This is a genomic window from Polaromonas sp. JS666 (assembly GCF_000013865.1).
In the GTDB taxonomy this organism is placed as follows: domain Bacteria; phylum Pseudomonadota; class Gammaproteobacteria; order Burkholderiales; family Burkholderiaceae_C; genus Polaromonas.
Map to the genome: position 1 here is coordinate 3,508,588 of NC_007948.1, position 223,596 is coordinate 3,732,183.

Below are 223,596 nucleotides of genomic sequence, written 5' to 3' on the forward strand. Positions count from 1 at the left end.
CCTGAGCCAGTATGTAACCAATGGTCTCACGGTCTCGCTGGGCTTGGTGCTGTTCATGCCGGCCATCTTCGAGGCTGCCGGCCCGGCCGCGGCCTCTACCGCCGCGGTCGGTGTCTTGGTCACCAGCCTGCGGCAAGCAGCGGCCCGTGCGCTAGCCTGAAGCCCCCCGAAGCCCCCCTGAAGCCGGACCGGGACAGGCCGCATCGATAATGCAGTTTCGAGCACAGTTCGCCGCTATTGCGCATTAACGAGCGTCGACGATTGATATGGCCCACTGAACCGCACGAAATACCACCAAAGCATGAGTGAAACAATCCGGGTGACCCCAGAACACACCAATCCCTCCGGGCCACTTTAGCGCTACGCCCCCATGATGACCCATCATTGCCGTACCCGCATGGATGAAGACTCTCCAGCCCTTTTTAGAATTTTTGCCAGCGAAACTGCTAGCTCACTTTTGAACATCCATCTCACTGGATAATCGGAGTAGCCGCAGGGGTAGCGCGCAAGGTAAATAAGTCGCTCTTTTAAAATCGAAAGACGGCCGTTACATGCTGATACCATCGCCAGTATCTTTCAATCGCCCGCCATACCCAGCATTGGTGCCATGCGAATGGTGTGGTGGAGTTAAAAAATTGTCCGGAGTATTCCCTTGCAGCCTGCAGCAACTACCGTAACTCCGTTTCTAAAGTGGGCTGGGGGGAAAAGGTGGCTTATCGAAAAGCATCCCTATCTACTTGGTGGAAAGTTCACCAGATTCATTGAGCCCTTTGTTGGCGGGGGCGCGGTTTTCTTTAGCCTACAACCCGACTCTGCCATCCTATGTGACAAAAATGAAAAGTTGATTGAGGTTTATGCGACCATCAAATCAAACTGGCAACGCGTGGAAGATCTTCTCGTGGAGCATCAGAACAAGCACTCGCCTGAATATTATTACGAGATAAGGTCCAAAGACTATAGGACGCCTGAGACGCGTACGGCTCAACTAATTTATCTCAATAGGACTTGTTGGAATGGGTTGTACCGTGTCAATAAGAAAGGCGAATTCAATGTTCCGGTCGGAACAAAGCAGACCGTAATTCTTCAAACCGATAACTTTGAAGGTGTGGCATCAATTCTGAAACGGGCCGAGTTGATTTGTGGTGACTTCGACGTTGCTATGAGCAAAGCTGGGGAAAACGATTTTGTATTTGTTGACCCCCCATACACAGTGAAGCACAACTACAACGGCTTCGTAAAGTACAACGAAAATATATTCTCTTGGGACGACCAACTACGGCTGCGGGATGCTGTGAAAGCGGCCATTTCGCGCGGTGCAAAGGTTTTGGTCACGAACGCTTGCCATGAAAGCATTAAGCGGATCTATGCTGGCATTGGAGAAATGTGTACCGTTGATAGAGCAAGCGTAATTGCCGGAAAAGCGTCTGCGCGCGGCAGGTACGAGGAGGTGATCATCAAATGTTTCTGAAAGTTCTTGGTCGTATTCCACTTCTGCAGTGCTTGACTTACTTTCCGGCCCAGGCTCATAAGTCGGCAAGCAAGAAATTTTTCGCTCTACTATTTTTAACCAGTCTGCCGGTCATAGTTGCCGCCATGCTCGCGCCAATCCCGGAGGGTGATGCCGGTGCCTTTGCAAAGCTTCTGATCAAGCTGAAAGACTCAATAACTGTATCTGAGCTTTTCGTTTATTCGGCAGCGTTCCTGACGCCGATTCTCTATCTTCACTATGAACGTTTCAGTGACGTACCCAGATCTCAAATTGCTGAGAAATTGGTAAAGGAAGCTAAGGGCATATTTAGTGGATACGGGCTAGTTGCATTACTGGCCTTGCTTTTTATCGTTTTCACCGCTATAGCATTTAGCAGCACTAAGACCGACGCGGCGTACTTTCAAAAAAGTTTCCTGAACTACTACTTAGTCGAGTACTCACTTGAAGTCTATATTTTTTCGCTTTATTGTTTTTATCTGACCCTGCTAGATGGCGCAAATGCCGGTAACTTTGTCGTAGTAAATCGAAAAAAAGAAGATGACATAGAGATTGAATTCGCGGAGAGATTGAGGAAACGGGAATTAGAAAAATGACGACCAAAATCAAATTGCCAGTGCTGTTGGTGCGGCAGCCGATAGGGGATTTTTATATCGCGTCGATCAGAGCACAGGACCTTATCGATTTGTCTTACTCAGACGTTAGACGCCTTGTTCAAGATGAACGGGACTTGGAGCGCTACCTTGGTATTCAGAGACCACTTAGCAACAAACGCGTAAAAGAAATCCGCGAGTACATCGGCGGCGATGACGCGACATTCCCCACAGCGGTCATCCTCGCAGTCGATGAAAAATGCGCTGAATTTGAGGCGACCGGCTTAAATTGCGGATTTCTTACCTTGAAAGAATTTGAACCAGATCTCGACTCCGAAGAAGCCGTTCCTTACGATCGCATAGCGAAGGTCATAGATGGACAGCATCGAATTGCGGCATTTTTGGATGATGAAAAAGAATGGCAGTATGGATACGGAAAAAACTTTGACATCAACGTTTCGATTTTTATTGGTGCCGACGTTTCGGAGCAAGCAAACATTTTTGCCACCGTCAACCTCGCCCAGACAAAGGTTAGCAAGAACCTTGTTTACGATCTAACAGAACTAGCAAAAACGCCTAGTCCTCACAAGACATGTCACAACGTAGCAGTTGCCCTCGATCGACAACGCTTAAGTCCACTTTACAAAAGGATAAAGCGGCTTGGCACCGCAACACCAGGTCGAAGTAAAGAACCGTTAACCCAAGCTTCATTTGTTGAATCGTTGGTTAAATTCATATCTATTAATCCAGGAAAAGATCGGAATGCGCTCCTCTCTGGAATCAAGATCGACAGAGCCTCTGCAGCAGAGCTTCAAAAATGTCCTTTTAGGAACCTCTTCCTTGATGGCCGGGAGGTAGACATCATTGAAATTATCTACAACTACTTCAAAGCAATTGAAGAGAAGTGGCCACGGTCATGGGGGGAGCCAGACAGAGTCGGGAATTTGTTGCCTCGCTCCAATGCTTTTAAGGCGTTTATGATTTATTTGCGGGAAGATGTTTACCCCGCGTTGGTTCAAGGTAACTTTGGCGCTATTCCGACAACCGAAGATTTTAGAAAGTCGCTTTCCCACATTGAAGCCACGGATACCGACTTCACCAAACGCAACTTTGCACCTGGCAGCGGTGGTCAATCAACATTCTTGAAGATGTTGCGTGGACAAATCAATCTTTATGACATGCTGGAATAGTCGCCCAAGGCAAATAGGAACTTTATAAATTTGACACTACATCCTCATATAGGGCATGTTAGCCTGGGCAACTAGGGTGGCACATCATGATGCATAGCATCTTGTGGAAGCCCTGCATTGTCGTGAGGCCAGCACGATTGAGTACCAAGGTGACCATTGGTGTTCGAACTGAGGAAGTTTGCCACCCCACCAGACCCAGAGCTGTTCACTTCTAGGCAAAAAGGCTACAAAGAGCCTGAGCGGGCGGTATGCCGCGCAGAGCACTGTCTTAGGGAACTGCAGCGCTTGCAGCTAGACCGGGGATATACCGGATGGTTTCTAGGAAGAAGGTGAGTGGGTGTGCAGGGGTTGCCGTTTCGGTGGGTAGGCAATTAGCCCTTCGAACTTTGGGCCTCAGTCGACATTCCCATGCCAAGGAACTCCAATCCCGTCATATGCAAGATAATTGCCTTTGGCAGATAGCCGTGGATCAGACAATCCTGGATATCAACTCCGCGACAAACAGTTTTTCCGTTCTCGTGTCTTCAGTTTTGGCGCTAAATTGGTGGAATTTTGCCAATCAAATTTGCTGAATTGCAACGCGTAAAAGGAAGATAGAGATTGATAGACAAGGTCGTGAAAAGTTGACGAAAAGCGAAAAAACAACCAGCCTACAAAGGGAGAATAGGATAACGTCGCCTCACACGCCCATGATGCAGCAGTACCTTGGCATCAAGGCCGGTTACCCCGACACGCTGGTTTTCTACCGCATGGGTGACTTTTACGAAGTCTTTTTCGCCGATGCCGAAAAAGCCGCGCGCCTGCTCGACATCACGCTGACGCGGCGCGGCCAGTCGGGCGGCGAGCCGGTGGTGATGGCCGGCGTGCCCTTTCATTCGCTGGAAGGCTACCTGGCCAAACTGATCAAGCTCGGCGAGTCCGTCGCCATCTGCAAGCAGGTCGGTGACGTCGCGACATCCAAGGGCCCGGTCGAGCGCAAGGTGGTGCGCGTGGTAACGCCTGGCACGCTGACCGATACCGAGCTGCTGAACGACAAGGCCGAATCGATTTTCTGGCCGTGCACCAAGGCGCGCGCGACACCTGCGGGCTGGCCTGGCTGAGCGCTACGCAGGGTGAAATTCACCTGACCCATTGCACCAATGACGGTGACATCGCCGTGACCTGGGCTCTGGATGGGCACGGCATCCTCATGCGTGCCGAGTGGGACATAGCCAAATACCTCAGAAGCGGGCGGCTGCAGCAGGTGTTGAAAAACTACAGGACGCCGCCGGCCGACATCTACGCCGTGTATCCCCAACGGCATCAACTCGCCAGGCGAGTACGGGTCTTCGTGGATTTTCTTTGTCAGTCGTTCGAACGGAAATCGATCATCCAGACCGTTTGAAGATGAGTGCCTCCATCAGAAGATGTCTGCTGTGGCGCCTGGCGTAGCTGACCTGGTTGGCCTGGTTGGCAACCAGCTGGACACCACTGCAGTGCTGCAACAGCCGCAACTCATTCCACGCCTTTGATAACCTTCATCACCGCAGCATCACGCTGAACCTGCTGCAGTGTGCCTTCGAAGATGATTTCGCCCCGCTCAATGACATAGATTTTTTGCGCAAACGAAGGAAGGTGGTAAAAATTTGACTCGGCCAGCAGTACACCGCGCCCCTGTGCAACGATTTTTTGCAGGCCCTCACTGATGACCGGAATAATGGCTGGCGAGAGGCCTTCGAATGCCTCATCCAGCAGCAGCATTTCCGGGTCCAGTGCCAGAGCGCGAGCGATGGACACCATCTTTCGTTCTCCTCCTGAAAGCTGGTGTCCGCCTCGGTGAAGATACTGAAGCAGCTTGGGGAAGACTTCATAAGCCTTCCGGATCCGCTCCTGTTCCGAGGTGTCGGTTCGACGCGTCCAGGTCGGTAGCGCAATGTTGTCCTCTACCGACAGCTCCCCAAAAACATCGCTGCCCTCGGGGGTGTAGCCCACACCAAGTGCTGCAATCCGGTGGGTATCCAGTCCCTTGATGGATTTGTCCTTCCAGAGAACGTCGCCGCCATGAATCGCCTGGTAACCCATGATCGAGCGCATCGTCGTCGTTTTTCCCGCTCCGTTGCGTCCCACAAGGCACACCAGTTCACCGGCGTTCACCGCCCCGGAGATGCCCCGCAGCACGCTGTTTCCGAAGATGGAAACGCTTAACCCTTTGACTTCCAGCAATCGCATCAGTGCACTCCCTTGCCCACGACAATCCCCAGCACTTCCTCATTACGAAGAAACTCCCCGGTGGGCAGATCCGCAATCTTTCTGCCCGCCATCATCGCCACAATTCGAGATGAATATCTTGCGACCAGATCCATGTCGTGCTCGACCAGCAACGTTGCTTCCACACCCAGCAGATCGGAAGCAGCCAGGAGGGTCTGCATCACGCCATCCTTGTCGGCAGTAGAAACGCCGGCTGTCGGTTCATCAAGTAGCAGCACTTTGGGATGAAGCGCAAGCGCACTCGCTACGTCGAGAAGCTTGCGACGGCCGTGCGGAAGCGAACGCGCTGGCGTGTCGATGGCCGCCTCAAGCCCGAATGCCTTTGCCGTGCGGTTGACGATCTCAGTCACGCCGGCGTTTTTCCCCACATCCGAGAACCACTGCCAGCGAAGATTCAGGTGCGAGCAGGCGGCGACGGACAAGGTCTCCCCGACAGTGAGGTCGGGAAAGACACTGACCAGCTGAAAGGCACGCGCCAGCCCCCTTCTGCCCAACTCGACGGGCCCAATCCCCGCGATATCCTGCCCCCGAAAAGTCACTGAACCGTTGGTGGGACGGAACAACCCCGTCAGAACGTTGACCAGGGTGCTCTTGCCCGCGCCATTGGGACCCACAACGGAGACGAAATCCCCTTTGCTCACTTTCAGGCTGACGTCCTCGAGGGCGACAAAATCACCGTAGTGCTTGGAAACACCAACCGCGTCGAGCAGCCTGGGTGCGGTGCCGATGGTCATCGTTTTGATCTCCATGAAAGGCGCCGGAGGGCGCCCAGCACCCCACCTGGCAACGCGATCACCAGGATGGCGAACGTCAGGCCGAGGAAAAATCGCCAGTACTGGGTGGCAGACATCAACAGGTCCTGCATCAGGATGAAGCCGAACGCTCCGACAACCGGCCCGAAGAACTCCTGATAACCACCCAACACGGCCATGAAGACGATATGCCCTGAATGAGTCCAATAGGCTAGTTCCGGATCGGCCAGGCCAGTGCTGACACTGAGCACCACGCCCCCGACCGCCCCGTAGGCTGCCGATATCACAAAGGCCACCGTCCGGACTGCGCGAATCTTGACCCCGACGTAGGCCGCCTTGCTCGGGTTGTCTCTCGAGGCCATCAGGTGCAATCCGAATGGCGAATGAACGACCCGCCACATCAGCCACGCCAGCACGAGACAGATGACGAGCACGTAGTAGTAGAAGGGCCCGACCAGAAAGGCTGTCTTGTCCAGGTCCTCGAATACCTTGCCGAGGAGCGACGGTCGCGGCACGCGCATGCCGCTTTCTCCACCGGTGATGTCGTAGAACTTGAACAGAAAAGAGTGGAACAGCATACCGAACGACAGCGTCAGCATGCCGAAGAAAATGCCGGTAAACCTGCTGGCAATCAGAGCGATCGGCAACGCAATGACGATCGACGCACAGACGCTGACAAGAAGCATCAACTCCATGGAAGCCACCCCCATCCAGCGAGCGGCGCCGGCCGCGCCATAGGCACCAATTGCGACAAACATCGCATGCCCGAATGAAAGCTGACCGCCGTAGCCGAACAGCAGGTTGAATCCCAAAAGGACGATGGAGTATCCGAAGAAAGGGATCATCAGCGTGAGGTGATAGCTGTCCGCAACCTGTGGAGCAAGGAAGAGAGCAGCCACGAGCACGGCAAAAATGACCTTCGTCCAGCGCCGTGGAGACGCGGTTGGCGCGCCCCAAATGGAGGCAGTGAGAGATTGAAGCATCAGGTGGCTACCTTTCCGAAGAGGCCTGCGGGCTTCCAGACCAGCACGACAAGTACGATTGCGTAGATGGCAAGTATTTCCGCCTCTGGATACACCGTCACCGCTGCCGCCCGCACGAGACCTGCGATTAGCGCACCCACCGCCGCACCTTTCATGCTTCCGAGACCACCGATTACGACGACGGCAAAAGCCTCTACCACGAGTTCGACACCCATTTCCAGTGACGCCGCTGCTGTCGGTGCCACAAGGGCGCCGCCGACAGTACCGAGCATGGTGCCCAGCGTGAAGACAACCAGGTAGACCAATTGCACGTTGACGCCCATCGCGGCACTGGCGTCACGGTTTTCCGCAGTTGCCCGAACAATCTTGCCCCACCGGGTGTGCCCGAGGAAAAATGCCATCGCTGCTGCCAGGCCAATTGCAGCGCCTATAACGCAGGCGTTGTACAGCGGCATGGAAACCTCCCCGATGGCGAGGGTGCCGTACAACATGGAAAGGTTTCCCAGCTGCTGCGGGTTCGCCCCCCAGAAAAACCGGAGGGTGTCCTGGATCATCAGGACCAAGGCGAAAGTAAGAAGCAGCTGGAACGACTCCTGCCGACCATAAATGGTGCGCAGCAGCCTTTCCAACGGGATGCCTACCAGACCGACGGCAAGGCCCGCCCCCAGCAGCGCGAGCGGGAACCAGGGCGGCGGCAAGCCGATGGAAAGAGCCCAGTGCGTAGCCGCTATTCCAGCGTAGGCGCCGAGGGCGTAGATCGAGCCGCAGGCCAGGTTGACGATGCGCTGCACGCCAAAGATGAGCTGCAGACCGGAGGCAACCAGAAAAAGCACGGCGGCATGAAACACGCCGGCCAACAGAATATTGGCGTAGCCACTCATCGAATATCCGCCTAAACCTTGAAGCTCGAAGTCTTCAGCCACTCCCAGAAGTCCGCGCCTGCGGGCTTCTGGATCTGGTCGGAGTACATGCTGTCCACCCGGGCGAGCGTGGTGAAGTCATAGCGGTTGTTGTTGGTGGACAGGCCCTGGTGGTATGTCTGGTTGGCGATGTGGTCGCTTCGCATGCCCCCGCGTCCGCCTAGCGATTGCACTTCGACGCCAGCCATGGACGCGGCAATATCCGTCATTGAGGGCCAGCTCCCCGACTTGGCGGCGAGTGCCTTCTCGACGCCCGCTTTGTAGACCATGAGCGAGAAATACGCGCGGTCGGCCTCCCAGTGAGGATAGTCCTTGAATCTGTTCACGTACCAGTCAACGAATTCGCGCTGAACGGGGCTCGCCTGCGGGTGATCGAAATAGAGCGTGTTGTGCCCGAAAATCACACCCTCGGGCATGGAGTCCTTTTTGAGACCGGTGTGCTGCCATCCGGCGGCGGGCAGGACGAATTTGGTGTTCGACGTCAGCCCGGCGGCATGTGCCTGCTTCATGAAGACGGGCAGATCAGCAAACAGCAAGGATGAGAAAATCAGGTCCGGCTTGGCCGCTTTCAGGACCGCAACGTTGGAGGTCAGATCAAGATTTCCAACCTTGGACCATTGCTCGGACACGACGGTGTGTTCAATGCCGAACTTCTTGAGGAGCGCCTGAAATGCGGCCCAGTTGTTACGGCCGTACGAGTAATCGGGGTTGATACCCGCGATCGTCTTGAACTGCCCCTTGAAATATTTGATGGCCAGAAGCGATGCCATCACAGCCTCGCACTCGTTGTCGTTGCTGCGGAACACGTAGCGCGGATTGGGCATGGTTTCCTTGACACCGTCCTGGGTAGTTCCGTCCCAGAAGATAGTGATCATGCGGCTGTCTTCAGCTGCCGGGGCCAGGGCCAGGCTGACACCGGTGGATACGACGCCCTGAACACAATCCACCTTGTCCTGCAGCACCAGTTTGCGGAAGCGTTCGATCGAGTCTTTAGGGCTCGTCTCCTCTTCAATGACCAACTCGATCTTGCGCCCGCCGATTCCGTTGCCGGCGTTGAGCTTCTCGGCAGTCCATTGCAGTCCTCGGAGCCCGCATTCACCAACCGTGCCCGCAACGCCGCCCCGCGGCGCAATCACGCCGATCTTCAGGGGGCGGTTCTGGGCAAAGGCTGGTGCAATGCCGAATCCGGCAAGCGCACCTGCGCCGATAGCTTTCAAGGTATGTCTGCGGGTATGAGTGTGCATGTCGATCTCCACGTTAATCTCCTGTTGATCGACTTATAATATCCGCCTGATATATCATAACGCATTAGTGCATACCCTATATTGAGGTTCATCAAGCCAGAGTCTGTTAAGCAGGTAGAAGGTTCTGTGGGGTCAGAACAAATCCGCCTGCGTTCTGATCCCGACGTGCCCATGCGACCCGCATTTCGCATTTCGCATCGGTGGCCGCATTTGTCCAGGTGGAGCAGGACGCAAGCCAATAGACCGCCGTGACGAGATACCGCCTTGCCGGCAAACCCCTTGAAGCTGGCGGCGAGCCTCTCTCCAGTAATCCAATCATTGAAACTGAAAGGAAGTCAAAACATGGTCTCTGTTATTTTCGAAGTCTGGCCGCACCCGGCACATCGCGCCGCCTATCTCGACTGGGCTGCTGAACTCAAGAGCGAGCTGCTGAAGATGGATGGCTTTATCTCCATCGAGCGCTTTCAGAGCCTGACCGAGCCGGACAAGCTGCTATCCCTGCAGTTCTGGCGCGATGACGAATCCCTCACGGCCTGGCGCACGCTCGAGGCACACCGGGCAGCCCAACGCGCAGGCCGCGGCAGTATGTTCAGGAATTACCGTCTACGGGTCGCCGAAGTTACCCGCGACTACGGTTTGGCTGAACGCGACGAGGCACCCATCGATTCCCGCCGCGCGCACGGCCAATAACGCAACGTCGTGAAACCCAGGCCGAGGCCCGTCGGAGGGCCTTTCCGGCACAACGGGGCCGCCACCCGTAGTGGCCGGCAACGTGAACATGCGCCCTATGTGATTTCGGTCCGACTGCCGAATTAGCGACCTGGCGCCAGGCAAGCATCGCCAGCGGGATGAAGCAAAAACCCACGAATCGCCGTCTCGAGCTCCGCGATATCCGCCGCATCGGAGTTCGGAGCACCAGCACGGTGTCCCCAAATCGAATACAAGACCGTGGTCCTGGAGTTCGGGAGATGCCTGGCGCATTCCTCGAAATCCTGGGGTGGAAAGATGAGGTCATGGCTTATGGGCATCAGGAAAACCGGAACGGTGATGGCCTCCAGTGCATTTTTCAGATTACCGCCGAATCGCGCGTTCGCCGAGATATCCGCGAATTGCCATGTTCTTATCAAGCTCAGGATATCGTGACGATGAAACTCCAGGAAGGCGGGCAGGATCATCCTGGAGACCCAGTCCATCGGTCTTTCCCCTTTCCAGCTGCCATCGTTGAAAAACTCATGAGACAGTACCCATGCCGCGTAGACCCGGCCAGCATTGCGGAGTGCATCTTTTGCCGAGTCTTCGGAGTTGGCTGCCGCCTCCAGGATCGTTGCCATGCCCTCCAGCAAAACACGGTTATGAGTCGACGTGGCCGGCGTACCGCAGAACGCAAAAATCCTGCCTGTCCTGTCGGGGTAGAGGCACCCCCATTGAAATGCCTGTTGCGCGCCCATGGAGCGCCCGATAACGGCAAAAAGTTTCTCGATGCCCAGTGCCCGTACCAGGTCAGCCTGGGCCACGACATTGTCATGGAGACTGACCGGAACCGGCCGGCCGCCGTGCAGAAGATCAGGATGATTGGAGGGACTTGAGGAACGGCCGTTTCCCAGCGCATTCACCACAATCACGCAGTACTTTTCGGTATCCAGTGCGCGTCCAGGCCCGATGATCCATGAGTTTGCCTTGTGGGTTGCGCCAAACCAGGTGGGAAACAAAATGGCATTGGTTCGCTCATGATTGAGCTGGCCGTGCATGGCGTATTCAAGGCGCAACGCGCGCACGGTAGTGCCGCATTGAAGCGCGAAAGTATCTATGAGATGGCGGGCTTGTTGTTCCATTTAGCTTACCCGCCCCTGAAGCCAATTTCTCGAGCACACATGCCGTCAAGCACCCGGGATGAGTTGGATAGCGGCTACGGCGACAGGCCAGATCCTGCGAGGCTTATGCGACCAAGCGCTGTTCGTCAGGAGTCAGCTGTGGTCCGTCAAGCGTCACGCGCGAGTCATCGCGCCGGAAGCGTTCGATGATGGGTTTCAACTCCGCCCTGACATGCTTCTCGCTGTAGCCATTAAAGAGATGCCCGAGCAGCCCGCGATCAAGGTCACTCGATTTCATCAACCAGTCAGCGAATGGGACGGTCAAATTCATGTTGCGATGCATCATGATTCCCTGATTGTGGTGTGCCTTGTGGTGCCGACGGATCGTATTGATCAAGGGGATGCCGGCAACCCAACGGTTCTCTGGAACGTGGCAGCAATAGTGAAACGTCTCGTAGACCATGTAGTGACCAATCATCGTCATGAATACGATGTAGCCCGCATCCGCATTCCATAGCCTTGCCGTGATCCAGCCGAGGATTGTTCCGGCTACCGCAAGGACCGAAAGCACGCGCCATGGAAAGAACACGATGCGAAATTCCTGGTGTGACAGGGCCGAATCGATCTCGTAGTCCGCGTCGGTGAAATACTGGTGATGCTCGCGGGTGTGCCGCTCGTAGATTGCCCGCAACGCGAACACATCGATTCGCCGATGCATCACATAACGGTGCATGGCCCATTCCACCATGTTGCCCCCGAGGGCCACGGGAATGATCAGAAGCCACTCCCAGGTAGGTGAACGAAGCTGACTGGCGCAGTACCACAGGGCCGACACCCCTACCGCGTACATGAACAGGACGTGAACAAAACCGTGATACCACGGCTCAATGCCCGCCCGGTATTGCAGTCTGAACTGACGCTGCCTGTCGCTCATCTGACGTTGTTTGATGGTGTTCACAGAATCTCCTAACAAGTGAAAGCTGCTGGTCGAATGCCTGATGGACTGGTAATATATCACTCACATATCTTTTTTGTCAATGGAGACTGAAATGCCTGCGAACCCCGCTCAGCCCGATATCAATCCCATCTTTTTTTGCTCCCCCACCCGAATCATGTTTGGCGCCGGCGTGCGTACCGAACTGCCGCCACTCCTTGCGCAATTGGGCTACCAGCGTGCAGCGATCGTCACCGACCGGTTCTTCTCCGCGCCAGGTCGCGCCGCCTCGGAACTGGTTGATGGGTTGAAAAGGGTTGGCATCAGTTCGGTCATGTTTGACGGCGGCCTGCCCGATCCTTCCCTGGAACTATGCGATCGGGCCAGTGCGCACTTGCGGGAGCAGGGAGCAGTTGACTGCGTGATTGCCGTTGGAGGGGGAAGCAACATTGATCTCGCCAAGGTAATGACGCTTACGTTGACCAGCCATCACGCCGCGGCACATTACGTCGGAAAGCCGAGGCTGGATACGAAGCCGCTGCCGCTCATCGCGATGCCAACCACGGCTGGCACGGCTTCTGAAATCACCCCGGGCGCGATTCTTGTTTCGGGAGATGGGCAGACCAAGGTTGCGGTGATGGATAACGAGTTGCGGGCTCGCATCGCTGTTATCGATCCCGAACTCACGCTGTCATGCCCGCCCCGCGTGACCGCTGATGCAGGTGTGGATGCGCTGACCCATGCCATTGAATCGTTCATCACGATGGACGCCAGCGATTTCAACCGCGAAGGACAGGCTGACCCGGGTTATTCAGGCCGCAATGCCCTCACCCGCATCTTTGCGCGGGAAGCCATTCGCTTGTGCTTCGCCCACCTGCAAAGAGCTTACCGGTGCCCGGACGACATTCAGGCGCGCACCGGCATGGCGCTCGCAAGCTTGTACGCAGGCATGTCCTATGGGAATGCAGGACTTCACGCTGTCCACGCATTGGCGTATGGCGTAGCCGCGCTCACGCATGAGTCGCATGGCACCACCAACGCGGTCATGCTGCCATATGTAATGGCGGAACTTGCCGCTGATCGGATGGAGGACCTGTGCGAAATCGCCCGGATGGCAAACGTCCATCACGAGCCGCACAGTTCGCTGAAAGGAGCGGCGGCGGGCGCCCACCATGTAAGAGAGCTGATCAGGTCAGTCGGCATTGCAACCACGCTCGCCGAGCTCGGAGTCACCGCTCCAGACCTGGGTCGCGTTGCGGCGGCGGGAATTGCCGTCACCCGCCTCACCAAAGCCTTTCCCGGTGGACAGGCAGAGCGGCGGTACCTGGAGATTGTTCATGCCGCCTTTCAGGGCACGCTTCCCGATGCCTGATAGCTCAGGTGTATGGAGTGCGTATGGAGTGTGTATGGAGATGAGATACTAGTCATATCGACAGGAGGTATTTTGGCAACAAGCAAAAAAATTCGGCCAACACCCCGCTCCCGTTCCGACAGGGCGCCCGCTGGCGGAAATGATCTGAGTCTCACGGAGCAGGCCTACAGCCAGCTTGAAGAGATGATTGTCACCCTCAAGCTGGCACCCGGAAAGCTCGTGACCGAAGCTGAATTGTCTGAATTGCTGGGTATTGGGCGAACCCCCATCCGGGAGGCCCTGCAACGGCTGGCGGCTCAGCGGCTGGTCCGTGTCGTGCCGCGCCGCGGCATCGCGATCTCGGACATAGACGTGAAAGCGCAGTTGCGGCTTCTGGAGGTCAGGCGAGAGCTGGAGCGGCTCATGTGTCGAAATGCAGCTCGCAGGGCATCCGCTGAAGAAAGAGCCGAGCTTGGCCGGCTTGCCGCGGCCTTCAAGGAGTGCGCAAAAACCGGGGATGCGGAAAAGTTCATGCGCATCGACAGGGCGTTTAATGAACTCTGTCTCGTGGCGGCCCGCAATGAGTTCACCACCAGTGCAATGAGCCTGATGAATTCACTCTCCAGGCGCTTCTGGTTTCTTCATTATCGTCAGGCCGCGGACCTTCCACTTACGGCGCGTTTGCATGCCGCCCTGGCTCATGCGATCGCCATCGGAGACGAGGAAGCTGCTGCACAGGCTTGCGACAAGCTGCTGGATACGATCCATCAATTCACCCGCGCGACCGTTAGTACCGATTTTTAACCACCGAATGTCCTCGCGTCGCGAAGAGGCATCAACCAACCCTCCGTCGCCTAGCCCGGATATTTCACCAGTGTGCTGATCGTGCGGTTGTTGCGGCTGGTTGAGGTTCTTGAGTCTGTTTGGATGGGATTGCGACGTACTGGATGAGGTCCAGGCGAATTTCGGGCGCAGGGCCCCCTTACCCCCGTTGTTTGTCAGCGTGCCGGGGACAGCACTGGATGAGATTTATGGGGCCAAGGCCTGTGCTGCGGTGATGAAGACGTGCTTGAGCGGGTGTTGTGAAGCCAGCAGCACCCGCACACGGCGGGTATTGCGCACGATGGCTGCGCCGATCTTGAGCAGCTTGATGCGGATCGTTGCGGTGCAGGCGCCAGGTTAGAAAGTCGCTGGCGTATTCACCCAAAAGATTCTTGCAGCGACCTTGCCGACATTGCGATACCCATGAGGCGTCTGACTGGAAAAATAAAACGCGTCCCCAGCCTGGATCAGGTGACGCTCACTCCCCAGTACCAGCTCAAGGCTGCCCTCCAGAACAAAGCCAACTTCTTCCCCTACATGCTCTATCAAGCCATCGCTCGCTTCGCCTGGCGGAACGATGTGAATATTGGCCTGCAACAGGCCACCCCGCTTGGGAAGCGTGATGCGCTCGAGGGAAATTTCCCCGGCCTTGATCACGGGGCGCTCGCCACTGAGCCGGATGGGACCCTCCCTGGGCGCTTCTTCCGTCGTCAAAGCAGCAATGTTTGTGTCCAGCGTGACCGCAATTCGATGCAGCATGGCCAGTGAAGGAGAGGCCTGTCCGCTTTCAATTTTTGAGATCAGGCTTTCTGAACATTGCGACTTCTGAGCCACCTGCGTCATGGTCAGACCGGCAACCAGGCGGGCATGCCTCAACCGGACACCCAGCATGGAGGGTGGTTTGACGGCAGCGTCTTCCGGGGTCGGCGCAGCAACGATATTTGATTTCACGAGCATCTCCATCTGTTTTCCCGAGGGTCAGGCATTGGCCAGCGACGTCACAGCATAAGCCAGCGCCTGAACACCCAGAAACAGCTCATGAGGCGCGGTTTCCTCCGCAGCATTGTGACTGATCCCCCCCTTGCTCGGAACAAAAATCATCGCTGTCGGGCAATGCTCCGCGAGATACATGGCGTCATGAAAGGCGCCGGACGTCATCCGCAAGGGCGCAGCGAGCGAAGCGTTGCTGCAAGCGCGCGTGCAGGCCTGCTCAATCAGCTCCAGCATCGCTGCAGGGAAATGCGTCGGGGGGCGCGAAAAAAGGGACTCGAATTCAATCTGCCCTGCCCAGGAATAGGCTTGGGTGATCTGTTTCAAAGCCGCTTCGAACTGACCCAACACCTGCTCATCGACACAGCGAACATCGACGGTGAACTCCACAGCACCGGGAATCGTGTTGATGGAATTCGGACTCACCTGCCATCGGCCCAGCGTCAGCCGCAATTTGTCCCCAGCCTCCATCGCCTGATAGGCATACAGCTGCTGCGCCAGCCCGACGGCAGCGGCCATGGCATCGGCGCGCTCGCCCATGGGCATGGTGCCCGCATGGCCGGCAGTGCCAGTCACCTGGATGCGATACCAGCGTACGCTCTGGATGCCTGTGACGACGCCCAGCGGAACAAGGGCACGCTCCAGCACAGGGCCTTGCTCGATATGCAGCTCTACGCAAGCAGACATTGGTTCGGCCATTGCCCGACGGGGAACATCCGGTACAGCCTGCAAGGCCAGGTCCAACGCGTCCCCAAAACTCACACCCCGGGCATCGACAGATTTTCGATAGGTGGGCAGACAACTCGGGGCGACAAAGGCGCTGGAGCCCATGGCACCCGGACCGAAGCGGCACCCCTCTTCGTTGGTCCACGCAACGACCTCGACAGGCCGCAGGGTCTCGATGCCCGCATCGTTCAACGCAGCTATCACCTCCAGGCCTGCAAGCACGCCATAGGCCCCGTCCAGCTTGCCACCGACGGGCTGGGTATCGGCATGGCTTCCGGTCAGAACCGGCGGCAAATCGGATGTTCCCGGACGACGAAAAAAAAGATTGGCGCAGTCATCGATCGTTACCGAGCACCCGCGCGAACGGGCCAGATCGATCAAATAGCGGCGCGCCTGGAGATCGATGTCGGTCAGGGTCTCGCGAGAAACACCTCCGTCCGCCCGTCCGCCAAAGGCCGCAAGCTCGGCAATGACCGACAGCAGGCGATCATGTTGCACATGGTCCTGCGCACGTTCGCAGGCCGTCGTCTGGTCTCGTTTTTCTGGTTTAGTCACATTCAATTCTTTATCCATGTTCAGCTCAGACTGAGCTCCAGCGTATGCGCTGCGCTCAATGTCAGCGCATCAGCCCATCGCGGGCCTATGACCGTGACGCCTACGGGCATACCGTGCTCCCCCGTCCCGGCCGGCACATGCACACAGGGATTCCCCAGCAGCGTCCAGAGACGGTTGAAGATGGGATTACCCGTGGCGCCCAAGCCTGCAGGCGCCTCGCCTTCGGCGCTGGGAGCCAGCAGCACATCCACCGACTCGAACACGGTGTCCAGCGCCCGTCGCGCAGCAATAGCCAGCAACTGCGCAGCGGCGAAGTCGGCCCCGTGCAGCGACTGTCCCAACGCCAGGAGTTGCGCAAAGGCCGGGCTGAACTGTGCCGCGTGCCGCTGACGCTCCGGCGCAAACGCAGCCGCGGCTTCATAAGCCATTATCTGAATTTGCGCCTGCGTCAAGGCATCGCACGAAGCCGGCAAAACAAGGTCATGAACATGTGCTCCAGCCTTTTCGAACTGGCGTGCGGAATGCTCAAGCACGCGGCGTGTAGCGTCCGAGGCCAGATCCCAATGGGCGGTACGGCAAATGCCCACGCGAAGGGCAGATTGCCGCTGCGGGTCCAGTTTGACACGGGTCAACGCGCCAACAAAAAATGCGGCATCATCCACCGAGCGTGCGAACGCGCCTATCGTGTCGAGACTGGGCGCGAGCGGCTTGACGCCGGCCAGCGGCAATGTCCCGTGGGTGGGCTTGTAGCCAATCACGCCACAGTAGGCCGCCGGCCGCACGATGGAGCCAGCCGTCTGGGTTCCGAGTGCCAGTGGCACCATGTTCGCAGCCACCGCCGCGGCGGACCCGCTGGAAGATCCGCCCGGCGTGCGCGGCGCATCTGCTGGCGCGCGGGGATTGCATGTCACTCCAGGCTGAAAGGTTGCAAACTCGGTGGTAACAGTTTTGCCCAACACCACCATCCCGGCATCCCGGCAGGCGGCCACGCATGCGGCATCGAACTTCGGACGGTGCCCCGCATAAATAGGCGAACCATAGGAGGTTGGCATGTCGACCGTATCCATCAGGTCTTTCACCCCGACGGGGACGCCTCGCAGCAGTGCGTTGCTGCTGTGGCTGTGGCGGTCCAGTGCACGCGCGCTTTGCAGCGCCATGTCGGCGTCAAAGAACTGCCATGCCTTGACCGAAAGTTCGCAAGACTGGATCTGTTCGATGTAGGCCCGCGTCACGGCTTCAGCCGTCAATTCCCCGCGCGAAACCCTGGCGGCGAGGTCCCGCGCAGACAGCGTCAGAATGTTATGCATATCACTGACTCAGCCGAAATATGCGGAACGCACTTCGTCGTTCTCGGACAGCGCTTGTGCCGAACCGGAGGCGACGACCTTGCCCTGCGAAAGAACATATCCGTAGTGCGCGATCGCCAGCGTCTGACGGGCGTTCTGCTCCACCAGCAGAACCGTGACCCCGAGATCATTGATCTGCTTGATCACCTTGAAGTTTTCTTTCACATACAAAGGCGACAAACCAAGCGAAGGCTCATCAATCAGCAGCAGCTTGGGTTCAGCCATCAGGCCGCGACCGATCGACACCATGGCCTGCTCGCCGCCCGACATGGTCCCGGCAAGCTGCGCCGACCGCTCCTTCAGACGGGGGAATATCTCGTAAACCCGCGCCAGTCGCTCCCCAATCCGAGTAGGGGATGACTCCAGAAAAGCGCCAAGTGCCAGGTTTTCCCCGACCGTCATGCGCGGAAAGACTTTGCGGCCTTCCGGAATGCAGGCGATGCCGCTGGCGATGATTTTGTGCGTTTTCTCCCCGGCAAGGTTGCGCCCATCCCACCAGATTTCACCCTGACGCGGAGGCGTCAGACCGAGAATCGAACGGATCAGCGTACTCTTTCCTGCCCCGTTTGAGCCCAAAATGCAGGTGATCTTGCCCGGCTCCACCTCGATCGACACATCATGCAGGACATTGACCTTGTCAAAGCCGGTAGTAAGATTCTTGACACTGAGTTTGCTCATGCGGCTTCTCCGAGATAAGCGGTCTGCACATGTGGATCGGCTGTGATCTCGACATAGCTTCCTTCGGCGATCTTCTTGCCGTAGTTCAGGACGACGCAGCGGTCAGTGATTCTTTCGATCACGTTCATTTCATGCTCAATCAGGACGACAGAGAGCTTGTCCAGCTTTCCTCGTACCTGCAAGATATCCTGCATCAACTCGTCTGTTTCATCATGTGTCATGCCCGCGGATGGTTCGTCCAGAAGCAACAAGCGCGGCCGACTCAGCAGCGCGCGACAAACCTCGATGCGTCGGCGGTCTATCATCGTGAAGCTTTCGACCGGCTCGAACAGCCGCCCGACCAGCGGGGGGCTGAATATCTCCAGCAAGGACTTCACTTTCTCGACGTAAGCCTCGTACTCGGCCCGAAACGCCTTGCGCCGCAACAGATTGAAGATCAGACCGTGCTGCATGTGCTGATAATCGCCAATGACAATGTTGTCGAAAACCGTGAGGGACAGCGAAAGACGGGAGCGCTGGAAGGTACGGGCGACGCCACTGCGGTAAATCTGCTGCGGCGTCTTGCCAAGAATGTTTTCACCGCCAAGGGAAATGCTGCCGCTGCTGGCTTTGTACAGCCCGGTCAACACATTGAAGAAAGTCGTCTTGCCAGAGCCGTTCGGACCCAGCAGGCCAAGTATTTCTCCCTCATGCACAGTCATGGACAGTTCATCGAGCGCCGTCAGGCCACCAAAACGCATGGTCAGCCTGTCAACCGAGATCAGGGACTGGCCGGCCATCATGAACCCTTCCTGGCGAAGAAAATCCGTGTCTTGCGCGGCAGCAGCCCCTGCGACCTAAACAGCAAAATCACAATCACCAGCGCCGCATACAAGAGGAAACGGTATTCCTGAATGACTTGAAGTTTTTCAGGAAGAATCAGCACAATAATCGCGGCCGGAATCAAGCCGGCAATATTGCCCAGGCCACCCAAAATGACAATCGAGAGCATCAGCAGCGAGTCGCCAAAAGTGAAGTTGTTGGGCGCGACAAATGCAATGATCATCCCGTAAAGAGCGCCGGCGATACCCGCGAAAAAGTTGCCCATGGTGAAGGCGATGACCTTCCAGCGAACGATGTGCAGGCCGAAGGTGGATGCCGCTGTTTCATCGGTTCGCACCACGTCCATGCTCAGGCCGACCCAGGACCGCTCCAGTGCGTTGACCAGGGCATAGACCCCCGCGAACATGGCAAGACTGAGCAATGCGTAGGTGACATAGAAAGAGATCTCCAGGCCGAACAGGCTGAAGCCCTCGTTCAACGACAAGCCGAACAACTTCATTCCAGGCACCTGCAAGCCTTGCGGCCCACCCAGCACATCGTTGACCTCGATGAAGGTCTTGAACAGGATACCGAACGCGATGGTGACCAGCGCCGCATAGTGGCCGCGCGTTCGCAACACCGGCAGAATCAGCAGCGAACCGATGACGGCGGCACTCAGGCCAGAGATCAGGATGACGAGGGCGTGGGGAATGGCCGTGTGGGATGCGAGCACGGCCGTGGCGTAACTGCCAATGCCAAAAAATGCGGCCCCGGCAAAGTTGGCCACGCCCGAGTATCCGAATTGCACCGTCAAACCGAGACAGGCCGTGGAGTACAGCAACACGCCGCACAGCATCAACAACACGAAGTGTGAGCTGTGGAAAGCCGCTATCAAGGCCACACCGCAGCCAACGGCCAACCATCGGGACAGGCCCGGGCGCCGCGCGGCCGACTGCTCGACCAGCAGCGTCACACCGAATCGGCGACTCAAAATTACAGCCACGATTGCGGCAACCAGCAAAATGGCAATGCCGATTTGACTCTCTGCATGCAGGAAAAACCACACATATACGGTCAGGACAAGCGCCGCGACGCTGAGCATCAAGGCAGATCTCGCGGGAGTCATGGATTCTTGTTGTTTCATGGTACTAAACTCGCTCGCTCGACTTTTCGGCGATCAGACCAGTCGGTTTCCAGGCCATAAAAATGATGACGGCGGCGAAGGCAAAAACATCCTTGTAAGAGCTTGGAATGTCGGGAATCAGTGTGGGCAACATGGCGCTGCCAATCACCTGCAAAGCAGCGAAAAGAAATCCCCCAATGATGGCGCCATAGATATTGCCCAGCCCACCCAGAATGGCGGCGGCAAACCCGATCACCCCCAGCAGCAAACCGACATTGAAGTTGACTTCGTTGTAGTACAGGCCATTCATCACACCGGCGAGCGCAGCCAGGCCAGACCCCAGTGCAAATGTAATCAGCACAACCGCCTCGAAGTTGATGCCCATCAACCGCGCTGTCTCTCCGTCTTGCGCCACAGCACGAATCGCCATGCCGAGTTTGGTGCGCGTGATGAGAAGGTGTACCCCGGCAATGGCGAGCAGGCCGCTGGCCAGCAAAATGAGGTTGTCAATTCGCAACGAAAGCCCACCCAGTTCCACCATGGAGGTAGGCAGCAATGCGGGAAACGGTTTTGGGTTGGAGCCGTCAGGATAGAACAGACGAACCGCCTCGCGCATCACGGTGCCGAGCATAAGCGTCGCCAGCAGCGTGTTGAGCGGTGGCGCATGACGCAGCGGCAGGATCAGGAACTTGGCAATTCCCGCCCCCAGCAAACCAGTGACGGCGACAGCAAAAACAACCACCGCGAGCAACTGTAGCGCCGGAGAAGCCAGCCCGATGTTCATCATCACGATGGACACCGTGAGCCCGGCGAAGGCCCCCACCATCAAGGTATCACCGTGCGAGAACTTGATAACGTCCAGAACCCCGAAAAACAGGGTAAAGCCAACGGCGACCATGGCGTAAATCACGCCCAGCATCAGGCCATTGAAGATGTATTGACTAACTTCACTCATCAGGTTTCCTGAAACGATTGAGGGTTACCCTCCCGCGTCGCCGATGGCGTGCAGGAGGGCATCTTGGGGATTACAAACCGGCCAGCTTGTGCTTGCCCTTGCCGTAGCTGCTGTCTTCCCAAACCACCCATGCACCGTTTTCCACCACGTACTTGGTGATGAGCGGCACGATGTTCTGGCGATGATCGTCAAAGGTCACCTTGCCAACAATGGTGTCCGCATCCTTGGTCCTGTTCAGAACGTCACGCACTTTTTTGCGATCCGGCCCGACCTTCTCGACGGCATCCATGATCAGATTGGCTGCGGCAAATGCAAAGGGACCATAAGCCTCTGCCGATTCACCGTATTTTTGCTGCGCGTATTTGCTGATGAAGAAAAGCCCGCCTGGCAGCTTCTCCCATGGCGCCCCTTCGATAAACGAAAGCGTGCCTTCAGCCAGCTCCTTGCCAGCACCCTGAATATAGGCATCGGACTTTATCCCGGAGGTACCCTGGAATTGAGCCTTGATGCCCAGCTTCTCCATCTGCGTCCGAATCCGTACCCCGAGCGGCGTCAGTCCGCCGAAGTAAATGACGTCGGGATTCAACTCACGAATCTTGGTCAGTTCGGTGGTGAAATCCTGTTGGTCCGCCGTCACACCGAAGGTGCCCAGGACCGTACCGCCACCTTTTTTCAGGAATTCGCTGAAGTATTTGTTGTGTCCTTTGCCGTAGTCCGTTGTGTCATGAATAATGGCCCATTTTTTGTAGCCCAGTCCGGCCATGAACTTGTAGGCGACCTCGTTCTGATTGATCATCGTGCCGTTGACACGATGAACTTCCTGGAAGTTGTTGCCGTAGGTGACCTCGGGCAGAACCGCACCCCACACCACAGCCGGCATGCCAAAACGGTTGTACACGCCCGCCGTGGCCATGGCGACTGCCGAGCAATAGTGTGTGACGCCCGCCACGATATTTTTGTCTGCGGCCACCTTGGTCGCCACCTGCACACCCACATTGGGCTTGCACTCGTCGTCCTGCGCCACCAATTCATAGGTGTATTTGGATTTGGGGTCCTGATTGCGCAGGCGCACTGCCAAGTCTGCTGAATTGCGCCCCCCCAGACCCATATTGGAGACCCCACCGGTCAACGGACCGACAAAGGCGATTTTCACCACTTCTTTAGCCATGACTGGACTGGCCAGGAGAGCCAGACTCAGACATGTCGTCAACAACGCCGTTCCTGCCAATATCGTGTTCCGCCTACGCATAGTCGCTTCCTTTCGGGTGAATTGATGAACTTGAATTAAGTGACATGATTCTGGTTGCCAGTCTATTGAATAGAATTCAAGTCACTTGAATACTCGCAAGCATGCTTTATGCCAGACATTGCCCACACTCACCACGAGAGGAAACCCGCATGAGGCCTCTTCAGAAAGCAGGGGCCAGCTGAATGTTGGATAGGGACTGCTGTGTTGCAGGCCCCAAGTCAATGAGCAAACCCAAGCGAATCGCCGGCTCGACGCACCACCACAGTGCACAAGAGCACTTCCACGTTGGTGCCGCTCATTAATCACGGCCGCTGAGCTGAGGCGCCAGGCATCCATGGTGCTTACACCATGGGCCCTGTTTTCCAGACTCGAGGCCACCCGCGCCAACCTTGACCCGGCCCCGTCAGCACCGCCGTCCTTTTGCAACAGAGGCAACCCATTCGGTGTTGATAGACTTGAACCAATGACCGACCCAGCCAAGACCCATACGCCCATGATGCAGCAGTACCTCGCCATCAAGGCCGAGTACCCCGACACGCTGGTCTTCTACCGCATGGGTGACTTTTACGAGGTCTTTTTCGCCGATGCCGAAAAAGCCGCGCGCCTGCTCGACATCACGCTGACGCGGCGCGGTCAGTCGGGCGGCGAGCCGGTGGTGATGGCCGGCGTTCCCTTTCACTCGCTGGAAGGCTACTTGGCCAAGCTGATCAAGCTCGGCGAGTCGGTGGCGATTTGCGAGCAGGTCGGCGACGTCGCGACGTCCAAGGGGCCGGTCGAGCGCAAGGTGGTGCGCGTGGTGACGCCGGGCACGCTCACCGATACCGAACTGCTGAACGACAAGGCCGAATCGATTTTGCTGGCCGTGCACCAGGGCGCGCGCAACACCTGCGGGCTGGCCTGGCTGAGCGTTACGCAGGGAGAGATACACCTGGCGCATTGCGCGAATGATGAACTGGAAACCTGGCTGGCGCGCGTCAACCCCAGCGAGCTGCTCTACAACGTCGACGTCACCCCGGCGTTTGAGCAGCGCCTGAAAACCCAGCGCTGTGCGGCCAGCGCCCGCCCGGCCTGGCAGTTTGACGGGGCGCTGGGTGCGCGCCGCCTGCTGGAGCAGCTCAAGGTAGCTTCGCTGGCCTCATGGAACGCAGAAGCGCTGAATGAAGCCCATGCCGCCGCCTCGGCGCTGCTGGGCTATGCCGAACATACGCAGGGCCGCGCGCTGCCCCATGTGCAGGGCCTGCAGGTGGTGCGTTCGGGCGAGCTGATCGAGCTGCCGCAAAGCACGCGCCGCAACCTCGAACTGACGCAAACCCTGCGCGGCGAAGACTCGCCGACACTGTTTTCGCTGCTGGACACCTGCAGCACCGGCATGGGCAGCCGCGCCCTGAAAAGCTGGCTGCTGAGCCCGCGCCGCGACCGCGCGCAGGCGCAGGCCCGGCTTGAAGCAATTGCGCATTTACGCAGCGGCCCACAGCAAACCCTGCGCGCCAGGCTCAAGGGCTGCAGCGATGTCGAACGCATCACCGCCCGCCTCGCGCTGCGGCAGGTCAGGCCGCGCGAGCTGGTGGCGCTGCGCCAGACCCTGGACAAGCTGCAGCAACAATCAGAGCGCGCCGCCGGCGAGAGCATTGGGCTACCGGAACTGTTGACCCGGATTTTCGAGGATCTGCAGCCCCCGCCAGGATGCACCGAATTGCTGGGCCGCTATGTGCTCGACGAGCCGGCCGCGCTGATTCGCGACGGCGGCGTCATCAACCACGGCTGCGACGCCGACCTCGACGAACTGCGCGCCATCCAGACCAACTGCGACGGTTTTCTGCTCGAGCTGGAAGGCCGTGAAAGGGCCCGCACCGGCATTGCCAACCTGCGCGTGCAGTTCAACAAGGTGCACGGTTTCTACATTGAGGTCACACAGGGCCAGCTCGACAAGGTGCCCGACGACTACCGCCGCCGCCAGACCCTGAAGAATGCCGAACGCTACATCACGCCCGAACTCAAGGCCTTTGAAGACAAGGCCCTGTCGGCGCAGGAGCGCGCACTCGCACGCGAGAAGTGGCTGTACGAGCAGCTGCTCGACCAGCTGCAGGCCTTCATTCCCGCGCTGAGCCGGCTGGCGCGCGCCCTCGCCTCGCTTGACGCCCTGTGCGCGCTGGCCGAGCGCTCGCTCACGCTGAACTGGGCCGCCCCGGTGTTTGTCAAAGAGCCCTGCATCGACATCACCCAGGGCCGCCATCCGGTGGTTGAAGCGCGGCTGGCGGAAACCGGTGGCGGCTCCTTCATCGCCAACGATTGCAGCCTGAGCGGCAAACACCGCATGCAGGTCATCACCGGCCCCAACATGGGCGGCAAGTCCACCTATATGCGCCAGGTCGCGCTGATCGTGCTGCTGGCCAGCGTGGGCTCCTACGTGCCGGCCGCTCGTTGCCGGCTCGGGCCCATAGACGCCATCCACACCCGCATCGGCGCCGCCGACGACGTGGCCAACGCGCAATCCACCTTCATGCTTGAGATGACCGAGGCGGCGCAGATCCTGCACACCGCCACGCCGCATTCGCTGGTGCTGATGGATGAAATCGGCCGCGGCACCTCCACCTTTGACGGCCTGGCGCTCGCCGGCGGGATTGCCGCCTACCTGCACAACAAGACCCAGGCCTTCACCCTGTTTGCCACGCATTATTTTGAGCTGACCGAATTCCCCGCGCAGCACCATGGCGCCATCAATGTCCATGTCAGCGCCGTGGAATCGGGGGCGAACATCGTGTTTCTGCACCACATCGAACCCGGTCCGGCCAGCAAAAGCTACGGAATTGCCGTGGCAAAACTCGCCGGCGTGCCCAGCGCGGTGGTCACCCATGCCCGCCACGCGCTGAGTGCGCTGGAAACGCAGCAGACCGAAACCCGCGCCCAGGTGGACCTGTTTGCCGCCCCGCCCGAAGCAGCCGCGCCCGTGCAAACAGCGCTTGACAGGGCATTGGATACGATAGACCCTGACACCCTGAGCCCCCGTGAGGCGCTGGATGCGCTCTACCAGCTGAAAAAGCTGTCGGCGCTGGCTTGAATGCGAAATAGCAAACCCCATTACCGAACTGCCATGACTTATTGCACTGCCATCAAACTGAATGCCGGTCTGGTCTTTTTGTCGGATTCCCGCACCAATGCCGGACTCGACCACATCAGCACCTTCCGCAAGATGATCGTCTACGAAAAGGCCGGCGACCGTTTCATGGTGCTGCTGACCGCCGGCAACCTCTCCATCTCGCAGTCGGTGCGCGAGATTCTCCAGATCGAGCACCTGAAGGACCCGGAAACCGGCGAATCCATCACCATCTGGAACGCCAAGAGCATGTTCGATGCCGCCCGCGTGCTGGGCTCGGCGATACGCCGCGTCTATGACCGCGATGCCGACGCGCTGCGAAAGGCGGATGTCGATTTCAATGTCTCGCTGATCTTCGGCGGCCAGATTCGCGGTGAAGGCATGCGCCTGTTCCAGATGTACTCGGCCGGCAACTTCATTGAAGCGACGGGTGAAACGCCCTACTTCCAGGTGGGCGAATCGAAATACGGCAAGCCCGTGCTCGACCGCGTCATCACCCCCGAGACGCCGCTGGCCGAAGCCGCCAAATGCGCGCTGGTGTCGATGGACTCGACCATGAAATCCAATCTCTCGGTGGGCATGCCACTGGACCTGGTGGTGTACGAGGTGGACACCTTCCAGAGCGACAAGGTGGTGTGCATCGACAGCAGCAACCCCTATTACTCGATGCTGCACAACAATTGGGGCAGACGGTTGCGCGAGGTGTTCGACAGCATTGAAGACCCAGTATGGGACGACGCGCACACCGACATCCCGCTGAAAATGCCGGCAAACCGCCACGAACCGCTCAAGAAAATCAGCAGTCCCAGCGAAAAGCTGATTTAAATCCGTGCCGTCTTCTACCTCCTCGACCTCGTCTACCTTCCCTGCCAAACCCCTGGTCATCTTCTCGCACGGCAACAGCTTTCCCGCCAGCACCTACAGCGTGCTGTTCAAGAGCCTCAAGGCCCGCGGCTTTCAGGTCAAGGCGATTGAGAAATTCGGCCATGACCCGCGCTACCCGGTCACCAGCAACTGGCCTCATCTGGTACAACAGCTTGCCGACTTCACCAGCCAGGAGGTCGAAAAGTCCGGCCAGCCCGCTTTCCTGGTCGGCCACTCGCTGGGTGGCTTTTTAAGCCTGATGTGCGCGACCCAAAACCCGGTGCTGGGCGGCCTGCCGGTGCGCGGCGTGCTGATGCTGGACTCACCGATCCTGGGAGGCTGGCGCGCTACCGCGCTCAGCGTGGCCAAGCGCGCCCAGCTGGTGGGCTCCATCTCGCCCGGTGCCATCAGCCGCAGGCGCAAACATCAATGGCTGGGGCGCGACGAAGTGCTGGCGCATTTCCGCAGCAAGAAAGCCTTTGCCCAGTGGGATGAACAGGTGCTGATTGACTACATCGAGCACGGCACACACGATGCCGACACGGACACCGGCAGCCAGCGCCTGCTGAGCTTTGACCGCGATGTGGAAACCAGCATTTACAACACCCTGCCCGACAACCTGGAGCGCCTGCTGAAAGCAAATCCGCTCAAATGCCCGGTGGCGTTCATTGGCGGGCGGCAGTCAGCCGAGATGAAACAGGTCGGGATGGCCATGACGGAGAAGGTGACGAAGGGGCGGATCATGATGCTGGATGGCAGCCACCTGTTTCCTATGGAGAAGCCGTTGGCGACTGCTGCGGCCGTCGAGGCGGCTCTGCGGAATTTTCTGGATTAATGTCGATGCTTGGCCTTTTACTGCGTTCAGGGGCCGGGACTCGCCCCGGCGGGCGACTCACTTTCTCTTGCTTCGCCAAGAGAAAGTAAGCAAAGAGAAGGCGACCCGCAGTCTGGGTCCCGGCGCTGCGCTTCGGGCAACCTGTGCTGCTCGATTACGGCGGCGGTCCGCAGAACTCGCCTGCGGCTCAAACAACTGCGGCCCCTTTAGGCCGCCTCCATCTGCGCTGCTCGGCCCAGCCAGGACGGGTGGGGAGCGGGTACCAATACCGAATACACAACGAAAAATACCAAGACAAACAAGGACACGCCGCGGCGTGTCCTTGTGGATTTATGTATTCGGTATTTGGCTGTAGGTATTTCTTTCTCTCCACCCCTTGTATGCTTAAAAATTAGCGATTCAGACATGTTGATGTGCTTTGTTTTGGGAAGTTATTCACAGCCTGTTTGCCCCTTGAGCATGTAGCTCGTACAGAAGCTTTTGGCGTGGATCACTTGCCGCTCGTTGTAAGCCCGAACAGTTGCTAGTTGGCCATATTGATTTTTTGGACCCCGTATTTGCAAGGATGGGATTTATGAGTGCTACTTCAGAACAAATATTCATTGGTATCGATGTCTCCAAAGCAACGCTTGATCTGGCCGTTCGCGGTCAAGCCAAAGCACAGCAGTTTGTCAATACTGATGCAGGCGTTGGCGCCTTGATAGACAGCCTGGCAACGCGTAAGGATAGTGTGGCGGTAGTCTTGATGGAGGCCACGGGAGGCCTGGAGCGGCTGGCGGCAACGGCGCTGTGCCTGGCCGGTTATGCCGTCATGGTGGTCAACCCCAGGCAGGCCCATGACTTTGCCAAGGCGCTTGGATTTTTGAGCAAGACCGACAAGAGCGATGCCCAGGCGCTGGCCCAGTTCGCCCACACCCTTTACAGCAGTGACAAGCGGGACAAGTTGCTGCTCAAGTTGCCAACAGTGCAGCAGGACATGCTCGCGGCAATGGTCACCCGGCGCTCCCAGCTCGTGGTGATGCGCGTGGCGGAGGGTAACCGGCTGGCAAGCAGCCATCCGACGCAGAAAAAAAGCATTCAGGCTGTACTCAAGGTCATTGACCGTCAGGTCAAGGAGCTTGATGCAGACATTGCAGGCAGTCTGGGCAAGCATTTCAAGGAAAAGCTCGATTTGCTCAAAGGTATGAAAGGTGTGGGGATCTCGACCCAGGCTGCCTTGATGGCATCGTTGCCAGAGTTGGGCAGTTTGAGTGCGCGCGAGATTGGCAAGCTGGTAGGGGTGGCACCGCTTAACTGCGATAGTGGCACGATGAAGGGCAAAAGAGTCACTTGGGGTGGGCGTGCTGACATGCGCTCGGCCCTGTACATGGCCAGCCTGAGTGCGGTGCGTCATGACCCGTTGATCAAGGCTTTTTATCAGCGCTTGCGTGCGGCAGGCAAGCCTGCGAAGGTGGCGTTGGTGGCCTGCATGCACAAGCTGTTGACGATCATGAATGCCATCATCAAGTCGGGCAAGCCCTGGCAGGCGGGCTATGGTTGTCCACAGGCTGGAGACGCTTGAAATTTCATTCAAAATCGTTTGACTTTGAACACAGTTGCTTCTGTCTGCGCCGAGGAGCGCAGGGCCAGGCGAATCAGGGATCGCGATTGTCTGAGCCGCAGGCGAGTTCGAGCGAGACCCCGACTGGACCGAGCACCACAGGCTGCCCGCAGCGAAGCGAAGGGTCGCAGACAGCAGGGTCGCCTTTTCTTTTGCTTACTTTTCTTTTGGCGAAGCAAAAGAAAAGTGAGTAGCCGCCGGGCTACCCCCGGCCAGCACCCCTCAACAAAACCAACTACCCCAACCCAAAAAGCCGCCCTACAAAATATCCGCAGCAGAAAGCTCTGGCGTCTCCGCAATCCGCGCCGAAATCGCACGGCATGCCTCCAGCAGTGGCGCCACATAAGCCTGCTCGGGGTTGTCCTTCTGCCGAAAGATCAGCGTGCTGACGCTGATCGCCGCCACCGGCACGCCGCGACTGCCCAGGATGGCCGCGCCGAAACAAAAAATACCGGCTTCGTTTTCTTCGCTGTCCACCGACCAGCCCCGCTCCCGCGTAACCCGCAGTTGCGCCTGCAGATCCGCCAACTCGGTCACCGTGCTGGGTGTATAGCGCGGCATGGGTAAATTCTCGAGCAATGGGTTCAGCGTGGCAGCGTCCAGTGCGGCCATGTAGGCCTTGCCGACGGCCGTGGAATGCAGCGACACGCTGGTGCCTATGCGCGAGGCCATGCGCACCGCGCTCGGACTTTCCAGCTTTTCGATGTACACCATGGTGGTGCCGTTGGGCACCGCCAGGTGGACGGTTTCCCCTGTGATATCGCGCAGGCGCTTGAGTTCGTCCACCGCCGCCAGCCGGAGTTCTGAACGGCCCCAGCTGCGGCTGGCCAGCTGGATCAGCCGCGGGCCCAACGCAAGGGACGCGCTGCGCGTGTTCTCGACCAGCAGCCGCTCGGCCAGCAGGGCGGCAACAATTCGATGCACCGTCGGGCGCGGATAACCGCTGGCCCGCATCAGCGCAGCGACGTTGAGCGGCTCGGTCGAATCAGCCACCAGCTGCAGCACGTGCATGAACTTCGAAAACGACGCCGTGCCCGCCACTTGGGCCAGGGCAGGCTTGGTTACAGCGGAAGGTGGTCGGGAAGCGGGCATGGGCAGGGCGATGTGCGGTGAGGGCTGATGAGCAAAAAAGGATTATCCCTGCTGGCCCGGCCCGCAATTCATCAGGACACCAGGTAGCCCCCGTCGACCGGCAGGATCACGCCGGTCATGAACGCCGCCGCCGGCGTGCACAGGAACATGGCGGCCTGGGCCACATCGGCCGGCGTGCCCCAGCGGCCCAGCGGCGTGCGCGCCAGGATCGGGCCGGCGCGTGCCGGGTCGTCCTGCAGCGCCTGCGTGAGCGGTGTGGCAATCCAGCCGGGCGCGATGGCGTTGACACGGATGCCGTCTGCAGCATAGGCAATGGCCAGCGACTTGGTGAGCTGCGCCACTCCGCCCTTGCTGGCCGCATAGCCCGGCACGAGGCCGCCGCCAAAAAAGCTCAGCATGGAGGCGGTGTTGACGATGCAGCCGCGACTGGCTTTGAGCCGCTCGCGCGTCGCGGTGCAGACCCGCATGGTGCCGGTCAGGTTCACGGCCAGCACCTGCTCGAACACGTCCAGGTCGTGCTCGGCGCCGCGCTTGATGATGCCTGCGCAGTTGAAGACGATGTCGAGCTGGTCCATGCCGGCCAGCGCCGCGTCCAGGCTCTGCGCCGACGTCACATCGGCCTGCCGCACGGCGACCGCCGCGTCCAGCGTGCCGTCGCCCGGCCCCAGCCCGAGAGCCGTGACCTCGGCGCCCAGCGCTGCGAGGTGGTTGGCAATCACGGCGCCTATGCCCTGTGTTGCACCGGCGACCAGCGCCCGCTTGCCTTTGAAGAGTTCTGCCTGATAAGTCATGAGGATTCCTGGGTTGTCGAATAGGTGTAAAAGCGGCCTCGCCAGCGCAGGACAGCCACCGTTACGCTATCAAAATAATAGCTGCACGCACCCTTCCTGCCTGGACTGCATGCCTTTTTTCTCAAGATTTTGGTAACTACTCAGAGGCTGAGAGTTTTTCGAAGCGACGGCATTTCCTCCCTCGCCCCTTTGGGGAGAGGGTTGGGGTGAGGGGCTGTGCTCCAGTGTTGTGGCCACTCGCCGGCCCTCACCCCCGCCCTCTCCCAGAGGGAGAGGGAGTGAAATCGAAAAACTCTCACTCTCTCAGTCCTTCCTGTCTTGAACAGCGATGCTTCCCCCGTTTTACTCCTTCCCGCCTTTGGGGCTTAGGCCCGCGGCTCCAAGTCCGCCTGCGCGGACTTGGGCGGGGCGAAGCGTCGCAGTGTCTCACTGCAACACGTGAGGCTGGGATGGGGGCCGCGACCGATGCAAAAGACAGCAGCTTTTTATACGCCGCAGGCCCTCACCCCAACCCTCTCCCAAAGGGCGAGGGAGCAAGAAAAGCGTATCGCAATGGCGCTGCTGACCTGCAGCTGCCGCGCCACCTCGGCACCAACGCCGCTGGCACCGCCCGTGACCACCGCCACGCTGCCCGCAAAGTCGTACTGCGCTGTTGCGTAAGCCATGCTCAGCGGATGAACTGCTTGGTGTAGTCAGCGCCCAGCCCGACGCTCTCGAAATGCTTGTTGCACATCTCGATCTTGGTGAACACGTCTTCGTAGCCCATGCCTTTGCCCCAGGGGTCGGTGTAGTACATGACGCCATTGACCTGGAAGTAGGTGATCATTTCTTCCACGTCTTCAGGCACGTAGAGCGTGTGGGTCTCGCCCGGCGGCTCAAACACATAGCTGCCTTCGGTGGCCTCCCAGTCGTGCTCCAGGTAACGCCAGCGGCCCTTGAGCACAAAGCCGTGCACGGCCTGCGGATGGCGGTGGCGGCTGAGCACGCCGGACTTGCGCACGCGCAGCAAATTCATCCAGTAGCCCTGGCTGGCATTCAGGCACAGCGGGCGGAACCACACGTTTTCAGCTTGCGGAACCCACAGCCGCTCATCGGTCGGAATGGCGTGCTGGACCACGATCTCCGGCAAGGCAGCCGCCGGGTTCGGGAATTGATAGGGCATCAGGGGGGACGGGTCGGTCGTATCAATGGGCATGCAAGTCTCCTAAATATCCATATTGTGGACATACTGACTATATAGTGGTCATTTTACCGGCGACATGGCGCATCAATTCAAGGGTTTACTCTGAATTTTGAAAAGTGCACGGCAGCCAAGAGCGCGGCAGCCGCAAGCGGCGCGGAGATCCCCAATCCCAACCCCAATCCCTGCCCCAAAGAAAAACGGGCCCTGCCATTGCTGGCGGGCCCGTCAAAAAAACGAGGGGAGCGGTGTGGAATGCTCAGGGGGTCCAGGTCACCACACCGCTCCACGCGGTGGCCAGCACGACCACGCCAAAGGCAATGCGGTACCAGGCAAAAGGTATAAAGCTGTGGCTGGAGATGTAGCGCAACAGCCAGCGAATGCACAGCCACGCGCTGACAAACGAAAACACCAGCCCCACCATGAACAAGGGCACATCAGCCACGGACAGCAGCGCACGCTCCTTGTACAGGCTGTAGACGCCCGCGCCAATCAGCGTGGGAATGGCGAGGTAAAAAGAAAAGTCGGTAGCGGCCTTGCGCGACAGCCCCAGCAACATGCCGCCAATGATGGTGGCGCCGCTGCGGCTGGTGCCCGGGATCATGGCCAGGCACTGCACCAGGCCGACCTTGAGCGCATCCATCACCGTCATGGCCTCGACTTCATGAATGCGCGCGACGGCCGGATTGCGCTCCTGGCGCTTTTCCGCCCACAGGATGATGAAGCCGCCAATGACAAAGGTGCTGGCCACCACCACTGGCGTAAACAGATGTGCCTGAATGGCCTTGCCAAACAGCAGGCCCAACACCACGGCCGGCACAAAAGCCACCAGCACGTTCAGCGCAAATTGCTGCGCCTGCTTTTCAGTCGGAAGCGCCACCAGCGTGTCGCGGATTTTTTGCCAGTACACCAAAATGACGGCAAAGATGGCGCCGGTCTGTATGGCGATGTCAAACACCTTGGCCTTGTCGTCATCAAAACCCAGCAATGCACCCGCAAGGATGAGGTGTCCAGTGGAAGAAATGGGAAGAAACTCGGTTAAACCTTCAACGACCCCCATGATGGCGGCTTTGATCAACAGTGCAATGTCCACTCAGGCTCCTGAAATTTGGGCTTGATTATCGCCCGCCATCCTGAGCGAGGGCTTAAGCTTTCCTGAGGGCCATTGCGGTTAAGCTGAACACATCATGCCCGAGCCCACACCCGCAACATCGCGTAACACGCCACCACAAAATGTCAGCCAGACCACGCCCGCCAGCGTGCTTGAATTCTGGCTGGCCGACGGCCTGGAAGGCGGCACGGCAGGCGGCTGGCCCACACAGGACCTCGGCAAACGCTGGTTTGGCGGCGGCGCCGCACTGGATGAGGAAATCAGGACGCGCTTTGGCGCGCAGGTTGTGCAGGCGATAAGTGGCGGGCTGCAGGACTGGGAGCAACAGCCCTTGCACCGGCTGGCCCTGGTGATATTGCTCGACCAGTTCACCCGCAACGTGTTTCGCGCAAGCGCCCAGGCCTTTGCGGGCGATGCACGCGCCCAGCAACTGGTGCTGGATACGCTGGCCCATCAGACCGACCAGCAACTGCCCTGGGTCGCCCGCGTGTTCACCTACATGCCGCTGATGCACGCGGAAGACCTGGCCCTGCAGGATGAATGCGTCGCCCGCTTTTCACGGCTGGTGGCAGAGGCGCCCGGCAGGCTGAAGCAGCGCCTGCAGGGCAACCTCGACTATGCCCGCCAACACCATGCCATCATTGCCCGCTTTGGCCGCTTTCCCTACCGCAACGCGGCTTTGGGGCGCGTCAACACACCCGAGGAAGAAGACTTCCTGCGCAAGGGCCCACGCTTCGGGCAATAGCGGCTCCCGGGCTTTTTACAAGCGCCTGTTTTGTTGTGAGCGCTTGTTGTTGTTTGTTGTTATAGGCATCAAGGCATAAGCGGGCATCAGCGCCTGCATCCCGCAACGGCTTAGCGCTGCGTCCTACAGTTTCTTACATGGTTTCAGGTTGTACTTGGGAACAGGTGACAGCGAACGCGCAGCGCGCCGAGCATCACTTCGGTTGAGTACTGAGTGAGCGCGCCCCAGGAGTAGCAGCCTTGGTAGCGGCCTTTGTTTCGGCTTGCACACTCCGGTCTGCGCTCCACTTCTGCTGCATCACGTACGCCAGCAAAAAGTCTGAAAATCCCTGGGCCGCCGGTGACAGCGGGCGGTCTTTCTTGGTCAGCAGGTAAAACTTCCGTCTGAGCGTGGGCGCCTGCAGCAAACGGGTTTGCAGCCCGTAAAGATTGAGTAGCGACGTGGCATACGGCAGGCAGGTCGTCACCCCCAGTCCGGCACTCACCATGCTGAGCGCCGTGGTCATGAAGGTGACTTCCATGCCGGGACTCAGCGTCAGGTTGCCGGATGCGGCCTGCAGATCCGCGCTTAGCCTCTGCGTGTATTCCCCCTGCAGGGAAATCAGCGGATATCGGGAAATATCTGTCCAGGTCACGCGCTTCAATTTACCCAGCGGATGATCGGGCGGAAATACCGCGACAAACGGTATTTCAAACAGGCTGTGCGTTGCGATTTCAGGTGACACCTCCCGTTCCGGCCCAATGGCGAAATCGACTTCGCCACTATGCACTTTGGACTGCACCGCCTCCACCGCACAGTCCGAAAGGCGAATCTGCACCGCCGGGTATTTGCTGTTGAATGCCGCAATGGCGTCGGGCATCAGCGTACAGGCCATCAGCTGCGGAGCAGCGACCCGGACAACGCCGCTCTTCAAGGCCTTCAGGTCATGGATCGCGTGGTACGCCTCGTCAAGGTCCTGCAGGATACGGGTGGCCAGAGGCAAGAACTCGCCGCCGACCTCAGACAGCTGCACTTTGCGCGTGCTGCGGTAAACCACCTGCACGCCCAGCACGTGCTCCAGCTCCTTGATCAGCCCGCTCAGTGCCGACTGGGTAATGTGAAGCGTGGCGGCTGCCTCGGTAAAGCTCGCGGACTTCGCAACAGCCACAAAGGCACGTAATTGACGCAGGGTCACATTCATCGGATTAATCGGATTACGTAATAAGTTGATATGAAAAAGTTGATTGAATAATAAGCCAGATTGTCTTCTACTCGCATCGCGTACGAAACGCCTCTCTCAATCTCACTCAATATTTCAAACGCCCTGCAGGAGACAACCATGCCTTATCTCAATTTCGGGAGCCGCCTCGCCATGCTGCTAACCGCCATCGCGGTGTCCGTCAGCGCCCAGGCCCAGGCCCCGACCCAGAGCTTCCCCAGCAAGCCCGTGAAATGGATCGTGGGTTATCCCGCCGGGGGCGGCTCGGACTTCCTGGCGCGCACCGTGGCGGCCCAGATGTCTGTGCAACTGGGCCAACCGGTGATCATCGATAACCGGGCTGGCGCCGGCGCCATCATTGGCGCCGAAGCTACAGCCAGATCGCCGGGCGATGGCTACACCCTCTTCACCGCCGATAACGGTGTGCTGATCTACAACCCGGCGCTCTACAAGCGCCTGCCATACGATCCCGAGCGTGACTTCGCGCCCCTCGGCCTGATGGCGCGGACACCGCTGCTGATTGTTGCCGCACCCAATGCCGGGATCCGGAATGCCCGGGAGCTGATGGACGTGCTCAAGAAAAATCCCGGCAAGCTGAACTATGGTTCACCCGGAAACGGCAGCCCTCACCACCTGGCCATGGAACTCTTCAAAACGCGAACAGCGGCTTTCGCGGTGCACGTTCCATACCGAGGGGCTGCGCCCGCCATGCAGGACGTCATGGGTGGCCAGATACCCCTGATGATTGTGGACACGTCGACCGGCATGAGCGCCATCAAGGCCGGCAAGCTGGTACCGCTGGTGGCGTTTTCAGCAAAACGTGTTTCACAGCTGCCCGACGTACCCACCATGATCGAGTTGGGCTACAAGGATGTTGAAGCCTATGCATGGCAGGGCATGGTGGTTCCCGCCAGCACGCCAAACGACATTCGGCAAAAGCTTTCGCAGGAAATGCAGGCGGCCGTCAATAACCCAGGCGTCCGCAAGAAACTCGAGGAGGCCGCCTGCGAATCCGTGCCCGGTGACGCAACCTTGATGTCGGTGTACACCCTCGCCGAAACCAAAAAATGGCACAAGCTGATCCGCGAGCGCGGCATCACCCTCGAACAGTAGACGGCCCCCTCACCTTATTCACGAAACGCAATGGAGACATCAATGACGCACAACAACTCTGCACTCAACCCTGCACTCAACTCAGCGCTCAGTCTCATGCTGGGCCGTACCCTGCTTGGCGCCCTGTTCCTCATCTCCGGTCTCGCCAAAATCGGGCGGTTCGCCGGTATCGCTGCTTTTATGACATCCAAAGGCCTGCCTGCCGCCGAAATGCTGCTCATGGCCACCATTGCGCTGGAGGTGGCCGGTGGCCTTGCCCTGATTGCGGGCTGGCGTGTCCGGTATGCGGCATGGGCCTTGCTGGTATTCACAGGCCTGGCAGCCGTGATCTTTCATGCCTTCTGGGCCGCGGAAGCCCCTGCCTACCAGAACCAGCTGAATCACTTTCTGAAGAACGTCGCCATCATGGGGGGTCTGCTCTGCGTTGGCGCTGCGGGCGCCGGGTCGTGGAGCTTTGATGGGCGCAGGCCGACAAAGGCATGAATGCCTGCACCGACTTCGGCTGCACCCATAAAAAAGCCTGCACGAAGCAGGCTTTTTTGATTCAGTCTTGATCCGGTTCTGATTCAGGCCGGATCAACACCGGCATTAACGCTGGTAGTAAACCGGGGCATAACCCTGCCGGTAACCATAGCCACCCCGGTAGCCACGATCGTCGTCGTGGTCACGGCCGTGCTTTTTATGCCAGCCGTGGCGATTGCCGGGTTGCACATAAACCACTTGCGGCGGGCCGTAGTACGGGCGGGGCTGCACGAACACCGGTGCGGGCTGGTAATAAACCGGTGCAGGCCGGACATACACCGGCGCCGGCTGGTAATAAACCGGTGCAGGCTGCACATACACGGGCGCCGGCGTGTACACCGGGTAGGCGTTGCCCACGTTCACCGATACGCCGGGTGAGCCAACGCCCACTGACCAGTACACGTCGTCCCGGGCCTGGGCAGCCCCGGCAAATCCCAGGGCGGCCACCGCCAGGGCGGCAGCGGCGCCGGCCGTGGCTACGGAGCGGTTTGTCTTGATGGCTGTCTTCATTGTCTTTCTCCTTAAGGGGCATGGAATGCCCATGTGTTTATTAAACGCTGGATACCGGTAACGGCTTACCGCATGCACAGTTAAGAGCGTAGCCAAACGTAACGTCTTGCCCAACCGCCTAAAATCATTCGCATGACCTCCCCCGCCCCCTCCAAAGCTGGCCCCAAGGGCACTGCTGCCGCAGCCCCCGCCGACAAAGAAAACCACAAGCCCAGCAACTTTTTGCGCCAGATCATCGAAAAAGACCTGGCTGAAGGCACGTATGCCACCCGCCGCTGGGGCGGCAGCCCTGGCGATGCCGCCCACCACGCCAGCGGCCAGCCCGACCCGGCCCGGGTGCGCCTGCGCTTTCCGCCCGAGCCCAACGGCTACCTGCACATCGGCCACGCCAAGAGCATTTACCTGAACTTTGGCCTGGCGCGCGACTACGGCGGCGTGTGCCACCTGCGCTTTGACGACACCAACCCCGAAAAAGAAGACACCGAATACGTCAGCAGCATCATTGAAGCGGTGAAGTGGCTGGGTTTTGACTGGGAAAACAACGGCCCATCCGGCAACGAGTGCAACCTCTATCAGGCCAGCGACTATTTCGACTTCATGTACCGCGCCGCCGAATACCTGATCGAATCCGGCAACGCCTATGTAGACGAGCAAACCGCCGAGGAAATGCGCCTCAGCCGCGGCGACTTCGGCCACCCCGGCACCAACAGCCCCTTTCGCAGCCGCACGCCAGAGCAAAACCTGGCGCGCTTTCGCGAAATGCGTGACGGCCTGCATGAAGACGGCTCCATGGTGCTGCGCGCCAAGATCGACATGGCCAGCCCCAACATCAATATGCGCGACCCGGCCATTTACCGCATTCGCCGCGCCCACCACCACAACACCGGCGACAAATGGTGCATCTACCCCATGTACACCTTTGCGCACCCCATCGAGGACGCACTGGAGCAGATCACCCACAGCATCTGCACGCTGGAGTTTGAAGACCAGCGCCCGTTTTACGACTGGCTGCTCGACCGCCTGTGCGAAGGCGGCCTGGTTGCCACGCCGCACCCGCACCAGTACGAATTTGCCCGCCTCAACCTCACCTATGTGCTGACCAGCAAACGCAAGCTGGCGCAACTGGTGTACGACCACAAGGTCACCGGCTGGGACGACCCCCGCATGCCAACCATCGTCGGCCTGCGCCGCCGCGGCTACACCCCCGAAGCGCTGCACCTGTTCGCCGAACGCATTGGCGTGACCAAGAGCGACAGCTGGATTGACTACAGCACGCTGGAAGGCGCACTGCGCGACACACTGGACCCCATCGCCCCCCGCGCCATGGCCGTGCTCGACCCCGTCAAGTTGGTGCTGACCAATTGGGACACGGTCATGGGCGCAGGCAAGCTCGACGACTGCAGCGCCCCCGTGCACCCGCACCACCCCGAGCTGGGCAAGCGCAGTTTCAAAATCGGCAAAGAAGTGTGGATTGAACGCACCGACTTTGAAGAGACACCCCCCAAAGGCTTCTTCCGCCTGTTCCCGGGCAACAAGGTGCGCCTCAAATACGGCCACGTCATCGAATGCACAGGAGCTACCCGCGACGCCAACGGCCAGGTCACCGAAGTACAGGCCACGCTGATCCCCGACACCAAGAGCGGCACCCCCGGCTCGGACGCCATCAAGGTCAAGGGCGTGATCACCTGGGTAGGCGTGAATGATGCGGTGCAGGCCGAAGTGCGCCTCTATGACCGCCTCTTCAAGGAAGCCCACCCCGGTACGGGCGAGAAGGACTTTATGGAAGAGCTGAATCCGGACAGCCTGAAGGTGGTGACGGCGTATGTGGAGCCTTCATTGGCCAGCGCGCCTGCTGGCCAGCGCTTCCAGTTTGAGCGGCATGGGTACTTTGTCACAGACATTGTTGACCACAAGCCGGGGAAAACCGTGTTCAATCGGGTGACGGGGATGAAAGATAGCTGGGGAAAGTAGCGTGATTGTCGATACGCAGTTGCCTACAAATGAACTTTTCCCTGTAACGAATCATGCACAACCCGTTTTACGCTGGGCCGGCAGCAAGCGTCGCATCACCCCCATTCTTTCAGCTTATGCCCCCCCGAAATACGAACGCTACTTCGAACCTTTTGTAGGCTCGGGAGCACTCTTCTTCTGCTTAAGGCCGCCGCTAGCTTTCATTGGAGACGTTAACCCGGAAGTCACGTCAACGTATCAGGCTCTAAAAGATGCCCCCTCGCAGGTAGCCCAACACCTTACAGAAATTCCTAAAACGAAAGACGCTTACCTACTGCTGCGTCAACTCCGTCCGGCTGATCTGACAACAGCGCAGCGAGCAGCGAGACTAATTTTCCTAATGAAAAGTTGCTTTAATGGCGTATACCGCACAAATGCGTCCGGACAATTCAATGTGCCATTCGGGTCCACTATCTACAAACTACCAACGTCAGAAGAACTTCAAAGTGTTTCCGACGCTTTGAAATTAACGCAGGTTAGAACGGGCGACTATAAAAGTTGGCTTGATATCGCAGGCGTGGGAGATTTCATATATTTGGATCCACCTTATAGTTGCAGCTCAAGATATAGGGGAGAGTATGGCTATGACGCTATCTTCGGAGACGTGCAACTAGAAGAGTTGTTAACCTGTTGCAAAGCACTTCAGAATCGGGGGGCAAAAGTCATGCTTTCGTACAAGAATAACAAACAAGTCGTGAATGCACTAAAGGATTGGCGCATTTTGAATCTCGCTGTACCTAGAAGCGTTAATGCGAATAGTATGGGCCGAACACCAGCCGCCGAAATACTAGCAATGAATTACTAAAACACTGACGGGAGATGAGATGAAGTTACGTATTGCCGTGCTAAGCGACTTGCATGCCACCGGCCATGCCGAAAATAATCCATCATCCTCTTACATGCGTGCGCATCCCCGAGCAGAAGATCCAGACCTTTTCTCGGACCTCAAGGAAACCATTGCACGTGAATGCTTAACCGTAGACTTGCTAGTCTGCCCCGGAGATATATGCGATAAAGGCGATCAGATTGGCTTTACATAGTGCACCTCTTGGCTCCCACCTACCAGTTACCGCTTAGAACCGGAAAGTCTCGAGGGTTGCAGTCAATTCTCAATAAATCATATATCCGACCTGGTTCGAAATTCTTTGGAACTCAGCAAGCTAGGCGCACCTCTGCTGCATCACTTGCTGACGAATCTCAGGAGGGGTTGTTTTAATGGATAAGTCCGATTTCGACCTTGCCGAGATCAATCTCGAGCAAGTTGTGAAGATTGACTACGATTTAGTTGTTTATGCGCTCGGCTATGAAAGCCGCGCAACCAAACTTCTTGAACTGGTGGGACAAAGGAAAAATCGAGCTGTTGCGTTCGGCTTCAACTATGGTCAAGGCATCTCATTTGAAAAGAACACAGAGGCATTCTCTCGACAAGAAGTTAAGCAAGTTAAAGAGCTGAGCGATTCACAATTTCAAGCTGAGTTTGAACGTGAACTAAAGGATGCAATAACGAACAAATCAGATGGACATATCTTTAGACTGCTTGTCGATATTTCTTGCTTCAATCGCTTTCGCTTGGCGTCAGTTGTTTCATCGATAGCGAAATTCGCAGAGCATCGCCCTATTGCGGTAGATTTCTTCTACTCAATCGCGAAATTCAATGCTCCGCCAATAGGTCACATCACCAACTCGATCGTTGATGCTGTTCATCCATCTTTTGCTGGATGGTCTCGTATTCCAGCAAATCCGACCGCAGCGGTCATCGGTTTAGGTTATGAACAAGGACAAGCGCTAGGGGTAGTCGAGTATCTTCAGGCAAATCCAGTGTGGGTTTTCCCCCCGCAATCTGGAGAGCTGCGCTATTTCGACGCAGTCAATCAGGCTAATAGCCTCCTGTTAGATGAGCTGCCTAAGGGAAAAAATGTGCCATATAAAGTTGAGCAGCCCCTTGATACTTTTCGGGCAGTAGAAGGACTAACTAGGGGTCTACTACTTGACTACAACGTTGTCCTTGTTCCATTCGGGCCTAAAATTTTTGTGCTTATCGCTCTGCTCGCAGCGTGGCGGCACCGATCAATTGCTGTTTGGCGCGTAAGTCCAGGTACGGCCATTGAGCCAACTGAGCGAGAAGCAAGTGAGCATTACTCGCTAATTCGCGTTAATGCCAACTCAGGATTGTTAAAACTTTAAAAAACTTTTCAAAAACTGAAGTGAACGGCTCTAAATTTACTTGCATGAAATAAATGAGTGTCTTACCTCCCGCTGTCTAAAGTGGTTGGTGCGCGCATTTTTGTCGATGTGATGCTCGATTTTGACTTTCTGGGGGTCGGCTGCTTCAGCTTGTAGTCCACCTTCAACCCATCTCCACAGCCCTCTTCAACCTGCCCAACGCCTGCTCCCACTGCTGCGCAATCAACTCCAGTGAGCGACGCGCCTCATCAAGCTGCCGCGGGTCAAACTGCCACAAACGCTCCCGCCCCACCTTCACGTGATGCACCAGCCCCGCATCGGCCAACACATGCAGGTGCTTGGTCACAGCCTGGCGGGTGATGTCGGTGGTGGAGGTCAGTTGGGCAATCGACACGGCGCCGCCCACGCACAGCACGGCCACCAGGCGCAAGCGGGTTTCATCGCCCAGCGCGGCGAACACGCCTGCGGGGCCGGGTTGCAGAAGACTGAGGAAACAAATTGCAACCGGATTGCAGAGACTTGGTGTTTAACGCATCATCAACGCTTACCGCGCTGGACGTCGCACAAAGTCGTTTTTGCCTACACAGGGCGGTCAGTGCTGCGTGTCAAATGAGAGCCTCGGCTTAAAGCCTGCCGTCCACGTTCGTTAACCCCTGCAGGAGATTGCCATGCCCCAGTTCGCCATGATTACCGGTGACGTGACCTACACACCGGGTGACGGTGCGCCCATTGAAATCCCGCAGGTGCGCGTGGAAGTCGCGCTGGAGCCCGACAGCGCCACCCTGAGCTGGGACGCGGGTGACGGCGTGGCCGCCGTGACGGCCATTCCGCGGGAGCAGTTTGATGACTACGTGCAGGACGGAAAAATCACCTGGATTCCGGAATAAGCAAGCGCCATATCCGCCGGATATTTCCGCCTTCCCCCGCCGCTACACCCTGCTGGCCTGGCCCGCTTCACGCCTTGCCACTACTCAGGTACTTCTTCAACGGCTCCCAGTAATTGGCATGCCAGCCGGTCTCCAGGTGCTCGTCCGTGCCCTCCGGAAAGCCGGCATGGTCGAAGAGAAGCAAGGAGTAATTGGGGTCAGACTCCAATTAATTCTGGATGAGCTGAAGCGGCAGTCGGTGAAGGCGGCAAGCTGAATTTTTTTGTAGCTTCTGGCATAGATCCCACGAAGGCTAGAGGCCTAAATGGCTAGCAAAAGAGGTTCACCCCATTCAATTGGCGAAAGGACTGGTGCACCACTGCTGTTCACACGGCACGCCATCATGATTGCCATCCATTTCAACGCCTGGGCAACTCCTCAGGAATAGCTTCGCTTCTTTGCACGAAGTCATTTGTGAGCAATATTTTCGGCCATCGCATTGAAAGCCACCAGGCGCAGGCATCACGAAACCACTTTGAGGAGCCTCTTGGCTCTGCGCCACCCGGTTGGCGTATTGGGTGTATCCGTACCAGCCCAACGCCGCCACGATGACCATGGCGATCAAGCTGCCGCCAATGCCTGACTTGTAAGGAGCGTTCGAAGATCGCCTCACATTGGATCTGGCCGCATATGCTGCTGTTGGCTGGGAAGCCCCGCGCCGGTGTATCCGCACGGCGCACTTCTTTCCATCGCGGTCGGGTTCCACTTCAAATGAAAGTGGTTCACCTACGGCAGGCAAGCGGCCATCGCGCGGAAAAGCAGAGATATGAACAAAGATCTCTTGCCCACCTTGGTCAGCAACGATGAAGCCGAGACCGCGTTCAGCGTTCCACTTCTTGAGGGTTCCATCAAACCGCATGGTCAATTTACTCACTCCCGTTTCACTTAACCACTGGCTAAGTTCTATTTGTATTTGTTCGCGAGATTCTAGAGGCGAAGGTGCTCCCGCCGCCGTTGCCTACAAAGTGGAGCGCCCGAACAGCACGCACCGGAGTAACTGGGGAAGAATGGGCCGGAAATCGGAGTCAGACTCCAGTCAACGGCGAGTCAAGGTGAGTTCAACCGACATTCCGGGTGCCCTTACATACCGGATATTGAGTACAACCCCAAAACTCCCCACCTGCGTTACCCCCGCGCTTCGCAACCCGCTTTTTCATGGCTGCACCGCAAGCAGGACACGCGAGTGTCGCGCTAGGTAACGGCACAGGCGCATCAAACGCTCGCCGCGGTGGCTCGTTGACAGTGCGCCGTGCCGCCTTGGCTTGCGCAAGCAAGCCAAGCAAACGCGAGCCATCGATGAGTGTGATATTTCGGCCCGCAGCGAATGCCGTTGCATCTTCAGTGAACATGCCAGAAGTCACAACAAAGCCCCCGGCCGCGCCTTTGGCAGCCATCACGCCGTAAAGCTCGCGCACCACTGTCACGCTGACTTTGAATGCCTTCCACTGCTTGCATTGAACCAGGAATTTTTCTGTTCCTTTGCTCAGCACAAGATCAATTCCGCCATCAGGCCCTGATCCACCCATCTCAACGACTCGGTAGCCTTGAAGACGAAACGCCTCACCAACAAGCATTTCGAACTCACGCCACGACATTTCGTCAAGAGCATCGGCAGATTTGCTTTGGGAGACATTTGCAGCAAGCGTTTGCCGTCGTTGTCGCCTTAAAAAAGAGCCCAGCGCGCCCAATAGGCAAACGATCGGGACGAAGAACTGCCCGATTGATGCCAGACCCGTGATCACGGAGCCAACGGCCACGGCTGCCATCTGTCCTGGTTGAAGGTTTTGTATGGGCGTGGGTTTGGCCATCTGATGCAAGAAAACATAGCTGCCCAAGGCGAGCGCCACACCAACCCACCACGGCAGCATGGCTACCAAATCCAGCCAGTCCTCCAACGGGCTTGTCTTTTTTCTTCGCGCCATTTGCTCCCTCTCCTTTTATGTTTAAAAACTAAGACTTACCCGCACCAGCCGTCCAGAAAACGGCACTCCACTCCAGCGGATTCAAGCTGCGTTCGCGGTTGTATTCCAGATGACCGTTGGGCATGGGCCAGCGCAAAACCGGGCCACCAAGGCGTGACACGACGCCAGCACGGTTGGCCTTTCCATATTGCGCTCCCAGCTGGTCGCGCCAGGAGCCATGGACCCACCACGGCACTTGCACCACGGCGTGGCTCAAATGGCCTTTCTTGAAGAAGATGACTAACGTGAATGCAGGCAAGCCGTCGGCTTTGTCGATGTTTGTGTAGCAAAGCCTGTCCCCCAAGCCTGTCGTGGCCAGTGGCTCGTTGTGGCATTTGAAGGGAACACCATCGAAATGTTTTCGAATCGCCGCCTCGTCCATGTCGCCGGAAAGTTCACCAAGCCGCATCTGCACTTGCGGCGATGTCTCGCGAAAGTAGGTGCTGTAGATATGCATGCGGTCCTGGTTGCCCAGGAGCACCAACGCCACTACACACAAAAACACGGCCAAAGTGATCTTGGTCCACTTGCCCAGTGGTTCGTTCATTGCTTCCCCTCCCCTTGTTGGCGCATCGGTGGTCGTGCGCGTCTTTGTCCTGAGCTTAGCGCGTTCCTGGGGAGGAATTGGAGTCAGGCTCCAGGTTAACCTGCGGAACCCCTTCCCTCAACTTCGCGAGCAGCGGGTATTGGAACCTGACCCTCATGGCAAAAGTCAGCTTTGCGCAAGGGCGTGGCAACCCCGCCCCTGGCTGCGCGAGAGCTCGCGGGGATCCCGCGTCGTGCGCGCATTGGCGCTACTTGGCCAGCTCCTTGATCTTGTCGACGACCTCCGGATTGGCGAGGGTGGACACGTCGCCAGGATCCAGGTGATTCGAGATCGCCGCGAGCACGCGGCGCATGATCTTTCCCGAGCGGGTCTTGGGCATATCGGGAACGACAATCACTCGGCGAGGCCGCGCGATGGCGCCGATCTCGGACACGACCGATGCCGAGACCCTGTTCGCGATCTCCTCGGAAGGCGCCAGTCCCGGCTTCAACGCAACATAGAGGTCGGGCACCTTGCCCTTGATCGGGTCGGCGACTGGAACCACGGCCGCTTCGACGACCTCGGGCACGAGCAGCGCGGCCGATTCGATTTCCTTGGTGCCCAGGCGATGGCCGGCGACGTTGATCACGTCGTCGATGCGGCCGAGGATCCGGTAGTAACCGTCGGCCGCCTGCACCGCGCCATCACCCGCCATGTAGGGCCAGTCGCGCCAGTCTTTGCTCTTGGGATCTGCGCAATAGCGCGCGTAGTACTGGCGCACGTAGCGCTCGGGGTCTTTCCAGATGGTCTGGAAACCACCGGGCCAGGGGTTGCGGATGCAGATGTTGCCCGCCTTGCCCGAACCGCTCACAAGCTCCTTGCCCTCGTCGTCGTAGATCACCGGATGAATGCCTGGAATCGCGGGGCCCGTGCTGCCGGGCTTCATCTTGTGGATCGCCGGCACCGTGCTGCAAAGGAATCCGCCGTTTTCGGTCTGCCACCAGGTGTCCACGATCACTGCTTCGCCCTTGCCGACCATGCGGTGGTACCACTTCCAGACTTCGGGCTCGATCGGCTCGCCCACGGTCGTCATGTGTTTGAAGTGGTGGTTGTACTTGGCGGGCTCGTCGGGTCCGTCGCGCCGTAGCGCGCGGATCGCGGTGGGCGACGTGTGGAAGATATTGACGTCGAGGTTTTCAGCGATACGCCAGGGCCGTCCGGCGTCCGGATAGGTTGGCACACCTTCGTACACCACCGAAGAAGCGGCGAGCGCCAGCGGGCCGTAGACGATGTAGGAATGGCCTGTGATCCAGCCGATGTCGGCCATGCACCAGTACACGTCCTCGGGGTGGATGTCCTGGATGAACTTCGATGTCCAGGTGACGTAGGCGAGGTAGCCGCCGATGCCGTGCTGGCAGCCTTTGGGCCGCCCCGTCGTGCCGCTCGTGTACATCAGGAAAAGCGGCGCCTCTGCCGGCATCTGCACGGGCTCGACACGCTTGCCACGGAACTGCTTGAGGACGTCGTTGATGACGAAGTCGCGTCCTTCCACGAGCTTCGTGGGGCTGGAGTTTTTGCCCGGGTAGCGCTGCCAGATCAGCACCTTGTCGACCTGTTGGCCGTGGCTGGCGGCCTCCATGACCGCGATGTCGGCTTTCTCCTTATGGTCCAGCAGATTGCCGGCGCGGTGATAGGCGTCCATGGTGATCAACACGCGGCTCTCGGAATCCGCGACGCGGTCGGCGCAGGCCTTGCCGCTGAATCCGCTGAACACCTGCGAGTGAATCACGCCGAGCCGCGCGCAGGCAAGCATGGTGATGGGCAGCTCCGCCACCATCGGCATATGCAAGGTCACCCGGTCGCCCGCCTTCAGGCCGCAGAAGTCACGCAACAAGGCCGCGAACTCGTTGACGCGCACGAAAAGCTCCTGGTAGGTGAGGTGCTGTGGCGCCTCGTCCTCCGGCTCGGGCACAAAATGGATCGCCGTCTTGTTCTTGTGCTGGCCAAGGTGGCGGTCCACGCAGTTGTAGCAAGCGTTGATCTTGCCGCCGACGAACCAGCGCCAGAACGGGGGATTGCTGGTGTCGAGCGTCGTCTCCCAGTACTTGTACCAGTCCAGCAGGTCCGCGAACTCCTTGAAGCACTCGGGAAACTTGTCGAGGGCAAAACGCGCGAAGATGCCCGCGTCCGTCAAATTGGCCTGCGCGATGAAGGGGTTGGACGGCGAGAAGTAGCCCTCCTCCGGCCAATGCACCGCGATCTGGGCCTCGGAGATCTCGGAGATATCGGCACTCTGCTGCTCGGTGGCGTGGCGCGGCAACTTGTCTTTTGACATGACCGTTCCTCCTTGATTTTCCGTGACTCCGATGCAGGCACTCGGCGCGCCTTGGTGCCGCCGTCAAGCGCAACGAGCGAACTGCGTTTGTCGCAATAATCAATATTAGTCCGGGGCGGGTGAATTGCCAAGAAGCGCGCCCCCCGACCCCGCTGAGACTTGCTTTTGGGCCGGTCATGACCTAGACTTTTTAGATGGCGCAACGAAAGGAGAATCTGTCATGGATCTTCTCGTGGAACGTGTGGATGTTTGGGCGGCGACCATTGAAGACCGGCCCGGCGGCCTTGCGGATGTGCTGGCTACGCTGCGGGATGCGGGGGCAGACCTGCAATCCATCATTGCCCGGCGAACCCCGGAACAACCAGGCAAAGGAGTCGTGTTCGTCACACCGCTGCAAGGTGACAGGGAAATCCGTGCGGCCGCGCAAGTGGGTTTCAACGTGACCGCAAGCCTTCACTCCGTTCGGGTCATGGGCCCGGACCGGCCGGGCATCGCCGCGGAGTTGACCCAGAAGCTTGCCGACGCGCGAATTGACCTGCGCGGATTCTCGGCCTCCGTGATCGGCACACAGTTTGTGGCCTACGTGGCGGTGGACTCGCTGGACGATGCCAGCAAGGCGATAGAGATCCTGCAAAAGGCCTGAACCACCCTGTCGCGCGGGTGTCGTGGCGCTGGTGAGTAATTGGGGTCAGATTCTCATGGCACAAGGATAAGCCCTCACTTGATGCGAATGGCTTGGCGAACGGCGTGTGCTTTTGGACGCCGATCTGGCGAAGCCTGCTAGTGCAGTGTTGCATGCTTGATGGGACCCATAAAAGCGATGGATTTTGCGTCAGGGCAAGGCGCAAACCACAGCGATACCCGCAGGTATCGCGCGGATTTGCAACGCCGCCATGGCGCAAAAGACGCGGTTTTATGTTCCAGATAGCGTGCAACACTGCACCAGGTGCACACCCACCTGCTCGACGAGTGAGTCAAACGCCATGCAGAACGCCGCGCGATGAGCGGGACAAGCGGGATAAGCGGGATGGCACTGCCCGCCGCGATGTTTTCATTGGGAGTATGCTTTACAGAAGACACCCGGCTCGCCCACACCGGGACACGGAGGTCTGCATCATGGACGTGCGTGACGGCTTCATCGGCAGCATAGGCAACACACCACTGATCCGGCTGGCAAGGCTGAGCGCCGAGACCGGCTGCGAGATCCTCGGCAAGGCGGAGTTCCTGAACCCGGGCGGCTCGGTCAAGGACCGCGCGGCGCTCTACATCATCCAGGACGCCGAGCGGCGCGGTGCGCTGAAGCCCGGCGGCACGGTGGTGGAAGGCACCGCCGGCAATACCGGCATCGGGCTCGCCCATATCTGCGCGGCGCGCGGCTACCGCTGCGTGATCGTCATCCCCGAGACGCAGTCGCAGGAAAAGATGGATCTGCTGCGCGTGCTGGGCGCCGAGGTACGGCCGGTGCCCGCCGTGCCGTACAAGGACCCCAACAACTACCAGAAGATCGCCTCCCGCCTGGCGCAGGAGATGGACAACGCAATCTGGGCCAACCAGTTCGACAACCTCGTCAACCGCCAGGCCCACTACGAAACCACCGGGCCGGAGATCTGGCGCGACACGGCCGGCAAGGTGGACGCCTTTACCTGCTCCACCGGCACGGGCGGCACGCTGGCCGGCGTGGCGCGCTTTCTCAAGGAACAAAACCCTGCTGTGCGCAGCGTGCTGGCCGACCCCTACGGCAGCGCCCTGTACAGCTTTGTGAAGACCGGCCAGCTCACGGCGGATGGCAACTCCATCACCGAAGGCATTGGCTCCAGCCGCGTGACCGCAAACCTGGAGGGCACGCCCATCGACGATGCCGTGCGAATCAATGACCAGGACTGCGTCACCATGGTCTACCGCCTGCTGCGCGAAGAGGGCCTGTTCGTGGGCGGCTCCACGGGCATCAACGTGGCGGCCGCCGCGTGGCTGGCCCGCCAGATGGGACCGGGCCACACCATCGTCACCCTGCTGTGCGACCGCGGCGGGCTGTATTCAAGCCGGCTGTTCAATCTCGCCTGGCTGATGGAAAAGGGATTGGCGCCGCAGTGATCCAGTGATTGAGGGAATCAGGGGGGCAAACTCCAATCACCTGAAACATCACCTGAAACGTCTCACCGATGCTCTATATCTTCCCGGCTGCCAGTTCAAGCAGACTCCGGCTGGTTTGGCTGGTTTGGCTCCTTCACCCTCTGGGGGAAGGAGCAAAAACGGGCAGCCTGAGCCTTCAGAAGGCTGGCACGGACTTGTGCCTAACGACCATGCGCTCACCCCATTTGAAGCCAGAAATTGGAGCCAACTTCCAGCCAAGCGCACGCTCCGCTTCCAGCTGCAAGCCGGCCTTGCTCCCAACCCGGCTGGGCTCACCTCTCTAGCCCGTTAGGTCGCACTCACTAGGGAAAACCCGCATCATGGCGCTACTTTTCTAATTTTCCAGCTTCAACCCACCCCAAGGAAACACCATGAGCGCTAAAAATCTGTCCATCGTTGCCAGCAACCTGATCGAGTCTTATGGCAATACGGCCAAAAACGTGATTGATGCCTACCGCGCTGGCGGCGAGCGTGTGGTCAGCCTGCTGGAGCAGCGCTGGAACCGCGCGCTGGAAGAGTCGCGCCCGCAACTTACGGCCGAAACGGTCGAAAACGCATCGGCTGCGCAGCTGGCTTTCAGCGCCTGCTACACCAAGGGCTTGAGCCTGACAACCAACGGCGCACAACAAGTGGTGAGCCAATTGGTCAAGGTACTGGAAGATGGCGTGGAGCGCCTGGCCGCCAACGCCAGTGCGTTTGAGGAAAAAACCGGTATGAGCGCGCTGAACGTGCTGGCCCAGGCCACGGTGCCGGGCGCCGAGGCGCTGACCAGGCTGGCAACGCAGATCGAGCAGAAGACGGCGGAACTGGCCAGCAAGATTGCGGGTGGCGGCGTGGTGACTGCCAAAGTCAAGCGAACGTCTGCCTTCAAGCAGCGGCGCACCGCCAAAGCGGCCTGACGCGGCCTGAGCCAGCGAAATCGGGCCAGACCCGGGCCGGACTCGGGCCAAACTCCCGTTCGTTGCCAGCGCTCACCGGCGTCAATTAACCCAGGTATTTCTTCAGCGGTTCCCAGTAATTGCTGTGCCAGCCGGTCTCCAGGTGCTCGCCCGTGCCGTCCGGAAAGCCGGCATGGTCGAAGACAAGCAGGGTGCCCGTGCCCTGCGCCTTGAACACGAAGCTGACCACGGAATAAACGCCGGCGTCCCAATTGGCCACCCGCCAGGCCTGGACGATGCGCTCGTTTGCCATCAGTTCCACATGGCGCCCCACAATCATGCCGCCAAAGCATGAAAAGACGCCGCCTGCCTCACGGCTGATCTCGGCCGGCACACCGGTGAGTGCGCTGAACTGCTGGCTGTCGGTCAGCGCGCTGTAGACGCGCTGCGGGCTGGCTGCGATGACGATTTCCTGATGGATGACATGAGACATGGCCGCACTCCAATCCGGTCTGTCGATTGTGGGGGGCGTCGCAGGCTTGTCAAGCTGTCAGCCGTGCCTGGCGCGTAGTGCGTAGCGCGTAGTGCGTAGTGCGTAGTGCGTAGTGCCGTAGTGCGTAACGCGTCCGCTGCCCGGTTTTCTCCACGGCGGCGGCGCAAGGGCTACCATTCACCATCGCTCCTGTCACGCATTCGTCCTGCCGCAACGCCCGCCCATGCCCCAACCCGAATTCAGCCCCGCTGCCGACCGCAACAAGCAGCCCATCTTCAATATGCTGCGCGAAGTGCTGCCGGAGCGCGGCCATGCGCTGGAGATTGCCTCGGGCACTGGCCAGCACGTGGCCTGGTTTGCCGCTGGCCTGCCGCACTGGACATGGCAGCCCACCGACGCACGGCCCGGCGCGCTGGACTCCATTGCAGCTTATGTGGAGCAGCAGGGCCTGACGCAGGTACGCCCGCCCTTGCTGCTGGATGTGATGGCGCCGCACTGGTTGCCAGACGACGCGAAGTTCGACCTGATTTACTGCGCCAACATGCTGCACATCGCCCCCTGGGCCACCTGCTCCGCATTGATGCAGGGAAGTGCGCGGCACCTGGCACCGGGCGGTGTGTTGATTACCTACGGGCCCTATCTGGAAGATGACGTGCAGACCTCGGAGGGCAACCTGGCGTTTGACCAAAGCCTGCGCGCGCAGGATCCCGCCTGGGGCATCCGCCGGCGTGAAGACGTGGAGCAGGAGGCTGCGCGCGCCGGGCTGAAGTTATCGTCGCGGCACGCCATGCCCGCGAATAATCTGTTGCTGGTGTGGGCCAGGGCCTGAAACCGGGGGGCGGATGCTGCGCCCATAACAAACCCCGCCGCAAACCAGGCCGCTCAGCTACCCGTCAAAGCCGCATAGGCCGCCCGCGTATCGGGCCCCACAGCCCCCAGCACCTGCGCATGCGTCGTCTTGTGCCGCGCCATCAGCCGCGCTGACGCCACCGCCTTCGAGTTGCAAAACCAGTGGCAGGTGTGCTGCATCAAAAACAGCTCGGCCGACAGCGTGAAGGCCTTGTCCCGGGGTGTGCGGTTCAGCGCGTTGCTGGTGGCTTGCATGAGGCCGTGCGCGTGGATGGCGAGGACTTTGCGCAGGTCGAACGTGGCCTGCGGGAACAACTTCGCAGCGTAGGGAAAGGGCAGCGCGAGCGTACTGACGCGGGTATCTGCTGCATCCAGCTTTGCAAACTCGGCACAGAACTTGTTGAATTGCAGGCACAACTGGGTTTCCGTGGTGTCGAGGTAGCGCCAGATCTGCTCGCGTCGCTCCAGGTCGCTCTCACCCAGCGCACGCAGGTAGCCCTCTGCCAGGGTCTCCATCAGTTTTTCAATCTGGTAATTGCCCAGGTGGCTTGCCAGCAAAACAATGCGTTTGCGTTGCTCGCTTTTTTTGAGCAGGAAAGAGGCCACTGTCAGCAGCAGCACCAGCGGAAGAATTTCCATCGAGAGATCAGTTTCCTGTGTGAATGGGTAAAAAACAAAGATAAAGGCGGCAGGATGAAACCTTTTGAGGTTCAGCACAAACAGGGCCAGGGCCCACATTTCCCGGGCGGTCTAGCTTAAACCACCGGGCAGGCCCCCTTCCGATGCAGGGGAATGTTTTGTGTAAAGGCGCGGGCAGCGTATTGCCACCATCGGCCATTGGCTGCGTGAGCACTCACAACCAGCGCTTGACGCGAGTCTGATAGTCCACGTACTGACTGCCAAACAGGGTGGCCAGCGCCCTTTCTTCGGGCTTGATCTGAAAACGGGTGAGGTAGAGCACAAATACCGGCAATCCCAGCAAGGCCCAGACGGATGACAAATAGGTGGCCCAGGCCAGCAGCATGAACACCAGGCCCACATACATCGGGTTTCGCGTCAGCCGGTAAACGCCCGAGCTGACCAGCCGGGAGGATGTGTCGGGCCGCAAGGGGTTGACGGTGGTCTTTGCACGCCGGAAGGCCAGGATGCCGGACAACTCAAAGCCGGCGCCAATCAGCACCAGCGCCACCACCATGGCCGTGCGCAAAGCCGCAGGCCCTTCGATGCCCGGTGCCATCAGCGATACGCCCCACATGGCACTCCCCACCAAAATGGCTACCAGGGGTGGCGGGATCTTGAGTTCAAGGTTGGGCATATGAATACGAAGGAGCAATTTACCCAGCACAAGAGTCTGCCAGGAGCACCATCTTCGCCCATTTTTGTCACAAAGAGGACGCAAAAAACGGGAATGGACGCAAAGCCCCAATCCGGCGAATTGCCATGGTGCGGCAGCCCGCCCCACGCCTCTTCTTTTCTCCCCCCTTTTTCCTGCTTCCTACTTCCTGCTTCCTGCTCTCCCCACCCCTCGGCTTCCAGTGACAGCAAAAAACATGCTGTTGGCAGGCAATTAGCGCGCCATCTCCTGCGCAACGCGCCGCTCGACCTCGCTCAGGCCAAAGCTGGTGAGGTCCAGGTCCTGCAGGTAAGTCAGCAGACGTGTGGTGGCCGAGCCAAGCTCGGTCTTCAGTTCACCCAGGAAGGGGCTGGACGCAAAGATGGAAAGCGAGCGGAAGCTATCTTGCTGGGCATACGGCTCCAGGTAGTCCGCCAGCTCGCGCGCAAAGCGCAGGTTTTCCTTGTGCTTGGCATCCATTCGCGGCTGATAAGCCGTGCCGCCAGCGCCATGGTCAGAGTTTTCACGCCCCATCCGGTCGTCGGCCAACTCGCTGACCTTGCTGCGGCCTTGCGGATGGTCAAAGCTTTTGAGCACCACCATCGGGCTGCCGCGCTCGTGCAACAGCAGGCGGGCGTGGGTGGCGTTGGCAATCAATATCCATTCTGGTTTCATGATCGTGTCCGTCAAGGTTAGGGGCAGCGCCCCGGGTTGTCATTCGTTTTACGATAGCGCAGGTCAACGTGAGCGCGTTTGATGCGCATCAAGAAGACCTGCGGGCGCGGCAGAGGCAGGGCGAGGTCCGGGTCAGCGCGCCACCAGCACGGGTACCGGCGACTCGGCCACCACCCGGTTGGCCACGCTACCCAGCACCAGGCGGCCGAAGCTGGAGCGCCCGTGCGAGCCGACCACGATGAGGTCGGCGCCCTCGTTTTCGGCGGTCAGCAAAATGCCGCGCGCAGATCCGACTTCCTCCACCATGCGAGCCTCCACCGCCACCTGGGCACCGCCCCGCCCGGCCAGCTCCATCACCCTGGCGTGGGCTTCTGCGGCCTGGGCCTGCGCGGCCGCCATGTAGGCGTTAAAGCCGTAAGGGTTCGTTTCGCCCAGGCTCAGGTAAGGATAGGGGTCGATGACAAACACCGCCGTGAGCCTGGCGCCGTGCGTGCGCGCAAGACCAATAGCCAGTTCGGCGGCATGCTCCGAGGCGGCGGAGCCGTCAGTAGCCAGAAGAATGTGTTTGAACATGGTGGGCCTCGCTCAAAAATGCCGGCTGGCAACGCCCGGTCGGTGCATTGATCATGTAACCGGGCGGTAGAGGCGCATTTGATCCGCGTCAAAGCCGCTGCAAATCGCGGGCGGTGGCCGGCAGGACGGGTGCCGGCGCCAGCCGAATCAACGGGAAAATGCTTGAAATGCCCCGCCACGGCCCCAAGGTGCACCCTTATGACTGAATCACTCCACATTGTTTGCCCGCACTGCCACACCACCAACCGCGTCCGGGCAGACCAGCTTGGCAGTGCGCCCGACTGCGGCAGCTGCAAGAAGGCGCTGTTCACCGCCCATTCCACCGCGCTGGACGAAGCCGCCTTTGACAAACACATCGGCCGCAACCACATTCCGGTGCTGGTGGACTTCTGGGCGCCGTGGTGCGGGCCCTGCCGCCAGATGGCGCCGGCCTACGAACAGGTGGCCGCGCAGCTGGAGCCCCGGGTGCGCGTGGCCAAGGTAGACACCGAAGCCGTGCCCAACCTGGGGGCACGTTTCAACATTCGCAGCATTCCCACGCTGGCGCTGTTTCAGAACGGTCGCGAGGTGGCGCGCCAGGCCGGCGCCATGGGCGCGGCAGACATCGTGCGCTGGGTGCAGTCCAAGCTGCGCTGATGGGGGTCTGCCCAGAAATGCTATTTTTTCAATAGCACTTCACCCTTTGCTTGATTGGACTGCCGGCACTTTTTATTCATAAAACTGCCAACCCAGCTCACCACCTTTTACCGCCTTTCGCCGATGTTGGCCGCTGTTGGCCCGCTGACGCCGGACATCTGGCCAGACCACGAAGACCACGCGGCGCAGCAAGGCCGCCGCTGGCTCCTTACCAGGGAGCACAACCCTGCCGCGCTAGCCCGCCACCGGGCGCCACGCGGGGCCTGTGCACCGCCGTTACCCCTCCTCACCTCTGCTTCGCCCGACACCCACTCAAGGGTATTCCCCCATCAACTAACTCCTATAGAGGACTATAGTTCTCGCCATGGAAGCACCCCACCATCTGGCCCTGGTAGACAACTCCCCCGGTCTGCGCCGTTACGCGGCGCTGGCCAACGCGCTGCGCGTGCGGGTGGTGGCGGGCGAATGGCCGCCGGGCAGCGCCCTGCCGGCCGAAACCCTGCTGGCGACAGAGCACCAGGTGGCGCTGGGCACCATGCGGCGCGCGCTGGAGCTGCTGGTGGAACAGGGGCTGATAGAGCGCATCCACGGCAAGGGCACGTTTGTGCGCCATGGCATTGCGGGGGGATCGATGCTGCGCTTCTTCCGCTTTGGCGGCGGCAGCAACGAAATACCGCATTCGCGCATTCTGGGGCGGCACTGCGTGGCCGCCACCACGGCCGTCGCGCGCGAGCTGGGCGTGGGCCCGGGCGAGTCGGTGCTGCGCCTGCACCGCCTGCGCCTGCTGGCGGGCCAGCCCTGCCTGCTGGAAGAGATGTGGCTTCCGCTGGACCTGTTTGCCCCCCTGGCCGATGACGACCTGGCGCAGTGGGACGACCTGCTCTACCCCATGTTTGCCCGCCGCTGCGGCGTGCACGTGCACCGCGCGGTGGACCAGATCGGCTTTGGCGTGCTGACGGGCCCGCAGGCCAGGCACCTGGCGCTGCCCGCAGGCCACCCCTGCGTGACAGTGGAGCGCAGCGCGTTCGACCTGACGGGCCGTTGCGTGGAGTGGCGCACCACGCGGGGCGATGCCCACGCCTTTCACTACACCGTGACCATCACCTGAACAAGCCACCTGAACAAGCCACCCAAACAAATCGCTTCAGCAAATCGCTTCAACAAACCGCTTCGACAAATCATTTGCGCAAGACCGCAAAACACAGGAGAACACAGGCCATGAACACTCGTCACCCAACAACCCTCGCAGCCGGGGGCTGCCTCTCGCGCCGTGGCCTGCTCGTGCAGGCGGCAGCTGCCGCGCTGGCGGCGCCCTGGGTGGCCAACAGCCATGCGGCGGCCAATGTGGCGGGCGGCCGGCCCATCACGCTGGTGGTCTCGTACCCCGCAGGCGGCGGCGCAGACCTGATTGCGCGCATCATCGCGCCGCGCATGGCCGATGCGCTGGGCCAGAGCGTGGTCGTGGACAACAAACCCGGCGCGAGCGGGCAGCTGGCGGCATCACAGGTAGCGCGCGCCACGGCGGACGGCACCACGCTGCTGCTGGATGCATCGTCCTTCGCGGTGAACCCGTCGCTGTTTCCCAAGCTGCCGTACGACAGCGCCAAGGCCTTCACGCCGCTGGCGGTGCTGGCCACCTTTCCGAACGTGCTGGTGTGCACGCCCGGCTTTTCTGCCAGGTCGGTCAAGGACGTGATCCAGCTGGCCAGGGCCCGGCCGGGCGAGGTGACATATGCCTCGTCGGGAAACGGCTCGGCGCAACACCTGGCGGGCGCCATGTTCGAAGGCCGCGCAGGCGTGCAGCTGCTGCACATTCCCTACCGTGGCGGCGGCCCGGCCCTCAATGACGTGATGGGCGGACAGGTGCCGCTGTTCTTCGCCAACGTGGCGTCGTCGCTGGGGCATATCCAGGCGGGCAAGCTGCGGCCGCTGGCGGTGACCAGCGCGGTGCGAGCCCGCTCGCTGCCCGATGTGCCCACCATGGCGGAGGCCGGATTGGCCGGCTTCGAGGTGCTGGAGTGGAACCCGCTGCTGGCCCCTGCAGGCCTGCCGGCGGACGCAAAGGCCACGCTGGTGGCCGCCATTCGCAAGGCACTGGCCGACCCCGAGGTGCTGGGCCGCGTGCGCCAATTGGGCGGTGACGTGTTTGCCGATACCTCGCAGCAAAGCGCCGGCAAGTTCATCGCGGCCCAGCAGGAACAATGGGCGCGTGTGGTGCGCGAGCGCAAGATCTCGGTGGGCTGATGACTGAAAGGAAACACCCCCTGAGTCGCTTCGCGCCTTCCCCCTCGAGGGGGACGACGCCAATGGCCGGGCGAAGCCCGTTCCATGGCGTCCGCTGGGCTGAGTCGCGCCAGTTTCGTGGGCTACGGGTGGCGCGCAGCGCGGTGGACAACTGAGATGGCTTTGACCCCCGCCCCCTTCGGCTCCGCCCTGCCATCAGGGTGGGACGCGCATGTGCACGTGTTCGACAGTGCCGCGCCCGCTCGGGCCGGCCACTACCAGCCGGTGCACCGGCCACTGGCTGACATCGAGGCGCTGGCGGCTGCGCACGGCGTGGGCCACCTGGTGCTGGTGCAACCCAGCGTGTACGGCACCGACAACCGCGTGCTGCTCGATGCCCTGGCCCAGACGCCCGGCCGCCACCGTGGCGTGGTGGTGCTGGACGTGGGCGTGCCCGATGCCGAGCTGGACCGCATGCACGCGCTGGGCGTGCGCGGGGTGCGCTTCAACCTGGTGTCCCCGGTGGGCAACGGGCCAGAGGCCATGAAAGCGCTGGCACCGCGCCTGGCAGAGCGCGGCTGGCATGTGCAGTGGTACGCCAACCCGGGCGACCTGGCCACCATTGCCCAGCTGCATCAGGGCAGCGCCGTGGCCTGCGTGCTGGACCACCTGGCCGGGCTGCATACCCTGCTGCCTGGGCAGGACCTGGCCTGGCAGGGGCTGACCCGGCTGGCCGGGCAAGGCGCGTGGGTCAAGCTGTCGGGCTGGTACCGGCTGCTGGCCAGCGCTCCGTATGGCCTGCTGCACCCGGCCATCACCCGCGTGGCAGCGCAGATGGGCGAGCGCCTGGTGTGGGGGTCTGACTGGCCGCACACGTTCTTTGCGTCCGGCGCGCTGCCCAGCTATGCCAGCGTGTGGGAGCCGGTGGTGAACGCACTGGGCCACGGCGCGGCACTGCGCATTCGGGATGCGGGAGCCCGGCTCTACGCCTGAGAGAAGGCCTGTTCAGCATCGCCCGAAAGGCGGGCGGACAAGCGGGCGGGCGGGCGGGCGAGCGGTGTTGCCGCACTGGCTGCTCAACAGCCATGGGGCACGTTTCAACATGCGCAGCATTCCCACGGACCCGGCATTGCGTCAGGGCGATATGCCCACCGACTCATCCGTGGCCAGGTAGCGCTTGAGCAAGTCAAAAAAGCTGTCATAAAACGCATCCGACGTGATGGTCTGGCTGCCTACCCTGACCATCGCATCATTGCTCGAACTGAAGGGCAGCGAGAGCGAGCCGATCGCCCCCACACCCACGCTGGCGGAGTTGTTGCTCTTCTTCAGTGCGTAGCTGTCCTGCAGTGCGGTGACAAAACCCAGGCTGATTTTTCCGTCAAGGCTCTCGGACGCGCAGACCACGCGGATCATCATCTGCAGGTGAGCTTCCGGCTCGGGCTGAAAGCTCTTCTGGCCTTCCACCAGGTCGGTCCTGAAGGTGTTGACGATGTAACCCTGGCTCAACAAAGCCCGCCGCGCAGCCTCGCAGGTCTGCGCAGGCGTGGCGTCAAACAGCCGGGAGTATGTCGCGGTGGAGCCAAACTTTTCCTGCAGCGGAAAGGCCTTCACGTTGCTGCCGCATCCGGCCAGCAAGGCTAGCGGCGCTAACAGGGCCAACAGGCTGCAAAGGCCCAGCCACGACGAAAATGGACGGTAATTCAGGCAAGACGGTTTCACAGGCAAGGCACTCCGGGCATCAACATCGCTTCAGGTTTGTCAGGCACTGCCAGCATAAGCCGGCTGACCTGCAGGGCCAGTCTATTTCAAGAATACGAATAGGATCGCTGACGCCCCCCAGCACCCTAACCCCATGGGCCCCACCCGGATGAGCGGTTTACGCTGAGACTGTCGTAGGACGTGTCCAGCAACTTCTGGTCGCACCAGCCTGGCGCTATTATTTCAATAGCGACATACCATCGTACCTGCTGGGCCAAGCCTGCTTTTGCTTCAGAAATCGCTACAGTAGGCCTGATGCGGCCCTGCTACATCGATTACAAACGCAAACACCGCGCCCGGGGCCTGGCCGCCGGCGCGCTGGCCGCCTTGCTGGTGCTGGCCGCCTGCACCGAGCCGCCCAGCTGGCAAAAGCTGCTGGCGGCAAAGATCAGCCAGCAGTACCCCGGCTACACCGTGCAGCCGACGCCGGACGGCCAGTTGAAGGTGGAGCGGCCGGGGCTGGCCACCGTGCCGGTGGATGTGGACGCGATTGCCCGCTTTTGCCAGCGTGGGCCGCAGGACTGCAACTACGCGACCGACCAGATGCTGCTGGCGCTGCGCTAGTGTGGTGCGCTCGAAGTTCTAGAACTTATGGGGGCGCCGGCAGTGGTGGCGTTTGCGGGTGTCGAACTCACGCTCCCGGCCAGTTGCTGCCGGTGGCGACCGGCGACTGTCGGGCGACCACCCAGTGCAGTCACGGCCGACCTGGCCTGCGCGTCCACCTCGGCGTACAAATGCGCTTCGGGTCCGCGGCCAACCAGCTATGCCGTCAGAGATTGGCCGCTCGGGGACATCCGTCCCGCGGCGCGTCGCGTCGAGGCGAACGCACTCGTGCCCAGCCACCGCCATAGGTCTTCCGCGTCGCGCTTCGCCCCATCAACACGGATCTCGCGCGACTGAAGGGCCTGCTGAGGCGTGCGGTCACCCGCCCACACTTCGGTCAAAGCGCGCACGGAAGCATCCACAACGAGCGTCAGCTCGCGCCCTGGGTCGTCGCGACACAGGTCGGCCACGCCTTCCTCCACTACGAGCCACCAAGCGCGCTCGCGAGCCCGTGCGTCGCGGAACTGGAAGTGGATGACCACGGGCCTGGACGGGAACTCCTGGATGCACGCGAATCGGCGCATATCCCACATGAGCAAGCCCGCATCCAGTTCATCGTCGCGCAGGCGGCTGCCAATCCACTGCGCACCCCAATGGCCAAGCGCCATGACAATGGGTCGAAGTTCCTCGCCAGCCTCTGTGAGGCTGTATTCCCAAACCTTGCCGACGGCGTCGCGGCGCACGACACCGAACTCCTCGAGACGATGAAGCCGCTGCGTCAGCAGGCTGGTGGACATTCGCGGTACGCCGCGATGCAGGTCGTTGAAGCGCTTGCTGCCGCACAGCAACTCGCGCACAACCAGCGGCGTCCATCGCTCGCACAACACCTCGGCACCCCTTGCAACGGTGCAGAACTGACCGTAGGTGTTTTCCATCGCATCGTCTCCGGAGCGTAAACGCTTCAGATTCTGGACTGGTCTGGGCGCCAAGTCCAGCGCAAACTGTCCATGTCGGGCAACGCCTGCCCAAGAAGGAGAAAGACGCCATGACGAAGATTGCCATCATTCAGCGCCCGCCGGTCTTGCTCGACCGTGGCGCCACCATCACAAGGGCAGTGCAATGGGTCGCCGAAGCAGCAGCGGCAGGGGCGTCGCTGATCGTCTTTCCCGAGTCGTTCATTCCGGGTTACCCGTCCTGGATATGGCGACTCGCGGCAGGAAGGGATGGCGCCGTCATGGGCCAATTGCACGCCCGCTTGCTCGCCAACGCGGTTGACCTCGGTGGCGGCGACTTGGCCGAACTGTGCGAGGCCGCCCGCGCCCATAACGTGACGATCGTGTGCGGCATCAATGAGCGAGATCGGGAGCGTGGCGGCGGGACGCTCTACAACACCGTCGTTACCATTGGTGCCGACGGCAGGGTGCAGAACCGGCACCGCAAGTTGATGCCAACCAACCCTGAACGCATGGTTCATGGCTTGGGCGACGCGTCCGGGTTGCGCGTGGTCGACACGCCTGCCGGCCGGATCGGCTGCCTCATCTGCTGGGAGAACTACATGCCGTTGGCGCGCTACGCGCTCTACGCCCAGGGCGTGGAGATCTACATCGCGCCCACCTACGACAGCGGGGACGCCTGGATCGGCACGATGCGCCATATCGCGCTCGAAGGTCGGTGCTGGGTGGTCGGTAGCGGCACGGCGTTGCGTGCCAGTGACATTCCGCAGGACTTCCCGGCCCGCGCAGAGCTGTTCCCCGATCCCGAGGAATGGATCAACGACGGCGATTCGGTGGTTGTCGATCCCATGGGGAAGGTCGTCGCGGGCCCATTGCGCCGAGAGGCCGGCATCTTGTATGCAGAGATCGATACGGCGCGCGTCGCGCCGTCACGCCGAACGCTCGACGTCACCGGGCACTACGCGCGCCCGGACATCTTCGAGCTACAGGTGCGCCGCACGCCGGTGACACCCGTGCGCTACGTTGACGGGTAAGCGCCGCGCGCCCAGTGATTGCAGGACCAACCGACCCGTTCCGTCGCTCGAACACTTGCCAGGATGGCGGCCGGCAACCGGCAGTAAGACCCAAAATTTCATCACTCTTCCTGGAGATGACTCATGGCTATCAAACTCACACGACTGGACGGCGGGACAGTGGACCTTTCGCCGGAGGTCCTGCAGTCGTTCAAGGCCGCATTCAAAGGCCAGGTGCTGACTGCGGATGACCCGGAATACGAGGAGTCGCGCAAGATCTGGAACGCGATGATCGATCGTCGCCCTGGCCTGGTGGCTCGTTGCACCGGGACGGTCGATGTCGTGCAGGCCGTTCGGTTCGCGCGTCATCACGGGCTTCTCAGTTCCGTGCGCGGCGGCGGTCACAATATCGCAGGGCTTGCGGTCTGCGAGGGCGGCCTCATGATCGACATGTCGCTGCTGAGAGGCGTTTGGGTCGATCCAGTGCACCGCACGGCTCGCGCGCAAGCCGGCTGCACACTGGCCGACGTCGACCGCGAGACACAGCTGCACGGGCTCGCAGCCGTGCTCGGTTTTGTTTCTGCCACCGGGATTGCAGGCCTCACCGTCGGCGGCGGATTTGGCTACCTCACGCGTCGCCACGGCTGGACCTGCGACAACGTGGTCTCGATGGAAGTGGTGACCGCCGGCGGCGACGTCTTGCGTGTGTCTGCGGACGAGAATGAGGACCTGTTCTGGGCGCTGCGTGGCGGCAGCGGCAACTTCGGAATCGTCACATCCTTTGAGTACCGACTCTTTGCCGTCGGCCCCGAAATCCTGGGAGGCGCGATCGCATGGCACGGCGACGACGCCAAGCAAGTTCTCGACGCCTACCGTGAGTTCAGCGCCGGGGCGCCGCGCGAACTGACCAGCGTGGCTGTTCTGCGGATTGCGCCGCCGGCACCTTGGCTCCCGAAGGATGTGCACGGCAAGCCGATCGTCGCCATCTTCGTCTGCTACTCCGGCAAGGTCGAAGACGGAGAAGCATTGATCGCGCCGCTGCGCGGGCTTGGTCGGCCAGTGGCCGATATCATGACGCGTCGGCCCTATACGCAGATGCAGAGTCTGCTTGATGCCACACAGCCCAAAGGACGGCGCTACTACTGGAAGTCACACTACCTGCCAGGTATCGATCGTCAGACCATTGACGTCGCCGTGGAGCATGCGGGCCGAATTCGATCGCCCCATTCGGCCATCCTCCTGTTCCAGATACAGGGTGCGCTGGGCGAGCTGCCTGCCGGGTACTCGCCGGCAGGCAATCGAGACGCAGCCTATGTGCTGAACATCGCTGGCTCCTGGGAGAAGCCGGGCGATGACGACATCAATATCAAGTGGGCGCGGGACTGCTTCGAAGCGACGCGCTCCTGCTCGACAGGCGGGGCATACATCAACTTCCTTACTGAGGACGAGGGCCAGGACCGCATCGAGGCCGCGTACGGCCGATCCAACCTGGACAGACTCGCGGCGCTCAAGCGCAAGTACGACCCCGAAAACTTCTTCCGCCACACAAAGAGTGTCTCTGGTTGAACTGACCGACTTGATCGACGTTCTGCTTGTGTTGCGCGCGGCACACGACAGCGATGCCGCGTTTGAATGTGACGTGCCCGGAGCGTGAAGTGCGGAGTGTGTACCGACAAACCAAGGAGCGGTGCACTCGACGGCGGGCGAAGCGCAGACAACCCGGACCGTCGGCGACATGTTCTGCGATGTCGGCTTTGCCGCGCTGGAAGTCGACTTCCAACCGTCTCCTGAGGGTCGTAATTGACTGTTCGACCCGACGCCGGAAATCCGACCATTCTTGCCAAGTCTGACGCGGCAGCGGGGCCTGTCAGCGTCATTCCGGGAGCGCCGGCTGATCAGCGACGAGGCCCACGGGCCTCGCCAGATAAGTACAGAACAGAGTGGTGCACCACACTAGCTGCCGACGCAGGGCTGTATTGAAGCGCGACGGATCAAATATCCTGTGGCCCTCTTGTGGCTCCCAAAAAACATGGACTGCCGTCCTGTTTAATGCCTGAAAAAACTGCCTGAAAGAAGAAAGCCAGTCAGCTCGACCCTCTCGGGCCAGGCTGCCTGGCTTGATGGCTTCATGCCTTCGACTTGAGACACATCAAGCGCTGCGCGTGCGCGCGCCTGATGCCTTCTCAGTGCTTCCTAACCGCGTTCACGGCGGTTGTGCATCATGCGCTCCACCTCCTGGCGCAGCGCGGTCAGTTCACTGCGCAGCTGGCGGCGTTCCTGCTGGGTCACCACACCGTCAGACTTGAAGGCGGCCTCATGGCGTGCAATGCGGCGCTCGCGGCTGTACAGCCTGTCGGCTTCACGCCGGGTGATGCGGCCGGTGCGCACGCCCTCGTCAATGCGCTCGCCGATATTGATCTGGCGATTGTCGATGCCGGGGGTATTGCCGGGATAGCCGGGGTAGCCGGGGTAGCCGGGCTGGCCCACCACGTCGCGGTTGGCAATCAGGCGTTCGACTTCAGCGCTCAGGAAGCTGAGGTCGGCCCGCAGTTGCTGGCGCTCCTGGGGTGAGGCGTCGCCGTTGGCCTTGAACTGGTTTTCGCGCATCTGGATCTCGCGGTCACGGCGGTAAAGCGCCTGCGCCTCCGACGGCGTGATGCGGCCCGAGGCCAGACCTTCCTGGATGCGCGTGCTGATCGCCGCCTGCGTCTGGTCAATGCCGGGCGTGTAGGTCGTTTGCGCCATCGCCGGGGCGACGCCCAGGCCGGCAAACATGGCGGACGCCAATAGTGAGGCGGTTAAAAGTTTTGATTTCATGGGGTCTCCTGCTTTGGATTGGATAACCAACAACTCAAGAGCCATTTGCAGAAGCTGGAATGTCATTCCGGCGTCGGCAAGCGCTTTTTTGGAGCTGCTTTCTGAATCGCTATTTTCCGGGTCTGTGCCCGGCGTCTTTGATTCAGTACGTTCATTGTTGGCCTGCCTCTGTGAACGCCGTGTAAGGAGAACGGAGATTTACCCGGTATTTACCTCGCGACTTCAGTGGTATCGAAATGCGCTTTTGGCCATTAAGGTAGACCAAAAGATGTGCGGCCCGCGCTTGCAGGAGCGGAGATTGGCGAGCCGGCGGCCGGTCAGACGGGCGGATCCGCCTCGCGCGCTGCCTTGAGCTCGCGCAACTCGTCGTGCAGGCTTTTCACCTCGACGCGCAGTGCGCCGATGGCGTGCATGAGGTCGCGTTCGATTTGCCGCTCTTCGGTTTCAACAAACATGGCCGCCACGGAGGCCGTCACCAGCGACAACACGGCCAGGCCCAGCAGCACCACCAGCACCGCAAACGCGCGCGACAGATGGGTACTGGGAACAATGTCGCCGTAGCCGACGGTAGCGGCCGTGGTGAAGGCCAGCCACAGCCCATCACTCAAGGTGACGGCGCGCGGCTCGATGACCCAGAAGCCCACGCCGCCCAGGCCCAGAATCAGCAGGCACAGCACCAGCGAGTACATCACGCCGCGGCGGGTGACAAGACGTTTGCGTTGCTGCCATTTCATCATGGGGGCACTGTACCGCAGCACCGGCTGCCCCCGTGTTGCGCTGGATCAAGGGCGCTAGCGCCAATACCGTTCAGTCAAGCCCTTGCCTCTGGGTTGTCATCCCGGACCCCGGATCAAGTCCGGGGCAGGCCCGATCCGGGATCCATGGATTGCGGGTCAGGCCCGCCATGACAAGTCAACGTTTTTGTCATTCCGGCTCAGGGTGAATAACTTGACTGAACGGTATTGGCGCTAGCGCGCCACCCCCAGCAGCTGCTCCAGCAACTGTGGCTGCTCGCGCAACTGCCGCGCGGTGCCGGCATGCACCACGGTGCCGCGGTCGAGCACGGCAGCGCTGTCGGAGATTGCCAGGATGGCCTGCGGATGCTGCTCGACGATGATGGCCGACAAGCCCTCTTCGCGCGTGATGCGGCGAATGGCCCGCAGCAGCTCTTCCACAATGATGGGCGCCAGGCCTTCGAGCGGCTCGTCGAGCAGCAGCAGGCGCGGGTTGAGCACCAGCGCGCGGCCCACCGCCAGCATCTGCTGCTCGCCACCCGACAACTGCGTGCCCAGGTTGGTCTTGCGTTCGGCCAGGCGCGGAAACATCTCGTACACCCGCTCCGGCGTCCAGCGCCCCGGCCGCGCCACGGCGGTCAGGTTTTCATGCACTGTCAGCGACTTGAAGATGTTGCGCTCCTGCGGCACCCAGCCTATGCCCGCAGCCGCGCGCTCGTGCGAGGCCAGCTTGTGCAAGGCCAGCCCGCCCAGTGTGATGCTGCCGCCGTGCTGGCGCGTGGCGCCGGCCAGCGTGTTGATCAGCGTGGTCTTGCCGGTACCGTTGCGCCCCAGCAGCGCCAGTGTCTTGCCTTCGTCCAGCGCCAGCGAAATGTTGTTGAGCACAATCGCCTCGCCGTAGCCGGCGCTCAGCTGTTCGACCTTCAGCAGTTCAGTCATGGTGAGCCTCCTCGCCGTGGCCCAGGTACACCGCCTTGACTTCGGGGTCGTTCGCAATCTGTTCCGGATCGCCTTCGGTGAGCACCGTGCCATTGACCAGCACCGTCATGCGCGTGGCAAAGCTGAACACCAGGTCCATGTCGTGTTCGATCAGCAGCACCGACACGTCGGCCGGCAGGGCCGCGACGGTTTGCAGCAGTTCCTCGCGCTCGCCGGCCGGCACACCGGCCACGGGCTCGTCGAGCAGCAGCACACGCGGCTCGCAGGCCAGCGCAATCGCGATTTCCAGCAGGCGGCGCTTGCCGTAGGCCAGCACGCGGGTGGGCTGGTTCATCACCTCTAGCAGGTGGAACTGCTCAAGCAGCTGCTCGCAGCGCGCGGCCACCGCATCGCTGCGGCCCAGCGACTGCCACCAGCGGGCACCTAGGCCGCGCTGCTGCGAGACCGTCAGCGCCAAAGTCTGCAGCGGCGTCAGCGAATCGAACAACTGGTTGATCTGAAACGTGCGCACCATGCCGCGCTGCACGCGCTGGTGGGGGGCCAGCTGGGTGATGTCCTGCCCGAGCAGCGTGATGCGCCCTTCGGTGGGTTGCAGCACGCCCGTCAGCAGGTTGATCAGCGTGGTCTTGCCGGCGCCGTTGGGGCCGATGAGCGCATGGCGCGCACCCTTTTGTAGGTTCAGCGTGACGTTGTTGGTGGCCGTGATGCCGCCAAAGCGCATCACCAGGCCGCTGGCCGACAGCACGGTCTGATCGACCTGACCGGTCGGAGGGGGCTGATCGGTTCTCATGCCTTGGCCCTCCTGAACCAGGTCCAGGGCCGCAGCAGGCGCTCGCGCCCGACCAGCACCAGCACCACAAGGAACAGGCCAATCCAGAACGTCCAGTACTGCGGGGTGATGGCCGACAGGATGTCCTGCATCAGCTTGAACACCACCGCACCGGCAATACCGCCGTACAGCCAGCCGACGCCGCCCACCACCAGCACCAGCATCACGTCGGCCGAGCGGTGAAAGTCAAACACGTCCAGCGAGGCAAAGCCGGTGGTCTGCGCCAGCAGGCCGCCGGCCGCACCGGCAACCCCGGCCGACACCGTGTAGATCACGGCCAGGCGCGCATGCACCGGAATGCCGATGGCCATCGCGCGCAGCCGGTTGTCGCGAATCGCCATCAGGGTGGCGCCAAACGGCGAATGCACCAGGCGCCGGGCGAGCAAAAAGAGAATCAGGCCGACGCACAGCGAGTAATACGCGGCGGTGCGGCCCGACAGGTCAAACTCGAAGCGGCCCAGCAGCGGCCCCATCAGCACGCCCTGCAGGCCGTCGGCCCCGCCGGTGAGCCAGTCAAGCTTGTTGGCCAGCTCCAGCAGGATCAGGCCCATGCCCAGCGTGACCATCAGGCGCGTCAGGTCGCTGCCGCGCATGATGGTCAGGCTGCAGGCGGCGCCCATCAGCGTGGACACCGCAATCGCCACCGCCAGCCCGACCAGCGGATCGGGCATGACCAGTTTGGCAAACAGCGCGGCGGCATAAGCGCCCAGGCCAAAAAACGCCGCGTGCCCCAGCGACACAATGCCGGTGAAGCCCAGGATCAGGTCCAGCGAGATGGCAAACAGCGCGACGATGGCGATTTCATTGATGATCAGCGCATGGCTGGACAGCAGCAGCGGCGAGGCAAACGCCAGCAGCCACAGCACCGGCTCCCAGGGTTTCCAGCGCGAGGCATTCAGCAGGGACTGCCGGACCGGCAGGAGTGGTTTGTTGTTCATCACTTGCCGCCTTTGCGCACAAACAGGCCTTGCGGACGCCAGATCAGGATGGCGATCATCAGGCTGTAGACGATGAAGGCGCCGAGTTTGGGGATGTAGTACTTGCCGGCCACATCGGCAATGCCCAGCAGCAGCGCGGCCAGCAGCGGCCCGGTGATGGACGAGGTGCCGCCGACGGCAACGACGATCAAAAAGTAAATCATGAATTTCAGCGGAAAGGTCGGGTCCAGCCCCAGCACTTCGGCGCCCAGCGCGCCGCCCAGGCCGGCCAGCCCCGAGCCGACCGCGAAGGTGGACAGGAACACCACATTGACATTGATGCCCAGGCCGGCGGCCACGCGCTGGTCATCCACCGACGCGCGCAGGCGGCTGCCAAAGCGCGTGCGCGCCAGCACATACTGCAGCGCCAGCGTGAGCGCCGCACACACGGCCACGATGAACAGGCGGTAGTGGCCCATGCCCAGAATCCACGAGCCGCTGCCGATTTCGGTGCGGCCACGCAGCCAGTCAGGCAACTGGATGATCTGCTGGGTCGAGCCCATGAAGTAGTCCATGCTGGCCACCGCCATGAAGGTCAGGCCAATGGAAAACAGCACTTGGTCCAGGTGCGGCCTGGCGTACATCGGCCGGTACAGCGTGCGTTCCAGTACACCGCCCAGCAGCGCCGCGCCCGCAAAAGCCAACGGCAGGCACAGCAAAAAGGGCATGCCCAGCCGCTGCATCAGCAGCACGGTGATGTAGCCGCCCACCATGGCAAACGCGCCGTGCGCCAGGTTGATGAAATTCATCAGCCCCATGGTGACGGCCAGACCGACTGCGAGCACAAACAGCAGCATGCCGTAGGCGATGCCGTCGAAGAGGATGGTGAGCATCAGTGATGGTAGTTAGTCAAGAAGTCGGGATCATGGATTGCGGGCTCGACCCGCAATGACAAGCAACCAAAATAGCTGTCATGCCGGGCTTGACCCGGCATCCATCCTGGCGTGTACACGGCGATGGATTGCGGGTCAGACCCCAATGACATACCCGTTTTACCTGGCCTTGCCCGGGTCTTTCACATCCTTGATGGTTTCGAATTCGACGTTGTAGAGCTGGCCGCCGACTTTCTCGACCTTGCGGATGTAGACGTTTTGCACAATGTCACGCGATTGCGCGTCGACAAAGATCGGGCCGCGCGGGCTCTCGAACACCTGGCCCTTCATGGCAGCAAGCAAGGCCTCGCCGCCGCCGGCGCCCTTGGTGGTTTTCAGGGCTTCGTAGATCACGCGCATGCCGTCATAGCCGCCCACGGCCATGAAATTGGGCCGCAGTCCCTTGTTGGCCTTGCCGAAGGCTTCGACAAACTTCTGGTTCAACGGTGATTTGTGGGCCGCCGAATAGTGGTGCGAGGTCACCACCCCCACGGCCACCTCGCCCATGTCGTTCAGGATGTCGTCATCGGTCACGTCGCCGGTGGCGATCAGCTTGATGCCGGCCTTGTCCAGGCCGCGCTCGGCAAACTGCTTCATCAGCGCCGAGCCGGCACCGGAGGGCACAAAGGCAAACACCGCATCGGGCTTGGCATCACGCACTTTCTGCAGGAAGGGCGCGAAGTCGGGGTTGCGCAGCGGCACGCGCACGGCGTCCACCACCGTGCCGCCGTTGAAGGTGAAGCGGTCCTTGAAGGTGCGCTCGGCATCAATGCCGGGCCCATAGTCCGACACCAGGCTCACGACCTTCTTGATGCCGTTCCTGGGTGCCCAGTCGGCCACCCCAATGGTGACCTGCGGCAGCGTGAAGCTGGTGCGCACGATGTAGGGCGAAGCCTGGGTGATGCTGGAGGTGGCCGCCGCCATCACCACCATCGGTGTTTTGGACTGCGTGGCCAGCGGGGCCGTGGCCAGTGCCAGCGGCGTCAGGCCGAAGCCGGCCAGCACATTGACCTTGTCGTTGACGATCATTTCCTGCGCCAGGCGCTTGGTGACGTCGGGTGTTCCGGTGTCGTCCTTGATGATCAGCTCGACCTTCTTGCCGGCGACGGTGTCGCCGTTCTGCGCCATGTAGAGCTTGGCTGCCGCTTCAATCTGCCGGCCCGTGGAAGCGAAGGGCCCCGTCATCGGCAGGAGCAGGCCTATCCTGAACTTGTTGTCCTGCGCGAGAGCTTGCGCGCCGGCGAGCGCCACGGTGGCCATCACGGCTGCCTGGATAAAGGTTCTTTTGTTCATGGATGTCTCCTGGTAATTAATGCGAACTCAATCGAACGGGATCAAAACGGGATAAAAGCGGATTCGAAAACGGTATCGGGAGTGCAGTGTTAGGGCCCTCAGGCCTCTGGTCTATAGGAAGAATCCAGGGTCAGCGAGCCGACCACCCGTGATACGCAGGTACAGATGCGCGTGTTCTGCTGCTTTTCGTGCTCGCTCAAAAACACATCGCGGTGATCGATCTCGCCGTCCAGCGCGAGGACATCCATCGCGCACAGGCCGCACTCGCCGCGGCGGCAATCAAAAATGCTTTCCACGCCGGCGCTCTCCAGAGCGTCCAGCAGCGTGGTGTCGGCCGGCACCATGATGTCGACCTGATGGCGCGGCACCCGCACCCTGAAGGCCTGGGCAGCAAAACGGCCGCTGCTGCCAAAGGTTTCAAAGCGAAGGTCGGCCAGCGGGCGACCGGCCTGGGCCCAGCTTTTCCTGACGGCCTCCAGCATGGACACCGGGCCGCAGGTATACAGCTGCCCGCCCGCGGGCAAGGCGCCAATGGCGGCGGCCAGGTCCATGCTTTCGCCGCGCCCGGCCACGAAGGTCTGCAGGGCATCGCCCAACGCCTCGCGCAGCAGCGGCAAAAACGCCAGTTCCTCTTGCGTGCGCGCACCGTAGAGCATGCGCAGCGTGGCGCCCGACTTCTGGCACTGCCCCTGAAGCTGCTGGGCCATCATCACCAGCGGCGTGATGCCTATGCCGCCGGCCACGATCAGATAGTGCGGCGCCGACAGGTCCAGCTGAAAATGGTTTTGCGGATCGCTGATCTGCAGCCGGTCACCCACGGCCAGCCGCCACATGGCCAGCGAGCCGCCCCGGCCGTCGTCCATGCGTTTGACGGCAATGCGATAGCTCACGCCATCGGGCAGGCCCACCAGCGAATAGGAGCGGGTCTGCACCTTGCCGTTGACCAGCACCTGCAGCTGCAAATGCGAGCCGGCCTGCCACGGCGCAGCGGAGCCCTCTGCCGGACGGATTTCGAATTCGCGCACGGTGGGCGTGGCGTCGCGGACGGCGGCAACGGTGGCGGGTTGCCAGGTCTGGGTACTTTTCATGTTCTGGGAATCAGGTGGTCAGAAGTGGTCAGAGGTGGTCAGCCGCGCCGGCGGATCAGCTTCATGGCTTTCATCGAGGCCGGCATGGCCGAGCCCTGGCCCGACAGCGCACGGCGCAGGTTGCGCTGCGCCAGGCGCGAGTGCTCGCGCATCAGGGCTTCGGCGCGCGTGCCCTCGCCGCGCTCAATGGCATCGAGTACCTGCCAGTGCTGGTCCTGCGCCACCACCAGCATGTCGCGCGCCTGCGGCGAGTTGGACTGCACCACGACAAAGGCCGAAGCCGACGCAAACGGCAGGCTGACCACACGCTCCAGCTGTTTCACGGTGACCGGGCTGTCGGCCATCTCATAGAGCAGCGTGTGAAAGCGTTCGTTCAAATCCACATAGGCGGAAAAAGCCTCGTCGCTCAGCGCGGGCTGGGCCAGCACCGCATCCACCTGCTTGAGGCAGTCTTTGGCCTCGCCCATCACCACCGCCGGCGCGCCCCGCTCGGCCGCCAGCCGCACCAGCAAGCCTTCCAGCGTGCCGCGCAGCTCAATGGCGTCTGCAATGTCGCGCTCGGAAAAGGTCCGGACCGCATAACCGCCGTTGGGCAACGCTTCGAGCAGGCCCTCCTGCTCCAGCCGCATCAGCGCCGCGCGTATCGGCGTGCGCGACACACCGAGGCGCTCGACAATCGCCAGTTCGGCAATGCGGGTGCCGCCGGCCAGTTCGCCCGAGAGGATCAGCTCGCGCAGCTTCAGCAGCGCCCGTACCTGTGCACTTTCAGTGCCAATTTGGCCCTCAGCCCCTGCTGTGTCGACGTCAATAGCTCTATTTTTGATAGCACTCATACGCTGTCATGCCGGGCTTGACCCGGCATCCAGGCTGTCAGGCCAACGCGGCAGGCGTGGCATGGATTGCGGGTCAGGCCCGCAATGACAGAGAGGTTCATGCCGCACTCCTGATGGGGATCACTGCCGAAGGTCGCGCCTCTTTGCTGATCATCTTGTCGATCAGCTTGCGGGCCCACATCGAGCCGGCGTCGATGTTGAGGTTGTAGAACTGGTGGTCCGGGTGTTCGTCCATGGCGATCTGCTGCGCTTCCAGCACATGCTCGTCTTCGCGGAAGATGCTGGCCACGCCCTCGCGCAACTGATGCGTGAGGCGCTGCTCGCCCAGACAGTAGTTGCGGGCGAAGGCCCAGAAGTAGTGGCAAGTGCCGTCGGTCTCGGGCGTGATGGTATTGAGCACAAAGCCGTTGACGCCCCTGCTGCGGTTGCTCAAGCACGCATCGCCTGCATTGCCGCCGGGCGGCACGGCGCCGGTGCCGGCCTCGGCCACACCCACGTCAATCGTCACGGTGCAGGGCGCTTCAAATTTGATGACCTGCCAGCGGTCCACTGGGCCCTGGTAACCCAGGGAGTGATTGATCTGCCCGGCCCAGAAAGGCGGCGCGTCAATATTTTCCATCCAGCGCGTCACGGTGGCCGTGCGGTCGCCGTGCGTGGCTACGAAGGGCGCCTCGGCCACCGCACGCTGGCCAATGCTGGAGCTGTGCACAAAGGTCTCATGCGTGAGGTCCATCAGGTTGTCCACCACCAGGCGGTAGTCGCATTTCACCTTGATCATTTTTCCGTCGCCCGCCCATTCGGCATCGTCGTTCCAGTGCAGGTCGGGCACCAACGCCGGGTCGGCCTTGGCCGGATCACCCGGCCAGACCCAGACAAAGCGGTGTTTTTCGAGCACCGGGTAAGCCCGCACACAGGCCGAAGGGTTCAGTGTTTCCTGGCTCGGCATGTGGGTGCAGCGCCCCTGGGCGTTGTAGACCAGGCCGTGGTAGCCGCAGGTGAGCTCATCGCCGTCGAGGCGGCCCATGGACAGCGGCAGCAGCCGGTGCCAGCAGGCGTCTTCCAGCGCGGCCACTGTGCCGTCGGTCTTGCGGAACATCACCAGTTTTTGCTTGCAGATGGTGCGTGGCAACAGCGCACGCACGACTTCCACGTCATAGGCCGCGGCGTACCAAGCGTTGAGCGGAAAGGAGGGTTTTTCGGCTTTCATGGATACGCACTGTATACATAAAAGACGAAAAATCAACTGGAAATAGCCATTTCTAGGTGTTTTCACCAGTTTTTGTATTCATTGAAAGAGTTGATCAATGCCTTAACATGCAAGTTAATCACCGCCTCAACCAAGGACTCCGTATGAGCAACACGAGCAACACCGCCCCTCACCTGCCCGCGCGCTATGACCACGTGGGCAGTTTTTTGCGCCCGAAATATTTGCTGGAAGCCCGCGAACAAAAAGCCCAGGGCCAGATCACGCCCGAGCAGTTGCGCCAGGTGGAAGACCGGGCCATCACCGAGATTGTGAGATTCCAGGAAGACGTGGGCCTGAAAAGCATCACCGACGGCGAGTTTCGCCGCACCTACTTTCACATTGACTTTCTGGAGCAGATCGGCGGCGTGAAAACCGACATCCCGGTGACCGTGATCCGGCCCGACGGCTCGCAGGAGCTGGCCCCGCCGGTGATGCGCGTGATTGACAAGGTGCGCCACGTCAAGGACATCCAGCTGGCCGACTTCCAGTACCTCAAGAGCCAGGTATCGGCAGGCAATACGCCCAAGGTGACCATTCCGTCACCGACCATGCTGCACTTTCGCGGCGGCCGGGCCGGCATCAGCAAGGAGCACTACCCCGAGCTGGACCCGCAGTTCTACCAGGACGTGGCCAACGCCTACGGTGACGAGCTGCGCTCGCTGGCCGCCGCCGGCTGCACCTATGTGCAGATGGACGACACCAACCTGGCCTACCTGTGCGACGAAAAAATGCGCGAAGCCGCACGCCAGCGCGGCGACGACCCCAATGAGCTGCCGCACCGCTACGCCAAATTCATCAACCTCGTTGTCGCGCAAAAGCCGCCCGGCATGCTGCTGGCCATGCACCTGTGCCGTGGCAACTTCAAGAGCACGCACGCGGCATCGGGCAATTACGAGCCGGTGGCCGAGGCGCTGCTGAAAGAAATGAACCTCGACGCCTACTTCATGGAGTACGACGACGCGCGCAGCGGCGACTTCAAACCGCTGCGTTACCTGCCCAAGGGAAAGACCGTGGTGCTGGGACTCGTCACCACCAAGTTTGGCTCGCTGGAAGACAAGGACGACCTGAAACGCCGCATTGAAGCCGCGGCCCGCTACGCGCCGCTGGAGCAGCTGGCGCTGTCACCGCAGTGCGGCTTCAGCAGCACCGTGCACGGCAATGACATTGCCGTTGAGGCGCAGCGCGCCAAGCTGCGGCTGGTGGTGGAAACGGCGCAGGAGGTTTGGGGAACGGCCTGAAGCATCACCACCGCAGGCCATGACACGAGCCGGCGCGGTCGGTGGCCAGCGCGTGGCGCCGCGGCTTCACGACACAAAAGCCGACGGCACGGGGGCTTCGCCAATGGCCTGGCGCAGGATGGCCCAGTGCATGGCTTCGTCGCCCAGAATACTGGCGGCCGCCTTGGACAAGTCGCGGTTGGCAAACAGGGGCACGGCCCCCAGGTAGGCACTCACGGCGCCCTGCTCCAGCTGGGCGGCGAACTTGAGCACATCCAGCTCTGTTTTCAGCTGGTCCACCGGAAAGTTGTATTTGGTTTTGGCGATGACGGGTTTGCCGCCCAGCTTTTCGACCGTGCCGGAGAGCAGCGCCACATGCGCTTTATGGTGTCCCTGAAACGTGACGGCGAGATCGAGCACGGGCTTGGTGAGCAGCTTGCTTTCTGCGCCCAGCTGATAGGCCGCGATGGCCTCCAGTTCGGCGCCGATGGCGGTGTTGAGAATTTGCACGTCGCCGGCTTTGGAGCCGCCCGCCTTGGCGGCCAGCGCGTCATTGCCTGCAAGCAGCGCAATCGCTGCCCCCGACAAGACCAGACCGCCGGAGCGGCCCAAAAAAAGTCGCCGTGCAGCGATGGGCGTGGACATTTGAAAAAACGACATGGCAATCTCCAGTGGACAAAAACGGTTCACAAATAACGGACTTCACGGATCACGGGCGAGAGGATTCACGCTCGTGGGCAATCTTTGCCAGCACGCCCGCCACAATGCGGTCGCAGCGCGCGCCGGCAAATGAAAAGGCGTCACCAACGGCCATGTCGATGTCGCGTGACAGGCCTTCGCGCAACATGCTGCGGGCACGAAAAAACCGGGTCCGCACCGTCGCTTCGGGTATGCCCAGCACCAGTGCAACTTCTTCCACACTCATCTCCTCAACCCCCCTGAGCATGAACACGGTGCGAAAGGCATCGGGCAAGGTGTCAATCCGGGCTTCAATCTGCTGGCGTATCTGCGCACGCATGACGGATGGCTCCGGCTGGTCATTCGGGTTGGCTTGCATCTGCATCTCCGGGGTTTCGTCATCGGCATCCACGCTGGCGCTCAGCGGCACGACGCGGGCAGTCTGCGCACCATTGCGCCGCAGCCGCCCCAGTGCCTCGTTGGCGACGATGCGCACCAGCCAGGTGGAAAGCCTGGCCTCGGCGCGAAAGGTGGCCAGCGCACGCCAGGCGCGCAAATAAGCCTCCTGCAAGGCGTCTTGCGTGTCGTCTTCGCTTTTGAGGATGCTGCGCGCCGTGCGAAAGAGCAAACGGTTGTAGCGCCGCATGATCTGGGCAAACGCCAGATCGTTACCGGCTATGGACAGGCTGACCAGCTCTGCGTCCGAACTGACGTCGGACGGCACGGTGGGCACTGATTGCAAGGTGTTCATATCTGCTCCTGTCTCTGTCCATTGGATGGTCATGGTGCCTGCGGCGTTCCGGATTTTTCTCTGTCAGTCGACGAGGCAAAAGAAAAAAAGACATCGCCCGGCCAGTCCTCGTTCGCCACGGCGCAAGCGACTCCGAATACTCAGTGCCCGTAAAACCTCAGTACCCGTAAAACTCTTCGCTGCGAATGTCGTCGTCATTGACACCGACTCGATTCAACATGTCGCACACGGCAGCGACCAGGCCGGGTGGTCCCGCCACATAGAAAACGGGTTTCAGAAAACCGCTCATGGTTTTTCTCAACAGATCTTCGGTGACGTGGCTGGTTTGTCCTTGCCACGGCATAAGGGACTTGCCCATCTCCGTCATGGTCGGCAACAGGCGGAAATTGACGTTCTGCCGCTCGAGGTCCTGCAGTTCCAGAAGAAAGGCCGCATCTTCTGGGCGCCGATTGGAATAGAGCAGAACCATCTCCTGTGGCAGCCGATCATGCGTTGCCTGGCGCAACATGCTCATGAACGGGGTAATGCCAATGCCACCCGCGATGAATATCGCCTGTCTTGTGCGCTCGCTATGCAGGGTGAGGGAACCGAAAGGCCCTTCAATGTCCACCAGCCCGCCAATGGGCAACATCTTGAGCGCCCGCTTGAATGCGCTGTCGCGCATGCGTGTCGCGATCACCAGTTCGTGCTCAAACGGCGCACTCACAAGGGAAAAGGTATGCCGCTGGTTTTGCCCGCCGGGCGCCACCGCAGCTGGAAGAATCAGATCAATCGCCTGGCCGGCCTTGAAAGCAAAACCATCCGGCCGCTGAAAATAAAACGCCATCGTGCCGCCAGCAACTTCCTCGCGCGCTTGCAGCAACACTTGCCAGGTGCTCATGCTCATGCCTTGCCTCCATCCGGTGAACGATGCCCCTGCGGCTGCGCTGGCCGCTTGTCGACGGCACGGGCCGTGCACGCCGGATCGTTACCGGCTACGGACAGGCTGACCAGCTCTGCGTGCGAACGGGCTTCTGTGGGCATGGAGCGCGGCGCTGGTGAGGTGTTCATGGCTGTTCCTGTCCATTGGATGACCAGGCGGCCGTTGGCGTTCCGGTTTTTTCCGGCGCAGCCTTATTCGATTTCCAATGCGATGCGAGATAGCAACGGAATTACCCCCCGCTTCTGTGGGCCACCCTGTGGATAAGGTCACTAACAACCCGGCAACACCGCGCCAGTACTGGCTTGCAACGCGGTGCTCAGAAATTGATCAGCCCTGCATCAAATGCCAGAGCCGGGACGGTGACAGCGGCATCTGCAACTGACGGGCCTGCGCCGCCATGCCGCTGCGCGCCAGCGCGTCGGCCACGGCATTGACCACCGTGGGCCCGGCGCCTATGGTGCCCAGTTCGCCCACGCCTTTGACGCCCAGCGGGTTGTTCAGGCAGGGGGTGGAGGGGTCCAGTTCGGTTTTGAAGTCCGGCGCATTGTCAGCGCGCGGGGCGGCGTAGTCCATCAGGCTGCCCTGTTGTTCGAACCGGGCAAGTACTGCTTCCAACATCCATTTCTCTCCACAATTTCCATGTGGAGCAGAAGATTACCGCTGTCTCTGGAGCAAGACCTTGAAAGGGGTGGCTCTTAGAACCTGTTTACGATCTAAACGGGGCCGCGCAAGCACCTTTCGGGATGGGATGCAAGGCGCGGTGCGCCGCCCATAGCTTGGGCTATGGGCAAGCGCCGCAACGCTGCAGACCGCCCGAGAAGGCGCTTGCCCTTCGGGTTGGGGTGAAATCGGGCGATTGAGCCACCCGGGCCCTTGCATGGGCATTAGCCCATACGGCGGACTCGGGCGCCCCACTCATCCCGATTGCACCCCAACGCGGCCCCGTTTAGATCGTAAACAGGTTCTTAGGCCGTCCTGAACGGTGATCAAGGCAAACCGCGGTCAGATTTCTGCTAAACCCGCAACGTCTTCAGGGGTACCAGATGAGTTCCACGAAAGCCCTATTGCGGAGCCCGCAGGCCTACAATGTTATTCCCCCGGCCCAGATCCCGGTTCCGGGCGTGCGCTGATTCATTCGCGTGCCCGACCGGGGACATGCCCTGCTTCGAAGCCGTCATCCTGTTCTTTCTCGCCGGGACCGTCGAGATCGGCAACGAATGGTCTCGCGGACGGAAAGAAGCTTGATGGCGCCTCAACACGAGGGCCCCATGCAGCAAGGGTAATCAGCCCATGAACGTAGACTCGCCTTCCCGCGCAGTGTCCGACGAGGCTGTGTTGCGGATCGTGCGGGAAGTCTTGACCGAACTCCACCCGGGCCGCAAGGACACGGACCTGGTGACGCTGGACAGTTCGCTGGAGGAAGACCTTGGCCTGGACAGCCTGGCGCGCGTGGAGTTGTTGATGCGCCTCGAACGCGCGTTCGGCGTGCGCCCGCCGGAGCATATGCTGAGCACGGCCGAAGCGCCTCGAGACCTGCTGCGTGCGCTGCTTGCCGCACGGGGCTCACCCCAGGCGCCAGTGCAGCAGGCACGGCGGCTTGCGGTGCCCGAACGCGTCTCGCAAGCGCCGCACGCGGCGGCGACCCTGCAGGAGGTGCTCGACTGGCACGTGCGGGCTCATCCGCAGCGCGAGCACATTGCGATCGACAACGGCGACAGCGCCGCACCGACGCGCCTGAGCTACGCCGACTTGCAGCAGGGCGCCGCTGGCGTCGCTGCGGGGCTGCTGGATCGCGGCTTTCAGCCGGGTCAGCCGGTGGCGCTCATGCTGCCGACCGGCCCGGAGTACTTCTTCAGCTTCGCCGGCATTCTGCTGGCCGGCGGCATTCCGGTACCAATCTACCCGCCAGCGCGGGCGGCGCAGATCGAGGAGCACCTGCAGCGTCACGTCGGCATCCTCACCAATGCGCTGGCCACGGCGCTGATCACTGTGCCGCGGGCCAGGGTGCTGGCGACGCTGCTCAAGTCCCAGGTGCCGTCGCTGCGCATGGTCTGCACGGTGGAAGAACTGTCCGCGTCCACCGCCTCCCCGGAACGCGTCACCGCCCATGCCAACGATATTGCCCTGCTGCAGTACACCTCCGGCAGTACCAGCAGTCCCAAGGGGGTGGTCCTGACGCACGCCAACCTGCTGGCCAACCTGCGGGCCATGGGGCAGGCCCTGCAAGTCAGCTCCGAAGACGTCTTCGTCTCGTGGCTGCCGCTGTACCACGACATGGGGCTGATCGGGGCTTGGCTGGGCAGCCTGTATTACGCATACCCGCTGGTGGTGATGTCGCCGCTGACATTTCTCGCGCGACCCGAGCGCTGGCTGTGGGCCGTGCACCGGCACCGCGGCACGCTGTCCGGCGGGCCCAACTTCGGCTACGAGCTGTGCCTGCGCAAGCTCGACGAGGCCGCGCTGGAGGGGCTCGACCTGTCCAGCTGGCGCTTTGCGTTCAACGGCGCCGAGCCGGTCAGCGCGACGACCATGCAGGAGTTTCAGCAACGCTTCGCCTGCTACGGGCTGCGGCCGCAAGCGCTGGCGCCGGTGTACGGACTGGCGGAGGCAACGCTGGGCCTGACCTTCCCGCCGCAGGGACGGGGTCTGCTGGTCGACCGCATCGATACGCAAGCGTTCTCGCACTCGGGCCGCGCACTGCCCGCGGCGAGCAGCACGTCTGGCGTGCGGCTGGTCGTAGCGTGCGGACGGCCGCTGCCGGGCCATGAGGTCCGCCTGGTCGACGCGACGGGATGTGAGGTGGCGGAACGCCAGGAAGGGCGTCTGCTGTTCAAGGGTCCGTCGGCCACCAGCGGCTACTTCCGCAACCCGAAAGAGACGCGCCGGCTGTTTGATGGCGAGTGGCTGGACTCGGGCGACTACGCCTACATGGCACAAGGCGACGTCTACATCACCGGGCGGGCCAAGGACGTGATCATTCGGGGCGGCCGTCAGATCTACCCGTACGACCTGGAGGAGGCCGTCGGCGCGATTCCCTCTGTCCGCAAGGGCTGCGTCGCCGTGTTCGGTAGCCCGGACCCCATGACACGCAGCGAGCGGGTCGTTGTCATGGCGGAAACCCGTGGCCTGCCGCCCGAGGCGCTGGCGCAGCTGCGCCGCCAGATCAACAGCGCCGCGGTCGGCGTGCTCGGTGCGCCGCCGGACGACGTGGTCCTGGTGCCGCCGCACACGGTCTTGAAGACCTCCAGCGGCAAGATTCGTCGCGCGGCCAGCCGCGAACTGTACGAGACCGGAGGCGCTTCGGCCACGCAGCCGGCGCCATGGCAGCAGATCGCGCGCTTTGCCTGGCAGGCGAGACTGCCGCAACTGCGGCGTGCCGGGCGCGTCGTAGCGGAGATAGCCTACGCTGGCTATGTCTGGCTGCTGTTCTGGCTGCTTGCGCCTATTACGTGGGCGCTGACCGCCGTGCTGCCCAAGCTGTCCTGGAGCTGGGCCCTGAGTCACCATGCAGCCCGGCTGTTCCTGCGTTTGTCCGGGCTCCCGTTTGCGGCCGAGGGGCTGGCGAATCTGCCGCGCGAGGCAAGCTGTGTGGTGGTGGCGAACCATGCGAGCTACCTGGATGGCATAACCCTGGTCGCCGCACTGCCGCGCCATGTCCGCTTTGTCGCCAAGCTCGAACTGCAGAAACAGTTCATCTCACGGGTCTACTTGCAAGGCCTCGGCGCCATGTTTGTAGACCGCGACGACGCGCAGCGCGGGGCGCAGGACGTCGCGCGGGTGACGCGCAGCGTTTGCGACGAAACCGCCATGTTGTTTTTCCCGGAAGGAACGTTCAGGCGTGTGCCAGGCTTGTTGCCGTTCCATGCGGGCGCGTTCTCTGCGGCAGCGCAGGCCGGCGTGCCCGTGGTGCCGGTGACGATCCGCGGCACGCGCTCCGTGCTGCGTGCCGGCCAGTGGTTCCCCCGCCGCGTACCGATCAGCGTGCTGGTCAGTTCCCCGATTCAACCCGATGGTGACGACTGGTCAGCGTCGATCCGGTTGCGCGACGCCGCGCGCGCGGAAATCCTGAAGCGCTGCGCCGAGCCGGATGCCGGCGATGAAAGCCGCCTGCCTTCGTAAAGCCGGAGAAATTGATGAACCTCAGCCCTGCATCAAATGCCAGAGCCGGGAGGGTGACAGCGGCATCTGCAACTGACGGGCCTGCGCCGCCATGCCGCGGCGTGCCAGCGCGTCGGCCACGGCATTGACCACCGTGGGCCCGGCGCCTATGGTGCCCAGTTCGCCCACGCCTTTGACGCCCAGCGGGTTGTTCAGGCAGGGAGTGGAGGGGTCCAGTTCGGTTTTGAAGTCGGGCGCATTGTCAGCGCGCGGGGCGGCGTAGTCCATCAGGCTGCCCGTCAGGGGCTGGCCGGTTTCACGGTCATACACCAGGTGCTCGCACAGCGCCTGGCCTATGCCCTGCACGGCTCCGCCGTCGAGCTGGCCGCGCACGATCATCGGGTTGACGACGCGGCCCACGTCGTTGACGGACGCATAGGCCACCACCGCCACGTGGCCAGTCTGCGGGTCGACCTCGACCTCGCAGATGTGGCAGCCATTGGGCCAGGACGGCCCGGCCACGGCGGTGGTCGAGTCCATGAAGATGCGCTGGTCGCTCTGACGCGCCGCGAGCGCAAACAAATCGATGCTCAGGTCGGTACCCGCCACCTTGAAGCTGCCGTCGGCGTACGTGATGTCCTGCTCGGCCGCCTCAAACTCCTTGGCCGCCAGTTGCCGGGCTTTGTCGATGGTGCGCTCGGCGCCTATGCGTACAGCCGAGCCACCGGTGAACAGCGAGCGCGAACCAGCGCTGCCAAAACCATTGCCGCGGTCGGTATCGCCCAGCACGATGCGGACCTTGTCCATCGGCACGCCAAACGCATCGACCACCAGTTGCGCCAGCGAGGTGGCAATGCCCTGCCCCATGGCGTTGACGGCCGAGAAAACTTCAATGATGCCGTCGGTGCCTGATGTGGGGGCCTTGATCTCCACAGTGACGCTTTCTTCCAGCGCATTGCCGCCGGTCCATTCCAGGAAGGTCGCGATGCCCAGGCCGCGCAGCAGACCGCGGCGTGCCGACTCGGCGGCACGTGCATCAAAACCCTGCCAGTCGGCCAGCACCAGCGCCTGGTCCATCACCGACTCGAAGCGGCCCGTGTCGTAGGTCTGGCCCATGGGGTTTTTGTAGGGCATTTGCGTGGGCTGGATAAAGTTGCGGCGGCGCAGCTCGATCCGGTCGATGCCGGTCTGGCGGGCGGCTTCGTCCATCAGCCGCTCGATCGTGAAGATGGCTTCAGGGCGGCCCGCACCCCGGTAGGCGCTGGTGGGCGCGGTGTTCGTCAGCACGGCCCTGAAATGAAAGTCGATGGTCTGGATGTCATACACACTGGTCTGCACCCAGGGGCCGATCATCAACTGGATGACCACGCCCGCGCCGGTGGCATACGCGCCCACATTGGCCAGCGAGGCCAGGCGCAGGCCCAGTATCTTGCCGTGTTCGTCGAGCGCCAGTTCGGCGTGGCTTTGCAGGTCACGGCCGTGTGTGCTCGATACAAATTCTTCACTGCGGTCGGCCACCCATTTCACCGGGCGCTGCAGCGCGCGGGCGCAAAAGGCAACGGCGACATCTTCCGGGTAGACCCCGGTTTTCATGCCGAAACCGCCACCCACATCGCCCACCACCACGCGCAGCTGCTCCTTCGCCATGCCCAGCGCGTCGCACACCGAGTCGCGCACGCCGGAAGGCATTTGGGTGCTCATGCGGATGGTCAGTCGCTGCGAAGTGGTGTCAAAAGCGGCCAGCACCGAGCGCGGCTCCAGGCTCAGCGGAGCCAGCCGCTGATTGACCAGGTCCAGCGCCACCACGTGGTGGGCGCTGGCAAAGGCTGCGGCGGTGGCTTCGGCATTGCCGTAGCGCGTTTCGGCGGCAATGTTATCCGGTGCTTCGGGGCAGAGCACCGGGGCGCCGGGAGCCATCGCGTCGTTCATGTCCACGACCATGGGCAGCTCTTCATAGTCGACGGCAATGGCTTCCGCCGCGTCGCGGGCTTGCTGCAGTGTCTGCGCCACCACGGCGGCCACCGCCTCGCCGACAAAACGCACGCGCTCGTGGGCCAGCGCGCGCCGTGGTGGCGCGGCGCAGGGCGAGCCGTCGGCGCGCGTAAAGCCGCTGGCACCGGGAATCGGCTTGACCCCGGCCGCCACCAGATCGGCCCCAGTGACCACCTGCAGCACGCCTGGCATGGCCAGCGCTGCCGCGGTGTCCAGCGACACGATGCGGGCGTGGGGATAGGGTGAGCGCACAAAAAAGAGCTGGGTCTGGCCCGGCAGGGTCAAGTCGTCCGTGTACTGGCCGGCCCCGGCCAGCAGCGCATCGTCTTCCAGGCGGCGAACGGATTGTCCGCTGCCGAAGCGTGACGGGTTGATCTGAGCGGGTTGGGTTTCAGTCATCAAAGAATGCCCCTGAATGGCGGCCTCGCATCTGCCAGGGCGGTATGCGGGCGCGAAAACGGTGAGAAGCCACTATAAGGGCATCAGTGCGGCTCAGCAAATGCGCTGTCCGCGCTTGCGCGATGCGTCGGGTTTGTTCCATGACTGCCTGACCGGCTTCAATCTGCAAAAACCCGTTCGCCATGACCTGCGCTTTCCGGACCTTGCCGAACTTCAGGCCCGCGCCCTCAGCCGGCGTGTCACCCGCAGCATCACCATGGAAATGACCACGCAATAAACGCCCAGCCCGACAATCAGCGCCGGATAGCTGACGCCCGCGTCAATCAGCAGCCCGCCCAGCCCCGGACCTGCGGCCGAGGCAAACACCAGCATGGAAAGGATCACGGCACGGATGGCGCCCAGATTCCGCAGGCCATAAAGCTCGGGCCACAGCGAGCCGTAGAGCGAAAGGGAAAAGCCGTTGGACACACCGTACAGCGCCATGAAGGCGAACATGCTCCAGGCGGCTTGCACAGACCCCAGCAGCAGCAGCGCCAGCCCCAGCGGCAGCAGGTAAAAAGGCAACAGCCTCAGGCCCCCCACACGGTCTATCAGCTGGCCCGAGATCAGCGTGAAGGCAATCGTCATCAGCGCATACAGCGTGAAGGAAGAAGCAAACGCTGTGAGCGACCAGCCGCGCAACTCGACCAGGTAGACCTGGTGAAAAAAAATGGTGTTACCGATAAAGGCCGGCGGCACCATGGCCAGCATCACCGCATAAAACAGCGGGTCGCGCAGCACTTCGGACCGGCTCCAGTCACGCGCCGTTGTCACGCGGGCCACGGGGTCAGAGGCCTTCGGGGCGCGCTCGACTGAAACCAGAGTAGCGATGAGGGGCAACGCCACCAGCACCAAGGCACCGGCGGCCAGCCACCAGGTGTTGCGCCAGCCCAGCGACGCGGCCAGCGCCACAAACGCCAGCGGCAACACTGCCTCGCCGGTGTTCAGGCCCAGCGTGGCGAGCGAGATCGCCCGGCCCCGCTGCGCGGAAAACCAGCGCGCCATGGTGGTGAACGCGAGGTGGGACATCATGCCCTGGCCCAACAGGCGCAGCAGGTAAATGGTCACAAAGAGCGTGACAACGTGGTGCGACAGCGCCATGCCGGCGGCCGCCAGCGCCAGCATGGGCAGCATGACCAGCGCCAGCTTTTTCGCGCTGTGGTGGTCTGCCAGGTGGCCCAGTCGCGGCAGCGTGAAGGCACTGGCCAGGGTGGCTGCCATGTAGAGCGAGCCAAACCCGCCGTGGGAGAGTCCGTACTCAAGGCGGATGTCACCGGCCGACAGCGAAATCAGGAATGTCTGCCCAAACGAGGAGAAGAAAAAAAGCAGGAACCCGCCGCCCAGCCAGCGGGCGTTGTCGCGCAGGAAAACAAGAAACTGCATCGGCCGCGTTGCTGGCTGCCGCTTACGGCGTTGCCGGCTCGTCGGGATCCGGTAGCCGCGGCGTGCGGGGTTTCTGCGGCCGTGGAATCTTCTTGAAGCGGATCAGGCGATCGGTTTCGATCTTGTCCTTTTTCAGTTGCCTTTCGGCATCCATCAACTGCCCGGCGGCCAGCCATTGGGCAAACTCCTCGGGCGTCTCCAGCGTGATGCGGCCCAGCGTGGACGCGCGGAACTCATGGATCACGATTTCCGCCGCCTTCTGCAGGTTGACGCGCCCCTTTGACAGCACCGCGCCGCGCTTGCGGCCGATCTCCTCCAGCAGTTGCTCATCGGTGATGCCTGGCGGGACTTCCACCTTGTAGCGCGCAGTCAACAGGCCGGGGTAGTCCCTGATCAGGTAGTCGAGCAACTCCAGCGCCACCTCTTCCTCATTGAACGCGTTGCGGCCAATGGCGCCGCTGGCGGCCAGGTTGTAGCCGCTTTTGGCCACGATGATGCGGGGCCACAGCATGCCGGGCGTGTCGTACAGGTAAAAGCCATCAGCCAGGACAATGCGCTGCTCCAGCTTGGTGATGCCGGCCTCATCGCCGGTTTTGGTGGCGCGCTTGCCGGTGAGGGTGTTGATCAGCGTGGACTTCCCGACATTGGGAATGCCGCAGATCAGCACACGCATGGGCTTGACCATGCTGCCGCGCGTGGGCGCCAGCGCGTGGCAGGCGTCAATCAGGCGGCGCGCGGGCGTGGTTTCACTCGCATCCAGCGCAATCGCCTGCGTGGCCGGCAGGCTGTTGTAATGCGCCAGCCAGAGCGCGGTGCGCGCCGGGTCGGCCAGGTCCTGCTTGTTGAGCACCTTGAGCGCGGGTTTGGCGCTGGTGAGCTCGGCCAGCATGGGGTTGGCGCTGGAGCCGGGCAGGCGCGCGTCGAGCAACTCGATCACGACATCAATCTCCTTGATGCGATCCTGAATCGCTTTTTTGGTCAGATGCATGTGACCGGGAAACCACTGGATGGCCATCGGGATATTCTTTCTTGGTTCGGGGCCGGGCTGCCGCGTCTGGGTCAGGGTCTGCGTTTCACGCAAACCGGCCTGGCACGATGACCGAATTGTCACCTCTTCAGGCCCGGCTGCCGCTCGCGGGGGAAACGCTTTGCGCGCCGTGGCCGGGCGATGGAGCAAAATCAGGGAAAAGCGGGTTGAACAGCCCGGCGCAAGCTGCCCCGCCTGCCCCACCCCCACCGCCACGTCTTCCTTCTCTTCCTCACACTTTTTCCCGACCTCCCATGCCCCTGCCCAACGCCCCCACCCAAAAACCCAGCAACACCCAGACCCGGACCAAGGCCAATAACGAGCTGTTGATCCGGGGCCTGCTGTGCGTCCTCATCGGCCTGGCCGTGCTGATTTCCCCCTACTTCATCACCTCGCCCGGCATGCAGGGCATCGTGGCCAGTTCTTCGCTGGTGGGCTGGTTCGCGCTGGTGCTGGGCGTGGCTTTCATCGGGCTGTATGCCCGCCGGCGCCTGGCAGGGCAAAACCCACCCTAGCCATGGAGGCGCAGACCCCGTCCGGCGAGCCGGGCGACCGCGCTGCCGTACCGGCCGCCATTGGCGCATTGCAGCAGCGCGCCCGCGCCGCCGGCATCACGCTGCGCGCACCGCCGCCCGAACCCACCACCTGCTGCGGCCGCGGCTGCAGTGGCTGCGTGTGGGAAAGCTATGACAACGCGGTCGACTACTGGTGCGAACAGGCCGAAGAGGCCTTGCGCAAGCTGGGGGACGCGAGTCCACCGGCCTGATCAGATTGCGAGCGCTGCGCGGCCCGCCATATCCGGCGCATCAGGCATACCCGGTATGCCCAAGCGCTCCGCCGACACATACTGCTGCCGATACACCTCAAAGGGCATGCTGTCCGAGGCTTCGATCTGCTTTTGCTCGGCGATGGATTGCCGGGTCAGTTCGGTGAAACGGGCATGCTGCGCTTCGGCCAGGGGCAGGCTTCGCAGGATGGTCTGGGCTTTTTCGGATTGGGCCCGGGCAAATCGGACAAAGGAGTTGTCATAGTCTTTGGCCATGGCAGCCAGTACACGGGCTGATGGCAGGGTGTCGGGCTCGCGCAAGGCGGCGCTTGCTGCGGCCAGCGCCTCGCTGTATTGCGCACCGCCCGGTGCGCCCGCATGGAGGGCATCCAGCGCCGCGGCAATCGGTGCGCATTCGGCGACCACCGCGGTGCCCCACTCCGCCAGCGTCACCTCGCGGCCGTCCCGCTCCAGCAGCAGGCCGGGCTCGCGGCCGCGGGCAGCGGCGCGGTGCTGGTTGCGCGCCAGCGCGGCAATTTCCGCAGGGGTGTCGGGCGGGCTGTCAGTGAGCAGGCAGTGCAGCAAAAACACATCCAGAAACCGCATGGTTTGCGCCGTGATGCCCACGGGAACAAACGGATCGAGGTCCATCAAGCGCACCTCAATGTATTCAACGCCGCGCTCGCGCAGCGCATGCAGCGGGCGCTCGCCGGGGAAGATCACGCGCTTGGGGCGGATGGTGCCGTAGAACTCGTTTTCAATCTGCAGCAGCGTGGTGGCCAGCTGGTTGTAGTCGCCGCCGGGGTTGCGGATGCCGACCGCCTCGTAGGCCGGATAGGGCCGGGTGAGCGCATCCTGCAAGGACGCGCCGTAGCCTTCGAGGCTGTTGTAGCTCACGGCCAGCGAGGCCTGGGCGTCGCTCTGGTAGCCCAGGCGCCCCATGCGCAGCGAGGTGCCGTGCGGCATGTACATGGTGTGATCGGCCAGCTGTTGCAGCTCGTGCTGGCGTCCGGCCACAAAACTCGAACACACGGCGGGCGATGCACCAAACAGGTAAAGCAGCAAAAAGGCGTGGCGCCGGAAGTTGCGGATCAGCGCAAAATACTGCTCGCTGGTGACCTCGGGCAGCGACCAGTTGTAGTGAATGCCGGAGATGGTTTGCATGCGCCGGCCATAGCGGTGGGACAGGCCCATGCGGTAGACGCTCTTGGCGCGCCCGACATTGGACGAGCCGAAGCGGGCAATCGGAATGGTCTCGTCGGTCGGCAAACCGCAGGGCATGCTGGAAACCCAGAGCATTTCATCGCCGAGGTCCTGCATCACACGGTAGGTGAACTGGTGGATCTGCGTGAGTTCTTTCAGTGTGGCTTCCGCGTCTTGATGTGCCCCCGTCACCAGTTCGATCTGCGACTCGCTGAAGTCGGTGGTGATGCTGGGATGCGTCAGCGCCGAGCCGAGCGCGGCCGGGTGTGGCGTGAGCGCCAGGCCGCCCCCGGGCTGGGCGCGCAGGCTTTCCTTCTCGATGCCGCGGCGCATGCCCTTCAGCCGGGCAGGGGTGAGCGCTTTCAGGCGCTCCTGCAAAAGCGTGCCCTCGGGCGCCTGCAGCTTGTTCATGATGTCATTCCCTCAGGTCCGTGTCGTGGCGTGGAAGTTATCACAGGCCCGCGCTTCGCGCTGGCGAAAAGCCGCTTGCCAGCACGGTTTACCGGACTCTGCAGGGGTCTGCCAGTAAAATGACGCAACTTGGTCCATGAACAATGCTTTTAATCACAAATCGCTACTTTATAACTTTGGTGTGTGGGCCACACCACGCCCCACCGTAGCGCCAGGCTAACTCACTTGACTTGTCCGGGCAGCTCGGCGACGATAAAAATCGTGCGCTGAAACGCGGACACTTTCCCGCGAAGCCTTTTTAACCAATACACCCAGGCCCGCTACTCCGGGCTCCCCCGCAAGAGACAATGCGACGTTTGAGCGCCTGTAAGTAAAGAATGAACCATCTGATGCGCATGCTGTTTGGCGGCCGGGCTCCAGCCCAGCCGGTCCAGAGGGCAGCACCCACGAGCCGCGCGATGCCTCTTAGCCAGGACGATAGCTCGGAAAACGCCACCCGCACCCAGCTAGTCCAGGTCCTGTTGCGCGATGTACTGCGCAGGCACGGCATACCCTTTAACTGGGTCGAGTCCCAGATGCTGGTCGTGGCCAGCCGCAGCCGTGGCAGCGGCATGTATGTGCGCCTGATCATGAAGCACTGGGATGACCGGCTGATAACCCACGCCTTTGCCCTGCAGAACACGCTGCTGGCCGACATTGCACGTTTTGAGCCACGAGCCTTCGACTGGCTGCACGGCGTTTCCTGGCAACTCGACGTGGACGGGAGCTGCCCTCACACCTTCCTGCCCCACAAGACCTACTGGCAGGAGCCGGCAATACCGGCGACTCCCGGTGCAGCTGCAGCGCCGGCGCCAGTGGTGACTCCTCCGACTCCCGCGGCCCCGACGGCCGTATCCGTGTCGGAGCAGGAGGCACTGCAGGATCTGGAACGCCTGTTCATGATCCGCGACCAGGAGATCGGCCGCCAGGCGGCCGATGGAAAACCGCCCGTGGGCTACGAAAAAACCAAGCCAACGCCGCTTTGAATCGGTGACGCAGCAGATTTGATCTTTTCGTGTCCATCGCTGACCTGCCAGGCCGCTCCGGACGGCCAGGTCTAGCGGCGTTAACATCGGTTGCCGCTGCACGCCGGCCCCGGGGCCAAGCCTGTACTGCCTCGCCGATCAACGCTTCTTCCGGAGGTTCCCTCTGACCGCACCGCACGACCCCTCCGCCCTGGCTGATTCACGCTACGCGGTGGGACGCCTGATGATCACGCTGGCGCTGATGACGGTGGGTGCCAGCGGCATGTATGTGGTGCCGGTGGTACTGCCGGCCGTGCAGGCCGATTTTGGCGTGGCGCGTGCCGATGCCTCACTGCCCTACACCCTGCTGATGATCGGATTCGGCCTGGGCGGCGTGCTGATGGGGCGGCTGGCCGACCGGTTCGGCGTGATGGTGCCGCTGCTGATAGGAGCGGTGGGGCTGGGCCTGGGTTACGCCGCCGCGGCGATGGCCAGCAACATCTGGATGTTCATGCTGGCGCACGGCTTCCTGGTCGGCCTGCTGGGCAGCTCGGCCACCTTCGCGCCCCTGCTGGCCGACACGTCCCTGTGGTTTGTGCGGCGGCGCGGCATTGCGGTGGCGGTGTGCGCCAGCGGCAACTACGTGGGCGGCGCCATCTGGCCGCCTGTCGTGCAGCATTTTGTGGAAGCCGTGGGCTGGCGCCAGACCTACCTGGGCCTGGGGCTCTTCAGCGTGGTCACCATGGCAGGGCTGGCGCTGCTGATGCGCAAGCGCCCGCCGATGGCCGTGGCCGCGCCGGTCAACCGCCACTTTGCGGCCAGTCCCAGCAGCCTGCCCTTTGGCCTGCCACCGGGCAAGGCCCAGGTGCTGCTGTGCATTGCCGGCGTGTCGTGCTGTGTGGCCATGGCCATGCCGCAGGTGCACATCGTTTCCTACTGCACCGACCTGGGCTACGGCGCGGCGCGGGGCGCCGAGATGCTGTCGCTGATGCTGGCCTGTGGCGTGGTGAGCCGCCTCGTGTCGGGCCTCATCTGCGACCGCATCGGCGGCCTGCGCACGCTGCTGCTCGGCTCGGCCCTGCAGGGCATTGCGCTGCTGATGTTTTTGCCCTTCAACGGACTGGTGTCGCTATACCTGATTGCCGCGCTGTTCGGCCTGTTCCAGGGGGGCATCGTGCCGTCCTACGCCATCATCGTGCGTGAATATTTTTTGCCGGCGGAAGCCGGCGCGCGCGTGGGAACGGTGATCATGGCGACCATGTTCGGCATGGCGCTGGGCGGCTGGATGTCGGGCAAGGTGTTTGACCTCACGGGATCCTACCAGGCCGCCTTCCTCAATGGCATCGCGTGGAACCTGCTGAACCTGGGCATCGCGGTATTTCTGCTTTGGCGCGTGCGCCCGCCACGCCGCATCACACAGCCGGCCTGAACGCTCCACCGGGCCGTCATCGGATTGCTATATTTTCAATAGCATTTCGCACCCAATGAACCGGAGTTGCAGTCGTTGCCTGCTCCTGGATCAGGCAAGCACCCGCCGCAGCCAGCGCTCCAGATCCACAACCTCTTCGGGGCAGACGGAATGCTCCATGCGGTATTCGTGCCATTCAACCGGGTAGCCCAGGGCCGTGAGTGCATCGCGCGAGGCCGTGGCGCGCGGCAGCGGCACCACGCCGTCGTGGGAGCCATGAGCCAGGAAGATGGGCAGGCCCTGGCTGGCAGCGCTGCGCTCGGCAGCGGTCTTGTCCGCCAGCGGCAGGTAGCCCGACAGGCCCGCAATACCGGCCAGCCGTTCACCGTGCCGCAAGCCCGTCATGAGGGCCAGGGCGCAGCCCTGCGAGAAGCCGGCCACCACGATGCGATTGGCCGGTATACCCCGCGACTTTTCATGTGCGAGCAAGGCTTCAATCGAAGCCTGCGACTGGCGCAGCCCGGCCTCGTCCTCACGTTTGGCCAGGTCGGCGCCCAGAATGTCGTACCAGGCGGGCATGACATAGCCCCCATTGATGGTGACGGGCATCACGGGCGCACTGGGAAAGAGAAAGCGCACCGGCCCCACACTGGACAAATCCAGTTGCTCGGCAATCGGCACAAAATCGCGACCGTCGGCACCCAGGCCGTGCATGATGACAATGGTGGCGACCGGGTTGTTGCCGGTCTGGGCTTCAAGAACTTCAAGGGACATGGGACTTGCCGGTTGTAGGGTTGACGTTGGCGCAGGGATGCTGCTGCGTTGCGGGCTCGCTGCAGGTCAGCGGCTGAACAGCGAAGGAACTGCCTGGCAACTGCAACTGCTGTAACAAGTCTGGATTTTAGGGGCTGCCGGCGTCGGCCTTTGTGGGCTGCAGTTCCCCGACAAAACCCCGGCAGACAGGGGCTGGCAGGTCAGGCACATGCTTGACTCTGCGGGCGACCACCCCTTTTACGCCGGCGCTGTATTTGCTAGCATGAACCGTCAGCATTTTCTGACGCAAGCGGGATATCCGGATGAAATTCATCATTGCGGCCATGGCCCTGGCGACGTCCTCACTGGCTTTGGCCTACCACTGCCCCAACGAGATGAAGGCGATCGACGCCAAACTGGCCACCAACCCCACGCTGTCTGCCGCGGACATGGGCAAAGTCAAGGACTTGCGCGCCGAAGGGGAGAAGCTCCACAAGGCAGGCAAGCACGACGAGTCATTGAAAGCGCTCGACAGCGCCAAGAAACTGCTGGGGATCTGAGACCCTGCACTGCTCTGATCTGAAGAGCAACTGCAAGCGCTTGAAACTTCGCCCTGGCGCTGCGGTGCGGCAGTCCGCTGCGCAAATGGGCCGTCAGCCGCGGATGGTCGCGCTCCACCAAGCCGGCCATACTGATCGCAGCTTGGGACGAGCCGCGGTGCTGTGGCCGAGCACCAGGCAAACAGCGGACTTGCGGACTCATGGGGACGGCGGTGCTTTACCGGTTGAGCCAGGTGATGCTGAACTGCAGGACGGTGGCAAAGCCCACCCAGAGCAGGTAAGGAATGTTGGCATACACCACCCACCGCGCACGCCGCCAGATCACGACCATCGCCCAGAGCAGCGTCACCAGCACAAGAAAGGCGTCCACACTGGCCAGCGCATTGTTCTTCAGACCAAACTGTATCGGGGTGTACACCACGTTGAACAACAGGTTCAGGATGAAAGGCAGCAGCACGCCAAAGGGCAGCCGTCGCCTGAGGCACTGCCACAGCACAAAGCCAAAGCTGATGGCAATGATGACATAGAGGACAGTCCACACCGGTCCAAACACGAAAGCCGGCGGCGCAAAGAAGGGCTTGGCAAGTTGCGCGTACCACGCGGCGCCGCTGGCGCTGTTCATACAGGTGGGATTGAAGTTGCCATGACGCGTTTTTAACATCGACCCGGTTCTGGCGTGCACCTGCGTGTGGCCAACGGCGGCAGGACGGTGTCGCAAGCTCGCGGGACAATCTCGGCGCTTTAATACATTGAATAGACGGATGAACGGATGAATCCGGAGGCCGGCAGGCTGCGTATTTTTTGTATCAAATTGCTGCAAGATCAAGGCGCAGCCGCCTGCATCTTTTCTTCTCGCCAACCCTGGAGGCGCCTTGATGACACCCCATTCGAACCTGCTGTTTACGCGTCTGGCGCGGTGGCTGCGCCCGTGGCCTGGGCTTTGGCCCTGCCCGCGTTTTGCGTGCCAGCCCATGCAATGCCCTTCACTGCGGCTGACGAAAAAAGCGTACGCACTGTCGTGGAAGTTCGGCGGGCTTTCTGAAGCCCGAGGGCAAGGATGACCAAGCGATCCAGCGGGTGCGGATGACGGACGCCAGCGGGGACTCCTGGCTGGCAATTTACAGCCTGGCGCGGCAGAAGAACAGGCTGTGGCGCATCACCGGCTGCGTCGTCGTCGAGAACAAGGGGCGCATGGCCTGACACCCCGTTCGTATCGCAGCGCAGCGTATCGCCGGGCGAGTTGTTACTTTTCCCGTCAAAGGTGTCAATGTGAAACAGCGCTACCGACCTACCTGTCGCCACGGATTGCACCTCTAAGATAAGAGTTCTGAAGAGTTGCAGTTCGCAGTTCTGTTTATTCAAAGTAAGGTCATGCCAATGTTGATCAAAAAAACCATCGTGGCGTTGGGCGCTGCCAGCTTCGTGCTGTTGGCCGGCGGGCTGGTCGGGGCGCAAACCGCTACCGGCACCACCACAACGACAACCACCACCAGTCCGGCTGGCGACAAGTTGGCCAGCAGCTACAGCTCTTTTGCCGGTTCCGACAAAAATGCCCAGTCTCTGGTCAACGGGCTTCGCACCAGTTCCACCATCACGCTGGAATCCACCACGGGTGCGCCTTCTGCGAGCCTTTCCCCTTCGACCAGCAAGATGGGCTACGGCAACATCAACATAGCACTTTCACTGGCCCAAACCTCCCTGGCCAAACAGGGCATCACCAATCCCACGCCCACGCAGCTTGCGGAAGCGCTGAACGGCATATTGGGGCAACGCAGCCAAGGCATGGGCTGGGGGAAAATTGCCCAGAGCATGGGCGTCAAGCTGGGCTCCGTCGTGAGCGCCTCCAAGACCGACAAGGCCGGCAAGAAATCTGACACCTCAACAAAGTCTGCCAGTGCTGGAAAAACCACGGGCAGCACCGCCAGCAACGCAAAAGGCGGCAACGCGGCGGGCAGCGGTGGCGGCAAAGGCGGCGGTAGCGGCGCGGGAGGCGGTGGCGGTAACGCCGGCGGCAATGGTGGCGGTAACGGCGGCGGCGGAGGTAATGGCGGTGGCGGTGGCGGTGGCGGCGGTGGCGGCGGCGGTGGCGGCGGCGGTGGCGGCGGCGGCGGCGGTGGCGGCGGCGGCGGTGGTGGCGGCGGCGGCGGTGGTGGGAACAAGTAAGCCTTCCACCTCAAAGCGCCCACCTACAACAGGCTCCCATCCAAAAAGCCGCCAGGACTGCAAAGTCCTGGCGGCTTTTTTTTCGGGCCTTCTTCGGACGCCTTTGCTGAAAACAGGGCCTCCGGCACACGGCACACGGCACACGGCACACGGCAGGAGTCTGACCAACCCGAGGACGTTGCCCGGGCCTGGGCCGAACCGCTGTCCGCTTTCAGACTCCCTGTTTCGGCGGGTTTTGGACACCCGGACGTGGCCTGTCAGGCGGGCTCCCGACTTCCCCGCGAAGACCCAGCCTTTTCGCCAACCTGACCAGATTGGCACGGTGCAGGCCCAGTTCGCGCGCGGCCGACGCCCAGTTGTTGTGATGCCGCGCCAGGCTGGCCGCTATGCGCTGGCGCTGGTGCCATTCCATCGAGGTACGCAAATCCACAGGCAGCGCAGCGCCGCCCGCGTCGGGCATACCCTCCTGGACCGCGGCGTCCTTGCTGCCAGACGCGTCCGGGGCTGATGCGCCCCAGCTGGCCGGGGCGGGTAAATCAAGATGTGAAGCCGTCAGGCTCAGGATGCGTGGCCGCCCGGGCACACCCGCCAGCGCTTTCAGCGCGCTACGCCCCACCAGGTGTTCGAGTTCCCGCACATTGCCCGGCCAGTCGTGTGCCAGCAGGGAGGCCTGTGCATCGGCGTCCATCCGCAAACTGCCCAGCCCCAGGCGCGACCGGTTTTGTTCGAGGAAGTAGCCCGCCAGCAGCAGCACGTCATGCCCGCGCTCGCGCAGCGGCGGCACGACCAGCGGATAGACGCTGAGCCGGTGGTAGAAGTCGGCGCGGTAACGGCCGGCACGCACCTCGTGCGCCAGGTCGCGGTTGGTGGCGGCAATCACCCGCACATCGACCTGGTGCTCGCGGTCTGAGCCCAGGCGCTGCAATTGCCCGTTCTGCAGCACACGCAGCAGCTTGGCCTGCACGGCCAGAGACAGCTCGCCGACTTCATCGAGAAACAGCGTGCCGCCATTGGCCAGCTCGAACTTGCCACGCCGGTCGGCGACCGCGCCTGAAAATGCGCCGCGTACATGGCCGAACAGCTCGCTCTCCACCAGCGTCTCGGGCAGCGCCGCGCAGTTGAGGCTGATCAGCGGACGCGCCGCGCGGGGCGATGCGGCATGCAGCGCCTGCGCCACCAGTTCCTTGCCGACGCCGGTTTCGCCGGTTATCAGCACGGTGAGTTCGCTGTTGCCGACCACGGCGATTTCTTCCAGCAGCCGCTGGTGCGCCGCACTCTGGCCGATCAATGCCGGTGGTGTGCTTTCCGCGGCCAGCTCCCGGTAGGTGTCGGCACGCAGGCGCTCATCCTCCGCGCGCAGGGTCAGCCGTTCCATGCGCTGCACCACGCTGACGGTGGCGGCCGCCAGGCTGGCAAAGGCCTGCAGGTCACCCAGGTCCACTGCGGAAAACCGCTGGCTGTTCAGCGCGTCGATAGTCAGCACGCCCCAGTTTTTTTCACCCACCTGCACCGGGCAGCCCATGCAGTCGTGCACCTCCAGGTGTCCATGCAGCCCCTCCACCAAACCGTCATAGGGGTCGGGCAGCTCGCAATCCACGGGAAAGCGCATCGGCCCGCCGGCCTCCAGCAGGCGCTTGAAACGTGGGTGCTCTTCGACCTTGAAGCGCCGCCCCATGGTGTCGCTGCTCAACCCGTTCACGGCCAGGGGCACCAGGGCAGCGCCATCGAGCCGCAGCAGCGCGGTGGCGTCGCAGGGCAGCAAGGCACGCACGGCTTCGAGCAGGCGGCGGTAACGCTCGCCGTCGGGCATCTCGCGCGACAGGTCGTCCACCAGCGGGACCAAGGCTTTCAGCATGGGCTGAGCAATCATATTGATTCTTTTAAGTATCCAATTGACTACTTTAGCATGGCATCTTTTTGACTCCAGAATGTCCCAAGTTGTTGATTCATATGGGTAGACGAGCTGGCACAAGTATTGAATACAGGGTGTCGGCAATCACCGGCAGGGCTTCGTTTCGCATCGTGCGGGGCGCCCTGCCCCTACAGGAGAATTCATGCTGACCGCGCAACAACGTGCCATCGTCAAATCCACCGTACCGCTGCTGGAAAGTGGCGGCGAGGCACTGACCACCCACTTCTACCAAATCCTGCTGACCGAACATCCCGAAGTGCGCCCCTTCTTCAACCAGGCGCACCAGGCCAACGGTGACCAGCCCCGGGCGCTGGCCAACGGTGTGCTGATGTACGCCCGCCACATCGACAAGCTGGAGCAGCTGGGCGGGCTGGTGGCGCAAATCATCAACAAGCATGTGTCGCTGCAGATCGAGCCGGCGCACTACCCCATCGTCGGCGCCTGCCTGTTGCGCGCGATTCGCGAAGTGCTGGGTGCGGAGATCGCCACCGGCGAGGTGCTGGCCGCCTGGGGCGCCGCTTACGGGCAACTCGCCGACATCCTGATCGGCGCCGAAGAGAAAATTTATGCGGAAACGGCCGCTGCGCCGGGCGGCTGGCGCGGTGCGCGCCGTTTTATCGTGGCGCGCAAGGTCGCCGAAAGCGCGGAAATCACCTCCTTCTACCTGCAGCCCGAAGACGGCGCAGCGCTGGCAGCCTTTCAACCGGGCCAGTACCTTGGCCTGAAACTGGTGATCAACGGCGAGGAAATCCGCCGCAACTATTCGCTCTCGGCAGCGCCCAACGGCCGCGACTACCGCATCAGCGTGAAACGCGAGCCGGGCGGCGTGGCGTCGTGCTATCTGCATGACGAGTTGCAGGAAGGCGGCGGGCTGGACGTGTTTCCGCCCGCCGGCGAGTTTGTGCTGGCGGACGGCGACAGGCCGGTAGTGCTGATCAGCGGCGGCGTCGGCATTACACCGACGCTGGCCATGCTGGACGCCGCACTGGAACGCCAGCGGCCGGTGCACTTCATCCACTTTGCGCGCAACAAATCGGTCCACGCCTTTCGCGACGCGCTGGCCACGCGGCAAGCCAGGCATGCGCAACTGCGGCACTTTTACGTCTATGACGAACATGCCGGCGAAGCCGACGCGCCGCACGCCACCGGTCTCGTCGACAGCGGGCAACTGGCTCAATGGCTGCCGGCTTCGCGCGATGTGGATGCCTATTTCCTGGGCCCCAAGCCCTTCATGCGCCGGGTCAGGCAACAGCTGCGCGAACTGGGCGTGCCTGAATCGCAGACCCGTTACGAGTTTTTTGGCCCGGCCAGCGCGCTGGACTGAGGCCACGCCGTCGCGAAGCCACGCCGGCGCGTGCATGCCGCCGGCGTGCTGAAACGCGTGTAAATATTCACAAAAAACACGATTGCACAGCACTGCAACAAGGCAATGACGCAAAAAAATGGTGCGCTGCGGAACAAAGTCACTTGACGCGCACGTTGGGGAGGCAGACCATCACTAACACCTTGTAACGCCCGACAAGCCATTTTGCAGACGGGCGAGCCAACTTATTAGGCATTAAGTTGACCATCAACGGAATGGGAGCGTACGCCATGAATTTCCACAGTCTGTTTGGCCTGAAAAGCCGTCCGAAACCGCTGCCGGCCAAGGCCAAGACCATCGCCGCCGAAGGCCCGCCCACCATCGAAGACGGATCAGCCAACGCCTTGCGGCGCCAGCTGGTCCAGGTATTGCTGCGCGATGTCGTGCGACGCCACGGCATTCCACCCGGCTGGCTGGACTGCCAGATGCTGGTCGTCTCCAGCCGCAGTCGCGGCGAGGGCATGTATGTGCGCCTGGTCATGAGACACTGGGATCCACGCTTGCTGAACTATGCAGTCGCTTTCCAGAAAGCGCTCATGGTTGACATCATGCGTTTTGAGCCGCGCGCCACAGACTGGCTGTACGGAATCTCGTGGCAGCTGGAAGTCGGCGACACCTGCCCTTACAAGGAACTGCCTAACCGCTCGGTGTGGCAAGAGCCGGCCCAAAAACCGTCCCACCAGCCGCCCCAAAAGCCGGCCCACGAGCCCACCCCCCAGGACGAGCTGAAAACCGATCTGGAACGCATTTTTGCGATACGCGACTCCGACATGCTGATGCGCGGAGAAGAAGCCGGCCGCCCAGCCCGGGCCTACGCAAAAACGGAGCCCCAAAAGCTGGTGAACCCCTGAGGAGAGCCCGGCTCCGCGCCCGGCCCCGGCGGCTTTCTGCTTTCTTGTTAATACGTGCCGATGTAGTCTTTCTTGCCGACTTCCACACCGCTGTGGCGCAGGATGGCATAGGCCGTGGTGGTGTGAAAAAAGAAATGCGGCAGGCCGTAATTGAGCAGGTAAGACTGTCCGGTAAACCGCTTTTCCTTGGGGGTGCCAGCCTGCGTGACGATCTCGCGCGTGGCGGCCTCGTCAAACTTCCCCGCATCCAGCCCTTCCAGAAACGCCAGCACCGTGGCAATACGCGCCTGCAGGTCTGCAAAGGTCTGCTCGCTGTCTTCGAGCTTGGGCACCTCCACGCCGGCCAGGCGCGCCGACACGCTTTTGGCGAAGTCAGTGGCCACCTGCACCTGGCGCAGCAGCGGGAACATGTCGGGGAACAGGCGCGCCTGCAGCAAGGCAGCGGGCTCGATTTTCCTGGCGGCCGCATGCGCTTCGGCCTTGCTCAATACTTCCTTGAGTCCGCCCAGCATCTGCTTGAAGACGGGAATGGAAGTGGTGTAAACGGGACTGATCATGAATTCTTTCGTGAGGAGGATAGGAAGCGAAGACCTGAGATTCTCGCCGGGTTCCGCAGCCTGCGCCTGGCACCGCACACGGGCCACCTCCGGCAGGCCACAAGCTCCCGCGGAAAAAGATAAGATGTCTCACCATTTTGACGGTCCACGCTCCCTTTCCGCCAGTCCCGCCCAGGGACTTTTCACAAAGGCTCTCTCATGAACGCCCCCCTTCCCGGCAGTGCCATGCAATCCGTCCTGGCTGCCGACCTGGCCGCCCTGCCCCTGATTGAAAAATGGGTTTCGTTTGCCTCGGTGTCGCGCGATACCAACCTGCCCATCATCGAATGGACACGCGAGCGGCTCGAGGCACTTGGCATCGAATGCCGCCTGACGTACGACGACAGCGGCAAGAAGGCCAACCTGTGGGCTACGCTGCCGGCGGAAAACGGTGAAACAAAAACAGGCGGGCTGGTGCTGTCGGGCCACACCGATGTGGTGCCTGTCGATGGCCAGCCCTGGGACACCGATCCGTTTGCGGCAACGATCATTGGCGACAGGCTCTATGGCCGCGGCGTCACCGACATGAAGAGCTACGGCGCCACCGCGCTGATGATGGTGCCCGAATTGCTCAAGCGCAAGCTCAAGACCCCCGTACACCTGGCCTTCAGCTACGACGAGGAAGTCGGCTGCATCGGCGTGCGCCGCCTGATCGCCGACATGGTGGCCCAGGGCTACAAGCCCGCCGGCTGCATCGTCGGCGAGCCCACCGGCATGCAGGTGGTGATTGCGCACAAGGGCAAGCATGCCTACAAGACCTCGGTGCGCGGCTTCGAGGCGCACTCCTCGCTCACGCCGCTGGGCGTCAATGCGGTCGAGATCGCCTGCGAATTCGTCGCCCACCTCAAGTCCATGCACCGCAGGCTGGTCGCCCAGGGGCCGTTCGATGCGATTTACGACGTGCCGCACACCACCATCCATACCGGCGTGATTGCCGGCGGCACCGCGCTCAACATCATTCCGCGCGACTGCGATGTGACCTGGGAGATTCGTCACCACCACATGAACTCGCCGGAGGCGCTCTTCAATGAAGCCAAGGCGTTTGCCGACAGCCTGCTGCCAGCCATGCAGGCCGTGGCGCCCGACACCGGCATCACCCACAAGCTCAACTCGGTGCTGCCCGGTTTCGCCACCGATGCGGACAGCGAGATTGCGCAGCTGTGCTTCAGATGCGCGGGCGTGGACAGCAGCATCGGCGCCGGCAAGGTGTCGTTTGGCACGGAAGCTGCATTGTTTCATCAGGCCGGTGTGCCCACCATCGTGTGCGGCCCCGGCCACATCGCGCAGGCGCACCAACCCAATGAATGGGTCACGCTGGAGCAGCTGGCCTGGTGCGAGCGCTTCATGCGCCGCCTGGCTGACGAAATTTGCGTGAACTGACTCCAGCAACCAACCAGAAAGACCACCCGATGGACCGCAGAGAACTCATGGCCGCAGGCCTGGCACTTGTCGCAGGCAGCGCACTGGCGCAGGCCAATCCCAAACTGGCACGCATTGTGGTGCCCTTCGCCCCAGGCGGCGTGCAGGACATCCTGGCCCGATCACTGTCTACCGAACTGGGCGTCGCGCTGGGCCAGACCGTCATCGTGGAAAACCGCCCTGGCGCCGGCGGCACGGTGGGAACCGGCTTTGTGGCCAAGTCCCCGGCTGACAGCGGCGCCATGGTGCTGGCGGCGGCCAGCCACAACATTGCCGGCTCGCTCTACACCAAACTCAACTACGACCCACAAAAAGACTTTGCACCGATGGCACACATCGGCACCGCCGACTATGTGCTGATGATTCACCCCGATGTGCCGGCCAAAACCGCCGGCGAGTACATCCGCCATGCCAAGGCCAATCCCGGCAAGATGAACTACGCCACCGCCGGCGTTGGCAGCGCCACGCACCTTTCCATGGCCTACTTCAACGGCCTGGCCGGCATCGATGTGGTGCATGTGCCGCTCAAGGCCACGGGCGAAGCCATCAATGAGGTGATTTCCGGCCGCGCGCAGGCCGTGATTGCGGCCAGCATAGGCGCGCTGGCGTTTGCCAGGGACAGCCGCATCCGCCTGGTGGGCGTGACATCGCCCAAGCGGTCGAAATATCTACCCGACGTTCCGACCATTGCCGAAAGCGGATTGCCGGGCTACCAGTTCAACTCCTGGTTTGGCCTGCTGGGCCCTGCTGGCACGCCGGCGGCCGACATCAGCCGCGTCAACGCCGCCGTGGCCAGGCTGCTGAAAGATCCGGTCATCCTGGAGCGTCTGGACAAGCAGGGCATTGAGCCGCTGGCCATGAGCAACGCGGACTTTGCCAAGCTGCTGGCCACGGACTATGAGCGCATGGCGCAGGTCGTGAAGGCTTCGGGCGCGAAGGTCGAATAGACCGCCGGCGGCGCCGGCAAAGCCCCGGCGCGAAGCATCAGCAACCCCTAGTACTCCGACCCAGAAATATCGAAACATGACAGCGCGCCTTCGAACCCATGCCGTCGTTGCAAATCCTTGCCATAGCTATGGCTATGTCTACGGTTTGCGCCTGGGCCTGGGCCCGAATCCATCGCTTTCATTGTGTTCCGACACCTCTGTGTCGAAGTACTAGCGCTCACCGCAGGCGTGCAGTTCAGCGCAGGCCGGTCGTCAGGTTCTCGACCAGAAAATCCACGAAGGTCCGCACGCGCAGGGACAAATGGCGCGCATGCGGATACAGCAGGATGAAGGGCCGCGAGCTGCCGCCAAACTGCGGCATCAGCTCGACCAGGTCGCCGTTCTTCAAATCCTTCTCGACGATGTAGCGGTAGGTTTGCACCAGCCCTGCACCGCTGCGTACCAGGGTCGCGACGCCGAGCACATCGTCCAGGCAGCAATAGCTGCCCTTGGTCACGACGTCGATGTCCTTGCCATCGTGCTGGAAAGTCCATGGGATTTTGCGGCCGGTGCTGGGTAATTCAAACTGGATGCAGTCATGCTTTTGCAGGTCGTCCAGCGTTTTCGGTTTCCCCGCGCGCTTCAGGTAGGACGGCGCGGCTACCAGCACCAGCGCCGCGTCTTCCAGCTTGCGGGCGATCAGGTTGGAGTCGTCCGGCGCGCGCCCGCGTATCGCCAGGTCGTAGCCCTCGTCCGCAAAATCGATGTTCCGGTTGCTCAGGTGGACGTCGACCTGCACTTGCGGATAGCGCTTGCGAAACTGCGGCAGCAGGGGCAGCACGCGGTAATGCGCATAGGGCGTCGGCATGCTGATGCGCAGCAAACCGGCCGGGGCGGCCTGGCCGCCGGTTACCAGGCGCTCGGCATCGACCAGCTGCAACAAGGCCTGGCGGCACTGTTCAAAGTACACGCGGCCGCCGTCGGTCAACCTGATTTGCCGCGTCGTGCGCACGAAGAGGCGCACCCCCAATCGTTCCTCCAATCGCGACACCGAACGGCTGACCGCCGCCGGCGTCACGCTCGCCGCCGCGGCGGCGGCGGTAAAGCTGCTGAGCTCGGCCGCCAGGCAGAACAGCTCAATGCTGCCCAGCAGTAGATCGTCGAAGTTTCGTTTCACAAAATCCCCTATTGATTACGCCATGTATCAAGTAATTTGTGAAAACCAATATTTATCTTCACTGATCACATAAATATAGTTCATCACACGGGGACCGAATAACAAATTTCACCCGGCCTGGCGCGGGACTCCACCGCGAATTTCGCGCCGCTTAGTTAACCCACTGAAGGACTATTGGAATGAGCACCAGCAACAAAACCGTCGTGATCACCGGCGCATCCAGCGGCATCGGCTTCGCATTGGCCGAGGCCTATTTGAAACGGGGCTACAACGTGGTCGGCAATGCCCGCACCTCCGCGCGCCTGCAGGCGGCCGCCGCCAAACTCGGCAACCCGGCCAACTTTTTGGGGGTCGAGGGCGACATTGCCCAACCGGCGACCGCCAAAAACCTGTTTTTCCAGGCCATCGCCGCCTTCGGTAAGGTCGACATCCTCGTCAACAACGCCGGCATCTTCACCGCCAAGCCCATCGTCGATTACACCGAGGACGACCTGGAAACCATAGTCGGCACCAACCTGAAAGGCTTTTTCTACCCCTCGCAGCAAGCCGCCGCGCACATGGCCAAGAATAAGCAGGGCCACATCGTGACCATCACCGCCAGCATCGCGATGCAGCCCACCATGAAAGTGCCGGCACTGCTGCCGGTGCTGATCAAGGGCGGCCTCAACGACGCGACCCGCGCGCTGGCGCTGGAACTGGCCTCGTCCAATGTGAAGGTCTCGGCCGTCGCGCCCGGCGTCATCGCCACCCCCATGCACAGCCCCGACGAAGGCACCCAGTCCTTCCTCAAGACGCTGTCGCCGTCGGCCCGCACCGGCGAGACCCAGGACGTCGTGGACGCCGTGCTCTACCTGACCGACGCGCAATTCACCACCGGTGTCGTGTTGGCGGTCGACGGTGGCGCTTCGGCCGGGACCTGGTAATCCACACATCGTGGACGAACGGCCTTGCCGCGCGTTCACGCCATTTGCAAATCCACCGGCGATGACGCCAACCCTTGAGGAGTTCCTGACATGCCCTACGTCAATATCCGCATCACCCGCGAAGGAGGCGTGACTGCTGCGCAAAAACTGCAGCTGATCGAAGGCGCGACCGACCTGCTGGTCCGCGTCCTGAACAAAAACCCGGCCACCACGTTTGTCATCATCGATGAAGTCGACACCGATAACTGGGGCGTCGCCCGCGAAAACGTGACCACACTGCGCCAGCGCGAAGCCGCCGCCAAGGCCCCGGGCTAGTGGCCTGTAACGGAGAAAAGAGAGTGAACTTTTCCCTGTGTAGAGTGCTTCCGATTTAATCGTTACAGTCCACTAGTGTGGTGTTGCATGCTTGATGGCACAAATAAAAATGATGGATTTTTGGTCAGGGCAAGGCGCAAACCACAGCGATACCCGTAGGTATCGCGCGGATTTGCAACGCCGCCATGGCCAAAAAGACGCATTTTTATGTGCCAGATAGCGTGCAACACCACACTAGGGCCTGTGGCCTTGGCCGTGAAAGCGCGCGACGCCAGGATGGAATGGACTCCAGTTGGCGCCCGCACCCTGCTCACCCTTGCTCTTAAATATTGAGGCCTGCAGTGGTGCCAAGGTAACGTTCAAGCACCACCATCTCCTCCACCGTGGGTGCACCCTTTCCGGTGATCACCGCGTACACATGGCCCCTGAAGCCGTCACGCGGGTAGTAACCGAGGTAGCCCCAGCCGATCAGCATCTGGGAATAAACGCTGGGCGCGAAAGTGGTGTTGTGGCTCGCTACCTCATGCGCATTGACACGCAGCCTCTGCGCGCCCGGTGCGGACGTAAATGCCAGCACCGCGGGCGTATTGACCGGCAACCTGTTCGCGCTGACCAGTTGCACCGTCTGGCCCTTGGCATCCAGCCAGCTGGCCCGCGGCTGGCCGTTGGTGAACCCCAGCTCCGAGGTGTGGCGCGCCTCCGCCTTTGAGGCCTGAAACACCACACCGGTGTTGCTTGTCCCCGGAATGCTCACGCAAGCCAGGGCAAAGTGGGCGTCCTCGATGTTGTAGGGCACGCGGTTCTTCGGGCGAGGCTGCACGCCCGCTGCCGGGGCCGATTTCTTGCACCAGAAGCCAAAGGTATCGGGCGCCGTATGGTCCGAGTTCTTCCGGCCATTCGTCACACGCATGACGGGCAGCGACATCGCACCCATGGTGCTGCTGTCCTTGTTGGTCCAGTTGATCATTTCCATGGCATTGCCCGGGCTGGAGCCATAGCCGGAGTCCGAGATGGCGCGCACCACCTGGCCCGCCGCGGCCGGTGCCCCCAACAGGTAATCGGTGTGCCCGTCGGCGAGCTCCCACTTGCAGGCACCGTATTTGGCAATGATGGTCATTGCCGCGTCTGCCAGGCTGGTCGTGGCGTAGGCCGCCGGGTCGGCCAGGGAGAACACCTTGCGCGGCGGCGGCAGCGGGCCCGTCCATGGGCCGGCGCCCGTGTAGCTGAGTGTGGCGACCTCGTTGTCCGCCGGCGTGTAGGTGAAGCTGTCCTGGCCGTTCGGCCCGGCCGGCAGGGTCAGCCGCGACTTGCTCAACGTCCCCCGCCCTTTCGACGTCACCAGCACAGAGACAGGCCGGCCGAGGTTGCCCCGGGCATAGACGGTGATCGTGAGGGGAGCGCCGGCCAGCGCATAGCCCAGGCCGTCGTCGAAGAGCAGGGCCTGCTCGATGCCGGCAGAGGCCTTGAGCACGCCGGACACCAGCGGCTCCAGCGTCTTGTTCTGGTGCCAGCCCGGCACATGGTTGATGGCGTAGTTGCGGATCGGCCAATGATTACCCCCCATCCAGCTGTATATCTCGCAACCTGACTCATAGGCATGGGTGACAGCGCGCAGGAACATCGGCTCCCAGCGCGGGTCGTCTATCGGCATCCCGACCTCGGTCAGCGCCAGCCGGACACCCGCGGCCTTGGCCCAGCCGGTGGCCTTTTTAAGCCGCTCCAGGCCGGTGCCGGGGTGGATGGCACCGGCGCCGAAACCCGCGCTGAAGTTCTTCGCCACTTCGGCGTCATAGTCAAACGAAGCGCCATTGCTGAACGCATCCAGGTACATGTGAACTTCGTAAATCAGGTTGCTGCCACGCAATGGAAAGCCGGGGTTCTTGGTTCCGATGACCATGGCCGAGCTGTACTGGTTTCCCGCCACGTAAATGGGATTGGCCGTGTCGATGGCGCGGATCGCATCGATAGCCGCCTGCGCATAGGCCGGCCAGATGGTGAGGTCTTCGGCCGCCTTCACGGCCTCTTCATTCGACGCAATCACGCCACCGGGTTTGGGCATGTCGTGAGGCTCGTTCATCAGGCCGTACCCGCCAAAGCCGGGGTGGTCCTTCCACCTGCGCGCGGCACGCGACCAGAAATCGACGAAGTGGGCCTGGGTCAGCGTGGCACCGGGCGCGAGCGAAAAAATCCGCACCTGCACCTGCGTACGATCGCTGGTATAGGGTCGCAGCAAGGGATTGGGCGGCGTGGTCAGGCCGATGACGGCCCCGTCGGGCTGAAACCGGAAGTCCTGGTAACGGCCGTAGTTGTGGTTGTCAATGATGCATTTCATGCCGACCGCCGCGTGGGCATCGAGCACGCCCGTGATGTAGGCCTCGTACGCGGGATGAAACGCGCCCGGGTTGCCAATCGCCGCCTTCGCCGCTGCGTTGGCCGGGGTGTCGTGCAGCATCGGCTGCAAAAGCTCCCACTGGATGGGCAGGCGGTTCTTCGTGTAGCCACAGGCCGCCAGGTAGGCCGCATCGACCTTGCGCGGGACGGTGAAGTGCAGATTGGGCGCACTGCTCATTCCATAGCGCAGCCCGGGCTTGGCCCATTCCATGCCCGAAAGATTGGTGCCCATCGCCACCCGGGCGGTGTTTCTGCCGTCGGGCTGCGCCGCCCCCTTGTCCGGCAGAGGGCCCGCCGGTGCTGCCCGCGCGGCCGACACAAGGGAGCCAAAGGTGGCCAGCGTGGCCGCCGCGGCGGCGGCTTGCGAAAATTCACGTCTTTGCATGGAGGTTGTTTTTTCCTGGGCTGGCGGGAAAGCCGGGCCCATCGGGATATGACCTTGGGGATATGACCTGGGTTTAGACCTTGGTCTGGACCAGTACTCCGACCCGGAAATATCGAAACATGAAAGCGCGCCTTCGAACCCATGCCGTCGTTGCAAATCCTCGCCATAGCCTCGGCTATGTCTGCGGTTTGCGCCTGGACCCAATACGGTTCAGTCAAGTTATTCACCCTGAATCGGAATGAGCAAAACCTTGACTTGTCATTGCGGGCCTGACCGGCAATTCATGGATCCCGGATCAAGTCCGGGATGACAAACCAGGGGCAAGGCCTTAACTGAACCGTATTGCGCCTGGGCCTAGGCCCGAATCCATCGCTTTCATTGTGTTCCGATACCTCTGTGTCGAAGTACCAGTCGGAACCTTAGTTTGAGGCCAAGCCCCGGTCTGGCAAATGAAACACCCGCAACAATTCCCGGCAGGCCTGGCGCCATGCATCCGCAGTGTTCGCATGACTGGTAGCGCTATCGTCGATAGAATCGGCCCATGAACCACGAGGACACGCCAACGGACACCCAGACGCGACGAACCCGCCGGGGCAGCGGCGCCGTCACCCTGCATGACGTGGCCAAGCTGGCCGGCGTGGCGCCCATCACCGCGTCACGCGCCCTGAACACCCCCACCCAGGTTTCAGCTGAGGTGCTGAAGAAAGTCACCGACGCGGTGCAGCGTACCGGCTACGTGCCCAACCGGCTCGCCGGGGGCCTGGCGTCATCGCGCAGCCGCCTGGTGGCGGCGGTCGTGCCCACCCTCAACGGCCCGGTGTTCCTGGAAACCGTGCAAGCCCTGACGGATGCCCTGGCCGAACAGGGCTACCAGTTGATGCTGGGCCAGAGCGGCTATGTGGATTCACGCGAGGATGCCCTGCTGGAAGCCATCATTGGCCGCCGGCCGGACGGCATTGTGCTGACCGGCATCATGCATTCCCCCGAGGGACGCAAGCGCCTGCTGGCGGCCGGCATACCGGTTGTCGAAACCTGGGACCTCACGCCCACCCCGCTGGACATGCTGGTCGGCTTTTCCCATGTGGATGTCGGGCGCGCGGTGGTCGATTTTCTCTATGCCAGGGGACGACGCCGCCTGGCGATCGTGGCGGGCGACGACGAGCGTTCGACACGCCGCCACCAGGCTTTCCAGGCCGCGGCGCGGGCCGCGGGCCTGCCCGAAGTCCGGATGGTGACCGTGCCCGCGCCGACCACCGCGAAAAGCGGCCGCAGCGCGCTGGCCGAACTGATGCGGGACGCGGGTGATATCGATGCCGTGTTTTGCAGTTCGGACCTGCTGGCGCTGGGCGTTCTGATGCAAGCCCAGGCCAGCGGCATTGCGGTGCCCGGGCAACTGGCCATCGTGGGCTTCGGCGACCTGGAGTTTGCCGCCGACCTGAACCCCGCGCTGACAACAGTGCGCATCGATGGCACGGCCATCGGCCGGCAGGCCGCCCGGTTCATCGTGGAGCGTGCGGAAGGCCGGCCGGTGGAGCCACGGGTCGTCGACATCGGCTTCACGATTGTCGAACGGGGCAGCACCTGATGCACATCGGGAGTGACCCGGCAATTTGTCTCCGCACCACCCCGGGCAGGCAGCCGGCATAGGCCGCGCTGCGGGCAGGCCGGAATCCGCAGAACAGAGGCCGAAAAGACCGGAAAAGTCAGGGATACGTAATATCCCGCATCAATTTCTGCTTGCTTTCCTCAAAAGGTAGCGCTACCATTCAAGGCTTCAATGGTAGCGCTACCTTTACCCGGAAACGCTGATTTGTTCACCCAACCACCTCCTTCTTCACGACCCCTTCGCATGACCACCCCGCAAGACCTCAAGAAAATCATCTCCTACGGCCTGCTCTCGTTCCCCCTGACCGACTTCGACAGCCAGCTGCGTTTTGCCGCAAAGCCTTTCGCCGAGCGACTGGAGTGGCTCATGCCCTACGGCGCCACGGCGCTGTTTGCGGCCGGCGGCACGGGCGAGTTTTTCTCGCTGGAGCCGCAGGAGTACAGCGAGGTCGTGCACACCGCGATCCAGACCTGCCAGGGCCGCATGCCCATCATTGCCGGCGCGGGCGGCGGCACCACGCTGGCAATTCGCTATGCGCAGGAGGCCGAGCGGCTGGGCGCCCAGGGCATCCTGCTGCTGCCCCACTACCTGACCGAAGCGACGCAGGAAGGCCTGGTGGCGCACATTGAGGCAGTGTGCAGGAGCGTCAGGTTCGGCGTCATCGTCTACAACCGCGCCGCCTGCCGCCTGACGCCGGAGTCCCTGCTGATACTGGCCGACCGCTGCCCCAACCTGATCGGCTTCAAGGACGGCATTGGCGACATCGAGTCCTTCGTCACCATCCGCCGCAAGCTGGGCGACCGCTTCGCCTACCTTGGCGGGCTGCCCACCGCGGAAGTCTTTGCCGGCGCCTACCAGGCGATGGGCTGCCCGGTTTATTCGTCGGCCGTGTTCAACTTCATCCCCCGCACGGCCATGGAGTTCTACAACGCCCACCACGCCGGCGACACCGCCACCACCAACCGCCTGCTGGACGGGTTCTTCCTGCCCTACATTGCGCTGCGCAACCAGGGCCAGGGCTACGGCGTGAGCATCGTCAAGGCCGGCGCCACGCTGGTGGGCCACACCGCCGGACCGGTGCGCCCGCCGCTGTCGGACCTCAAGCCCGCCGAGATGGAACAGCTCGGCCAGTTGATCGCCAAACTCGGCGCCCAGTAAAGCGCCACCATCCCAGGAGACATCTTCATGAGAAAACTGTTATCTGCCCTAATGATGGGTCTGCTAGCTACGGCAAGCGTGCATGCTCAAACCTGGCCCACCAAGAGCGTGTCGCTGGTGGTGCCCTTCCCGGCCGGCGGCTCGACCGACACCGTCGCCCGCGCCATCGGTCCCAAGCTCACGCAGAGCCTGGGACAGCCCTTTGTCATCGACAACAAGGCCGGCGCAACCGGCACCATTGGCGCGACGCTGGTCAAGCGCGCGACGCCCGACGGCTACACCTTCCTCGTGACCTCGCTCGGCCCGCTGGTCATTGCACCGCACCTGATCAAGGGCATGCAATACGACGCACTGAAAGACTTTGACCCCATCGCCGTCGCCGTCCAGGCGCCCAACGTGCTGGTGGTGCCGGCCAACTCGCCCTACAAGACCGTCGGCGCACTGGTGGCCTACAACAAGATAAATCCCGGCAAGATGTCTTTTGCCTCCTCCGGCAACGGGTCGAGCGATCACCTCACGGCCGAGCTGTTCTGGCAGCTGACGGGCACCAGCGGCTCGCACATTCCCTACAAGGGCGGCGCACCGGCCATCACCGACCTGCTCGGCGGGCAGGTTGACGCCTCGTTCCAGAACATCAATGCCGTGGTGCAGCACATCAGGTCCGGCAAGCTGAAAGCCCTGGCCATCACCTCGCAAAAGCGCTCCGCCGTCCTGCCCGACGTCCCCACGTTCGGCGAGGTCGGTGTGAAGGGCCTGGAGGTGTACTCCTGGCAAGCCGTGGTGGCGCCCAAGGGCCTGCCCGCCGACGTGCGCAACAAGGCACATGCCGCCGTCATTGCCGCGCTCAATGACCCGCAGGTCAGGCAGCAATTCGTGTCCGTCGGCTTTGAAATCGTCGGCAACACGCCGGCCCAGTTCGCCGCCTTCCAGCAGCAGGAGTTTGCGCGCTGGAAGAAAGTCATAGACACTGGAAAAATTACCGCCGATTGAGGCCGATTGAGGCTGATTCAACGATTCAAGATTCAAAGCGATTGAGACCCCTTCCATGTCCAACATGCCCGACACCTCCACACCCCTGATCACCGAGCTGCGCGTGATCCCGGTCGCCGGCCGCGACAGCATGCTGCTCAACCTGAGCGGCGCGCACGGCCCCTTCTTCACACGCAACCTGTTGATCCTCACCGACAATTCCGGGCGCACCGGCGTGGGCGAGGTGCCTGGCGGCGAGAAGATACGCCAGACCCTCGAAGACGCGCGCCCGCTGGTGGTGGGCCAGCCGATAGGCGCCCACCAGCGCGTGCTGCAGCAGATGCAGCAGCAGTTTGCCGACCGCGACAGCGGCGGACGTGGACTGCAAACCTTCGACTTGCGCACCACCATCCACGCGGTGACCGCCGTTGAGTCGGCACTGCTGGATTTGCTGGGCCAGCACCTGGATGTGCCGGTCGCCGCATTGCTGGGCGAAGGCCAGCAGCGCGAGGCGGTCGAGATGCTGGGCTACCTGTTCTTTGTGGGCGACCGCAGCAAGACAGACCTGCCCTACAACAGCGAACCCAATGCCGACAACGCCTGGTCGCGGATACGCCACGAAGAAGCACTGACCCCCGAAACCATCGTGCGGCAGGCCGAAGCGGCGCAGGAGCGCTACGGCTTCAACGACTTCAAGCTCAAGGGCGGCGTGCTGCGCGGCGAGGAAGAAATCGAGGCCGTGACGGCGCTGCACGAGCGCTTTCCGAACGCGCGGGTGACGCTGGACCCGAACGGAGGCTGGCTGCTCAAGGACGCCATCCGCCTGATGCGCGACATGAAAAATGTCGTAGCCTACGCCGAAGACCCGTGCGGCGCCGAAGAAGGCTTCTCGGGCCGCGAGGTCATGGCCGAGTTCCGCCGCGCCACCGGCCTGCCCACCGCCACCAACATGATCGCCACCGACTGGCGGCAACTGCAACACGCCCTGTCGCTGCAGTCAGTGGACATTCCGCTGGCCGACCCGCATTTCTGGACCATGGCCGGCTCGGTACGCGTGGCGCAGACTTGCCGCGACTGGGGTCTGACCTGGGGCTCGCATTCGAACAACCACTTCGACGTGTCGCTCGCCATGTTCACCCATGTCGGCGCAGCCGCGCCGGGCCGCGTGACGGCCATCGACACGCACTGGATCTGGCAGGACGGCCAGCGCCTCACCAAGGAGCCGCTGCAGATCGTGGGCGGGCAGGTAGCTGTGCCGAAGAAGCCCGGCCTCGGTGTCGAACTCGACATGGCCGAGGTGGAAAAGGCGCACCAGCTCTACAAGCAGCACGGCCTGGGCGCGCGCGACGACGCTGTCGCCATGCAAAGCCTGATACCCGGCTGGAAATTCAACCCCAAGCGTCCTGCTTTCGATCGCTGAAAATGGACCGCTGAAAACTGGGTGCTGAAAATTGCCCCCCGAACCATACCGAAAGACGACTACCGATGTTTAAAAACCTCATCAACGGCGACTGGGTCGAAGCCCCGGGCGTCACGCGCAACATCAACCCGTCGGACACGCGCGACCTGATCGGCGAATACGCCAAAGCCGACGCCGCCCAGACGAAGGACGCCATTGCCGCCGCACAGGCTGCTTTCCCGGCCTGGTCGCTCAGCACGCCGCAGCAGCGCTTCGACATCCTGGATGCGGTGGGCAGCGAGATCCTGGCGCGCCGCAATGAACTGGGCGACCTGCTGGCCCGCGAAGAAGGCAAGACCCTGCCGGAAGCCATTGGCGAAGTCGCCCGCGCCGGCAACATCTTCAAGTTCTTTGCCGGCGAGGCATTGCGCCCGGGTGGTGAAGTCCTGCCCTCCGTGCGCCCCGGTGTCGGTGTCGAGATCACGCGCGAGCCGGTGGGCGTGGTCGGCATCATCACGCCATGGAACTTTCCCATCGCCATTCCGGCCTGGAAGATTGCGCCCGCATTGGCCTATGGCAACTGCGTCGTCTTCAAACCCGCCGAACTGGTACCCGGCTCGGCCTGGGCGCTGGCCGACATCCTGTCGCGCAGCGGCCTGCCCAAAGGCGTGTTCAACCTCGTGATGGGCCCCGGCTCGCAGGTCGGTGCTACCCTGCTCGACGACGCCCGCATCGCCGCCATCACCTTCACCGGCTCCGTCGGCACCGGCAAGCGCGTTGCCGCGGCCTGCGTCGGGCGCATGGCCAAGTTCCAGCTCGAGATGGGCGGCAAGAACCCGATGGTCGTGCTCGACGACGCCGACCTCGGCGTGGCCGTCAACTGCGCCGTGCAAAGCGGCTTCTTCTCGACCGGCCAGCGCTGCACCGCTTCCTCACGCGTCATCGTGACCGAAGGCATTCACGACCGCTTTGTGGCCGCCGTGGTGGAAAAACTGCGCAGCCTCAAGGTCGACGACGCCCGCAAGACCGGCACCGACCTCGGTCCCGTGGTTGACGCCAGCCAGCTCGCGCAAAACCTGAAGTACGTCGAGATTGCCCGCGGCGAAGGCGCCACGCTGGCCTATGGCGGCGACGCCCTCGAGCACAACGCCGACGGCCAGCCCGGTTTCTACATGCGGCCCGCACTGTTCACCGACACCACGGCCGGCATGCGCATCAACGGCGAAGAGGTGTTTGGTCCTGTGGTCAGCGTGCTGCGCGCCAAAAACTACGACGAGGCCTTGCACCTGGCCAACGACACGCCCTTCGGCCTGGCCGCCGGCATTGCCACCACGTCGCTCAAATATGCCACCCACTTCAAGCGCCACTCGCAGGCCGGCATGGTGATGGTCAACCTGCCGACGGCGGGGGTGGACTACCACGTGCCCTTCGGTGGCCGCAAAGGCTCGAGCTACGGTCCGCGCGAGCAGGGCCGTTATGCGGCGGAGTTCTACACCACGGTCAAGACGGCTTATACGCAGGCCTGAGGTCCGGGGCCTGAGCACCTGCCGCCAGGCGGTGGCTCAGGCATCGCCATGGGCGCAGTGAGGACAGACTTGACTGCAAGGCGAATAACCGCGTGGGCACGAGGCTTGCGGCCTTGTCCGACACGCTGCGCGCCGCCATACTGGTAGCTTGAGAAGACATCCTTCGGAGGGTGAACTTTCTGGAGCATCCCATGTCACGCAACACCACCAGCCTCACACGCGCCAAGACCGGTGAAACACTCACCAGCCCGCATCCGCACCCTCCCGACCACGAAGCGGGCGACGACGACAGCGCCAGCACGCTGATCGAGGCGCCCCTGCCGGCCGGCCACAAGCCGGTGCCGCATGATTTTCCCGATGGTGGCGGCAGCGGCGGCGCGGAAGCCTACCGCCGCAAGAAAACTGAACGCTGAACGGCGCCCGCTGCTCCCATGAAGCTGGCCACCTTCAACGTCAACGGCATCAAGACCCGGCTGCCCAACCTGCTGTCGTGGCTGGCGAAGGAGTCGCCAGACCTTGTCTGCCTGCAGGAACTCAAGGCGCTGGACGGCGTGTTTCCCCAGGCTGAATTGCGCGAGGCCGGCTACGGTGCCGTGTGGAAAGGCCAGCGCTCCTGGAACGGCGTGGCAATTCTGGCCAAGGACAGCGATCCGGTCGAGATCAGGCGGGAATTGCCGGGCGACCCTGGCGACGACCAGAGCCGCTACCTGGAGGCCACGGTGAACGGCATCATCGTGGCCTGCCTCTACCTGCCCAATGGCAACCCGCAACCGGGACCCAAGTTTGACTACAAGCTCGCCTGGTTCGAGCGTCTGAACCGGCACGCACAGGCGCTGTACCAGTCCGGCCAACCGGTGGCGCTGGCGGGGGACTTCAATGTGGTGCCCACCGACTTCGACATCTACAACCCGAAGTCGTGGCTGAAGGACGCGCTGCTGCAGCCCGAAAGCCGCGAGGCCTATGCCAGACTGCTGTCGCAGGGCTGGGTCGACAGCCTGCGCCACCTGCACCCCGACGAGCGCATCTACACCTTCTGGGATTATTTTCGCCAGCACTGGCAAAAAAACTCGGGCCTGCGTATCGACCACATTTTGCTCAATGCAGAACTGGCGCCAGGACTGAAGGCTGCCGGTGTGGACACGTGGGTACGCGATGAAGAACACGCCAGCGACCATGCGCCCACATGGGTGGAGCTGGCAGATTCGGAGGTGGCGAAAATCGCCCGAAAACAAGGTTCACAACCCCGATGACAAGGCGGCCGGGCCACCGGCAGCCGAGACCGGCAGCACGATGCGCAACGCTCAGGCAGGCAGGAGTTCAGCGCGCTCCAGCAAGTCAGCGCTGCGCCGGGCGTCCGCCTCCACCAAGGCTGCCAGCCACTCGTCAATCAAGGCCGGGTCGGTGATGGTCTTGAGCACCTGGTAGGCGGCTTCGGCTTGCGGAAAACGGCGGCGCAAAAAATTCAGCCACTGCTTGAGCCGGCCGGGCCGGGCACGCGCATCCAGGCGGGCGCACACCACGTGCCAGAAATCAGCCAGCAGCGGCACAAGTTCTGCCCACGTGATGCCCGGCTCCTGCCCGCCAGCGGCCGGGTGACTCATAGCCGCCTTGATGGCCAGCCCCAGGCCAGGGTCTGCCACGGCGCCGCGGCCAATCATCAGCATGCTGCAGCCCGAGGCTTCGCGGCAGCGGCGCGCATCGTCCACCGTCCAGATTTCGCCATTGGCGACAACGGGTATCTGCACCGCGGCGCGGATGTCGGCAATGCGCTCCCAGTAGGCGGGCGGCTTGTAGGCCTGCGCCTTGGTGCGGGCATGCACCACCAGCTCGCCGGCGCCGCCTTCGGCAATGGCCAGTGCGCATTCGACCGCACGCGAGTCGTCGTTGTAGCCCAGCCGCATCTTGGCCGAAACCGGCATGCCAGCCGGCACGGCGCGGCGCACCGCGCTGACGATGGCCAACAGGGTTTCGGGCTCCTTGAGCAGGGATGCACCGCCGCCGTGGCGGTTGACGACAGCGGCGGGGCAACCGAAATTGAGGTCAATGCCTGCCGGGCCGAGCGTAGCCAGCCGCGCCGCGTTCTCGGCCATGCAGGCCGGGTCAGAACCGAGCAGTTGCGCGCGCACCGGCACGCCGGCCAGCGTGCGGCCACCGTTGTGCAGCTCGGGCACGATGCGGGTGAACACGCGCTCGGGCAAGAGCTGGTCAGTGATGCGGATGAATTCGGAGACGCAGCGGTCTATGCCGCCGACCCGCGTCAGGATGTCGCGCAGGACAAAGTCCAGCAGGCCTTCCATCGGTGCCAGCAAGACTGTGGCGTGCGGTTCAGCTTTCATCTCGTCAAACTTCTCAAGCTTCTATTTGGCCGCCAGCCGCCACAGCGACGTGACTTCTGCCGCGCGCGCCGCATGCAGCGGGTCGGTCGCGTCCGAGGCTTTGGGGTGATGCGGTTGCGCATCGAGCCGGTCAAGCACCTTGAGTCCCGCAGCGTCAATCGCAGCCAGCAGCCACGCGCGCGTGCGCAGGCCCAGGTGCTCGGCAATGTCCGACAGGATCAGCCAGCCCTCGCCCTTCGGTTCCAGGTGCGCTGCCAGACCGCCCAGAAAACCCAGCAGCATGCGGCTGTCTTCGTCATACACCGCGTGCTCGACCGGCGAGCCGGGACGCGCCGGCAACCACGGCGGGTTGCAGACGATGATGTGGGCCCGGCCTTCGGGGAACAGGTTGGCCTCGCGCACTTCGACCTGCGGAAACCCGAGCCGTTTGAGGTTGTCGCGCGCACAGGCCAGCGCGCGCGGGTCCTGGTCCGTGGCCACCACGCGCTGCACGCCGCTGCGCAGGGCCAGCACGGCGGCCAGCACGCCGGTGCCGGTGCCGATGTCAAAAGCCAGCAGGTCCTCGGTGCCCTCGCGCACGGGCGCCTGGGCCACCAGGTCAATGTATTCACCGCGCACCGGCGAGAAAACGCCGTAATGCGGATGGATGCGGTTGTGCGGCCCGTCTTCACCAAGGGCCGGGATGGGCACGCCCTTGCGGCGCCACTCGTGCGCGCTGATGAAGCCCATCAACTCGCGCAGCGATGCTACAGAAGAACCCGCGCCCTCCTTGGCCGGCCCCCAAGCTTCGGCGCAGGCCTTCTTCGAGTCAGGCGCGCGGCGCAGGGGAATGCTGTAGTCCGCGTCAAACGGGATCAGCACCATGCCCAGCACGCGGGCGCGCTGCGCCTGCACCTGGCGGTGCAGGTGAAAGGCTTCCGGGAACACCGGCGCAATCGCTTCAACCTGGACGCTGGGCTCTCCAGCCTTCTGGTCCTTGACGCGCTTCTCGCGCTTGGGTTTGGCCGGCTTGTCGACACGGCGCGCCAGCGCCTGCAGCAGCAGCCGGGCGTTCTGGAAGTCACCCCGCCAGAGCAGGCCGGTACCCTCACAAGCCAGCCGGTAAGCGGTGTCGGCCGCCATGCTGTCATCTGCAATCACCACGCGCTTGGGCGGCGCGGTCCCGCGCTCGGAACGCCAGCGCGCCGTATGGGCCTGGTTTTCCTTGCCCTCGGTCCAGTGAATGAGGGGATAGGCAGTGGCAGAGGTGGCAGGCGCGGCAGGTGAAACAGACATCAGGGGCAGACAGGTAAAGAGGGTGAAAGCAAAAAACAGCCAACTGTTTTAACAGATGGCGCCCTCTTCCAGCCTGCCCTGGGGCCATTTCAGGCCACCGCAGAGCCCAAAACGCCGCCGAAACGAAAAAAACGGCCCGCAAAAGCCGTTTTTTATAAGGACCCAGCAAAACAAGAGCGCCCGGAGAGTTTTCCAGCAGGGGCCGCGGAACTGGCTCCGCCAGGCCGCAGGCGCCGTCCCCTGCAAGGGGAAAGGGCGCTACACGCAGTGAGCGCCAATAGGGGTGTGCTCGGAGCTGTGCCCCTCTTCCCCAGCAGGGGCCGGGGTCCGGCTTCGCCGGCCCACAGGCGCCTGTCCCCTGCAAGGGGAAAAGGCGTTACACGCAGTGAACGCCGATAGGGGTGTTTAGGTGCTCCAGCCACCACCCAACGCGCGGATCAGCCCCACCGTGGCCAGGTACTGCGATGCCTTCACCTGCAACGCCTGCCGCCGGTTGCGCAGTTCGCTGCGCTGGGCGTCCAGCAACTCGAGCTGGCTGACGAAGCCGTTGCGGTAGCGCGAGTCCGACAGCACCGTGGCGCGGGTAGCGGAGGCCACCGAGCGCGACTGCGCTTCGGACTGGTCGGCCAGCAAGCGCAGCGCCGCCAGCTGGTCTTCCACATCCTTGAAGGCCACCAGGATCTGTTCGCGGTAGTTGGCCAATGCGATGTCGAGTTCGGCATTGGCGTTCTGCACGCCGGCTTCGCGGCGGCCGCCGTCAAAGATCGGCAGCGACAACAACGCGCCCACGCCCCAGGCGCGGGTGGAGAGCTTGAACAGGTCGCTGATCTCCGGTGCCGCATAGCCGCCCGTGGCTGTCAGCGAGAACGTGGGGAACCAGGCGGCCTTGGCCACACCGGCACGGGCCTGTGCCGCCTGCATGGTGCTTTGTGCCGCCGACACATCGGGGCGGCGAACCAGCACGGTGCTGGGCACGCCGGCCGGGATGACCGGCAGCGCCGTGGTCCATTCGGCGGGCGCCACCTGGAAGCTGGAGGCGACCTCGCCCACCAGCACGGCCAGCGCATGCTCGAGTTCGGCGCGGCGCCGGTCCAGCGCCAGCGCCTCCGACTCCGTGGAAGCGACTTCGGCGCGCACGCGGGCCACGTCGAGCTCGGCCACGTCGCCCTCCTTGAAGCGCACTTCGGTCAGGCGCAGGGTGTTGCGGTAGGCCTGCAGCGTGTCACGCACCAGCGAGCGTTCGGTGTCAAGTGCGCGCAGGTTCAGGTAGGTCTGGGCCACATCGGCCTGCACCAGCAATTTCGTGCTGCGCAGCAGCGCTTCGCGGGACTGGGCGTCCAGCGAGGCGGCGTCGGAATTCAGCGAGAGCTTGCCGAACAGGTCCACTTCGTAAGAGAAGTTGGCATTGGCGCTCACTACGGTTTGCGGCACATTGCCGGTGGTGGCGTTGCTCTGGCGGGTGGCGCCGGCGCCCAGGCCGACCTGAGGCAGGCGGTCGGCGTCGGTGTTGCGGGCAATCGCCCTCGCCTGGGCCAGGCGCCCGGCCGCGACTTGCACGCTGTTGTTGTTGCGGCCGGCCTGCTCCACCAGCTGGTCCAGCACGGGGTCGGCAAACACCTTCCACCAGGTGCCCTGGGATTGCACCTGGGCGGAGGTGGCCGTTGCGGAAGCGACCTGGCTGGCGTTTTCCTTGAAGGCTTGCGGCGCCTTCGGCAGGCTGGACGCGTCTATCGAGGCGCTGGTAGCGCAGCCGGCCAGCACCAGCGCTGCCACCAGGGGCGCCAGCGACATGCGCAGCGTTGAATGAATGCGGTTCATGACGAACTCCTTTGACTTTCTTGTTTTCTTGTTATTCGTGATGCTTGAGGGGCGCCGCCGGCTGGGCATGCGCGCCGGCACCGCCGCTGCCCGCGAAGGCCTCGAGATGCGGCACTTCGCCATGCAGCTTGAGCGGGCGGTTGCCCGTGAGGCGGCGCAGGGTCACGTAAAACACCGGCGTGAGGAACAGGCCAAAAGCCGTGACACCAATCATTCCCGAGAACACGGCCACGCCCATGGCATGGCGCATTTCGGCACCGGCGCCCGTCGACAGCACCAGGGGCAGCACGCCCATGATGAAAGCCAGCGAGGTCATCAGAATGGGACGCAGGCGCAGGCGGCTGGCTTCAATGGCAGCCTGCAGCGGCGTGCGCCCGGCAAACTCCAGCTCGCGCGCAAATTCCACAATCAAAATGGCGTTCTTCGCCGACAGCCCCACCAGCACAATCAAACCGATCTGCGTGAAGATGTTGTTGTCGCCACCGGTCAGCTTCACCCCCAGCATGGCAGCCAGCAGGCCCATGGGCACGATCAGCACGATGGCGATCGGCAGGGTCAAGCTTTCATACTGCGCGGCCAGCACCAGGAACACCAGCAGCAGCGCCAGCGGGAACACCCACATGGCCGAGTTGCCGGCAATGATTTCCTGGTAGGTCAGATCCGTCCACTCGTAGCTGATGCCGGGCGGCAGCGTCTCGGCCGCGATGCGCGCGACCGCATCCTGCGCCTGGCCCGACGAATAGCCGGGGGCAGCGCCGCCATTGATGTCGGCCGACAGGAAGCCGTTGTAGCGCATGGCGCGTTCAGGGCCGAAGCTCGGCGTGACTTTCATCAGCGCCGACAGCGGCACCATCTCGCCGGTGGTCGAGCGCACCTTGAGCTGGCCGATGTCTTCGGCACGGGCCCGGTAAGGCGCATCGGCCTGCACCCGCACGGAATAGGTGCGGCCGAACTTGTTGAAGTCGTTGGCGTACAGGCTGCCCAGGTAGATCTGCATGGTGTCGAACACATCGGTTATCGGCACACCCAATTGGCGCGCCTTGGTGCGGTCGATGTCGGCATAGAGCTGCGGCACGTTGACCTGGAAGCTGGAGAACAGCCCCGCCAGTTCAGGCGTCTGATAAGCCTTGGCCATGAAAGCCTTGGTGGCGGCGTCCAGCGCGGCATAGCCGAGCGAGCCGCGGTCTTCCAGCTGCAGCTTGAAGCCGCCGGTGGTGCCCAGGCCCTGCACCGGAGGCGGCGGGAACATCGCGATAAACGCTTCCTGGATGCCTCCGAATTTGCCGTTGAGCTGGCCGGCGATGGCGCCTGCACTCATGTCCGCACTCTTGCGCTCATCGAACGGCTTGAGCGAGAGAAACACGATGCCCGAGTTGGAGCTGTTGGTGAAGCCGTTGATCGACAGGCCGGGGAAAGCAATCGCGTGTTCCACGCCGGGTTGTTTCATGGCGATGTCGCTGATCTTGCGGATCACGTCTTCGGTGCGGTCCAGCGTGGCGCCGTCGGGCAACTGGGCAAAGCCGATCAGGTACTGCTTGTCCTGCCCGGGCACAAAGCCGCTGGGAACGGCCTTGAACAGGCCTGCCGTGGCCAGCACCAGCACCAGGTACACGCCCAGCATCACGGCCTTGCGCGAGATCGCACCCTTGACACCGCGGCTGTAGTTGTCAGAGCCGCGGCCAAAGGCCTTGTTGAAGGCGGCAAAGAAGCGGCCGAACACCTTGTCCATGCCGCGGGTCAGCGCGTCTTTCGGTGCGTCATGGCTCTTGAGCAGCAAGGCGGCCAGCGCTGGCGACAGCGTCAGCGAATTGATGGCAGAGATCACGGTGGAAATCGCAATCGTCAGCGCGAACTGCTTGTAGAACTGGCCCGACAGGCCGGTGATGAAGGCCAGCGGCACGAACACGGCGATCAGCACCAGGGCAATCGCGATGATAGGCCCCGACACCTCGCGCATGGCGCGGTAGGTGGCGTCGCGCGGACTCAGGCCCGCCTCGATATTGCGCTCCACGTTTTCGACCACCACGATGGCGTCGTCCACCACGATACCGATGGCCAGCACCAGCCCGAACAGGCTGAGCGCGTTGATGGAAAAGCCGAAGAGATGCATCACCGCAAAGGTGCCGATGACCGAGATGGGCACGGCCAGCAGCGGAATGATGGAAGCGCGCCAGGTCTGCAAAAAGATGATCACGACCAGCACCACCAGGGCCACGGCCTCGAGCAGCGTGTGCACCACGGCTTCAATGGACGAGCGCACGAACTGGGTGGTGTCGTAAACGATCTCGTAGTCCACGCCTTCGGGCATGTTCTTTTTCAGGTCCTTCATCACGGCCTGCACGTCATCGGAAATCTGGATGGCATTGGAGCCCGGCGCGGCGAACACCGGCACGGCCACGGCCTGCTTGTTGTCGAGCAGCGAGCGCAGCGCATAGTCGGAGGCGCCCAGTTCCAGGCGGGCGATGTCGCGCAGGCGCGTGACTGCGCCGCCTTTTTCGGCCTTTTCGGTTTTGACAATGATGTCGCCGAATTCTTCTTCACTTTGCAGGCGTCCCTGGGCGTTGATGGACAGTTGCATGTCCACGCCGGGCAATCCGGGCGAGGCACCCACCACGCCGGCCGCAGCCTGGATGTTCTGCTCGCGGATGGCGCGCACCACGTCACCGGCGGACAGGCCGCGCTCGGCCACCTTTTGCGGGTCCAGCCAGACGCGCATCGAGTAGTCGCCCGAGCCGAACAGCTGCACCTGGCCCACGCCGTTGATGCGGGCCAGCCTGTCCTTGACATTGAGCACCCCGTAGTTGCGCAGATAGGTCATGTCATAGCGGCCGCTGGGCGACAGCAAGTGCACCACCATCGTGAGGTCGGGTGAGCTCTTGATCGTGGTAATGCCGAGGCGGCGCACTTCTTCCGGCAGGCGCGGCTCGGCTTGCGAGACGCGGTTTTGCACCAGCTGCTGGGCCTTGTCGGGGTCGGTGCCGAGCTTGAAGGTGACGTTGAGCGTCATCAGGCCGTCGGTGGTCGCCTGGCTGCTCATGTAGAGCATGCCGTCCACGCCGTTGATGGCTTCCTCCAGCGGCGTGGCCACGGTCTCGGCAATCACCTTGGGGTTGGCGCCGGGGTAGTTGGCGCGCACCACCACGGTGGGCGGCACCACGTCAGGGTATTCGGCAATCGGCAGCGAGCGCAGCGCAATCAGGCCCGAGATGAGCATGAGCAGCGACAGCACGCCGGCAAAGATCGGCCGGTCGATGAAAATTTGGAGAGATTCATACGATGTTCTTTTTTCAGTTTTCAGCCGCTCAGGACTTGGCTGCTACCTGCACCGGTTTGGCGTTGAGCTCCGTCTTGGCGGACATCTCCACCGGTTGCGGCGCCACCAGCGCGCCCGGGCGGATACGCTGCAAGCCATTGACGACGATGCGTTCGTTGGCCACCAGGCCGCCCTTGACCACGCGCAGGCCGTTGATGGAAGCGCCCAGCGTGACCTCGCGGTACACCGCCTTGTTGTCGGCGCCCACCACCAGCACGAATTTCTTGTTCTGGTCCGTGCCGACGGCGCGTTCGTTGATCAGCAAGGCCGTGCCTTTGCTGGCCTGGCCCATGCGAATGCGCGCGAACTGGCCGGGCATGAGCTGGCCATCCTTGTTGTCAAACACAGCGCGCGCGCGCACCGTGCCGCTCTTCGCATCGACCTGGTTGTCGACCAGCTGCAGCCGGCCTTCAAATGGTGTGTCGGTGCTGGCCGCAGTGCCCATCTGCACGGGAATGCGTTCCAGGTTTCGGCCACTGCTGCCAGCGCCACTGCCCTGCACATCTTTCAGCGCCTTGGCTACCACCTGCTCGTCGGCGTCAAAACTGGCGTAGATGGGGCTCACGGACACCAGCGTGGTCAGCACGGGAGCGCCGGGGCCCGCGGCGACCAGGTTGCCCACGGTGACTTCGAGCTTGCCGACCCGCCCGGAGACCGGCGCGCGCACCTGGGTGTAGCCCAGGCTCAGTTGCGCCGTCTGCAGGGCCGCCTGCGCGGCACGCAGGTTGGCGTCTGCTTCGCCCTTGCCATTGGTGCGCTCGTCAAACTCACGCTTGGAGATGGCCTGCTCGCTCCACAGGCGCTGCGAGCGCTCCTGCTCGCCTTTGGCCTGGGTGACCCGGGCCTGGGCCGCAGCAACCTGCGCATCGGCACGCTCCACATCGGCGGCATAAGGGGCCGGGTCAATCGTCAGCAGCAGGTCGCCCTTTTTGACCAGCGCACCTTCGCGGAAATGCACGGCCTGGATGGTGCCGGCCACGCGCGAACGGATGTCCACCCGCTCGACGGCTTCCAGCCGGCCGGAAAACTCGTCCCAGGCGGCCACGTCGCTCTGCACGACAGTCGCCACCGACACCGGGGTGGCGGGCGGCTCGACCGCGGCCCCGGGCTGGGCGCGCGGGCTGGACACGCCGAAGACGACGGCAGAAATGCCGATGACGGCCAGCACGGCCAGAGCAACGGCCAGAAGTCGGCGCTTGTTGGCCGGTAATTGAATCGATGGCATGGTGGTGAACTCCCTCAAAAAAAACAAAGAAAGAAAACGGATTCAGGAAACGGAAGACGAATGGGTGTGCCCGGCCTGCAGCGCAGGGGTGCCGGCGAAAAATTCGGTGAACAGCTGCCGCACCGCCGGCGCCCACGCCGCCTCGTGGCTGGCAGGCTGGAGGTAACTGCAGGGCCAGCCAGTCACCACCGGCAGCACGGCGTGCTGCGCAACCAGCCCGGCAGCGCGCAGCCGTTCGGCATACTCCAGCGTTTCGTCGCGCAGCGGATCATCCTGGGCGGTCACCAGCAAGGTCGGTGGCAGCCCGGTCAGGCGCAGGGCCGAGCCCGGCGCGGCATAGGGATGGCTGGCGTCTTCCAGGCGGGGCAGGTAGTGGTGCCAGCCGTCGGCCCAGACACAACCGACGGGGCCGGCTTCGGCATCGCGCAGCGAGGCCGTCGCCAGGCAGGGATCCAGCATGGGTGACAGCAGGATCTGCCCGGCCAGCGCGGGCTCCTGCCGGTCACGCGCGACCAGCGAGACCGCGGCCGCCAGGTTGCCACCGGCTTCCTCACCTGCAATGAAAAGAGGTGCGCCCTGCCCGGCCAGTTTCTGGCGCGCTTTCCAGGCCCACAGCAGCGCGGCATAACCGGTTTCAACGGCGGCCGGAAAAGGATGCGCAGGCGCCAGCGGATAGTCGAGCGACATGACCACGGCGCCGGCGTCGGCCAGCAGCCGGGCCACACAGGAGCCGCCGTCCAGCGAACCACCGGCAAACGCGCCGCCGTGAAAGTGCACCACCAGCGGCGACACGGCGCCGACACGGTGGCGGCCGTAAAAGCGCACATCCAGCGGCTTTTTCAGCGAAAGCTGGATCTGCTTGTCCACCCAGGCGGGTGCGGCCTTGTCGGTGCCTGAGCGGGTGAGCTGCTGGCTGTTCATCATCTGTGGCCGCATACGGCCCTCGGTTGTTGCAATGCAGCAGAAGATAAGCCCACCGCCTCAATCAATAAATAGCCACTTCGCTCATTCATTATTTCTCCTGTGAAATAATCAACAACGATCGCTGTGAACAAAGCGGCGGCGCATCGGTTACCCGTGGATTCAAGGCCAGACCTCATGAAAACTCCTGCATTCAGAATGGCGCGAAGTTTCAAGCCTCCCATCGTGGCAGGGTCAATAACCGGCCAGCAATCCCCTACGGCACCCGGGGCCATCAGGCGTCAACTGCCGGATTCGGCCAGGCTGGTCACAATCGCGCCTCGGCTTTTCCCGGCTGACACGGCTGCCGCGATGGCCCTGACCGCTCCAGCACCGGGGACAGGTTGGGCCTGTCTCGATGGCAGGACGGGATGTATTTGATTGACTGACGCCCACAGACAGGACTTTTCATGGACAAGTTTTCAGCAATGCAGGCCTTCGTCAGGGTGGTGGAAGCCGGCACCTTCACCAAGGCCGCCGACTCCATGGCCATGCCCAAACCGACGATCACGCGCCTGATCCAGACCCTGGAAAAGGAACTGGACACCAAGCTGCTGAACCGCACCACCCGCAAGGTCACGGTGACGGCCGACGGCGCGGCCTACTACGAACGCGCCGGCCGCCTGCTCAGTGAGATGGAAGAACTCGAGGCGAGCATGTCGCGCGCCAAGGCCAGCCCGCGCGGGCGGCTCAAGGTGGACATTCCGGCCTCGCTGGGCATCGCGGTCATCATTCCGGCCCTGCCCGATTTTTATGCGCGCTATCCCGACATCCAGCTCGACCTGGGCGTAAGCGACCGGCCTGTAGACATCATTGCCGAGAACGTTGACTGCGTGGTACGCGGCGGCGAACTGATCGACCAGTCGCTGGTCGCGCGCCGCATTGGGGAGTTCTATCTGATGTCATGCGCCTCGCCCGCCTACCTCAAGCGCCATGGCACACCCCAGCATCCGGCCGAACTCGAGGACAGCCATCGCATGATCCGTTACGCCTCTCCACGCAACGGCAAGCTTTATTCGTTCGAGTACTACAAGGACGGCGAAACCGTCGAAGTCGGCGGCAACTATCTGCTGTCGGTCAACGATTCGCGCGCCGGCGTGGTCGCCGCGCTGGCCGGCCTGGGTGTGCTGCACACCGCGACCTTTCAGGTGCAGGATTACATCAGCACAGGCGCGCTCGAACCGCTGTTCAACGGCTGGTGCACCGAATCGATCCCGCTGCATGTGGTCTACCCGCCCAACCGCCACCTGAGCAACAAGGTGCGTGTCTTCGTGGACTGGGTCGCCGAGCTGTTTGCCAAGCATGACCTGATACAGCGCAAGAGCACGCTGCCTGCCTGATTGATGCGCCGGGGTAGCTGCAATGCACACTGGCGGCCTGGCTAACCACGGCCTGACGCAGACGACACCATTGCGCGGCAGTGCCCCCGCCGACGCAGGCTCTCCTACAGCCAGCATCAGCCCAAACCTACAACCTGCGCCAAACCAGCCGGTTACCTTCAACCCTTCTTTGGAGATACCGATGCCGAGAGTCAATGACCCGTCCCAATACTGCCCCCCCGACAGCGATAAGCGCAAAGCCCTGGAAAAACGCGCCAGAGAAGCTGCGAAGCCCGCCGTTCCCGAAGAAAAAGGACGGTGGCCTTTTCCCGTGAACGTCAATCAGCCTGCAGGCAACTCGCCTGCCGCGGGCGCCGACCCGAAAGCCGGCAAACCCAAACCGCCGCTTCCGCCGGGCAAGCCGCACGGACATCCCTGAGCGAGGATTCAGGCGCAATCCACGCCGGCGATTTTTTCACGGCGGTTAATACGCCGCTCACGAGGACTGCCGAGCCTTGTCGCACTCCGCATAAAAAAACCGCCCGCAGGCGGTGGGAGGCACTCAGTCTGCTGTGAGCCGACCGTTATCAGCTTACCGCGCCGTCAACCGGCCCAAGAGGAAACCGATCGCCAGTGCGGCGGCCACCGCTTCAAGAGGCCGCTCCTGGACCCAGGATCTGGAATATTCCATCGCGTGCGCCGGCGCTTGCGTCACCCGGCGTGTCTGGTCTGAAAACCGCTCGGCGACATGGCTTGCATTGCCAGCCAGTTTGTCGACCGTTTGATGGGCTGCGCTGGACACGCGGTCCACGGTGCTGCGCGCCGGGTCTGCCAGCTTGTCGATGGTGCTGTGCAGCGCCGCGCCCGCCGACTCCACCCCGCGCTGGACGGGATTGCCCGAGGTGTCACTGACAGGGTCTGCTGTGGCGTTTTCCATGGTGGTTTTCCTTCAAAAAAAACAGATCAAGAGGAGAGTCAGAAAGTCGAGGGACTCGAAGGGGAGGCTGGAATCTGATCATAGAAAACGACCCCGCAAACGGGTGTGCGGCGCGGGCGGGGCTGCATGTAGGACAAGAGAGAGAGGGTTTTGGCGCTATCGGCCTTGCCCCCCAAGCGCACGGCGCCTGGCGCCGCGCTGTCAGCCTGAACTGACAGCACAACGCTGATTTCACCTGACAAATGGCGCTGATCGGAACATGATCAGGGCAGCTTCAAGGAGATTGACCATGACCGCCAGACGCGCCCGCAAAGCCGCGGATGCAGGTCGGCCCCACACCGGGCCGGCATCGGAAGACGAACCGGAAGACGACGACGGCCTGGAATTGCCGGTGACCCCGGATGAGGGTGCACCGCTGATTCCGGACGACGACGAGCGTGTGATCAATGTGCCGTCATGAGGGGCGGCCACCAGCGACAGGAGCAGCGGCCGCGCGGCCGCGCCGTCGCCCCGGTGATCAGTCCACCGTGCGCTTGAGGCGGATTTCTTCCAGCTTGGCGCTGCCAAAGGCGACGGTCTTGAGCGACGGCATTTCACGCTTGAAGCCTGCGGCTTGCTCGTAAAAGCGCAGCGCGCGTTCGTTGCGCAGCAATACCCAGAGGGTGACCTGCGTGCAGCCTTCCTCCTTCAGGCCCTCGCGCGCACCGTCCCACAATGCCAGGCCGGCGCCCTTGCTCCAGTGCTCAGGTGCCACATACATGGCCCAGATCTCGCCGGTGGTGGACTTGGTGCCGGCATCGCGTGAGCGGTCAAAACCGACGAAGCCAATGACCTCGTCTCCATTGGTGGCCACCAGCAATTGCGGCTCGCTGTATTCAATGGCTTCGCGCCAGTAGGCCTGGCGCTTTTCCACCGTGGCTTTTTGCAGAAAATCCTCCGGCATCAGGTCCTTGTAGGCGGCATGCCAGGTGGCAACGTGAATTTCGGCAATGGCCTTGGCATCGCGGGTGGTGGCAGGACGAACGGAGTAGCTGGACATGAAAAATAGAATCGCTTGTGAATCGGTCGGGGGGAAATATTCGGGAGGAGCAAGATTGTCGCGCAAATCATCTTCCGCACCGCGGGGCCATCGCCTTCTGGGGTAAATTCAGACTTCCCATTCTCAATATGCCCCTTCCCCATAGCCCTCCCCATAGTCTTTACCCATGTCTGTCAGCAGTCCGATAGCCCCCTCCCAAGCGGCGAGTCTCGCAAGCACTGTCGACACGGTGTTCAGGGCACGCATTGGGCCGGCTGGCCCCGGCTTTGAGGCGCCCGCTTCGCTGTCCGTGTTGCAGGCCGCCCAGCTCGCAGGTGTGGAAATGGCCAGTTCGTGCCGCAATGGCACCTGCCGCACCTGCATTTGCGAGCTGACCAGCGGCGAGGTGGTGTACCGCATTGACTGGCCGGGACTGAGCGCCGAGGAGAAGCAGGCGGGCTACATCCTGCCCTGCGTGGCGTATCCGCTGTCGGATGTGGTGATCGCGCCGGCGGACTGAGCGGCCGCGGCCTGCAGCGGACCCAAGGGTAGGCCCGCGGGCGACGAGGCGCCATCACCGAGCGCGCGTTGCATCAGCACCGTGTCCACCCACTGGCCGAACTTGTAGCCGATACAGCCGAGCGTTCCGACGCGGGTAAAGCCCAACGCCTCGTGCGCCCGAAGCGAGCCGGTGTTGGCGCTGTTGCCGACCACCGCCACCATCTGCCGGAAGCCGCGCTGCTCGCACTGGCGGATCAACTCGCGCAGCAAGGCGCTTCCAACGCCGGCCTGGCGCATGCCGGGCGCGACATAAATGGAATCCTCCACCGTGTGGCGATAGGCCGGCCGCGAACGGTAGGCGCCGGCGTAGGCGTAACCCACCAGTTCCCCATCGCGGCGCGCCACCAGGTAGGGATAGCCGCCCCGAAGGATATCGCCGCGGCGCGAGAGCATCTGGCGCACGGTGGGCGGCTCGAGTTCGAAGGTCGCCAGGTTGGTGGCCACGTAGTGGGCGTAGATGGCCTGGATCGCCTCAATGTCGCTCTCGGCGCAGGGGTGGATGGAAAGCGCGCCGGCTGTCCGGGAAGTTGGGGGAGTCTGTGAAAAAAGCTGCATGCCGCTATGGTTGCGCAAGACCATGCATAAGTAAATATGTCAAATCTTATGGTTTTCATTAGAATTTCTTTGCATGCTCAATCTGGACCACCTGCGCACCTATGCGCTCATCATCGAAACCGGCAGCTTCTCGGGCGCGGCCGAAAGGCTGGGTCTGTCGCAACCCGCCGTGAGCCTGCAGATCCGGCAGCTTGAGCAGCGGCTGCGGGTACGCCTGGTCGAGCGCGTGGCGCGCCGAGCCACGCCCACGCCGGCGGGGCTGGATTTGCTGGAAGGCATTCAGCAGGTCAACACGGCGGTGGACGGCGTGATGGCCGCCATGGCCTCGCACTCATCCAACGTCGAGGGCCGCGTGACACTGGGAACCGGCGCCACGGCGTGCCTGTATTTGCTGCCGCAGATCCTGCGTTCGCTGAGGATCCGCTTTCCCAAGCTCAGCGTCGTGGTCAGTACCGGCAATACGGCCGACTTCGTCAAGGCCGTGGAAGGCAATACGCTGGACCTGGCGCTGGTGACCCTGCCGGTCAAGCGCCGCGCGCTGGTCACGACGCCGCTGCTGAACGATGAATTCGTGGCGATCGCCCCCAAGCGCGAGGCCGCGCTGCCTGCCCGGATCACGCCCGCCTTCCTCGCCAAGCGCGAGCTTGTGCTGTTCGAGCCGGCGGCCAACACCCGCGTGATCATCGACCAGTGGTTTCGCGACGCGGGCCATGCCCCCAAGCCCATCATGGAGCTGGGCAGCGTGGAAGCCATCAAGGAAATGGTGGCCGCGGGTCTGGGCTGCAGCATCCTGCCGGCCATGGCCGTCACCGGCCCGGGCCAGCATCCCGAGCTGGTGGTCCACCCGCTTTACCCGCGGCTGCAAAGAACGCTGGCGCTGGTCATGCGCGGCGACAAGCCGGTGAACAAGGCCTTGCACCAGGTCATTGCCGCGATCGGGCAACGAACGGGCAACTGAGCATCGCTGGCGCTGGCGCTGGCGCTGATCCTGGCCGGCATCGTCGGGCTGAAGATGGGCGGCGCCTGGCTTGAGACCGCTGCTGAGCCGGTTTTCGTCACCGAATCAGCATTCGATACAAAAACCCGGCAGGCATGTAGCGTGCTGTCAAACAACTGTGCCAGCATGTCCGGATGGAAATCCCGCCACCGACCGCCGCCACGGAGAGTCCCCGCAGCCTTCACAGCCCCTACAGCCTGACGCCGGCGCGCGACGCGGCCGCGAGCTTTGCGGAACTGGAGGAGCTCAAGGCGATTTTGCTGGCGGGCAGCGCCCACTTTGAGGTAGCCGTCGTGGCCGAGACGCACACGGCCGGGCCGTCCTTTCCGCTCTACACCGCCAGCATAGGTTCGCGCGACCCGCTGGCGCCGGCCGTCGGTTTTTTTGGCGGCATTCATGGGCTGGAGCGCATCGGCACGCAACTCATCCTGCACTACATGCGCGCGCTGCTGTTCAGGCTGGAGTGGGACGAACTGCTGCACCAGCAGCTGCAGAAAGTCCGGCTGGTGTTCATGCCCCTCGTCAATCCTGGCGGCATGTGGGCGCAAAAGCGCGCCAACCCGCGTGGCGTGGACCTGATGCGCAATGCGCCGCAAAGAGCCGAGGGCCAAGTGCCCTTTCTGGCGGGCGGGCAAACCTTGAGCCCACGGTTGCCCTGGTACTGCGGCCGGCCGGGCGTGCCCATGGAAGTGGAGAGTGCAGCGCTGCTGCAGGTGGTGCACGACGAACTGGCCAGCCGCCCCTTCAGCCTCGCGCTGGACTGCCACTCGGGCTACGGCTTTGACGACAGCCTCTGGTTTCCGTATGCCAGGACGCGCCGGCTGATGGCCCACCTGCCGGAGATGTTTGCGCTCAAGACCATGCTGGAGCAATCGCACCCGTACCACGCCTACAGCTTTGAGCCGCAAAGCAACCAGTACCTGCTGCATGGCGACCTGTGGGATCACGCGTATGACCACGCGCCGCCCGACCATGTGTTCTTGCCCATGACGCTGGAGCTGGGTTCGTGGCTGTGGATACGCAAGAATCCGCGCCAGCTGTTTTCACGGCATGGCATCTTCAACCCGATCAAGGCGCACCGCATCAAGCGCGTGCTGCGCCGTCATACCGACCTGCTGGATTTCCTCACGCGGGCCGCTTTTGCCGCGCCGCGCTGGCTGCCGCCGGCCGATCACCGCGTTCAACTCCAGCAACTGGCCACCGCCCACTGGCGGCCGAGGCGGGCCTTGTGACCTGGGTGCTGTTGAGGGGCCTGACACGCGAGGCGCGGCACTGGGGCGGCTTTGCCGAGCAGCTGGCGCAGCAGACCTGCGAAGAGGTCATCGCCATCGACCTGCTGGGCAACGGCGAATTTGCATCGCTGCCCTCGCCTACTTCAGTCAGTGGCATGGTGGATTTTTTGCGTTCGCAACTGCAGGTTCGCCAACAAGCGCAGCCTTTCAAGCTGCTGGCCATGTCGCTGGGCGGCATGGTGGCGACGGACTGGGCGCAGCGCTATCCGCATGAAGTCGCGCGGCTAGTGCTCATCAACACCAGCCTGCGGCCCTTCAGCAGCGCTACGCAGCGCCTGCGGCCCCACAACTGGCCAGCGCTTGCTCTGCTGGCCGCACGCTGGCGCGATGCAGCGCAAGTGGAGCAAGCAGTTCACAGGCTGACCTGCAACAACACCGGCACACGCGATGCCGACATCGCCGCGTGGTTGCGCATTCGCCAGAGCGCGCCCGTCACGGCAACGAACGTTGCGCGGCAACTCTGGGCGGCAGCAAGCTACGCATGCGCTGCGAAAGCACCAGCGTGCCCGACACTGGTGATGTCTTCAGCCTGCGATCATTTGGTCGACCCGGCATGTTCGGCGCGGCTGGCCGACGCATGGAAGGCCGGCCATGTGCAGCACCCATGGGCCGGGCATGACCTGCCGCATGACGACAGCGCATGGCTTTTCGGGCAGTTGAAAGACTGGCTGGCTTAGCGGCCGCACACACACTTCAACGCAGACAGTCGATGACGGCCTGTATGCCCTCCGAAATCTCCAGGTGACTGTGGCGGACTATGCCCAGCGGGCCGAAGACATCAGGCAAGCTGATATTCAGTATGGTGAGCGCGCGGCGATCACGGTGGTAGTCGGCGACGTTCTGCGGAAGCAGGGCCAGCGCCTGGCTGTTATCCATGAGCACCATGTTCGTTATCACTGAAGCGGATTCGACATGACTCTGCAGCGTCACGCCTTCGCGCAGCAGGATGATGTCCAGCGCAGCGCGCACCGGGCTGCCGTGCGGCGGCAGTATCCAGGGGTAGCGCGACAGGGCCGCCCAGTTGCAGCGCTTCATCGAGGCCAGCGGGTGCGCGTTGGAGCACACCACGCACATGGACTCCTGACTGAGCACCTCGCTCAACAGGCCGCGCTGCTGCGTGGCTTCGCCGAGGCGCGCCACGATCAGGTCAATCTGCCGGGTCAGCAACTGCGGCATCAGGGCCTCCATCGAGCCCTCCCGCACCACCACAGACACCGCATCGCCGCGCGCCTGCAGCTTCAACAAGGCGCGGGGCACCAGGAAGGCAGCGGATGAGGAATTCACCCCCAGCACCACGCGCGCCTTCTGCTTTTCCGGCGGGGCAAACCATTCCAGGCCGGCCCGGTCGAGGTCGCCCAGGATCCAGCGCGCGTGGCGTATCAGTGACTCGCCATGCGGGGTGGGAAAGGTGCCTTTGGAGGTCCGGGTGAAGAGCTGCACCTGAACAATGCTCTCAAGCTCGCCCAGCATTTTTGAAATGGCCGGCTGCGTGGTCGCCATGCGCTGGGCCGCTTCACCGATATTGCGGGTCTCGTCCAGCACCTTCACCAGCTTCAGGTGCCGCAGCCGCAGGCGACCGCGCAAGTACCACTCTTGGCTCAGCCCCTGAGGTTTCACATGCTCGCTCATATCAACTTTGCAATATAGCCGCTCAAATTCATCATTAGACAGGCATGCAGGCGTTCCCTACCATGGGGTTTTCACCCAAAAGACCGGCCCATACGCTACAGGCGTGTGGGCCATAAAAAGGAGACTTGACCATGATGAAGATGCGCCGAACGACGCTTGCGGTCCTCTGCTGTGTGGCTATCGCGCCCCTGGCAAAACCGGCCCTTGCTGCAGATGTTTATCCCGACAAGACCATCACGATCGTCGTGCCGTCCGTTGCCGGCGGCGCAGCCGATGCGGTCGGCCGTGCAGTGGCCCAGGGCCTTGGCAAGCAGCTCAATGCCTCGGTGATCGTTGACAACAAGCCGGGTGCCGGAACCACGCTGGGCACACAGCAGGTGATCCGCATGCCGGCCGACGGGTACACGCTATTGCTGGGCCTGGATGCCGCGCTGACCACCGCGCCCTTCATGCTGGCGAAGCTGCCCTATCAACCCAAAACAGACCTGACGCCGATTGCCACGCTGGCCACACTGCAATACCTGCTGGTGGCGTCGCCTGCCGCGCCCTTTCATTCGGTGACTGAACTGGTGGAGCGCGCACGCGCAAACCCCGGCACCATCACCTACGCCAGCGGCGGCGAAGGCTCCGTGCACCACCTGGCAATGGAGGCTTTCCAGAAAGAAGCCGGCATCCGGCTCAAGCATGTGCCATACAAAGCCGCCCCGCAGGGTTTCCTGGATGTCATGGGCTCACACGTCGATGTGATGTTCATCGCGTCGGGCACGGCGGTGTCACCCATCAAGGCGCGCAAGGTGCAGGGCTTGGGCCGCACCGGCGTAGCGCCCATCAGCGACCTTCCGGCCATGGCCGCGCTGAGGGACATGCCCGAGTCCAAAGGCTATGTCTTCGAGAGCTGGTTTGGCCTGCTGGCGCGCGCCGGCACGCCCGCATCGATGGTCGGCCGCGTCAGCACGGCACTGGCCGGCTTCATGAAAAGCCCCGAAGCCGAAGCACAGATGCAGGCTTTGGGCGTCACCCTGACGTTTGAAGATCCATCCACCCTTGCCAAACGCATCGATGAGGACACCAAACGTTATGCGCCCGTGGTGGCCAAGCTGAAGGAACAAAGCGCCAAGCCATGAAGCGACCCAACATACTGCTCATCACCACCGACCAGCACCGGGGTGACTGCCTGGGCTTTGCAGGCCGCAAGGTCAAGACCCCGCACATCGACGAAATGGCCAGGACGGGCACGCACTTCACCTCGTGCATCACGCCGAACATCGTGTGCCAGCCCTCTCGCGCCTCCATCCTGACCGGGTTGTTGCCGCTGACGCACGGCGTATGCGACAACGGCATTGACCTGGATGAGGCGAGAGGCGAAGCGGGCTTTGCCGGCACACTGGCAAGCAGCGGTTATTCGACAGGCTTTATCGGCAAGGCGCATTTCTCGACCCACCACACGTTTGCAAAAACCGGCCGCCCCGAATGCCAGTTCAGCGAGGCCGACTACGGCCCCGCGTGGTACGGCCCATACATGGGCTTTGAACATGTGGAGCTTGCCGTGGAAGGGCACAACTACTGGTTGCCCACCCCGCTGCCGGGCGGGCTGCACCATTCGCGCTGGTACTACGGCGATGGTCTGGGCGAGATGCGCAACAGGCTTTACCAGCAAGACATGGGGCCACCCAGTGGCGCGCCGCAAACCTTCAATTCCGCCCTGCCCAGCGCGTGGCACAACTCCACCTGGATAGGCGACCGGACGATCGAGTTCATGCGCAAACATGCAGGCGAGGCCGCAAAACGCTTCTGCCTGTGGGCCTCGTTTCCAGATCCGCATCACCCCTTTGATTGCCCGGAGCCATGGTCACGGCTTCACCACCCGGATGAGGTCGACCTGCCGGCGCACCGGACCACCGACTTCGAGCGCCGGCCCTGGTGGCACAAGGCCAGCATGGACAGCAAGCCCGTCGGCGATGCGGCCGTGCAGGCCCTGCGGCAAAACTTCTCGCGCATGCCTACACCGGCCGAGCAGCAACTGCGCAACATCACCGCTAACTACTACGGCATGATTTCGCTGGTGGACCACCAGGTGGGCCGCATCCAGACCGCGTTGCAGCAACTGGGCCTGGACGGCAACACCCTCGTGATCTTCACCTCTGATCACGGCGAGTGGCTGGGTGACCACGGGCTGATGCTCAAGGGCCCGATCCCTTACGAAGGTGTCCTGCGCGTGGGCATGGTTGTCAACGGCCCGCAGGTCCAGGCCGGCCAGGTGCGGCATGAGCCGGTATCAACGCTCGACCTGGCCGCCACCTTTGCGGACTATGCAACGGCCACCGCGCTGGCGCCCCTGCACGGCCAGAGCCTGCGGCCTTTGTTGGAAGGCGGGCAACAGACACGCGACTTCGCATTGAGCGAATGGAACGTGGCCGCATCGCGCTGCGGTTTGGAACTGCAACTGCGAACCGTGCGCACCGAAAACTGGAAACTCACCCTCGAGCAAAACTCCGGCGCAGGCGAGATGTACTGCCTGTCCGAAGATCCCAATGAGATGGACAACCTGTTCGACGACCCGGGCTATACGGCAAAGCGCAAGGAGCTCAGTGACATGATCGCATCGCGCCCCCGCGACCAGTTGGCCCAAGCGCCCGCGCCTTCGGGCATTGCATAGCGTTGCGGTGTGACACTACTATTTTAATAGCCCGTACAGCCCACCTCTATTTGATTTCAGGCCTATTTGCTTTTCACAAATGGTATTTATTAGGCCACTTTTGGCATGTTTGGCTCCTGTTTCGGGCCTTGACTGCCTCCAGCCCCTTGCGGCAGCCAAATTTAACGCACACGGCAAAACTCACTGCTTGGCCGACTGGCGCTTCACGCATACGGCACCTGCAGCCGTATCAGGCGTCCCAGCGTCTGCATGGCCGCCTCAAACCGCGCGTCCCACGGATGGCCATAGTTCAACCTCAGGCAGTGCCGGAATTGACGCCGCGCTGAAAAAATCGGTCCGGGCGCCACGCTGATGCCGTGCGCCAGCGCTGCCTCGTGCAGGGCCAGCGCGTCAAAGCCTTCGGCAAATTCCACCCACACAAAATAACCTCCTGCCGGTCGCGACACACGCACCCCCTCGGGAAAGTGGCGCGCCACGGCGGCCAGCAGGCTGGACAGTTGCGACTCCATGGCATGGCGCAAGCGGCGCAAATGCTTGTCGTAACCGCCATGCTGCAGGTAGTCGGCAATGGCCAGTTGCGCGGGCAGGCTGGCCGACAGGGTGGTCATGAGCTTGAGCCGTTCCACCTGCTGGCCAAAGCGCCCAGGCGAAACCCAGCCTACCCGGTAACCGGGCGCCAGCGTTTTGCTGAAGGAGCTGCAATGCATCACCAGTCCCTTGCGGTCAAAGGCCTTGGCCGGCAACGGGGAGCGGTTGCTGAAGTAAAGCTCGCCATACACGTCGTCTTCAATCAGCGGAACGTCATGGCTGGCCAGCAGCGCGACCAGTGCCTGCTTTTTTTCCATGGACAGGCTGGCGCCCATCGGGTTCTGGAAGGACGTCATGAACCAGCAGGCCCTGACCGGATGGCGCTTGAGCGCTTCGGCCAGCGCGCCGAGATCCAGGCCGCCCTGCGGATGCACCGGGATTTCCAGCGCCTTCATCCTGAGCCGCTCCAGCGCCTGCAGGCCTGCATAAAACCCCGGCGACTCGATCGCCACCAGATCGCCCGGCCGGGCCACGGCGGTGAGGCAGAGGTTGAGCCCTTCCAGCGCACCGCTCGTCACGATCACCTCCTCGGCGGCCTGCGGCATGCCCATCGCCAGGTAGCGCAGCGCTATCTGCTCGCGCAGCACCGGGTCGCCCTGCGGCAGGTGGGCGACCGCATCCTGACCATGAATGTGGCGCGCTGTGCGGGCCAGCGACTTGCCCAGGCGCTGCAGCGGAAAGAGGCTGGACGCGGCAAATGCCGAGCCCAGCGGCACGATGTCCGGGTCCTGCGCCGCACCCAGCACGGAAAACACCAGCTCGCTGACGTCCAGCCGGGGCGCGACCCGGGCCGATGCCTTGCCGGCATGGCGGGTGGCCCGACCCCGCGCGGGCGCGGCCAGCTGCTGCATGGCCAGGGCCGTCACGTAATAGCCCGAGCGTGGACGGGCGCGCACCAAGCCTTTTTCCTCCAGCCGGTAATAGGCCTTGAAGGCGGTGGAAGCACTGAGGCCGTGCCGGGCGGTCAGCGTGCGAATCGACGGCAAGCGGGTGCCCGGGGCGAGGCGGCCATTGCGGATGTCGGTTGCCAGCAGTTCGACCAGTTGTTCGTAGCGCTTCATCAAATCCTGTCCTTGTGGGCGTTGAGCGTCTATCGGTGGGCGTCACCGCAAATAGACGTAATCTCAAATGAATGAAATCAACGAGTTACCAGCCTCCTCGCCAAAGTTAGGAACTCGCATTCATCAGAGTTACGTACACCTTCTGCATCTAGGCGTCTACCTCCAAAGGAAATCGTACTTCGCAAGCCTAAAAAGCGCACTTTGGAGTTTCACCCTTGAGCAAAAATGCAGAGAGACTTCGGTGCCTGATGGGCGAAATGAATCGATCTCTACAGAGTTTTATGGATCAATTTCCCCAACGTTGGGCTATCTAATTGCCACGGCGCTGGATTCCTGGGGTTGCCAACCGCCGCCGAGCGCTTTGAAGGTAGCGACCGCCGCGCGTGCTGATTCCGTTTGCGCTTGCGCTCGCGCATCGGAGGCACGTAGCAGGTTGTCGTCGGCCTGCAAGACTTCGATCAGACTGAGTACCCCTTTTTGATACGCCGCAAACGAAGCTGATCGGGCGCGGCCGAGAGAGTCCACTCCCTGGGCAAGTACAACAGCCTGCTCCTCGCGCTTGACCAAGGCCGAAAAGGCGTTTTCTACGTCCTCAGTTGCCCGCAGTACGGCAAGCCGATACGCAGCCAGCATCTCGGCCTCCTGGCCCCTGGCTTGGTCGATCTGCGCGTTGATGCGGCCAAAGTCGAACAGACGCCAGCGCAGACCCAGCACGCCGGCGGCCTGACTCGCGCCGCTGGTGAACAGATTGCCACCGGACACCGATGTCGCGCTGCCGATCAGCCCACTCAGAGAGAGTTTGGGGTAGTACTCGGCAATGGCGACACCGATACGGGCATTCGATGCGGCAAGGCGGCGCTCAGCCACAATCAGGTCAGGGCGGCGCCTTAGCAGCTCACCCGGAGAGCCTGCAGCAGTGATTTGCGGGGCAGCAGGGATGACGCCAGCATCGGCCAGTTCCATCCGATGCGTTCCGGGTGGCGTGCCCAGCATCACGTCAAGCGCGTTCATGGCCACGTCCAGACCCGCCTCAAGAACCGGCACGGACGCCCGAACCTGGGCAAGCGCACCTTCGGCCTGCCTCACTTGAAGTTCGGCCGCCAACCCCTTCCCATACAGAAGGTTGATGGTCGATAGCAATTCCTGCTGCGTCTGCACCTGCCCGCGGGCAACGCCGAGGCGGGTTTGCAGCCCACGAATGATGATGTAGGTGTCGGCGGTCTGTGCCGCCACAGCCAACCGGGTAGCGGCTGCGCCGGCCTCCGACGCCTGGTACCCGGCAAGTGCCGCTTCCTTTCCACGACGCAAGCCTCCGAATACATCCAGTTCCCAGCTCGCGCCGAGATTGGTTTCGTAAGAACTGCCGTGACGGTCGAAACCGGGGCTAGCGCTCAAGACTTTTCCCAGAGGCGTTTCAAGGGATTGGTAGGCTCTGGCTGCCTGGCCGCTGACGTTGCCGGAAGGCAGCAACGCGGCATTTGCCGCCCCAAGCTCCGCGCGCGCCTGGGTGACGCGAGCGGATGCCTGCGCGAGATCGAGGTTCTGTTCCACCGCCAGCGTGACGAATCGAGTCAGTAGCGGATCACCGAAACCCGTCCACCAGGTGACGAGATCGGCATGGGCAGTGGCGTGCCGCTGGTCGACCGCTGGTTGGCCCAGGTACTGTTGCGGCATGGGCGTGTCGGGCCTGACATAGTCGGGACCGACGGCGCAGCCGGCCGAGAGGCCGGCAACAATGAAGATGGCAAGGGTGTGTTTAGGCAGCATAGACTTGTTCCGAATCAGGTAGTCGATGAAGTGACTATAATACAATATGGTCACTCGTTGTTCATTTCTTTAGATGCAGGTAAGCTACAGACCATGAACAAAGCGACCACTTATCCGGTTTCCGCCCGCGGCCCGGCCGACCATGACGTGCGAGATCAGATCGTTACCGCGGCCACCGAGCACTTCAGCCGCTACGGTTACGAGAAAACGACCGTCTCCGACCTCGCCAAAGCCATCGGGTTTTCCAAGGCTTACATCTACAAGTTCTTTGAGTCCAAGCAGGCCATCGGCGAGATGATCTGCGCAAACTGCCTGCGCGAGATTGAGGCCGAGGTCAGTGCGGCTATTGCAGGGGCCGACATGCCGCCAGAGAAATTGCGGCGGATGTTTAAAGCCATGACCGAGGCGAGCCTTCGATTGTTTTTTCAGGACCGCAAGCTGTACGAGATTGCCGCCTCGGCCGCTACGGAGCGCTGGCAGGCGGTTCATGCCTACGAAGAACACATCCAGAAGCTGCTTCGGGACGTCTTGCAGGAAGGCCGGCAAACCGGGGACTTTGAGCGCAAGACACCCTTGGACGAGACGGCGTTGGCCATCTATCTGGTCATGCGCCCCTACCTCAACCCTTTGCTCTTGCAACATAGCTTTGACTACAACAAAGAGGCGCCGGCGCATTTGTCGAGCCTGGTGCTTCGCAGCCTGTCACCATAAATAAAACTGTGACTATTGACTAATTTGGTCACAAGTACCATAATGAAAGTCCAATCATTTCGTCAATGGGACTTTCATGCTCAGGCGTTACTTCGCTACATCTATAGTCATTTGTGCATTGCCTTTGGTGTTGGCCGCTTGCGGCGACAAGGCGCAATCTGATCCACGTACCGAGGCGCCGCTGGTACGTGTGGCCACCATTCAGGGCTCGGTCGCTGCGTCTCGCGCGTTCACCGGGACCGTAGCCGCTCGGGTACAAAGCGATCTGGGCTTTCGGGTCTCGGGCAAGGTGCTGGAACGCCTTGTCGATGCGGGGCAAGCCGTTAAGCGCGGGCAAGCGCTCATGCGCATCGATCCCATCGACCTGAAGCTCGCCGCTAATGCGCAACTGGAAGCAGTGGCCGCCGCCCGGGCGCGGGCGCAGCAAACGGCGCAGGACGAAGCCCGCTACCAGGACCTGCGCGGAACCGGTGCCATTTCAGCCTCAGCCTATGACCAGGTCAAGGCTGCAGCAGATGCGGCCAAAGCCCAGCTCAACGCAACCGAAGCCCAGGCCGAAGTCGCTCGAAACGCGAGCCGCTATACGGAACTGGTGGCAGATGGCGATGGCATCGTCATGGAAACGCTGGTGGAACCCGGCCAGGTCGTCAACGCGGGACAGGTCGTGGTGCGTCTGGCCCATGCCGGCCGCCGTGAAGCCGTCATTCAACTACCGGAAACCTTGCGCCCTGCGGTCGGTTCAACCGGGCTGGCCACGCTCTTTGGCCAGGAAGGCGTAGCCGTTCCGACCAAACTCAGGCAGCTCTCGAACGCCGCGGACCGGCTGACGCGCACTTTCGAAGCGCGCTATGTGCTGGATGGCGAGCTATCCAACGCCCCATTGGGCAGCACAGTCACCGTTCAAATCCCGGACGCAAATTCCACTACGCAAGACGGCTTTTCGGTACCCATTGCTTCCTTGTCCGACGCGGGCAAAGGGCCGGGGGTCTGGGTTATCCAGGGCGAGCCAGCCAAGGTTTCATGGCGGCCAGTAAAGGTCCAGCGCCTGGGCGACGACAGTGCTTACATTGCGGGTCAGCTCAAGCAGGGTGACCGGATCGTCGCACTCGGCACGCATCTGCTGCGCGAAGGCGAGCAAATCCGCGTGGCGGCTCAAGCGCCCGTAACTGCAAGCGCGCGGCCATGAGCGAAGGCCGTTTCAACCTGTCGGCGCTCGCCGTGCGCGAGCGCTCCGTCACCCTGTTCCTGATCTGCCTGATCTCGTTGGCAGGGCTCATTGCGTTCCTCAAGCTGGGCCGGGCGGAAGACCCGTCCTTTACCGTCAAGGTGATGACAATCATTACGGCCTGGCCAGGGGCAACCCCTCAGGAAATGCAGGACCAGGTCGCCGAGAAGATTGAAAAGCGGCTGCAGGAATTGCGTTGGTACGACCGTACCGAGACCTATACCAGACCGGGCCTGGCCTTCACGACCTTGACCTTGCTCGATACCACGCCGCCCGCGGAAGTGCAGGAGCAGTTCTACCAGGCCCGCAAGAAGGTCGGAGACGAAACCGGCAGCCTTCCGTCCGGCGTGATCGGGCCGATGGTCAACGATGAATATTCAGACGTCACCTTTGCCCTGTTCGCGCTCAAGGCCAAAGGCGAGCCGCAGCGCTTGCTGGTGCGCGATGCGGAGACGCTGCGCCAGCGGTTGCTGCACGTACCAGGCGTCAAGAAAGTCAACATCGTCGGCGAGCAGTCCGAGCGCATCTACGTCGAGTTCTCGCACGAGCGCTTGGCAACGCTGGGCGTCAGCCCGCAGGAGGTGTTTGCCGGGCTCAATAGTCAAAACGCCCTGACGCCCGCGGGTTCGGTGGAAACCAGGGGCCCGCAAGTGTTCATCCGCTTGGATGGCGCGTTCGACGAGCTGCAGAAGATCCGCGATACGCCGGTCATTGCGCAGGGACGCACTCTGAAGCTGTCGGACATCGCCACGATCAGGCGTGGCCATGAAGACCCTTCAACTTTCCTGGTCCGCAATGGCGGTGAACCCGCGCTGCTGCTCGGCATCGTCATGCGCGATGGGTGGAACGGGCTCGACCTCGGCAAGGCGCTGGACAAAGAGGTGGCGGCGGTCAACGCCGATCTGCCACTCGGTATGAGTTTGACAAAAGTCACGGACCAGGCGGTCAACATCAGCTCGGCGGTCGATGAATTCATGGTCAAGTTCTTCGCCGCTCTGCTGGTGGTCATGGTGGTGTGCTTTGTCAGCATGGGTTGGCGGGTCGGTATCGTGGTCGCCGCAGCCGTGCCGCTGACGCTAGCGGCTGTCTTCGTGGTGATGCTCGCGACCGGCAAGAACTTCGACCGCATCACGCTGGGCTCGCTGATCCTGGGCCTGGGCCTGCTGGTGGACGACGCCATCATTGCGATCGAAATGATGGTGGTGAAGATGGAGGAAGGCTACAGCCGCATCGCCGCCTCCGCCTATGCCTGGAGCCATACTGCCGCGCCCATGCTTTCGGGCACGCTGGTCACGGCCGTCGGTTTCATGCCGAACGGTTTCGCCCGGTCGACCGCGGGGGAATACACCAGCAATATGTTCTGGATCGTCGGTATCGCGCTGATCGCTTCGTGGGTGGTCGCCGTGATCTTCACACCCTATCTGGGCGTCAAACTGCTGCCCGAACTCAAGCCGGCCGAGGGCGGCCACGAGGCGCTCTACGACACGCCGCGCTACAACCGCTTTCGCCGATTTCTGGGCCGTGTGATCGCGCGCAAGTGGCTGGTCGCCGCTTCCGTCGTGGGTCTGTTCGTGGTGGCCATCCTCGGCATGGCGGTCGTCAAAAAGCAGTTCTTTCCGATCTCCGACCGGCCCGAAGTGCTGATCGAGGTGCAGATGCCCTATGGCACGGCTATCGTCCAGACCAGCGCCGCCACGTCGAAAGTGGAAGCCTGGCTGGCCCAGCAAAAGGAAGCCAGGATCGTCACCGCCTACGTCGGCCAGGGCGCGCCGCGCTTTTACTTCTCGATGGGGCCGGAGCTGCCCGATCCATCGTTTGCGAAGATCGTGGTGCGCACCGACAACCAGGACGAGCGCGAGGCGCTGAAACACCGGCTGCGGCAGGCCATCGCCGACGGTCTTGCCCCGGAGGCGCGGCTGCGTGTTACCCAGCTCGTATTCGGACCTTATTCGCCGTTCCCGGTAGCCTACCGGGTCACCGGCCCCGATCCCGACAAGTTGCGCGAGATTGCGGCAGAAGTGCAACAGGTCATGGCCGCCAGTCCGATGATGCGCACCGTCAACACCGACTGGGGCATGCGCACGCCCGCTCTGCATCTCACCTTGCAACAGGACCGGTTGCAGGCCGTCGGGCTGACCTCCAGCGCGGTGGCGCAACAACTGCAATTCTTTCTGACGGGAGTTCCCATCACCTTCGTGCGCGAAGATATCCGTACGGTGCAGGTAGTCGCTCGCGCGGCCGGCGAGGTGCGGCTCGACCCCGCCAGGGTCGGCGATTTCACGCTGGCTGGCGCCAACGGGCAGCGAATCCCCCTGTCGCAACTGGGCAAGGCCGACATACGCATGGAGGAACCCGTCATGCGGCGGCGCGACCGCATGCCCACGATCACCGTCCGCGGCGACATCGCCGAAGGCTTGCAGCCACCGGACGTGTCGGCAGCAATTACCCGGCAGCTTCAGCCTGTCATGGACAAGTTGCCGAGCGGCTATCGCATTGATCAGGCGGGCTCCATCGAAGAATCAGGCAAGGCGACGGTCGCGATGCTGCCGATCTTCCCCATCATGCTGGCATTCACCCTGCTCATCATCATCTTGCAGGTGCGCTCAATCTCCGCGATGGTCATGGTTTTTCTGACCAGCCCGCTGGGACTGATCGGCGTAGTGCCGACCCTGCTTCTGTTCCAGCAGCCATTCGGCATCAATGCGCTGGTCGGGTTGATTGCGTTGTCGGGAATCCTGATGCGCAATACGCTGATATTGATCGGGCAGATCCGCCACAACGAAGAGGAGGGACTGGCTCCATTCCACGCGGTCGTCGAGGCTACTGTGCAGCGAGCCCGGCCGGTGGTCTTGACAGCCCTGGCTGCGATCCTGGCCTTCATCCCACTGACCCACTCGGTGTTCTGGGGCACCCTCGCTTACACGCTGATCGGCGGCACCTTCGCCGGGACGGTGCTGACTTTGGTGTTCCTGCCGGCCATGTATTCCATCTGGTTCAAGATCCGCCCGGCAACAGAAGCTGATCCGCGCTGATTTGCTCTTCTTCACCATTCACTTATCGAAAGAATCTGCCATGTCGAAATCTATCGTTGTCGTTGTTACTGGCGTGTCATCGGGCATCGGACGTGTCGCCGCAGAAAAGTTCGCGCGGCGAGGATGCCAGGTGTTCGGCACCGTGCGCAGCATCGCCAAAGCGAAACCAATGTCCGGCGTCGAACTCATCGAGATGGACGTTCGCGACGACGCTTCCGTTCAACGCGCTATCCAATCCATCATCGACCAGGTTGGCTGTATCGACGTATTGGTCAACAACGCGGGAATGAACATGATCGGCGCGGTGGAGGAAACAACGACCGGCGAGGCCGCATCCCTGTTCGACACCAACGTGTTCGGCATATTGCGCACCACACAGGCGGTGCTCCCGCACATGCGAGCGCAACACCACGGAAGGATCGTCAATGTCAGCTCCGTGCTTGGCTTTCTCCCGGCTCCGTACATGGGGCTTTATTCGGCCTCCAAGCATGCTGTGGAAGGGCTGTCTGAAACCCTGGATCATGAGGTGCGTCAGTTCGGCATCCGCGTAACATTGGTCGAGCCGTCTTATACCAAGACCAATCTGGAGGCCAGCTCGCCTCAGGCAAAGTCAAAAATCGCGGACTATGACCGCGAACGCGACATCGTCTCGCGCTCTGTGGCTGATAGCGTCAACGGCGCACCCGAACCCTCTGAGGTGGCAAACACGATCGTCGAAGCGGCGCTTGGCACCTGGCGTATGCGCCGCACTCCGGCTGGACAGGCATTCCTCTTGAGTAAATTGCGCCGCTTCATGCCTGCAGGCCCTGTCGATGCCAGCCTGAGGAAAATGCTCGGCCTAGCCTGAAAACCTCGCCCAGGAGCCATGTCACTGACAGTCCGATAAAGGGGTAACCCATGACTGTACTGACATCGACTGTGTGAACCTGCTCAAAGTGCGCCGCTGTTTCGGCGATTTTGTTGCCTCGATTCCCAGCCAGGTAGCCAGCTTCTCGGCGTAGGGATCGAGCTTGCTTGAGCTGACCCGTCTTGGGTATCCTCGAACCAAACCGTTTCAATCAACGGCGCATAAATGGATATTGATTCACCGTCCCCCGCTGCCAGTCGAAGGCACACCCACCTGAGCTAGGACGCGCGGCTCTCGAAGTTAAGGGTAATGCGCCAAATGGCCTGCCACCGGCGAAGACCCAGAATTGGATTCACAGAAGTTAAGGCCTAACTGTGGTGATCATTCTGTCCAACTTTGGTTATGCCCAATCGGCTGTCTCCAGGTTCTCCCGGGAAGCCACATCCCACATCCCACATCCCACGTCATCTGATACCAAACTTTTCGCGGATTTTTCATCTGATATGGTTTTTTCCACCGCATCTGATGCTTACGCTGCAGCCTCATGTGAGGCATGATTGCGCCATGGCAAAAACGCTCTCTTTCGCGCGCACGCTGGCGGCGCACGGCTTCCTGGCGTGCATGGTTTGGGCGGCCGCCGGCCCCGCCCTGGCCGCCGCGCCGTTTGAAGACACCATCGCCCAGCGCACCCTGGCCTGCACCGCCTGCCATGGACCGCAAGGCCGTGCGGCACCCGACGGCTACTACCCGCGCCTGGCCGGGAAACCCGCCGGCTACCTCTACAACCAGTTGCTCAATTTCCGCGACGGGCGGCGCCACTACGGCCTGATGACGCAGCTGCTGGACCCGCTGAGCGACGCCTACCTGATGGAGATCGCGCAATACTTTTCAACGCTCGACGTGCCCTACCCCGCGCCGCTGCCCACCAAGGCCTCCGTCGAGGTCTTGCGCCACGGCGAGCGCCTGGTGATGCAGGGCGACGCAGCGCGGCAAGTGCCGGCCTGCGTGCAGTGCCACGGCCAGGCTATGACCGGCGTGGCGCCCAACGTTCCGGGCCTGCTCGGCCTGCCGCGCGACTACCTCAATGCCCAGCTGGGCGCCTGGAAAGCCGGCCAGCGCCGCGCCCACGCGCCTGACTGCATGAAGGACGTGGTGGCACGCCTGTCCCTGGAAGACATCAACGCGGCCTCGAGCTGGCTGGCCGCGCAGCCGCTGCCCGCCAGCAGCAAACCGGCAAGCGCCTTGCCCGCACTGGCGCCGGGTGCCCGGCCCATCGACTGCGGCAGCGCGCCGCAAGCGCTGTCCGCCGATGCAGCGCCACCGAAGGCCGTGAAATGAAAAAAATAATCAAGCCCGTGCTCGCAGTGAGCCTGCTGGTCGCCGGTCTTGCCGCGCTGGTCTGGACCCTGAATGTGCGTGACGAGGTGGACGTGAAGGCGCCCATGGCGACTGCCGGAGCCAGCGACAGCCTGATCGCCCGCGGTGCCTACCTGGCGCGTGCCGGCAACTGCATGACCTGCCACACGGCGCGCGGCGGCCAGAACTATGCGGGCGGGCTCGGCATCGCCACACCCTTTGGCACCGTGTTCACCTCCAACCTCACGCCCGATGACAAAACCGGTATCGGCACCTGGTCGTCAGCACACTTCTGGCGCGCCATGCACAACGGGCGCTCCAAAAGCGGCCGCCTGCTGTACCCGGCATTCCCCTACCCCAGTTACACGCAGGCCACGCGCGAGGATTCGGACGCGATCTTTGCCTACCTGAACAGCCTGCCCGCCGTGGCGCAGCCCAACCGCCCCCACGAGCTGCGGTTTCCCTACCAGTCGCAAGCGGCACTGGCGGTATGGCGGGCACTGTATTTCAAGCCCGGCGTCTACGAGCCAGACACCCGCCGCAGCGCCGATTGGAACCGCGGAGCCTACCTGGTGAAAGGCCTGGGCCACTGCAGTGCCTGCCACACCGCACGCAACGTGATGGGGGCCAGCGACGAAGGCGTCGACCTCGCGGGGGGCCTGATCCCGATGCAAAACTGGTACGCCCCCTCGCTCGCGTCATCCGCTGAAGCCGGGGTGGGCGAATGGGACCGCGAGCACATCGTGAGCCTGCTCAAGAACGGCGTGTCGCCACGCGCCTCGGCCACCGGACCGATGGCCGAGGTCGTGCTGCGCAGCACGCAGTACCTGAGCGACGACGACCTGGGTGCCATGGCACTGTTCCTCAAGGAGCTTGCGGCAGCCCCCTCGGCGAACGGGACAGCGCCTGCTTCCGGCACTCCGGCCATTCCCGGGGCACGGGGCGCCAAACTGTACGAGCTGCATTGCGCCCAGTGCCACGGCGCCAAGGGCCAGGGCGTGCCCCATGCCTACCCGGCGCTCGCAGGCAACCGCGCAGTGACCATGCCCTCTGGCGTCAACCTGGTGCAGATCGTGCTCAACGGCGGTTACGCGCCCGCCACCGCTGGCAACCCGCGCCCTTATGGCATGCCGCCGTTTGTGCTGGTTCTGGGCGACAGTGAGATCGCGGCGGTCCTCACCCATATCCGCGGCTCGTGGGGCAACCAGGCCAGCGAAATCACGCCGATCGAAGTGAACCGCATGCGCGCCAACCAGGGGCGGTGAAGACGCATCCGGTGGATGCCGGATGCCGGGCACTACGTCCTCAGGAAGTCATCCGGTCGCGGTGAGCCAGCGCGGGAAACCACTTCAGCCACAACGCGGCCACCAGCAAGGTCCCGATGCCGCCGGCCACCACCGAGCCCACGGGGCCGAGCAGCGCGGCCGTCGCGCCCGACTCAAACTCGCCGAGCTGGTTGGACGCGCCAATAAACACCGAATTGACCGCACTGACCCGGCCGCGCATGACGTTGGGTGTTTCAATCTGCATCAGCGTCTGCCGCACCACCACACTCACCATGTCGGCGCCGCCCGAGATCGCCAGCACCACGAGCGACAGGGCAAAGCTGGTGGACAGGCCGAACACCACCATGCACACCCCGTAAAGCGCCACCGCCGCAAGCATGGTATGCCCGACGCGCCGTGCCAGCGGCCAGCGCGTGAGCACCGCCGAAGTCAGCAAGGCGCCCACCGCCGGGGCCGCACGCAGCAAGCCCAGGCCCCAGGGCCCCACATGCAGGATGTCTTTGGCAAACATGGGCAGCAACGCAACGGCGCCGCCCAGCAGCACGGCAAACAGGTCCAGCGACACCGCGCCCAGCAAGGCCTTGCGCTGCCACACAAACTCCGCACCGGCCAGCAGCGTGCGCAGCGAAACAGGCTCGCGCGGCGGCGGCACATGGTCGTAACGAAGGACCGCAATCAGCACGCAGCCCGTGGCAAAAAGGGCAGCGCAGGCGGCATACACCGCCGTGGCGCCCGCCACGAAGATCACGCCCCCCAGCGCCGGCCCGCCAATCACGGCCGCCTGCATGCCGGCCGAACTGAAGGCCATGGCGCGCGGCAGCATGGCAGGCGGCACCAGCATGGGGGTGAGGGCCTGCTGCGCCGGCATCTGGAAGGCCCGGGCCACCCCCAGCACCACCGACACCCCCAGCAGCAGTTCACGCGACACCCAGCCCGACGACGTGCCCGGGTGCGCCCAGCCCTGCGTGGCCGCCACCAGCAACAGGGCCACAGCGGCCTGGGCGACCAGGCAGGCAGCAATGATGCGGCCGCGGTGCACCCGGTCGGCCACATGGCCGGCCAGCAACGTGAACAGCAGCGCCGGCACAAATTGATAGAGGCCGACCAGCCCCAGATCCCAGGCGCTGCCGGTGAGCTCATACATTTGCCAGCCCACCGCCACCATGAGCATCTGGTTACCCGTGGTGCCGAACAGCCGCGCAAGCCACATGCGCATGAAGGCACGCTGGCCAAAAAGATCGGAGGCGCTGTGAACGGAGAGGCTGTGTAGGGACATGGGGCCTGCGATTGTCTCCAATCCGGATTGACCAATTACTACACATTCGTATAATAATTGCATGGTGCGCCCCTCCCAATACATCGACCAGATCCTGCTCGACGCCGGGCTGGAGTTGTTGCCCGTCACCGGTTGCGCCGGCCTGTCGGTGCGGCGCCTGACGCAGCATGCAGGCGTCAACCTCGGGATGTTCCACTACCATTTCAAGACCAAAGAGAACTTCATCAAGGCGGTGCTGGAGCGCACCTACGAAGAAATGTTCTCGGCGCTGACGCTGCGCGTCAATCCCGCGCACCCGCCCATGCAAAACCTGCGCGATGCGCTGGGCGTGCTGGGCAGTTTTGGCATCAAAAATGGCCGCCTGCTGGTGCGCATCATGGGCGATGCCATGAATGGCGAGCCGCTGGCCGCTGACTTCCTCAAGGCCAACCTGCCGCGCCATGTTGAAGTGATTGCCTCGCTGGTGCAGGAAGCCCAGTGGGAGGGCAGCATGGTCAAGGCCCCCGTGCCCCAGGTCATTGCTTTCATGGCCGGCGCCGTTGCGGCCCCCGTGCTGGCGGCCACGGCCTTGCAGCAAAACCCGACCGCCCAGGCCGTGGCCAAGGTGGTTCTCTCTGAAGAGGCCCTGGCCCAACGCATCGAGTTCGCCCTGCGCGGGCTGACGCCTTCTTCCGGAGACAAAAGGGACATAAGAGACACAAGGGACACACGATGAAGACACTGCAGTACTGCGCCTGCGCCCTGCTGGCCGCCAGCCTGCTGGTGGCATGCGACAGCAGGCAGCCTGACACCTTCCCCGGCTATGCCGAGGCGGAATACGTCCGGCTGGCGGCGCCCATCAGCGGCACCCTGGCCCGGCTACACCTGAAGCGCGGCGATGCGGCGCCCGCATCGGCGGCCGCCTTCGTGCTGGAGCAGGACAGTGAACGGGCCGCGCGTGAGGAGGCGGCTCACCGCGTGGCGCGCGCGCAGGACAACCTGGCCAACCTGCGCCAGGGCAAGCGCCCCGATGAACTGGCAGCCATCCGCGCGCAACTGGCGCAAGGCGAGGCCGCGCTGGCGCTGTCGTCTGCCGAACTGGCACGCAGCAACCGCCTGGTGGCGCAGCAGTTCCTCTCGCCGGCCAGCCTGGACCAGGCCCGCACCGCCGTGGCACGCGACCAGGGCCGCGTCAACGAACTGAACGCTCAACTGCGCCAGGCCATGCAGGGTGCACGCAGCGCCGAGATCAGCGCTGCCGAACAGGAAGTCAAGGCCGCACAGGCGCAACTGCAGCAGGCGGGCTGGCGAGTCGACCAGAAAACCCAGCGCACCCCGGTGGCCGGCGAGGTGGTGGACGTGCTGTACCGCGAAGGCGAATGGGTGCCCGCTGGCGCGGCCGTGCTGACCCTGCTGCCGCCGGCCAATATCAAGGCGCGCTTTTTCCTGCCGCAAACCCAGCTCGGCACCATCGCCATCGGCCAGGCGGTGCAGTTGCAGTGCGACGGCTGCGGCGCCGCGATGGCGGCAAAAATCACTTTCATCGCGCGGGAAGCCGAGTACACCTCACCCCTCATCTACAGCAAGGAAAACCGCGCCAAGCTCGTCTTCATGGTCGAGGCGCAACCCGGCCTGACGGACGCGCCACGCCTGCACCCGGGCCAACCGCTGGAGGTACGCCTGGGGAGTAAAGCCGCGGGGCGGGCGCCATGAGCCGCCGGGCCGCTCCCAAGGCGAATGGCACCGCAGCGCGTAGCGCGGAGGTTACCCCATGAACCGCCGGGCCGCTCCCAGGGCGAATGGCAGCGCGGAGGTTAAGCGATGAGCGCCGAGGTCGATCCATCTCCGCTGATTGACGTGCGGGGCCTGACCAAGCGCTACGGCAACCGGGTGGTGGTCGACAACTTCGACATGCGCGTTCCCAAGGGCCGCATCTACGGCTTCCTCGGCCCCAACGGCAGCGGCAAAACCACCACCATCCGCATGCTGTGCGGCCTGCTCACGCCCGACGCGGGCGAAGGCACCTGCATGGGCTACAACATCCGCACCCAGGCCGCGCTGATCAAGCGCGAGGTAGGCTATATGACGCAGCGCTTTGGCCTGTACGAAGACCTGACGATCGCGGAAAACCTCGATTTCATTGCGCGCGTCTACGCCGTGGAGGACCGCCCCCGCAAGGTACGCGAAACGCTGGAGCGCCTGGGCCTGGCCACGCGCGGCGACCAGCTGGCCGGCGCACTGTCGGGCGGCTGGAAGCAGCGGCTGGCGCTGGCCGCCTGCCTGATCCACAGCCCCCGGCTGCTGCTGCTGGACGAGCCCACCGCAGGCGTGGACCCGGCCGCCCGCCGCGACTTCTGGGATCAGATCCACGATCTGGCCGCCGCCGGCCTGACCGTGCTGGTCTCCACCCATTACATGGACGAGGCCGAGCGCTGCCATGAGCTGACCTACATCGCCTACGGCAAGCTGCTCACGCGCGGCACCGTGGCCGAGGTGATTGCCGGCGCCGGGCTGGTGACCTGGGCCATTTCCGGCGCCAACCTGATCGAGGTGGCGCACCGCCTGCGCAAAGCCACGGATATTCGCACGGTAGCGCCCTTCGGCTCCACGCTGCACGTGAGCGCCTCCAGCACCCAGGCTATCGAGGATGCGCTGGCCGCGCTGCCCTTTGAAGGGCTGGCGGTCGAGGCTATCGAGCCCAGCCTCGAGGACGTGTTCATCGCGCTGATGCAGGACGCGCAGGACAACTATTCCGTTGAAAAAACAGGAGAAAAAACAGGAGCAAAGGCATGAGCTGGTCCCGCTTCCTCGCCATCCTGATCAAGGAATTTCGCCAGGTCCGCCGCGACCGCCTGACCTTCGGCATGATGGTGGGCGTGCCCATCATCCAATTGCTGCTGTTCGGCTTCGCCATCAACAGCGACCCCAAACATTTGCCCGCCGCCATCGTCGTGGCCGACCAGAGCGAGTTTTCGCGCAGCTTCGTGGCGGGCCTGGAGAATTCGGAATACTTTCGCATCACCCACCGACTGCAAAGCGAGGCCGAAGGCGACGAACTGCTGGCCACCGGCCAGGTGCAGTTTGTACTGGTGGTGCCGCCGGACTTCTCGCGCAAGCTGATACGCGGCGAGCACCCGGTCATACTGCTCGCCGCCGATGCGACCGACCCCTCCGCCACCGGCAACGCCATCGCGGCGCTGAGCGGCATCGGCCAGCGCGCCATCGGCCGCGAGCTGTACGGCCCACTGGCTTCGCTGCGACCGGCTGACGCGCCATTCGAGGTGCGCGTGCAGCGCCGCTACAACCCCGAAGGCCTGACCAGCTACAACGTGGTTCCGGGCCTGATCGGTGTGATCCTGACCATGACCATGGTGATGATGACCTCGCTGGCGATGACGCGCGAGCGCGAGCGCGGCACCATGGAAAACCTGCTGGCCACCCCGGCGCGCCCGCTGGAGGTGATGCTGGGCAAGATCGTTCCCTACATCTTGATCGGCTACGTGCAGGTGATCGTGATCCTGATCGCCGCGCGGCTGGTTTTCAACGTGCCCATGGTCGGCAGCCTGGTGCTGCTCTCGGTCGTGCTGGTGCTGTTCATCGCGGCCAACCTGGCGGTTGGCTTCACGTTCTCCACCATCGCGCGCAACCAGTTGCAGGCGATGCAACTCACTTTTTTCTTTTTCCTGCCGTCGATGCTGCTGACCGGTTTCATGTTCCCGTTTCGCGGCATGCCGGCCTGGGCGCAAGCCATCGGCGAACTCCTGCCGCTGACGCACTTCCTGCGCATCGTGCGCGGCATCATGCTCAAGGGCAATGGCATCGTGGAAGTGACCGCGCAGCTGTGGCCGATCGCCCTGTTCATGCTGGTGGCAGGGCTCGTAGCCCTCAAGCGCTACCGGCAGACCGTGGACTGAGGGTGAACCGAGCATCGCCTGGGACCAGCCCAGTTAACATGGCGCCACAACAAAGTTAATGGATTCTTGATCCGCTGAGGGAATTTTATGCAACGCATCGTCATCGTCGGCGGGGGCGCGGGAGGGCTGGCCCTGGCGACCCAACTGGGCAAGCGCCTGGGCAAAAAAGGGCTGGCCGAGATCACCCTGGTGGATGCGGCGCGCACCCATGTCTGGAAGCCACTGCTGCACCAGCTGGCTGCAGGCAGCTTTGACACGCATGCCGAAGAAATCGAATACCTGGCGCAGGCCCGCTGGAACCACTTCAAGTTCCGGCTCGGCAGCCTGGTCGGCATTGACCGTCACAGCAAAACCCTGCAGCTGGCCGCCAGCCATGACGCAGCGGGCCGCGAGATCACGCCAGCCCAACAACTGGGCTACGACACGCTGGTGATTGCAGTGGGCAGCCAGACCAACGACTTCGGCACACTCGGCGCTGCCGAGCACACCATCAAGCTGGACAGCCCGCAAGCGGCCCAGCACTTCAACGACCGCCTGATCAACGCCTTCATTCGCGCGCAAACCGTGCCGCGCACGGCCGGCAGCGGGCGCCTGACGGTGGCGATCGTGGGCGGCGGCGCCACCGGCGTGGAACTGGCGGCCGAGCTGCACGCCGCAGCGCGCGTGCTGGCCAACTACGGCTTTGACCATATTCATCCCGAAAAGGATTTGCAGATTGTGCTGGTGGAGGCAGCACCGCGCCTGCTGGCGCAATTGCCGGAACGCCTGAGCGAATCGGCCCTGCGCGAGCTGCGCAAGCTGGCGATTGAAGTGCACACCAATGAGAAAGTGGTTGAGGTCACCGCGGACGGCCTGAAGATGGCCAGCGGCAAGGTGGTGCCGTCCAGCATCACCGTGTGGGCGGCCGGCGTGAAGGCGGCTGATTTTTTAAAGACCATTGGCGCGGGGCCCGACGGCGCGGAGCCGCTGGAGACCAGCAGGCTCAACCAGCTGATCGTCAACGGCAACCTGCAGACCACCCGCGACCCGAGCATTTATGCCTTTGGCGATTGCGCCGCCTGCCAGCAGCCTGATGGCACCTGGGTGCCGCCGCGCGCACAGGCCGCCTACCAGCAGGCCATGTACCTGGCCCGGGCGCTGCCGCTGCTGGGCGCGGGCAAGACAGTGAGGCCCTTTGTCTTCAGGGACCAGGGCTCGCTGGTGTCGCTGGCCGAATATTCGTCGGTGGGCAGCCTGATGGGCAGCCTCTCCCACGGCAGCTTTTTCATCGAGGGCCAGCTGGCCAAACTGATGTACTGGGCGCTGCACAAACAGCACCAGCTGGCACTGGGCGGCCTGAAGAAAACCCTGCTGATCACACTGTCTGAAATGATTGACCGGACGCACCGGCCACGCATAAAGTTGCATTGATAATCAGGACTCAATCTAACCGGAGAATGCCATGGCAAAAGGTCAACAAAACAGCAACAAGATGGTCAAGAAGCCCAAGAAGGACTCGTCACCACCCAAACCGGTGTCACCCGATGCGGTTCGCCCGACCATCGTGACCCAGGTACCGCTGCGGGGCAAGCTGAAAAAGTAGGCCAGCCATGGCTGCGCCCTCCTCCGCTGCGCCTCCGGCCGTTCCACCGCAGCCGGGCAACCCGCTGCATGGCGTCACGCTGGAAGCCATCGTCACCGCGCTGGCGGAGCACTATGGCTGGGAAGACCTCGGGCAGCGCATCAATATCCGCTGCTTCACCAGTGAGCCCAGCGTGGCGTCGAGCCTGAAGTTTTTGCGCAAGACGCCCTGGGCGCGCGAGAAGGTGGAAAGTCTGTACCTCTTCATGTTGCGCGAAAACCGGCGCGCCAGCCCGCCCGTGCACAACTTTCCGCCTCCGCGAACCTGACACACACTGCACCCAAACGCGGGAGAGTCGGCGTCCCTCAGTCCGCCGCGCCGCGACATCCTGGCTAGCACCAATACGGCTCCGTCAAGTTATTCACCCTGAATCGGAATGACCAACACCTTGACTTGTCATTGCGGGCCTGACCCGCAATCCATGGATCCCGGATCAAGTCCGGAATGACAAACCAGGGGCAAGGGCTTCACTGAACCGTATTGGGCCTAGCCCCTGCCCCCCTCGATGCCGAACACCGACTCCCTGTCTGCCCCACTGGAAATCGTCCACACCGACGATCTTTTTCTGGTGCTCCGCAAACCCAGCGGCCTGCTCGCGGTACCGGGGCGCGGCGAGGACAAGCAGGACTGCCTGAGCACGCGCGTGCAACAGCAGCATCCCGAGGCTTTGGTGGTGCACCGGCTGGACATGGGAACCTCTGGCCTGGTGGTCATGGCGCGCAGCCGCGAAGCCCAGCGCGCCCTCAGCAAGGCCTTTGCAGAACGCGCCGTGCACAAGCGCTATGTAGCGGTGGTCGACGGCCTGATGGCAGCGCCTGCGGATTCGCCCGACGGCTGGGGCCGGATCGATTTACCCATCATCGTGGACTGGGCCCGGCGGCCCTTGCGGGTGATAGACGCCGAACGCGGAAAACCCAGTGTGACGCGCTGGCAGATCCAGCATCATGACCGGCAGCGCAATACCACCCGCCTGCTTCTTGAGCCTGTGACGGGCCGCTCGCATCAGCTGCGCGTCCATCTGCAGGCGATCGGGCACCCGATCGTAGGCGACGCGCTGTATGCGACGCCCGCCGTGGCGGCCGGTGCCGGCCGGCTTTTACTGCACGCCTGCCGGCTTGCTTTTGCCCATCCGCTGGGTGGACAATGGATGCAATTTGAAAGCCCGCCGCCCTTCTGAGCCTTTTTGTGAATCGCCTGCTCAGACGGGGTTCGCGATCTCCGGAAAAAATGGAGCATCGTCATGCGTCCAAAGCCTCCTGACCGGCCAGCTCCATCGGGCTGGAACCGCCGTGCCGTTGCGCTGGCGCTGGTTGCCTCGCCTGTTGTGTGGACAGGCGCCCGCGCCCAGCCGGCTCGTCCGCGGCGCGCAACACCCAGCCAGACCGAAGGCCCGTTCTACCCGCTCACCCTGCCGCAGGACGCAGACTTTGACCTGCTGCGCAACGGCGCGCTGAATTACACCCAGGGGCAGCCAAGCTGGCTCGAAGGCTCGGTTACCGACCTGAACGGCAAGCCCTTGCGGGGCGCCCAGGTTGAAATCTGGCAATGCGACCACGCCGGCCACTACGATCACCCCGGCGACGGCGGCCGTATCGACAGGGCGTTTCAGGGTTTCGGCCGCGTGACGGTGAATGCACAGGGCGAGTACCGCTTTCGCACCATTCGTCCGGTGGCTTACGGGAGCCGCACGCCGCACATCCATGTGAAGGTCAAGCTCGGTGGCCGCGAGTTGCTGACGACGCAACTCTATGTGGCCGGTGAGCCGCTGAACCAGCGTGATTTTTTATGGCGCAACCTGCGGGACGATGACGCCCGCGCAGCACTCACCGTGCCGTTCACCCCTGTGCCGGACGGGCTGCGGGCGCAGTTCCCGCTGGTGGTGGAGGTCTGAAGCTGGCGGTGGAAGCTGGCCACCCGGAACCCGGGCACCCTAATCTCGGCGTGCTAATCGCGCACAACCAGCACCGGCAAATGGGCATGTGACAGCACCTGGGCCGTAACACTGCCCAGCACCAATTTTTCCAGTCCACGGCGGCCGTGGGAACTCATGACGATGAGATCGGCACCCACTGATTTCGCTGCTTCAAGGATGCCGCGGTAAATCGCATGGCCCTCAACAATAGAAGCCGTCACGGTGATGCCGTGCTCCAGGAAGGCCTGCTTTGCGACCTTGATCGCTTCATTGGCCTCGGAGGTGGCAGCACCGAGATATTCGGCCTGCCCATAGGAGAAATCTGTTCCCACTCCGGTGAAAGCATACGGGTCTATGACGTAAATGACCGTCACCGCGCTCTTGAACGCCTCGGCAATGGCAATCGCCGTCCCGGTCGCCTGACTAGCGGTAGACGAACCGTCTACGGGCACCAAGATGTGTTTGAACATGACGCAATCTCCTTGAGAGTCATGAGAAGATTCTGAGGCACGAACCATTGTTCGGTCAATGGCTGTAGTTGGCCTGCCTGCGTGTAACTTCGCCCTTTCTTATTTTCCGATCTTGACTAAAGCGGAGGGTAAACCCACCCCTGCGCTACTGAAGTCTGGGAGCCAGCGCGAACGCTGACCGTTCAGGGCTCGATTTTCACGCCCTTCCAGAACGCCACGCGGCCCTTGATCTCCTCCGCCTCGGGCTTGGGGTCGGGGTAATACCAGGCTGCGTCGGTATTCATTTCGCCATTGACCAGCAGCGAGTAGTAGCTGGCCTGGCCTTTCAAGGCGGACATGGTGTGGTGGTTGCTGAACGTCACGTAGTCGCGGTTGAGCGAGCTCTCGGGGAAATAGTGGTTGCCCTCGACCACCACGATGTCATCGCTCTGCGCTATCACTACGCCGTTCCAGATTGCTTTCATTGATTTTTTCCTCAAATTTGCTGAAGTGCAGTCAATCTTCGCACAATGCCGGCCAAAAACCGCAGCTGACCGGGGCTCGCCGTGGCTGCAAGCGCAAACGCCGAGCCCATAAAAAAAAGCGCTGGTGGCTAGCACCGGCGCCTTCAGGAAGATCGAGTGAACGCGCGACTCAATCGTCGTGATCGCCCTTGCCATGGCCTTTGCCGTGATGCTTGTCCTTCTTTTCCTTGTAGTCCCTGTGTTCCCTGTATTTGACGCGCTCGTAGTCGTCATCGCCATCGACCCTGACGAAGTACACAGGCTGGCCGCAGGCGTTGTACCTGGCGCAATGCTTGGACCATTTTTTGGCGTGGCCGGGCGGCACGTGCAAATACAGCGGCTGCTGCACCATAACCGGCGAGCGCTGAATGACGACGGGCTGGGTGTAGATCAGCGGTGGCGGCGGCGCATTGCCGATGTCAATGCGGCCGTACACGCCCGGTGCCAGCGCACCTTCGACGGTGGCGCTCACGTACGGAGTGGCGGCCTGGGCGGCACCGACCCACAAGGCGGACAGGACGACAAGGTTCGCGATCAGCAGGGGTCTGACAAATATTTTCACAGTGTTGCTCTTTCCGGGTTAATCAGCCGGCGGCCGATGCTGCAGGCGCCAGCCGAAGCGTATTGCCTTCGACGACCACCCGCGAACCGACAGCGATCGCGCTCCCATGTTCCAGGGTGCGTACGGACCCGTTGTGCATGCGCACGCGTGTCTGGTAAACGGTGACCTTCTTCATATTCTTCTCGATGGTGTTACCGGCGTAGGCGCCGCCTGCGACGCCGAGCACCGTCATGGCGGTCTTGCCATTGCCGCCGCCGACCTGGTTGCCCAGCAGGCCACCGACGACACCGCCGGCGACGGTACCCAGGCCCACCGTGGTGCCGCCAACGGCAACACCGTTGACCTGGCCCTGGCGTTCCACCGCGACCACCGACTCCACCGTGCCGCAATTGGCGCAACTTTCGGCCTTGGGCGCCTTGGCCACCACGACGGGTGCGTTCCTGGCGCCGGTTGCCGGCGTGTGAGCGGTTTTGGCTGGCTGCTGCTCGGTCTGGGCAACGGCTTCGGTACCGCCGGGCTGCGCCTCGGTACGGCTGACCACCAGCGCGGCCGCCAGTGCCAGCACGGTCACGCCCATAACCGCCATGGTCGGAATGAGCGCCTTGCTGTTGCGCAATTTATCGCCAAAAGCTGGCTCGTTGGCTGGATTGCCGACTGCTTGTTTGTTGTTCTCCACGAGGGGACTCCTGTTTAAGAATCCCATTTGTAACAAACGCGGCTGATCCGCCATGTAGGAGAAGGTGACAATCGTAAGTAAAGTTTGCAGTCGCGCCGGGCAAGCGGTACGTTTCACGCTGTTCATCGGCCTTTGAAACAGGCCGCCATACCCGCTCACTTCGCGCCTACACGCCGCCGTGGGGGTGAGTGGGGTCCACCCACAACACAGTGACGGGCTTCTCGACCGGTTCAATGTCCAAATTCACGGCCACCGCCTCACCGTCGCTGCGGCACAACACACATTCCAGTGTTTCGGTCGGACTGGCATTGATTTCCTGGTGGGGCACATAGGGCGGTACATAAATAAAGTCACCCGGCCCGGCTTCAGCCGTGAATTCCAGGTGCTCGCCCCAGCGCATGCGGGCCTTGCCCTTGATCACGTAGATCACGCTTTCCAGATGACCGTGATGGTGGGCACCGGTCTTGGCATTCGCATGAATCGTCACGGTGCCGGCCCACAGTTTCTGGGCACCCACGCGGGCAAAGTTGATCGCCGCGCGGCGGTCCATGCCCGGTGTCTGCGCGGTATTGCTGTCGAGCTGGTTGCCCGGAATCACCCGAACGCCATCATGCTTCCAGGCCGGCTCTGGTGCTTCATGCGTATGCGCAGGGTCGTGGGGGCCGTGTGTGTGATCAATGCTCATGTCAGCCGCCGGTGATGTGCAAATTATTAGCGTACACCATCCTCAGGCGCTCCGTCCAGCACCACCACATGACCCTGCTGCGGATCCAGGCGGCCGCCATGCAGGTCATCAATCAGGGCCTGCGCGGCTTCAAATCCACGGTGTTCCACCACCTGCATCCAGGGCTGCTGCGCATCGCTGATGCGCCGGATGAAGGCCAGCTGCGCTTCGTTGAAGCGCTGGTTCACCACGGCATGTCCCCAGTCGGCATTTCGTTTGCGGATTTGTACCGGTGCAAAATAAAACTGCGGTGCGGGCCCTGGCAGGTCGAGCGGGCGCAGGAACTGCGTGTTCTGCGCCGAACCGGCATAGCAGTCGTACACCAGCGATTCGCCGAAGTGCTCGTGCACCGCCCGGCGCAGGTCTTCGTCACCCGAGAAATCGACATACAGGGTGAGTTTTCTGCGGTCAAGCCGCGGCAATGCCTCATAGCTGGCGACCTCGCCATAGCAGCCCAGGCCTTCGACAAAGCGCTGGTTGCGCGCCGAGGTCAGCGCCACGCGGTGGATCGCTGGATACGCCTCCAGGCAAAAGGCTGTTCCATAGGCAGTTTTGCTGGACGCGCTGGAAAACACCACCTGCGCCGCCCCAAAGAAAGCGTTGTCCTGCAGAAAATCGGCGAGCATGAACGAAGTGATGAACAACGGCCGCACCAGCATCTGGCAGTTTTCGTCGGCCTCGCGCCAGGCGGCATCGGCGCTGCAGCGCATGTACTGGTTGTAGGCCGAAGTCAGGGTTTGCCGGTGTGCGGCGCCGTCATAAAAGCCGCGCTCCGTCACCCGCTGCGGCTGCACGCGCAGATGGCTCGCAATGGGAAAGTAGCCGTAAAAGCGCTCGCCCACTTCCAGGCCGGGCACACCGGAGCTCACCACGTCGGCAAAACCCCAGACCGGCATGTGGCCCCACCCGGCCTCACCGGTCGGGAAAAAATCCCAGTACTGCATGGCCTCGCCGAACGCGGCGTAGGTGATGTTGTTGGTGGTGAGGGCGACGCGCCGGATTTTCAGCAGCGCCTCGCCGGCAGCCGCGTGGAGGGTGTCTCCTGCGGGCTGTTCAACCGCAATGCGGGTGTGATTCAATGCATCTTTGCGCGTGAGCAGCCGTGTCAGCGTGGCCGGATTGTTCATGGTCGTTCTTCCTTTGGATCATCTGGAATTTGATCAAGCGATCAGTACATGATCAGTACATGACAACCAATGTATAGCCGGCCACCTTCTTCCGGGTTCGGAAAACCCGCTGCAGCCAAACCCCGCAAACGCCCCACGCAGGCCCGCGCGGTGTTCACCGTGCAGGCGATTTACGACGCCTTTGTTCGGATTTGGCGCCAGCACGGATGGGCCGGCGTGACCACCCGTGCGGTGGCGCTGGAAACCGGCGTGTCGGTCGGCACGCTCTATGACTATTTCCCCAACAAGACGGCGCTGCTCTCAGGCTATGTGCGCCATTGCATGGAGCAGCTGCTGCAGGCCATTGAGCAGCAGGCGGTGGCGCCGCCTCACCTCCCGTGGCAGGCACGGCTGCAGACGCTGGTCCGCCTGGTCTGTGGTGTGAACGCGCCGGAACTGCCCTGGTTTGACGCGGACATGCTGGCCCTGGAAGCCGGGATTGCCGAAGTGAAACACCACCGGCGCGCGCACGAGGAACTGCTCGCGGCGTGGACCCGGGTGTTTGATGCCTGCAACGACCTGCCCGCGCGGCCCTCGCGCGAAGCGATCCAGGCCATACACCTGGCGGTCTGGGGCGCAAGGCGCTACGGCCTGCTGATTGGCCTGAGCGACGCCGAAACCGCCCAATGGGCCCTGCAGATGGAGCGCCTGTGCCTGGCGATGGTGGAAGCCGGCCAACCCTGAGGCGCCCGCCCTCCCTTGCCTGATGTTCCGGCTACTTGTAGCGCTCGCGTGCCAGTGCGGCACCTTGCGCCAGCGCCTGCAGTTTTTTAAGCGCCACGTCACGGTCCATCGGCGCCAGGCCGCAATTGGTGCAAGGCAGCAGGCGGTTTTTGGGCACATACTGCAGCGCCTTGCCAATGGTGTCGGCCACCTGCTCCGGTGTTTCAATCTCGTCACTGGCCACGTCTATCACGCCGACCATCACATCCTTGCCTTCGAGCAATGCCATCAGGTGCGCAGGCACATGCGAGTGGTAGCACTCCAGGCTCACCTGCTGGATGCTGCTTTTGGCCAGTGCCGGAAACACGGTCTCATACTGGCGCCACTCTTCGCCCAATGAGGCCTTCCAGTCGGTATTGGCCTTGATGCCGTAGCCGTAGCAGATGTGCACGGCCGTTGTGCAGGTCAGGCCCTGCGCGGCACGCTCCAGCGCCTTCACGCCCCAGTCGGCGGCTTCCTTCATATAGACATTGAAGGCCGGCTCATCAAACTGGATGATGTCCACGCCGTCGGCCTGCAGGGCCAGCGCTTCCTGGTTCAGCAGTTCGGCAAATGCCATGGCCATCTTGACCTTGTCGCCGTAAAACTGGTCGGCGACCGTGTCGACGATCGTCATCGGCCCGGGCAGGGTGAACTTGATTTTTTTGGCGGTGTGGGCGCGCAGCAGGCGAGCCTCGGTGGCATGCACGCGGCCCTTGAGTTTCAGTTCAGCCACCACCTTCGGCACCATGGCGTCATAGCGGTTGTCGCGTATGCCCATCCTGACCTTGTGATCAAAGTCAATGCCGGCCACCTGCTCCAGGAAGCCATGCACAAAATGCTGGCGCGACTGTTCGCCGTCACCGATCACATCCAGGCCCGCGTCCTCCTGCGCCTTGATCCAGAGCAGCGTGGCGTCGGCCTTGGCCTGTTTAAGCTCTTCGCCTTCGGCCTTCCACTGCGGCCAGAGTTTGTTGGTTTCCGACAGCCATCCGGGCTTGGGCAGGCTGCCGGCAATGGTGGTGCTAAAGAGGGGGGATGTCATTCAGAGTCCTCGGTTGTCTCGGTTGGTATTTTTCGGTCCGTTATTTTTTCGGCTTGAAATTCTGCCTCACACAAACTCGCGGGCCAGCAATTCGTAGGAGCGCCGGCGCGCCGCCGGATCGTGGGTCCAGGTGATCACCGCCAGTTCTTCAACCTCCAGTGTATCGGCCAGGCTGCGCAGCCTCGCGGCCACCTGCGGCCCGCTGCCCACCAGCGCAGTCTGCCTGAGTTGGGCAAGCTCCGGCTGCTCGGCTTCGCTATAGGGCCGCAGCGCCACCTCGGCTGGAGAAAGCAGCGGCCCCAGCGCGCCTTTGTTCCTGTCGATTTTCCAGCGCTCGCGGCCCGAAAAATGATGCCAGGCCTCTGCCTCGGTATCGGCCGCCAGGGCCCAGACGCACAGCACAGCCTGCGGCTCGGGATGGCGCGGGCTGGGCTGGTACAGCCGGCGATATAAATCCAGCGCCTGCTGCGCACCCCGTCCGTCGGTGATGAAGTGCGCAAAGGCGTAGGGCAGGCCGTAGTGTGCCGCCAGCTGCGCACCATAGTCGGAGCTGCCCAGCATCCACAACTCGGGGGTGGTGGGCCCCATGGGGTTGGCGGTGACGCCATGCCCGGGATGACCTTCCGGCAAATCGACCCCCGACACCCAGGCCTGCAACTCGCGCACCTGCACCGGAAAATTTTCCGCCGCCTGGTGCGGGTCAGCCCTCAAAAGCCGCGCGGTGCGCATGTCCGAACCTGGCGCGCGCCCCACGCCCAGGTCAATGCGCCCGGGCGCCAGCGCCTCCAGCACACGAAACTGCTCGGCCACCTTGAGCGCCGCATAGTGCGGCAGCATGACGCCGGCGCTGCCCACGCGCATGCGCTGGGTGGTGGCGGCAATCGCCGCCATCAGCACCTCGGGGGCCGAGCCGACGATGCTGGGGTGACTGTGGTGTTCGCTCACCCAGAAGCGGTGGTAACCCAGGGCTTCACAGTGCCGGGCCAGCGCCAGGGTTTCACGGATGGAGGCATCTTCAGTACGGCCGCTGACGGCCACCGACTGGTCAAGAACAGACAGGCTAAGCATCGGCAGACTATAGCCAGACTGGAAAAAACGCGCTCGGCAGGGCTTACGCCGCCGGCTCTGTTCCAATAGCGGGTTATCTCCAGCACTCACTCGTCAAAGAAACCCCACACCATGGCACTCAAGGCCACCATCTACAAAGCCCAACTGCAAATCACCGACATGGACCGCGGGGTGTATGCCGACCACGGCGTGATCATTGCCCGCCACCCGTCCGAGGCGGATGAACGCATGATGATCCGCCTGCTGGCCTTTGCGCTGAACGTACCGGCCGATGACAAGCAGGGCAAGCTGGAATTTGCCAAGGACCTGTGGGACGTGGATGAACCCGCCCTGTGGCACAAGGACTACACCGATGCCGTGCAGCACTGGATCGATGTGGGTCAGCCCGACGACAAGCGCCTGATGCGCGCCGCGGGCCGGGCCGAACGCGTGAGCGTCTACAGTTTTTCCAGCAGCACACCGGTGTGGTGGAAAAATATCGAGACCAAGCTCACACGTGCAGCCAACCTGGTGGTGTGGCAGATCGAGGCGGCGCAAAGCCAGGCACTGGCCAGGCTGGCAGAGCGCAGCATGCAGCTGCAGGTCACGATTCAGGACGGCACGCTATGGATGAGTACCGATGCCGGCTCGGTGGAAATCACGCCGCGCCGGCTCACTGCCGGCGACTGAAGCCTGGGCGCGATCAGGCGGCAGCCTCGCGCCGGCCCCAGGGCCACATCAGGCTTTCTCAGCCATTGCCGCCCTCACTTTCCGCCTCCTGCAGGATGCGCCACATGACCTTGCCCGCGCCGCTTTTGGGCAACGCATCGACGAACTGGACGATGCGCGGGTATTTGTACGCCGCCATGTTCTGCTTGCACCAGTCGATGATGTCGTCCTCGCTGGTCTTGCCCCTGGCCTCGGCGCGCAGCACCACCACCGCCTTGACGGTTTCGCCGCGGTAGGCATCGCTGCTCGAAATGATGCAGGCCTCCTGAATGGCCGGGTGCCGGAACATCAGGGCTTCGACCTCCGCCGGCCAGACCTTGAAGCCCGACGCGTTGATCATGCGCTTGAGCCGGTCGGTGAGGAAGAAGTAACCCTGCTCGTCCATTCGCCCCAGATCGCCCGAGCGAAAAAAGCGTTTGCCGTCCAGCTCGATGAACGCGGCGGCCGTGGCGTCCGGGCGCTTCCAGTAGCCCTGGAAGTTCTGCGGCCCGCACATGATGATTTCACCCTGCTCGCCCTGCGGGACTTCCTGCAACGTCTCGGGGTCGATCACGCGCGCATCGGTGCTGACAAAAGGCACGCCCAGGCATTGCTGCCGGGTCGCATCATAGGGATTGCTGTGCGACGGCCCGCCGGTTTCGGTCAGGCCATAGCCTTCGGCATAGCGCAAGCCGTACTGCTCCCATAAGCGCTGGGCCACGGCCTGCGGCATGGCCGCGCCGCCGCCGCCAATGTACACAAGGCTGCTCAAATCAAAACTGGCGAAGTTGGGACTGCCCAGCAGGTCAATCACCATGGTCGGGATGTTGGTCCAGTGCGTCACGTGCCAGTGCGAGATCAATCGCCCGGCCAGTTCGCGGTCCCAGCGCGGCATGATGACCAGCGTGCCGCCGCCATAAATCGTCGCATGCAGCACCGACACCATGCCGGTGATATGGAACATGGGCACCACCGACAGCGTCACGTTTTCAAAGGTGCTGTTGCCCCACAAAATACTGGCCACCGCGTTGTGCATGATGCTGGCATGCGTGTGCATGCAGCCCTTGGGCAGGCCTGTTGTGCCGCTGGTGTAGGGCAGCACCGCCAGGTCCTGCGGTGTGGCCGTGTGCGCCGGCAATTCACTACCGCCGTCGCCATCGGCCAGCGCATCGGCCCAGTGCATCACAGAGCCACCCTCAAGTGCGGGCAACGCATGCCGGCTGCCCAGCCAGTCGCGCCAGGCTTCAGGCAGGGCGACGCCGTTTTCGCCGGCATCGGCATCAAAGGCATCGCTGTAGTGCGTCACGATCAGGTGCGCCAGCCGTTCGCCGGGCGCCAGTTCGGCGTTGGCCCGGGCCAGTTCGGGCGCCAGGTCAGCCGCCGTGATGGCGACCCTGGCGTCGGGGTCCGTGATGTAGTGCTTGAGTTCCTCGGCCCGGTTCATCGGGTTGACGGGCACCACGACGGCATTGGCCCGCAGGATGGCAAAGTGCGCAATCACCCACTGCGGGCAATTTTGCATGTTGAGCACCACGCGGTCGCCCTTGCGCACGCCCAGCCGGTGCAAGGTGGCAGCCAGCCGCTCGGCTTGCCGCAGCACTTCGGCATAACTGAGCACTCTGTCAAAAAACACCAGCGCCGGCTTGTCGGGAAAGCGCAGCGCGCTGACGGCGAGGTTGTGCCACAGCGATGTGGCCGGAGGCGTGATGCTGCGCGGCAAGCGCCTGGGCCAGACCTGGTAGTGCAGGTCGTGGCGCGGGGCCGCATCGGGCAGGGAGGCGTCGGCAGAGGGGAGTGAAGGCAAGGAAGGGCTCCGGATAAAGATCGGTTCACCACAGCCTACCCGCACTTCGCGCCGCCTGCATCGGGGAAGCTCCCGATAAAACAGTGTCACCTGCGTGACCCGGCGTCTCTATGATGAAAGCGCCCCCGACCGCTGCGCACAGGCCATTGACAACCATTTCATCACCCGTCCCTGTCACCTAATGGCCAATGAGCCAATGGCGCGCAACGTCCCGCATTGCCTTGCACACAAAAACAGGAACACCATGAGCCACCTTTCCCTGCCCACCGTTTTGTTGAAGCTGCCCCGCACCTTGATGACGACGCTGCTGCTGCTCGCCAGCGCCGCGGCGTTCGCCGCATTTCCCGACAAGCCGATTCGCGTGGTGATCGGATTCCCGGCAGGCGGCCCCCTTGACCAGCATGCGCGACTGCTGACCGAGCGGCTGCAGGCGGTGCTGGGCCAGCCCATCGTGATTGACTACAAGTCGGGCGCCGGCGGTACGGTGGGCGCCCAGGACGTGATGAAGGCAGCGCCGGACGGCTACACGCTGATGCTCGCCAACACCGGCGTGATGGTCATCAACCCGGCCCTGTACACCCGCCTGCCCTACAGCACCCTGAGGGACTTCACGCCGATTGCGCGTACCGCCATGCAGCCGCTGGCGCTGCTGGTGAACCCCAAACTGCCGGTTAACACGCTGCGGGAGTTTGTGGACTACACACGCGCGCGGCCCGGCCAGGTCAACTACGGCTCTGCCGGCAACGGCGGCATCAGCCACCTGGTGCCCGAAATGTTCAAGAACGCCACCGGGCTCTTCATGGTTCACATTCCCTATCGCGGCAGCGCACCGGCCTTCACCGACCTGATGGCCGGGCAGGTACAGTTCATGGGCGAGTCCATCCCCCAGGCGGCCAACTACCACAAGCAAGGCAAGGTGCGGGCGCTGGCCGTCACCAGCCGTGAGCGCAACCCCGCCCTGCCCGAGGTGCCCACCGTCATCGAATCAGGCTTCAAGGGTTTTGAGGTGGTGGGCTTTTACGGCTTCCTGGCGCCTGCCGGCCTGCCCAAGGACATCACGGCCAAATTGAGCGACGCGTTCAAACAGGTGATGAACAGCCCGGACATCCGCAGCCGCATGGTGACGCAGGGCGCCGACCCGGCCTTCATGGGCAGCGACGAATTCGCCCAGTTCCTGGCAGCCGAAATGCCGCGCTGGGCCCAGGCGGTCAAGGCCTCGGGCGCGAAGCTCGACTGACCCGCCGCGAGAGAAGAAGGACGAAGAGGAGCGCGATCACCGCGCGGGCGATGCCTTGGCGCGACGCTTCGCTCCACCCGGCCAGCAAATCGGGCAAGGACCCGGGCCGCGGTACTTGTGCCCGCGGCGGCAGGTTTTCCAGCCACCGCGATTGGGTTGTTCCATGGCTGCTTCCTTTCGAGTCATCACTCGAAATTCAGGCGCAGGAAAAATGGTACCCCTGCTATTCCTGACCGGCAACGCCTTCGTTTGGTGCAGCCCGAACCAAAAAGCCGCAGTTTGATGCACCAGCACACCACACAGGTGCACATATCTTGTATACCAGCCAGTTAAACCAGTCCAGAACCCTGGCACGGGATATGCACTGCTTCCTGCATGACCACGGCCTCCCACATCAGCAACCGCATCATTGAAGCCGTGATGGCGCAAAAGCTGGCGCCTGGCGCTCGCCTGGGTGAGCAGCAGCTGGCCATACTGTTTGACTGCAGCCGCACCATCGTGCGGGAAGCCCTGACCCACCTGGCCGCGCGCGGCATCGTCACGGTCAGCGCGCGGCGGGGCTGGTATCTCATTGAGCCCTCCAGGGAGGAAGCGCGTGAAGCCTTCGAGGCGCGGCGCGTGATCGAGATGGGACTGATTCGCTGCACACGCGACGTCAGCAAGTCCGCCATCAAGCAGCTCAAAAGCCACCTGACCCGCGAAAAAGCGGCGGTCAAGGGAGAAGACATCGGCTTGCGCAGTTTTCTGTTGGGCGACTTCCATGTGTGCCTGGCCGAATGCCTGGGCAACAACCTGCTGGCTGACACCCTGCGCGACTTCACCGCACGCACCACCCTGATCGCCATGCTGTACCAGTCCTCGCACGATGCGGCCCAGTCCTGCGAGGAGCATGTGCGCATTGTGCAGGCCCTTGAAAAAGGCGACCTCGTGCTGGCCGAACAACTCATGCAGGCGCATATCGGCAGCGTGCAGGCGGGCCTGCAGCTACAGGCTGCGGGCGGCGATCCGCTGGCGCACCTGCGCAGCGCGCTGAGCCCGCTTTCGCCCGCAAAGGCCAGATCGGCACAAGAGTTGCATACAAGTGTTCGCAAAACCGGCCGGCGCCCGGCCAAACCCCCTGAAGAATCCTCAACCTATCTAGGAGCCCTGCTATGAAGTTACCCCAACTCTCCAAACGCCTGTTTTCCCTGAGCATGATGTCGGCCGCCTTGCTGGTGGCAGCGGGCGTGCAGGCACAAACGGCGCTGGACGACGTGATGAAGGCCAAAAAAATCACCATCGCCATCCCGACCGACTTTCCGCCGTATGGCTTTGTCGGCCCCGACCTCAAGCCGCAGGGCCTGGACATCGACATGGCCAACTACATCGCCGCCAAGCTCGGCGTCGAGATTGAGCTGACACCTGTCAGCAGTGCCAACCGCGTGCCTTACCTGCAAACCCGCAAGGCTGACCTGGTGATCTCCACGCTGGGCAAAAACGCCGAGCGCGAGAAAGTCATCGACTTCACGGCCGCTTACTCGCCTTTCTTTCAGGCTGTCTTTGCGCCCAAGTCCATGAGCATCAAGAGCTTTGCCGACCTGTCAGGCAAGAGCATTGGCGTGACGCGCGGCGCGATTGAAGACCAGGAACTGACCAAACTCGCCCCGGCGGGCGCAGACATCAAACGCTTTGAAGACAACAACGCCACCGTGTCATCGTTCGTCGCAGGCCAGGTGCAACTGATTGCCACGGGTGCCTCAGTCGCCGGCAACATGATGGCCAAAAACCCGAAACTCGCTGCCGAGTACAAACTGCTGCTCAAGGACTCGCCCAACTTCATTGGCGTGGGCAAGGGCGAAGACAAGCTGCGCCTGAAGGTCAATGAAATCATCGCAACGGGCAAAAAGGCAGGCGACATTGACAAGATGGCCGTGAAATGGCTGGGTCGCCCTGCCGGTGATTTGCCACAGTAAATGTTGCACACCCCCGTTGGGGCTCGCTTTGCGTAGCCCCCTCCCCCCTTGCAGGGGGCGCCGCTGGTGGTCCGGCAAAGCCGGTTCCACGGCGGCAGGAGTTGCACACCCCTGTTGGGGCTCGCTTTGCGTAGCCCCCTCCCCCTTGCAGGGGGCGCCGCTGGTGGCCCGGCGAAGCCGGTTCCACGGCGGCAGGAGTTGCACACCCCTGTTGGGGCTCGCTTCGCGTAGCCCCCTCCCCCTTGCAGGGGGCGCCGCTGGTGGCCCGGCAAAGCCGGTTCCACGGCGGCCTGGTAGAGATGCAGAAGAGACTGTCGTTACTTTTTAGAAGGAGTGAAGCCAGATGCGGGTTGAGTTGGACTTCATCTCGGTCTTGAGTCAGTGGCCCTTGCTCGCCAAGGGCGTGCTCTGGACAGTGGGCCTGACGGTCATCTCTGCGATGATGGGCGTGGTAGCGGGCGTGGCGTTTGCCTGGGTCCGCTCGCACGGCGCACCCTGGCTGAAATGGGGCGTGGGCACCTATGTGGAACTCATTCGCAACACGCCCTTCATCGTGCAGCTCTTCTTTGTATTCTTTGGCCTGCCTGCGGCGGGCATCAAGCTCTCGCCCGAGGTTGCTTCCATCATCGCGATGGTGATCAACCTGAGCGCCTACGCGACAGAGATCATTCGTGCCGGGATTGACGCCACGCCCAAAGGGCAAATTGAGGCCGCGATGAGCCTGGCGCTGAACCGCATGCAGACCTTTGTGCGCGTGGTCTTGCCGCCCGCACTCCGAAAAGTATGGCCTTCACTCGTCAGCCAGATCATCATCGTGATGCTGGGCTCGGCGGTGTGCGGGCAAATTTCGACCGAAGAGCTGAGCTACGCCGCCAACCTGATTCAAAGCCGCAACTTTCGCGCCTTTGAGGCTTACATCGTGGCCACGCTGGTTTACCTGACGCTGGCTGTCGGGGTACGGCAACTGCTCAACTGGCTGGGTCCGCGTTTCCTTTTTGGCAGATAAATAAATATGCCCCCACACTTACTCACTACGTGTAGTTCGCTGCCCCCCGAGGGGTCGCAGGCCTGCTTGGGGCGGCCCGGCGCGAGGCCTGACCATGGTTGAATTTTCCGTCTGGGACATTTTTCGCAACCTTTTGCTGGCCGCGCGCTGGACGGTGGTGCTGTCACTGATCGCCTTTGTCGGCGGCGGCATTGTTGGCCTGCTCTTGCTGGTGGCCCGGCTTTCCAAATTACGCGGCATGAACACGCTGGTCGGTGGCTATGTGCAGCTGTTTCAGGGCACGCCGCTGTTGATGCAACTTTTTCTGGCTTACTTCGGCCTTGCGCTGTTTGGCATCAAGACCTCTGCCTGGGTTGCCGCGTCGGTCGCGCTCACGCTGTACACCAGCGCTTTTCTGACCGAAATCTGGCGCGGCTGTGTGGCGGCTATTCCCAAGGGGCAATGGGAGGCGGGCCAAAGCCTGGCGCTGAGTTTTCGCGAGCTGCTGCAGCATGTGGTGGTGCCGCAGGCCCTCAAAATCGCCATCCCACCCACCGTCGGTTTTCTGGTGCAGGTAGTGAAGGGCACCGCGCTGGCCTCGGTGATCGGTTTCATCGAGTTGACCAAGGCCGGCACCATGATCACCAATGCGACCTTCAAGCCCTTTGTGGTCTACAGCTGTGTGGCGCTGCTCTACTTTGCGCTGTGTTTTCCGGTGTCGCTGTATGCCCGCCGGCTCGAAAGGAAATTGAGGAATGGACGTTAAAGAGGAAACCAATCAGACCGCTCACCAATTTTCCGACGGGCCGCCCCAAGGAAAATTAGCCCCCGAGGGGCTGACGTCCGCGGCTCCAAGCCTGCCTGCGCAGGCTTGGACGGACGGAAGAGCCGTTGCGTCTCGCAGCGGCACGTCCAGCGCATTACACGCAGTGAAAAGCGTGGGGGCAAACACCTTGGTGGAAATCAACCAGCTGCGCAAAAGCTTTGGCAGCCATGAGGTGTTGAAAGGCATTGACCTTGAAGTCAAGGCTGGCGAGGTGATTGCCATCATCGGCAAGAGCGGCTCGGGCAAGAGCACGCTGCTGCGCTGCATCAACGGGCTGGAGGAGTTCCAGAGCGGCACGCTGCGCGTGGACGGCAAGCACCTGCTGCACGACAACCCGCATGTGATGCGCGACCTGCGCCAGCGCGTCGGCATGATCTTCCAGAGCTTCAACCTGTTCCCGCATCTCACCGTCGGCAAAAACATCATGCTGGCCCCGACGCTGGTCAAGAAGACGGCCGGTGCACCGGCGCAGGAGCAGGCCCGTGCGCTGCTGCAGCGGGTCGGTCTCGCCGAAAAATTCGATGCCTGGCCCGACCAGCTCTCGGGTGGCCAGCAGCAGCGCGTGGCGATCGCCCGCGCGCTGGCGATGCAACCCTCAGTGCTGCTGTGTGACGAAATCACGTCCGCGCTCGACCCGGAACTGGTGGGAGAGGTGCTGCAGGTGGTGGAAAGCCTGGCGGCCGAGGGCATGACGCTGCTAATGGTCACGCATGAAATGAACTTTGCCCGCAAGGTCGCCGACCGGCTGGTCTTCATGCACCAGGGCCGGGTGCATGAAATCGGCCCGCCGGACGAGGTCTTTTCAAACCCGCAAACGCCTGAGCTGAAGCAGTTTCTCGGGATGATCCAATAGGCTGGATGCTGGGTGTCAGCAGGCCGGGTATTGGCGGACACCCGGGCCGGTGATCTCATTGACAAACCGCGTTCTGGGACGGGGAAGTCCCGTATTCAGACCCCATCGGCCCCATCGCGGCGTCGCACGCAGCCCCCCCTCATCCGGTCACAATCACCGGATGTGCGCACGCCCACCGGCATCCCCGGGTAGAAAACGCGCCCGGTCCAACGACGGCCGGCTCCCGCCATTCGTGGGTCAGGGTACGATTTCATGGCCTGTTCTTGCGGTTTCGATGCCGTCCGCGCAAGCCATCGGGCACTGATCTTCCTCGTCCCCTCTTCCCTCTTCCCTCTTCCCTCTTCCCTCTTCCCTCTTCCCTAATATCCATGCCCCCCGTTCTCTATTTTTCCGCGTTGTGCAACCTCGTCATTGGCAGCGGCGCTTTTGTGCTGGGCGGCATTCTGGAGCCGATGAGCGAATCGCTGAACATCAGCGTGGCCGCAGCGGGCCAGGCCATGACCGCCTACGCCACCGCCACGGCCGTGCTGGCACCGCTGCTGATCATCCTGACCGCCAGATGGACCCGCAAGCGCGCCGTCCAGCTGGCGCTGTTGCTCTTTGCAACGGACTGCCTGCTGTGTGCACTGGCGCCCAGCCTGGCTGTCCTTCTGCTGGGGCGGGTGCTGATGGGTGCGGGCGCCATGTTCACGGCAGCCGCCTCCGCGCTGGCCGTCAGCATGGTGGCGCCCTCGCAGCGCGGCCGTGCGCTGTCCATCACCTTCCTCGGCATGAGCATCAGTTACGCCGTGGGGCTGCCAGTGGATGCCTGGCTGGGTTTTGAATACGGCTGGCGCGTGCCGGTGTGGCTGTCGGCCGCGGCCAGCTGGCTGATCCCGGCCACGATGGCCAGTGCTTTGGCCGCATCGATGGCCCGTGGCGAGCAGGCCGGTCGTGACGAAGCATCGGCCAAACCCGCCTCACCCAGCGCCAGGTAACGTCCCAGCCACTTGCGTGCCGTTGGGGCTGTGACCCCGTGCATCCGGGCGGCATTGCAGGCGCTCAGCCCACGCAAAGTAATGTCTTTGAGCATCTCGATTCGACGGGCCAACGTAAGTCGGGCATTCTTATGGATGTTCATCTGGTTGGGTTCCTTGAGAGTTCTGGGGGTTTGGCGATTCCCAGTTTCTCAAACTCAATTCAGATGAACACATACAACCTATTGGACCTTCACACCTAGCGCTGAAGGGACACCGGCTGAAGGGACACCGGCCATCCAGGCCTCCACAGGACCACGTTTCTACAATAACGCCATGACCGCGCAAGACCAGCTCAACACTTTGCACACCGCGCTGCAGCAACTGCGGGCCGACACCCTGGGTGTTGCCGCTTTTTCGCAGTTTGCGGCGCAACAGCAAACGCTGGCAGCCGCACTGCCGCCACGTTTTTCCGAGGTGCTTGGGCAACTGCTCAACCGGCTGGAGTCCAGCGCCCTGTTCACCGAAGAAAGCTGCTCCTTCAGCCAGCAGGATCTGCTGGACAGCCTGCAGCTGTGGATTGACAAGGCGCAATGGCAGCTTCAAAAAAGCTGAAGCTCTTCAGGCGCTTCAACCGCTTCAGCATCAGACGTGCCGCTTGACGGCTTCGGGGCGCTTGACCGGCACCGGCAGGGCATCGGCCCGCTCGTGCAGCGCCTCGATGATGTGGCAGTGCGCGTCGGTGCCATCGCAGCGGTCGCGCAAGGCCTTCAGGTCTTTTTCAAGGGCCTTGAGTTCCGCCAGGCGCGCGCGCACATGGGCCAGGTGCCCGTCGAGCGACTCCCGCGCCGTGGCGCAATCGGTCTTGAGGTTGAGGTCCAGTCCCAGCAACGTGCGCACTTCGTCCAGTGACATGTCCATGGCGCGGCACAGGCGGATGAAGCGCAGCTGGTGCACATCGCCAAGGCTGTAACAACGATAGCTGTTTTCGCTTCTCCCATGCGGACTCAGGAGCATTTCCTTTTCATAAAACCGGATGTTGGCAGCGGACACGCCGCTCAGGGCGGCCGCCTCGCTGATGCGGTACGGTGCCGGGATCGCACTGTCAGTGCGCATGTCGCTACTCCTTTCGGTGGTCATGACGGTGGTGGGCATCGGGGTAATGCGCATGGCTGTGGGTCATGGGCTCGTGGCGGTGACGATGCGAATGCTGCCCTTCGACCGCGGGCACATGCTCATGCGCATGGTGCTCATCATGCGCATGCAGGTGCTCGTGTTCCAGCGCCTCGTGCCGGTGCGTATGTGCATGGTGTTCGGTCAGGTGCAGCCAGATCCCGAGGCCCATCAGGGCTGCGGCAGCGAGCAACTGCCAGGTGACGGGCTCACCCAGAAAAATCACCGCGCACAGCGCGCCGACAAATGGCGCGGTCGAGAAATAAGCGCCGGCGCGCGAGGCACCCAGGTGCCGCAGGCCCACTACAAAGAGGGCCAGGCTGACGCCATAGGCCAGCAAACCGACCAGCATGGCAACCGACACCTTGGCCAGCCCGGGCAGCGCCGCGCCCGCCACAAAGGCCAGCAGCAAATTCGTGCTGCCGGCCGCCAGGCCCTTCACGCAGGCAATCCACGACGCATCGGCCAGCGCCACCTTGCGCGTGAAATTGTTGTCCAGCGCCCAGAAGAGGCAGGCCAGCGTCACCGCCAGCGCGGGCCACAACGCTGTCAGCGAGGTTGGCACCTGTGCACCAGGTGCGCCCTGCTGAGGCCAGCTCAGCAACACGGCGCCCGCCACAATGACGGCCATGCCGGTGGCAATGCGCTTGTCGAAGTTCTCGCGAAACACAACCCAGGCCAGAAGCGCCGTCAGCACGGCTTCAGCATTGAGCAGCAAGGCCGCATGGCTGGCCGGCATCGCCGACAGGCCCCACATCAGCAGCACCGGGGCGATGCCACCGCCACACACCACCGCCGCGACCAGCCACCCTGCTTCACCCGGATTAAGGCGGGGTGTGGTGGCACCCCGCAGTCGGCGATACAGAGCCAGGCCCAGGCCCGACCCCAGGTAAAGCAGCCCGGCCAGCATCCACGGGCTGACCTGGTCCAGCAGCCATTTGGCCAACGGTGTGCCGGCACCAAACAGGAAGGCCGACGCCAGGGCCGCAACGACCCCCGGTTGCCAGCGCGCAATTTGCATTTTCAAGTTCTTGACTCCTTGTGCCTTCAACAAAAAACACTCAAACACTTGTTCATTGGACACCGCTTGCCGGAGTGCCAGAGCGCCGGCCAGTGAAACCGCTTATCCCCGGCAAATGCGGGGCCATTCAGGCTGCTGGCTTGACCTTGAAGTGGGTCCAGGGTTTCCAATCTTGCCATCAACCCTGAATTTGGAGAAGCCCCATGTCGGCCCACTGCTGCGACCACGACCAGAACGCCATGAACAGGGCCCTCAGCCCACGCTACAAAAAAATCCTGTGGATCGCACTCGCCATCAACCTGGTCATGTTCGCCGTGGAGGTGGCCGCGGGCCTGCGTTCCGGCTCCGTGTCCCTGCTGGCTGACGCGATTGATTTTTTTGGCGACGCAGCCAATTACGGCATCACGCTGGCGGTGCTGTCCGCAGGCCTGGTCTGGCGCGCCCGGGCGGCCCTGCTCAAGGGGGCCAGCATGCTGCTGTTTGGTGTGGTTGTGATGGGCAGGGCGCTGTGGATGGTCGCGCAAGGCGGCACACCCGAGGCGTTGACCATGGGTACCATCGGTTTGCTGGCACTGCTGGCCAATGGCGGGGTTGCCGCGATGCTGTACGCGTGGCGCGACGGAGACGCGAACATGCGTGGCGTCTGGCTCTGCACACGCAACGACGCCATCGGGAACATCGCGGTGATGCTGGCCGCGCTCGGCGTATTCGGCACCGGTACGGCCTGGCCCGACCTGGCGGTAGCGGCCGTGATGTCGGGACTGGCCATCACCAGCGGCTGGGCGGTGCTGCGGCATGCACTGCAGGAACTCAATATTGCCCGGTCCGCCGCCAGGCCAAGCTAAATACAGGCTGAAGCATTGAAGCTCAGCCCTGAAGTCCCCGCTTTGCGCCCAGGTTGCGCATTGATGAAGTTTGCAAGGATTGGTGGAAGTTTTGTCTTTGCTTTTTGTCTTTACATCCGCATCTCGCCACCCCGTCACTTTGGGCGCATTGGAGTCCATTGCCGGCCACTTTCCCCGCTCGCCATGCCGATCTGGTGCAGGTGACGAGGGGTTAGCCGGTCGTGGCGGACGGCGGAGCCGGTGAAACACCGTCTCACGCTGGACGCAGAACGCGGCGCCTCAATATCAAATAAAATGAACCTTTAACGACCGCTCCTGTCACATCAACCCATGCGCCACCTGTTCCTCATCCTCCTGATCGCGTTGCTGCCTGTGCGCGGCTGGGTCGGTGATGCGATGGCGACCGGGATGGCTGGCACCCCGGCGCAGCACCAGCAACAAGTCGCTGCAAAAATGGTAGCTGAACATGTTCATGAAGTTGGGGCGCAAGGCCATTTTGACCATGACGCCGTGGTGGCAGAGGCTGGTCAAGCCGCTGCCGACTGCACGGGCCATACCTCCGGTGTGGCGTCTCACGCGGCAAGCACGCACTGCGAGTCCTGCACCGCCTGTCAGGCTTGCCACACGGTCGCGTTGTCCCAATTTGCGCCTGTCTTGAGCCCCGTTGTCAGGGGGCTCACGCTCTCCAGCATCGCAGCAGACCAGTTTTCCAGTGCCGAAGCTGCACTGGGTCAGAAACCACCCATCTCCTGAGCTCCCGGCCCGAATTGGGTCTGTACTCGCCGCCGGCAGGGTCTTGTGGACCCGCATTGCCCGGACATTGCGATTTCAACATCGCACTGCTTGTCATTCAGGAGATTTTCGTGAACTTCCGCTTTATTTCAAATGCGGCCGTGCGGCTGGCCGTAATGGCTCTACCGCTATGGACCTATTCGGCCAATGCGCAGGGGCCTGCGCCATCATCGACATCGTCCTCCCCCCAAACGATGACACAAGCTGCGCCAGCCGCCTTTCGCTCGGCGCTGGAGGGCTACAAGCCTTACACCGACGAAAAAACCGTCAACTGGAAAGAAGCCAACGACACTGCTGGCCGAATCGGTGGTTGGCGCGAGTACGCCAAAGAGGCCAGTCAGCCCGAGTCCGGGGCCAGGCCGCCAGCGGCTGATGTCGCGACCAAGCCCGGCCCTGGCGCAGTGCCTGCCAAACCGTGACAGGAAACGCCATGAAAACGATTTTTCGATTGAGCGCCCTGGCCACGGCAGGCCTTGTGCTGGCAGGCTGCGCATCGGTCAACGTTGACCAGGTCGTGCGTGACACCAATGACACAACCAACACCTTTACCCAAGGCAAGCTGGAGCTCAGCCGTACCGAGCAGCAGGGGCAAGCCAGAGCCAAGCTGAGCAGTGAACTGCTGGCCAAGCCTTTAACGATGGACGATGCCGTACAGCTGGCTTTGTCCAACAGCCCGGCCGTGCAGACCTTGTTGGCGCAAAGCTGGGCCGACATGGCCCAGGCCAACCAGGCGGGCCGGATTGCCAACCCGCTCTTCACGTTTGAACGGATGCGCTTTGGCGATGAGCTTGAGCTGGGTCGTCTGCTGTCATTTGGCCTGCTGGATATCCTGACGCTGCCGCGGCGGCAGGCCATTTCGCGCAGCCAGGGCAGGCAGGCCAAGGTGCAGCTCAGTGCCAATGTGGTCGAGCAGGTCACGCAGGTACGCCAGGCCTGGGTGCGAGCCGTGGCCGCGCAGCAGACGCTGCAATACGCAGGCCAGGTCAACAGCACCGCGCAGGCGAGTGCAGAACTTGCCCGGCGCATGCAGCAGGTGGGCAACTTCACCAAGCTGCAGCGGGCGCGCCAGCAGGTGTTCTATGCGGACGCTACCGCACAGCTGGCGTCAAGCCAGCATGCGGCCACCGCCGCCCGCGAAGAGCTGACGCGCCAGCTGGGCCTGACCGACGCGCAAGCCGGGCAATTAAAGCTGCCTGAACGCCTTCCCGACCTGCCGAAAGAACCGCGCCAGGCAGCCGTGGTGAGCGCCAACGCCACGCAGCAGCGCCTGGACGTGCAAATGGCACGTAACCAGCTCGACGTGGCGGGGCAATCCCAAGGCTTGAACTTGATCACCAGCCTTGTTGACGTGGAGCTGGGCATTCGCCGCGACACGGTGTTTGACAACGCGGCCGGCACGAGCACGCCACGCAGAGGTTACGAGCTGGGCATTCGCCTGCCAATCTTTGATTGGGGCTCCGCGCAGCGTGCCGCGATGAACGCGCAGTCGCTGGCCGCCGCCAACCGCTATGAAAGCACGGTGCGCAACGCCTCGTCACAGCTGCGGGAGAGTTATTCGGCTTACCGCACAGCCTATGACGTGGCCCGGCATTACCGCGACGAGATTGTGCCGCTGCGCAAGACCATGGCCGACGAAAACGTACTGCGCTACAACGGCATGCTGATAGGCGTGTTCGAGCTGCTGGCCGACAACCGCGAGCAGATCTCCAGCGTCATCGCCGCGATCAACGCCTATCAGCAGTTCTGGCTCGCCGATGCTGCGCTTGCCGCGTCCATGACCGGCAAGCCAACCGCCACGCTGATGGCAGCGCCCACGTCAGGTGGCGGCGGCGACGGGGCCGGTCACTGATGACCCGCCGCACAGACCAATCAATGGAATCGACATGACAAACAGAAGAAATTTTTTGACCGGCGCGGGCGCACTGACCTCCGCCGTGGCCGCAGCAGCAGTCAGCCGGGTGGCGATGGCCGCCCTGCCGGAACCGGTCCTGCAGACAAAACCCGACACCATGCCGCCGCTCGTTCCCGCCACGGGCCGCCCCTACAACCCGGTGGTCACGCTCAATGGCTGGACGCTGCCCTGGCGCATGAACAATGGCGTCAAGGAATTCCACCTGGTGGCCGAACCGGTGGTGCGCGAGATGTCACCCGGATTCAAGGCGCACCTCTGGGGCTACAACGGCCAGAGCCCCGGCCCGACCATTGAAGTGGTGGAAGGCGACCGGGTGCGCATTTTTGTTACCAACAAGCTGCCCGAGCACACCAGCATTCACTGGCACGGCCAGCGCCTGCCCAACGGCATGGACGGCGTGGCGGGCCTGACCCAGCCCGCCATTCCGGTCGGCAAGACCTTTGTCTACGAATTCGTGGCCCGGCGCCCGGGCACCTTTATGTACCATCCGCATGCCGACGAGATGACGCAGATGGCCATGGGCATGATGGGCTTCTGGATCACCCACCCGAAAGCGAAGCATCCGCTGATCGACGAGGTCAACCGTGACTTCGTGTTCCTGCTCAATGCCTATGACATAGACCCCGGCGCCTACACGCCCAAGATCATGACCATGCTCGACTTCAACCTCTGGAGCTGGAACAGCCGGGTCTTTCCGGGCATTGACCCGCTGGTGGTGCGCAAGAACGACAAGGTGCGCATCCGCATCGGCAACCTGACCATGACCAATCACCCGATGCACCTGCATGGGCATGAGTTTCTGGTGACCGGCACCGATGGCGGCCCCACCCCAAAATCAACCCGCTGGCCCGAGGTGACGACCGATGTCGCTGTCGGCCAGATGCGGCAAATCGAGTTCCTGGCCGACGAAGAGGGCGACTGGGCTTTTCACTGCCACAAGAGCCACCACACCATGAACGCCATGGGCCATGACGTGCCGACCCTCATTGGCGTAGACCACCGCAAAGTGGTGAAGGACATCACCAACGTCATCCCCGACTACATGGTGATGGGCGAGCGCGGCATGGCCGACATGGCCGAGATGGAAATGCCTTTGCCGGACAACACCGAAAGGATGATGACCGGCGCAGGCCCCTTCGGCTCAGTCGAAATGGGCGGCATGTTCAGCATGGTCAAGGTACGCAAAGACCAAAAACCCGGCGACTACAAAGACCCTGGCTGGTACAAGCACCCGGTGGGTGAAGTCGCCTATGAATGGACAGGTTCGCTGCCCAATCCGGCACGCTTTGCAGCCGAGGGCGGCCAATCCATGAAAGCACAGAACATGCCCCTGAAAGAAGTCGAAGTTCAGGTCCGCAAGCCCTCCATGGGCAACATGAAGCATTGACAGAGTTGAAGCAATATCCTGGAGGAAATGTCATGAAAATTGTCATGAAAATCTCAAAAGCCACTCAAAAAGCCACTCAATTAGCAGCGGCGTGCACCCTGGCTGTCTGGACCAGCGCCTCTTTTGCGCAACACACCGGGCATGCGCACAGCAGCGCCGCCAAGGCAACCGCGCAAGCCGACACCCCGGCATCTCCGTACGCGGGAGAGCAGACCCGCGACATCAAGTCACTTTCTGCAAGTGATGTAACGAGCCTCCTGTCGGGTGCCGGCATGGCCTATGCGAAAGCCGCCGAGCTTAACGGCTACCCGGGCCCTGCACATGTGCTGGAATTGTCGTCGCAGCTAAGGCTCAATGGCGATCAGCACAGCGCCACCAGAACGTTGATGGATCAGCACAAATCCAGGGCACGCACCCTGGGGGCTCAGCTGCTGGAGGCTGAGCGTTCGCTGGACGGGGCTTTTGCCTCACAACAAATCGATGCTCAGCGCGTTGAAGACCTGACCCGCCAAATCGGCACGCTGCAAGCCCGGCTGCGCGCGGAACATTTACAGACCCACCTGGCGCAAACCGCGCTGCTCAGCCCACAGCAAATTGCCAGCTACCAGAGATTGCGGGGTTATGACCGGACGACGACAGGAAAGGAACCAAGCTCTCCTCAATAAGGTCTCATCCGGCTTCACGCAAGACCAAAACCCCATTCATTTCCCGAACCCGATGACTACCCTGGTCACCGTCTATTTTTCAATCACCCCGTTTAAAAGGTATTTCATGAAATCACATAATGTCCTGCTCGCGCTCCCTTGCGTTCTGTTTTCCCTGTCCGCGCTGGCGGCTGGCAACCATACAGGTAGTCATGGAGACGACGCGATCGGCAAGCCCGGCATCGCATCCAGGGTGACACGCACGGTGGTCGTCGACATGACCGATGACATGCGCTTCCATACCTCAAAAGTTCCCGTCAAGCAGGGTGAGACTATCCGCTTCGTCGCCAGGAATCTTGGCCAGGTCAAGCACGAAATGGTGCTGGGCTCGGAAAAAGACCTGAAGGACCACTACGAAGTGATGAAGAAAAATCCGGAAATGGAGCATGAGGACGCCAACATGGTGACGGTCGCGCCGGGCAAAAGCGGCGAGATCATCTGGCAGTTCACCAGGGCAGGCAAGGTCGACTTCGCCTGCCTGCAGCCCGGGCACTATGACGCCGGCATGAAGGGGCTGGTGAATGTGGCAAGCAGCAAGGTACTGATCAAAGGAGATGGCCATGCAGATCACAAGCGTTGACATGGTTTCCCGTCGTATGGCGTTGCGGTTGCCGCTGGCGGCACTTGCGACGGCAGCGCTCCTCACTCAACCGCTGCGCGCGCTGGCTCGCAGCAGCCAGCCCCAGATCACGGTCTGGAAGGACCCGGACTGCGGCTGTTGCCAGGACTGGGTCAAACACCTGGAAGCCGGCGGCTTTCAGGTGAAGGTGAATAACGGCGGCAATACCGCGGCCAGGACCCGGCTCGGTGTGCCTGACAAGTTGGGCTCCAGCCACACAGCACTGGTGGGCGGCTATGCCATCGAGGGCCATGTACCCGCCCGGGAAATTCACCGTCTTTTAAAAGAACGCCCATCGGTCATCGGTCTGGCCGTGCCCGGCATGCCCGTCGGCTCACCGGGCATGGATGCGCCGGTGTATGGCGGGCGCAAGGACCCGTACGACGTGCTGCTCATCAACCGCGATGGCAGCAGCCGTGTTTATCAAGCTTATCCCTCCCAATCTCCCGCTAAATCCTGAAAGAAATCATGATGAAAACCCTGAAAACCCTGTTGATCCTCACGGCCATGGCTGGCGCTGCGTCCGCTTACGCGGCATCGCATGCAGGCGCACCCATGGCGATGGGGGAAGCCAGCAAAGAAGCCGCCATGGCTGCCCCCACCGATATGGCCGACGGCGAAATTCGCAAAGTTGACATGGCCACCAAAAAGATCACCATCAAGCACGGCGAGATCAAAAACCTGGACATGCCTGGCATGACGATGGTGTTTCAGGTGAAGGACCCCGCCCTGCTGGACAAGGTCAAAACAGGTGACAAGATCCGCTTCAAGGCAGAGAAAGCCAGCGGCGCGATTGTGGTGACCGAAATTCAGCCGGCCAGGTAAGTCGTTCAAGGAACTACCGGGGACTTCGTCCGGGGTAGTTTCTTACGGCCTTGATGCAGTAAGGGTACGGCGACGGACCTTACCGGACTGTCGTCATGACATAGTCCTCACCTTCCTTCACAAACCCGAAGTCCACTTTTTTGCCGACCGTCAGCTTGTCGAGCAGGCTCTTATTTTTGACCTTGAAACTCATGGTCATGGGTGGCCAGCTCAGACTGTTAACCGGCCCATGCGTAATCGTTGCCCAGCCTTTTTGAGCATCGATCTTCTTGATGGTGCCGTTCGCTTCATGTGTAGTCTGAGCGGTGGATACAGATTTCATGACCGTGTCCATGCCCTTCATATCGCCCATTTTTGACTGGGCAAACGCGATGGATGCTGCGACAAAAACCAGGGAAGCGATTGCGATTTTCTTCATGAAAAACTCCTGTTGAGAGTGGCTAATAAAACGGTCGAGAATTAAGTTCAACTGGCGGGAATGCGTTGCTCCCGGAAAGGCCTGCCTGTGGCTTGGCGCTCGCGCGGCCGCCGCATCAGCAGATACGCCGCCGGAATCACGAACATCGACAGCAGCGGAGCAGTGATCATGCCGCCGACCATGGGCGCGGCAATGCGCTGCATCACCTCGGAGCCCGTCCCCGTGCCCCACATGATCGGGAACAGGCCGGCCAGAATGACGGCCACCGTCATGGCCTTGGGCCGCACGCGCAACACCGCGCCTTCACGGATGGCGTCCAGCAAGTCAGAGGCACTGGTTTTTCCTTGCTCGAGCCGATCGTCCCAGGCAGACTTCAGGTACAGCAGCATGATCACGCCGAACTCGGCAGAGACCCCGGCCAGTGCGATGAACCCAACAGCGCCGGCCACCGACAGGTTGTAGCTCAGCAGGTACAGCAGCCAGATGCCCCCCACCAGCGCAAATGGCAGCGTGGACAAGATCAGCAGAGCCTCGTCGAAGCGCTTGAACGTCAGGTACAGCAGCACGAAGATGATCAGCAGCGTAAACGGCACCACCACTTTGAGCTTGGCCGTGGCGCGTTCCAGGAACTCGAACTGACCCGACCAGGAGATCGAATAGCCCGGCGGCAGCTTGACCTTTTCGGCCACTGCTTTCTGCATGTCCTGCACCGCAGAGCGCAAATCCCGACCTCGAATATCAACATACACCCAGCCCGACAGGCGGGCGTTTTCGCTGCGCAGCATGGGCGGGCCATCGGTGATGCGGAGATCGGCCACGTCAGACAGCACCAGGCGCTGGCCGCGTTCCGTCACAAACGGCAGGCTGCGCAGCTTCTCCAGAGAATCCCGGATTTCCCGCGGGTAACGCATGTTGATGGGAAAGCGCTGCAGGCCTTCGACCGTCTCACCGATGTTCTCGCCGCCCACCGCCGAGCTGATGACCGACTGTACGTCGGCAATGTTTAATCCAAAACTGGCTGCCGCCTCTCGGCGGATGTTGACGTCCACATAGCGTCCGCCCGTCAGGCGCTCGGCCAGTGCGCTGCTGACGCCGGGAACGTCCTTCAGCGCGCGCTCAATCTCCCCGGTGAGGCGGTCAATCGTTACGAGGTCCGTGCCGGCAATCTTTACGCCTACCGGGCTCTTGATGCCGGTGGCCAGCATGTCGATGCGGTTGCGGATGGGTGGTACCCAAATATTTGAAAGGCCTGGCACCTTGACGATGCGGTCGAGCTCTTCCACCAGCTTGTCCTGGGTCATGCCGGCTCGCCACTGGTCGCGCGGCTTGAACTGGATGGTCGTTTCGAACATCTCCATCGGCGCCGGGTCGGTCGCAGTCTCTGCACGCCCAGCCTTGCCATAAACGCTGGCGACCTCGGGCACGGTCTTGATCAGCCGGTCGGTTTGTTGCAGTAGCTCGCCCGCCTTGCCGGCCGACAGGCCTGGTAACGCTGAGGGCATGTAGAGCAAATCGCCCTCGTCAAGCCGCGGCATGAACTCGCCGCCGATATGCTGCAGCGGCCAGAGACTGATAACAAGGATGACAGCAGAGGCCAACAGAGTGAGCTTGGGCGCACGCAACACGATATCCAGCAACGGCCGGTAGGCCGCGATCAGCAAGCGGTTCAGCGGATTGCTCTTCTCATCGGGGATTCGACCCCGAATCAGGTAACCCATTAGCACCGGAATCAAGGTTACTGACAGCCCGGCCGCTGCGGCCATGGCGTAAGTCTTGGTAAACGCCAGCGGTGAGAACAGCCGTCCTTCCTGGGCCTCCAGCGTAAACACCGGGATAAAGGACAAAGTGATGATCAGCAGCGAGAAGAACAGCGCCGGGCCCACTTCCGCCGCTGCGTCACCGATGACCCGCCAACGCGCCTCGCCCTGCAGCGTTTCGCCCGGATGATCGTGACCCCAATGCTCCAGGTGTTTGTGGGCGTTTTCGATCATCACCACCGCCGCATCGACCATGGCGCCAATGGCGATCGCAATGCCGCCCAGTGACATGATGTTTGCGTTTACCCCTTGGTAATGCATCACGATAAAGGCGGCGAGGATGCCCAGCGGTAGCGAGATGATCGCGACGAAGGCCGAGCGCAGGTGAAACAGGAAGATGAAGCACACCACGGCCACCACGAGAAATTCCTCCAGCAGCTTGTGCGTGAGGTTGTCCACCGCGCGCTCGATCAGGCCCGAGCGGTCGTAGGTGGGCACAATTTCCACGCCCTTGGGCAGGCTGGCTTGCAGCGTCTGAATCTTGGCCTTGACGGCGGCAATGGTTTCCAGCGCGTTCTTGCCCGAGCGCATGATGATCACGCCGCCGGCAGCCTCGCCCTCACCATCGAGCTCGCCGATGCCGCGACGCATTTCCGGGCCGATCTGGATGCGTGCCACATCACCGAGGCGCACCGAGACGCCGGCAGGTGTGGTCATCAACGGTACGGCACGGAAATCCTCCAGGCTTTGCAAATAGCCCGAGGCCCGCACCATGTATTCCGCTTCACCGAGTTCCAGGACAGAGCCACCGGTTTCCTGGTTGGCCTTCTGGATGGCTTCGACCACCTTGGTATGCGCAATGGCATAGGCTGCCAGCTTCTCGGGATCTAACACGATCTGGTACTGGCGCACCATGCCGCCCACCGACGCCACTTCCGCGACGTTAGGAACAGTTTTCAGCTCGTACTTGAGAAACCAGTCCTGCAGCGCGCGCAACTGCCCGGCGTCCTGCGTGCCGCTGCGGTCGATCAGCGCGTACTGATAAATCCATCCCACGCCCGTCGCATCCGGCCCCAGCGAGGCCTTGGCCGCTGGAGGCAGGCGTGACTGCACCTGATTGAGGTACTCCAGCACCCGCGAGCGTGCCCAGTACAGGTCAGTACCGTCCTCGAACAGCACGTAGACGAAGGAGTCGCCGAAGAAGGAGTAGCCGCGCACCGTCTTGGCGCCAGGCACCGAGAGCATGGTCGTGGTCAACGGGTAGGTGACCTGGTTCTCGACAATGCGCGGTGCCTGCCCGGGGTAGGTGGTGCGGATGATGACCTGCACGTCCGACAGGTCGGGCAAGGCGTCCAGTGGCGTCCTGAGCACCGAGTACACGCCCCAGGCACTCACCATGAGCGTAGCCAGCAGCACCAGGAAGCGGTTGGCGATAGACCAGCGAATCAGACGGGCGATCACTTCTTGCCCCCTGCGGAAGCTGGCGTGGAGCCTGGCGCGGAAGCCAGAGGCGAGACACGGGTCAACTGGGGCAGTCCGTCCGCATCCATGTAGAACTCAAAGCTCACCCGGTCGCCGGCCTCCAGGTTGCGCGGTAGCGCTTGTGGGGGCGGTGACTTGAAGTCCATGGTCATAGCCCCCCACTTCAGTGAGGGGATTGGCCCATGCGACAGAGTGATCGCGTCCTTGCCAACTGCCTCGATCTTCGCCTCTCCTTCGTGCCGCGGCGCGGTATTGCCCGCGACCGGCTTGGGCGCCTCGTTGAGCCGGGCTTCGACCCCTTTGAGGCTGGCTTCGGAATCGATCAGGAACTGTGAAGACACCACGACGCGCTGGCCAGCCTGCAGCCCGCGCTTGATTTCAGTTTGACCGCCGGCCTCGATCCCGGCTTCCACGTCAACCGGCCGAAAGCGTCCGTTTTCCTCGGCCAGCATGACGACCGTACGCTTGCCCGTCTGGATGACGGCTTCGGTGGGCACCAGCAATGCCTTCTCGGCGCGCATGTCCATGAACTGCATGGATACGAACATGCCAGGCACCAGACGTGCGCCCGGGTTGGCCAGTTCCATCCTGGCCCTGAGCGTGCGTGTGGCCGGGTTGACCTCGGGCAGGATCGCCTGCACCTTGCCGTTGAAGGTGGTGCCCGGCGCCGCCGGGCTGCGCGCCTGCACCTTGGCGCCCGGGCGCAGCAGGGCCGACTGGCTCTCAGGCACCTCGGCGTTAGCCCAGACGGTGGACAGGCCATTGATGCGAAACAGAGTGGTGCCGGCCATTACCGTCATGCCTTCGCGCGCCATTAGTTCCACCACCACGCCGCCTAGCGGCGCCGTCACGGTAATACGAGCCTGCGTCCTTCCGCTGGCTTCAACCTGGCGAATTTGCTCATCGCTCATGCCAGCTTGTCGCATACGCTGGCGGGCGCCGTCCACCAGTGACGCCAGGTCATTCCCTTGCATGCGTTTGATGGCCAAAAACTCTTCCTGGGCAGCCACCCAGTCCGGCACATAGAGATCTACCAGCGGCTGACCCTTCGCCACCCGGTCCAACGTGGCCCGCACATGAAGCCGCTCCACATAGCCGGTGGCGCGGGCCTGGACGGTGGCCTGATCACGCTCGTTGTAGGCAATGCTGCCTACAGCGGAAACCTGGGGCGACAGCGTGCCCTCGGTAACCGTCGCGGTACGCACCCCCAGGTTCTGCTGGATGCGCGGGCTGACGGTGACCTTGCCTTGATCGGCGTCGCCACTCGCATAGACCGGCACCAGCATCATGTCCATAAAAGGCGACTTGGCCGGCTTGTCGAACTTGCTGCTTGGCACCATGGGGTCGTGGTAGTAAAGAATCTTGCTGCCGGTAATCGGATCGGTATCCCCCGCTTTGAGGCCTGCGCTGATATGGCGGCGGGTCGCCTCTTCACCATCGGCGACGCTCTGGGGAGCGGCCGCGGGCGCAGCACTTTGGCTGCCAGCGTTGGCAGGTGCACTGGCGGCAGGCATGGTGCCGCCCTTTTTCACCCCCAGGGTGTACAGACCGTAACCGGCGGCGCCAAGCACGCCCGCAGCAAGCAGCGCGGCAATGAGATATTTCTTGTTCATGGTTGGTCCTTGGCGGGTGCGGAAATGTGGAGGTCGGGGATCAGAAAGTTGAGCTGCGCCCAGGAACGCGCCGTTTCCATCTCCAGGGTCAGGGCCTGCATGCGGACATCAATTTCGTCGCGGCGTGCTGACAGCCCAGCAGCCAGGTCGCTTTTGCCAATGCGATAGGCCGTGAGCGTCGCCTCGGAGCGCTGTCGGGCGGTGGGAATCAGCTCATCACGGTATCGGACCAGCCGGTCCTTACCCGTCTGCCATTCGTTGAGCAGGCTGCGGACTTCAGCTTCGTTCTTGCGCAGCAAGTCCTCGTATCTGGCCTTAGCCTCATCGACCATGGCCAGCTTGGCGCCTAACTCACGGTTCTGGCGATTTTTGGGGTCCCACTGCAAGGGGATGGATACCCCGATGGAGAGCATGTTGGAGAAGGCTGGGCCGCGCTGAGCGTAGCTCGCCTCCACGCTGATGTCGGCCTTCTTATTAGCCTGAGCAAGCCGGACTTCAGTTTCAGCGGCATCAATCTCGGCACTTATTATCAGCAGATCAGGATGCCGCTTGAGGGGTTCGCTCGAAATATCACCCTGTAGCGGCGTGCTTTGCCAGGGTGGCGAGCCAGAGCTTGGTCGTTCAACGGCAGAAGCACCCACCCACCGGGCCAGCATCAGAGCAGCGCTGCGCGACTGGCGATCAATTTGGCTGAGGCGGTCTTGCAGCATGATCACTGCGGCGCGGGCTGCGAACACGTCAGCCTGGCTGCCCCGGCCGGTGCGAAAGGCGCTGTCTGCGGCTTGAACCTGCAGTCGGGTTTCCTCAATTTGTTGCTGCAACAATTCACGCTGGGCTTGAGCGTAATAACGATCCAGCCAGGCCAGCGCCGTGTCGCGCTGCACGTTGGCCAGCGTCAGTTGCCGCTGCGCCCTCACTCGCTCAGCGTCGCGTTCAAACTTTTCCGCCCTGAGCTGGCGTTTTTCGGCGCGCGGAATCTCCTGCATGACGCCAATGCGGCGCATGGTCATGAAGTCACGCGTCAGGCTGAGACGGTCTGGGCCATTGGCCGGCAGGTTGTCAATGCCCAGCTTGAGCACCGGGTCGGGCAACTGGCCGGCAGCCACGGCCTGCTCGCGGGCGGCGGCAGTAAGCGCGTTTTGAGCGACCAATTGCTGGGAACGGCCCACCGCAATGCGCTGCGCCTCCGCCAGGGTCAACGGGTCAGTTGCCCATGATGGCGACCCCATGGCAACGAACAGAGCGGCAACGGCAGCCCGGCAAATCGGAAACGAAATAGACATAAAACCTCCAGAGCACGAATAACGACCTGTCGATGCACCAGGAATGCATCAGACAGGAGCTAAGTGGTCTGAGAGGTCAAATGCGGAAGCAACAGTTCCGGATGGCCACAGGCGGAGCTGTGGTGCGCTTCAGGTCGGGCACCAGCAGCGGCGCACCTGAAAACACCGGGCCAATGGGTGGCGATGTGAAATCAGAAGGCAGAGCACTGATGGCTACCGGCGACGGGAATTCGTACTTGTCGGCGGTTTGCTGGCCAGTCTGGCAGTGCGCCTGGCACAGGTTGGGCTGCGTGTCGTCCATGTTCAGCGACATGGGTTCGGCGCAGGGCATACGGGCGTCGGCCATCGCGGCGACTTCCGCGACCGTTGACGCAGCACCTGGACAAGCATAGCTGGCCACCGCCAACTGCATGAACAGCAGGCTGACCAGTGCAAAAAGCACTGTGATCAGGCGGGTGCGGCGGTTCCAAATCATGGGCTAAAGTACGAAGGAGGGCGATAAGTAAGTTGTGGGAACGGGAAGTTTAACTGACGTGACCCGGTACGGCGACAAAAGTTCTCAAGGGCAGCCGTCCGATGGACGCTTCTTGTTCCGGATGGGCGGGCACGGATGACGCCTTGTTTATCGGTTGTGGACCCACCTCCCACCGACGCTCGCTCACTCGGCGAGCTCATCGAGGATCGGACAGGCTGGCCGCTCGTCGCCATGACAGGACGCGGCCAAGACCTCGATCGTGTGCTTCATCGACACCATCTGGCTCACTCGGCGCTCCAGGTTGGCGATGTGGACCAGAGCGATGCGTCTGACATCGGCGCTCGCCCGGTGACGGTTCTGCCAGAGCTTGAGCAACTCGGCGATCTCGTCCATGCCAAAGCCGAGGTTCCGCGCGCGGCCAACGAAGCGCAGCGTGTGGACTTCGCTGTCCCCGTACTGCCGGTAGCCGGCCTCTGTGCGGGCCACGGGGGACAGCAAGCCCATGGATTCGTAGTAACGGATCATCTTGGCCGTCACGCCGGAGCGTGCGGCCGCCTGGCCTATGTTGAACCGCTGCGCGTTCATCGGCGCCGGCGTTCGGTGACGACCGTATCCTGCCGGCTTGCTGGCGGCCCGTTCTTGCCGTGGTGCGGTGTTGTACATCATGGTCGATCTCCTTTCCAGTGGCGCAGCGTCAAGGCATTGGCAACCACGCTGACGCTGCTGAACGCCATGGCCGCGCCGGCAACGACCGGGCTCAGCAGCCCCAGTGCCACCAAGGGAGTCGCCACCACGTTATAGGAGAACGCCCAGAACAGATCGTTGAGCGCCCAGTGTTCGTTAAACACGCAAGATGCACAGGTCATGCCCTCGATCGGAAACGACCGGACCGCCAAGCCACCGATTGCGGTGGGCGCGAGGGTGGCGGTGCTGCTCATGGGATTCCTGGGTAGGCTAAAGCCGCTTTCGCGGCCGTTGACTCAGTCTCGACCTTGCCACTGTTGGAAAGTCAAGGGTGCCGCTTCCAATTCAGTGTCGTCATCATGGATATCTTTCGGATCGCTTGACCTTCCCACAGTCGGAAGCATCACAGTGAAGGCATCCATTCTTTTCCCAAGGAGCGCCTTCATGATGGAATTCGACCTCCAGTCCATGACCTGCAGCCACTGCGTCAACGCGGCAGCCAAGGCCGTCAAGTCGGCCGCTCCCGACGCCAAGGTCGAGGTGGATCTGCCCAATCACAAGGTTTCGGTGGAGACCCAGGTGGATCGTGAGACGGTCGTTGCCGCGCTAAGCGAGGCAGGTTACCGTCCTGACTGAGTTCGCAGGGGCAGGCAATGTTCTCTCGCTCGCCGTTTTCCTCTGCAGCCCTGTGGGCAGCGGGTGTCTCGTCGCCCCAGGATCTGGCGGCTGCGCTCTGCAGGCTTGCGCGACGGGGAACCATTTATTGTGCCGATGCATCGAATCACCATGATGACGACCTCGGTCTTCAGGCGTTTGGTCTGTCGCATGCCGAACTACGGAAAAAAGCGAGGAAATCATGAACTTCAAGTATGTTGTCGCAATTGTCCCGCCTGATGCCGTGAAGTCGCTGGAAGCGAGACTCATACGCATGGGCGTCGGAGGGATCACACTGACGAAAGTCAAGGGCTTCGGCGAGTACAAGAACTTTTTTACCAGGGACTTGCTCAGTGAACACACCAAAATCGAGATCTTCACGGAGGCATCGAAATTGGAGCCACTGCTCGACGCCTTGCTGGAAGTCGGGGATGCCGACATCCCCGGCTCAGGAATCGTGGCTGTGATCCCCGTCGACAGGTTCCTCCATCTTCGTACCGGGACCGATGACTTGCCTGCATCGTCAATTTAAAAGTTCCGCTAACCGGTGCGCAAAGGGGTTTTCGACCCTGCCCCAGTCTCAAAGGAGAAAAATATGAAATGCGATTCGAAAATGATGGTGAAGATGGCTCTCGGGCTGGGCGTTGGCCTCGCGGTCGCGTACTTCGCGCTGCCCGCGGCCCAAGTGCTCATTCTGGCCAGCGCACCCTTCTTGGCGGCACTCATCTGCCCCGTGGCGATGTTCTTCATGATGAAGGGCATGAATGGCGACAAGAAGGATGAGAGCAGAACGCCAGACCAAAGCAAGGTGAAGTCCGAGACCCGCCATGCCGATCCAGGCAAAGCTTAGCGAGCAACGCCCGAATTCCGCATTCACAGGCGGCTGGCCACACATTCCACTCACCCAGGATCCAGGCGAGGCCTTCAAGTGTCACACACGGCAACCCCTCCAGACCCTGCACGTCGCGTGTGGCTCACGGCAGCTTCTGTGGCTGGCGGCGCGGGTATCGTCGCAACGAGCGTACCCTTCGTGGTTTCCATGGCCCCCAGCGAGCGAGCACGCGCGCTCGGCGCGCCCGTAGAGATCGACGTTGGGCCCATCAAGCCAGGCGAGCTACAGACCGTGGAGTGGCGCGGCAAACCGGTGTGGGTGCTGCGCCGCACTACCGACATGCTCGCAACCTTGCGCAGCCATGACGATTTGCTCAGCGACCCGCATTCGAGCCGTCGGGGGCAGCAGCCCGATTACGCCCGCAACGACCTTCGCTCGGTCAAGCCGGACATCGCCGTACTGGTGGCGATCTGCACCCACCTGGGTTGCGTCCCGTCCTTCAGGCCAGTGCCGGGTACTGCCGACATCGGCGCGTCATGGCCGGGCGGGTTTTATTGCCCGTGCCATGGCTCGAAGTTCGATCTCGCCGGCCGGGTTTTCAAGAACGTGCCCGCTCCCAGCAACCTCGAGGTGCCGCCGCACCACTACACCGGCGAGTCGAAACTACTCATCGGCGAGGGGCCGCGGGCCTGATCGACGAGGCTCCAGATGGCTCTTGTAAGCTTCGTCCGCATCGCCCTCCTGGGGATCGCCGGGGGGGTCTCGTTCGTTGCCCCGTCTTATGGTGCAGAAGACGTCGAGCGCGGCGCACAGGTGTCGCGTTCCTGCATGGCCTGTCATTCGTTCTCGCCCGGGCGCCACATGACCGGCCCGAGCCTCGCAGGGGTGTGGGGCCGCCGGGCGGGCACCGCCGCCGGGTTCAGCCGCTATTCGGATGCGCTGAAGCGCTCGGAAATCGTCTGGACCGAGAAGTCCCTGGATGCATGGCTCCGAAAGCCGGCGGCGTTGATTCCGGGCAACACCATGCTCTTCGATGGCATACCGGACCCGGGTACGCGCGCCGATCTGCTGGCATATCTCCAGGCCGTGTCCGAAGGTCGCGCTTCGGCACCGGAGCGCGGGCTGCCGAACCTCAAGCGCGTCGACGCGTCCAGCCAGGTGACCGCGATCCGCTATTGCGGCGATGCCTACCGCGTCCTCACCGGCGACGGCAAGAGCCGCACCTGGTGGGAATTCAACCTGCGGTTCAAGACCGACGGCAGCCCCGACGGGCCGTCGACCGGCAAGCCGGTCATCGTCGGCAGCGGCATGCAGGGGGACCGGGCCGCGGTCGTCTTCTCGCGCCCCGAGGAGATATCGATGTTCATTCGAAGGGAGTGCCCGTGAAGGACAGAACAACGGGCCGCCCGGAGGTCGCCGCTATTGACCCCGCCCACGCCGTGCAGGCGAAGACGGCGCGGCCGCGCGCCGCGGCAGGAAGAAGGGCCTTGCTCGTGCTGCCCATCGTGGCAGGACTGTTTGCCGTTGTGCCGCTGCTTGATCGAATGCGTAGTCCGCAATCCGCCGGCCTCGACCTCGTCCTTCATGCGCGCCCGAAGGAATTGCCGAATCTGCGGTTCTCCGATGGGGGAACGCAGACGAGCCTGGCCACCTTCCGAGGCAAGGTCGTGCTGCTCAACGTGTGGGCCACATGGTGCCCGCCGTGCCTCGAAGAAATGCCGGCCCTGGATCGTTTGCAGGCCGCGCTGGGTGGGCCGCACTTCGAAGTCGTCGCACTCTCAATCGATCACGGTGGCCTGCCGGTCGTGCAGGCATTCTTCGATCGCACAAGCATCAAGCACCTGCAGTCATACATGGACACGTTCGGCGACGCATCTTCGAATCTCGGTGTGGCCGGTGTTCCGCTGACGCTGCTCATCGACCGGGAGGGCCGCGAGATCGGCCGCAAACTCGGTCCGGCGGCGTGGGACGACCCGCGGATGGTCCAACTGATACACAGCCACATGGCGCCTGGTGCGGCGCCATCGCAACCCGAAGGTAGACCATGGCCCTGAGAGCATTTCCTGTCGTCGCGCTCGTGCTACTCGTGGTCGCCTGCGGCGAGCGCACGGGCGGTTCAACGTCGCCGGTCAAGTCAGCCGACATATAACAAGGATCAATATGCGATTCAACAAGCCCACCCTCCACGCCGCCCTGCTCGCGCTGGTGCTCGGCGTCTGCACGACCACCCAGGCTCGCGCCGGCGAACCTGTCACATTGATGCACGTCCACGGGCTGTCCTACAGCGCTGACGGCAAACAGCTCCTGATCCCCAGCCACCATGGCCTGGCCGTGTACGCGGACGGGCGCTGGTCCAAGGCCGCAGGGCCGGCGCACGACTACATGGGCTACTCCGCCACGCGCGACGCGTTGTACAGCAGCGGGCACCCGGCACCGGGTTCCGGACTGACCAACCCTTTCGGCCTGATCAAGAGCCGCGACGGCGGCAAGAACTGGCAGCAGTTGGGGCTCACAGGCGAGTCGGACTTCCATATGCTGGCGACCAGCTACGCGACCAACGCGGTGTACGTGCTCAATCACCAGCCGAACTCCCGCATGAGCCAGGCCGGCATCTACTACACACTAAACGATGGCCTGAAGTGGACGCGCGCCGCCGCCAAGGGGCTGGGTCCCAAGCTCAACAGCCTGGTCGTGCACCCCACGGACGCCAAAGTCGTCGCTGCCGGCATGGACGACGGGCTGTATCTGTCCCGGGATTCGGCCGAGAGCTTCGAGCGGCTGGCGGGTGGCCAGCGCGTACTCGCCCAAAGCTTCGACCTGGACGGGCAGCATCTGTGGTTCAGCACCCATGCAGGCAAGGCGGCGCTGGCGAGGATCGCATTGAAGGGTGGGGGCAAGGCCGAAGAGGTTCCGACCCCGGCACTGACGGAGGATGCCGTGGCGTACATCGCGCAGAACCCCGTCCGGCGATCCGAGATCGCCATCGCGACCTTCAAACGAAGCGTGTTTCTCAGCAAGGACCAGGGGCGGACCTGGACGCTGATCGCGAAGGAGGGATCGACCCATGAGTGACGTACAGAATAGCAGCGCACCCAAGATCGTTGTGGGCGTACTCGCGGTCACTGGTGGCTTTGCAATCCTGGGCGCCATCGGCATGGCGGCGATGCATTTCGGAATGATGGGTCGCTGGAGCTGCTGACAGGTCCCGTTCCCCGCACCAAAACCAGATCGGAGGCGTCCCACATGAACAATCAAAGGCGCCGCATCCTGATCCGTTCAGCCGCCACTGCGGCGGTCGCTTCGCTCGGCCTGCGGGCGTTAAGCACAAGGGCCGGCAACGAAGAGCACACCGCCGCCGGCATCGATGTGCACATCGAACTGCATGCGGTTCAAGATAAGGTTGCCATCCGCCCGGGTGAGCAGACCCAGGTGTGGCGCTACCGGGGCAGGCTGCTGCACGGCGACGCGAGCGCGCTCAATACGTGGGCCAGCAACTACCTGGGGCCCATCATCCGAGTGCGCCGGGGTCAGCGGGTGCGCATCGACCTGATCAACGCGCTGCCTGAGTCGACCATCACTCATTGGCACGGACTGCACGTGCCGGAGGCGATGGATGGCCATCCGCGCTACGCGATTGCGCCGGGCGAGCGCTACGTCTACGAGTTCACGGTCGTGGATCGGGCCGGCAGCTACTGGTTCCACCCGCACCCCCATGGCCGGACGGGCAAGCAGATCTACTTCGGCCTGGCGGGCCTGTTCCTGGTAAGCGACGACGAGGAGGCTGCCCTTGATCTGCCCACCGGCCCGCACGACCTTCCGCTGGTGATCCAGGACCGCACGTTCGACGACGACAACCAGCTCGTCTACCTGTCGGAGAGCGCGGCCGGTGCTGTATCGCAGGGCACTGGCCAACACGGGATGATGGGCGGCGGCATGATGGGTGGAGACGGCCGCAGCGGTGCCATGGGTGCCATGGATGCCATGGGCGGCATGGGCCAGATGATGGCCCGCATGATGGGCGTGCTCGGGGACAATATCCTCGTTAACGGCAGACCCGGCGCGAACCTGGAGGTCGAGCGCCGCCCCCATCGCCTGCGCTTGCTCAATGCCTCGAACACTCGCATGTACAAGCTGGCGTGGCATGACCAGTCGCCGCTGACGGTGATCGCGACCGACGGCGGCTTGCTGGCGGCGCCGCTGCAACGCGACTACGTCATGCTCTCGCCGGCCGAGCGCGTCGACTTGTGGGTGGACTTCGGCCGCTGGACCGCGGGCACAGAACTGACGCTGCAAAGCCTCGCCTTCGCGGGCGGCATGGCCATGGGCGGAATGATGGATGGAACGGCGCTGCCCGATGGCGCGCCGTTCCCAGTGCTCAAGCTGCGGGTCGAGGGTGGCACGAGAGGCCGCGCCGCGCTGCCACAACGCCTGTCCCAGTTGCGGCGCCCGCAACCGCGCGCTGCCGTCAACTTCAACCACCCCAAGGTGTTCAATCTCACCATGGGCATGATGGTCTGGGGCATCAACGGCCAAAGCTTCGACATGCTCGGTGCGAGCCCGCTTGAAACCGTCAAGCTGGGCACCCACGAGGTCTGGGAGTTTCGCAACGATGCCGCGAGCGGGATGATGGATATGACGATGCCCCACTCGATGCACGTGCACGGGTTGCAGTTCCGGGTCATCGGGCGCTCCGTTGCCGGCAAGTTCTCGCGGCAACACGGCACGGTGAAGGCCGGCTTCGTCGACGAAGGGTGGAAGGATACGGTGCTGGTGATGCCGGGCGAGCGCGTGCGCCTCCTGCTGGGCTTCACCGACTACCCGGGGCTGTTTCCCTACCACTGCCACATGCTGGAGCACGAGGACTCCGGCTTGATGCGCAACTACCTCGTCAAGGAGTAGACGATGATGGAGCGTCTGCTGATGGTCATCGCGGCGGCGACCGTGGCAACGGTTGCCCGCAGCGACGACGCCGCGGTGCGCGCCACGTTGCAGCGCACCTTCCCGCAAAGCCCGATCCAGAGCCCTTCGAAGACCCCGGTTCCGGGCGTTCTCGAAGCGGCGATCGAAGGCCAGATCATCTACATCACGGAGGACGGCCAATACGTTCTTGGCGGTCCGCTACTCGACGTCAAAGCGAGCCGCAACCTCACCGAAGTCCGGCTCGAACAGATCAATGCGATTCCCTTCGACAGCCTTCCCCTCGATTGGGCCTTCAAGCGGGTCAAGGGCACCGGTGCGCGCAGGATCGCGATCTTCGAGGATCCCGACTGTCCGTACTGCAAGATGCTGGAGCAGACGCTTGAGGGCATGGACAACTTGACGGTGTATGTCTTTCTGTATCCCATCGACCAGATCCACCCCGACGCTGTGGCCAAGTCCAAGGCGGTCTGGTGCGCGAAAGACCGGGTCAAGGCGTGGGACGATGCCATGCGTCCCGGCACCGTGCCCACTGGCGCGGCGAACTGCGACAACCCGATTGCGAAAATCATCGACTTCGCGAAGCGGCACCGTATCACCGGCACCCCGACGACAATACTCGCGGATGGGCGCCGATTGGTCGGCGCCGTCCCTCGCGCCGAGCTGGAAGCGCAGCTGCAGAAAGCGGCAAAACGATGACCTCACGATCATTGCGCTGCACCTCGGCTCGCGTCGCACGCTGCCTTCCTGGACTGCTGCTTGCCGCGTCTGCTGCGGCCTATGCCCAATCCGATGCATCCGCGCCCCCTGTGTCGCCGCCGCCCGGATTCTCGGCCGCAGCGTCGGGGCCGATTGACTCGATCCGGAAGTGGTTGAATGTTCCCAGCTCGGAGCCCGAGTTGCTGCCACCGGAACAGGCGTTCCAGATTGCGGTGCGGGCGAGCGATGCGAACAGGCTGGTCGCCGAATTGACGCCGGCGCCGAACTACTACCTCTACCGCGACCGTATCAGCTTCAGCGTTGTCCAACCACCGACGGTCGCCATCGCCAAGGTGACGCTGCCCAAGGGGGAGCCCAAGACCGATCCCACGTTCGGGACGGTGGAAGTGTTCCGCCGCCCGGTCGAGGCAATCATTGACTTGAAGCGGCCGGATGGGCAAGAGAGCCCGATCCAGCTGCGCACCACGTACCAGGGCTGCAATGAACCGCTGGGCGTTTGCTACCCGCCGATCGAGAAAACGTTCACCGTAGCGCTACTTGGCATCGCCTCGCCCGCTGAACCTTCGCCGGTGCCTGTGGCCGATGCATCGGGCTTGCCGACCGGCGGTCCGTCGGACGACGGGCATATTCGCCAGCTGTTCATGCGCGGCAGTGTCTGGGCGCTGGTCGCAGCCTTCTTCGGCTTCGGTCTGTTGCTGGCGTTCACGCCCTGCATGCTGCCGATGATCCCCATCCTGTCCGGCATCATCGCCGGACAGGAACCGCACATGACGCGGCGCCACGCCCTCGGCCTGTCGTTGGTTTACGTTCTGGGGATGGCGATCACCTACGCGCTGGCCGGCGTGGCGGCGGGGCTCGCGGGCACGCTGCTGTCCGCGTACCTGCAAAACCCCTGGGTGCTGGGCGGCTTCGCCGCGATCTTCGTGCTGCTGGCGCTGTCGATGTTCGGCCTGTTCGAACTGCAGTTGCCCGCATCCCTGCAAAGTCGGCTGGCCCGTGCGGGCAGCCGGCTCAAGGGAGGCAGGGTGGCCGGCGTGTTTCTGATGGGGGTACTGTCGGCGGTGATCGTCGGGCCCTGCGTCGCCGCCCCGCTAGCGGGCGCGTTGCTGTACATCGGTCAGACGCGCGACATCGCCCTGGGCGGCGTGGCTTTGTTCTCGCTGGCCATCGGCATGGGTGCTCCGCTGCTCGTGGTCGGCGCCACGGCCGGCACTTTGCTGCTGAAGGCCGGCGCCTGGATGGAGTCGGTCAAGCGGCTCTTCGGCGTGGTGATGCTGGCGGTGGCGATTTATCTCGTCTCACCAGTGATTCCGGTCGTCGTGCAGCAACTGCTGTGGGCGGCTCTGCTGGTGGTGTCGGCCATCTACTTGCACGCCCTCGACCCGTTGCCGACCGACGCGCCGGGCTATAGGCGCCTTTTCAAGGGTGTGGGCGTGCTGGCGCTGCTGACGGGTGCGGCCCTGATGGTAGGCGTGCTTTCGGGCCATCGCGAGATCCTGCGGCCGCTGGCTGGCATCCGTGGCACCGCCAACATCGAGCGACGGGAACTCACTTTCCAGCCCGTGAACAGCGTGTCCGAACTGGAGAGCCGGCTGGGGGCGGCCCGGGGCCAGGTCGTGATGCTGGATTTCTGGGCCGAGTGGTGCGTGTCGTGCAAGGAAATGGACCGCTTTACCTTCAGCGATCCGCGGGTTCAGACCCGCTTGAAGGATGCGGTACTGCTGCGTGCCGACGTCACCGCCAACACCCCGGATCACCACGCGCTGCTGCAGCGGTTCTCGTTGTTCGGACCACCGGGCATCGTGTTCTTCGACAAGCAGGGCCGGGAGGTGGCCTTCCGCGTGATCGGGTACCAGGCTCCGGAGCAGTTCATGGCATCGCTGGACCGGGCGCTGGCGCCGTGAACTTGCGAGCCCTACAGAACCCACGTGCCCAAGCGGCCTCATCTGCCGAGTGCTCGACGCTGCACGGCCACGCTGCTGACAGAGCCCAACGATCGCGATGCCGGTCACAGACGCGGGTATCGATGTGTCGTCGAGCTGCCTGGGCACTATTCGACGTTAAGGAAGTGCACCAGCCCCACATCCGTCGTTGGAAGGCAGCGAGACCGCCCTGCTCAATGCGCTCCGGGAAATATCTGTGTTGCACGTGCGTCCCAAGGCCATGACAGTGACGGTGACGGTGACGGTGATTCTGGGGGATGCTCCCCATCATGTGGGGGCAGCGACACCGGCTTGGAGGTGATGCAGCGCATCACGGCGCACTGCAGTCGATATTTGTGATTCCGGCAGACTACTGGCTCATGCGACGGAACAAGGGTCGTTGAAATGGCGCCGCAGATGCAGGCGCAAACCTCGTTCGCTATAATTATCATAGCTAATAGCCTATATTTTTTCTGGTCTTCAGGTGTTTTTACCAATAGAAAATCTCTGGGGGTACGCCGCGGCACGCCACATGCTATGGTTCACAGCATGCCGAAAACCATACGCTACACCCTGCTGTCGCTGCGCGATCTGGCGGTCTCTGCCGGTCCCTTCATTTTGCTGGCCGCCACGCTGCTGGTGCTGGCCTACTGGTGGCTGGACCCCAACCCGCCCAAGCGGGTGGTACTGGCCACCGGCCCGGCACAAAGCGCCTATGAAGAATTTGGCAAGCGCTACGCGCGCATTCTTGCGAAAGACGGCATCGAGGTCGTGCAGCTGCCTTCGGAAGGGTCGGCAACCAATTTGCAGCTGCTGCGCGAGGGCAAGGCCGATCTCGGTTTTGTGCAGGGCGGCACCAGCGAGGCAGGCATCGAAAATGACGGGCAGCTGGAATCGCTGGGCAGCCTGTTTCTGGAACCGGTGTGGCTGTTTTACCGGGAGGCGGCTGCGCGCAAAGTCGCATCCGCAGCGCCGCGCGGCAATGCCTCGGCAGACGGTGCCGCCGCCGGCTCTACCCTCAGCGCCCTGACACAACTGCAAGGCTTGCGCGTCAACGTCGGCACACCCGGCAGCGGTGTGCCCAACCTGGTGAACAAATTGCTGGAGAGCAACCGCATTGACAGCAGCACCCTGAAAATCTCCCGGCTGGAGCAGACCCCGGCCACCGTGGCCTTTCTGGGCGGCGAGCTGGACGCCATTGTGTTCGCCTCGGCACCCGAATCGCTGATGGTGCAGATGCTGCTGCAGACACCCGGCGTCAAGCTGATGGATTTTGCGCAAAGCGAAGCCTACTCGCGGCGCTTTGAGTTCCTGAGCCCCGCGGTGCTGCCGCGCGGCGTGGTGGATCTGGCCACCAATATTCCGCCGCAGGATGTCCGCCTGGTGGCGCCCACCACCACCCTGCTCACGCGGGCCGGCACACACCCGGCGCTGCTGCAGCTGTTTGCACTGGCCGGTAACGAGATCCACGGCAGTGCCGGCTGGTTCAAGCGGGCGCGCGAATACCCGAATGTGAAGAACAACGAATTGCCGGTTGCCAAAGAAGCCGAGCGCAGCATTCAGGCCGGTGCGCCGCTGCTGCAGCGCTACCTGCCCTTCTGGGTGGCCAACCTGGTCGAGCGCATGTGGCTGGTCATGGGCATCATCATCGCGGTGCTGTTGCCGCTGTCGCGCATTGTGCCGCCACTCTACGAGTTTCGAGTACGCTCGCGCATTTTCAGGTGGTATGGCCAGTTGCGTGATATTGAAAGCCGCATTGAGAGCACGGGCGAAAACACGCGCAATAGCGCGCTGCTCGAAGAACTCAACAGCCTGGAAAATCGCGCTGAAAAAATCAGCGTGCCGCTGTCATACACCGACGAGCTGTATGCGCTGCGCAGCAATATTCATCTGGTGAGGAAGAAGTTGCAGAGGTTGTAGCCGGCATATTCGACCGCCTGCTTTCGCCAGATTCCGGCTCGCCGCGTTCCGGTGCTGCCGGCGATTGAAGTCTGCAACATCACCGGCGGGAAAGGTTTGACCCGCAGCGAACGTTTCGCGGAGCCCTTTGGCGGCTGCCACTGCGATCGCCTGCTTCACCCGAAATCGTGTGCGGTCCAAAGCTCTGCCGCGATGGCCGTCTTCAGTGCCACGGCCAACCCGCTCCTCACTCGTTCCTCCTGGCCGGACCGGCCTGGCCGCGGCCAGACAGCAAGCAACTATTGCCCTAGACGCACCACAACATTGCGCCCATAATGCCCAAACTAACTGCAATCCAGTGCGGTCCAGCCCCAAGAGCCAGTCATAACCATAGGCTCGCTGGCGATGATCGAATAGAGCAAGGGAGAGCTGAATGCAGCGTATGGCCTTATCAGGGCAGCGATTGGCGCATGTTGAGCAGGCGCCGCGCTGTCGTTTCTCCACCCCGCAGGCACCACCCAGCGCCGACCCCATGCGCAGCCGAAATGTGCCCGCGCGTAGCCGCACGAGCCGATGGTGTGGCACCCAGCATTTTCATCGAGGCGCGATAGCGACCGCGGCTCATTCGCCAACCCCTCTCGGGAGGAGCCTCAAATGGATGCTCGTGCCAAGACAGTAAAGGAGCGCAATGGCGCGCCAATAACGCCACCAGGAGAGCAATCGGTTTTCCTGCAAAACATCCTCGAATCGTCGACCGAGTATTCGATCATCGGCAAGGATCTCAGCGGCAAGATCCAGCTCTGGAACGCCGGTGCACGGCGCCTCTATGGCTACGAGCCGGAAGAAGTCATTGGCAAGGCCAACTCGTCCATGCTCCATACGCCGGAGGACCTTGCCGCCGGCAAGCCGGCCCAGATCATGGACGCCGCCTTGCAAGCCGGCAAATGGGAAGGTACCCTCACGCGATGCCGCAATAACGGCGAGCGATTCACCGCGCGCGTCGTCATCACGCCACGCCGCGATGCCACCGGCAAGCCCATCGGCTTCCTGCTGATCTCGAAAGACATCTCGGATGAAATCCGCCTGACGGAAGAACTCAAGGCCACGCAGTTCTACGCGCGCAGCCTGATCGAGGCCTCGCTCGACCCGCTGGTCACCATCAGCCCTGAAGGCAAGATCACCGATGTCAATGAAGGCTCGATCAAGGTCACCGGCGTGCCGCGCGAGAAGTTGATCGGAGCCGACTTCTCCGACTACTTCACCGAGCCGGAAAAGGCCCGCGAAGGCTACCAGCAGGTTTTTTCCAAGGGTGCCGTCACCGACTACCCCCTGACGATCCGGCACAAGGACGGGCGCCTCACCGACGTGCTCTACAACGCCTCGGTGTACAAGGACGCGCGCGGAAATGTGCTGGGCGTGTTTGCGGCAGCGCGCGATGTGACGGAAAGCCGCAGGGCGGAACAGAGATTCCGGACCCTCATCGAGTCGGCGCCGGATGCGATGGTGCTTGCCAACCGGGAAGGAATCATCCTGCTGGTGAACAACCAGACCGAAAGCCTGTTCGGCTATGCGCGCGAAGAGATGCTTGGGAAGTCGGTTGATCTCTTCGTTCCCAGCCGCTACCGCAGCGCCCATCCTGGAAATCGGGCGAAGTTCTTCGGCGAACCGCGCCTGCGTCCCATGGGCGCGGGCCTGGAACTCTGGGGTGCTCGCAAGGACGGAAGCGAGTTCCCGATCGAGATCAGTCTCAGCCCGATCGAAAGCCCCCAGGGTTTGTCTGTCGCGGCGACGATTCGGGATGTCACGGTGCAAAAGACATCCTCCCAATATGCCCGCAGCCTGATCGAGGCTTCGCTCGATCCACTGGTCACCATCAGCACGGAAGGCAAGATCACCGACGTCAATGAGGGATCGATCAAGGTCACCGGCATCTCGCGCGACAAGCTGATCGGGACCGACTTCTCCGACTACTTTACCGAACCGAAAAAAGCGCGCGAAGGCTACCAGCAGGTGTTCGCCGAGGGCTTCGTGACCGACTACCCGCTGACAATCCGACACAAGGACGGGCGCCTCACCGACGTGCTCTACAACGCCTCAGTCTACAAGGACACACTCGGCAACGTGTTGGGCGTGTTCGCCGCCGCGCGTGACGTGACGGCGCAGAAGAGGGCCGAGGCCGAGGTCGCCGAACAGCGCAACAAGGAGTTGGAGCGGCTGGCGGAACTGGAGCGTTTCCAGCGGCTTACCGTCGGACGGGAGCTCAAGATGATCGAGCTCAAGAAGGAGATTGAAGAACTCAAGAAAACCGGGGCCAGGTGACAGACTATGCCGGCGAACATGGCGCACAGCGTGGACACCGAGCAGCCGTTCAGTACCGCCGACTATGCGAAGGCGGTTCTCAATATTCTTGAAGACGCCGCCGCCGAAAGGACACGTTTGAAAGACACACAGCGGGCGGTGATCAACATCCTGGAGGATGCGGCCGGCGAACGATCGTTGCTGGAGATGACGCAAAAGGCCGTTCTCAACATACTGGACGATTCCGGTACCGAGAAGCTGCGCCTTGAAGAGATGCAGAAAGCGGTGCTTAATATCCTTGACGATCTGGCGGGCGAGATGGGCGAGCGCACGCGCCTGGAGGCGCAGTTCCGTCTGCTGGAAACCTCGCCGGATGCGATCGTCATCGTCAATGAGGCGGGCCGCATAGTCCTGCTGAACGCGCAAACGGAAAAGCTGTTCGGCTACGCGCGCAGCGAGCTGCTGGGCCAGATGGTCGAGATGCTGTTGCCGGAACGCTTCCGGGCGCGCCACCCTCAGCAGCGGATGGATTTTGGCGCCGACCCGCGAGTCCGCACGATGGGTGCCGAACTGGATTTGTATGGGCTGCGCAAGGACAGTACCGAGTTTCCGGTTGAAATCCTCCTCAGCCCGGTGCAGACGGATGAGGGCGTCCTGATCTCTGCGGCCATTCGCGACGTCTCGCGCACCAAGGACATCGAGCACCAGATCCGCACCTCGCTGAAGGAAAAGGAGGCGCTGCTGCAGGAGATTCACCACCGGGTGAAAAACAACCTGCAGATCATCGCCAGTCTGCTCTCGCTGCAATCGGGCTACATCCGCGATCCGCGGACGCTCATGCAGTTCCAGGAAAGCCAGGGGCGCATCCGTTCCATGGCCCTCATCCATGAAAAGCTTTACCAGTCGGAGACGCTGGCGACGGTCGATCTGGCGGACTACGTGCAGACCCTGGTGAGTATTCTCATGCGCACCTACACCGCCAATGCCAAGGTGAAATTGGAATGCCGGCTCGATCCGGCGACGGTGAACATCGATACCGCGGTGCCGGTGGGGTTGATGCTCAACGAACTCGTGACCAACGCACTCAAGTACGCGTTCCCCAACAGCCGTCCGGGGCGCCTGCTGGTGACGCTCGACGCGGTCGCGGACGGCGGGTTCGTGCTGGGCGTGCACGACGACGGCGTCGGGCTGGCGCCAGACTTTCAGCTGGAGCAGGCCAACACGCTGGGCCTGCGACTGGTCAGGATGTTCACCAAACAATTACGCGCCAACGTGACACTGCAATCCGGGTCCGGTCACACCGGATTCGACATTCAATTCAAGGAGGCGGCGGCAAGGTCGCCATGACCGACCATGGAACAAGTGCTGAACAAAATTCGTGTCCTCGTCGTGGAGGATGAAATCGTCGTATCGGAAGACCTGCAGCAACGGCTGTCGGGGCTCGGGTACGAAATCACCGGCGCGGCGGACACCGCGGCCGCTGCGATCCGGCTTGCCGCATCGCAGCGGCCCGACGTGGCTCTGATGGATATCATGTTGCACGGCCGGCCCGAGGGTATCGACGCTGCCGAACACCTGCGCGGCGAGCTGGACATTCCGGTCATCTATCTCACCGCACACAGCGATACGGCCACCCTGCATAGAGCCAGGTTCACCGACCCTTCGGGCTACATCGTCAAACCGTTCGATGACCAGCAACTGCGCGTCGCCATCGAACTGGCGCCGTTTCGCCATGAGATGGAGCGCAAGGCTCGCCGGGTCGCCCGCTGGATGACTGCCACGCTGACGAGCATCGGCGACGCCGTCATCGCCACCAACACCCATTCAGAAATTCTGCTGCTCAATCCTGCCGCGGAGAAGCTGACCGGCTGGACGCAGGATGAGGCTACCGGAAAGCCATCCGGCGAAGTGGTGCGCCTGGTGAACCAGAAAACCCGCCAGCCTCTGGAAGACCCGGCCACACGCGCCCTGCGCGATGGCCTGGTCGTTCGTTTGGACCCGGACACCGTGCTGATCACGCGCGAGGGCGGAGAACGCTTTGTGGATGACAGCGCTTCGCCCATTACCGACGAAACCGGCAAGGTCCTGGGCGCTGTCGTGGTGCTGGTCGATGCCACGGGCCGGGTCGCCGCGCAGAACCGCGTGGATACCTTGACGCGCCAGGTGAAGGGGCTGCTCGCCGAGAAGGACAACTATGAACTGAAAGGCGCTGAACTCGAAGCCTTCGCCACTGCCGTGAGCCACGACTTGCGGGGGCCGCTGCAGGCCATTGCCGGCTTCTCCGAGCTTCTGGCCCGGTCGCAGCGCGAGCGGCTCGACGCCTCGGGACAACTGTTCCTCGATCGGGTTCACGCAAGCGCGCTGCAAATGGGCTGCATGGTGGAGGACTATCTGGGCTTTTTGAAATCGAATCGCGAGCAAACACTTAGCGTGACAGAGCTGGACCTGAAGCACCTCGCGCACGCAGTGTTTGCCGAACTCGCCCTCGTGCCGGGCCAGAAGCCGGCGCAGTTCGTGTGCGAGGAATTGCCGCGGGCCTGGGGCGACGAGGCCATGCTCCGGCAGGTGCTCGTCAACCTGATCGGCAATGCGCTCAAGTATTCGGCGCAGCGGGAGCATCCGATGGTGGAAGTCGGCGCGATAGCAGGTGAAGAAGCGGGCGAGGACTGCCATACCTTCTTCGTCCGTGACAACGGTGCGGGCCTGGATCTCGCGAACGCAGCGAAACTCTTCGAGCCGTTTCAACGCTTCCACAGCACGGCCGAATTCCCCGGCACCGGGGTGGGCTTGGCCATCGTCAAACGCATCGTCGAACGCCACGGTGGCCGGATGTTGGCCGAGAGCCAGCCTGATGCCGGCGCCACGTTTTTCTTCACCTTGCCGTCGAAGGCTCCCGGCATGACGGCGGCCCTGCAATGACGCCAGCCACACTTCTTATCGTGGAAGACCAGGCGGTCGTCGCGGCCGATCTGGGGGACCGCCTGGTACGCCATGGCTACAAGGTGTGCGGCGTGGCCGCCTCGGGCGAGGAAGCGCTGGCCCTGGCGCACCAGCATCGGCCCCGGCTCGCGCTGATGGACATTCGGCTCCAGGGTGAAATGGACGGCATCCAGACCGCCGAGATGCTGCGGCACGAACTGGACCTGCCGGTGATCTTCCTGAGCGCGCATTCCGACGAGCCGACACTCCAGCGGGCCAAGAACGCGGCGCCTTACGGCTTTCTCATGAAGCCCTTCGATGAGCGCGAACTGCAACTTAACATCGAAGTGGCCCTGCACAAGCACGAGGGTGAACGCCAGCTCGCCGTCGCACATCTGGAAATCCGTCACCTCAACGCCAGCCTCGAACAAGGTGTGCGCGAGCGGACGGCGGAACTGGAAGCGGCGCTGACGGAGATCGAGGGCCTCGTGCACGCCGTCGCGCATCACCTGCGCTCGCCGCTGCGGGCCATGGAAGGCTATTCGCATTTGCTGCTGACCCGGTACGCCGCCAACCTTCCCGAGCCGGCCTCGCGATTTCCAGAAGTGATTGCCGGCAGTGCCCGGCGCATGGCGCGCCTGGTGGACGACTTGCTCTCGTTCGTCAACCTGCGGCAACAGGCCTTGAGTCCCGCGCGCGTGGATATCGCCGCTGCCGCACGCGAAGTCATGGGCGAGTTGATCGCCGCGCAACCCGGCCGCTCCGTGGACACCCACATCGAGGAACTGCCCGCCTGCCAGGCCGACCCCGAACTACTGCGGCGGCTCCTGGTCGAGCTGCTCTCCAACGCGCTCAAGTTCAGCCGCGACCGCCAGCCGGCGATCATCACGGTGGGTGTCCGGCCGGGCCCGGATCAGCCGGACCAGCATGTCTATTTCGTTCGCGACAACGGCATAGGCTTCGACCCTCTCTATGCCGACAAGCTGTTCAAACTGTTCAGCCAACTGAATCTGCCCGAAGCCTACGAAGGCACCGGCGCGGGACTGGCAATGGCCCTGCGTATCACCGAACGCATGGGTGGCCGCATCTGGGCGGAGTCATCTCCCGAGCAGGGCGCCACGTTTTTCCTCAACCTTCCAAGCCCACCATGAGCATTTTCACGCTAGACATCTTGCTGGTTGAAGACAGTCGAAGTGACGTCGAGCTGTTCATGCTCGCCCATCAGGTGAACGGGTCGGCTGCGACCATCAGGGTCGCGCGTGATGGCATGGAGGCGGTGGAAGTCCTCCTCGGTGGCGAGGGCCGATCCGGGGACGCCCAGGGCGCCCTGCCCCGACTGGTGTTGCTTGACCTGAACATGCCAAGGCTTAACGGGTTTGAAGTGCTGGAGCGGCTGCGCGCCGATGAGCGCACACGGCAGCTTCCTGTGGTGATCTTCAGTGCGTCCGATCAAAGCTCGGACATACTTGAGGCCAAGCGTCTGGGCGCCAATGGCTACGTCCGCAAGCCTGTGGGTTTCGAGAATCTGTGCGCGACCCTGGCGCAGTTCGAACGCGACTGGCTGAGCGCCGACCTTGCTCCACGGCATCCGGCAGGATGACTGTGCAATTGGGCCCTCATCATGAACATTTCCGCGCCTGACATCCTGCTGGTTGAAGACAGCCCCACTTCAGCCGAACTATTCGTGTTCGCCCTCGAGGCCAACCAGTCGGCCGCCACCATCCAGGTCGTGCGCGACGGTGTGCAGGCCCTGGACTTCCTGCTGGGTGGCGCCACCCCATCCGGGAGCGCTGGCAACGCCCTGCCTCGTCTGGTGTTGCTGGATATTCACATGCCGAGGCTTAACGGGTTCCAGGTGCTGGAGCGCCTGCGTGCCGATGAGCGGACGCGGTTTCTTCCGGTGGTGGTCCTTAGTTCCTCCGACAAGGAGTCGGACAGGCGCGAGGCCTATCGGCTTGGTGCCAATGGCTGCATCTCCAAGCCCATGGGGTTCAAGGACTCTTGCGAAGCTATCGCCCAGCTCGAACGCGAGTGGCTGGGGGCGGTCGTGCCTGCGCAGAATCCACCGGAATGACTATGCAATTGCTCTCCCCATCTGCGACATGATCACGAAAATTTCACCTAGGCAGCCTGCCGCTGCAGGATGCTGTCGCGCAGCGCGTGCAGAAAGCCCTTCACCGCGGGCGACAGGTCTTTTTTTCTGCGCGTGATGATGCCCAGCTTGGCCATGGACATCGGCAGTTCCACCGGCAAGATCGCGACCAGCCCATAGTTCGCATAGTGCTGTGCCACGTCCAGCGGAACCACCGAGATCATGTCGCTGGCCTCCAGCAGCGAGGTGGTTGCGAGGATGGACGAGGTCTCGACGATGTCGGGGGGCGCCGCCAGGCCGGCGTGCTGCAGCGCCTGCTCGACGCGGCGCCGCATCGGGCTGCCCAGCGGATGCAGGATCCAGGTTTGCGCGACCAGGTCGGCCAGCGTCACCTTGGCGAGGTCAAGCAGCGGATGGCCCGGCCGCGCCACCACGCTCATCGGTTCGCCCTCCAACTGCTCGATCTCCAGATCCTCGTCATAAAACTGGTCCGGCAGGCGCCCCAGCACCACATCGAGGTCACCGCGCAGCAGCGCCGGCATCAGCAGGTCGCTGGTGTCGACCTGCAGGGAAACGCGCACGCGCGGGTGGCCGGCCTTGAAGCGCGCCAGGCCCTGGGTGAGCAGGACTGGCGTGGCGCCCATGACGCTGCCGATGCGCACCAGCCCGGCCGCCCCTGCAGCCAGGGCCGCCATTTCGTCACCGGCGTACTCGAAATCGTGCAGCACGCCGCGCGCGTAGCGGATCATCACCTCACCGTACACCGTGGGCTCCATGCCGCGCGAGTGCCGCTCAAACAGCGCCACGCCCAGGCCTTCTTCGAGCTGCTGCAGCAGCGCCGTGGCAGCGGGCTGGGTGGTATGAATGGCCGCCGCCGCCCGCCGGAGGTTGCGGTGCTCATCCAGGGCGTTCAGCAGCATGATTTGCCGGCTCTTGATGCGCAGCCGGCGAAACAGGTTGGCGGGAACGGGTGGGCTATCGGTGATCGGGTCCATTGTGATATCAAAAATAGTATCGCAATATACCAAAATAAGATTGGATTGATATCGCCAATCTTTATAAGCTGTGCCATCCATTTCAACCATTTCAACCACAGGCAAGGCAAACGTGACTACAACCATCACCCGGCTCTCGGTTCGCGACATCCGCTTCCCCACCTCGCGCTCGCTCGATGGCTCGGACGCCATGAACGCGGCGCCCGACTATTCGGCCACCTACGTGGTGCTGCACACCGACGCCGCGCAAACGCTGGAAGGCCATGGGCTGACCTTCACGATTGGCCGCGGCAATGAAATCTGCGTGGCGGCCGTCAACTCGCTGGCTTCGTTCGTGGTGGGCCGCACGCTCGAAGACATCACCGCCGACATGGGCGCGTTCTGGCGCAACATCACCAGCGGCGACAGCCAGCTGCGCTGGCTGGGCCCCGACAAGGGCGTCATGCACCTCGCGACGGCAGCCATCGTGAACGCCGTCTGGGATCTGTGGGCCAAATCGCAGGGCAAGCCGGTGTGGAAGCTGCTGACCGACATGAGCCCGGAGCAGCTGGTGCGCTGCCTGGACTTCCGCTTTGTCACCGACGCGCTCACACCCGAGGAGGCCGTGGCCCTCCTGCGCCGCCAGGCGCCAACCAAGGCCTTGCGCGAGAAGGAAATGCTGGCGCAGGGCTACCCGGGCTACACCACGTCGGCCGGCTGGCTCGGCTATTCCGAAGACAAGGTGCGCCGCCTGGCCCGCGAAGGCGTGGCTGAAGGCTGGACGCACTTCAAGCAGAAGGTCGGCGGCAACATCGAGGAAGACATCCGCCGCGCCACCATCCTGCGCGAAGAGATAGGCTGGGACCGCAAGCTGATGATGGACGCCAACCAGGTGTGGGAAGTGGACGAGTCCATCACCAACATGCGGCGCCTGGCCGCCTTCGAGCCCTGGTGGATCGAGGAGCCGACCAGCCCGGACGACATCCTCGGCCATGCGGCCATCCGCGCGCGCATCGCACCGATTGGCGTGGCGACCGGCGAACACTGCCACAACCGGGTGATGTTCAAGCAGTTGCTGCAGGCCAAGGCCATCGATTTCTGCCAGGTCGACGCGGCCCGCCTGGGTGGCCTGAACGAAGTCCTGCTGGTGGTGCTGATGGCTGCCAAGTTTGGCGTGCCGGTGTGTCCGCATGCCGGCGGCGTGGGCCTGTGCGAGTACGTGCAGAACGTGTCGCTGTTCGATTACATCGCAGTCTCGGGCTCGCTGGAGAACCGTGTGCTGGAGTACGTGGACCACCTGCATGAGCACTTCATCGACCCGGTGGTCATCCGCAAAGGCCGCTACATGCCGCCGCAACGACCGGGCTACAGCATCGAGATGCATGCCGCGACCCTCAAGGAGTTCGAGTTCCCGAACGGCTCCGCCTGGGCCTGAAGATCCTGAACTTCACGTTCCTTCAAATTATCACGACATCGCTACTAACAAAGAGAGACAAGCATGAAGACATTCACTTCCCGCATCCTGGCTGGCCTGCTGTGCGCCCTGGCCCTGCCTGCCGCCGTGCTGGCCCAAGCCACCTACCCCAGCCGGCCAATTGAGCTGATCGTGCCCTACCCGGCCGGCGGCGGCACCGACGTGCTGGGCCGGGCCTTCGCGCTGGCGTCGGTCAAGCACCTGCCGCAGAACCTGATCGTGGTCAACAAGCCCGGCGCCAGCGGCGCCATCGGCTGGGCCGACGTCATCAATGGCAAGCCGGAGGGCTACAAGGTCGCCCTGCTCGCGACCGACCTGATGACGCAGCCCAACATGGGCCTGACCAAAATCACCCATGAGGACTTCATCCCGATCGCCCGCCTCAACTACGACCCGGCGGCCATCACGGTGCGCGCTGATGCGCCGTGGAACACCGTCGAGGAATTCCTGGCGGCTGCGAAACAGGGCGACTTCCGCGTGGGCAATGGCGGCAACGGCTCGACCTGGCATCTTGCCGCCGCGGCCGTGGAAGACAAGACCGGGGTGAAGTTCAACCACATTCCGTTTGCCGGCGCTGCACCGGCCGCGCTGTCCCTGCTGGGCGGGCACATCGAGGCCATCACGGTGAGCGCGGCGGAAGTCTATGCCTACACCTCGACGGGCAAGCTGAAAACGCTGGCCGTGATGTCCGAGCAGCGCATCAAGGGCTTCGAGAAAGTGCCGACGCTCAAGGAACGCAACATCGACATTTCCATCGGCACCTGGCGCGGCCTGGCCGTGACCAAGGGCACGCCGCCCGAGATTGTCAATGTGCTGCGCGCAGCGACCGCGAAGATCGTGACCGAACAAAGCCTGCGTGACGCGCTGGACCGCCAGAACATGGGCTACGCCTATGCCGAAGGCGAGGCCTTTGGCGCCGTCATGGCCAGGGACCATGCTTTTTACAAAGGCCTGATCAACAAGCTCGGCCTGAAGCAGTAAGCACAAAGCAACCACAACGCAGAAAAGAGGCAGGGTTCCTGCCTCTTTTCTCTTTTCTCTTCTCGTTTGGGTTGCGATCGCTCCAGGGGCATCGCCCGCCGCGATGGCTGTACAGGAAGCCTGCTCGCCGGCGCTCCGGAAAATACCCGTGGAGCGCCGGCGGTCCAGCCGTTTTTTCTGGCTGCTCAGGCTTCAGGGCCTGCCAGCTTCCTCTTCTGATGACTCAGGGGAAAGTGAAGTTGGTGGTGATCGTGGCACCAGACGTCAACACAGGGCGTATGGCCGTCTTGTCCGCAAATCCGGTCAGGCTTGCCCGCAGTGTGTATTGGCCAGCCGCACCCGCGTCGGCCACAAATACCAGCGGGCCGGGTACTACCACGTAGGGCGCCACCTGCGGCGCATCGACGGGCAGCAGGTAAGCGTAATTACCCAGCCCATCCACAAAGCGCCCCGCCACTTCCACCGTGGTGCCGCCCGTCAGGATCTGTTGCGCACGCACCAGGGTGTCCAGCACCAGCGGTGCGGTGCCGTTCACTGTGCCGTTCACGGTACCGGTGGCGGAAACCGCCGGGTTGAGCGCGGTGCCGGAGGTATTGAGGGCTGTCACCGTGTCTGTCACCACGGGCACGCTGGTGACGACGGCCGTGGCGCGGCCCGATCCTGTGAGCACCAGCGTATAGCTGCCCGGGGCAACCGGTTGCAGCAGGAAGGTGCCGTCGCTCCTGGGCGTGGTGGACTTGATGATGACGCCGCCCTGCTGCAGGGACACCGTGGTCGTGCCGTTCACTATCGACGCGTTCACGAATCCGGACACGCCGGAGATGTAGCGCGGAATCATGATGAGGACCGGCTTGAGCAGGTATTGACCCGAAGTGCCCGCGTAAACCACGGACTTGCAGGCATCGAAGTCGAGCACGAAATCGGCGAGCCTGTTCGGGGCGATGTCAATGTCAATATTGGTTTTGAGGCCGGACTGTTGACCGCTCGGTGTCTTGAGCGCCACCTCGGCTTTCGTGTCAGTGAACACCACGGAATTGGCCAGCGGATTGCTTCCGCTATTGGCAGTCAGGACCAGCCTGAGTTGCGTGTACTTGCCCGCGGGCAAGGGTGTCTGGCCGAGTTCGTCGAGAACCCCGTTGGTCAGGTCCAGCAGGTTCACGCGCCTGGCAGGATTGAGCACGATTTCAGCCCAGCCGCCGTCCGCGTCGCCGGCGCTGTCACTCTTGTGCACGCGAACTTTCTCTATCGTCACATTGACGGCGTCGTAGCCGCAAGCCGGCGCGTCGGTGAGCGCCAGTCGAAGGGTACCGTTGCTGGCACCGCCGCCACCACCGCCGCAGGCCGCGAGGCCCGCCACGAGAAGACCGCCCAGGGCCAGTCTTAGAGATTGAAGTAGCTTCATGGAACACCTCATTCAGGTTGATTTGTCGGGACAGTCAGCGGAGCCGGGAGCGAATCCATCGCGCCGCTCGGTAAGCCTACCGATGGCTGCGATACCCGCCCTGTAGGACGCCGCCCCAATCCTGTGCATGTTCAATGCGGGTGAAGCCGTCGGCGGATACGCGGCCTGAAAGCCGCCGGGCGAGCCAATCAAAAAGGAATGAGGGGAGTGCGCTGGCCAAAGCAGAAGCCGGCGTGCCCCGGCAGCGTCATGGCCTCGCCGCGTTCATACGCGACGGGCAGGCCGGGTGGGGCGAACGCCCTGGCTTCGGGAAGCAACAACAGCACCGACCGGCTGCGCAATCAGGTCAACACGTCAGCGCATCAGCGCACGCGGCTGACTAATTTGCCTTACCGCCTCGCCTTACAACCCCAGGGCCTTCCACCCTTGCAGCCCCAGTTTTTCCAGCGTCGCAATGTTCTGCTCGAAAATCGCATCAGCCTCGGGAAAGGCTGCCACCGCACGCTCCACACTGCCCTCGCGCAGCAAGTGCAGAATGGCAAACGGCGCGCGGTTGGTGTAGTTGCTGATGTCGTCGGGCTCGGTACCGTCAAACTGGAAGCGCGGGTGGAAACTCGCCAGCTGCACCACGCCCTCCAGCCCGTGCTCATCCACCACGCCCTCTGCAACCTCCAGGAAATCATTGAAATCCAGGAAGTCGCCGAACAGCGTCGGGTGAATCAGCAGCGTGGTGTCCACCTCTTGCGCCGGTGTGGCCACCAGCAGGTCGAGCTCGCGGTCCAGCTCTTCGAGCAGGTCGTCGGCATGGCGCGCATGGCTCACCACCAGGCGCACCTGGTTCTTGACGTACACCGCCTTGGCAAACGGGCACAGGTTGAGCCCGATCACGGCTTTTTCGAGCCAGTGACGGGTTTGAGTCAGGACTTCGTCGTCGGTCATACCTATCTCCGCAGAAATTTTGCTCGCATCGGTATTGCTCCCTCTCCCTTTGGGAGAGGGCGGGGGTGAGGGCCTTCGGCCTTCAACCAAGCACAGTGCAACATCACACGCCGCCAGCCCTCATCCCGACCTTCTCCCAGAGGGAGAAGGAGTGGGCTGCTGCGCTCCAGTAGAGCGACCGCGAGAACTTAATGCAATGCCTTGAAGCGCACGCGCTTCGGCTTGGCGCCTTCTTCACCCAGGCGCTTCTTCTTGTCGGCTTCGTATTCCTGGTAGTTGCCGTTGAAGAAGGTCCACTGGCTGTCGCCTTCGGCCGCAAGGATGTGCGTGGCAATGCGGTCAAGGAACCAGCGGTCGTGGCTGATGACCATGACGGAGCCGGCGAATTCGAGCAGTGCGTCTTCGAGCGCGCGCAGGGTTTCCACGTCGAGGTCATTGGACGGTTCGTCAAGCATCAACACGTTGCCGCCAGCAATCAGTGTCTTGGCCAGGTGCAGGCGCCCGCGCTCGCCGCCCGACAGCATGCCGACGCGTTTTTGCTGGTCGGCGCCGTTGAAGTTGAAGCGGCCCGCATACGCGCGGCTGGGCATGGTGAATTTGCCGACGGTGAGCAGGTCGAGGCCGCCCGAGATATCTTCCCAGACGGTTTTTTCGTTGGCCAGGTCATCACGGTGCTGGTCCACAAAAGCCATGCGCGCTGTCTTGCCAATCACCACTTCGCCGCTGTCCGGCTGCTCTTTGCCGGCAATCAGCTTGAACAACGTGGACTTGCCCGCGCCGTTGGGGCCGATGATGCCGACGATGGCGCCGGCCGGCACCTTGAAGCTCAGGTTGTCGATCAACAGGCGGTCGCCGAAGGACTTGCTGACGCCCTTGAACTCAATGACCTCATTGCCCAGACGCTCGGCCACCGGGATGAAAATCTCGTTGGTCTCCACGCGTTTCTGGTATTCAAAATCAGACAGCTCTTCAAAACGTGCCAGACGCGACTTGCTCTTGGCCTGTCGCGCTTTCGGGTTCTGGCGTGACCACTCCAGTTCCTTTTTCAGAGCCTTGGCACGGGCCTCTTCGCCCTTTTGCTCCTGGGCCAGACGCTCGCCTTTTTGATCCAGCCAGCTGCTGTAGTTGCCTTTCCAGGGGATGCCATGGCCGCGGTCCAGTTCCAGAATCCACTCGGCCGCGTTGTCCAGGAAGTAACGGTCATGGGTGATGGCAACCACCGTACCCGAATAGCGCTGCAGAAACTGCTCCAGCCAGTCCACCGATTCGGCGTCCAGGTGGTTGGTCGGCTCGTCGAGCAGCAGCATGTCGGGCTTGGACAGCAGCAGGCTGCACAAGGCCACGCGGCGTTTTTCGCCACCCGACAGAACACTGATCTGGGCGTCCCAGGGCGGCAGGCGCAGCGCGTCGGCGGCGATCTCGAGCTGGTGCTCGGAATCCGTGCCCGAGGTCGCGATGATGGCTTCCAGGCGAGCCTGCTCGGCGGCCAGGGCGTCAAAGTCGGCATCGGGCTCGCCGTAGGCGGTGTACACCGCTTCGAGCTGGGCCTTGGCGGCAAATACCGCCCCCATGCCGGCCTCGACACTCTCGCGCACCGTGTGCCCAGGGTCGAGCTTGGGCTCCTGCGGCAGGTAGCCGATGTTCAGCCCCGGCATGGGGGTGGCTTCGCCTTCTATCTCGGTGTCCAGGCCAGCCATGATCTTGAGCAGCGTGGACTTGCCGGAGCCGTTGGTGCCCAGCACGCCAATCTTGGCGCCAGGGAAAAAGCTGAGCGAAACCTCTTTGAGAATTTGACGCTTGGGCGGCACGATTTTGCCGACCTTGTTCATGGTAAATACGTACTGGGCCATCAGGATCAACTTTGGTAAAAATGAAAAACAATGCAAGAAAACGGGCTGCACACGGCCTGTAGCTGCTATTTTTACAGGCTTTTTGCAGAGTCATCTGCAGGCTAAAACCACGCGCTGCGCCTCGGGGGCAACGCCTTTTGGCAAGGCGTGTTTTTTGCGTGAATACTCCGATTATCGTTCCGTGCGACAATACGCGGGTTGCTGGCTCCAGTTGCCTGCAACATTTGGGCACATCCCGGGTATTACTTTCAGTAGTTGCTTACGATGTTTTTTGGCCCGATTTTCTGATCCCATCTGCCTTTGACTGGCGGGTTGCTTTCAAACAAGGCACCCAACAGGCCGATCTATAGCACCCCAGCGGTGCAACACCATGACATTTGAAGAATTGAAATTGGCTCCGGCCATTCTTAAAGCCGTGCTTGAGCAGGGTTACGACACCCCCACGCCTATCCAGGCCCAGGCGATTCCCGCCGTGCTGGCCGGCAGCGACCTGCTCGGCGGCGCCCAGACGGGCACCGGCAAGACCGCCGCGTTCACCCTGCCCATGCTGCAGCGCCTGTCTACCGAACCCCGGCTGACCAACCGACGCGGCGTCAACGCCGTGCGCGCCCTCATCATGACGCCGACCCGCGAGCTGGCCGCGCAGGTTGAAGAAAGCGTACGCACCTACGGCAAATACCTGGATCTCACCTCCATGGTGATGTTCGGCGGTGTCGGCATGGGGGCGCAAATCGACAAGCTGCGCCGCGGCGTGGACATCCTGGTGGCCACCCCCGGCCGCCTGCTCGACCATGCAGGCCAGGGCACGCTGGACCTGAGCCAGGTACAGATCCTGGTGCTCGACGAAGCCGACCGCATGCTCGACATGGGCTTCATCCACGACATCAAGAAGGTGCTGGCGCTGGTGCCCAAGCACAAGCAGTCGCTGCTGTTCAGCGCCACCTTCAGCGACGAGATCCGCGAACTGGCCAATGGCCTGCTGCGTGACCCCCTGCACATTCAGGTGACGCCGCGCAACACCACCGTGCAGCGCATCACGCAGACGATCCATCCGGTGGGCCGCAGCAAAAAGAAGGCGCTGCTGACCCACATCATCAACGAGCACAACTGGAGCCAGGTGCTGGTGTTCACGCGCACCAAGTTTGGCGCCAACAACGTGGCCGAGCACCTGACCAAAAACGGCATTGAAGCCATGGCCCTGCACGGCAACAAGAGCCAGACCGCCCGCACCCAGGCGCTGCAGGGCTTCAAGGACGGCACGATTCGCGCACTGGTCGCCACGGACATCGCAGCCCGCGGCATTGACATCGACGAATTGCCGCACGTGGTGAACTACGAGATTCCCAACGTCAGTGAAGACTATGTGCACCGCATCGGCCGCACCGGCCGCGCCGGCAACAGCGGCGAGGCGGTGAGCCTGGTGTGTCTGGATGAAGAAGGCTTTATGCAGGACATCGAGCGCTTCACCAAGCAGAACATTGAAAAAGTGCTGGTGCCCGGCTTTGAAGCCGAGCCCGGCGAAAGAGCCGAGCCGCTGGCCATGGGCCGCCAGACCATCTGGGGCGGCCTCGGTAAACCCCCAAGCCGTGACGTGATGCAGGCCGCCGCGAAAGCAGCGCGCAGCGAAATGATGCAGCGTATCCGTGACACCAAAGGCGCCCAGCCTGCGCGCGGCGCGAGTGGCGGCGGTAATGGTGGCAATGGCGGCAACGGAGGCGGCCGCGGACGCGGCCCCGCCGGTGGCGGCAATGGCAGTGGTAATGGCAGTGGACGCGGCCCGCGCACCCCCAATCCGGGTCAGCCGCGCCAGAATTCCGGCTATTCGCAAGGCGGCCAGCCTGCCCAGCCGAGACATGCTCAGGCGCGGCAACGCGACGAGCAACCCCGTGCGCCAAGGAATGACTCACGCAGCGAGCCTCGCAATGACTTCGACAACCAGCAGCCCGCCAGCCACGCCTCGTCCGGATTCCCGTCTTCCGGCCAACCCACTGGCAACCGCAACAACTTCCGGGGCAACCGCTCCGGCGGTGGCGGCGGCTCGGGTGGCGCTGGTGGCCGGGGCAACGGGCCTCGTCGGCCAGGCGGTCCTGGCTCGTTTACTGGCCGATAAGGCTTACTCGACGGTCCACACTGTGGGCCGTCGCGCACCAGCCCGGCAGCACGCCCGACTGGTGGTGCAGGTGACGGATTCGTTCAACGGATTCAACGCACCGGCGGTCGATGACGTCTTCATCGCGCTGGGCACCACGATCAAGGTGGCGGGCAGCCGCGAGGCTTTTCGCAACGTTGATTTTGATGCGGTGGTGGCAGTGGCACGCGCTGCTCGCGCCGCCGGCGCCACCCGCCTGGGTGTCGTCAGCGCCATGGGTGCTGATAGCCGGTCGCCGGTTTTCTACAACCGCGTCAAAGGCGAAATGGAAGATGCCGTTAAGGGCTTGGGGTTTGAGACCGTGGTGATCGCGCGTCCCTCCCTGCTCGCAGGCGACCGCGCCTCGCTGAGGCAGGCGCAACGCCCCGGTGAAAAATGGGCGCTGGCCGCCATGACTTTGTTCAAACCGCTGATCCCGAACAATTACCGGGCCATCCCGGCGGACGATGTGGCCGCCGCGCTGATCGCTGCTGTACAGATTGGCCAGCCCGGCCCTCGCGTGCTGCTTTCAGGCGAGATGCAGTCGCACTGAGTTTTCCGGGCCTTTTACACCCTCAGCCCTCAACCCTGCACGAACAGGGTCACCAGTGGATCCGGCCCCACCTGGCGGCTCCAGTGGCCATGCACTGCCGCGTCAAAGGTGGCGCCCGGCGGAAGCACGTCGGCTGAATAAAAATGCTCACCGGGCTTGAACACCCGCGACACCCCGCCCTGCAAACCAATCTCCATCTGTCCACCCAGAATGACGACCCACTGCGGCGTCCCCGTGCAATGAAACTGGCTGCGAAACCCGACCGGGCTGTGGCGTAGCTGGTAGCCTGTGGACGGAAGCACCGGCGACAGCAGGGCTTGCGGCGAGCCCTCCGTCAATGCGACCGCTTCCTCGCGGAATTTCGCGCGGCCGTCGGTGCCGGTGTACAGGGTGACTTTGGTGAAGGTGGTCAATGAAATCTCCGGTGTCGTCTTGTTGTAGCTATCAAGGTCGGGGCTGCGCACATTGTCATGCCGCCGCCGGCGCATTGAAATCGATGAGCACTTTCAGCGCCCGGCCCTTGTCGCCCGCCAGCTTGAAGGCATCCGCCGCCTGGTCGAACTTCAGGGTGTGCGTGATCACCGGCCGGCCGTCGATGAGGCGCTGGTTGAGAAAGCGCACCGCGACCGCAAACTCCTGATGAAAACGGAAGGTACCGCGCACATCCAGTTCCTTGGCCACCAGCAGGTTCATCGGCACGCTGATATCGCCGCCCAGGCCCACGATCACGACCACGCCGCGCGGCGCCATCACATCCAGCCCGCCGCGCAAGGCCTTGTCGCTGCCGGAAGCTTCGAACATCACCTCGATCATGCCCTTGTTGAGCGCATAAGGCGCCAGGCCGCCGGGGTGACGGGCTAGGTTGATGGTCTCGTCCGCACCCAGCGTGGCGGCGCAGACCAGGGGCACGTCGGCAATGTCGGCTGCAATGATGTGCGCAGCACCGGCACGCCGCAGGCCGGCAATCAACAGCAAGCCGATCGGACCGCAGCCCGTGACCAGCACGCGCTTGCCAAACACCGAGCCGGCGCGTGTGATGGCATGCAGGCCGACCGACAGCGGCTCGGCCAGCGCCGCCTCGGCCAGCGGCAGCTCGTCGGCGACCAGATGGGCCTGGCTGGCATCAATCACCAGGTGCTCGCGAAACGCGCCCTGCACGTGGGGGAAGCGCATGGCACTGCCGTAAAAGCGCATTTCCATGCAGTGGTTCTGCAAACCCAGGTTGCAGTAGCGGCAGGTGCCGCAGGGCCGCGAGGGCGACACCGCAATGCGCTGGCCAACCTGGAATTGTGTGACGGCGCTGCCCACCGACTCGATCGCGCCCGACACCTCGTGCCCCAGCACCATGGGCTCCCGGATGCGCACGGTGCCAAAGCCGCCGTGCTGGAAGTAGTGCAGGTCCGAGCCGCAAATGCCGCCATAGGCAATGCGCACGCCGAGCTCGGTCGGGCCTGGCTGGTCGGACACGAACGTGTCAAAGCGCAGATCCAGCGGAGCGTGGCAAACAAGTGCGCGCATGAATTTCTCCTCAAATAGCAAAGTCGGTCAAAAAGTCAAAGAGTCAAAAAATTAAAAAGTTAAAGACTCAGAGGGTGGCGGTCACGCCGCCGTCGACGTACAGGATGTGGCCATTGACAAAGCTCGATGCATCGCTGGCCAGGAACACGGCCGCGCCACCCAGGTCCTCGACGTTGCCCCAGCGCCGGCTGGGCGTGCGTCCGATCAGCCAGGCATTGAACTGCTCGTCGGCCACCAGTTTCTCGTTGAGTTCGGTCCTGAAATAGCCGGGCCCGAGGCCGTTGACATTGATGCCATGCGGGCCCCAGTCAATCGCCATGCCTTTGGTCAGCATCTTGACCGCACCCTTGCTCGCCGTATAGGGTGCGATGTTGGGCCGGCCCAGCTCGCTTTGCACCGAGCAGACGTTGATGATCCTGCCGCGGCGGCGCTCTATCATTTTGCGTGCCACGGCCCGGCCCATGAAGAACACGCTGTCGACGTTGGTGCGCATCAGCTCATGCCACTGCTCGGTGGAAAATTCGTGCAGCGGCATGCGGCGCTGCATTCCCGCGTTGTTCACGAGAATCTCGATGGCGCCGAGGGTGCTCTCGATATCCTGCACCGCGGCCTCTACGGCCTCGGCCTGCGTGACATCAAACATCCGCGTGTGGACCTGCAGCCCTTCGCTGCGCAACACGCCTGCCGCCTGTTCCAGCCTGCCGGCGTCCCGGCCATTGAGGACCAGCGTGGCGCCGGCCTGCCCAAGCGCGCGCGCCAGCGCGAAACCGATGCCGGCGGAAGATCCGGTGATCAGCGCGAGCCGGCCGTCCAGCCGGAAGGGATTCGAAGTACTCATGGGAGTGCTCGTGGGAGTGCTCGTGGGAGTGCTCATGAAAATGCTCATTCAGTGCGGTGGGAAACCGTCATCGCCACGGCTGCGGCGATGACATCGGGGGGCGTCGTGATGTTGAAGGCCAGTGCGTTCTCGCTGGCGTCGGGCGCCTCGAGTGTCGCCAACTGGCTGTCCAGCAAGGTGGCCGGCATGTAGTGGCCAGCGCGCTGCGCCATTCGTTCGGCCAGCAGAGCCCGTTCGCCATGCAGGTACACAAAACGCACGGCGGGCGAGCCCTGGCGCAGCACATCGCGGTATGAGCGTTTCAGGGCCGAACAGGAAAGCACCAGGCCACGCCCCGCGAGGCGCGCCTCGCGGATACGATTGGCCAGCACCTTGAGCCAGCCCTCGCGGTCGGCATCGGTCAGCGGTACGCCGGCAGCCATACGGGCCACGTTCTCGGCAGAGTGCAGTTCATCGCCCTCGATAAACTCCAGCCCGAGGCGGGTGGCGAGTTGCGACGCAACCGTGCTCTTGCCACTGCCGCTGACGCCCATCACGACGAAAATATCCGGCTCCATGACACGCGGAACGAACGTGCGCTCTCCGCTTTCTTCAGTCAACCCGGTCGCCGCTGGCAGCATCGAACACATGGGCCTTGCCGGCCGCGATCTCCAGCGTGACGAGTTCATCCGGCTGGACATTGGTACGCCCATGCATCACGACGATCAGCTGTTCATCGCCCACCTGCAGCAGCAGCTCGGTCTCCGCGCCGGTTGGCTCCACCACAATGACCTTGGCCGCGATGCCCTGGCCCGTGGTTGAAATCTTCAGATCGCCCGGCCGGATGCCATAGTTCACCGCCTGACCGTCGTGGCCGTGCTGGAGAACGCCTACCGGCCAGCGGCTGCCCTGAGCCTCGACCCAGCTGCCGCCCTGGCCCTGGCGCAATACACCGTTGAGCACGTTCATCGCCGGCGAGCCGATGAACTGCGCCACAAAGAGATTGGCAGGCCGGTCGAACAGGGCCAGCGGCGTGCCTATCTGTTCAATGATGCCATCGTGCATCACGACGATGCGGTCGGCCATGGTCATGGCTTCGATCTGGTCGTGCGTGACGTAGACCGTGGTGGTTTTCAGCCGCTGGTGCAGCGCCTTGATCTCGGCACGCATGGCCACGCGCAGTTTGGCGTCCAGGTTGGACAGCGGCTCATCAAACAGAAACACCTTGGGGTCGCGCACGATGGCCCGCCCCATCGCGACGCGCTGGCGCTGCCCGCCCGAGAGCTCGCGCGGGAAGCGGTCGAGCAAGGGGTCGAGGTTCAGGATGCGCGCCGCATTGCCAACGCGCTTATTCGTCAGGTCGTCGTCGGCCTTGCGCAGCTTCAGGCTGAAAGCCATGTTGTCGCGCACCGTCATGTGCGGATACAGCGCGTAGCTCTGGAACACCATCGCGATGTCGCGGTCCTTGGAGTCGAGGTCGTTGACCACCTTGCCGTCGATCGCGATCTCGCCGCCACTGATTTCCTCCAGCCCGGCCAGCATGCGCAGCAAAGTCGACTTGCCGCAGCCCGAGGGGCCAACCAGCACGACGAACTCGCCATCGGCAATGTCGAAGCTGATGCCGTGAATGATCTTGAACTTGCCGAAACTCTTTTCAATTTTCTGGAACGATACGGATGCCATGGGGCTGCCCCTTTTTGCTCAGCTCTTGACAGCGCCGGCCGTGAGGCCAGACACCATGTAGCGCTTGAATGTGTAATAGATTGCCGCCGGCGGCAGCGCGTAGATCAGGCCTGTTGTCATCAGCAGTTCCCACGGCGAATCGTCGGCCGACAGGAAGTTGCCGAGCGCCACGGCCAGCGTGACACTGGTGTCGTTGGACAGCAGCAGGAACGCATACAGGTACTCGTTCCAGGCCAGCAGCAACGCGTAGGTACCCACGGCAACGAGCGATGGCACCATCAGCGGCAGGTAGACCAGGCGGAAAAGCTGCAGCGCCGTTGCACCATCCATCTTGGCGGCCTCGTCGAGTTCGTACGGCAGCTTGTCGGAGGCCTGCTTGAGCACCCAGATGCAATACGGCGAGGCGATCGTCACCATCGCCAGGATCAGCGCCCACTGGCTGTTGAGCAGGCCGTAGTTGCCCATGGTCTTGTACATGGGCACGGCCAGGAATGCCGCCGGAATGAAGTAGGTGAACAAGGCCATGTTCATGACCGTGCGGCCGCCGGGAACCCTGAGCCGGCTGATCGCAAACGCCGCCGCCGTAGACACGGCCAGCGTCAGGAAACCGACCGACAGCGCAATCACCAGGGAGTTGCCCATCTGCACCCAGAAGTGGTCGAGGTAGAAGTGCTTCTGATGAAAAACAAAAGAGAAGTTGTCCAGCGTCGGGTTCTTCGGCCAGAGCCGGCCCGAGGTCGCCTGGTCGCGCGGCGAGATGGCGAACAGCACCATGTGGTAGATCGGAATGATGGTCCACAAGAGCACGGGAATGCCGATCAGCAGCAGCTTGGCCTCGGTGGCCACAGTCTTGAAGGTGATACGTTTCATTTGGAGCTCCGACGAGCCGCATCCAGGAGAGCAAATACGCCCTCGGAGGCAGCGCAGTACGCGCGGCGACAAGCGTAGAGGTTCATTTCGAGAGCCGTTTCATCATGAAATAGACCAGCGGCAGCACCAGCGGCAGCGCCACGACGATGGAGGCCAGCGACAGGTCGACCTGGTCTAGCCGCAGGTAGCGGATGCCCAGCGTGGCCAGCACGTGCGTCAGGTCAGCCGGGCCACCGCCGGTGAGCAGGTACACGCTATTGAAGTCGCCCAGCGTCCAGATCATCGACAAAATGGTGGACGTCAGGTAAAGCGAACGCATGGACGGCCAGGTGATGAAGCGGAACTTCTGCCAGTGCGAAGCGCCATCCACCGACGCCGCTTCGTATTGTTCGGCCGGAATCGCCATGCGGCCGGCCAGCAGGATCAAGGTCCAGAAGGGCAGCGATTTCCAGATGTGGGCCAGCATGGAAAACGACAGCGCCAGCGTCGGGTCGTTGAGCCAGTTCGGGCCGTCGATGCCGGTCAGCTTGAAGATCAGGGTGTTGATCACGCCCCACTCGGGATTGAGCATGAAGCGCATCGACAGGATGGTCGGGATCGAGGGTACGGCCCAGGGCAGGATGAACACCAGCGACAGCCACTTGACCCACCAGCGTGTATTCAGGAAGAAGCCCGAGAGAAACAGCGCGACAATCATCTTCAGATTCACCGAGACGATGATGAACACGACGCTGTTGACCATCGTGCGGAAAAATATCGGATCGGCGAAAAGTCGCACGTAGGTTTGTGGCTCCCGCGCCAGCCACAAACCGTAGCCCACCGGGTAAATCACAAACACCAGAAAAATCAGCAAGTACGGAATGACCAGGATCATCCCCCATCGTTCCCACGACGTCATGCCCTTGCTGGCAGACTCCGCGGACGGGCGCACCTGGTCTACAGTGATAGTGCTCATGGCATCGCTCCTCGCGCAACCGCTCCCGCGAGGGGAACGGTTGCGCGGCTTTCTTTGATGAACAGACTTGGCTCTTAGTTCGCGACGGTCTTGATGCGGGCGATCATTTCGTCGACCGCCTTGTCAACCGGCACTTTCTCGTTGAGAACCCGGTTCGCGGCCTTGGCCCAGACGTTCTCGTTGTTGAGAACGGTGAACTTGTAGTTCTTGGTGAACTCGAAATTCACCGTGCCGGCCGTGAACTGGTTGTACACGGCTGTGCGATGCGGATCGGCTTTCCAGAACGGGCGCTGCTGCGCCGCCTTCATCACCGGGAACCAGCGGCCCAGCGAGCCCTCGACGTACGGCGTGAGGTTTTCATCCTGCAGCAGGAAGGCCACAAACTCCTTGGCGCGGGCCTTGTTCTTGGCCTGGCTGAAAACCACGCCGGTCTTGATCGCGGCACGATAGACCATCTTGCTGCCATCGGGCTTGCTCGGGAAACCGGCGGTGCGGATGCGCTCCGTGTAGTTCTTCTTCGCGATCTCCCGATCCTCGGGCTTCAAGGCGGCGTTGTTCATGTCATCGAGCCATTTGGCCGCGATCGAGATGGTCGCATTGTGGGTGAGGACGGTCGTTTTGTTGTGGAAGGCGACGTTGTTGTCCGGGTCTTTCCAGCTGGTCGACGACGGTGGCGTGCAGCCCCTGGCGTAAATCTGGGTGTAATCGGTCAGGGCGCCGATGAGGCCGGCGCGCACCTTGGGATCATCCACCAGCAGCTTGCCGCTGTCGCTGACCAGGCTCACGTTATAGGCGTCCA

At 62.6% G+C, this 223,596-nt stretch carries 219 protein-coding genes and 4 pseudogenes (2 of these 223 cut by a window edge); 117 read left to right on the forward strand and 106 right to left on the reverse strand.

Annotated elements, in window-relative coordinates; all coding sequences use genetic code 11:
* The 6 genes and pseudogenes from BPRO_RS16560 to BPRO_RS30155 all read left to right on the forward strand — a co-directional run.
* A protein-coding gene (locus tag BPRO_RS16560; RefSeq protein WP_011484218.1) for a hypothetical protein crosses the window boundary here: on the forward strand, positions 1-160 show its 3' portion. The gene continues 86 nt to the left of window position 1, outside the view; the window shows 160 of its 246 coding nt (coding positions 87-246); its start codon lies off the left edge, out of view; it ends in the stop codon at positions 158-160.
* 492 nt (positions 161-652) lie between these two features.
* Positions 653-1,468, forward strand: coding sequence for a DNA adenine methylase (locus BPRO_RS16565; RefSeq protein ID WP_011484219.1), 816 nt, complete (start codon positions 653-655; stop codon positions 1,466-1,468).
* The gene (locus tag BPRO_RS16570; RefSeq protein ID WP_011484220.1) at positions 1,459-2,082 is read left to right on the forward strand and encodes a hypothetical protein; all 624 of its coding nucleotides are present in this window, start codon (positions 1,459-1,461) and stop codon (positions 2,080-2,082) included. The genes BPRO_RS16565 and BPRO_RS16570 overlap by 10 nt, the downstream gene beginning before the upstream one ends.
* A complete protein-coding gene (locus BPRO_RS16575) occupies positions 2,079-3,269 on the forward strand; it encodes a DGQHR domain-containing protein (protein WP_011484221.1) in 1,191 nt (396 codons plus the stop codon). The genes BPRO_RS16570 and BPRO_RS16575 overlap by 4 nt, the downstream gene beginning before the upstream one ends.
* Before the next feature lie 689 nt (positions 3,270-3,958).
* Entirely contained in the window at positions 3,959-4,369 is a 411-nt protein-coding gene (locus BPRO_RS16580; RefSeq protein WP_041388892.1) for a hypothetical protein, read from the forward strand.
* A gap of 35 nt (positions 4,370-4,404) precedes the next feature.
* A pseudogene (locus tag BPRO_RS30155) lies at positions 4,405-4,653 on the forward strand (LysR substrate-binding domain-containing protein); the annotation flags it as partial.
* Between the two features lie 110 nt (positions 4,654-4,763).
* Here the strand turns inward: BPRO_RS30155 and BPRO_RS16590 are convergent.
* From BPRO_RS16590 to BPRO_RS16610, 5 genes are read right to left on the reverse strand one after another with little or no spacing between them, the layout of a single operon-like run.
* Positions 4,764-5,477 carry an ABC transporter ATP-binding protein gene (locus BPRO_RS16590; RefSeq protein ID WP_011484223.1) on the reverse strand — a complete coding sequence of 238 codons (714 nt, stop codon included), beginning with the start codon at positions 5,475-5,477 and terminating at the stop codon, positions 4,764-4,766.
* On the reverse strand, positions 5,477-6,265 hold the full coding sequence (locus tag BPRO_RS16595) for an ABC transporter ATP-binding protein (RefSeq protein ID WP_232291417.1): 789 nt from the start codon (positions 6,263-6,265) through the stop codon (positions 5,477-5,479). Before BPRO_RS16595 ends, BPRO_RS16590 begins: the two co-directional genes overlap by 1 nt.
* Positions 6,247-7,251: a branched-chain amino acid ABC transporter permease gene (locus BPRO_RS16600; protein WP_011484225.1), complete on the reverse strand. Its 1,005-nt coding sequence runs from the start codon at positions 7,249-7,251 to the stop codon at positions 6,247-6,249. The genes BPRO_RS16595 and BPRO_RS16600 overlap by 19 nt, the downstream gene beginning before the upstream one ends.
* Complete coding sequence (locus BPRO_RS16605; protein WP_232291418.1) at positions 7,251-8,174, reverse strand: branched-chain amino acid ABC transporter permease; 924 nt, start codon at positions 8,172-8,174, stop codon at positions 7,251-7,253. Before BPRO_RS16605 ends, BPRO_RS16600 begins: the two co-directional genes overlap by 1 nt.
* On the reverse strand, positions 8,144-9,427 hold the full coding sequence (locus BPRO_RS16610) for an ABC transporter substrate-binding protein (protein ID WP_232291419.1): 1,284 nt from the start codon (positions 9,425-9,427) through the stop codon (positions 8,144-8,146). Before BPRO_RS16610 ends, BPRO_RS16605 begins: the two co-directional genes overlap by 31 nt.
* A 330-nt stretch (positions 9,428-9,757) precedes the next feature.
* Between BPRO_RS16610 and BPRO_RS16615 the strand changes: the two genes are divergently transcribed.
* A complete protein-coding gene (locus tag BPRO_RS16615) occupies positions 9,758-10,105 on the forward strand; it encodes an antibiotic biosynthesis monooxygenase family protein (protein WP_011484228.1) in 348 nt (115 codons plus the stop codon).
* 122 nt (positions 10,106-10,227) lie between these two features.
* On the opposite strand, the gene BPRO_RS16620 is transcribed toward BPRO_RS16615, so the two are convergent.
* Together BPRO_RS16620 and BPRO_RS16625 are read right to left on the reverse strand one after the other, a co-directional pair.
* A complete protein-coding gene (locus BPRO_RS16620; protein ID WP_011484229.1) occupies positions 10,228-11,247 on the reverse strand; it encodes an alpha/beta fold hydrolase in 1,020 nt (339 codons plus the stop codon).
* 103 nt (positions 11,248-11,350) lie between these two features.
* Positions 11,351-12,160 carry a hypothetical protein gene (locus BPRO_RS16625; protein ID WP_041388894.1) on the reverse strand — a complete coding sequence of 270 codons (810 nt, stop codon included), beginning with the start codon at positions 12,158-12,160 and terminating at the stop codon, positions 11,351-11,353.
* Between the two features lie 115 nt (positions 12,161-12,275).
* Between BPRO_RS16625 and BPRO_RS16630 the strand changes: the two genes are divergently transcribed.
* Positions 12,276-13,532, forward strand: a complete 1,257-nt coding sequence (locus BPRO_RS16630; RefSeq protein WP_011484231.1) for an iron-containing alcohol dehydrogenase — start codon at positions 12,276-12,278, stop codon at positions 13,530-13,532.
* Between the two features lie 30 nt (positions 13,533-13,562).
* A complete protein-coding gene (locus BPRO_RS16635) occupies positions 13,563-14,315 on the forward strand; it encodes a GntR family transcriptional regulator (protein ID WP_011484232.1) in 753 nt (250 codons plus the stop codon).
* 225 nt (positions 14,316-14,540) lie between these two features.
* On the opposite strand, the pseudogene BPRO_RS28645 reads toward BPRO_RS16635, so the two are convergent.
* The 9 genes and pseudogenes from BPRO_RS28645 to BPRO_RS16680 form a co-directional block, all read right to left on the reverse strand.
* Positions 14,541-14,684, reverse strand: a pseudogene (locus BPRO_RS28645) (transposase); the annotation flags it as partial.
* Positions 14,685-14,690: 6 nt separating this feature from the next.
* On the reverse strand, positions 14,691-15,296 hold the full coding sequence (locus BPRO_RS16645) for a helix-turn-helix domain-containing protein (RefSeq protein WP_011484234.1): 606 nt from the start codon (positions 15,294-15,296) through the stop codon (positions 14,691-14,693).
* Between the two features lie 15 nt (positions 15,297-15,311).
* Positions 15,312-16,622, reverse strand: coding sequence for a M20 family metallo-hydrolase (locus BPRO_RS16650; protein WP_011484235.1), 1,311 nt, complete (start codon positions 16,620-16,622; stop codon positions 15,312-15,314).
* Positions 16,623-16,624: 2 nt separating this feature from the next.
* Positions 16,625-17,911, reverse strand: a complete 1,287-nt coding sequence (locus BPRO_RS16655; RefSeq protein ID WP_011484236.1) for an amidase — start codon at positions 17,909-17,911, stop codon at positions 16,625-16,627.
* Positions 17,912-17,920: 9 nt separating this feature from the next.
* Positions 17,921-18,628 (reverse strand): ABC transporter ATP-binding protein, encoded by a 708-nt coding sequence (locus BPRO_RS16660; protein ID WP_011484237.1) that lies wholly within the window; start codon positions 18,626-18,628, stop codon positions 17,921-17,923.
* A complete protein-coding gene (locus BPRO_RS16665; protein ID WP_011484238.1) occupies positions 18,625-19,407 on the reverse strand; it encodes an ABC transporter ATP-binding protein in 783 nt (260 codons plus the stop codon). The genes BPRO_RS16660 and BPRO_RS16665 overlap by 4 nt, the downstream gene beginning before the upstream one ends.
* Complete coding sequence (locus tag BPRO_RS16670) at positions 19,407-20,555, reverse strand: branched-chain amino acid ABC transporter permease (RefSeq protein WP_198140939.1); 1,149 nt, start codon at positions 20,553-20,555, stop codon at positions 19,407-19,409. Before BPRO_RS16670 ends, BPRO_RS16665 begins: the two co-directional genes overlap by 1 nt.
* Before the next feature lie 22 nt (positions 20,556-20,577).
* Positions 20,578-21,507, reverse strand: a complete 930-nt coding sequence (locus BPRO_RS16675; protein ID WP_011484240.1) for a branched-chain amino acid ABC transporter permease — start codon at positions 21,505-21,507, stop codon at positions 20,578-20,580.
* A gap of 70 nt (positions 21,508-21,577) precedes the next feature.
* Positions 21,578-22,756, reverse strand: coding sequence for a branched-chain amino acid ABC transporter substrate-binding protein (locus tag BPRO_RS16680; RefSeq protein ID WP_011484241.1), 1,179 nt, complete (start codon positions 22,754-22,756; stop codon positions 21,578-21,580).
* A gap of 463 nt (positions 22,757-23,219) precedes the next feature.
* Between BPRO_RS16680 and mutS the strand changes: the two genes are divergently transcribed.
* The 4 genes from mutS to BPRO_RS16700 all read left to right on the forward strand — a co-directional run bounded on the left by mutS (position 23,220) and on the right by BPRO_RS16700 (position 29,110).
* Positions 23,220-25,814 carry a DNA mismatch repair protein MutS gene (mutS, locus tag BPRO_RS16685; protein ID WP_011484242.1) on the forward strand — a complete coding sequence of 865 codons (2,595 nt, stop codon included), beginning with the start codon at positions 23,220-23,222 and terminating at the stop codon, positions 25,812-25,814.
* Between the two features lie 33 nt (positions 25,815-25,847).
* Positions 25,848-26,675, forward strand: a complete 828-nt coding sequence (locus BPRO_RS16690) for a proteasome-type protease (RefSeq protein WP_041388897.1) — start codon at positions 25,848-25,850, stop codon at positions 26,673-26,675.
* A 4-nt stretch (positions 26,676-26,679) separates the two neighbouring features.
* A complete protein-coding gene (locus tag BPRO_RS16695; RefSeq protein WP_011484244.1) occupies positions 26,680-27,549 on the forward strand; it encodes an alpha/beta hydrolase in 870 nt (289 codons plus the stop codon).
* A gap of 574 nt (positions 27,550-28,123) precedes the next feature.
* Positions 28,124-29,110, forward strand: a complete 987-nt coding sequence (locus BPRO_RS16700) for an IS110 family transposase (protein WP_011481616.1) — start codon at positions 28,124-28,126, stop codon at positions 29,108-29,110.
* Positions 29,111-29,407: 297 nt separating this feature from the next.
* Here the strand turns inward: BPRO_RS16700 and BPRO_RS16705 are convergent, their stop codons facing one another.
* The 5 genes from BPRO_RS16705 to BPRO_RS16725 form a co-directional block, all read right to left on the reverse strand.
* Complete coding sequence (locus tag BPRO_RS16705; RefSeq protein ID WP_011484245.1) at positions 29,408-30,241, reverse strand: IclR family transcriptional regulator; 834 nt, start codon at positions 30,239-30,241, stop codon at positions 29,408-29,410.
* Positions 30,242-30,312: 71 nt separating this feature from the next.
* The gene (locus tag BPRO_RS16710; RefSeq protein ID WP_011484246.1) at positions 30,313-31,032 is read right to left on the reverse strand and encodes an SDR family NAD(P)-dependent oxidoreductase; all 720 of its coding nucleotides are present in this window, start codon (positions 31,030-31,032) and stop codon (positions 30,313-30,315) included.
* Positions 31,033-31,517: 485 nt separating this feature from the next.
* Complete coding sequence (locus tag BPRO_RS16715) at positions 31,518-31,697, reverse strand: hypothetical protein (protein ID WP_041388898.1); 180 nt, start codon at positions 31,695-31,697, stop codon at positions 31,518-31,520.
* 2 nt (positions 31,698-31,699) lie between these two features.
* Entirely contained in the window at positions 31,700-32,227 is a 528-nt protein-coding gene (locus BPRO_RS16720; RefSeq protein ID WP_011484247.1) for a 2,4'-dihydroxyacetophenone dioxygenase family protein, read from the reverse strand.
* A gap of 244 nt (positions 32,228-32,471) precedes the next feature.
* Complete coding sequence (locus BPRO_RS16725) at positions 32,472-33,305, reverse strand: undecaprenyl-diphosphate phosphatase (RefSeq protein ID WP_011484248.1); 834 nt, start codon at positions 33,303-33,305, stop codon at positions 32,472-32,474.
* Between the two features lie 94 nt (positions 33,306-33,399).
* On the opposite strand from BPRO_RS16725, the gene BPRO_RS16730 reads away from it, so the two are divergent.
* Positions 33,400-34,068, forward strand: coding sequence for a DUF924 family protein (locus BPRO_RS16730; protein ID WP_011484249.1), 669 nt, complete (start codon positions 33,400-33,402; stop codon positions 34,066-34,068).
* Positions 34,069-34,261: 193 nt separating this feature from the next.
* Here BPRO_RS16730 and BPRO_RS16735 read toward each other — a convergent pair whose 3' ends face one another.
* Complete coding sequence (locus tag BPRO_RS16735; protein ID WP_011484250.1) at positions 34,262-35,248, reverse strand: LysR family transcriptional regulator; 987 nt, start codon at positions 35,246-35,248, stop codon at positions 34,262-34,264.
* 138 nt (positions 35,249-35,386) lie between these two features.
* Here BPRO_RS16735 and BPRO_RS16740 point away from each other — a divergent pair, with 138 nt between their 5' ends.
* The gene (locus tag BPRO_RS16740) at positions 35,387-36,379 is read left to right on the forward strand and encodes a Bug family tripartite tricarboxylate transporter substrate binding protein (RefSeq protein ID WP_011484251.1); all 993 of its coding nucleotides are present in this window, start codon (positions 35,387-35,389) and stop codon (positions 36,377-36,379) included.
* A gap of 42 nt (positions 36,380-36,421) precedes the next feature.
* Positions 36,422-36,862 carry a DoxX family protein gene (locus BPRO_RS16745; protein ID WP_011484252.1) on the forward strand — a complete coding sequence of 147 codons (441 nt, stop codon included), beginning with the start codon at positions 36,422-36,424 and terminating at the stop codon, positions 36,860-36,862.
* 105 nt (positions 36,863-36,967) lie between these two features.
* Here the strand turns inward: BPRO_RS16745 and BPRO_RS16750 are convergent, their stop codons facing one another.
* Complete coding sequence (locus BPRO_RS16750; protein WP_011484253.1) at positions 36,968-37,411, reverse strand: hypothetical protein; 444 nt, start codon at positions 37,409-37,411, stop codon at positions 36,968-36,970.
* Between the two features lie 132 nt (positions 37,412-37,543).
* On the opposite strand from BPRO_RS16750, the gene BPRO_RS16755 reads away from it, so the two are divergent.
* The 4 genes from BPRO_RS16755 to BPRO_RS29645 all read left to right on the forward strand — a co-directional run bounded on the left by BPRO_RS16755 (position 37,544) and on the right by BPRO_RS29645 (position 41,605).
* On the forward strand, positions 37,544-39,382 hold the full coding sequence (locus tag BPRO_RS16755) for a glutamine--tRNA ligase/YqeY domain fusion protein (protein ID WP_011484254.1): 1,839 nt from the start codon (positions 37,544-37,546) through the stop codon (positions 39,380-39,382).
* Between the two features lies 1 nt (position 39,383).
* Positions 39,384-40,226, forward strand: a complete 843-nt coding sequence (locus tag BPRO_RS28650) for a DNA adenine methylase (RefSeq protein WP_198140940.1) — start codon at positions 39,384-39,386, stop codon at positions 40,224-40,226.
* Between the two features lie 19 nt (positions 40,227-40,245).
* Positions 40,246-40,461, forward strand: coding sequence for a metallophosphoesterase (locus BPRO_RS29640; RefSeq protein ID WP_157045814.1), 216 nt, complete (start codon positions 40,246-40,248; stop codon positions 40,459-40,461).
* A gap of 175 nt (positions 40,462-40,636) precedes the next feature.
* Positions 40,637-41,605, forward strand: a complete 969-nt coding sequence (locus BPRO_RS29645) for a hypothetical protein (RefSeq protein WP_011484256.1) — start codon at positions 40,637-40,639, stop codon at positions 41,603-41,605.
* Between the two features lie 163 nt (positions 41,606-41,768).
* On the opposite strand, the gene BPRO_RS16760 is transcribed toward BPRO_RS29645, so the two are convergent.
* Complete coding sequence (locus tag BPRO_RS16760; RefSeq protein WP_041388899.1) at positions 41,769-42,104, reverse strand: ArsR/SmtB family transcription factor; 336 nt, start codon at positions 42,102-42,104, stop codon at positions 41,769-41,771.
* 169 nt (positions 42,105-42,273) lie between these two features.
* Here BPRO_RS16760 and BPRO_RS16765 point away from each other — a divergent pair, with 169 nt between their 5' ends.
* Positions 42,274-42,492, forward strand: coding sequence for a hypothetical protein (locus tag BPRO_RS16765; RefSeq protein WP_011484258.1), 219 nt, complete (start codon positions 42,274-42,276; stop codon positions 42,490-42,492).
* 67 nt (positions 42,493-42,559) lie between these two features.
* On the opposite strand, the gene BPRO_RS29650 is transcribed toward BPRO_RS16765, so the two are convergent.
* The 5 genes from BPRO_RS29650 to acs all read right to left on the reverse strand — a co-directional run bounded on the left by BPRO_RS29650 (position 42,560) and on the right by acs (position 47,353).
* The gene (locus tag BPRO_RS29650) at positions 42,560-42,700 is read right to left on the reverse strand and encodes a hypothetical protein (RefSeq protein ID WP_157045815.1); all 141 of its coding nucleotides are present in this window, start codon (positions 42,698-42,700) and stop codon (positions 42,560-42,562) included.
* A gap of 123 nt (positions 42,701-42,823) precedes the next feature.
* Entirely contained in the window at positions 42,824-43,405 is a 582-nt protein-coding gene (locus BPRO_RS28655) for a cold shock domain-containing protein (protein WP_011484259.1), read from the reverse strand.
* A 184-nt stretch (positions 43,406-43,589) separates the two neighbouring features.
* Entirely contained in the window at positions 43,590-44,453 is an 864-nt protein-coding gene (locus tag BPRO_RS16770) for a restriction endonuclease (protein ID WP_011484260.1), read from the reverse strand.
* Between the two features lie 28 nt (positions 44,454-44,481).
* Positions 44,482-45,039 (reverse strand): hypothetical protein, encoded by a 558-nt coding sequence (locus BPRO_RS16775; protein WP_011484261.1) that lies wholly within the window; start codon positions 45,037-45,039, stop codon positions 44,482-44,484.
* Between the two features lie 247 nt (positions 45,040-45,286).
* Entirely contained in the window at positions 45,287-47,353 is a 2,067-nt protein-coding gene (gene acs / locus BPRO_RS16780) for an acetate--CoA ligase (protein WP_011484262.1), read from the reverse strand.
* 220 nt (positions 47,354-47,573) lie between these two features.
* Here acs and BPRO_RS16785 point away from each other — a divergent pair, with 220 nt between their 5' ends.
* The 3 genes from BPRO_RS16785 to BPRO_RS16795 all read left to right on the forward strand — a co-directional run bounded on the left by BPRO_RS16785 (position 47,574) and on the right by BPRO_RS16795 (position 50,382).
* Positions 47,574-47,996: an ACT domain-containing protein gene (locus BPRO_RS16785; protein WP_011484263.1), complete on the forward strand. Its 423-nt coding sequence runs from the start codon at positions 47,574-47,576 to the stop codon at positions 47,994-47,996.
* 473 nt (positions 47,997-48,469) lie between these two features.
* Entirely contained in the window at positions 48,470-49,444 is a 975-nt protein-coding gene (locus BPRO_RS16790; protein ID WP_011484264.1) for a cysteine synthase A, read from the forward strand.
* A gap of 410 nt (positions 49,445-49,854) precedes the next feature.
* Positions 49,855-50,382, forward strand: a complete 528-nt coding sequence (locus tag BPRO_RS16795) for a hypothetical protein (protein WP_011484266.1) — start codon at positions 49,855-49,857, stop codon at positions 50,380-50,382.
* Positions 50,383-50,467: 85 nt separating this feature from the next.
* On the opposite strand, the gene BPRO_RS16800 is transcribed toward BPRO_RS16795, so the two are convergent.
* A complete protein-coding gene (locus BPRO_RS16800; RefSeq protein ID WP_011484267.1) occupies positions 50,468-50,854 on the reverse strand; it encodes an SRPBCC domain-containing protein in 387 nt (128 codons plus the stop codon).
* A 223-nt stretch (positions 50,855-51,077) separates the two neighbouring features.
* On the opposite strand from BPRO_RS16800, the gene BPRO_RS16805 reads away from it, so the two are divergent.
* On the forward strand, positions 51,078-51,683 hold the full coding sequence (locus BPRO_RS16805; RefSeq protein ID WP_011484268.1) for a DUF938 domain-containing protein: 606 nt from the start codon (positions 51,078-51,080) through the stop codon (positions 51,681-51,683).
* A 53-nt stretch (positions 51,684-51,736) separates the two neighbouring features.
* Here the strand turns inward: BPRO_RS16805 and BPRO_RS16810 are convergent, their stop codons facing one another.
* The 4 genes from BPRO_RS16810 to BPRO_RS16825 all read right to left on the reverse strand — a co-directional run bounded on the left by BPRO_RS16810 (position 51,737) and on the right by BPRO_RS16825 (position 54,284).
* Positions 51,737-52,342 (reverse strand): hypothetical protein, encoded by a 606-nt coding sequence (locus BPRO_RS16810; RefSeq protein WP_041389970.1) that lies wholly within the window; start codon positions 52,340-52,342, stop codon positions 51,737-51,739.
* Positions 52,343-52,556: 214 nt separating this feature from the next.
* Positions 52,557-53,018, reverse strand: coding sequence for a methyltransferase family protein (locus tag BPRO_RS16815; protein WP_011484270.1), 462 nt, complete (start codon positions 53,016-53,018; stop codon positions 52,557-52,559).
* 252 nt (positions 53,019-53,270) lie between these two features.
* Entirely contained in the window at positions 53,271-53,711 is a 441-nt protein-coding gene (locus tag BPRO_RS16820) for a host attachment protein (protein WP_011484271.1), read from the reverse strand.
* 132 nt (positions 53,712-53,843) lie between these two features.
* Complete coding sequence (locus tag BPRO_RS16825; RefSeq protein WP_011484272.1) at positions 53,844-54,284, reverse strand: universal stress protein; 441 nt, start codon at positions 54,282-54,284, stop codon at positions 53,844-53,846.
* 198 nt (positions 54,285-54,482) lie between these two features.
* Here BPRO_RS16825 and trxC point away from each other — a divergent pair, with 198 nt between their 5' ends.
* The 4 genes from trxC (at position 54,483) to BPRO_RS16845 (ending at position 58,136) form a co-directional block, all read left to right on the forward strand.
* Positions 54,483-54,920 (forward strand): thioredoxin TrxC, encoded by a 438-nt coding sequence (trxC, locus tag BPRO_RS16830; RefSeq protein WP_011484273.1) that lies wholly within the window; start codon positions 54,483-54,485, stop codon positions 54,918-54,920.
* A gap of 364 nt (positions 54,921-55,284) precedes the next feature.
* Positions 55,285-56,028 (forward strand): GntR family transcriptional regulator, encoded by a 744-nt coding sequence (locus tag BPRO_RS16835; RefSeq protein ID WP_011484274.1) that lies wholly within the window; start codon positions 55,285-55,287, stop codon positions 56,026-56,028.
* A gap of 110 nt (positions 56,029-56,138) precedes the next feature.
* Entirely contained in the window at positions 56,139-57,164 is a 1,026-nt protein-coding gene (locus BPRO_RS16840; protein WP_011484275.1) for a tripartite tricarboxylate transporter substrate binding protein, read from the forward strand.
* Between the two features lie 156 nt (positions 57,165-57,320).
* Positions 57,321-58,136, forward strand: coding sequence for an amidohydrolase family protein (locus tag BPRO_RS16845; protein ID WP_011484276.1), 816 nt, complete (start codon positions 57,321-57,323; stop codon positions 58,134-58,136).
* A gap of 141 nt (positions 58,137-58,277) precedes the next feature.
* On the opposite strand, the gene BPRO_RS16850 is transcribed toward BPRO_RS16845, so the two are convergent.
* Positions 58,278-58,802 (reverse strand): DUF2242 domain-containing protein, encoded by a 525-nt coding sequence (locus BPRO_RS16850; RefSeq protein ID WP_369794592.1) that lies wholly within the window; start codon positions 58,800-58,802, stop codon positions 58,278-58,280.
* A 354-nt stretch (positions 58,803-59,156) separates the two neighbouring features.
* On the opposite strand from BPRO_RS16850, the gene BPRO_RS16855 reads away from it, so the two are divergent.
* On the forward strand, positions 59,157-59,465 hold the full coding sequence (locus BPRO_RS16855; RefSeq protein ID WP_011484278.1) for a hypothetical protein: 309 nt from the start codon (positions 59,157-59,159) through the stop codon (positions 59,463-59,465).
* 197 nt (positions 59,466-59,662) lie between these two features.
* On the opposite strand, the gene BPRO_RS16860 is transcribed toward BPRO_RS16855, so the two are convergent.
* Positions 59,663-60,379, reverse strand: coding sequence for a winged helix-turn-helix transcriptional regulator (locus tag BPRO_RS16860; RefSeq protein ID WP_011484279.1), 717 nt, complete (start codon positions 60,377-60,379; stop codon positions 59,663-59,665).
* A 110-nt stretch (positions 60,380-60,489) separates the two neighbouring features.
* Here BPRO_RS16860 and BPRO_RS16865 point away from each other — a divergent pair, with 110 nt between their 5' ends.
* Positions 60,490-61,431, forward strand: a complete 942-nt coding sequence (locus BPRO_RS16865; RefSeq protein WP_011484280.1) for a carbon-nitrogen hydrolase family protein — start codon at positions 60,490-60,492, stop codon at positions 61,429-61,431.
* A gap of 123 nt (positions 61,432-61,554) precedes the next feature.
* Positions 61,555-62,976 carry an FAD-binding oxidoreductase gene (locus tag BPRO_RS16870; RefSeq protein ID WP_011484281.1) on the forward strand — a complete coding sequence of 474 codons (1,422 nt, stop codon included), beginning with the start codon at positions 61,555-61,557 and terminating at the stop codon, positions 62,974-62,976.
* A 627-nt stretch (positions 62,977-63,603) separates the two neighbouring features.
* On the opposite strand, the gene BPRO_RS16875 is transcribed toward BPRO_RS16870, so the two are convergent.
* The 10 genes from BPRO_RS16875 to BPRO_RS16920 form a co-directional block, all read right to left on the reverse strand.
* Positions 63,604-64,227 carry a hypothetical protein gene (locus BPRO_RS16875; RefSeq protein ID WP_011484282.1) on the reverse strand — a complete coding sequence of 208 codons (624 nt, stop codon included), beginning with the start codon at positions 64,225-64,227 and terminating at the stop codon, positions 63,604-63,606.
* Between the two features lie 317 nt (positions 64,228-64,544).
* Positions 64,545-64,964, reverse strand: a complete 420-nt coding sequence (locus BPRO_RS16880) for a potassium channel family protein (RefSeq protein WP_041388900.1) — start codon at positions 64,962-64,964, stop codon at positions 64,545-64,547.
* A 231-nt stretch (positions 64,965-65,195) separates the two neighbouring features.
* Positions 65,196-65,900 (reverse strand): ABC transporter ATP-binding protein, encoded by a 705-nt coding sequence (locus BPRO_RS16885; RefSeq protein WP_011484284.1) that lies wholly within the window; start codon positions 65,898-65,900, stop codon positions 65,196-65,198.
* On the reverse strand, positions 65,893-66,690 hold the full coding sequence (locus BPRO_RS16890) for an ABC transporter ATP-binding protein (RefSeq protein WP_011484285.1): 798 nt from the start codon (positions 66,688-66,690) through the stop codon (positions 65,893-65,895). Before BPRO_RS16890 ends, BPRO_RS16885 begins: the two co-directional genes overlap by 8 nt.
* Entirely contained in the window at positions 66,687-67,667 is a 981-nt protein-coding gene (locus BPRO_RS16895; RefSeq protein ID WP_011484286.1) for a branched-chain amino acid ABC transporter permease, read from the reverse strand. Before BPRO_RS16895 ends, BPRO_RS16890 begins: the two co-directional genes overlap by 4 nt.
* On the reverse strand, positions 67,667-68,539 hold the full coding sequence (locus BPRO_RS16900; protein WP_011484287.1) for a branched-chain amino acid ABC transporter permease: 873 nt from the start codon (positions 68,537-68,539) through the stop codon (positions 67,667-67,669). The genes BPRO_RS16895 and BPRO_RS16900 overlap by 1 nt, the downstream gene beginning before the upstream one ends.
* A 159-nt stretch (positions 68,540-68,698) precedes the next feature.
* Complete coding sequence (locus BPRO_RS16905; protein WP_011484288.1) at positions 68,699-69,871, reverse strand: ABC transporter substrate-binding protein; 1,173 nt, start codon at positions 69,869-69,871, stop codon at positions 68,699-68,701.
* Positions 69,872-69,969: 98 nt separating this feature from the next.
* Positions 69,970-70,959 carry a PDR/VanB family oxidoreductase gene (locus BPRO_RS16910; protein WP_011484289.1) on the reverse strand — a complete coding sequence of 330 codons (990 nt, stop codon included), beginning with the start codon at positions 70,957-70,959 and terminating at the stop codon, positions 69,970-69,972.
* Positions 70,960-70,997: 38 nt separating this feature from the next.
* A complete protein-coding gene (locus BPRO_RS16915) occupies positions 70,998-71,792 on the reverse strand; it encodes a GntR family transcriptional regulator (RefSeq protein ID WP_011484290.1) in 795 nt (264 codons plus the stop codon).
* A gap of 97 nt (positions 71,793-71,889) precedes the next feature.
* Positions 71,890-72,999, reverse strand: coding sequence for an aromatic ring-hydroxylating dioxygenase subunit alpha (locus BPRO_RS16920; protein ID WP_011484291.1), 1,110 nt, complete (start codon positions 72,997-72,999; stop codon positions 71,890-71,892).
* Between the two features lie 143 nt (positions 73,000-73,142).
* Between BPRO_RS16920 and BPRO_RS16925 the strand changes: the two genes are divergently transcribed.
* Positions 73,143-74,276 (forward strand): 5-methyltetrahydropteroyltriglutamate--homocysteine S-methyltransferase, encoded by a 1,134-nt coding sequence (locus BPRO_RS16925; protein WP_011484292.1) that lies wholly within the window; start codon positions 73,143-73,145, stop codon positions 74,274-74,276.
* A gap of 66 nt (positions 74,277-74,342) precedes the next feature.
* Here the strand turns inward: BPRO_RS16925 and BPRO_RS16930 are convergent, their stop codons facing one another.
* The 5 genes from BPRO_RS16930 to BPRO_RS16945 form a co-directional block, all read right to left on the reverse strand.
* On the reverse strand, positions 74,343-74,915 hold the full coding sequence (locus BPRO_RS16930) for a ferritin-like domain-containing protein (RefSeq protein WP_011484293.1): 573 nt from the start codon (positions 74,913-74,915) through the stop codon (positions 74,343-74,345).
* 49 nt (positions 74,916-74,964) lie between these two features.
* Positions 74,965-75,684 (reverse strand): RNA polymerase sigma factor, encoded by a 720-nt coding sequence (locus BPRO_RS16935; protein ID WP_011484294.1) that lies wholly within the window; start codon positions 75,682-75,684, stop codon positions 74,965-74,967.
* Between the two features lie 157 nt (positions 75,685-75,841).
* Positions 75,842-76,570, reverse strand: coding sequence for an FAD-dependent oxidoreductase (locus BPRO_RS16940; RefSeq protein WP_011484295.1), 729 nt, complete (start codon positions 76,568-76,570; stop codon positions 75,842-75,844).
* Entirely contained in the window at positions 76,567-76,734 is a 168-nt protein-coding gene (locus BPRO_RS29660; RefSeq protein ID WP_157045816.1) for a hypothetical protein, read from the reverse strand. Before BPRO_RS29660 ends, BPRO_RS16940 begins: the two co-directional genes overlap by 4 nt.
* Before the next feature lie 199 nt (positions 76,735-76,933).
* Positions 76,934-77,224, reverse strand: a complete 291-nt coding sequence (locus BPRO_RS16945; RefSeq protein WP_041388901.1) for a xanthine dehydrogenase family protein molybdopterin-binding subunit — start codon at positions 77,222-77,224, stop codon at positions 76,934-76,936.
* A 672-nt stretch (positions 77,225-77,896) separates the two neighbouring features.
* On the opposite strand from BPRO_RS16945, the gene BPRO_RS16950 reads away from it, so the two are divergent.
* On the forward strand, positions 77,897-80,725 hold the full coding sequence (locus BPRO_RS16950; RefSeq protein WP_011484296.1) for an AMP-binding protein: 2,829 nt from the start codon (positions 77,897-77,899) through the stop codon (positions 80,723-80,725).
* A gap of 21 nt (positions 80,726-80,746) precedes the next feature.
* Here BPRO_RS16950 and BPRO_RS16955 read toward each other — a convergent pair whose 3' ends face one another.
* From BPRO_RS16955 to ylqF, 3 genes are all read right to left on the reverse strand, one after another.
* Entirely contained in the window at positions 80,747-83,095 is a 2,349-nt protein-coding gene (locus tag BPRO_RS16955) for a xanthine dehydrogenase family protein molybdopterin-binding subunit (protein ID WP_011484297.1), read from the reverse strand.
* A 213-nt stretch (positions 83,096-83,308) separates the two neighbouring features.
* Positions 83,309-84,517 (reverse strand): MFS transporter, encoded by a 1,209-nt coding sequence (locus tag BPRO_RS16965; RefSeq protein ID WP_011484298.1) that lies wholly within the window; start codon positions 84,515-84,517, stop codon positions 83,309-83,311.
* Between the two features lie 22 nt (positions 84,518-84,539).
* Entirely contained in the window at positions 84,540-85,532 is a 993-nt protein-coding gene (gene ylqF / locus BPRO_RS16970) for a ribosome biogenesis GTPase YlqF (RefSeq protein ID WP_011484299.1), read from the reverse strand.
* Positions 85,533-85,798: 266 nt separating this feature from the next.
* On the opposite strand from ylqF, the gene BPRO_RS16975 reads away from it, so the two are divergent.
* On the forward strand, positions 85,799-86,059 hold the full coding sequence (locus BPRO_RS16975; protein ID WP_011484300.1) for a hypothetical protein: 261 nt from the start codon (positions 85,799-85,801) through the stop codon (positions 86,057-86,059).
* 2 nt (positions 86,060-86,061) lie between these two features.
* Positions 86,062-86,310 (forward strand): oxidoreductase-like domain-containing protein, encoded by a 249-nt coding sequence (locus BPRO_RS16980; RefSeq protein ID WP_011484301.1) that lies wholly within the window; start codon positions 86,062-86,064, stop codon positions 86,308-86,310.
* Here BPRO_RS16980 and gshA read toward each other — a convergent pair whose 3' ends face one another.
* Positions 86,311-87,924 (reverse strand): glutamate--cysteine ligase, encoded by a 1,614-nt coding sequence (gene gshA, locus BPRO_RS16985; RefSeq protein WP_011484302.1) that lies wholly within the window; start codon positions 87,922-87,924, stop codon positions 86,311-86,313. It abuts the gene before it with no gap.
* 377 nt (positions 87,925-88,301) lie between these two features.
* Here gshA and BPRO_RS16990 point away from each other — a divergent pair, with 377 nt between their 5' ends.
* Together BPRO_RS16990 and BPRO_RS16995 are read left to right on the forward strand one after the other, a co-directional pair.
* Complete coding sequence (locus BPRO_RS16990; RefSeq protein ID WP_011484303.1) at positions 88,302-88,949, forward strand: hypothetical protein; 648 nt, start codon at positions 88,302-88,304, stop codon at positions 88,947-88,949.
* A gap of 223 nt (positions 88,950-89,172) precedes the next feature.
* The gene (locus BPRO_RS16995) at positions 89,173-90,357 is read left to right on the forward strand and encodes an MFS transporter (RefSeq protein WP_011484304.1); all 1,185 of its coding nucleotides are present in this window, start codon (positions 89,173-89,175) and stop codon (positions 90,355-90,357) included.
* A 90-nt stretch (positions 90,358-90,447) separates the two neighbouring features.
* Here the strand turns inward: BPRO_RS16995 and BPRO_RS17000 are convergent, their stop codons facing one another.
* Positions 90,448-91,110: an alpha/beta hydrolase gene (locus tag BPRO_RS17000; RefSeq protein WP_011484305.1), complete on the reverse strand. Its 663-nt coding sequence runs from the start codon at positions 91,108-91,110 to the stop codon at positions 90,448-90,450.
* A gap of 302 nt (positions 91,111-91,412) precedes the next feature.
* Here BPRO_RS17000 and BPRO_RS17005 point away from each other — a divergent pair, with 302 nt between their 5' ends.
* Positions 91,413-91,649: a hypothetical protein gene (locus BPRO_RS17005; RefSeq protein ID WP_011484306.1), complete on the forward strand. Its 237-nt coding sequence runs from the start codon at positions 91,413-91,415 to the stop codon at positions 91,647-91,649.
* A gap of 217 nt (positions 91,650-91,866) precedes the next feature.
* On the opposite strand, the gene BPRO_RS17010 is transcribed toward BPRO_RS17005, so the two are convergent.
* On the reverse strand, positions 91,867-92,310 hold the full coding sequence (locus BPRO_RS17010; protein WP_232291422.1) for a TspO/MBR family protein: 444 nt from the start codon (positions 92,308-92,310) through the stop codon (positions 91,867-91,869).
* 416 nt (positions 92,311-92,726) lie between these two features.
* Between BPRO_RS17010 and BPRO_RS28660 the strand changes: the two genes are divergently transcribed.
* Together BPRO_RS28660 and BPRO_RS30160 are read left to right on the forward strand one after the other, a co-directional pair.
* Positions 92,727-92,849: a DUF4864 domain-containing protein gene (locus tag BPRO_RS28660; protein WP_232291423.1), complete on the forward strand. Its 123-nt coding sequence runs from the start codon at positions 92,727-92,729 to the stop codon at positions 92,847-92,849.
* Positions 92,850-93,026: 177 nt separating this feature from the next.
* Complete coding sequence (locus tag BPRO_RS30160; protein ID WP_011484309.1) at positions 93,027-93,812, forward strand: hypothetical protein; 786 nt, start codon at positions 93,027-93,029, stop codon at positions 93,810-93,812.
* A 211-nt stretch (positions 93,813-94,023) separates the two neighbouring features.
* On the opposite strand, the gene norR is transcribed toward BPRO_RS30160, so the two are convergent.
* Complete coding sequence (norR, locus tag BPRO_RS17025) at positions 94,024-95,682, reverse strand: nitric oxide reductase transcriptional regulator NorR (RefSeq protein ID WP_011484310.1); 1,659 nt, start codon at positions 95,680-95,682, stop codon at positions 94,024-94,026.
* Positions 95,683-95,866: 184 nt separating this feature from the next.
* Here norR and hmpA point away from each other — a divergent pair, with 184 nt between their 5' ends.
* Positions 95,867-97,048, forward strand: a complete 1,182-nt coding sequence (gene hmpA, locus BPRO_RS17030) for an NO-inducible flavohemoprotein (protein ID WP_011484311.1) — start codon at positions 95,867-95,869, stop codon at positions 97,046-97,048.
* Positions 97,049-97,317: 269 nt separating this feature from the next.
* Complete coding sequence (locus BPRO_RS17035) at positions 97,318-97,938, forward strand: hypothetical protein (RefSeq protein WP_011484312.1); 621 nt, start codon at positions 97,318-97,320, stop codon at positions 97,936-97,938.
* A gap of 47 nt (positions 97,939-97,985) precedes the next feature.
* Here BPRO_RS17035 and BPRO_RS17040 read toward each other — a convergent pair whose 3' ends face one another.
* The gene (locus tag BPRO_RS17040) at positions 97,986-98,495 is read right to left on the reverse strand and encodes a DUF1993 domain-containing protein (protein WP_011484313.1); all 510 of its coding nucleotides are present in this window, start codon (positions 98,493-98,495) and stop codon (positions 97,986-97,988) included.
* 198 nt (positions 98,496-98,693) lie between these two features.
* On the opposite strand from BPRO_RS17040, the gene argE reads away from it, so the two are divergent.
* Both argE and BPRO_RS17050 read left to right on the forward strand, forming a co-directional pair.
* On the forward strand, positions 98,694-99,914 hold the full coding sequence (argE, locus tag BPRO_RS17045; protein WP_011484314.1) for an acetylornithine deacetylase: 1,221 nt from the start codon (positions 98,694-98,696) through the stop codon (positions 99,912-99,914).
* Between the two features lie 29 nt (positions 99,915-99,943).
* A complete protein-coding gene (locus BPRO_RS17050) occupies positions 99,944-100,900 on the forward strand; it encodes a tripartite tricarboxylate transporter substrate binding protein (RefSeq protein WP_011484315.1) in 957 nt (318 codons plus the stop codon).
* Positions 100,901-101,135: 235 nt separating this feature from the next.
* Here the strand turns inward: BPRO_RS17050 and BPRO_RS17055 are convergent, their stop codons facing one another.
* Entirely contained in the window at positions 101,136-102,056 is a 921-nt protein-coding gene (locus BPRO_RS17055; RefSeq protein WP_011484316.1) for a LysR substrate-binding domain-containing protein, read from the reverse strand.
* Between the two features lie 179 nt (positions 102,057-102,235).
* Between BPRO_RS17055 and BPRO_RS17060 the strand changes: the two genes are divergently transcribed.
* Positions 102,236-102,979: an SDR family NAD(P)-dependent oxidoreductase gene (locus tag BPRO_RS17060; protein ID WP_011484317.1), complete on the forward strand. Its 744-nt coding sequence runs from the start codon at positions 102,236-102,238 to the stop codon at positions 102,977-102,979.
* Between the two features lie 90 nt (positions 102,980-103,069).
* Positions 103,070-103,294: a 2-hydroxymuconate tautomerase family protein gene (locus BPRO_RS17065; RefSeq protein ID WP_011484318.1), complete on the forward strand. Its 225-nt coding sequence runs from the start codon at positions 103,070-103,072 to the stop codon at positions 103,292-103,294.
* A 322-nt stretch (positions 103,295-103,616) separates the two neighbouring features.
* On the opposite strand, the gene BPRO_RS17070 is transcribed toward BPRO_RS17065, so the two are convergent.
* Complete coding sequence (locus tag BPRO_RS17070; RefSeq protein WP_041388906.1) at positions 103,617-106,070, reverse strand: glycoside hydrolase family 5 protein; 2,454 nt, start codon at positions 106,068-106,070, stop codon at positions 103,617-103,619.
* A 541-nt stretch (positions 106,071-106,611) separates the two neighbouring features.
* On the opposite strand from BPRO_RS17070, the gene BPRO_RS17075 reads away from it, so the two are divergent.
* From BPRO_RS17075 to xth, 7 genes are all read left to right on the forward strand, one after another.
* The gene (locus tag BPRO_RS17075) at positions 106,612-107,655 is read left to right on the forward strand and encodes a LacI family DNA-binding transcriptional regulator (RefSeq protein WP_011484321.1); all 1,044 of its coding nucleotides are present in this window, start codon (positions 106,612-106,614) and stop codon (positions 107,653-107,655) included.
* Between the two features lie 264 nt (positions 107,656-107,919).
* On the forward strand, positions 107,920-108,834 hold the full coding sequence (gene kdgD, locus BPRO_RS17080; RefSeq protein WP_041388907.1) for a 5-dehydro-4-deoxyglucarate dehydratase: 915 nt from the start codon (positions 107,920-107,922) through the stop codon (positions 108,832-108,834).
* A 27-nt stretch (positions 108,835-108,861) separates the two neighbouring features.
* Complete coding sequence (locus BPRO_RS17085; RefSeq protein ID WP_011484323.1) at positions 108,862-109,824, forward strand: Bug family tripartite tricarboxylate transporter substrate binding protein; 963 nt, start codon at positions 108,862-108,864, stop codon at positions 109,822-109,824.
* A 64-nt stretch (positions 109,825-109,888) separates the two neighbouring features.
* Positions 109,889-111,223: a glucarate dehydratase gene (gene gudD / locus BPRO_RS17090; protein WP_011484324.1), complete on the forward strand. Its 1,335-nt coding sequence runs from the start codon at positions 109,889-109,891 to the stop codon at positions 111,221-111,223.
* A 65-nt stretch (positions 111,224-111,288) separates the two neighbouring features.
* Positions 111,289-112,728: an aldehyde dehydrogenase family protein gene (locus BPRO_RS17095; RefSeq protein WP_011484325.1), complete on the forward strand. Its 1,440-nt coding sequence runs from the start codon at positions 111,289-111,291 to the stop codon at positions 112,726-112,728.
* A gap of 191 nt (positions 112,729-112,919) precedes the next feature.
* Entirely contained in the window at positions 112,920-113,141 is a 222-nt protein-coding gene (locus BPRO_RS17100) for a hypothetical protein (protein WP_011484326.1), read from the forward strand.
* A gap of 18 nt (positions 113,142-113,159) precedes the next feature.
* Positions 113,160-113,978, forward strand: a complete 819-nt coding sequence (xth, locus tag BPRO_RS17105; RefSeq protein WP_011484327.1) for an exodeoxyribonuclease III — start codon at positions 113,160-113,162, stop codon at positions 113,976-113,978.
* Positions 113,979-114,029: 51 nt separating this feature from the next.
* Here the strand turns inward: xth and BPRO_RS17110 are convergent, their stop codons facing one another.
* The 6 genes and pseudogenes from BPRO_RS17110 to BPRO_RS17135 form a co-directional block, all read right to left on the reverse strand.
* Complete coding sequence (locus BPRO_RS17110) at positions 114,030-115,064, reverse strand: tRNA dihydrouridine synthase (protein ID WP_011484328.1); 1,035 nt, start codon at positions 115,062-115,064, stop codon at positions 114,030-114,032.
* Between the two features lie 21 nt (positions 115,065-115,085).
* Positions 115,086-116,339 (reverse strand): methyltransferase, encoded by a 1,254-nt coding sequence (locus BPRO_RS17115; RefSeq protein WP_011484329.1) that lies wholly within the window; start codon positions 116,337-116,339, stop codon positions 115,086-115,088.
* Positions 116,340-116,744: 405 nt separating this feature from the next.
* Entirely contained in the window at positions 116,745-118,157 is a 1,413-nt protein-coding gene (locus BPRO_RS17120; RefSeq protein WP_011484330.1) for an efflux transporter outer membrane subunit, read from the reverse strand.
* A 136-nt stretch (positions 118,158-118,293) separates the two neighbouring features.
* Positions 118,294-121,371 (reverse strand): annotated as a pseudogene (locus BPRO_RS17125) (efflux RND transporter permease subunit); the annotation flags it as partial.
* Between the two features lie 88 nt (positions 121,372-121,459).
* The gene (locus tag BPRO_RS17130) at positions 121,460-122,695 is read right to left on the reverse strand and encodes an efflux RND transporter periplasmic adaptor subunit (RefSeq protein ID WP_011484332.1); all 1,236 of its coding nucleotides are present in this window, start codon (positions 122,693-122,695) and stop codon (positions 121,460-121,462) included.
* Positions 122,696-122,737: 42 nt separating this feature from the next.
* Positions 122,738-123,619 (reverse strand): alpha/beta hydrolase, encoded by an 882-nt coding sequence (locus BPRO_RS17135; RefSeq protein ID WP_369794593.1) that lies wholly within the window; start codon positions 123,617-123,619, stop codon positions 122,738-122,740.
* Between the two features lie 446 nt (positions 123,620-124,065).
* Between BPRO_RS17135 and BPRO_RS17140 the strand changes: the two genes are divergently transcribed.
* Complete coding sequence (locus tag BPRO_RS17140; protein WP_011484334.1) at positions 124,066-124,995, forward strand: LysR family transcriptional regulator; 930 nt, start codon at positions 124,066-124,068, stop codon at positions 124,993-124,995.
* 571 nt (positions 124,996-125,566) lie between these two features.
* On the opposite strand, the gene BPRO_RS17150 is transcribed toward BPRO_RS17140, so the two are convergent.
* On the reverse strand, positions 125,567-125,911 hold the full coding sequence (locus BPRO_RS17150) for a DUF883 family protein (protein ID WP_011484335.1): 345 nt from the start codon (positions 125,909-125,911) through the stop codon (positions 125,567-125,569).
* A 289-nt stretch (positions 125,912-126,200) separates the two neighbouring features.
* Between BPRO_RS17150 and BPRO_RS29665 the strand changes: the two genes are divergently transcribed.
* Positions 126,201-126,371 (forward strand): hypothetical protein, encoded by a 171-nt coding sequence (locus BPRO_RS29665; protein WP_157045817.1) that lies wholly within the window; start codon positions 126,201-126,203, stop codon positions 126,369-126,371.
* Positions 126,372-126,428: 57 nt separating this feature from the next.
* Here BPRO_RS29665 and BPRO_RS17155 read toward each other — a convergent pair whose 3' ends face one another.
* Positions 126,429-126,950: a GNAT family N-acetyltransferase gene (locus BPRO_RS17155; protein ID WP_011484336.1), complete on the reverse strand. Its 522-nt coding sequence runs from the start codon at positions 126,948-126,950 to the stop codon at positions 126,429-126,431.
* 166 nt (positions 126,951-127,116) lie between these two features.
* On the opposite strand from BPRO_RS17155, the gene BPRO_RS17160 reads away from it, so the two are divergent.
* Positions 127,117-127,449 (forward strand): 2Fe-2S iron-sulfur cluster-binding protein, encoded by a 333-nt coding sequence (locus tag BPRO_RS17160; RefSeq protein WP_011484337.1) that lies wholly within the window; start codon positions 127,117-127,119, stop codon positions 127,447-127,449.
* Here the strand turns inward: BPRO_RS17160 and BPRO_RS17165 are convergent.
* Positions 127,389-128,045 carry a GNAT family N-acetyltransferase gene (locus BPRO_RS17165; protein ID WP_157045818.1) on the reverse strand — a complete coding sequence of 219 codons (657 nt, stop codon included), beginning with the start codon at positions 128,043-128,045 and terminating at the stop codon, positions 127,389-127,391. The two genes, BPRO_RS17160 and BPRO_RS17165, sit on opposite strands and share 61 nt — an antisense overlap.
* Positions 128,046-128,118: 73 nt before the next feature.
* On the opposite strand from BPRO_RS17165, the gene BPRO_RS17170 reads away from it, so the two are divergent.
* The 3 genes from BPRO_RS17170 to BPRO_RS17180 all read left to right on the forward strand — a co-directional run bounded on the left by BPRO_RS17170 (position 128,119) and on the right by BPRO_RS17180 (position 131,011).
* Complete coding sequence (locus BPRO_RS17170; protein ID WP_011484339.1) at positions 128,119-129,003, forward strand: LysR family transcriptional regulator; 885 nt, start codon at positions 128,119-128,121, stop codon at positions 129,001-129,003.
* A gap of 173 nt (positions 129,004-129,176) precedes the next feature.
* A complete protein-coding gene (locus BPRO_RS17175; RefSeq protein ID WP_011484340.1) occupies positions 129,177-130,274 on the forward strand; it encodes a M14 family zinc carboxypeptidase in 1,098 nt (365 codons plus the stop codon).
* Positions 130,271-131,011 (forward strand): alpha/beta fold hydrolase, encoded by a 741-nt coding sequence (locus BPRO_RS17180; protein WP_011484341.1) that lies wholly within the window; start codon positions 130,271-130,273, stop codon positions 131,009-131,011. Before BPRO_RS17175 ends, BPRO_RS17180 begins: the two co-directional genes overlap by 4 nt.
* Positions 131,012-131,027: 16 nt before the next feature.
* Here BPRO_RS17180 and BPRO_RS17185 read toward each other — a convergent pair whose 3' ends face one another.
* A complete protein-coding gene (locus BPRO_RS17185; RefSeq protein WP_011484342.1) occupies positions 131,028-131,963 on the reverse strand; it encodes a LysR family transcriptional regulator in 936 nt (311 codons plus the stop codon).
* 131 nt (positions 131,964-132,094) lie between these two features.
* Here BPRO_RS17185 and BPRO_RS17190 point away from each other — a divergent pair, with 131 nt between their 5' ends.
* Complete coding sequence (locus BPRO_RS17190) at positions 132,095-133,087, forward strand: Bug family tripartite tricarboxylate transporter substrate binding protein (protein WP_011484343.1); 993 nt, start codon at positions 132,095-132,097, stop codon at positions 133,085-133,087.
* The gene (locus BPRO_RS17195) at positions 133,084-134,619 is read left to right on the forward strand and encodes a sulfatase-like hydrolase/transferase (RefSeq protein WP_011484344.1); all 1,536 of its coding nucleotides are present in this window, start codon (positions 133,084-133,086) and stop codon (positions 134,617-134,619) included. The genes BPRO_RS17190 and BPRO_RS17195 overlap by 4 nt, the downstream gene beginning before the upstream one ends.
* A 203-nt stretch (positions 134,620-134,822) precedes the next feature.
* Here the strand turns inward: BPRO_RS17195 and BPRO_RS17200 are convergent, their stop codons facing one another.
* On the reverse strand, positions 134,823-136,268 hold the full coding sequence (locus tag BPRO_RS17200) for a PLP-dependent aminotransferase family protein (RefSeq protein ID WP_011484345.1): 1,446 nt from the start codon (positions 136,266-136,268) through the stop codon (positions 134,823-134,825).
* Between the two features lie 306 nt (positions 136,269-136,574).
* Positions 136,575-138,035, reverse strand: a complete 1,461-nt coding sequence (locus BPRO_RS17205; RefSeq protein ID WP_011484346.1) for an efflux transporter outer membrane subunit — start codon at positions 138,033-138,035, stop codon at positions 136,575-136,577.
* A gap of 93 nt (positions 138,036-138,128) precedes the next feature.
* Here BPRO_RS17205 and BPRO_RS17210 point away from each other — a divergent pair, with 93 nt between their 5' ends.
* From BPRO_RS17210 to BPRO_RS17235, 6 genes are all read left to right on the forward strand, one after another.
* On the forward strand, positions 138,129-138,746 hold the full coding sequence (locus BPRO_RS17210; protein WP_011484347.1) for a TetR/AcrR family transcriptional regulator: 618 nt from the start codon (positions 138,129-138,131) through the stop codon (positions 138,744-138,746).
* A 76-nt stretch (positions 138,747-138,822) separates the two neighbouring features.
* Positions 138,823-139,932, forward strand: coding sequence for an efflux RND transporter periplasmic adaptor subunit (locus BPRO_RS17215; RefSeq protein WP_011484348.1), 1,110 nt, complete (start codon positions 138,823-138,825; stop codon positions 139,930-139,932).
* Positions 139,929-143,003 carry an efflux RND transporter permease subunit gene (locus BPRO_RS17220; RefSeq protein ID WP_011484349.1) on the forward strand — a complete coding sequence of 1,025 codons (3,075 nt, stop codon included), beginning with the start codon at positions 139,929-139,931 and terminating at the stop codon, positions 143,001-143,003. Before BPRO_RS17215 ends, BPRO_RS17220 begins: the two co-directional genes overlap by 4 nt.
* 40 nt (positions 143,004-143,043) lie before the next feature.
* The gene (locus tag BPRO_RS17225; protein WP_011484350.1) at positions 143,044-143,850 is read left to right on the forward strand and encodes an oxidoreductase; all 807 of its coding nucleotides are present in this window, start codon (positions 143,044-143,046) and stop codon (positions 143,848-143,850) included.
* Positions 143,851-144,414: 564 nt separating this feature from the next.
* On the forward strand, positions 144,415-145,188 hold the full coding sequence (locus tag BPRO_RS17230; protein ID WP_011484351.1) for a c-type cytochrome: 774 nt from the start codon (positions 144,415-144,417) through the stop codon (positions 145,186-145,188).
* Positions 145,185-146,471 (forward strand): c-type cytochrome, encoded by a 1,287-nt coding sequence (locus BPRO_RS17235; protein WP_011484352.1) that lies wholly within the window; start codon positions 145,185-145,187, stop codon positions 146,469-146,471. Before BPRO_RS17230 ends, BPRO_RS17235 begins: the two co-directional genes overlap by 4 nt.
* Positions 146,472-146,511: 40 nt before the next feature.
* Here the strand turns inward: BPRO_RS17235 and BPRO_RS17240 are convergent, their stop codons facing one another.
* Positions 146,512-147,768: an MFS transporter gene (locus BPRO_RS17240; protein WP_011484353.1), complete on the reverse strand. Its 1,257-nt coding sequence runs from the start codon at positions 147,766-147,768 to the stop codon at positions 146,512-146,514.
* Between the two features lie 61 nt (positions 147,769-147,829).
* Between BPRO_RS17240 and BPRO_RS17245 the strand changes: the two genes are divergently transcribed.
* The 9 genes from BPRO_RS17245 (at position 147,830) to BPRO_RS17280 (ending at position 155,173) form a co-directional block, all read left to right on the forward strand.
* A complete protein-coding gene (locus BPRO_RS17245) occupies positions 147,830-148,483 on the forward strand; it encodes a TetR/AcrR family transcriptional regulator (RefSeq protein WP_011484354.1) in 654 nt (217 codons plus the stop codon).
* Complete coding sequence (locus BPRO_RS17250) at positions 148,480-149,460, forward strand: HlyD family secretion protein (protein ID WP_011484355.1); 981 nt, start codon at positions 148,480-148,482, stop codon at positions 149,458-149,460. The genes BPRO_RS17245 and BPRO_RS17250 overlap by 4 nt, the downstream gene beginning before the upstream one ends.
* Before the next feature lie 108 nt (positions 149,461-149,568).
* Positions 149,569-150,540, forward strand: coding sequence for an ABC transporter ATP-binding protein (locus BPRO_RS17255; RefSeq protein WP_011484356.1), 972 nt, complete (start codon positions 149,569-149,571; stop codon positions 150,538-150,540).
* Complete coding sequence (locus tag BPRO_RS17260) at positions 150,537-151,661, forward strand: ABC transporter permease (RefSeq protein WP_011484357.1); 1,125 nt, start codon at positions 150,537-150,539, stop codon at positions 151,659-151,661. The genes BPRO_RS17255 and BPRO_RS17260 overlap by 4 nt, the downstream gene beginning before the upstream one ends.
* 87 nt (positions 151,662-151,748) lie before the next feature.
* A complete protein-coding gene (locus BPRO_RS17265) occupies positions 151,749-153,071 on the forward strand; it encodes an NAD(P)/FAD-dependent oxidoreductase (protein WP_011484358.1) in 1,323 nt (440 codons plus the stop codon).
* Positions 153,072-153,102: 31 nt separating this feature from the next.
* Positions 153,103-153,243 carry a hypothetical protein gene (locus BPRO_RS30165; RefSeq protein WP_198140941.1) on the forward strand — a complete coding sequence of 47 codons (141 nt, stop codon included), beginning with the start codon at positions 153,103-153,105 and terminating at the stop codon, positions 153,241-153,243.
* Positions 153,244-153,250: 7 nt separating this feature from the next.
* Entirely contained in the window at positions 153,251-153,550 is a 300-nt protein-coding gene (locus BPRO_RS17270) for a VF530 family DNA-binding protein (protein WP_011484359.1), read from the forward strand.
* A 237-nt stretch (positions 153,551-153,787) separates the two neighbouring features.
* Positions 153,788-154,459, forward strand: coding sequence for an RluA family pseudouridine synthase (locus BPRO_RS17275; RefSeq protein WP_011484360.1), 672 nt, complete (start codon positions 153,788-153,790; stop codon positions 154,457-154,459).
* Between the two features lie 63 nt (positions 154,460-154,522).
* On the forward strand, positions 154,523-155,173 hold the full coding sequence (locus BPRO_RS17280) for a protocatechuate 3,4-dioxygenase (protein ID WP_011484361.1): 651 nt from the start codon (positions 154,523-154,525) through the stop codon (positions 155,171-155,173).
* Positions 155,174-155,226: 53 nt separating this feature from the next.
* Here the strand turns inward: BPRO_RS17280 and BPRO_RS17285 are convergent, their stop codons facing one another.
* From BPRO_RS17285 to BPRO_RS17310, 6 genes are all read right to left on the reverse strand, one after another.
* On the reverse strand, positions 155,227-155,664 hold the full coding sequence (locus BPRO_RS17285; RefSeq protein WP_011484362.1) for a universal stress protein: 438 nt from the start codon (positions 155,662-155,664) through the stop codon (positions 155,227-155,229).
* Between the two features lie 182 nt (positions 155,665-155,846).
* Complete coding sequence (locus tag BPRO_RS17290) at positions 155,847-156,128, reverse strand: DUF427 domain-containing protein (protein ID WP_011484363.1); 282 nt, start codon at positions 156,126-156,128, stop codon at positions 155,847-155,849.
* Between the two features lie 169 nt (positions 156,129-156,297).
* On the reverse strand, positions 156,298-156,729 hold the full coding sequence (locus tag BPRO_RS17295; protein ID WP_011484364.1) for a hypothetical protein: 432 nt from the start codon (positions 156,727-156,729) through the stop codon (positions 156,298-156,300).
* Positions 156,730-156,751: 22 nt separating this feature from the next.
* Positions 156,752-157,405 carry a glycine zipper 2TM domain-containing protein gene (locus tag BPRO_RS17300; protein WP_041388912.1) on the reverse strand — a complete coding sequence of 218 codons (654 nt, stop codon included), beginning with the start codon at positions 157,403-157,405 and terminating at the stop codon, positions 156,752-156,754.
* A 166-nt stretch (positions 157,406-157,571) separates the two neighbouring features.
* Positions 157,572-158,090: a cupin domain-containing protein gene (locus BPRO_RS17305; protein WP_011484366.1), complete on the reverse strand. Its 519-nt coding sequence runs from the start codon at positions 158,088-158,090 to the stop codon at positions 157,572-157,574.
* Between the two features lie 26 nt (positions 158,091-158,116).
* Positions 158,117-159,256, reverse strand: a complete 1,140-nt coding sequence (locus tag BPRO_RS17310; RefSeq protein WP_011484367.1) for a DUF2855 family protein — start codon at positions 159,254-159,256, stop codon at positions 158,117-158,119.
* Positions 159,257-159,325: 69 nt separating this feature from the next.
* Here BPRO_RS17310 and BPRO_RS17315 point away from each other — a divergent pair, with 69 nt between their 5' ends.
* A complete protein-coding gene (locus BPRO_RS17315) occupies positions 159,326-159,979 on the forward strand; it encodes a TetR/AcrR family transcriptional regulator (protein ID WP_011484368.1) in 654 nt (217 codons plus the stop codon).
* A 31-nt stretch (positions 159,980-160,010) separates the two neighbouring features.
* Here the strand turns inward: BPRO_RS17315 and BPRO_RS17320 are convergent, their stop codons facing one another.
* Both BPRO_RS17320 and BPRO_RS17325 read right to left on the reverse strand, forming a co-directional pair.
* Positions 160,011-161,042, reverse strand: coding sequence for a methionine synthase (locus BPRO_RS17320; RefSeq protein WP_011484369.1), 1,032 nt, complete (start codon positions 161,040-161,042; stop codon positions 160,011-160,013).
* Between the two features lie 66 nt (positions 161,043-161,108).
* Positions 161,109-162,110 carry an LLM class flavin-dependent oxidoreductase gene (locus BPRO_RS17325; protein WP_041388913.1) on the reverse strand — a complete coding sequence of 334 codons (1,002 nt, stop codon included), beginning with the start codon at positions 162,108-162,110 and terminating at the stop codon, positions 161,109-161,111.
* A 111-nt stretch (positions 162,111-162,221) separates the two neighbouring features.
* On the opposite strand from BPRO_RS17325, the gene BPRO_RS17330 reads away from it, so the two are divergent.
* Positions 162,222-162,779, forward strand: coding sequence for a YaeQ family protein (locus BPRO_RS17330; protein WP_011484371.1), 558 nt, complete (start codon positions 162,222-162,224; stop codon positions 162,777-162,779).
* 58 nt (positions 162,780-162,837) lie between these two features.
* Here the strand turns inward: BPRO_RS17330 and BPRO_RS17335 are convergent, their stop codons facing one another.
* A complete protein-coding gene (locus BPRO_RS17335; RefSeq protein ID WP_011484372.1) occupies positions 162,838-164,517 on the reverse strand; it encodes a long-chain fatty acid--CoA ligase in 1,680 nt (559 codons plus the stop codon).
* A 379-nt stretch (positions 164,518-164,896) separates the two neighbouring features.
* On the opposite strand from BPRO_RS17335, the gene BPRO_RS17340 reads away from it, so the two are divergent.
* The 7 genes from BPRO_RS17340 to BPRO_RS17370 all read left to right on the forward strand — a co-directional run bounded on the left by BPRO_RS17340 (position 164,897) and on the right by BPRO_RS17370 (position 171,431).
* On the forward strand, positions 164,897-165,838 hold the full coding sequence (locus BPRO_RS17340; RefSeq protein ID WP_041389988.1) for a Bug family tripartite tricarboxylate transporter substrate binding protein: 942 nt from the start codon (positions 164,897-164,899) through the stop codon (positions 165,836-165,838).
* Between the two features lie 375 nt (positions 165,839-166,213).
* Positions 166,214-166,993, forward strand: coding sequence for a GntR family transcriptional regulator (locus BPRO_RS17345; protein WP_011484374.1), 780 nt, complete (start codon positions 166,214-166,216; stop codon positions 166,991-166,993).
* Positions 166,990-167,790 (forward strand): transporter substrate-binding domain-containing protein, encoded by an 801-nt coding sequence (locus tag BPRO_RS17350; protein WP_011484375.1) that lies wholly within the window; start codon positions 166,990-166,992, stop codon positions 167,788-167,790. The genes BPRO_RS17345 and BPRO_RS17350 overlap by 4 nt, the downstream gene beginning before the upstream one ends.
* Positions 167,791-168,133: 343 nt before the next feature.
* Positions 168,134-168,796, forward strand: a complete 663-nt coding sequence (locus tag BPRO_RS17355; RefSeq protein WP_011484376.1) for an amino acid ABC transporter permease — start codon at positions 168,134-168,136, stop codon at positions 168,794-168,796.
* A gap of 94 nt (positions 168,797-168,890) precedes the next feature.
* Positions 168,891-169,541: an amino acid ABC transporter permease gene (locus tag BPRO_RS17360; protein WP_011484377.1), complete on the forward strand. Its 651-nt coding sequence runs from the start codon at positions 168,891-168,893 to the stop codon at positions 169,539-169,541.
* 172 nt (positions 169,542-169,713) lie between these two features.
* Positions 169,714-170,454: an amino acid ABC transporter ATP-binding protein gene (locus tag BPRO_RS17365; protein WP_011484378.1), complete on the forward strand. Its 741-nt coding sequence runs from the start codon at positions 169,714-169,716 to the stop codon at positions 170,452-170,454.
* Between the two features lie 452 nt (positions 170,455-170,906).
* Positions 170,907-171,431: an MFS transporter gene (locus BPRO_RS17370; protein ID WP_232291578.1), complete on the forward strand. Its 525-nt coding sequence runs from the start codon at positions 170,907-170,909 to the stop codon at positions 171,429-171,431.
* Here the strand turns inward: BPRO_RS17370 and BPRO_RS28670 are convergent.
* Positions 171,335-171,574, reverse strand: a pseudogene (locus BPRO_RS28670) (leucine zipper domain-containing protein); the annotation flags it as partial. The gene BPRO_RS17370 and the pseudogene BPRO_RS28670 sit on opposite strands and share 97 nt — an antisense overlap.
* Positions 171,575-171,746: 172 nt before the next feature.
* Here BPRO_RS28670 and BPRO_RS17375 point away from each other — a divergent pair.
* A complete protein-coding gene (locus tag BPRO_RS17375; RefSeq protein WP_011484380.1) occupies positions 171,747-172,025 on the forward strand; it encodes a hypothetical protein in 279 nt (92 codons plus the stop codon).
* 30 nt (positions 172,026-172,055) lie between these two features.
* On the opposite strand, the gene BPRO_RS17380 is transcribed toward BPRO_RS17375, so the two are convergent.
* On the reverse strand, positions 172,056-172,526 hold the full coding sequence (locus BPRO_RS17380) for a Cd(II)/Pb(II)-responsive transcriptional regulator (RefSeq protein ID WP_011484381.1): 471 nt from the start codon (positions 172,524-172,526) through the stop codon (positions 172,056-172,058).
* Positions 172,527-172,530: 4 nt separating this feature from the next.
* Positions 172,531-173,604 carry a DMT family transporter gene (locus tag BPRO_RS17385; protein ID WP_011484382.1) on the reverse strand — a complete coding sequence of 358 codons (1,074 nt, stop codon included), beginning with the start codon at positions 173,602-173,604 and terminating at the stop codon, positions 172,531-172,533.
* Positions 173,605-173,807: 203 nt separating this feature from the next.
* On the opposite strand from BPRO_RS17385, the gene BPRO_RS17390 reads away from it, so the two are divergent.
* Complete coding sequence (locus BPRO_RS17390) at positions 173,808-174,449, forward strand: cation transporter (RefSeq protein ID WP_011484383.1); 642 nt, start codon at positions 173,808-173,810, stop codon at positions 174,447-174,449.
* A gap of 318 nt (positions 174,450-174,767) precedes the next feature.
* Here BPRO_RS17390 and BPRO_RS29675 read toward each other — a convergent pair whose 3' ends face one another.
* Positions 174,768-175,004 carry a hypothetical protein gene (locus BPRO_RS29675; RefSeq protein WP_041388914.1) on the reverse strand — a complete coding sequence of 79 codons (237 nt, stop codon included), beginning with the start codon at positions 175,002-175,004 and terminating at the stop codon, positions 174,768-174,770.
* A gap of 308 nt (positions 175,005-175,312) precedes the next feature.
* Between BPRO_RS29675 and BPRO_RS28050 the strand changes: the two genes are divergently transcribed.
* From BPRO_RS28050 to BPRO_RS17430, 7 genes are all read left to right on the forward strand, one after another.
* Complete coding sequence (locus BPRO_RS28050) at positions 175,313-175,660, forward strand: hypothetical protein (RefSeq protein ID WP_011484385.1); 348 nt, start codon at positions 175,313-175,315, stop codon at positions 175,658-175,660.
* 11 nt (positions 175,661-175,671) lie between these two features.
* The gene (locus BPRO_RS17405; RefSeq protein WP_011484386.1) at positions 175,672-177,090 is read left to right on the forward strand and encodes a TolC family protein; all 1,419 of its coding nucleotides are present in this window, start codon (positions 175,672-175,674) and stop codon (positions 177,088-177,090) included.
* Between the two features lie 34 nt (positions 177,091-177,124).
* Complete coding sequence (locus BPRO_RS17410) at positions 177,125-178,540, forward strand: multicopper oxidase family protein (RefSeq protein ID WP_011484387.1); 1,416 nt, start codon at positions 177,125-177,127, stop codon at positions 178,538-178,540.
* Positions 178,541-178,572: 32 nt separating this feature from the next.
* Complete coding sequence (locus BPRO_RS17415; protein ID WP_049764140.1) at positions 178,573-179,205, forward strand: periplasmic heavy metal sensor; 633 nt, start codon at positions 178,573-178,575, stop codon at positions 179,203-179,205.
* 106 nt (positions 179,206-179,311) lie between these two features.
* Positions 179,312-179,824: a cupredoxin domain-containing protein gene (locus BPRO_RS17420; RefSeq protein ID WP_011484389.1), complete on the forward strand. Its 513-nt coding sequence runs from the start codon at positions 179,312-179,314 to the stop codon at positions 179,822-179,824.
* On the forward strand, positions 179,805-180,323 hold the full coding sequence (locus tag BPRO_RS17425; protein ID WP_011484390.1) for a DUF411 domain-containing protein: 519 nt from the start codon (positions 179,805-179,807) through the stop codon (positions 180,321-180,323). The genes BPRO_RS17420 and BPRO_RS17425 overlap by 20 nt, the downstream gene beginning before the upstream one ends.
* Positions 180,324-180,334: 11 nt before the next feature.
* On the forward strand, positions 180,335-180,688 hold the full coding sequence (locus tag BPRO_RS17430; protein ID WP_041389994.1) for a copper-binding protein: 354 nt from the start codon (positions 180,335-180,337) through the stop codon (positions 180,686-180,688).
* Between the two features lie 79 nt (positions 180,689-180,767).
* Here BPRO_RS17430 and BPRO_RS17435 read toward each other — a convergent pair whose 3' ends face one another.
* From BPRO_RS17435 to BPRO_RS29680, 7 genes are all read right to left on the reverse strand, one after another.
* A complete protein-coding gene (locus tag BPRO_RS17435; protein WP_011484392.1) occupies positions 180,768-181,106 on the reverse strand; it encodes a copper-binding protein in 339 nt (112 codons plus the stop codon).
* A 47-nt stretch (positions 181,107-181,153) separates the two neighbouring features.
* Positions 181,154-184,324 carry an efflux RND transporter permease subunit gene (locus BPRO_RS17440; RefSeq protein ID WP_011484393.1) on the reverse strand — a complete coding sequence of 1,057 codons (3,171 nt, stop codon included), beginning with the start codon at positions 184,322-184,324 and terminating at the stop codon, positions 181,154-181,156.
* Positions 184,321-185,958 carry an efflux RND transporter periplasmic adaptor subunit gene (locus BPRO_RS17445; RefSeq protein WP_011484394.1) on the reverse strand — a complete coding sequence of 546 codons (1,638 nt, stop codon included), beginning with the start codon at positions 185,956-185,958 and terminating at the stop codon, positions 184,321-184,323. The genes BPRO_RS17440 and BPRO_RS17445 overlap by 4 nt, the downstream gene beginning before the upstream one ends.
* Entirely contained in the window at positions 185,955-187,241 is a 1,287-nt protein-coding gene (locus tag BPRO_RS17450) for a TolC family protein (protein WP_011484395.1), read from the reverse strand. Before BPRO_RS17450 ends, BPRO_RS17445 begins: the two co-directional genes overlap by 4 nt.
* A gap of 76 nt (positions 187,242-187,317) precedes the next feature.
* Complete coding sequence (locus BPRO_RS17455) at positions 187,318-187,716, reverse strand: hypothetical protein (RefSeq protein ID WP_011484396.1); 399 nt, start codon at positions 187,714-187,716, stop codon at positions 187,318-187,320.
* Between the two features lie 183 nt (positions 187,717-187,899).
* A complete protein-coding gene (gene cueR, locus BPRO_RS17460) occupies positions 187,900-188,301 on the reverse strand; it encodes a Cu(I)-responsive transcriptional regulator (protein WP_011484397.1) in 402 nt (133 codons plus the stop codon).
* Positions 188,302-188,378: 77 nt separating this feature from the next.
* Positions 188,379-188,654: a hypothetical protein gene (locus BPRO_RS29680; RefSeq protein WP_011484398.1), complete on the reverse strand. Its 276-nt coding sequence runs from the start codon at positions 188,652-188,654 to the stop codon at positions 188,379-188,381.
* Positions 188,655-188,844: 190 nt separating this feature from the next.
* On the opposite strand from BPRO_RS29680, the gene BPRO_RS17470 reads away from it, so the two are divergent.
* The 18 genes from BPRO_RS17470 (at position 188,845) to BPRO_RS17550 (ending at position 206,635) form a co-directional block, all read left to right on the forward strand.
* Positions 188,845-189,036, forward strand: a complete 192-nt coding sequence (locus tag BPRO_RS17470; protein ID WP_041388916.1) for a heavy-metal-associated domain-containing protein — start codon at positions 188,845-188,847, stop codon at positions 189,034-189,036.
* Between the two features lie 220 nt (positions 189,037-189,256).
* A complete protein-coding gene (locus tag BPRO_RS17475; protein ID WP_011484400.1) occupies positions 189,257-189,586 on the forward strand; it encodes a P-II family nitrogen regulator in 330 nt (109 codons plus the stop codon).
* A 63-nt stretch (positions 189,587-189,649) separates the two neighbouring features.
* Positions 189,650-189,904, forward strand: a complete 255-nt coding sequence (locus BPRO_RS17480) for a DUF2933 domain-containing protein (protein WP_011484401.1) — start codon at positions 189,650-189,652, stop codon at positions 189,902-189,904.
* A 78-nt stretch (positions 189,905-189,982) separates the two neighbouring features.
* Positions 189,983-190,579, forward strand: a complete 597-nt coding sequence (gene petA, locus BPRO_RS17485; RefSeq protein WP_011484402.1) for a ubiquinol-cytochrome c reductase iron-sulfur subunit — start codon at positions 189,983-189,985, stop codon at positions 190,577-190,579.
* 15 nt (positions 190,580-190,594) lie between these two features.
* A complete protein-coding gene (locus BPRO_RS17490) occupies positions 190,595-191,272 on the forward strand; it encodes a c-type cytochrome (protein WP_011484403.1) in 678 nt (225 codons plus the stop codon).
* The gene (locus BPRO_RS17495; RefSeq protein WP_011484404.1) at positions 191,269-191,940 is read left to right on the forward strand and encodes a TlpA family protein disulfide reductase; all 672 of its coding nucleotides are present in this window, start codon (positions 191,269-191,271) and stop codon (positions 191,938-191,940) included. The genes BPRO_RS17490 and BPRO_RS17495 overlap by 4 nt, the downstream gene beginning before the upstream one ends.
* A 106-nt stretch (positions 191,941-192,046) precedes the next feature.
* Positions 192,047-192,958: a F510_1955 family glycosylhydrolase gene (locus tag BPRO_RS17500; protein ID WP_011484405.1), complete on the forward strand. Its 912-nt coding sequence runs from the start codon at positions 192,047-192,049 to the stop codon at positions 192,956-192,958.
* A complete protein-coding gene (locus BPRO_RS30730; protein ID WP_255349052.1) occupies positions 192,951-193,085 on the forward strand; it encodes a hypothetical protein in 135 nt (44 codons plus the stop codon). Before BPRO_RS17500 ends, BPRO_RS30730 begins: the two co-directional genes overlap by 8 nt.
* A gap of 44 nt (positions 193,086-193,129) precedes the next feature.
* A complete protein-coding gene (locus tag BPRO_RS17505) occupies positions 193,130-194,785 on the forward strand; it encodes a multicopper oxidase family protein (RefSeq protein WP_011484406.1) in 1,656 nt (551 codons plus the stop codon).
* A 3-nt stretch (positions 194,786-194,788) separates the two neighbouring features.
* Complete coding sequence (locus BPRO_RS17510; protein ID WP_011484407.1) at positions 194,789-195,502, forward strand: DsbC family protein; 714 nt, start codon at positions 194,789-194,791, stop codon at positions 195,500-195,502.
* On the forward strand, positions 195,499-197,427 hold the full coding sequence (gene dsbD, locus BPRO_RS17515; protein WP_011484408.1) for a protein-disulfide reductase DsbD: 1,929 nt from the start codon (positions 195,499-195,501) through the stop codon (positions 197,425-197,427). Before BPRO_RS17510 ends, dsbD begins: the two co-directional genes overlap by 4 nt.
* Positions 197,428-197,994: 567 nt before the next feature.
* Positions 197,995-199,365: a TAXI family TRAP transporter solute-binding subunit gene (locus tag BPRO_RS17520; protein WP_011484409.1), complete on the forward strand. Its 1,371-nt coding sequence runs from the start codon at positions 197,995-197,997 to the stop codon at positions 199,363-199,365.
* A 633-nt stretch (positions 199,366-199,998) separates the two neighbouring features.
* On the forward strand, positions 199,999-201,663 hold the full coding sequence (locus tag BPRO_RS17525) for a PAS domain-containing protein (RefSeq protein ID WP_011484410.1): 1,665 nt from the start codon (positions 199,999-200,001) through the stop codon (positions 201,661-201,663).
* A gap of 6 nt (positions 201,664-201,669) precedes the next feature.
* Positions 201,670-202,989: a sensor histidine kinase gene (locus BPRO_RS29685; RefSeq protein ID WP_011484411.1), complete on the forward strand. Its 1,320-nt coding sequence runs from the start codon at positions 201,670-201,672 to the stop codon at positions 202,987-202,989.
* A 6-nt stretch (positions 202,990-202,995) separates the two neighbouring features.
* Positions 202,996-204,561 (forward strand): sensor histidine kinase, encoded by a 1,566-nt coding sequence (locus tag BPRO_RS17535; protein WP_011484412.1) that lies wholly within the window; start codon positions 202,996-202,998, stop codon positions 204,559-204,561.
* Complete coding sequence (locus tag BPRO_RS17540) at positions 204,558-205,712, forward strand: sensor histidine kinase (protein ID WP_011484413.1); 1,155 nt, start codon at positions 204,558-204,560, stop codon at positions 205,710-205,712. The genes BPRO_RS17535 and BPRO_RS17540 overlap by 4 nt, the downstream gene beginning before the upstream one ends.
* The gene (locus BPRO_RS17545; RefSeq protein ID WP_011484414.1) at positions 205,709-206,161 is read left to right on the forward strand and encodes a response regulator; all 453 of its coding nucleotides are present in this window, start codon (positions 205,709-205,711) and stop codon (positions 206,159-206,161) included. The genes BPRO_RS17540 and BPRO_RS17545 overlap by 4 nt, the downstream gene beginning before the upstream one ends.
* Before the next feature lie 21 nt (positions 206,162-206,182).
* Positions 206,183-206,635 (forward strand): response regulator, encoded by a 453-nt coding sequence (locus BPRO_RS17550; RefSeq protein ID WP_011484415.1) that lies wholly within the window; start codon positions 206,183-206,185, stop codon positions 206,633-206,635.
* Positions 206,636-206,682: 47 nt separating this feature from the next.
* Here the strand turns inward: BPRO_RS17550 and BPRO_RS17555 are convergent, their stop codons facing one another.
* Positions 206,683-207,648, reverse strand: coding sequence for a LysR family transcriptional regulator (locus tag BPRO_RS17555; protein ID WP_011484416.1), 966 nt, complete (start codon positions 207,646-207,648; stop codon positions 206,683-206,685).
* A 112-nt stretch (positions 207,649-207,760) separates the two neighbouring features.
* Between BPRO_RS17555 and BPRO_RS17560 the strand changes: the two genes are divergently transcribed.
* Both BPRO_RS17560 and BPRO_RS17565 read left to right on the forward strand, forming a co-directional pair.
* Positions 207,761-209,062, forward strand: coding sequence for an L-fuconate dehydratase (locus tag BPRO_RS17560; protein WP_011484417.1), 1,302 nt, complete (start codon positions 207,761-207,763; stop codon positions 209,060-209,062).
* Positions 209,063-209,125: 63 nt separating this feature from the next.
* Positions 209,126-210,082, forward strand: coding sequence for a tripartite tricarboxylate transporter substrate binding protein (locus BPRO_RS17565; protein WP_011484418.1), 957 nt, complete (start codon positions 209,126-209,128; stop codon positions 210,080-210,082).
* 223 nt (positions 210,083-210,305) lie between these two features.
* On the opposite strand, the gene BPRO_RS17570 is transcribed toward BPRO_RS17565, so the two are convergent.
* From BPRO_RS17570 to ettA, 3 genes are all read right to left on the reverse strand, one after another.
* Entirely contained in the window at positions 210,306-211,484 is a 1,179-nt protein-coding gene (locus BPRO_RS17570; RefSeq protein ID WP_011484419.1) for a DUF4382 domain-containing protein, read from the reverse strand.
* 402 nt (positions 211,485-211,886) lie between these two features.
* Entirely contained in the window at positions 211,887-212,423 is a 537-nt protein-coding gene (locus BPRO_RS17575) for a DUF1415 domain-containing protein (protein WP_011484420.1), read from the reverse strand.
* A 188-nt stretch (positions 212,424-212,611) separates the two neighbouring features.
* On the reverse strand, positions 212,612-214,273 hold the full coding sequence (ettA, locus tag BPRO_RS17580; protein ID WP_011484421.1) for an energy-dependent translational throttle protein EttA: 1,662 nt from the start codon (positions 214,271-214,273) through the stop codon (positions 212,612-212,614).
* Between the two features lie 370 nt (positions 214,274-214,643).
* Between ettA and BPRO_RS17585 the strand changes: the two genes are divergently transcribed.
* A complete protein-coding gene (locus tag BPRO_RS17585; RefSeq protein WP_011484422.1) occupies positions 214,644-216,383 on the forward strand; it encodes a DEAD/DEAH box helicase in 1,740 nt (579 codons plus the stop codon).
* The gene (locus tag BPRO_RS17590; RefSeq protein WP_232291425.1) at positions 216,325-216,954 is read left to right on the forward strand and encodes an NAD(P)H-binding protein; all 630 of its coding nucleotides are present in this window, start codon (positions 216,325-216,327) and stop codon (positions 216,952-216,954) included. The genes BPRO_RS17585 and BPRO_RS17590 overlap by 59 nt, the downstream gene beginning before the upstream one ends.
* A 29-nt stretch (positions 216,955-216,983) precedes the next feature.
* On the opposite strand, the gene BPRO_RS17595 is transcribed toward BPRO_RS17590, so the two are convergent.
* From BPRO_RS17595 to BPRO_RS17630, 8 genes are all read right to left on the reverse strand, one after another.
* The gene (locus tag BPRO_RS17595) at positions 216,984-217,367 is read right to left on the reverse strand and encodes a hypothetical protein (RefSeq protein ID WP_041390001.1); all 384 of its coding nucleotides are present in this window, start codon (positions 217,365-217,367) and stop codon (positions 216,984-216,986) included.
* Between the two features lie 55 nt (positions 217,368-217,422).
* A complete protein-coding gene (locus BPRO_RS17600; protein WP_011484425.1) occupies positions 217,423-218,472 on the reverse strand; it encodes an L-idonate 5-dehydrogenase in 1,050 nt (349 codons plus the stop codon).
* 67 nt (positions 218,473-218,539) lie between these two features.
* Positions 218,540-219,310, reverse strand: coding sequence for a glucose 1-dehydrogenase (locus BPRO_RS17605; protein WP_041388918.1), 771 nt, complete (start codon positions 219,308-219,310; stop codon positions 218,540-218,542).
* Between the two features lie 44 nt (positions 219,311-219,354).
* The gene (locus BPRO_RS17610; protein WP_011484427.1) at positions 219,355-219,909 is read right to left on the reverse strand and encodes a gluconokinase; all 555 of its coding nucleotides are present in this window, start codon (positions 219,907-219,909) and stop codon (positions 219,355-219,357) included.
* Positions 219,902-220,972 carry an ABC transporter ATP-binding protein gene (locus tag BPRO_RS17615; protein ID WP_011484428.1) on the reverse strand — a complete coding sequence of 357 codons (1,071 nt, stop codon included), beginning with the start codon at positions 220,970-220,972 and terminating at the stop codon, positions 219,902-219,904. Before BPRO_RS17615 ends, BPRO_RS17610 begins: the two co-directional genes overlap by 8 nt.
* Positions 220,973-220,990: 18 nt before the next feature.
* A complete protein-coding gene (locus tag BPRO_RS17620; protein WP_011484429.1) occupies positions 220,991-221,842 on the reverse strand; it encodes a carbohydrate ABC transporter permease in 852 nt (283 codons plus the stop codon).
* A gap of 82 nt (positions 221,843-221,924) precedes the next feature.
* Positions 221,925-222,740 carry a carbohydrate ABC transporter permease gene (locus BPRO_RS17625; RefSeq protein ID WP_369794711.1) on the reverse strand — a complete coding sequence of 272 codons (816 nt, stop codon included), beginning with the start codon at positions 222,738-222,740 and terminating at the stop codon, positions 221,925-221,927.
* A gap of 131 nt (positions 222,741-222,871) precedes the next feature.
* Positions 222,872-223,596, reverse strand: the 3' portion of a protein-coding gene (locus tag BPRO_RS17630) for an ABC transporter substrate-binding protein (RefSeq protein ID WP_011484431.1). 652 nt of this gene lie beyond the right edge of the window; 725 of the gene's 1,377 nt are visible here — the last part of the coding sequence; its start codon lies beyond the right edge, outside the window; it ends in the stop codon at positions 222,872-222,874.

What these genes read in the sequence shown, in the direction of transcription:
- BPRO_RS16870 (WP_011484281.1), top strand. Translation starts at nt 61,555, where the DNA reads ATGGCTATCAAACTCACACGACTGGACGGCGGGACAGTGGACCTTTCG.
- BPRO_RS17390 (WP_011484383.1), top strand. Translation starts at nt 173,808, where the DNA reads ATGTCGGCCCACTGCTGCGACCACGACCAGAACGCCATGAACAGGGCC.
- BPRO_RS16810 (WP_041389970.1), bottom strand. Translation starts at nt 52,342, where the DNA reads ATGGAAATTCTTCCGCTGGTGCTGCTGCTGACAGTGGCCTCTTTCCTG.
- BPRO_RS29685 (WP_011484411.1), top strand. Translation starts at nt 201,670, where the DNA reads ATGCCGGCGAACATGGCGCACAGCGTGGACACCGAGCAGCCGTTCAGT.
- BPRO_RS16825 (WP_011484272.1), bottom strand. Translation starts at nt 54,284, where the DNA reads ATGTTCAAACACATTCTTCTGGCTACTGACGGCTCCGCCGCCTCGGAG.
- hmpA (WP_011484311.1), top strand. Translation starts at nt 95,867, where the DNA reads ATGCTGACCGCGCAACAACGTGCCATCGTCAAATCCACCGTACCGCTG.
- BPRO_RS17315 (WP_011484368.1), top strand. Translation starts at nt 159,326, where the DNA reads ATGTATAGCCGGCCACCTTCTTCCGGGTTCGGAAAACCCGCTGCAGCC.
- BPRO_RS17345 (WP_011484374.1), top strand. Translation starts at nt 166,214, where the DNA reads ATGACCACGGCCTCCCACATCAGCAACCGCATCATTGAAGCCGTGATG.
- BPRO_RS17040 (WP_011484313.1), bottom strand. Translation starts at nt 98,495, where the DNA reads ATGATCAGTCCCGTTTACACCACTTCCATTCCCGTCTTCAAGCAGATG.
- BPRO_RS17220 (WP_011484349.1), top strand. Translation starts at nt 139,929, where the DNA reads ATGAGCGAAGGCCGTTTCAACCTGTCGGCGCTCGCCGTGCGCGAGCGC.
- BPRO_RS16675 (WP_011484240.1), bottom strand. Translation starts at nt 21,507, where the DNA reads ATGAGTGAAGTTAGTCAATACATCTTCAATGGCCTGATGCTGGGCGTG.
- BPRO_RS16910 (WP_011484289.1), bottom strand. Translation starts at nt 70,959, where the DNA reads ATGAAAAGTACCCAGACCTGGCAACCCGCCACCGTTGCCGCCGTCCGC.
- BPRO_RS16935 (WP_011484294.1), bottom strand. Translation starts at nt 75,684, where the DNA reads ATGAACACCTTGCAATCAGTGCCCACCGTGCCGTCCGACGTCAGTTCG.
- BPRO_RS29640 (WP_157045814.1), top strand. Translation starts at nt 40,246, where the DNA reads ATGAAGTTACGTATTGCCGTGCTAAGCGACTTGCATGCCACCGGCCAT.
- BPRO_RS17005 (WP_011484306.1), top strand. Translation starts at nt 91,413, where the DNA reads ATGAAATTCATCATTGCGGCCATGGCCCTGGCGACGTCCTCACTGGCT.
- BPRO_RS17000 (WP_011484305.1), bottom strand. Translation starts at nt 91,110, where the DNA reads ATGTCCCTTGAAGTTCTTGAAGCCCAGACCGGCAACAACCCGGTCGCC.
- BPRO_RS17620 (WP_011484429.1), bottom strand. Translation starts at nt 221,842, where the DNA reads ATGAAACGTATCACCTTCAAGACTGTGGCCACCGAGGCCAAGCTGCTG.
- BPRO_RS16795 (WP_011484266.1), top strand. Translation starts at nt 49,855, where the DNA reads ATGAGCGCTAAAAATCTGTCCATCGTTGCCAGCAACCTGATCGAGTCT.
- cueR (WP_011484397.1), bottom strand. Translation starts at nt 188,301, where the DNA reads ATGAACGCGCAGCGGTTCAACATAGGCCAGGCGGCCGCACGCTCCGGC.
- BPRO_RS17405 (WP_011484386.1), top strand. Translation starts at nt 175,672, where the DNA reads ATGAAAACGATTTTTCGATTGAGCGCCCTGGCCACGGCAGGCCTTGTG.
- BPRO_RS17565 (WP_011484418.1), top strand. Translation starts at nt 209,126, where the DNA reads ATGAAGACATTCACTTCCCGCATCCTGGCTGGCCTGCTGTGCGCCCTG.
- BPRO_RS17370 (WP_232291578.1), top strand. Translation starts at nt 170,907, where the DNA reads ATGAGCGAATCGCTGAACATCAGCGTGGCCGCAGCGGGCCAGGCCATG.
- BPRO_RS17155 (WP_011484336.1), bottom strand. Translation starts at nt 126,950, where the DNA reads ATGTCCAGCTACTCCGTTCGTCCTGCCACCACCCGCGATGCCAAGGCC.
- BPRO_RS16930 (WP_011484293.1), bottom strand. Translation starts at nt 74,915, where the DNA reads ATGTCGTTTTTTCAAATGTCCACGCCCATCGCTGCACGGCGACTTTTT.
- BPRO_RS17060 (WP_011484317.1), top strand. Translation starts at nt 102,236, where the DNA reads ATGAGCACCAGCAACAAAACCGTCGTGATCACCGGCGCATCCAGCGGC.
- BPRO_RS16860 (WP_011484279.1), bottom strand. Translation starts at nt 60,379, where the DNA reads ATGGAAAACACCTACGGTCAGTTCTGCACCGTTGCAAGGGGTGCCGAG.
- BPRO_RS16615 (WP_011484228.1), top strand. Translation starts at nt 9,758, where the DNA reads ATGGTCTCTGTTATTTTCGAAGTCTGGCCGCACCCGGCACATCGCGCC.
- BPRO_RS17570 (WP_011484419.1), bottom strand. Translation starts at nt 211,484, where the DNA reads ATGAAGCTACTTCAATCTCTAAGACTGGCCCTGGGCGGTCTTCTCGTG.
- BPRO_RS16730 (WP_011484249.1), top strand. Translation starts at nt 33,400, where the DNA reads ATGCCCGAGCCCACACCCGCAACATCGCGTAACACGCCACCACAAAAT.
- BPRO_RS16900 (WP_011484287.1), bottom strand. Translation starts at nt 68,539, where the DNA reads ATGCTCACCATCCTCTTCGACGGCATCGCCTACGGCATGCTGCTGTTT.
- BPRO_RS16955 (WP_011484297.1), bottom strand. Translation starts at nt 83,095, where the DNA reads ATGACTGAAACCCAACCCGCTCAGATCAACCCGTCACGCTTCGGCAGC.
- BPRO_RS16915 (WP_011484290.1), bottom strand. Translation starts at nt 71,792, where the DNA reads ATGAGTGCTATCAAAAATAGAGCTATTGACGTCGACACAGCAGGGGCT.
- BPRO_RS17340 (WP_041389988.1), top strand. Translation starts at nt 164,897, where the DNA reads ATGACGACGCTGCTGCTGCTCGCCAGCGCCGCGGCGTTCGCCGCATTT.
- BPRO_RS17430 (WP_041389994.1), top strand. Translation starts at nt 180,335, where the DNA reads ATGAAAACCCTGAAAACCCTGTTGATCCTCACGGCCATGGCTGGCGCT.
- BPRO_RS17215 (WP_011484348.1), top strand. Translation starts at nt 138,823, where the DNA reads ATGCTCAGGCGTTACTTCGCTACATCTATAGTCATTTGTGCATTGCCT.
- BPRO_RS17130 (WP_011484332.1), bottom strand. Translation starts at nt 122,695, where the DNA reads ATGCCATCGATTCAATTACCGGCCAACAAGCGCCGACTTCTGGCCGTT.
- BPRO_RS16895 (WP_011484286.1), bottom strand. Translation starts at nt 67,667, where the DNA reads ATGAACAACAAACCACTCCTGCCGGTCCGGCAGTCCCTGCTGAATGCC.
- BPRO_RS17575 (WP_011484420.1), bottom strand. Translation starts at nt 212,423, where the DNA reads ATGACCGACGACGAAGTCCTGACTCAAACCCGTCACTGGCTCGAAAAA.
- BPRO_RS16690 (WP_041388897.1), top strand. Translation starts at nt 25,848, where the DNA reads ATGACTTATTGCACTGCCATCAAACTGAATGCCGGTCTGGTCTTTTTG.
- BPRO_RS16750 (WP_011484253.1), bottom strand. Translation starts at nt 37,411, where the DNA reads ATGAAGACAGCCATCAAGACAAACCGCTCCGTAGCCACGGCCGGCGCC.
- BPRO_RS16595 (WP_232291417.1), bottom strand. Translation starts at nt 6,265, where the DNA reads ATGGAGATCAAAACGATGACCATCGGCACCGCACCCAGGCTGCTCGAC.
- BPRO_RS17380 (WP_011484381.1), bottom strand. Translation starts at nt 172,526, where the DNA reads ATGCGCACTGACAGTGCGATCCCGGCACCGTACCGCATCAGCGAGGCG.
- BPRO_RS16925 (WP_011484292.1), top strand. Translation starts at nt 73,143, where the DNA reads ATGAGCAACACGAGCAACACCGCCCCTCACCTGCCCGCGCGCTATGAC.
- BPRO_RS16815 (WP_011484270.1), bottom strand. Translation starts at nt 53,018, where the DNA reads ATGCCCAACCTTGAACTCAAGATCCCGCCACCCCTGGTAGCCATTTTG.
- BPRO_RS17100 (WP_011484326.1), top strand. Translation starts at nt 112,920, where the DNA reads ATGTCACGCAACACCACCAGCCTCACACGCGCCAAGACCGGTGAAACA.
- BPRO_RS16820 (WP_011484271.1), bottom strand. Translation starts at nt 53,711, where the DNA reads ATGAAACCAGAATGGATATTGATTGCCAACGCCACCCACGCCCGCCTG.
- BPRO_RS17360 (WP_011484377.1), top strand. Translation starts at nt 168,891, where the DNA reads ATGGTTGAATTTTCCGTCTGGGACATTTTTCGCAACCTTTTGCTGGCC.
- BPRO_RS17410 (WP_011484387.1), top strand. Translation starts at nt 177,125, where the DNA reads ATGACAAACAGAAGAAATTTTTTGACCGGCGCGGGCGCACTGACCTCC.
- BPRO_RS17050 (WP_011484315.1), top strand. Translation starts at nt 99,944, where the DNA reads ATGGACCGCAGAGAACTCATGGCCGCAGGCCTGGCACTTGTCGCAGGC.
- BPRO_RS16710 (WP_011484246.1), bottom strand. Translation starts at nt 31,032, where the DNA reads ATGACTTATCAGGCAGAACTCTTCAAAGGCAAGCGGGCGCTGGTCGCC.
- BPRO_RS17165 (WP_157045818.1), bottom strand. Translation starts at nt 128,045, where the DNA reads ATGCAGCTTTTTTCACAGACTCCCCCAACTTCCCGGACAGCCGGCGCG.
- BPRO_RS17500 (WP_011484405.1), top strand. Translation starts at nt 192,047, where the DNA reads ATGCGATTCAACAAGCCCACCCTCCACGCCGCCCTGCTCGCGCTGGTG.
- BPRO_RS17555 (WP_011484416.1), bottom strand. Translation starts at nt 207,648, where the DNA reads ATGGACCCGATCACCGATAGCCCACCCGTTCCCGCCAACCTGTTTCGC.
- BPRO_RS17285 (WP_011484362.1), bottom strand. Translation starts at nt 155,664, where the DNA reads ATGTTCAAACACATCTTGGTGCCCGTAGACGGTTCGTCTACCGCTAGT.
- BPRO_RS17255 (WP_011484356.1), top strand. Translation starts at nt 149,569, where the DNA reads ATGAGCGCCGAGGTCGATCCATCTCCGCTGATTGACGTGCGGGGCCTG.
- BPRO_RS16745 (WP_011484252.1), top strand. Translation starts at nt 36,422, where the DNA reads ATGACGCACAACAACTCTGCACTCAACCCTGCACTCAACTCAGCGCTC.
- BPRO_RS17275 (WP_011484360.1), top strand. Translation starts at nt 153,788, where the DNA reads ATGCCGAACACCGACTCCCTGTCTGCCCCACTGGAAATCGTCCACACC.
- BPRO_RS17420 (WP_011484389.1), top strand. Translation starts at nt 179,312, where the DNA reads ATGAAATCACATAATGTCCTGCTCGCGCTCCCTTGCGTTCTGTTTTCC.
- BPRO_RS17600 (WP_011484425.1), bottom strand. Translation starts at nt 218,472, where the DNA reads ATGCGCGCACTTGTTTGCCACGCTCCGCTGGATCTGCGCTTTGACACG.
- BPRO_RS16660 (WP_011484237.1), bottom strand. Translation starts at nt 18,628, where the DNA reads ATGAGCAAACTCAGTGTCAAGAATCTTACTACCGGCTTTGACAAGGTC.
- BPRO_RS29680 (WP_011484398.1), bottom strand. Translation starts at nt 188,654, where the DNA reads ATGAGCAGCACCGCCACCCTCGCGCCCACCGCAATCGGTGGCTTGGCG.
- BPRO_RS16715 (WP_041388898.1), bottom strand. Translation starts at nt 31,697, where the DNA reads ATGGCTTACGCAACAGCGCAGTACGACTTTGCGGGCAGCGTGGCGGTG.
- BPRO_RS17305 (WP_011484366.1), bottom strand. Translation starts at nt 158,090, where the DNA reads ATGAGCATTGATCACACACACGGCCCCCACGACCCTGCGCATACGCAT.
- ettA (WP_011484421.1), bottom strand. Translation starts at nt 214,273, where the DNA reads ATGGCCCAGTACGTATTTACCATGAACAAGGTCGGCAAAATCGTGCCG.
- BPRO_RS17510 (WP_011484407.1), top strand. Translation starts at nt 194,789, where the DNA reads ATGATGGAGCGTCTGCTGATGGTCATCGCGGCGGCGACCGTGGCAACG.
- BPRO_RS17455 (WP_011484396.1), bottom strand. Translation starts at nt 187,716, where the DNA reads ATGATTTGGAACCGCCGCACCCGCCTGATCACAGTGCTTTTTGCACTG.
- BPRO_RS16790 (WP_011484264.1), top strand. Translation starts at nt 48,470, where the DNA reads ATGGACGTGCGTGACGGCTTCATCGGCAGCATAGGCAACACACCACTG.
- BPRO_RS17245 (WP_011484354.1), top strand. Translation starts at nt 147,830, where the DNA reads ATGGTGCGCCCCTCCCAATACATCGACCAGATCCTGCTCGACGCCGGG.
- BPRO_RS17070 (WP_041388906.1), bottom strand. Translation starts at nt 106,070, where the DNA reads ATGCAAAGACGTGAATTTTCGCAAGCCGCCGCCGCGGCGGCCACGCTG.
- BPRO_RS16990 (WP_011484303.1), top strand. Translation starts at nt 88,302, where the DNA reads ATGAACCATCTGATGCGCATGCTGTTTGGCGGCCGGGCTCCAGCCCAG.
- BPRO_RS17095 (WP_011484325.1), top strand. Translation starts at nt 111,289, where the DNA reads ATGTTTAAAAACCTCATCAACGGCGACTGGGTCGAAGCCCCGGGCGTC.
- BPRO_RS16645 (WP_011484234.1), bottom strand. Translation starts at nt 15,296, where the DNA reads ATGGAGATGCTCGTGAAATCAAATATCGTTGCTGCGCCGACCCCGGAA.
- BPRO_RS17240 (WP_011484353.1), bottom strand. Translation starts at nt 147,768, where the DNA reads ATGTCCCTACACAGCCTCTCCGTTCACAGCGCCTCCGATCTTTTTGGC.
- BPRO_RS16865 (WP_011484280.1), top strand. Translation starts at nt 60,490, where the DNA reads ATGACGAAGATTGCCATCATTCAGCGCCCGCCGGTCTTGCTCGACCGT.
- dsbD (WP_011484408.1), top strand. Translation starts at nt 195,499, where the DNA reads ATGACCTCACGATCATTGCGCTGCACCTCGGCTCGCGTCGCACGCTGC.
- BPRO_RS16995 (WP_011484304.1), top strand. Translation starts at nt 89,173, where the DNA reads ATGATCACGCTGGCGCTGATGACGGTGGGTGCCAGCGGCATGTATGTG.
- BPRO_RS17585 (WP_011484422.1), top strand. Translation starts at nt 214,644, where the DNA reads ATGACATTTGAAGAATTGAAATTGGCTCCGGCCATTCTTAAAGCCGTG.
- BPRO_RS29645 (WP_011484256.1), top strand. Translation starts at nt 40,637, where the DNA reads ATGGATAAGTCCGATTTCGACCTTGCCGAGATCAATCTCGAGCAAGTT.
- BPRO_RS17375 (WP_011484380.1), top strand. Translation starts at nt 171,747, where the DNA reads ATGACCGCGCAAGACCAGCTCAACACTTTGCACACCGCGCTGCAGCAA.
- BPRO_RS16855 (WP_011484278.1), top strand. Translation starts at nt 59,157, where the DNA reads ATGCGGCCCTGCTACATCGATTACAAACGCAAACACCGCGCCCGGGGC.
- BPRO_RS16755 (WP_011484254.1), top strand. Translation starts at nt 37,544, where the DNA reads ATGACCTCCCCCGCCCCCTCCAAAGCTGGCCCCAAGGGCACTGCTGCC.
- BPRO_RS17520 (WP_011484409.1), top strand. Translation starts at nt 197,995, where the DNA reads ATGCCGAAAACCATACGCTACACCCTGCTGTCGCTGCGCGATCTGGCG.
- BPRO_RS17505 (WP_011484406.1), top strand. Translation starts at nt 193,130, where the DNA reads ATGAACAATCAAAGGCGCCGCATCCTGATCCGTTCAGCCGCCACTGCG.
- BPRO_RS16920 (WP_011484291.1), bottom strand. Translation starts at nt 72,999, where the DNA reads ATGAAAGCCGAAAAACCCTCCTTTCCGCTCAACGCTTGGTACGCCGCG.
- BPRO_RS17270 (WP_011484359.1), top strand. Translation starts at nt 153,251, where the DNA reads ATGGCTGCGCCCTCCTCCGCTGCGCCTCCGGCCGTTCCACCGCAGCCG.
- ylqF (WP_011484299.1), bottom strand. Translation starts at nt 85,532, where the DNA reads ATGGCCATCCAGTGGTTTCCCGGTCACATGCATCTGACCAAAAAAGCG.
- BPRO_RS17250 (WP_011484355.1), top strand. Translation starts at nt 148,480, where the DNA reads ATGAAGACACTGCAGTACTGCGCCTGCGCCCTGCTGGCCGCCAGCCTG.
- BPRO_RS17545 (WP_011484414.1), top strand. Translation starts at nt 205,709, where the DNA reads ATGAGCATTTTCACGCTAGACATCTTGCTGGTTGAAGACAGTCGAAGT.
- BPRO_RS17230 (WP_011484351.1), top strand. Translation starts at nt 144,415, where the DNA reads ATGGCAAAAACGCTCTCTTTCGCGCGCACGCTGGCGGCGCACGGCTTC.
- BPRO_RS17550 (WP_011484415.1), top strand. Translation starts at nt 206,183, where the DNA reads ATGAACATTTCCGCGCCTGACATCCTGCTGGTTGAAGACAGCCCCACT.
- BPRO_RS29665 (WP_157045817.1), top strand. Translation starts at nt 126,201, where the DNA reads ATGACCGCCAGACGCGCCCGCAAAGCCGCGGATGCAGGTCGGCCCCAC.
- BPRO_RS16940 (WP_011484295.1), bottom strand. Translation starts at nt 76,570, where the DNA reads ATGAGCATGAGCACCTGGCAAGTGTTGCTGCAAGCGCGCGAGGAAGTT.
- BPRO_RS16650 (WP_011484235.1), bottom strand. Translation starts at nt 16,622, where the DNA reads ATGGATAAAGAATTGAATGTGACTAAACCAGAAAAACGAGACCAGACG.
- BPRO_RS17115 (WP_011484329.1), bottom strand. Translation starts at nt 116,339, where the DNA reads ATGTCTGTTTCACCTGCCGCGCCTGCCACCTCTGCCACTGCCTATCCC.
- BPRO_RS17205 (WP_011484346.1), bottom strand. Translation starts at nt 138,035, where the DNA reads ATGCTGCCTAAACACACCCTTGCCATCTTCATTGTTGCCGGCCTCTCG.
- BPRO_RS17615 (WP_011484428.1), bottom strand. Translation starts at nt 220,972, where the DNA reads ATGGCATCCGTATCGTTCCAGAAAATTGAAAAGAGTTTCGGCAAGTTC.
- BPRO_RS16765 (WP_011484258.1), top strand. Translation starts at nt 42,274, where the DNA reads ATGCCCCAGTTCGCCATGATTACCGGTGACGTGACCTACACACCGGGT.
- BPRO_RS16740 (WP_011484251.1), top strand. Translation starts at nt 35,387, where the DNA reads ATGCCTTATCTCAATTTCGGGAGCCGCCTCGCCATGCTGCTAACCGCC.
- BPRO_RS17135 (WP_369794593.1), bottom strand. Translation starts at nt 123,619, where the DNA reads ATGATGAACAGCCAGCAGCTCACCCGCTCAGGCACCGACAAGGCCGCA.
- BPRO_RS17475 (WP_011484400.1), top strand. Translation starts at nt 189,257, where the DNA reads ATGAACTTCAAGTATGTTGTCGCAATTGTCCCGCCTGATGCCGTGAAG.
- BPRO_RS17535 (WP_011484412.1), top strand. Translation starts at nt 202,996, where the DNA reads ATGGAACAAGTGCTGAACAAAATTCGTGTCCTCGTCGTGGAGGATGAA.
- BPRO_RS17235 (WP_011484352.1), top strand. Translation starts at nt 145,185, where the DNA reads ATGAAAAAAATAATCAAGCCCGTGCTCGCAGTGAGCCTGCTGGTCGCC.
- BPRO_RS16905 (WP_011484288.1), bottom strand. Translation starts at nt 69,871, where the DNA reads ATGAACAAAAGAACCTTTATCCAGGCAGCCGTGATGGCCACCGTGGCG.
- BPRO_RS30165 (WP_198140941.1), top strand. Translation starts at nt 153,103, where the DNA reads ATGGCAAAAGGTCAACAAAACAGCAACAAGATGGTCAAGAAGCCCAAG.
- gshA (WP_011484302.1), bottom strand. Translation starts at nt 87,924, where the DNA reads ATGAACAAGCTGCAGGCGCCCGAGGGCACGCTTTTGCAGGAGCGCCTG.
- BPRO_RS30160 (WP_011484309.1), top strand. Translation starts at nt 93,027, where the DNA reads ATGTTGATCAAAAAAACCATCGTGGCGTTGGGCGCTGCCAGCTTCGTG.
- BPRO_RS29660 (WP_157045816.1), bottom strand. Translation starts at nt 76,734, where the DNA reads ATGAACACCTCACCAGCGCCGCGCTCCATGCCCACAGAAGCCCGTTCG.
- BPRO_RS17280 (WP_011484361.1), top strand. Translation starts at nt 154,523, where the DNA reads ATGCGTCCAAAGCCTCCTGACCGGCCAGCTCCATCGGGCTGGAACCGC.
- xth (WP_011484327.1), top strand. Translation starts at nt 113,160, where the DNA reads ATGAAGCTGGCCACCTTCAACGTCAACGGCATCAAGACCCGGCTGCCC.
- BPRO_RS17175 (WP_011484340.1), top strand. Translation starts at nt 129,177, where the DNA reads ATGGAAATCCCGCCACCGACCGCCGCCACGGAGAGTCCCCGCAGCCTT.
- BPRO_RS16880 (WP_041388900.1), bottom strand. Translation starts at nt 64,964, where the DNA reads ATGATGAAATGGCAGCAACGCAAACGTCTTGTCACCCGCCGCGGCGTG.
- BPRO_RS17075 (WP_011484321.1), top strand. Translation starts at nt 106,612, where the DNA reads ATGAACCACGAGGACACGCCAACGGACACCCAGACGCGACGAACCCGC.
- BPRO_RS16670 (WP_198140939.1), bottom strand. Translation starts at nt 20,555, where the DNA reads ATGACTCCCGCGAGATCTGCCTTGATGCTCAGCGTCGCGGCGCTTGTC.
- BPRO_RS17470 (WP_041388916.1), top strand. Translation starts at nt 188,845, where the DNA reads ATGATGGAATTCGACCTCCAGTCCATGACCTGCAGCCACTGCGTCAAC.
- BPRO_RS17490 (WP_011484403.1), top strand. Translation starts at nt 190,595, where the DNA reads ATGGCTCTTGTAAGCTTCGTCCGCATCGCCCTCCTGGGGATCGCCGGG.
- BPRO_RS17150 (WP_011484335.1), bottom strand. Translation starts at nt 125,911, where the DNA reads ATGGAAAACGCCACAGCAGACCCTGTCAGTGACACCTCGGGCAATCCC.
- BPRO_RS16680 (WP_011484241.1), bottom strand. Translation starts at nt 22,756, where the DNA reads ATGCGTAGGCGGAACACGATATTGGCAGGAACGGCGTTGTTGACGACA.
- BPRO_RS16775 (WP_011484261.1), bottom strand. Translation starts at nt 45,039, where the DNA reads ATGAACGAACCACTGGGCAAGTGGACCAAGATCACTTTGGCCGTGTTT.
- kdgD (WP_041388907.1), top strand. Translation starts at nt 107,920, where the DNA reads ATGACCACCCCGCAAGACCTCAAGAAAATCATCTCCTACGGCCTGCTC.
- BPRO_RS17525 (WP_011484410.1), top strand. Translation starts at nt 199,999, where the DNA reads ATGGATGCTCGTGCCAAGACAGTAAAGGAGCGCAATGGCGCGCCAATA.
- BPRO_RS16580 (WP_041388892.1), top strand. Translation starts at nt 3,959, where the DNA reads ATGATGCAGCAGTACCTTGGCATCAAGGCCGGTTACCCCGACACGCTG.
- BPRO_RS17450 (WP_011484395.1), bottom strand. Translation starts at nt 187,241, where the DNA reads ATGTCTATTTCGTTTCCGATTTGCCGGGCTGCCGTTGCCGCTCTGTTC.
- BPRO_RS17310 (WP_011484367.1), bottom strand. Translation starts at nt 159,256, where the DNA reads ATGAACAATCCGGCCACGCTGACACGGCTGCTCACGCGCAAAGATGCA.
- BPRO_RS16575 (WP_011484221.1), top strand. Translation starts at nt 2,079, where the DNA reads ATGACGACCAAAATCAAATTGCCAGTGCTGTTGGTGCGGCAGCCGATA.
- BPRO_RS17035 (WP_011484312.1), top strand. Translation starts at nt 97,318, where the DNA reads ATGAATTTCCACAGTCTGTTTGGCCTGAAAAGCCGTCCGAAACCGCTG.
- BPRO_RS16700 (WP_011481616.1), top strand. Translation starts at nt 28,124, where the DNA reads ATGAGTGCTACTTCAGAACAAATATTCATTGGTATCGATGTCTCCAAA.
- BPRO_RS17210 (WP_011484347.1), top strand. Translation starts at nt 138,129, where the DNA reads ATGAACAAAGCGACCACTTATCCGGTTTCCGCCCGCGGCCCGGCCGAC.
- BPRO_RS17480 (WP_011484401.1), top strand. Translation starts at nt 189,650, where the DNA reads ATGAAATGCGATTCGAAAATGATGGTGAAGATGGCTCTCGGGCTGGGC.
- BPRO_RS30730 (WP_255349052.1), top strand. Translation starts at nt 192,951, where the DNA reads ATGAGTGACGTACAGAATAGCAGCGCACCCAAGATCGTTGTGGGCGTA.
- BPRO_RS17445 (WP_011484394.1), bottom strand. Translation starts at nt 185,958, where the DNA reads ATGAACAAGAAATATCTCATTGCCGCGCTGCTTGCTGCGGGCGTGCTT.
- BPRO_RS16625 (WP_041388894.1), bottom strand. Translation starts at nt 12,160, where the DNA reads ATGAGCGACAGGCAGCGTCAGTTCAGACTGCAATACCGGGCGGGCATT.
- BPRO_RS16805 (WP_011484268.1), top strand. Translation starts at nt 51,078, where the DNA reads ATGCCCCAACCCGAATTCAGCCCCGCTGCCGACCGCAACAAGCAGCCC.
- BPRO_RS16885 (WP_011484284.1), bottom strand. Translation starts at nt 65,900, where the DNA reads ATGACTGAACTGCTGAAGGTCGAACAGCTGAGCGCCGGCTACGGCGAG.
- BPRO_RS16800 (WP_011484267.1), bottom strand. Translation starts at nt 50,854, where the DNA reads ATGTCTCATGTCATCCATCAGGAAATCGTCATCGCAGCCAGCCCGCAG.
- BPRO_RS16590 (WP_011484223.1), bottom strand. Translation starts at nt 5,477, where the DNA reads ATGCGATTGCTGGAAGTCAAAGGGTTAAGCGTTTCCATCTTCGGAAAC.
- BPRO_RS17195 (WP_011484344.1), top strand. Translation starts at nt 133,084, where the DNA reads ATGAAGCGACCCAACATACTGCTCATCACCACCGACCAGCACCGGGGT.
- BPRO_RS17350 (WP_011484375.1), top strand. Translation starts at nt 166,990, where the DNA reads ATGAAGTTACCCCAACTCTCCAAACGCCTGTTTTCCCTGAGCATGATG.
- BPRO_RS16875 (WP_011484282.1), bottom strand. Translation starts at nt 64,227, where the DNA reads ATGAAATCAAAACTTTTAACCGCCTCACTATTGGCGTCCGCCATGTTT.
- BPRO_RS16845 (WP_011484276.1), top strand. Translation starts at nt 57,321, where the DNA reads ATGGCTTTGACCCCCGCCCCCTTCGGCTCCGCCCTGCCATCAGGGTGG.
- acs (WP_011484262.1), bottom strand. Translation starts at nt 47,353, where the DNA reads ATGTCAAAAGACAAGTTGCCGCGCCACGCCACCGAGCAGCAGAGTGCC.
- BPRO_RS16950 (WP_011484296.1), top strand. Translation starts at nt 77,897, where the DNA reads ATGAACGTAGACTCGCCTTCCCGCGCAGTGTCCGACGAGGCTGTGTTG.
- BPRO_RS16770 (WP_011484260.1), bottom strand. Translation starts at nt 44,453, where the DNA reads ATGGCGCGAAGAAAAAAGACAAGCCCGTTGGAGGACTGGCTGGATTTG.
- BPRO_RS16570 (WP_011484220.1), top strand. Translation starts at nt 1,459, where the DNA reads ATGTTTCTGAAAGTTCTTGGTCGTATTCCACTTCTGCAGTGCTTGACT.
- BPRO_RS16835 (WP_011484274.1), top strand. Translation starts at nt 55,285, where the DNA reads ATGGAAGCACCCCACCATCTGGCCCTGGTAGACAACTCCCCCGGTCTG.
- BPRO_RS16655 (WP_011484236.1), bottom strand. Translation starts at nt 17,911, where the DNA reads ATGCATAACATTCTGACGCTGTCTGCGCGGGACCTCGCCGCCAGGGTT.
- BPRO_RS16630 (WP_011484231.1), top strand. Translation starts at nt 12,276, where the DNA reads ATGCCTGCGAACCCCGCTCAGCCCGATATCAATCCCATCTTTTTTTGC.
- mutS (WP_011484242.1), top strand. Translation starts at nt 23,220, where the DNA reads ATGACCGACCCAGCCAAGACCCATACGCCCATGATGCAGCAGTACCTC.
- BPRO_RS17330 (WP_011484371.1), top strand. Translation starts at nt 162,222, where the DNA reads ATGGCACTCAAGGCCACCATCTACAAAGCCCAACTGCAAATCACCGAC.
- BPRO_RS17110 (WP_011484328.1), bottom strand. Translation starts at nt 115,064, where the DNA reads ATGAAAGCTGAACCGCACGCCACAGTCTTGCTGGCACCGATGGAAGGC.
- BPRO_RS17185 (WP_011484342.1), bottom strand. Translation starts at nt 131,963, where the DNA reads ATGAGCGAGCATGTGAAACCTCAGGGGCTGAGCCAAGAGTGGTACTTG.
- trxC (WP_011484273.1), top strand. Translation starts at nt 54,483, where the DNA reads ATGACTGAATCACTCCACATTGTTTGCCCGCACTGCCACACCACCAAC.
- BPRO_RS17085 (WP_011484323.1), top strand. Translation starts at nt 108,862, where the DNA reads ATGAGAAAACTGTTATCTGCCCTAATGATGGGTCTGCTAGCTACGGCA.
- BPRO_RS17415 (WP_049764140.1), top strand. Translation starts at nt 178,573, where the DNA reads ATGAAAATTGTCATGAAAATCTCAAAAGCCACTCAAAAAGCCACTCAA.
- BPRO_RS17120 (WP_011484330.1), bottom strand. Translation starts at nt 118,157, where the DNA reads ATGAACCGCATTCATTCAACGCTGCGCATGTCGCTGGCGCCCCTGGTG.
- BPRO_RS16980 (WP_011484301.1), top strand. Translation starts at nt 86,062, where the DNA reads ATGGAGGCGCAGACCCCGTCCGGCGAGCCGGGCGACCGCGCTGCCGTA.
- BPRO_RS16840 (WP_011484275.1), top strand. Translation starts at nt 56,139, where the DNA reads ATGAACACTCGTCACCCAACAACCCTCGCAGCCGGGGGCTGCCTCTCG.
- BPRO_RS17190 (WP_011484343.1), top strand. Translation starts at nt 132,095, where the DNA reads ATGATGAAGATGCGCCGAACGACGCTTGCGGTCCTCTGCTGTGTGGCT.
- BPRO_RS17355 (WP_011484376.1), top strand. Translation starts at nt 168,134, where the DNA reads ATGCGGGTTGAGTTGGACTTCATCTCGGTCTTGAGTCAGTGGCCCTTG.
- BPRO_RS17170 (WP_011484339.1), top strand. Translation starts at nt 128,119, where the DNA reads ATGCTCAATCTGGACCACCTGCGCACCTATGCGCTCATCATCGAAACC.
- BPRO_RS17605 (WP_041388918.1), bottom strand. Translation starts at nt 219,310, where the DNA reads ATGAGTACTTCGAATCCCTTCCGGCTGGACGGCCGGCTCGCGCTGATC.
- BPRO_RS16965 (WP_011484298.1), bottom strand. Translation starts at nt 84,517, where the DNA reads ATGCAGTTTCTTGTTTTCCTGCGCGACAACGCCCGCTGGCTGGGCGGC.
- BPRO_RS17435 (WP_011484392.1), bottom strand. Translation starts at nt 181,106, where the DNA reads ATGAAGAAAATCGCAATCGCTTCCCTGGTTTTTGTCGCAGCATCCATC.
- gudD (WP_011484324.1), top strand. Translation starts at nt 109,889, where the DNA reads ATGCCCGACACCTCCACACCCCTGATCACCGAGCTGCGCGTGATCCCG.
- BPRO_RS17225 (WP_011484350.1), top strand. Translation starts at nt 143,044, where the DNA reads ATGTCGAAATCTATCGTTGTCGTTGTTACTGGCGTGTCATCGGGCATC.
- BPRO_RS17325 (WP_041388913.1), bottom strand. Translation starts at nt 162,110, where the DNA reads ATGCTTAGCCTGTCTGTTCTTGACCAGTCGGTGGCCGTCAGCGGCCGT.
- BPRO_RS16620 (WP_011484229.1), bottom strand. Translation starts at nt 11,247, where the DNA reads ATGGAACAACAAGCCCGCCATCTCATAGATACTTTCGCGCTTCAATGC.
- BPRO_RS16600 (WP_011484225.1), bottom strand. Translation starts at nt 7,251, where the DNA reads ATGCTTCAATCTCTCACTGCCTCCATTTGGGGCGCGCCAACCGCGTCT.
- BPRO_RS17065 (WP_011484318.1), top strand. Translation starts at nt 103,070, where the DNA reads ATGCCCTACGTCAATATCCGCATCACCCGCGAAGGAGGCGTGACTGCT.
- BPRO_RS16785 (WP_011484263.1), top strand. Translation starts at nt 47,574, where the DNA reads ATGGATCTTCTCGTGGAACGTGTGGATGTTTGGGCGGCGACCATTGAA.
- BPRO_RS17010 (WP_232291422.1), bottom strand. Translation starts at nt 92,310, where the DNA reads ATGTTAAAAACGCGTCATGGCAACTTCAATCCCACCTGTATGAACAGC.
- BPRO_RS17290 (WP_011484363.1), bottom strand. Translation starts at nt 156,128, where the DNA reads ATGAAAGCAATCTGGAACGGCGTAGTGATAGCGCAGAGCGATGACATC.
- BPRO_RS17385 (WP_011484382.1), bottom strand. Translation starts at nt 173,604, where the DNA reads ATGCAAATTGCGCGCTGGCAACCGGGGGTCGTTGCGGCCCTGGCGTCG.
- BPRO_RS16665 (WP_011484238.1), bottom strand. Translation starts at nt 19,407, where the DNA reads ATGGCCGGCCAGTCCCTGATCTCGGTTGACAGGCTGACCATGCGTTTT.
- BPRO_RS17425 (WP_011484390.1), top strand. Translation starts at nt 179,805, where the DNA reads ATGCAGATCACAAGCGTTGACATGGTTTCCCGTCGTATGGCGTTGCGG.
- BPRO_RS17265 (WP_011484358.1), top strand. Translation starts at nt 151,749, where the DNA reads ATGCAACGCATCGTCATCGTCGGCGGGGGCGCGGGAGGGCTGGCCCTG.
- BPRO_RS16945 (WP_041388901.1), bottom strand. Translation starts at nt 77,224, where the DNA reads ATGTTGGAAGCAGTACTTGCCCGGTTCGAACAACAGGGCAGCCTGATG.
- BPRO_RS16720 (WP_011484247.1), bottom strand. Translation starts at nt 32,227, where the DNA reads ATGCCCATTGATACGACCGACCCGTCCCCCCTGATGCCCTATCAATTC.
- BPRO_RS17540 (WP_011484413.1), top strand. Translation starts at nt 204,558, where the DNA reads ATGACGCCAGCCACACTTCTTATCGTGGAAGACCAGGCGGTCGTCGCG.
- BPRO_RS16890 (WP_011484285.1), bottom strand. Translation starts at nt 66,690, where the DNA reads ATGAGAACCGATCAGCCCCCTCCGACCGGTCAGGTCGATCAGACCGTG.
- norR (WP_011484310.1), bottom strand. Translation starts at nt 95,682, where the DNA reads ATGATTGCTCAGCCCATGCTGAAAGCCTTGGTCCCGCTGGTGGACGAC.
- BPRO_RS17160 (WP_011484337.1), top strand. Translation starts at nt 127,117, where the DNA reads ATGTCTGTCAGCAGTCCGATAGCCCCCTCCCAAGCGGCGAGTCTCGCA.
- BPRO_RS16705 (WP_011484245.1), bottom strand. Translation starts at nt 30,241, where the DNA reads ATGCCCGCTTCCCGACCACCTTCCGCTGTAACCAAGCCTGCCCTGGCC.
- BPRO_RS17260 (WP_011484357.1), top strand. Translation starts at nt 150,537, where the DNA reads ATGAGCTGGTCCCGCTTCCTCGCCATCCTGATCAAGGAATTTCGCCAG.
- BPRO_RS17625 (WP_369794711.1), bottom strand. Translation starts at nt 222,740, where the DNA reads ATGACGTCGTGGGAACGATGGGGGATGATCCTGGTCATTCCGTACTTG.
- BPRO_RS17320 (WP_011484369.1), bottom strand. Translation starts at nt 161,042, where the DNA reads ATGACATCCCCCCTCTTTAGCACCACCATTGCCGGCAGCCTGCCCAAG.
- BPRO_RS29675 (WP_041388914.1), bottom strand. Translation starts at nt 175,004, where the DNA reads ATGGCCCGTGCAGTCGGCAGCGGCTTGACCAGCCTCTGCCACCACGGC.
- BPRO_RS16735 (WP_011484250.1), bottom strand. Translation starts at nt 35,248, where the DNA reads ATGAATGTGACCCTGCGTCAATTACGTGCCTTTGTGGCTGTTGCGAAG.
- argE (WP_011484314.1), top strand. Translation starts at nt 98,694, where the DNA reads ATGAACGCCCCCCTTCCCGGCAGTGCCATGCAATCCGTCCTGGCTGCC.
- BPRO_RS17200 (WP_011484345.1), bottom strand. Translation starts at nt 136,268, where the DNA reads ATGAAGCGCTACGAACAACTGGTCGAACTGCTGGCAACCGACATCCGC.
- BPRO_RS16975 (WP_011484300.1), top strand. Translation starts at nt 85,799, where the DNA reads ATGCCCCTGCCCAACGCCCCCACCCAAAAACCCAGCAACACCCAGACC.
- BPRO_RS17140 (WP_011484334.1), top strand. Translation starts at nt 124,066, where the DNA reads ATGGACAAGTTTTCAGCAATGCAGGCCTTCGTCAGGGTGGTGGAAGCC.